A 206,688-nucleotide genomic window follows, 5' to 3' on the forward strand; every position below is an offset into this window, starting at 1 on the left:
ACATGGGCTTTGGCGGCACTGGCACTGCTGATGGCCTGTGCGGCTAGCGCACGGCCTTGGCGCCGCGCTAAGGTGGGAGGGTAAGGGGGAGTTGAGGGGCTACTACACCTTTGATCGCCTATCGCGCAGGGCGGCAGGGTTTGCAACGCCCTACACCAGCAAACCCCTGCGCCAGGGCGCATAATTTCGCCCCATGACACAGAAACAGCGCATCGTAGTAGGGTTGAGTGGCGGCGTGGACTCCGCCGTCAGTGCTTGGCTTTTGAAACAAGCCGGGCATGAGGTCGTGGGTATCTTCATGAAGAACTGGGAAGATGACGACGACAGCGAATTTTGTTCCAGTCGGCAAGACTTTCTTGATGCCGCAGCCGTGGCTGACGTGATTGGCATTGAGATTGAGCATGTCAACTTCGCAGCCGAATACAAAGACCGTGTGTTCGCTGAATTTCTACGCGAATACCAAGCAGGTCGCACCCCCAACCCTGATGTGCTGTGCAATGCAGAGATCAAGTTCAAGGCGTTTTTAGACCATGCCATGCGCTTGGGTGCAGAGCGCATTGCCACAGGCCACTACGCGCGTGCGCGCCTGAATGCCACAACAGGCCTGCATGAACTGCTAAAGGGCGTTGACCCAAGCAAAGACCAGAGCTATTTTTTGCACCGCCTCTCGCAAGCGCAATTGGCCAAAACCTTGTTCCCTGTGGGCGAAATCCACAAGATTGAAGTGCGGCGCATTGCCGAAGAGATTGGTTTACCCAATGCCACAAAGAAAGATTCGACCGGTATTTGCTTTATTGGCGAACGGCCTTTCCGCGAGTTCCTCAACCGCTATATCGCGCATCAACCCGGGGCGATCGTGGATGAACAAGGCCGAAAAATCGGCAAACATGTTGGCCTGTCGTTCTATACGCTTGGCCAACGTCAAGGCTTAGGCATTGGTGGCGTGAAAGAAAAAGGCGCGCCACGCGGCAGCGGCGAGCACCAGCCTTGGTTTGTGGCCAGCAAAGATTTGAAGCGCAATACCTTGCAAGTGGTGCAAGGCCACGACCACCCCGCCCTACTGTCCCCCACATTAGAGGCAGGACAAGCGAGCTGGATTGCGGGCCACGCACCAGCGTCAGGCGCGTATGCTGCCAAAACCCGCTACCGCCAAAGTGATTCGGCCTGTACCTTGGTGGCGGCGGATGAGGCGGCACGTTTTGCACTGTCATTCAGCGAATCGCAATGGGCCGTCACACCCGGACAATCGGCTGTGTTGTACGACGGGGAGGTGTGTTTAGGAGGCGGCATTATTGAGCATGCAGCGCCATTGGCTGTCGTTGGCAAGCCCTAAATATGTTGGATCACCACGCAGACTGCGTTGGAGTCCAAAAGGATGCGATGCGGGGCAAAGACCGCGGTCGGGCTATCTACCAGGCGAGAATTTGTAACGCAGCAGCCGCCTTTTGAGTGCCAACCCAAAGGGCAATGCCTCAGAAAGAGCGCATTGCGGGTTGTCTGTTTAGCGCTTGTACGTAGGCGTACGCCAGTACCATCCCGGGAAAAACATCCAGAATGTGTTTGCTAGGAAAGGTCTGTAAAACTCCCTGTTGTGGTCTGAGCGCGGTCTAAAGCGATCCGCTGCGTTGTCTTTTTCGTCCATAGCTGCGGCTATGGCCTTCAAAAGACGCCTTGCGGCTCATCCTGATACCTCACTCATTCCTGCAACGAGGGTTTTGCAGACCTTCCCTAGGTGTTGCAACCTATCTCTGGGTTGAGCTGTTCCTGCGCCAGCGCAAGCCACTTTTGGGCTGCAGGTGAGAGTTGGCGCTTCTTGGGCCACACCAGCGCCAACTGCCACACCGTACCTTCAGCCGGGGCCAAGGGCACAAAACGTGTTTGGGGCTGTACACGGCCCTGCACCATGATTTCTGGCAAAAAAGCCACGCCATAACCGGCAGCCACTAAAGCCATTACAAAATCAATTTGGCCGCTGTGGGTGGCTTCCTGGGGTTCGAACCCCTGCAACCGGCACGCCTGCTGCAATTGCGCATTGAGGGCAAAACCAGCTTCGAAAAAAATAAACGGTGTGTCTGCCAGTTCTGCCAAGGCAATTTGTGCACGGTGCGCCAGCGGGTGGTCTACAGCCAGCACGGCCATTAAACGGCTTTGGAACACAAACTGCGATTGCAAGACCTCAGAAACAGGCAGCAAGGTTGCGGCCAACTCAATCTCACCAGCCAACAGCAGTTGTTCTAAATGGCGGCTGCCATGTTCTTCCAAATGGATCTCAATGTGCGCAAAGCGCTTGCGGTACGTCACAAACAAGGGGGCGAACAGGCGCGCACTGCCAATAGGCGGCAGGCCCAAGCGCAGCACACCACGTTGCAGCCCTTGCAATTGGGCCAGTTCTTCATCCATGCGTTTGAGATCCTCCAGCACGCTATGCGCATGGGCCAACACAATCTCACCAGCAGCCGTAGGCCGCAATGGGGCCACACTGCGCTCGAGCAGTTGCGCCCCTACTTCCTGCTCCAACTGCTGAATGGCCTTACTCACCGTGGATTGGGTGGCGTGGGTGGCTTGCGCAGCAGCAGTAAAACTGCCAGTTCGAACCACCTGCACCAGCATTTCCAGTAAGCGCGTGCGCATGACAGCTCCTTGTGTATTCAAATATGGAATAAATAACATGAATATTATTCCCTTTGAGAATTCGACACAAAGTCTTATCTTTGTGCAATGCAACATTTTTCTTCGCTGGCCAGCCGCTTCACGTTGGCCAGTTTGCGGCAATCTCTCCTGCGCGTGCGGCAGCTAAGCCTGCCTGAACTGGGGCAGTCCATTGCACAGACAGCGGCGTTTCAAATCGCACTGCTCATCGGCGTGTGGTGGCTGGCTGCGCGCGCAGCCGGCTGGTTTGGTCTTGCTCAGTTGGGCAATGTCGTTGGCATGCTGGCTCTGTGGCTGCTGCTGATTAACAACCGTTTGCGCCTGGCTCGGGTGCAGGCGGGTGCGCATTGGTTGATCAAACACATGCTGCTGTTTTTCATTCCTGCTGTGCTGGTGGTGTTGGACCATCAAGAACTGCTGGGCTGGGTAGGCGTGAAGTTGTTTTTCATCATAGTGCTGGGCACGCTGGTGGTCATGGCGTGCACGGCGTTGAGCATTGAGTGGTACTTGCGACTGGTGCGCCATCGCAAAGCTTTGCGCCGATTACGCACGCGCCAGTTGCGCCCTCATGCAGAGAACAGGCAGGCATGAACATGGTCATCAATACCTTGGTTTGGTCGGCATTGACGCTCGCCGTATACGCAGTAGCACGGCACTTTTACTTAAAAACCAAGCGCTGGTACTGCTCACCACTGCTGCTGGCGCCCGTTGTACTGATGGTGGTCATGCTGGGCCTGCACGTCAGCTACCGCCAATACATTCAAGGCACGCATTGGCTGATGCTGATGCTGGGGCCAGTCACCGTTGCTTTTGCCGTGCCCATTTATGAGCACCGCGCTTTGCTTCGCCAATACTGGCCCGTGATGGTCTTGGGTGCGTTTGTGGGCAGTGTGGTGTCGCTGTTGAGTGCGTGGTTGTTGGCACGTGAATTGAATCTCTCGGCGGCCTTGCAGCTGAGCTTGATGCCACGCTCGGTCACCACGCCGTTTGCGGTCACCGTCTCCGACAAACTGGGTGGCTTGCCTGACTTGACGTCCGCCTTCGTGATCGTCACCGGCCTGTGTGGCGCCGCCTTGGGCAACGGTTTGCTGCGCTACTTGCATGTGCATTCTGGGGTGGCCCGAGGCGCCTTGTTTGGCATGGGCGCCCACGGTGCAGGTGTAGCCAAAGCGCAAGAGCTGGGCCAGGAAGAAGGCACAGTTGCAGGCTTGGTGATGATTTTGGCGGGCCTGATGAACCTGGCACTACTGCCCTTGGTGCAGGCTGCTTTACAGGCCGTACATTAAGCCCCGGCTACCTGCATGCCAACCCACCCGGCGTTGACGGCTGAGGCCAGACGCACAGCCCCAAGTACCAGACAAAACACTCGCAACGAATGCGACGCACGCAGCATGCCGCACAGCAAAGGCGTAGCCTATATACATAACACCTGAAGCGACAACACCTGCGCCGGTTTTCACCACCCCAACGCCGCCCCATCGCTGCGCGGATCGTTGCCGCCTTCGAGCGTGCCGTTGGGGTGCCGGACAATCGCACCGGCATGGCCCATGGTTTCGTCATACGCGTTCAGCACGTCCACCTCATGGCCCATTTGGCGCAAGGCCTCGATGGTTTCTGCGGGAAAGCGCGACTCCAATTTCAATGATTCGCTGGTCTGCCCCCATGTGCGGCCCAACAGCCAGCGCGGCGCGGCAATAGCTGCTTGCGGATTCATGCCAAAGTAAGCGATACGGCTAAATACGGCACTTTGCGATTGCGGCTGACCATCACCGCCCATATTGCCGTATACCATGCAGCGCCCATCGTCGAACTGCGCCATGGCTGGGTTGAGCGTATGAAACGGTTTACGCCCTGGCATCAATGGGTTGAGCGCATTGGCATCGAGCGAGAAGCTGCAACCGCGGTTTTGCCAGTTCACGCCTGATTCTGGCAACACAAGGCCACTGCCAAACTCATGGTAGATGCTTTGGATGAAGCTCACGGCAACCCCTTGGTGATCGATCACGCCCATCCAGACCGTATCAGCCGGCCCTTTGCCATTGCCCCACGGCTGGGCTTGGTGTGGGTCAATACCAGCGGCGAGTTGGTCCAACGCATCGGTTTGAAGGAAGTTAGCAGGGTTCACGGCCATGTAGGCAGGGTCGGTGATATAGCGATCACGTACGGCAAAGGCTTGCTTGGTGGCCTCGACGCAAGCATGCACATAGCTGGCAGAGGTGGGCGTCATCTTCTTAACATCAACAAGACGGTCGAGCTGGCCCAAAATCATCAGCGAGACCAAGCCTTGTGTAGGGGGCGGCATGTTGTAGATGCGACCCAAAGAGTGCTGCAGCACTAGCGCTTCTGTCACCACCGCGTGGTGCGCAGCCAAATCGGCTTGCGAGAGGGGACTGCCCAAGCCTTGCAGGTCACGCGCCATGCTGGCGGCCAAATCGCCCCGGTAAAAATCATCCAAGCCCGCTTGCGCCAGCCGCTCCAGCGTCGCCGCCAAACGGGGCTGGCGAAAGATGCTGCCAGCTGCCGGAACGTGGCCGTCAGCGGTCAGAAATGTCTCGGAAAAACCGGCAATGTGTTGCAAACCATCGAGCTTTTGCGCGGTGCAGTTGGCTTGGCTTTGCGTGACAGGAATACCATCGCGCGCATAGGCAATGGCATCGGCCAGCAAACGCTCTAATGGCAGCTTGGCACCCAACTCCTGACGGGCATAACTGAGCGCGGCATCCCATCCGGAGATAGTGCCAGCCACCGTATTGGCCGCCACCCCACCACGAAAAGGAATGCTGGCAAGCCCTTGGCTGCGCAGTGCCTCGGCGTTGACTGCTTGCGCTGCTGCGCCACAGGCATCAATGCCAATGGGTGCCTGACCTGGTTTGGCAATCAGCCAGAAGCCATCGCCACCAATACTGTTCATGTGTGGGTAAACCACCGCAATGGTAGAGGCAGCAGCAACCATGGCCTCCACAGCATTGCCACCTTCGCGCAGCACGGCCAGCGCGCTTTGGCTGGCCAGCGCATTGGGGGCGGTAACCATGCCGCGAACTCCGCGCGCGGGGTTGGGGGTGAAAGAAGTAGACACTTGATTTCTCCTGATAGAGCAATGGCGTGAGCCATCAACTACGCACGTGTAATGCAAAGTCCGCACGACCCAGCACGCCAGGCATCAGACATGTTGTTAGCGCCGCTAACACAGCCCTTGATATGCCGCGACACCACTTGGCGTACCACCCGAACTGCCTTAGGTTTTGCATCTTGGGTTTTGCGCCTAGTCTTCAGCCGCACACTTTCGGTTTTTCGGGTTGCGTTAACCGCCATTAATGCGACGCTGGAATGGGTTCAAGAGTGGCAAATTGCCCTTCCAACCAGCCAAGCGGCGCTGCGCCACCATCGCGGCCAACTACAGCCTCCACCTCGCCAATAAAAAGCGTATGCGATCCGAACGGAACAGTCTGGCGAACGGTACAGAAAATCGCAGCGCAGGCAGATGGAAGAAAAGGCATGCCGTCTTGCGTGCTCCAATCATTGGTGCTAAAGCGCTCATGACGGCGGGCACTGTCGGCAAACGGAGCGACCAGATCGGATTGGTCTACGGCCAGCAGGTTGATGCAAAATCGCCCCGCTTGTGCGATGGGGCCACAAGCGCTGGCTGTGTTGTTGATCGAAATCAGCATGGAGGGCGGATCCATTGATACCGGGATTACCGCCGAAGCGGCCATACCCATTGGCTGCTGCGTTTGCGCGTCGAGCGTGGTGATCAAGGAGATGGGCCCTGGCATGCGGCGCATGGCAGATTTCAGCAGGTCTTTGTGCGTGGTGATAGTCATCTTGGTGTCTCAATCGTAGCCTTGAGCACGGTAGCGGGCCATTGACAGCGCCGCCACCGTGGCCGAGTGGGAGGATTTAGAACGTTTCAACGCCCAGGTTTTCGCGCAGTGTGTTGCCGGTGTACTCTTTGCGGAAGATGCCACGCGCTTGCAACTCTGGCACCACGCGCTGCACAAAGGCTTCGACCCCGACTGGAAAGTGTGTGGGCACGGCTAAGAAGCCGTCGCAGGCGTCGTTGTCCAGCCACTCTTGCATGGTGTCAGCAATGGTGGTGGGTGTACCCACCAACTTCATGTAACTGCCTTCGGCAAAGCGCCGTGCTGTTTGCAAGATGGAGAGGTTCTCGCTGCGCGCCAGATTGACGATGGCTTCGCGGTGGGATTTGCCGGCATTGGTTTCTGGCAAATCAGGCATCGGGCCGTTCAGGTCGTAATCGCGGAAGTTCAGGCCACCTGAATGCGGCATCAAGTGGGTGATAGCCAAATCTTCGGGGATCAAATCGCGCATCTTCTCGCGGAAGGCTTGCGCTTCTGCCACCGTATCGCCCACGATCGGGGTGATGCCGGGCAGCACCTTGATTTTGTTCGGGTCACGGCCAAAACGGGCCGCACGTTGGCGAATGTCTTCGCGGAAGGCGCGACTGGCGGCCATGTCGGTTTGCAAGGTGAAGACCACATCAGCCGTGCGTGCTGCCAGCTCGCGGCCTGGTTCGGATGAACCTGCTTGGAAAATCACAGGCCGACCTTGCGGGCTCTTGCCCATCGTCAATGGCCCGCGCACTTTGAAGAACTTGCCTTCGTGCTGCAAAAAGTGCATTTTTTTGACGTCAAAGTACAGGCCTTTTTCTTTGTCGCGCAGGACGGCACCATCCTCCCAACTGTCCCACAGGCCGGTCACCACATCGACAAACTCACTGGCGCGCTCGTAACGATCAGCATGCCCTGCGTGCGCATCCATGCCAAAGTTTTGGGCTTCACTTTCGTTGAAGGAGGTTACAAGGTTCCAGCCTGCACGCCCTTTGCTGATGAAGTCGATGGAGGCAAAACGGCGTGCCACGTTGTAGGGCTCGTTATAGCTGGCAGTTGATGTCGCAGCCAGCCCCAGATGTTTGGTCGCCATGGCCAAGGCGGGCAACAGCATCATGGGGTCAAAGTGGATCGAGCGGGGGTTGGCCGCGCCATAGGTATCGCCTTTCATGATGTCGTTGCTGCGGGGGATCGCGGCTTGGTCTTCAAAGAAGATCGCGTCCAGCTTGGCCGCTTCGGCAAGCTGCGCGGCGCGCACGTAGTGGTCGATGCCAACGTCCACTTCAGGGATGGCGTCGGGCAGGCGCCAAGCGCCCAGATGTTGACCGGGGAACAGAAAGAGCGCCAAGCTCATCATTTTGTTGCTCATGGTTGCGTCCTTGTTAATGTGAAAAGTGAAATGGATAGGCCCGCTGCTGCGGTATTGCCGCTGTCGGTTTTTCTACAAGAGGAGATGCGCTGCGAAGTGGAAATAGAGGTCTGCATGGCATTGCTAGCCCCCCAGATAGGCTTTTCGAATGTCTTGATTAGCAAGCATTTGAGCGGCACTGCCGTGGGTAACGATGCGGCCGTTCTCCAGCAGATACGCCCGGTCGCACATCTCCAACGCGGCATAAGCGTTTTGCTCGACCAACAAGACCGTCACGCCTTCGGTGCGTATTTCAGTGATGAGCGAGAAAATCTGCTCGACAATATTTGGCGCTAGCCCCAATGAAGGCTCATCAAACATCACCAGCCGAGGTCTAGCCATCAGGGCCCGTGCAATGGCCAGCATTTGCTGCTCACCGCCCGAGAGCGTTCCAGCCACTTGCTGGTGGCGTTCGCGCAGGCGAGGAAAGCGGTCAAACATGTGCTCCATGTCGCGTTTGACACGCTGGCGGTCCTGGCGCCTGTAGGCACCCATTTCCAGGTTCTCGCGCACAGTCAGAAGTGGAAAGACACGGCGCCCTTCTGGGCAGTGGGAAATTCCGCTTTCAATCACTTGCGCAGGCGATACGCCCGAAATCACATCCCCATTGAAAACAATACGGCCGTTAGCCAGTGGCTCCAATCCATTGATCGCCCGCAGCGTGGTGGATTTCCCCGCCCCATTGGCCCCAATCAAGGTCACCAATTCGCCTTCATGCACTTCCAAGCTGATCTGTGCAACGCCACAGGTCGCGCCGTAATTCACTGAAACCTGTTCAAGCTTGAGCATTTTTGATCCCCGATCCCAAGTACGCACGTATGACTTCCGAATTACTCTGAATGTCTGCTGGGGTGCCCGTGGCAATCAAACGGCCATGGTTAAGCACCACGATGGTGTCTGAAATGCTCATGACCATATGCATGTCGTGCTCGACCAACAGCACCGTGACACCGCTGGAGCGGATACGCCCAATCATGTGCTTGAAGTCCTCCGTCTCAGAAGGATTCAAGCCGGCTGCAGGCTCATCGAGCAACAACACACGCGGCTTGGCGGCAAGCGCCAGCCCCACGCCCAGAATGCGTTGTTCGCCATACGACAAGTTGCTGGCCAATTCATCTGCACGGTGCGCCAACCCCAAAAACTCCAACAGCGCTTGCGCGTCTTGCCGCAGTTGCGCTTCTTGCACACGAAAGGCAGGGGTGCGCAGCAAGGCTTGCCAGAACCCGGTCGTGCCTTGCAGGTGTAAAGCTGTCAGCAAGTTGTCGCGCACGGTGCAGGCGGGAAACACACTGGTGCGCTGAAAGCTGCGAATCAAACCACTCTTGGCCACTTGCTCTGGAGTTTGGTTTGTCACGCCCTCACCAAACAGACTGACTTGCCCTGTAGTGGGCCGCATGTAGCCGGAAATCACATTGAAAGTGGTGGTCTTGCCCGCACCGTTGGGGCCAATCAAACTCACAATCTGGCCCGCAGGCACATCAAAGCTGATGCCATCGACTGCCTTCAAGCCTGCGATGTGCATGCTGATGTTGTCTAAACGCAATGCAACAGCACTCATACTGCCTCCTTGTGTTGTACAGCTGGCTTGGCCGGGGCCGCAGCGCGAGCTGGAAGCAATCGACGCACCAACGATGCAACAGCGGGCACAATGCCTTGGGGCATGAAGGTCAGCACCACAATCATGAGTACGCCATAAATGATCCACTGCACCTCTGGTGCAACGGTGCCGCGCAACAGCTCTGGCAGCATGCCAAACAGCAGCCCCCCCACGACTGGCCCGGCCAACGTACCTTTGCCACCGATGATGACCATGATGATCATCGTCACGGTGAACATGAACATGAACACATCCGGATCGATGATGCGCACGGTATGGGCATACAGCGCCCCTGCCGCACCAGCAATGGCAGCGGCCACAATCGTGGCGATGATGAGGTAGTGTGTGACCTTGATGCCTACAGAACGCGCCAGTGTTTCGTTCTCACGAAAAGCCACCATGGCACGTCCAAGCCGGCTGTGCACCATTGCTGCTACCACCAGGTATGCCAACGTGGCCACTACCAAGATCAGGTAATAAGTGGACTTTTTGCTCACCAGATTGACCAGACCATCGGGCGTCCACAACGTGAGCGCCGGGATGCTGTTGAGAGCCATAGGCCCTTCGGTCAAGTCCACCCAATTGATGGCGACCATGCGCATGACCTGCGCAAAGCAAATGGTCACAATCACAAAATAAGCGCCGCGCACTTTGAAGGCCAGTTTTCCAATCAACCAGCCAGCCAAGCCTGCTGCCACAATGGCGCTCGCAAAGGCGACCCACACCGGTTTGGGCTGCACCACCCAGGGCTGCTGTAGCCAGGGCAAATGCAAGTCGAATCCCAACGACAACAAAGCCGACGTGTAAGCCCCGATACCGAAAAAGGCAACATGCCCCAGGCTCAACTGCCCCGTAAAACCCAGCAACAAATTCAAACTGATGGCAGCCACAATAAAGATGCCTGTCGAGGCCAGAATCGACAGCAGATAGGGATCTGGCATGGCCACCGGCAGTAAAGCCAGCAGCAGCACGCTGCCCAAAAACAAGCTTGCATGGAGTTTTCGCATCATGTCACCCCACCCGTTGTTTAGTGGCAAACAAACCCTGCGGGCGTAGCACCATGATGGCCAGAATGATCAAAAAGCCAAAGGCGTCGCGATACGCGGTTGAGATGTAGCCAGCACCAAACTCCTCGACAAAAGCCAGCACAAATCCCCCAATGGCAGCGCCACTGATACTGCCCAAGCCCCCCAAAATAACGATGGCAAAGGCTTTGAGATTGACCAGATCACCCATGGTCGGACTCACCACGAATACGGGCGCCAGCAATGCACCAGCCACTGACGCCATGCTCGAACCCAAGGCGAAGGTGAACATGTAGATGCGTGAGACGTTCACGCCCACAATCTTGGCGGCATCCTTGTCTTGAAATGTCGAGCGCATGGCCAGGCCAATGCGTGACTTCTCAATCATGAAATAAAACACCACCAGCAAAAAGATGGCTGTGCAGAGCACAAAAATGCGAATGGGCGAAATGGACACGCCTGCCCACTGCAAAGATTGCGTGCCAAACGGCGATTGCACGGCCTTAGCCACACCACCCCACAGCCACAGCTCGGTGTTTTGCATGATCAGCATCAACGCAATCATGATGAGCATGATTTCGTCCATCGCCTCTAGCTTGCGTCTGCGCAGCAGAAAGAACTCCACCAATGCACCGAACGCAAAGCCAATAATGCCGGCCAGCACCAAAGTGCCAAAAAAATTCAGCCCCATTAAGGAAACGAATCCATAGGTAACATAGGCGCCGAGCGCATAGAACTCTCCATGCGCAAAATTCACGACCTTCATGATCCCGAAAATCAAGGTCAAGCCAATCCCAAGCAAGGCATAGGTTGACCCCATGACCATGCCATTGGCAGTGTGTTGAAAAAACTGTTCCATCGTGCAATCTCCTGGCAAAGGCGCCCTTGCGACTCTGTCGGTTCATCGTGCTGTTGGTGGCGGGGCTCAGCGCACAGGCCAAGCACCCAAGAGAGGTGTGCTGGAGCCAAGCGAATGCCCGCAACAACTCCAGCCAGAGCCCCCGTGTCTGATTTACTTCACCGATGGCTCACCATCTTTGAGTTCGACCACATACACATTCGGCGTGGCCTGACCGCTTTCCTTGCCCTCAGGACCTACTTTGGAGAACGCGATATCCCCATTGACCCCCGGTATGCTGACTTTCCACAGTGCTTGCCGGATCGCCTCAGGCTCTGCCTTGCCCGCTAAGCGAATGCCTTCGGCAATGGCCAGAATGCCGTCATAGCCGCGAAAGCCTTCTGTCTGCCCCGCAAAATCAAGGCCCTTGGCCTTCCAGCCATCCATGAATTCCTTGGCGACTTCTGGATGCTTGGCTTTTTCAACAGCCCATGGCGCGAAAAACAGCAAGTGCTGGCTGGCATAGCCTTTGGCAGCCGGCGCTTTGAGCAGCAGCTCAGGAAATGAGCCGCCAGTGGTGATAACCCGTTGCGGCAAATTTTGCTCACTAGCCTGGCGAATAGCCAAGGTCAGTTGCTCAATGCCCGAAGTCACGATCAAGGTGTCAGAGCCTGTGCCTTTGAGTGTGGCCAATTGGGCGGACAGATCGGTCGCATCGGCCGTCATGGTTTCCATACGACCAACGGCAATCCCCTTGCTCTCGAACATCTTCTTGAATTCAGCTGCCGCGCCCAAACCCCAGTCGTTGTTGACCGAGAGGAAATCGACCTTTTTGATAGCTGGCGAGTATGAATCAACCAATGTGGCAAAGGCCTTGGCTTCCATTTCTGAGGTTGGGCTGGTGCGGAAAATCCATGGATTGCCTGCGGCTGTAATCTTGCCCGAAGAGGCTGTCTCTACCACCATCGGAACACCGTACTCTTCCAGCTTAGGCATCACAGCAAGCGTGTAGGTCGAGCTCCATGCGCCCATCAGCACGGGCACTTTGTCGCGCAAAATCAATTTTTCGACCGAATTCACAGCTTCACGCGGGTTGGACTTGTTGTCCTCAATCACCAATTCCAACGGCTTACCGAGCACGCCCCCTTTTTTATTGATGACTTCGGCGGCAATTTTTGCGCCCTCAGTCACATAGTTACCAGAAGCGGCAACCGCACCGGTCAAGGGTTCGGAAATCCCAATCTTGACTGTGTCTTGCGCATGTGCGGCAACAGCAGTCACCAACAGGGCCCCCGACAAGGCCTTTTTCATGAGGGGAAAATGCTTTTTCATGGCTCGCAATCCTTCTAAACGTGTAGGAACAACTTGGCATTGATGGAGTGGCACACCGCCCCTTGGCTTCCTTGCACCGCAAGCGGCGAAAGGTTGGCATGCGCTGGGTAAATAACCATCCGCATGCACCAAAGTAAGTGGTACACCACATATGCAATATCCGGGCCAATCTTGGATACAAGATTGGCGGCGCCAATCACACTTGCTCAACCGTTGAAGAACCGTCTTAGTGCATTGCTGCACTGTTTATGGTGCATGCGAATCCAAAAATGGGCATTGCCCTGCTGCGTTATTTGGCCGCGAAGCACTTTCGAACACGCTTTATGCCGCCTCCAACTCAACCTGGGTGCGCAGTGTGGGCAAAATCGGCGCATCGGCCTCAAAACGCTCTCCTGCGCGATAGCAGAACAAGGGTTTGAGCTGACGGTCAATAGCCACCTGCGTGCCCTCGTTATCTTGGATGATCCATTTGCCACGCATGTCTTCCAGCACGGATACATCTGCAACACCACCGACTTTGAGGGTTCCGATTTCCCCCTCCATCCCCGCCAAGCGGGCCGCATTGCTGGTCACCATGGCCACCACATGGTTCAAAGGCAGGCCCAAAGCCAGCATACTGGTCATCGCAGAGACCAGACCAAAGCGTTCGTTGCCTTTGAAAATATGCACACTTTCATCAGGATGCCAGTCGGGCGTTCCTGGTGGCGGAGGAACGATGGTGTTGTAGCCATGCATATCAGCACCCAATGTGTCGGGAATGATCCCCGCATCCAATACAATCCGAGCGGTATTGAAGCTGAAATGCGAACCATGGCCCACATCAATTTTCAGTCCTCTTGCGATCGCTTCTTTGACCATCGGGTGGATGCTGCCATTGAGCTCCACAAACCCGCCTGGATGCCGACTAAATGGATGCGCAAGTATGTCCCCCGCTTTAAGCAAATCAACCACTTGGTTGAAGATGCTGTCCGGGTTGACGTCTCTGGCCCCACTCTCTGGCTTGGGCCACAATTGCCCGAAGTGGATATACACCGGCAAGTTGGACTCTTGACCAATTTGGGCTGCCATCTTCATCACATCCAAGCCCCAACGGGCAAAGCCGCCAATTTCGGCATGGGCCTTGAGCCCTTTGACCAGGTCCTTATTAGTTTGCGCCGACTTCACAGTGGCCTCAACATCCAGACAGGCCGGACGGTACAACTCTGGATAGTAATGTCCTTCAAGCCCCCCCACCAAATAGGCAGACAGGTACGACAAAATCCGCGTTTTTGAAGGCTGCGCAATGTAGCGACGAAACCCAGGCAAGGTAATGCAACTGGCACCACCTTGGTCCACCATGGTGGTCACACCTGAATGCACACCGCACATATCAGGATTCAAACCAAAGCGCCCTGTCACGCCTTGATAGATGTGACCATGCGTGTCGATCAAGCCAGGCAACACGAGCTTGCCACGACAATCCACGACTGTCACGTCAGACTCTGCAGCGCTATCCAGACACTCACCAATGGCGCTGATGTTGCTCCCATCGATCAGAACATCGCGTACAGCATCGAGATTGGCTGCTGGGTCAATCACCCGCCCCCCTTTGAGTAATACCTTCTTCATGGTCACATCCTTTCGTGGTTTAAATGAAATATATGAGAGGTATACCACATATATACATCAATACACCATCTCCAAAACTGCTCCGATGCAGTTTTCTTAGGTACACCACTTATTCCGTCAGATTTGCGCTATAGCACCCACTCTCTCGATACACTTGTGTGTCTCACGTGGTAAGCCATTGTTTTCCGTTAGCAAACCGTTGTGACAAGCCTTCTATGAACATGCCGAGCGCTTCCATGCCCCAATCCAGCAAACGCAACACCCCATCGCCCGCAAAAACCGTGGCAAAAACGGCAATACAAGTAAAGCCAACTGACAAGATGCCCCCCGCGTCAAAGGCCACTGCCAAAAAGTCAAAAAAAACCAGTACCGCGCTATGGAATCGACCTGGCTTTCTGATTCGCAGGCTGCACCAAATTCACTGCGCGCTGTTTGCAGAAGAGACTCCTGACGCCAACATTACTCCTGTGCAATACAGCTTGCTGTCAACGCTGCAAGAACACGGCGAGCTGGATCAAAACTCTCTGTCTCATCGCATTGGGCTTGAGCGCACCAGCGTGGCCGAAGTCTTACCTCGCCTTGAAGACCGTAAGCTCATCGAACGCAAACGCAGCGAACTTGATGGACGCATTCGACTGGTCGCACTAACAACCGAAGGCCAAACCTTGCTCGACGCCATGTCTGCAGCTGTTGCGCGTGCACACGCACGCACGGTCGAAGCACTATCGCCAGCCGAACGCAAGGAACTGATTCGAATGATGACGCTTTTGGTCCAGGCCGATACCAGTGAGCGAGCGCCCCTTCTGAAACAGCGATAAGCATCAGTTCAGAATTGCATAGAGAACGGTCTCACAGGCTCAAAACACAAGGATAAAACGCATTACACGACGGCATATACAGCGCGACCGGGCTCTACAATCGCATCCATGTCACCAGCCTCCGCCTCATCTTTGCATCGTATCTGGGCCGTTATCCCTGCCGCAGGCATTGGCCAGCGTGCGGTGGCGCATTCAACAGCAGCCGCCACTACACAACCGCCACTACCAAAACAGTACCACCGCCTACTAGGCCGCAGTTTGCTGGCCCATACCTTGCATGCATTTGCACAGGTGCCCACCATCTGCCACACCGTTGTGGTGATTGCCCCAGACGACACGGTATTTGCCAGTCAAACCGAGCATGCCTTTGCACGCACACAAGCTTGGCCAGTGGGCGGCGCCAGCAGAGCCGCCTCAGTGCGCAATGGCTTGGCGGTGTTGGCAACGCATTACCAGGCACAACCAGAGGATTGGGTGTTGGTACACGACGCAGCGCGTTGTTTGATTACGCCAGAGTGGATTGAACGGCTGATTCAGGCATGCCAAAACGATGCGATTGGTGGCTTACTGGCCTTGCCGCTGCCTGACACCTTGAAAGAAGAGCAACCACGCAGCGCATCAAGTGGCCTGGATGAAGGGGGGAAACCTGCACGCGTAGCCCAAACCGTGCCACGCAGCGGAAAATGGTTGGCACACACCCCACAAATGTTCCGTTTGGGCCTGCTTCAGGCTGCGCTAGATGGCAACAACCTGCCTTCCATCACCGATGAGGCCAGTGCGATCGAACTGGCTGGGCACGCGCCACAATTGGTGCCATCAAGTGCACAGAACTTCAAAGTCACCTACCCCGAAGATTTCGCTTTGGCCGAAGCGGTGTTACGCGCTCGGAACGAAGTGGCCTCCCCAATGAAAGACGTTTTATGAACCAGCCCTCTAGCAACGCCGCTCCCCTTGCTTTTCGTATTGGCGAAGGTTGGGACACGCACGCTCTTGTGCCAGGTCGCCCCCTGATTCTGGGGGGAGTCACCATTGCCCACTCGGCAGGCCTGCTTGGCCACTCCGATGCAGATGTACTGCTGCACGCCATCACCGATGCGTTGCTTGGCGCTGCTGGATTGGGCGATATTGGCAGACATTTCCCCGACACAGATTCCGCCTTCAAGGGTGCAGACTCAACCGTGCTATTGCAAGAAGCGTATCGGCGTGTGCAAGGCGCTGGCTGGGTGATTGGCAATATCGACAGCACCATCATCGCCCAAGCCCCCAAGTTGGCGCCACATATGCCAGCCATGCACGCCCACGTTGCGGCAGCTTTGCAGTTGCCTGTGGCACACGTCAATATCAAAGCCAAAACGGCAGAAAAACTCGGCCCTGTAGGGCGTGGCGAATCAATGGAAGCACGCGCAATAGTGGTGCTGTTCGCAGCACCCCAAACGTAATATTCGTCCTCAAAGCGTTTTTACGCTCTCATGGAGCACCCACCATGCTGTCCTACATCCTCCCTATCTTTTTAATCATCGCACTGGGTGTATGGATTAAACGCACGCCCCATGCCCCCAAAGAGCTGTTCCCCGCGCTGGAGTGGTTTAGCTTTTACGTCGCCTTTCCGGCCCTGCTGTTCTTGCGTACGGCACAACTGCACATGGATGCCCGTGCTGTGCAATCCCTGGCTTTGCTGGTGGTTGTTCCGATGGCAGCCATCTTGCTGCTGTGTTTGATTGGCCTGCGCCTTGCACACCAACTGCCCGATCCGGCGCGCTCATCCATCATCCAGGGGGCCACAAGGCCCAGCACCTACTTTGGCTTGGCCGTAGCAGGCCTTGTTTTTCCCGACAATGTGGCTGCACTGATTATGTTGACCTTGGCCATTGCCTTGCCTCTTGTCAATGTTGTGGCGGTAGTGGCTTTAGCCTGGTGGAGCGGCAAGCGCGTAACGGCCCGTTCCATCCTTAGAAATTTGGTGCGCAACCCCATCATTTTGGCCACCGTAGCCGGCGCTGTTTACAACATGACCGACTGGCCGCTATGGGGTCCATTGACATCGGCGCTGGAAATTTTAGGCAGTGTGGCGCTAGGTTTGGGTTTGGTGTGCGTTGGGGGTGGCTTGGTCTTTCGCCTTGAGGGCGCAATGCCGCTGGTCACCCTGATCACCAATAGCCTCAAGCTGATGGCTCTGCCAGGTTTGACTCTGTTGATGTGCAGCGCCTTGGGTGTTGATCAAGCTACACAAATGGCCGTATGCTTTTATGCCAGCTTACCCACGGCCCCCAACGCTTACATCATGGCGCGGCAAATGGGGGGCGATGCCCGCTTGATGGCCACCATGATCACGACACAAACGCTGCTCACTATCGTGACCTTGCCACTGTGGATGTTGTGGTTAGGGGTCGACTTCTCAGGACGCTGACCTGTCAACGGCGATCAAAGCCTGTTCAAGGCCTCATCCATAAAAATCTGCCTTTAAAAAGAAAGCGCCGGGATGAGGATTGAAGTAGTACGGAGCCACTTCGTAAAAACCTAAATCCTCATATAGCGCGCGCGCCGCATCCATTTCATCAAGGGTATCGAGCAGAATGCAGGAGTAGCCGGCCAGTTGAGCCCCTTCCATGATGGCATGGGCCAATGTCCGGCCCAAACCAAAACCACGAAATGATTTGCGCACATACAAACGTTTCATTTCACTGGCGTTGGAGTAATCTGAGGTATTCAAGGGACGCAAGGCGCAGCAACCTGCCAGCTGTTCGTCCACAAATGCCAGCATCACGCAACCGCTGGGCTGCGCATATTCGCCAGGCAAGTTGGCCAATTCCTCATCAAAGCCCTGAAAGTCCAGATCCACGGGCAAATTGCGCGCATATTCTTCAAATAACTCACGCACCAGTGCCATATCTTCTGGCTCTTGTGCTGCGCGAATCACGATATTGGGAGAAGACTCCATGACAAGATCAATCCATTAAAACAACGCAGTCATCACCGCAGTGATGGCTGTGAATACCGCAAAAACCGTGCCCAATCATACGGTTTGCTGCGCCAGCAAGCGCTCAATCAAACCATGCAACTCGTCAAAGTCTGGGGCGCCGACATAGGTTTTCACAATAGTGCCCTGCTTGTCTACCACGTAGGTTGTGGGCGTCAATTGCACATCGCCCCATGCTTTAGCAATCTCGCCAGTGTTATCGATGGCGACCTTGAAAGGCAATTGCCGCGACTGGGCAAAGTTCACCACATACGCGGGTGGGTCATAAGCCATTGCTACCGCCATAAGCTCGAACCCTTGGCTTTTGAAACGGTTGTAGGTATTGGCCAAATCGGGCATTTCAGCCACGCACGGTGCGCAACTGGTGGCCCAAAAATTCACCAGTGTGACCTGACCGCGAAGGTCCGCCATACGTTGACGAGAACCATCAATAAGCACGAACTCAGAAGCGGGCGCAGGTTGACGCCCTGTAGTGAACCACAAGGTCAGGGCAACCGCCAGCACGCCAACAGCAGCCAGCACAAAACGTAAAGTGCGATGGTTCATTCCCAGCAAGCCAATTTCAACACACAGACAGCGCAAGCCCTACACCTGGAGCCTTCGCGCTTATGGACAGGTTCAACACCCCCCACAGATGGCGTGTTATACCACTTGCATACAATTGAGAACCATTGAACCCCGATCTTGGCGACTTTCACCAACGCGCTATAGCGCATTCAGGCACGAATTCATGCACCCTTTTTTCAGTCAACTCGGCCTCCGTTACCCACTCATTCAAGCGCCTATGGCTGGTGTCCAAGACTACCAATTGGCATTGGCTGCTGCGCACGCTGGCGCACTGGGCTCCTTGCCATGCGCCATGCTTACTCCGGAGGCTTTGCAGACCAATTTGCAGGCTTTGCATGATGCACTGGGCACGAACGCGGCCTTTAACGTGAATTTTTTCTGCCACCAAGAGCCCAGCGTTTCATCCGACGCACAGGCGCGTTGGCATGCCGCACTTGCGCCTGAATACCAACGCATGGGTCTAGACAGCCAACAAATCCCACCACTGCAAGCGGGCCGCCAACCTTTTTCTGCCGAATGGGCACAGCGCCTTGCCCCCTTCAAACCGAAGGTCGTGAGTTTTCACTTTGGTTTGCCTGCTGCCGAGTTGATTGACACCGTCAAAGCCTGGGGAGCCAAGGTCATCGCCAGCGCCACAACAGTGGAAGAAGGCTTGTGGCTCCAAGCACATGGTGCCGATGCCGTCATCGCACAAGGGTTAGAAGCAGGTGGGCACCGTGGCCACTTCCTCAGCACAGATACCAGCTTGCAGATGGGGACGTTCGCGCTGGTTCCGCAATTGGCCGATGTGCTGTCCATTCCCGTCATTGCCGCTGGCGGGATTGTTGACACCCGCACTGTGCGTGCAGCCATGGCATTGGGCGCCGCAGGCGTACAGGTTGGCACGGCATTCTTGCTCTGCCCGCAAGCATTAACCAGCCCATTGCATCGACAGGCCCTACAGTCTGCTGCAGCAACACACACAGCGTTAACGCGTGCATTCACCGGAGGCGCAGCCCGGGGCATCGTCAACCATGCCATGCAACGCTTGCAACCCCATGAAGCAAAGATCCCGGCTTTTCCCTTAGCCAGTAGCAGCATCGGTCCTTTGCGCAGCCATGCAGAGGCACAAGGGCTGGCGGATTTCACGCCTCTATGGTCTGGGCAAAATAACAGGCAATTGCCAACCCAATCAGCGGCCTGGATTGTCGAGCAATTAGGCCAAGCGGCGCTGTCTATCTAGCAACCTACGCTGCTGGAATAAACAGCAGCGGCATGCCTGCCACACAGCCTAGTCAGTTCGCACTCGGCGCGCTTTACTGCTCAACAGCTGCCACCACAACCACTTCGATACGGTACGCAGGATTGGCCAAAAGCGCTTGAACGGTGGCCCGCGGAGGCGTATGCCCTGGCACCACCCAAGCATCCCACACGGTATTCATGGCGCCAATCTCACTGACATCAGACAGATAAATCTGGCACTGCAAGATACTTTGCTTGCTTGATCCTACTTCTGCCAGCAAACGGTCAATATGGCCCAACACCTCTTGTGTTTGGGTAGTGATGTCCGCACCGGGGCTGTTTTCTGGAATTTGCCCAGCCAAATACACCACGCCATTGAAAACAGCTGTTTCAGACAAACGCGCGCCCACATGGCGACGATCAATTGCAGAGGAAGGGATCATTGCTGGCAATCCTTAGAGTAAAACCTCAACAGTACATGCAAGCAAAGTGCACAGACGAAAAAAAAGCCGCTTATAAGCGACTTTTTAAAATATGGAGCGGGAAAACGGGTTCGAACCGTCGACCTATACCTTGGCAAGGTATCGCTCTACCAACTGAGCTATTCCCGCATGTGCTAATCAGTCATTGATCAGCAGCAAGGCTCGCATTGTATGCCAAAAATCGGGCATTTCAGCGAAAAACGCGATTTTTTTCAAATTTTCATTCATTCGTTAAAAGTACCGGGCCAAAACGCTGCATGGATCAATGCGACACCACATCCACCATGCCCGATCCTTTGCTCGCATCAGCCTGTGGCACTGCCGCAGCCGTAGCAGCAATCACATCGTCTTCTGACAAAGGCACGGGCTGGCGCACCAGTGCATGCTTGAGTACCTGGTCAAACCATTTCACAGGGATGATCTCCAGACCATTGCGCACTACATCAGGCAATTCCTGTAAGTCCTTGACGTTTTCTTCGGGAATCAAGGCGGTCTTGATGCCGCCGCGCAAAGCCGCCAGCAGTTTTTCTTTCAGCCCACCAATTGCCGTGATTTCACCGCGCAAAGTGATTTCCCCGGTCATCGCCACATCAGCACGCACAGGAATACCTGTCAGGGCTGAGACAAAGGCCGTGGCCATGGCTGCACCTGCGCTTGGACCATCTTTGGGGGTGGCACCATCAGGGACGTGGATGTGCACGTCTTTCTTGTCAAAATCAACTGGCTGAATACCCAGCTGTAAAGCACGACTGCGCACCACAGTGCGTGCCGCTTCAACCGACTCCTTCATCACATCGCCCAAAGAGCCTGTGCGGGTGACCAAGCCTTTGCCAGGCATGGTCACGGCTTCGATGGTCAGCAAATCGCCGCCCACTTCAGTCCATGCCAGTCCTACGACCTGGCCAATCTGGTCGTCTTTCTCAGCGCGGCCGTAATTGAATTTCCGCACGCCAAGAAACTCCGCCAAATTATCAGCATTCACTTGCACCGGTGCTTTCATTTGCTTGAGCTGAATGCCTTTGACGGCTTTGCGGCAAATGCGCGAGATTTCACGCTCTAACGAGCGTACACCGGCTTCGCGGGTGTAATAGCGCACGATGTCGCGAATAGCGTCTTCACTCACATCCAGCTCTTTGGCCTTAACCCCATTGTTGGCAATTTGTTTGGGCAGCAAGTACCGCTTAGCGATGTTGAGCTTTTCATCTTCGGTGTAGCCCGAAAGACGGATCACCTCCATCCGATCCAGCAAGGCTGGCGGAATGTTCATGCTGTTGGAGGTTGCCACAAACATCACATCAGAGAGATCAAAATCGACTTCTGCGTAATGGTCAGCAAAGCTGCTGTTTTGCTCGGGGTCGAGCACCTCCAGCAAAGCGCTGGATGGGTCACCACGGAAATCAGCACCCAGCTTGTCAATCTCGTCAAGCAGGAACAAAGGATTGCGTGTTCCCACCTTGCTGAGGTTTTGCAGGATCTTGCCGGGCATCGCACCGATGTAGGTGCGGCGATGGCCACGAATTTCCGCCTCATCGCGCATGCCACCAAGCGCCATGCGCACGTACTTGCGGCCTGTGGCCTTGGCGATGGACTGCCCCAGCGATGTTTTACCCACCCCAGGAGGCCCAACCAAACACAGGATAGGTGACTTGACTTTGTCCACACGCTGCTGCACTGCGAGGTGCTCCAGAATGCGTTCTTTGACTTTGTCCAAACCGTAATGGTCCTCGTTGAGAATTTTCTCAGCCGCTTCCAGATTTTTCTTGATCTTGGTTTTCTTCGCCCAAGGCAAGCCCACCAACACATCCAAGTAATTGCGCACGACTGAAGCTTCGGCCGACATCGGCGACATCATTTTGAGTTTCTTGACTTCGCTGTCGGCCTTTTTACGGGCATCAGCCGTCATCTTGGCATCGGTGATTTTTTTCTCAAGCTCTTCAATATCTGCGCCCTCTTCACCCTCGCCAAGTTCTTTCTGAATGGCTTTAACTTGCTCATTCAAATAAAAGTCGCGCTGGTTTTTCTCCATTTGCCTTTTGACTCGGCCACGGATGCGCTTGTCGATTTGCAAAATATCAACTTCAGAGGTCAACTGCTCCAGCAATGCTTCAAGCCTCTGTGCAGGGTCAATGGTTTGAAGCAACTCCTGCTTGACTTCAAGCTTGGCAGGTAAATGCGCCATGATGGTGTCGGCCAAACGGCCCGCATCGTCAATACCCGCAATGGAGGTCGCAATGTCCTGAGGAATTTTTTTGTTCAGCTTGGCATACTGCTCAAACTGCTGCATCACCGCACGGCGCATGGCTTCAAGCTCTGAAACTTCGCCAGAAGCCTCACCCAAAGCCATGGGCGCCACGCTGGCTTCAAAATGCGTTTCCGTCTCCACCACGCTGTGAAGCAAAGCACGCTCTTGCCCTTCCACCAGCACCTTGACAGTGCCATCCGGCAATTTCAGCATTTGCACAATGGTGGCAATACAACCAATCTCAAAGAGATCTTCGGTTTTGGGATCGTCTTGAGAGGCAGACTTCTGCGAAACCAGCACAATGCGGCGCTCTTGGTCCATCGCCATTTCAAGCGCTTTGATGCTTTTGGCGCGGCCCACAAACAATGGCACCACCATGCTGGGGAACACCACCACGTCCCGCAGTGGCAAGAGCGGCAAGGTCATGGTTGAGCCTGCCTGGGCTTGGTATTGGTCTGTCATAGAGAAGATCACCTGTAAATATGTGGGAGCAATTAGGGGCTGATTTGTAAAATTCAAGGGGCTTCGAAACGTGTTCGACGCTCCCGCGTCACCCTACCTTTATGCGCCTATCAACTCGCAAAGCACAAGGTATCAGAACACAAGAGCTCGCATTGTGCTCAGCGCCCCAACAGCAACCTTGGAGCATGTGTGCACTATGAAAAGCAAATTGAGCGCATGTCTATCACTCACACTCACGCGCGCAACAACTTAACCCGGCTTAACCCGGTGTTTGGGCGGCCTCGCACTTGACCTGAATAATCTCGCGTGATGCCAACGTCCCATCCAAACGCAGAGCACTCAAACAACCTCCCCATACACACCCTGTATCCAAGGCAATCAGGTAGCGGCTGTTTTGCAAGCCCAATGTTGACCAATGTCCAAATGCGATGGCCTCGTGGCCACTGCTGCGGCCCGGAACATCAAACCAAGGCATTAATCCTTCAGGCGCCTGATCTGCGCTTTCGCTACTGTCGAAATCCATACGCCCTTCAACTGTGCAAAAGCGCAAGCGGGTACATGCATTCACGATCACGCGTAAACGGTCCATCCCTTGCAGGGAGTCACTCCATACATCCGGTAAGTTGCCATACATCTCACGCATGAATGCAAGACAAGCATGTTCATCAGCCAACACAGCATGCACCTCTGCAGCCAAGGCCAATGCCTGCGTCACACTCCATTGCGGCAAGAGCCCTGCATGCACCAACAGCAGTGCCTCATCGGCGAGCGGTACCTGCCTTACCAACGGCTGTTGACGCAACCATGCCATTAATTTATGCACATCCGGAGCCTCCAACACCTCTTCCATGGTGTCACGTTTACCTGCCTTGCGCACGCCGTAATAGCGTGCCAGCAGGTGCAAATCATGGTTGCCCAAAATCACAGAAATACTGCTCTGGTTGCTGACGCAACGCCGCAAAACCGCCAATGACTCAGGCCCACGATTAACCAAATCACCCACCAAATAAAGATGGTCTCTGCTGGGCGAGAAATCAACCTTGTCCAATAATCGCTGCAAAGCACTATTACAGCCTTGTACATCACCCACTACATACTTTGCCATTATGTTCAACCTCGACAGACAGCAAAACGCACACCATCATCAATATAAAAACCACTAATACGCTAAACCAACACTAGGCAGCCTAGCTTAAGCCGATGCTGCTTTTTCAATTACCGAGGCACAAGCCTCCAAAGTCAATCAAAAAAGCCATCTGAATACGTTTTAAAACGTATATATTTTCCTTGAAGAGTATTGAGTCTAGCCCATAGTAAAACCACTCAGCCATGCCTGCACAAGCTCACGAAAATCGCCTCAAAACGTCAACCTAGAAACACGCCTTGCTCCTCCAATCAGAATCTGATGGTGTCCCGCTCGCGCATGTTCCATTCAAATGAAATCGATACTAACAAATAAGAGCAAGGGCTTTATCCACCCCATTAAGATCGAAAAATAAATCCATATCACTTTCTATTTTAGTTATTAGCTATAATAAAATCACATCAACACATTCAACGAAAAAGAAAGCCATGTCGCAATTAGACGCCCTCATTCAACAACGTGAAGCATTAGATCAGCAAATTAACGCGATGCGCCAGCAAGCACGCGCTGATGCCCTTGCACAAATTCATGCCCTCGTTCAACAATTTGAACTCAGCCCTGCAGATATTTTTGGCGGTCCTAAAAACAGCAGGTCATCAGCAACAGCAGGCAAAAAAGTTGCAGCAAAATATCTGAACAAAGAAACCGGTGAGACTTGGACAGGCCGTGGAAAGCCCCCGCGCTGGATTCAAGGCCAGGACCGTGAGGCATTCAAGATTTAAGCAAGCCCTGAATTCAGGCCGCATCGTATTGCCATTACGTTGCAATACTTCAAAAGCAGCACCGAAAGTGCTGCTTTTTGCTTTGTAGCAAGGTGTTAGGACTTTGCAGGGCAAAAGCCAGCGTACGATAAGCAAACATCACAACAGGCCCCGCTTGACTCTTGGCATCGCCTGATGTCGTCACCCCCCTCTTTCTTTGGCATTCACTGCATTGCTTCGTATGGTTTCATCGCCCCTTGCAAGCCCATCCATTCTGCGGGACTTCTCGCTCTCCGCCGTTATTGCTGGCTTTATTACAGTGCTGGTTGGGTATACCAGTTCTGCAGCCATTGTTTTCCAGGCTGCACAGGCATTGGGAGCCAATCAAGCTGAAATTGCGTCATGGATGTGGGCTTTGGGTATTGGCATGGGGATTACTTGCTTTGTGCCCTCCCTGTGGTTACGCATTCCCGTCGTGACCGCATGGTCCACACCAGGAGCAGCGATGCTGGCAGGTAGTGCCTTGGGCTTGCCCATGTCCGAAGTAATCGGTGCGTTCATGGTTTCTGCTGCGCTGATCATTCTGTGCGGCTTTACCGGATGGTTCGAGAAAGCCATGAGCCGCATTCCCATGGCCTTGGCCTCTGGCATGCTTGCGGGTGTTTTGTTGCGATTTGGCATGGATGCGTTTGGCGCCATTCAAACCCAACCTTGGATGGTTACTGCCATGTTGGCAACCTATTTAGCTGGGCGCGTTTGGTTTACCCGTTACGCTGTGATTGCCACTCTCGCCATCGGCATTGCGATTGCGGCAACTGCAGGCATGCTGCACACAGAGGACATTCAGTGGGCTTGGCCGCAGCCTATTTTGACTGCCCCCAGTCTGTCAATCAGCGCTTTTTTCAGCATTGCGTTGCCACTATTCATCGTGACCATGGCCTCACAGAACATCCCGGGAGTTGTCGTCGCCAAAGGCTCAGGCTATGCCCTGCCTGTCTCCCCCGTCATTGGCTTTATTGGGGTTGTGAATATGGTGCTGGCCCCTTTTGGTGGCTATGCCTTGAACCTAGCCGCCATTACTGCGGCCATTTGCATGGGACGCGAAGCGCACGAAGACCCAAAACGCCGATACATTGCAGCCATGGCTGCTGGTGTGTTTTATCTGTTGGCCGGATTAATGGGCGCAGCCGTAGTCGCTTTGTTTGCAGCCTTTCCCAAGGAGCTGATCATGGCCATCGCAGGGATTGCCTTGCTGGGCACCATTGCCAGCAGCCTACTGACCGCCTTGAACGATGAAAGAAGCCGCGAACCTGCACTGATTGCATTTCTGGTCACAGCATCAGGCTTAACACTGGCAGGTGTGGGTTCTGCTTTTTGGGGGTTGGTTGCCGGTGGATTGGCCCTGTTGGTGCTGCGTTGCAAAAAAGGTTGATGCACAGCAGCCAAGGCCAATCACACCTTCCGCGGAAAGCCCGCTAGGGCAGCAACCCCATCAGATCAACGGGCAAGCCATTGATGGTGCTGTAGCCCCCACGGTACTGCAGCGTCGCTTGCACGTCTGAACCATCGCGAGCGAGCAAGCCCTGCGCAATGTGTAATGTCGCGGCCTGCGGGCCTAACCATGCCGCAAGACTGGACTCTGGCATACGCACATGCACTTGGGCATTGAGCTTGGAGGCCAAACTCATAGGGAAAAAGGCCACATCTGTCGCATTCAGAGTTGGTGCATCAAGTTGTGCATCGACCTCCACCACACCTTCTGGCGTACGGAAACTGAAACGATCCACTTCCACGCGCAAGCCCTGCTGAAACAACAACGCCACCTGACTCTGCGCCTGTTGTAATTGTGCGAGTGTCACACCTGCATCTGCGGCAAGGGAAACACGCCCTTCTCGCACCAAAGCAGGCAACATGGGCCAAACCGCTTCAACTGTTGAGGTATGGATTTGTCGCAATGACACCGCCACCTGCGCGGGCCCAGCCTCTTGCTCATCCATCCGCAAAGAGGGGGCCGAAAGCGCGCTCTTGATGTCTAAAAATGCATTTTTTACAGCCGTATCCAATGTCCACTCCAGGTCCGATGCCCGCCATGTATAGGGTTTTCTGTCGGCCAACGGCACACCATCGGCAAACACATTGACCACATCGAGTTGCGACACCGCATAACGGCTTTGGCCTTCATACACATGCTGCATGTCTGTAGGCACATGGTATTCGTCACGGGCTGTCACTTCCCCAATCTGCAGGGAACTGCCCTCTGAATTTTTCCACTGCAGCCCCTCCCACCCAAGGTTAGAGGTCACGCTATGCATGGCTGCTGCAAATTGAAAATCCCACCGCAGCGGGGCAATATCCCATTGACCGCCATCGCCATCTTGGAGATGAAATGCATCGCCTCGTATTTCCCAGCTGCCGCTGCGATCAAAATGCAAAAGTGCCCTCCCATTCAGCGGTGGTATTGCTTCTGAAACAGATCTATCTCTCACCGCATTGGGCAACATAAACGCCGCCTCGCTATGCACAGCGACAACACCGATGCGCAGCCCCAGCAGTGGACCATGATCGATACGATGTTGCACAACCATGACCGGAGCATTCAATGCATCATCCCATCGCACCTGGCTTGTTGCAACTGCACTGAACCAGCCACGCTGGTAGCTTTGCAACTCCAAGGGCAAGCCCATCCGTTCACGCAGCTGCGCATGCCCTGAGCGCCACTGCATCTCAATTTCGCGCCCCAACCACCAGCTGCTCACGGCGTAAGCTAAAGCCACTAGCACCACCAAGCCTAGCCACCACCGTCTTTTACCCACAGCAACTCCTTTGCGCTTTTACCTCTGCATACCGCATGCAATGCATGCATTGTTTCACAAGGCCATGGATTGCGGCCTATCATGGACAGCCTCTGTAGTCTTAAGCTAAACCACAAAAGGGAAACGGCATGTTCACCGGCATCATCACCGCCATTGGCCAGATCACACACATTGAAAACTTGGGCACCAGCGCTGCGCATGGCAAACGCCTAACCATTCAAACTCCAGAAGGATACCTAGATGATGTGGCACTTGGCGACAGCATTGCACTGAACGGCGCCTGCATGACCGTCACCGCACTCAGCCTCGACAACAGCGCCTTCACCATTGAAATCTCTGCCGAGTCGCTGCGGCTCACCACCGGCTTAGACCAGCTCCAGCAAGTGAATTTAGAAAAAGCACTGCGCGCGGCTGACCGCTTAGGCGGCCATATCGTCTCAGGTCACGTTGACGGCATTGGTACCGTCAGCCACTTTTCCCCTGTCGGAGAAAGCCATGAGCTGCGCATTCAAGCCCCGAAAGCACTGGCGCAGTACCTCGCCTACAAAGGCTCCATCACAGTGCAAGGCGTGAGCCTGACGGTCAACGCCGTCACTGATTTAACCGATAGCTGCGAATTCAGCATCAACCTCATCGCTCATACCGTAGAACACACCACCTTCAAGCACTTACGCGTTGGCAGCCACGTCAATTTGGAAATTGATGTGATTGCACGCTATGTGGCACGGATGCTGGCAATGCCCCAAATAGATTAAGTTCTCATTTGACTTGAAAGAGCAAGAAAATGCTTCTTGCGAGTTAGAGCAGCTCTTACAGGTCTTACTGAAGTACCAAGCTAACACCGCCAAACAACTGAACATGCCATGCTTTGCATATCAATCATGTTTCACCGATGAAGCGGGCAAATTTTGAGAACAATGCAAAGCTTATTCACGGCGCCTCTCTGAGTCTTTTGAGTTCTGCTGCTACGAATTGCGCATGTGTGCTCTCCAGTAATTGAGCTCCATGCCACTGCAACTGTGTCTTGTAAGGGCAATGCATCACCACACGTAAACGACCTGGCTCGTGTGGGCGCAAAGCACCATTGGCATGAATATATGCTGTTTGCCGAGTATTACTGGCCACCAAAGGCAAGCGATAGGAAGGCAACACAATCTCGCCATTTGATTTTTGCCAAGCAATCTCAGCCGCACAGCGCTTGCCTGCAGGTAATTTAAGTGTGTAGCTAAAAGACCAGAGCGCATTGAACGGCGACCTATTCTTAAGAGCGGCTAAGTCGTCTGAATCGACCTCAATCCCGACCATAGCAGGCACGGCTGTTGACTCCCATGTATTTTCCGCATGCGGCTCTAACCCATGTGTGGATATTGTTGGCAGCGCCACAATTTCATCGGTCACACTTGGGTTGTCAATATAGACCATGTCGAAACGACGCGCCTGATTGAATAAAACGATTGCCACAATCACAGGCAATAACACCACGGCTAATGCACTAACAAGTGCCTGTCCTCTTTCTGCACGAATTCCAAACTCTTGCCTGTTAACAACGAAGCGCAACGGGCGCGCCAAGTAACTGAATGCATAAGCCGTCAAAAGGATCAGCCAAGGATCCAATATAGCTGAGCTGTAACGATTGTTATAAAGAATCGGAAGCAACTGAACGAACATGCCTATAAAGCCCACCAAGAGCAAGAAGAAAAATAGGCCTCGTTTAAATCGATTCGCCTCAAGAAGTGGATTGTTCTCCAGCGCTGGCGTACGGCGCCATTGGTACCAAGCCATAAGCGCCAATGCCGTCAAGAGAGTACACAACTCAAACAACCGCACTTTACGCAAAGCACTGCCTAGCGCATCAACAGCAAATGGATGATGCGCAAGCAGCCACCAGGTCTTACGCAAGAAAAACTGCACAGGCTCGACCATGTGGGTGATGTGCCAAACTCCTGCCGCGCGGACAATGGGATCTGAAACCAAAGTAAGTTGGTCGCCTGCGGCCGCTCCAGCAACGCCAACGCCAATCATGCCGACATCAAAATCAAATCCTAAATAAACAGGTTCTGCACCTTGAAACAACGGGTGTGTGCCAAGGTAAAGCCCAACTCCAGAGCCTGTTCCCAAACCCCACAGGCCAAATGTTAAGCCGTTCTTGAGCACTAGCATGATTGGGATCATTAAACCAATCAATAAACTCCAACTGGTCACCGCTAACGCGGTTGAATCAATATAACGGTTATTTTTATTTCGCTGAATCAGTAACAGCAACAAACATAAGAGCAAAGCTAAGGGAGCCATTAATTGCAATACAGGCCGCGACAGCAAAGTCACAGTTAACGCCAATCCAGTCCATGCAACCACCCATCGCGATTGGGCCCCATCAATCCAAATTCGCGCGAGTCCAAAAAACCAAGCGAATATTCCAAATAGGAAAAGAGGCTCAGTCAATTCTGTTGGGAAATACTGTAATAAATCACGATGGCTGGTTAGCAGCAGAGTCGCCAACATCCCTGCAACCACTCCACCTAACTTTCTTGCGGTGCTCCACAACAAAAAAACGCATGCAATCCAAACACCGCAATGAGCCAGCCGAATCAAGGTCGGCTCCGCTTGCCAAAGAGCTGGCCATAGATACGCCAAAGGCACGACACGATAGCTTTCCTCCGTCAACAGAAAAGACCAGCCGTTTTCAAGGAAACTTCGCGCAGCAGGCAAATAAGTATGCACGGCATCATATGAGACCGGCCCATCAAACCCTTGAGCAATGCGGCGAAGCCCTACTACGCAGCAAACAGCAGGCCACAGCACCCAGCCATCCCACTGAATACCACGTCCAGAAAACGAGCGCACCTTTGCCAGGCTTGTGATCAACGATGCGTCTTTGGCTGGTTTAAAGCGCAACGCTTGCTTCTCAATAAAATGCCAAGAGGCGTAAGCCAAAACAACCGTGATCACACTCGCGAGTGCCATAGAGGACCAGAATCCCCATTCAGGCCACAGATAAAAAATCACCGTTTGTTGAACAGGGAACGCGAACAGATAGATACCGTAAGATGGATCACCCCAACGCCCAATTCGATTGATTAAGGGGAAACTGCGTGTGCCAAACCAGATGACAAGCAAAGGCAGCAATACCCAACAGGCAAGATACCGCCACCCAAAAAACCACAGTACACCGGCAGTACAAGTGGATACAGCAAACCACGCGACCGGATTGCGCTCCCAATATTTTTTTAGCAAAAACAAACATGAGCCCGCTAAAAAAAAGGCGCTCAACTCACGTCCATAATCAACCCGCCCGTATAAATCGGCACTACTACGTGAAACGAACCACACCATATAAGCAAGAATCAGCACAAAAAATATGCTTCTTTTGCGTAATAAACCGAATATCCCGGCAATACCCAAGTATACATAGCAGCGAACTTCCAGTGGGATAGTCCATAACGATCCATTCACGCCACGTGCATACGGATTATTCTCAAAAACACCCGGCAAAACGTAATGCACCTTCATGAGCAAGGTGTTCAAATAATCAAACGTCGCACGATGAGTTAGGTACTCTGCCACAGGTAAGCTACTAACCACAGGCCCCAAGCCGTATGCAACAAAAACCACAACAACGGTTAAAGCAGGCCAGATGCGCAACACACGTCGCCAAGCAAAACGAACAACATTTGGATCGTTGTACCAACTCATTGAAACCAAATAACCACTTATCACAAAAAACACTAAAACAGCGAGCCCACCAAGACTATGCAAGCCTATAAATGACGGCTCCATCTGACCTGTCAAAGAAAAGTGGTGACTATATAAAACTGTAAATGCCGCAACAATCCGAAGGAAGTCAAAATTATTATGATGAGGAATTCGAAAAGATTCTTTAATCATTAGATTTTATTAATTTAAATTCAAGGAATTTTTCTCACAACCCATTCAATAAGCACTAAATACTATTTAGTGATTCGCCAATCAAAATATTTATAACCCAGCGTCACGAATGATCTTTAGCAAAATGATGCGATGACCCAAAATTCAAACATGAATTGAGATATCTTCACCAAAACCCCTTCAGCCAAGAAAAATATTTCATCGTTAAAATACAATTTTCTGTGCCTGTCGTGCATACGCAGCGACCAAACAAAGTCCCAACGCACAAAAGGCCAAAAATCGCAGAGGATGTTTCTGAACAGTCGAATCAGCAGTTGCCACTGTTGCATGTCGAACCTGAAGGAAATATCGTTCAATCAAAAAATACGACAAAGTCGATATAACAAAAATCGCCGGCCATGTATAAACAAAGATGGCCCATGATTTCTCCGCACTGGTTGGACCTGTGACAGTATTGGTTTGCATAAATAAATCCAATACAACGGTGTGCCACAAATAAACACTGTAGCTGATCGTACCAATAAATGCCATCCATGCATTACCGAAGAGTAGCTTAGCCAGTTTACTAGGCGAACTGGCCGCATAAATGAGCAAGCCTGTAACAAAGGCAACTATAGTCTGATGCACAAAATAAATCGAATCGCGATTCTCAAACATATTCCCTCTGCGATCAATGAAGCCTATTAATGCAAGGAACAATACAATACTCACAAGCAGCAAATATGTTCCCTGTCGGGCAGACAAAGGCCGCTTGAAATGTATATAAGCCATCAATGATCCAACAACAAACTGGTCGACACGTCCAAAAAATGAGAAAAGATACAAACCCTTGTTCTCCACCATAGGAGAAAAAAGCACAAAAGCTCTGAACGCAATAGTCCCCACAATCAAACCTAACATTACCGTGGAGAAGGATCGCACTCGGATCGCCAGCAGCAAAATAAGCGGTAAAAACAGATAAAAATATGCCTCAACGGGAAGAGACCAAAATGCCCCCTGCAAAGGCATATTGCCCAGCCAAGGATTAATAAATAATGCATGCTGAAAAACTTGTGCGGCTGTAGGCACTGGCCCAAAGCCATACAGTCGCATGAATATCAACACCAAAAGGACGAAGTAAAACGCAGGCAAAATGCGCAGCAATCGCCTTCTGTAGAACTCCAAACTTTGATGAATTGTTGGTGGCTCTAGACCATTCCGAATCCACGGCATAGTCAGTAAAAATCCCGACAACACAAAAAAAATATCCACACCCCATTCACCAAACCTAACCAGGCGGGTGAGACCAATTTCCATATCAAACCAAGGCAGACTCACGCCCAAACTAACAGGTGAAAACGCCCAAGTGTGCATCACCAAAACCCATAGCACAGCCAATGCTCGCACACCTGTCAAATTTTCAGCATAAAACCCAGAGCTGGTTTTTTTTTCCAAATCCAAATAGCTTGCGCGATGGGGAGGATGACTCATATGCTTGTTCTTTCGCCTTAACCGGCCTGCAATTCCAACCCTGCATGCTCACGCAGCGGATGGAATGTGATTTTTGGAAAACGCTCTTGCGCCAATCGCACGTCATAAGGCGAAGTGCACATATAAGCCAAAGCGTTCGCAGCATCATGCGCCATGCGCAGGGGATACGCTATTTCGAACTTGCGCAGTTCATCCGGAGTTTCGGCGCTGATCCAGCGGGCGCTGGTGTATTGACTGGGCTCTAGGCGAACCTCTGCGTCGTACTCGGTTTTCAAACGGTGCTGCACAACCTCGAACTGCAGCTGCCCCACAGCACCCAGCAACATATTGCCACCCGCATCGGGCTTGAATACCTGAATCGCGCCCTCCTCACCCAACTGCATCAGGCCTTGTTGCAGCTGCTTGGTGCGCAGCGGGTTTTTCAGCACGACAGTCGCGAACATTTCTGGGGCAAAAAATGGTAGGCCTGTGAATTGCAGGTTGGCGCCATCGGTGATGGTATCGCCCAATTGCACGCCGCCATGGGTGGTGAAACCAATGATGTCGCCAGCAAATGCCTCTTCCACTGCTTCGCGGCGCTGGCTCATGAAGGTCACCACACTGGTTGGCCTGAGCTCCTTGGTGGTGCGCTGCACTTTAAGCTTCATACCGGGCATGTATTTGCCTGAGGCGATACGCACAAAAGCAATGCGATCACGGTGGTTGGCATCCATATTGGCCTGCACTTTGAACACCACGCCAGAAAAGGCTTTGTCTTCTGGATGGATGGTGGTTTCTGTGACGTCGCCGCTCTTGGCGATCAAGCGACTGGTGCGCTTGCCTGGTGGAGGGGACATATCCACCACCGCATCTAATACTTCCATCACCCCGAAATTATTGACACCAGAGCCAAAAAACACCGGTGTCAATTTGCCCTCTAAGAAGGCTTGGTGATCCCACTCTGCAGATGCGCCTTGCGCCAATTCCATGCTTTCGAGTGCATCGTCAAAGGCACGGCCAAAACGGGCACGCAGTTTGTCGCCCTCACTCAGGGGGATGACCTCAAAATCCTGCGGACGCTTATCGCTGCCGGCCTGAAAAACGGTCATGCTCTGGGTCTGCATGTTGATGATGCCACCGAAACTTTTACCCTGCCCGACCGGCCAGGTGATAGGGCAGCATGGCATTTTCAGCTCACGCTCGACTTCATCCAAAATATCAAGCGGATCGCGCACTTCACGGTCCATCTTGTTGACGAAGGTAATGATGGGTGTATCACGCTGGCGGCACACTTCAATCAGCCTACGAGTCTGAGACTCCACACCATTGGCCGCATCGATCACCATCAATGCCGAATCAACCGCTGTCAACACACGGTAGGTATCTTCAGAAAAGTCTTTGTGGCCAGGGGTGTCAAGCAGATTGACCACATGGTCGCGGTAACTCATCTGCATGACAGACGAGGCTACCGAAATACCACGTTGCTTCTCAATCTCCATCCAGTCAGAAGTAGCGTGACGACTGGCTTTGCGGCCCTTGACCGCTCCGGCGATCTGAATCGCACCGGAGAACAACAATAGTTTTTCTGTCAGGGTGGTTTTACCAGCATCAGGGTGAGAGATGATGGCAAAGGTGCGGCGGCGGCGGGTTTCTTTTTCGTAGGTCACAAGCAGGACGCTGATTCAGCGCAAGAGGTTCAAGCAAACGCCGCATTCTAATGAACATGCACCACGGTGGCGACTATTGCCGTTTGCATGGTTTGATGCAGATGCGCGGGATGCTGGCGAAAGAGGCATGTGTGCCCTAACAACCGAAAAGGTTAATCGCTGCATTTTGCATAATGTCACTGCGCACCTTTTTTGGGCGACAATGTCACCAGCAAAGACATGCCATGCCCAATGGAGTATTGGCACATGTTTTGCGTGCAAGTGCAATCACGTGATCGACAACGATTCGCTAGCAGTTGTTGTGTATCGTGCTGCTGACTTGCTCTATCGAGTTCGTTCCCCCTAGAACAAGCCATTGATCCATCAACCAATAGCGTTTGCCATAATGCCAAGCATGCGCAAATCGTGTACAAACGGTTTGTTCCATCTTGGTGCAGCGACAAATACAAGGAGTTATTCAATGAAAAAACATCTTTTCGCCATTACTTTGCTGGCTGCAGCCTCTGCAGCTTTTGCACAATCGAACACGCTGGAAAAAATTGCCAATTCTGGTGAAATCACTCTGGGTGTACGCGAGTCCTCTGGCTTGGGCTACACATTGGGTAACGGCAAATATGTTGGTTTCCATACCGAGATGGCAGAAAACATTGTCAAAGACCTCGAGAAAGACACTGGCAAAACGATTACCATTAAGTACCAGCCTGTCACTTCCCAAAACCGAATTCCTTTGGTAACTAACGGCACCGTAGATCTGGAATGTGGCTCCACCACAAACAACTTGGCGCGTCAAAAAGAAGTGGACTTTGCTTACACCACCTACGTGGAAGAAGTGCGCATGGCTGCCAAGAAAGACTCTGGCATCAAATCGGTTGCTGACCTGAACGGTAAAACAGTTGCTGTGACAACAGGCACCACTTCGGTGCAAACACTGCGTAAGCACAAACGCGCTGAAGGTGTGAACTTCAAAGAAACCATGGGCAAAGACCATGCTGACAGCTTCTTGCTGTTGGAAACGGGTCGCGCTGATGTGTTCGTGATGGATGGCTCCATCTTGGCAGCCAACATTTCCAAGTCTCGCAATCCTGGTGACTACCATATTGTTGGCGAAGTGCTCAACGTTGAACCGATTGCCTGCATGCTGCGCAAAGATGATGACGCATTCAAAGCTGCTGTTGACAAGAGCATTGAGCGCCAAATGAAAGACGGCACTCTGTTGGCACTGTGGGACAAATGGTTCCTCAAACCCATTCCACCAGCCAACACGACTGTGGGCTTGGAATTGTCGGAAAGCACTAAACAAGCTTGGGCAAATCCTAACAACAAGCCTATGGAAGATTACAAAGTGGAATAATCTTCCCGATGAGTCAGCCGCAAATAGAGGCACCGTGACATAAAACTCACAAGTCTCTAGCCACGCGGCAGCAACACACGCTCCGATGGGCAGACCCTATGTCCAACCACGGAGCGTTTTTTAATCATTCCAATACTCCAGTAGTGAGGAGAAAACAATGGATTGGGACTGGCAAGTTTTTTGCCAAGACAACATCACCGGAGAAGTAGCGAGTGGTTGTTTTGGCAAAGGTGGCGATGTCACCTACCTCGATTGGATGTTATCCGCATGGGGATGGACTGTCTCCGTGTCTGTTCTGGCATTAATTTTGGCTTTGGTCGTTGGTTCAATCATTGGCACGATCAGAACCTTGCCCAACAGCCCTTGGCTGGTTCGCTTAGGCAATGCGTGGGTGGAGTTGTTTCGCAACATCCCGTTGCTGGTACAAATTTTTCTTTGGTACCACGTTGTTCCATCGCTGTTCCCAGTCATGCGCGGCGTCTCAGGGTTCGTTCTAGTGGTCATTGCTCTAGGCTTTTTCACCTCCGCACGTATTGCTGAACAGGTTCGAGCCGGCATTCAGGCACTGCCAAAAGGCCAACGCTATGCAGGCATGGCATTGGGATTCACCACTCCGCAGTACTACCGTTATGTACTGCTGCCCATGGCGTACCGGATCATCATCCCTCCATTGACAAGCGAGTCGATGAACATTTTCAAGAACTCTTCTGTTGCGTTTGCAGTTTCCATCGCAGAATTGACAATGTTCGCCATGCAAGCACAGGAAGAAACGTCACGCGGCGTGGAAATTTACCTTGCGGTCTCGGGGCTTTATATGATTTCAGCGCTGATGATCAACCGCATCATGGCCTTCATTGAAAAGCGTACACGCGTTCCAGGCTTCATTGCCAGCGCAGGGGGGGGGCACTGATATGTCACTAGACTGGACGTTCTTCAACTGGGGCATCATCCAAGACTATGTCCTCAAAGGGCTGTACTTCAGCATCTACCTCACCGTCATCGCGACGATCGGCGGCATCATTTTTGGAACCTTGCTGGCCATGATGCGCCTGTCTGGCAATAAATGGCTGGAAATTCCTGCGACCATTTATGTCAATGGCATGCGTAGTGTTCCACTGGTGATGGTGATCTTATGGTTCTTCCTGCTGGTTCCTTTAATCATTGGCAGATCTGTGGGTGCAGAGTTTTCAGCCATCATCACCTTCATTGCCTTTGAGGCCGCTTACTTCAGCGAAATTATGCGCGCCGGTATCCAATCCATCCCGCGTGGTCAAGTCTTCGCGGGCCAGGCTGTGGGGATGACATACGGGCAGAATATGCGCTTGGTGATCTTGCCTCAAGCCTTTCGCAACATGCTGCCCGTCTTACTGACGCAAACCATCATCCTGTTCCAAGATACCTCTTTGGTCTATGCCATTGGCGCCTATGACATGCTCAAGGGCTTCGAGACTGCCGGTAAAAACTTCGGTCGCCCAATTGAAGCCTACATTGCCGCAGCTGTGATTTATTTTGTTATTTGCTTTAGTCTGTCGTACCTTGTGAAACGACTGCACAAAAAGATTGCCATCATTCGTTAAAGGAGTGCTGCACCATGATTGAATTGAAAAACGTCTCCAAATGGTATGGTGAAGTGCAAGTGCTCAATAACTGCACCACCACTATTCAAAAAGGGGAAGTCGTTGTTGTGGCGGGCCCATCTGGTTCAGGCAAGTCCACTTTAATTAAAACCATCAATGCACTGGAGCCCTTCCAAAAAGGCGAGATTTGGGTTGATGGCGTAGCAGTACACGACAAAAACACCAACCTGCCCAAATTGCGTAGCCGCGTTGGCATGGTGTTTCAGCACTTTGAGCTGTTCCCTCACCTTTCGGTCACCGAAAACCTCACCATTGCGCAAGTGAAAGTGTTAGGCCGTAACGCCACTGATGCCAAAGCGCACGGCTTGAAATATCTTGAACGCGTGGGACTGATGGCGCACAAAGACAAATTTCCCGGCCAGCTCTCAGGCGGTCAACAACAACGCGTGGCGATTGCACGCGCCCTGTCCATGGACCCGATTGTGATGTTGTTTGACGAGCCGACCTCTGCGCTTGACCCAGAAATGGTGGGTGAAGTGCTGGATGTCATGGTCGGCTTGGCCAACGAAGGTATGACCATGATGTGTGTAACCCATGAAATGGGGTTCGCACGCAAGGTTGGCAGCCGCGTGATTTTCATGGATGTGGGCGGAAAAATTCTGGAAGACTGCACAACACAAGAATTCTTCGGCAATCCCGATGCTCGCCAGCCCCGCACAAAAGATTTTCTGCATAAAATTCTGCAGCATTAATCTGTGTGCCGTGCAGCAACATACTAAAAAGGGCCTTCAAAAGAAGGCCCTTTTTCTTAGCCCATAGCATTCATCAGAAGCTAACCGACATGGCTGGTATGTCAATTTTGACCACAGGCTTTCCAAAAGCAGCTAAGGTCGAAGCAGCAAATTGCTGCGCCCATGCTTCATCAGCCCACAAGGACGAACTCGCAGTAGCCGCAATGGCCAGCACCTTATCAGCAATCAACACTTTCCCACTTGCGCGTAAGGGTTCACAGTCCAACGCAACAAATTGCTCATCCAGCCATTGTCTAGCCTCTAGTGGACTGGGGTTTGAATGCGCGAGCAACTGTAGCTCTTGATCAGCAGATAACTGCACGACGACGATATTTTGCACTGATGGACTCCTTGCCCTGCAAGCATCAACTAGTCAGGGATATGAACGGACTGTTTATCACTACACATACCCTATGCATCAAATGCATAGGCAACTCGTATAAAGCTTATCGCATCTGCACGGGTTTGTGCATGCCGACTTTCCCGATGCCAAGTCACCCCAGCGTCAACCCGAAAGCGATACAAAACCAGTGCCTATTTAGCAGAATAGCGTAAGCGCACTCCGTCATACCTGAGCCAGTAAGGCCTCCACTTCAGTCTTATTTTTTAAGCCTGCGTGTTGTCACCGCCTGCGACAGGAGGGCCAGAATATCCTCTGACTCATCCCATCCAACGCATGCATCGGTGATGCTCTTTCCATATTCCAACGCTTGCGGGTCATCAACTCCTGGCGAGAATTTTTGTGCTCCTGCCTTCAAATGGCTCTCTACCATCACACCAAAAATCTGGTGTGAACCTGCCGCCAATTGATCTGCAATGTCTTGTGCAACCGCTTTTTGTAGCTCGTGCTTTTTGCTGCTGTTAGCGTGCGAGCAGTCCACCATCAAGCTCGGGGGTAAATTGGCTTTTTCTAAATCGCTGCAAGCAGCCTGCACAAACTCCGCTTGGTAATTGGGTGTCTTACCCCCGCGCAAGATCACATGGCAATCCTCGTTGCCTTCAGTCACGATGATGGCCACCTGCCCTGTTTTATGCACCGATAAAAAGTGGTGCGAGCGCCCTGCGGACATGATGGCGTCCGTAGCAATACGGATATTGCCATCAGTGCCATTTTTAAAGCCAATGGGGGATGACAGGCCTGACGCCAGCTCTCGGTGCACCTGGCTCTCTGTGGTCCGCGCCCCAATCGCCCCCCATGCGATCAAGTCTCCAATGTACTGCGGAGAGATCACATCCAGAAACTCGCTACCCGCAGGCACGCCAATGCGATTGATATCAATCAGCAGTTGGCGAGCAATGCGCAAGCCTTCATCAATGCGGTAGCTTTGGTCCATGTAAGGATCATTAATCAAGCCCTTCCAACCTACCGTGGTACGCGGTTTTTCAAAGTACACACGCATCACTACTTCAAGCGTGTCTTTGTATTGTTCTCTTAGCACTTTAAGCTTGCGAGCATACTCGAGTGCCGCGGCCGGATCATGGATGCTGCATGGCCCAATGACCACCAGCAACCGGTCATCTTGACCATGCATGATGGAGCGAATGCGCTGGCGTGTCTCCAACACCAAGCGTTCCGTACGCGTGCCCTTGATCGGGAAAAAACGAATCAAATGTTCTGGCGGTGGCAACACGGCAATATCCTGAATGCGTTGGTTATCTGTCTGGCTGGTTTTTTCGACAGGGTCTTGCCAATAGGGCTGCTGATTCGTCTGGATCGCGTTCATCTGGGTCCTCACGTTTAAAAAAACAAAAAAGACAAAAAAACCGCCGAGCTTTTGAGGCTTCGGCGGTTTGGTATCGGTTGATGCTTTGCGCTTGCAGGCTATCCCCTCTCATCCGCCATGGACAGAGAAGTAAAACCAAAAAAAGTATGCGCGGACAAAACTAAGCATGTTTTCAATGTAACACAGTTTTTCTTGCGATTGAAAAATCGCTGAAATGTTATGAAGCCAGAATTCCTTGTGCAACCACAGCACTCATTTGCGTTTAGGCGCCGTGACACTCTTGGCAATGACATCCACGAAAAACCGACGGTCAAGCCACAACCAGATCAGTATCGGTAACAGCGTCGGAACAACCAGTGTGCCAAACTGAAATCCATACACAATTCCCTCAACCTGCCATGCATTCAAACGCAGCTGCGCCAAATCAATATTGGTAGACACTACAATTTGAAGCAGAATGAAGAAAGCCAGTGTAAAAGCTTGAAATGGCAACAGCAGCAGGTAGCCTGCTATGGCTTTGCCCAACATTTTTTTCTGTCTTGCAGCCAGCAACAGCGCCAAGAAAATTGGCAGGCCATACGCGTAACGAGACGGATCACCATCGAGCACCATTTCCGCTCTATGCCCCCCTGAGCCAGGAACGGGCACATCAACACGGGTATCCACTTCCAAATGGCCAGCAGGGACATCCTCCGTAGCGTCGGCCGAACCAATCATCTTGGTTTCACGAATCCAAGTTGGCGCCCCCACTTCTAAGGCTGCTCCAGCTATGACACCTGCAGGATAAGACGTCCACTGGTTAACAAACATCCAAATCGTCACAAGGATCGCCATCCAGGCAAACGCCGACACAGCAAAGACGGGGACACTCACTTCTCTGGATCGAGGCACTTTCGTTACTGGCTTAACAGAGACTTCAGACATGCGCCAACTCTCCAGCAGGTTCGTTGGAAGATTGCCCCACGCCGCCTTCTGGAGGATCCTCAGATCCATGGTCGTCCGCTCCTCGAATACTGCGCACCCAGAGCAACCACACGATCAGTACATCAATCATGATCAAGGCTTGCCAGAGATATTCGTGGGCGAATTTAAAAGCAGTGTCATTCCACTGACCAAGATAAAACAGGCTAATGACCCGAACGACATTGACAGCCTGAATGGCAAAAAAGCCAATCACAATTCCAGCGCCCTTTGCACGCCAACTCGATGGATAGGCCATGATTGCTGAGAACAACACAATACATGCCTCAACACCATTGCAACCGGGTTCAATCGATACGCCAAAACCATTGGAAGGATTCCATAAAACCTTGCCGGCAGCCATAGCGGTCGCATCAAAGGTTGTGACCAAATAGGCACAGATTTTGGCCAACAATGCCGTCCACGGCAGCACCACCGTCTCTTGAACGACGTTCAGCATATTGAGACCGAAAAGTCCCAATTGCAAAGCAAGAAAAACGAGAAAGAAACGCAACATGACGAGACCTGAGAATTGAAATGCCAAAAATACATACCTCGAGGAAGAGGCATGGTCCTGCGCACAAGGATTTAAGCGAATGCTAACTCAAGTGTATGAAAAAGTATCGTCATCAGTAATTTGAAGTTCATGTCGAAATAGACACTCCCTACCCAATATTGACAATAGATACTTGTATCGTGGTCAAGTCACAACATCAGCCCAGCTAGCTGCTGCGACGATTTTTTGGCATCCAGCAATACACGCCCCAAATTAGCGCCACTTTCTGCAGACAATGTCAATGCACGCCCTGCTCCAGCCTCTGTCAGCAGCATGATTCCCGAGCTGCCCCCGAGAATGACTTGCCGTAGCTCCCCCACCTCGACCTCTTTGGCAGCACGTCTTGAAAGCGCCAATAATGAAGCGCACATGGCCCCGATGCGATCAGCATTGACATGGGCATCCGTGGCGGAAGCCAAAACAAAGCCATCAAAGGAAACCCATGCCGCTAATTCAATTTGTGTAGAGCTTGCACGCAACTCACGCAAAATGCTTCGGGCTTTCGATTGTTCTGCAGGAGGCAGCATGGTGTCAGTCACGCGAATTCGATCGTTTTAAGGGCCGATGTAACGACCAAATGAATGATTTAGAGAGCACTCTCAATCGCTGGCATGGCCATACGCGATTTGGTCAATACCATGCCCAAATTCGCCCCTTTGCGGCATACAAACGTAGCCACCTGAGCTTGGTTCTTTCCTCGCAAGAAAATGTGCAGCAAATTGTCACTGTTCACGATAATTTCCTGAAAGTAATGGCGACCATCTTCCTGAACACCGCGCACGCGGCGGAAAATCTTTTCAATGGCTTGCACATTTGGACCTTGGAACAAGTCGGCAGTCGCAGCTGAAAGCAAATCGATGACCTCTTGCGCATGCGAATCTACTGTCTTGATAGCCAGCAGCATTCCTGATTCAAGATCTACGTAACCAGCGGCAACGCAATCAGGAATAGTGGCAACGGCTTTCTCTAAGCTGGAATCGAGTGACATCGTGGAACCTTTCTAATCTAAGCACAATTTGTTACTAACGCAATTTAATCACACATAGATTCTATTGAATTTTCAATCCCTGTGCTCATTCCGTAAATGTCACATTATTCACAATAAATTGTTGGAATTCACCAAGAAACAGCAATTGTCTTTCTGATTGAATCCAGCCTGAATCAATCCGGCGCATTGCAGCAATGGCTTGCGCAGCAGTCCAAGCCCCTTTGCTGCGCCACATCAAATACAGCGCCAACACTGTCCCTGTCCGGCCTTGCCCAGCTTTGCAATGCACAGCCAAGTGCGCCTGCTGTGCCAATTGCACATCCAGCAATTCACAAAGCCCAAGCGCCTGCTCGACAGAGGGAGCCTCCATATCAGGAATAGGCACAAAAAGTCCTTTGATGCCATATTGCGCCAACAGTGCACCATCAAAAGGGACCTCCGTCAGGTTTAAAAGAGTATCGATTCCGACTCCTTGCAAACCTTGTAGGTCTTGGTGCGCATCGTTGAGCAGCCCTGGAATTGATACGCCCGCCAATCGATCTGCCACCACCCATCTGAAACGAGAGGGCAGCAATGGATGCAATACCCCTGCACGAGGAATGCGCCCTGCAGTCAACTCTGCCAACGCGGATGCAAACAAATCACTAGTGCACGCGCTCTCGCGAGGGACAACCTGACTGCGCTCTTCGGCTAACGTGCCAAATTGCAAGAAATGGCGAACAACATCGGAACTTGGAGTATCAAAAAAAAGCGTCGCAGGATGGGACGCCAAGACACGTCCATTGCCAATCAAGACCACCTGTTCGGCCAATGCGCGCGCATGACCCAAATGGTGGGTAATGAATACTACGCTGCGTATTTGCGAAAGCATCTTGATCAATGCTTGCATACGCACCACCTCCGCCTGATCCAAATCTGCGGTAGGCTCATCGAGCAGCACCATGGCTTGCCCCAGGTAAGCCGCCCGCAAAACATTGAAGAGCGCCCACTCTCCGTCTGAAACAGCAGAAGCCTCCCGCAGCAGTAACGGCAACAGATCAGCCATATGCAGCGCATTAAACAGCTCTCGTAGTGACTGCATGACCTGACCTGCCGAGTTCAATTGCTCTTGGCAAAAGAACTGCAGCACAGTCCCATCCGGACGCATTTGCTTCTGCTGCGCTATTGCTACCGAAATCGGCGCAGTGACATCCCAAGAAGTTAGCCGCGCCAACCAGTCGCCATCACTTAACTGCGTCTGCGATGTGCGGCTGAAGGAATCGACACATTGCAACAAGGTTGACTTGCCCGTCCCACACGGCCCCACAAGCGCAGTACAGCCATACAAAGGCAAGGACATACTCACATCAAACAAAACTTGTTTAGGGCCATACCATGCATTGAGCCCATGCAACGTCAATAACGCACCCACACCATTACTCCTGAGTAGCCAAAGACGCCATTCTCTCGTGAAGCAAGGAGTCGGGATGCAATTGAAAAGACTCCAGCAATGCAGTCATCACCACCAAAACCACTGCAACATCACGTGGTTCGCGGGCGTCACACCACAGCACGGGTGGCTGGCAAAGACTGCAGGTGCACAGACTTTGCTGCTGGAAGTATTGCTGGTAAACAGCCAGATCGCGTTGCGCATCATCTTCTGCATGCGTCACGGCAATGACAACGGGAAATCCATGTTGTACCTGCTCCGCCTGTTTAACCTTAACGGTTTGCAAGTACACACCGAGATCAGCCAAACGCTCTGCACGACTATGGTCAACAAAGATAACGACTCCTTTGGCCTGTTCAAGCAAGATTTCCCACATGAAATCAAAGCGGTCCTGCCCTGGCGCTCCATGCAAGCGTAGCTTGTCACCATTGCCAAGCTCCATCACCCCCATATCCATCGCCACTGTCGTCGTCTCTTTCAAGGCAATGGTTTGCGCATCCGTTGCCACCACATCGGTGTCCACCACATCGATATCACTGATAGTTCGAATAGCTGTCGTTTTCCCTGACCCGACAGACCCCAAGACAGCAATATTCCAATCCATAAGCGTCTCACCCCAATCGCAATGCAAAAAATATATTTTTATCTATCCCAAAATGTATGCCAATAGTCGCAAAGAACCAAAACTACTGCTTATGCGTCAGCAACTTGCCCCACAATTTTTTGAGAAACGACTGCACCGGTGTTCCCGAAGTCAATGCTGCTTTGTTGGTCGATTCAGGCTCTACTGGGATTTCCTCTTGCGCCAAGCTCACAGCACCCGCCTCGGAAACTGCACCTGAGGCCTGAGCAAGATCCTCCTCCAGCGGCGACACAGAAGCCCCAACCTGAAAAAGACCAATACATTGCGCCGCGAACAATTGCTCAAGCATCGGCTCAACTTCATAACTTGGCAAATCGACCGAACGGTAAACCAAGAAGCCTACCGTAGGTTTGCGCGACAGGAGCGCACAAATACGTGCCAAGTCACCAACACGCGATCCATCGTATTCGCTGGAAAAATCAGGCCATTGCCTAAGGTACAGCAGCCTAGACCGTATATCTTGCTTGACTGCGTTCGTCTCTGTGAGGGTATCCATTCCTGCCTTTCCCGAATAAAAGACATCGACCAAACTTTCGGCATCGTAGGGCCAAAGGCCTATCTCCGTCTAGGAATAAGGTGATTCCTTTAAAGCGCGAAACGAGCACGTCACGCAGCGAACTTCTGCTTCAAAAAGTATTCAGCAGAACGCGTTTGAACGCTTATTCGCGCAATACATCACCCCACAGCTTGCAATGCTTCACCCAACGCCTCAACCAGACGATCAATCTCTGCGCGCTCAGCAATAAATGGCGGAGCCAGCTGGATCGTATCTGCTCCATAACGGACATAAAAGCCCGCCTCCCAACACTTCATGGCTACCTCAAAAGGCCTGCGGGCAGGCTCGCCAGGATAGGCCTCCAAAGTCAAGCCAGCCGCCAAGCCAAAATTGCGAATATCTGCCACATGCCGCAGCCCCTTCAAACTATGAACGGCTGATTCAAAATAAGGACTTAGTGCCTGAACTCGCTCAACCATTTGTTCCGACGCCAGCACATTCAGTGCCGCCAACGCTGCAGCACAGGCCACAGGGTGCGCAGAGTAGGTATAACCGTGCGAAAACTCCACCATGTAATCGGGCCCGCCCGCATCCATGAACGCCTCATGGATCGCATGCTTAGCCACCACAGCGCCCAAAGGCTGCGCTCCATTGGTCACTTGCTTGGCCAAAGTCAATATATCAGGCGTCACTCCAAAGACCTCAGAAGCCGTCATGCCGCCAGCACGGCCAAACCCGGTGATAACCTCATCAAAAATCAACAGGATGTGGTGCTGATCACAAATCTCACGCAACCGCTGCAAGTAACCGACAGGAGGAATCACCACCCCTGCAGAGCCAGAAAATGGCTCAACGATCACCGCAGCAATGTTTGATGCGTCATGCAGCGCAATCAAATCAAGCAAACGGTCTGCCAACGCAGCACCCCCCTCTTGCGGCATCCCTTTGCAAAAGGATCCCGATTTTGGTTGTGTATGAGGCAAGTGGTCAGCCTCCACACCTTGGCCAAACAGTTTGCGGTTGCCTCCGATACCTCCAACCGAGATGCCACCGAAATTCACCCCGTGATAGCCTTTTTCGCGCCCAATCAGGCGCGTTTTACTCGATTGCCCCTTGAGCCGCCAATACGCACGTGCCATCTTCAACGCAGTATCTGCGGCCTCCGAGCCAGAGCCAGTAAAAAACACATGGTCCAACCCCGCAGGCATCAAGCTTTTGATGCGGTGTGCCAGTTCAAACGAAAGTGGGTGTCCAAACTGAAAAGCAGGCGAATAATCTAACTGCTGCGCTTGCTGCCCAATCGCCTGCGCAATCTCCGGCCGACCATGCCCAAGGCCGCTACACCACAAACCAGACAATCCATCAAAGATCTTCCTTCCTTGTGCATCCGTATAGTACGCGCCCTGCCCCTGCACAATCACTCGCGGATTACGCTTGAATTCACGGTTGCCCGTAAAAGGCATCCAGTGGGCATCCATCCAATCAGGATTGATGGCATTGGGCGTATGGTTTGCATCGGTTAACGGCATCGCGACTCCTTGGTCATCAAAAAAGAAAGAACGATGGGGTAGTACCACAGCATCATTCGCAACCACCCATTTTGCGCGCACAATGCCTCTTTGTATCTCTCTGTACCCACGCCCTTTGTCAACAGGGGTGAACTTGGGCTTAGAACATGTTTACGTTCTAAGAGAATGGTGCACAAATTTTTGTCATAACCACAGCACAACAATAGTCGCATGCAAAAGAGATGGAAACCGAACGTGACGGTTGCAGCCGTCATTGAACGCGAGGGGCGCTTTCTTCTGGTTGAGGAAGATACACGCGATGGCTTGCGCCTCAACACTCCTGCTGGCCACCTGGACCCAGGCGAAGATCCCGTTCAAGCCTGCCGCAGAGAAACTCTGGAGGAGTCGGCCCACGATTTCACCCCAACGGCTCTGGTTGGCATTTACCTCAACCGCTTCATGCCCTCCAGCGCAACGCAGGACATCACTTATCTGCGCTTTACGTTCTGCGGTACTTTGGGCCAACACCACCCTGACCGTGCGCTGGACTATGGCATTGTTCGCGCCGTGTGGATGACGCCTGAAGAAATTCGCGCAGCCCAAGCACGCCACCGCTCCCCCATCGTCATGCAATGCATAGACGACTATCTGGCCGGAAAGCGCTTCCCCATCGACATCTTGAACGTGGACCCCAGCGTTTACCTCCAACCCCGTTCGGCCACTGAAAACGTCGCGTAAAACAGCAGTCAACGTCACAGCCAGCCCCCTAAGCGTTTAGCCTCCATGCACCACACCGAAACCTTCAACCCCGCAATCTACGCCAGTCGTCGCCAACGTGTGGCGCAACGCATGCAACCAGGCAGCATCGCACTGATACCGACTGCAATCGAAGCCATCCGCAACCGCGACTCCCATTTCCCGTATCGACCAGACAGCTACTTTTACTACTTGACCGGATTCACTGAACCGAACGCCTGGTTGGTGCTGACTGCAGAAGGCCATAGCACCTTGCTGTGCCAACCCAAGGATTTGCAACGTGAAATCTGGGATGGGTACCGCCTTGGCCCGGAGGCAGCCATTGCCACACTGGGCGTACAAGATGCCGATTCCTTTGACCACTTAATGCAACGCCTGCCGCGCCTGCTCGAAAACACCACTGCGGTGTACTACCCCTTTGCAACCCATACCGGCATGGCGCAGCAGGTAGAACAATTGCTGGAGAAAGTTCGGGCCCGCGCACGTTTTGGCGCCAATACGCCAACTGCACAACTGGATTTGTGTGCCATTCTCGATGAAATGCGGCTCATCAAAGATGCTCATGAAATCGATACTATGCGCCGGGCAGGCATCATCAGTGCCCAAGCCCATGTACGTGCCATGCAGCGCTCGGCACACATGTTGGCAACAGGGCAAGACACACGTGAATACCATCTCGAAGCGGAACTGCTGTACATTTTTCGCGAACACGGTGCGCAAGCCCCCGCCTATAACAGCATCGTCGCCGCAGGCCACAACGCCTGCGTACTCCACTACCGCGCCAGCGATGCGCCTGTGCGGGCAGGCGATTTGGTACTGATTGATGCCGCCTGCGAACTCGACGGCTATGCCAGCGACATCACACGAACCTTCCCTGCCAATGGTCGTTTTACAGCCGCGCAACGGGATTTATACGATGTAGTTTTAGCCAGCGAAGAAGCCGCCATTGCCGCCACCAAGCCAGGCGCGCGTTTTAATGACCCGCATGATGCGGCCGTACGCATCCTCACCCAAGGTATGCTCGATTTTGGCCTCCTCAACGCCAACCGCGTAGGCACGCTGGATGACGCCATTGCCCAACGCGCCTATTTTCCGTTCTACATGCATCGCACCAGCCACTGGCTGGGCATGGATGTGCACGATTGCGGCAGCTATAACGAACCGACCGAAAGTGGTCAGATGCAAGAACGGCAAGACCCCCTTTCAGGTGAAACCATTCGCAACCGCCCCTCACGCATTCTGGCTCCAGGCATGATGCTGACGATTGAGCCCGGCCTCTATGTCCGCCCGGGGCCAGACATTCCTGAGGCCTTCCACCATATCGGCATTCGCATTGAAGACAATGCACTGGTTACCGAGACTGGCAACGAACTCTTGACGCGCGATGTGCCTGTCAAAGCAGACGCCATAGAAAACCTCATGCGCGTCTGAAATGCCCCTCAGCCAGCAATGTGAGAATGAAAATATTTACAGTATTTTCAGTATTTATATTGCGTTGGCTGCACATATTCACTTAAATTCTTGAATATCTTTACCCCCATTCACAGAGGAACTTCTGACATGGCACAAACTGGCTTCTTTGGTAAGCGCTCCGATACCCCAAAACCTGAATCCACAACCACACCGGCCGCAGCAACACCTGCATCGCCTTTGTCTTCAAGCGCTTCGACCGCAGCCAGCTCAACTGCTAAACCTGCCGGTTTTTTTGGCGGCACACCTGCAACAAACACGCCCGCCCCTTCTTTTGCCAGCGCCAACGCCAGTGCAGACAAGGCCAGCAACACCAGCGAACCTGAAACCAAAGAAAGCAAGCTCACAGTCGGCCCAAACATCAAGCTCAAAGGCGTTGAAATCACTGACTGCGATGTGCTGTTCATTGAAGGGGTTGTGGAAGCCACGCTTGACTCCAAAGTCATCCAGATTTCTGAAAAAGGCTCTTTCAACGGTACAGCCAATATTGACGTAGCTGAAATTCACGGCACGTTCGATGGTGACCTGACCGTTCGCGAAAAATTAACTGTATTTGCTACAGGCAAAGTCACCGGAAAGATTCGCTACGGAAAACTCGTTGTGGAAGAAGGCGGCAACCTGAGCGGCGAAATCAGCTCCACAGGCAACTGATCGCAGTAACTGAATCAACAAAAGCCACCTGATTGGTGGCTTTTTGCTTTATTTTTTGCTTCATCGATCAGCACACAAAATCGCTCAGCAATCAGGGCTCCGGTGTCTCTGTATATCCCAAGAGCCTGGTACTGACCACCCGCTCAAGGTAATTTATTCAGCCATTCTTGCGATAGGAATTTGGTGCGCGCCAACTCCTGTGCTGCAGCATATTCTTCTGGTGTGATAACGCCGGTTGTGCCGCCATACATCTGCACGAAGGTGTCGCGCATGCGTTCGATCACCTGCTCGCGGAGCAAGCCGGTCTGGCTGCGCAGAGGATCTACCCGCTTCACAGCACTGGTCGTACCTTTATCGCTGAGCTTCTCGCGCCCGATGCGCAGAATCTGCGTCATCTTTTGGGCATCCATGTCATACGACATCGTCACATGGTGCAGCACCGTAGCCCCTTGTGTGAAACGCTTTTGCGCAGCGCCCCCAATTTTTCCTTGGGGACTGGCAATGTCGTTTAGCGGCTTGTAAAACGCATCGATCCCCAGCGATTTGAGCGCATGCAAGACCCAGTCATCTAAGAATGCATATGAATCGGCAATCGTGAGCTCGCTAACCAACTCCATAGGCGCATAGATCGAATACGTAATGGCACTGCCAGGCTCGACAAACATCGCCCCACCCCCAGTAATGCGCCGCACCACCGTAACGCCGTGGGCGTGCGCTTGCGCCATATCGACTTCATTGCGCACGGACTGGAACACCCCAAGAATAACCGCAGGGGACTCCCACTCCCAAAACCGCAGCGTTGGCGGTCTGCGCCCTGCTGCCACCTCCAGGCTCAGCACCTCATCCAAAGCCGTATGCATTGCAGGCGATGTGGCGGGCTCATGCAGAATTTGCCACTCATAGTCACGCCATGTTTTGGCCACACCCAAAGCACGCCGCACCGCAATAGCCACCGCTTCAGGGCTAAAACCAAATAGCATAGCTCCTTCTGGCAATGCTGTGCGGATGGCTTGGGCCAGTTGCACAGTATCGGCTGCGGCAGATTGGCCTTCCAGCGCTTGACTAATGGCATCCAAGGCCTCTTCGGGCTCTAAGAAAAAATCACCTGCCACTTGGACATTGCGCAACAACCCCTCTTGCACATCAACATCCACTACAACCAACTTGCCACCAGGCACTTTGTATTCCCCATGCATCTTGCATATCTCCTTCTTATGTCGCACTAGCGTGCCTTCACGGCCTGTTTCTTACGATTCAATATAGAGAAACAGCCGAGCACTCCTTGAGTCAACGCGCATTGTGCACGCCCTCGAACGCATATCCAAGCCTCTGCACGCCACGAACACTCTGTGTGCAATGGCCATGCATTCATTGCCCGCACAACAATTACACATGTAATGCGATTAATTGCATTGACATCACATGTAAACACAATTAAATTCATCACATGGAAAGAAAATCATCCGCCTATTACCAACGATTGCATCGCCAACGCTTGCGCGACAAAGGCCTCATCAAAAAAGAATTGTGGGTTCTGCCGGAATACACGGACGACCTGCTCGCGGTGGAAAAGCAAATGCGCCAGCCGCGTGGCGCACAACCATTCACACAGGAGGGCAGCATGAACACCAACGCACCGTGGACCATCGAGACTTTGTACCAAGCACTGCAAGGCGCCACCCTTTTCAACAGTGGCGAGGCCACACTGGAGCTACTCAATGGCACCGATGCCAGCTTACTCATCACCATGCGCGAGTATGGCGAACTACCCCTATTCTTGGCAGTCGCAGGTGGGCAAATTGTGGTGGAAGCTTACCTCTGGCCTGTCAGTTACATTCAAGACCGGGTCGCATTCAACGAACAGGTGCTGCGCGCGCAAAAGGTATTCCCACTGGCCACCGTCGGCATTGAATCTTTCGCCAATGGCGAGGCCGCCTACATTGTGTTTGGCGCCTTGAGTGCTACGTCCACACTCGCCAATGTGGTGTATGAAATCGAAACGCTGTCTGACAACGTCATTCAAATGACCGAGGCGTTTGAAAGCGCCCTGCACAACGCTGCCGCTTGAACCCCGGTAGCCGGACGAAATGGACACCACCGGACAGCATCCACTGCATGACCGTACCCACCGACTGAAACGACAAAGGAGAGCACCATGACCGTTTGGAACAAACTCATCACCGCGCTACGTGGCGGCGCTCACGAAGCAGGCGAAGCCATTGTGGACAGCCAAGCGCTGCGCATTCTCGATCAGGAAATTCGCGATGCCGACGCAGACCTGCGCAAAAGCAAGGAAGCATTGGCTGAAATCATCGCAAAAGAAAAACTGGCCCGCAGCAAACTAGACAAATCTGTGGGAAAAATCCAAGAATACGAAGGCTACGCAGTCAAAGCACTCGATGCCAATGACGAAGCCTTGGCGCTGGACGTGGCAAACAAAATCGCCATGCTCGAAAACAACCGCACAGAAGAGCAGGCCCAGGCAGAGCAATTCGCACAAAGCGCCAACCAGTTGCGCCAAGCCATTGCCCAAGCCGAGTCCCATATCAAGCGTCTCAAGCAACAAGCGGACACCGTCAAAGCCACAGAAAACGTCCAGCGCGCCCAAGCCACCGTGGCCGAGCGCTACAGCGGGGCGGAATCACGCGTGCAAACGGCCTTGGATTCACTTGAGCGCATCAAACAAAAGCAAGCTGAGCGAGGTGCACGCCTGCAAGCGGCCACCGAGCTGGCCCAAGAAGGCAGTGAGGACGCATTGGATGCGCGCTTGCGCTCAGCAGGCATTACCCCTGATACGCATAGTGCCAATGCAGTGCTCGCGCGCCTCAAAGCCAGCCGCACCGCATCCGCAGCAGACTCCTCCAAGCCCGCTGGCGAATAACATCAGCTCACCAGCGTGGCTGCTGTACTGTCAACGGTTGCAAACTGACATAAGCCTGCAACCCGTTGCCCTACAGTGCCAGTCAAGCTCTCTACAATCGCGATGAGCTCTCAAACTCCATGTTGATTTTGAGTGCGAATTCACAACAAAAAACCGTCCAAGGGAGGCCAGCATGCACCAATTCCTGAACATCATCGTGAGCTTCCCCACCGTGGTCTTCACCATTTTGCTGGCCTTTTCGCTGCTGTACTGGATGGTCGTCCTACTAGGGCTGATTGACACCGAAGTGCTCGACAGCCTTTTTTTTGATGCAGACGGCGTGGATGCAGGCGCCCTCGCTGGACTGCTCACTCGGCTCGGGCTCAATGGTGTGCCCGTTACCGTGATCATCAGCCTTATCGTGCTATTCGCATGGCTGAGCAGCTACTTTGCAACCTTGTTGCTATGGCCCTTGCTGAGCAATCAAGTGGCCCATTTGTTGTTAGGCGCTGGTATTTTTATCGCCGCCCTTTTAGCCGCTGTTGTCTTGACGGCCATCGCGTTGCGCCCAGTGCGTGCACTGCTGAAAAAAATTCCACAAGAAACACCCAAAGTGGTTTTAGGCCGTATCGGTGTAGTGCGCAGCGCCACTGTATCGGCCACACAGGGTTATGCGCTCGTGGAAGACGGTGGTGCCGGTTTGGTACTGCAAATTCGCACCGTTGACGAAACACTACCGCGTGGAACACGCGTCGTGCTGATTGAACATATCGCCGCCAACAACACTTGGCGTGTTGTGTCTGAAGAGGAGTTCACAGGCGCCGTGTGAAGCACCTGTTGAGCCCACAAATCGTTTGAATGTGTGACTATTGGATATAGGGGAAATTGCAATGAATCTGGAATGGATCTTGCCCATCGTAGTGGGTGTAGGCTTTATTGTCGCGCTCGTGTTCGCACTGCTGGTGATGTTCAAGGCGTTCTACGTCAAAGTGCCACAAGGCACTGCGCTCATCATCAACGACATGAGTTCAACGCCCAAAGTGCGTTTTACAGGCGGCATGGTCTTGCCCGTTATCCACAAAAAAGAATTCATGAAAATCTCCCTGATCACGCTGGAAATTGACCGCCGTGGCAAAGAGGGATTGATCTGCCGCGACAACATGCGCGCGGACATCACCGTTGCGTTCTACCTGCGCGTAAACGAAACCGCCGACGATGTGCTCAAAGTCGCCAAATCCATTGGGGTCGATCGCGCCTCCGACAAGAGTGCCGTCAACGAACTGTTCAATGCCAAGTTCTCAGAAGCGCTGAAAACCGTCGGAAAGCAAATCGACTTCGTCAAACTGTTTGAGAACCGCCAGGACTTCCGTGACCGCATCATCGAAGTCATTGGTGAAGACCTCAACGGCTACGCCCTCGAAGATGTAGCCATTGACTACCTGGAGCAAACGCCCAAAGTCTCTCTGGATCCCAACAACATCCTTGATGCCGAAGGCATCCGAAAAATCACCGAATTGACAGCCGCGCAAAATGTGGTGACCAACGAACTCGAACGCAACGAGGAAATGGCCATCACCAAAAAGAACGTGGAAACCAAAGAAGCCCTGCTGGCTCTGCAGCGCCAGCAAGCCGATGCCGAAGCACGCCAAAAACGTGAGATTGCCACCATCCAGGCGCGTGAAGAAGCTGAGACCAAGAAGGTGCAGGAAGAAGAGCGCCTCAAAGCCGAAAATGCCCGTATCGCCACGCAAGAGCAAGTTGATATCCGTGAAGAAAACCGCCTGCGTGAAGTGGAAGTCGCACAGCAAAACCGCCAACGCGCCGTTGTTATTGAAGTAGAAAAAGTCACCCGTGCCAAAGACCTGGAGGTTGTCTCGCGCGAACGTGAAGTGGAGCTGCAACGCATCGAAAAAGAAAAAGCGCTGGAAGTTGAGAAAGCCAATATCGCCAACGTCATTCGCGAGCGTGTGGCAGTAGAGAAAACCGTTGCGCAGGAAGAAGAGCGCATCAAAGAAGTGCGCGCCGTCTCCGAAGCCGACCGCCTCAAACAAGTCACCGTCTTGCAAGCCCAGGCCGAAGCCGAAGAGGCCTTGGTCAAGCAGGTGAAAAAAGCTGAAGCTGATGAGTCCGCATCGCGCCACAAAGCCGTTGAAATCACCGTCGTGGCACAAGCTGAATTGGAAGCAGCTACTCAACAGGCTGAAGCAAAAAAACGCTTGGCAGAAGGCATTCAGGCCGAGCGCGCCGCACCGGGTCTGGCCGATGCACGCGTGCGCGAGGTCTCTGCAGCAGCGCTGGAAAAAGAAGGACTGGCACAAGCCAAGGTCGCCGCCGAAAAACTCATTGCTGAAGCCAAAGGTCTGGAAGAACAAGGTCTGGCCGAAGCCCGCGTGATTGATGCCAAGGCCGACGCCATCGAAAAACAAGGTTTGGCTGAGGCCAAGGTTGAGGCAGAAAAACTCATTGCCGTGGCCAAAGGCACGCAAGAGCAAGGCTTGGCCCAAGCCAAAGTCACCAGCGAAGTGGGCAATGCAGAAGCGGCCATCCTGCTGGAAAAGCTCATGGCAGAAGCCAAAGGTTTGGCCGAAAAATTCGCAACACTGGGAAGCCTCAACGACACTGCACGCGGTCACGAAGAATTCCGCATGCAATTGGAGAAAAACTTCGAACGCGCCATTGCCAGCATCGACGCAAGCAAGGACATTGCCCGCGAGCAAGCCGAAGTGTTGTCGTCTGCCCTGTCTAAAGCCAACATCGACATCGTCGGTGGGGAAGGCGCATTCTTTGACAAGTTTGCCAAAGGCCTGTCAGTGGGTAAATTCATTGAAGGCGCAGCAGACAAGAGTCCCATCATCGATAGCCTGCTGCAACGCTTTACAGGCGGCAGCACCAAGCCAGAGGACATGCTCAAGGCATTGGAAAACTTCACCTCACCTCAACGCGATGACAATCGCTCTTGAGTAGTTGAGTTGCACGCAGTAAGCCAGCTCTGCTTACTGCGCTTTTTTGCGTGCGGGACGCACCAAAAGTGGCTCCCACGCGCACATGATCCATCACGGCTTCAACGTGATTCAACGAAGAAGTCGGATTCACACTAAGTGCACAGCACTTCGCTTTGATCTTTCAAGACGATGCATGCACCGCGCTATTGCCTTCAAGGAATGACCGCCCATGTCCGAGATCCGCACAGACCAAGCCAGTGAGCAAGTCGACCATGCCGTCGCCACCGGCGGTGCTTATGAAGTCCTGCAAAAACGCTTATCCGATCAAGGACAATCGCTGCGCACCATTGCAGCGCAGTTGAACAGCCAGCGCCTGGAGGAATTTGGCGCCAGCCACATGACACTGTTGGGACGTGTACGGGTGCGCACCGAGAACAATTGTGTAGGTCGGGACATCGTACAAGTCGGTGACCTGACCGTGTTTGGCTACAACGTCTTCTTGGGCATCAAGCAAGAAACGCGCATTGAAGACGTATTTTCCGTCTACCGCTTGCAAGCCACCACCGCGGATGCCGCAGACGAAGGCAGTGGCGCACAGGGTTATGACATCGTCCCCGTCGATGTGCGACAAACATTCTTGGGACACCAGAGTTTTGTGCAGGACTTTCGCGAGCTTTACACCTACTACAAAGGGGCTCGCTTACTGCAACTGGTCATCAAAGAAGGCAAGCTGTTGGCCGCATTTCAGATCGGTGAACGCCTCTCGGATGTGCGCGTATTTCGCTGGTCAATCACACCCAGCGATCAGCCTGGCAATCAAAGTGTGCAGTACATCGACAACCGGGGCGAGCGCGATATTGCACTGCCCGCACCGAACGATTTTGAATGGCTGAGCGCAGGTCGCAATGATGTCGTGCAGGGTCGCCACCCGCACATCAATATTCTCGATACGGTCTTCATCGACACGATTGGCGGCGACCTGACCATCAAGATTGAGGACAACACCAACGATGGTTTGGGTATTTGGCGCGAAGCTGTGCAAGACGCCACCCAATCGCTCGATGACGCAAAAATTGAATACGCCCAAGTCGGCAGTTTGATCCTGCTCAAAGTGCTGCCTTACCGTGAAGAGCAATGGCGTTATCTGGTCTACAACACGCTGACGCAAAAAGTACAGCGCATTGATGCCATTGGCTTGGCCTGCATCCAATTGCCAGAAGACCACGGCATCATTTTCCCCGGTGGATACTACCTGCAAAGTGGCGAACACCGCAGCTTCAGCCAAGACATGGCAGGCATGCGCTTCAAGCGCAGCTACCGTTCGCCCAACGGCGAAGATGTGATGTACATCTTCTACGAGCCAGGAAGCGGCCGCATGGCCTTGTTCACTTACAACATGATTGCGCGGGAACTGCAACCACCCATCATGGGCCACGGCTATGCACGGCTTGAAGATGGCCGCATGGTAATTTTCAGCACCGAATCCGACGAGCCCACGCGCATTCATCCGATGCAAATCTGGCGCACGCCATTTGCCACGGAAGAATTTGCTGCACGCCAACCTGCGCGCAATACACCCATGGGGCGCATCGGCAATGCCGAATTGGTACGCGGTATCTCCGAACTCTACAGCCTGGTACGGGAGATTGATGCGGAAGAAGTCTCCAGCAGCCGCTACGAGCGGCTGATCGACACCACACGTAGGCTGTTTGAGCGCTACCACTGGATGGAAGACGGCCTGCTCCCCAGCCTGCCCACAGTGCTGCGCGACATCACCGCCAGCGGGGAAGCCGTGCTCGACGAATACGAAAAAGTCGAGAGCATACGCAGCGATACCAACCGCCAGATGACAGAGACGCAAACACGCCAACGTGCACTGGTTGCAGAAATGCGCCGAGGAGATTGGAGCCAAGCACGCGATTTTGTACAGGCTCTGGGCCAGATTACCCAGCAGCGTGGCCGCTTGATGACTGTGCGCGAACTGCGCTATGTCGACACCACTGCGGTCGACGCCATGCAAGCTGAGTTAGAAGCTGCCAACGAGGAAGTTGCCGCCCGCACAGCCAGCTTTCTAGCTACAGACCATGCCCTGAAACCATATGTGGAGGGTCTCAAAGCGCTGGATGTGCAGGTACAAAAAGCCGAAACCACACCGCAAATCCAAGAACCTTTGCAAGCCATGCACGCTATGTCTGGCGAGCTCGATACGCTATCGGAATTGATGGCGGTACTGCACATTGAAGACCCGCTCCAGCGCACCCGAATCGTGGAGGCCATTTCTGAGATTTACGCAGCCCTAAACCAAAGCCGTGCCCGTGCCGAGCAACGCAAGCGTGGTATGGGAGCGGCAGAGCAAGTCGCGCAATTCGGCGCCCAATTTGCGCTGTACAACCAAAGTATTGCCAGCAGCTTGGCACTGGCCAATGACCCAGAAAAGTGCGATGAACAACTTGCACGCCTGCTGGTGCAATTGGAAGAACTGGAAAGCCAGTTCGGTGAGCACGAGCAGTTTCTGAGCGACATCATCACCAAACGCGAAGAGTTGCTAGAGACCTTCGAGAGCCATAAACAAACCCTGCTGGACGAGCGTCAACGCAGCGCACAAGCTGTGTTCGATGCTGCATTGCGCATTCTGGAGAGCCTGCCTCGCCGCACCGAGCGCATGCAGGACATGGACGCGCTCAATGCCTTCTTTGCTGGCGATGCCTTGATTGTGAAACTGCGCGAACTCGCTGAACGTTTGCGCACCCTGCACGACAGCGTGAAAGCCGATGACATCCAGTCGCGCTTGACAGGCATTCGCGATCAGGCCGTACGCGCGCTACGCGACCGCAGCGACCTATTTGAAGGCAGTGGCACTATCATCCGCCTTGGTAAACACCGCTTTTCCGTCAACACGCAAACACTCGATCTGACGCTGATGCCTCGCGGCGATCAGCTCAACCTGCACTTGGTGGGCACCGATTTCATGGAGCCTTTAAACCGCCAAGAATTGGCCGAGCTGCGCCCCTTTTGGGATGTGTCGCTAGAGTCCGAATCACCCCAGTTCTATCGCGCTGAATACCTGGCCTTGCAGATGCTTGAAGCAGCGCGCCAACCCGCCCAACTTGGCGACCACCATGCCACCGAAGCATCGCCTGTGCGCACACGGGACCAGTGGATGGCCTTGCTGCCGCAGCCCGAAGCCTTGGTGCGCGCAGTACGCGACTTTGCCGCTCCACGTTACCGCGAAGGCTATGAGCGTGGCATCCACGACCATGATGCCGCGCTGATCTTGCAAGCACTGCTGCCCCTGCAAGAGCAAGCTGGGGTATTGGCACACGATGCGCAAGCACGTGCGTTGGCCGTGCTGCTATGGAGCGAACTGCGCGCAGGCAGTGAAAACACCTTCAAAATTGCAACCCAAGCACGCCATTGGGCCGCCCGCGCCCAAAGCGCCGCCACCATGCAGCGTTTGTTGGGCAGCCTCGACGCACGCCAGGCTCTGGAACGTGAAATAGCCTATGCATTGCACACCTTTGCCAAAGGCAACCAACTCGTCTATTTCACCGATGCGCCAACCCTGCTGGAAGCACTGGCGGCGCAAGGGGCGGCGTATTTGGTTGATGAACTCGATGACCCGGCTCCACGAATCCACTTCTCCAGCTACGCCGCTGATTTACTAGCCGCGTGGCAAAATCAACTTGAAGCTGAAGGCGCCTGGAGCGAGATGCTCGCCTCGCTGCACGATGCCTCGCAACCCTTGGTGGTGCGCGTCGAGCGTGCATTGCACTGGCTCTACGCCATTGCGCGCCGCAAAGCTCCTGCCGGTCAGGCCGTGGTCACGACTTATGTCGTCGAAGCCGCCGCTCTGGCGCTGCTCAACAGCGCTGTGCAATACGACATACAACAGGTGCAGCTACGCGCCCAGGTCAGCGGCCTATTGGGCACACATCCTCGCATCCATGAAGGGGTGCTGGAATTGGGTGTGGACGATTTCTCCCGCCGTGCACATACCCACACCAGCAGCTTTGTGCCAGCACTGCGCCGCTACCAACAATTGCGGCATGACATTCTGGCCGAGCAACGCCAAAGTATGCGGCTCGAAGAATTCAAGCCACGACCGCTCTCCAGCTTTGTGCGTAACAAGCTCATCAATGATGTGTACCTCAGCGTGATTGGCGACAACCTGGCCAAGCAAATGGGCACCGTGGGCGAGAACAAGCGCACCGACTTGATGGGCCTGTTGATGATGATCTCGCCCCCCGGTTACGGCAAAACCACGCTGATGGAATACGTGGCCAACCGCTTGGGTTTGATTTTCATGAAAATCAACGGCCCCGCGCTAGGGCACGAAGTGCGCAGCATAGACCCTGCTCAAGCACCAGATGCAACCAGCCGCCAAGAGTTGGAAAAGCTCAACCTTGCACTGGAAATGGGCTCCAACGTGATGCTGTATATCGACGATATTCAGCACACGCATCCCGAGTTCTTGCAGCGCTTCATTTCACTCTCAGACGGAACCCGTCGCATAGAAGGTGTATGGCGCGGCCGCACCAAAACCTACGACATGCGCGGCAAAAAATTCTGCATAGTGATGGCCGGCAACCCCTACACGGAATCGGGCGAAGTCTTCAAAATCCCCGACATGCTGGCCAACCGCGCCGATGTGTACAACTTAGGCGATGTGCTGGGCGGTTTGGAAGACACCTTCAAGCTCAGCTACGTCGAAAACAGCCTCACCAGCAACCCCGTGCTGGCACCACTGGCTACGCGCGATTTGAAAGACTTGTACCTGCTCGTGGGCAAAGCCCAAGGCAAGGAATTTTCGAGTAACGAACTCAGCCACGACTACAGCGCCGCCGAGCTACGCGAGATAGATGCGGTGCTCGAGCGCATGCTGCAAGTGCGCGAAATCGTCTACAAAGTCAACCAACAATACATTGCCAGCGCAGGCCAGGCCGATGCCTACCGCACCGAGCCGCCATTCAAGCTACAAGGCTCTTACCGCAACATGAACAAGCTGGCAGAGAAAATCACCAGCGTGATGAATGGGCAGGAAATGCAGCAACTGCTTGACGACCACTATTTGGGCGAGTCGCAACTGCTCACTACCGGCGCAGAGGAAAACCTGCTCAAACTCGCAGAACTACGCGGACATATGAGCGATGCGCAACAAGCGCGCTGGAGCGAGATCAAGCACAACTTCATGCGCAGCCAAGCCATTGGCGGCGCTGATACCGATACCGGTGGCAAAATCGTGGCCCAGCTCATTGATTTGGTTCAGGCCACCAAACAAAGTGCGCAGCAACATGCGCAGTGGGCAGCAGAGCAAACCGATGCCCAGCGGCAACAGCCTACAGCGCCATGGGAAGAGATTCTCAACAGTCTGCAGCAATTGGCCCTGGCACAACAACAATCGGGGCAAACCACCGCACAAGCACTGCAACACGCGCTAGAGAACGCGCTGACAAGCCACGCCCCACGCGATGGCATACCTAGCGCAACCCAAGCCGATCAAACCGCCCGCTTACTGGCCGCCCGTGAATTGGGCAATTTAGTTGCCAGCGCCTTGCAACCCGTGCAAGAGCACCTAGCCAACAACCGCCGCCAGCAATTGGGTCTGCACCGCGTGCTACTGCAAATTGCTACCGCCATTCAAGAGCAGCTCGATATCCTCAGTCGTATGCAAGGCCACAACACCAACAGCGAACGTGTGCGGCACACCGAAGTGGTGGGCAAAGCGTTCGAGAGGATGGGAGAAGAGGGGCAGTAAAGCGCCCCAACATCGTTCAAAGCGCTGATGCCGAGCGCATTGCGCGCTTCATTGCGCAGCGCGTTCTCGCACCCATGATTCAAGGCGAAGGGCTTGCCGTCTCAACCAGAAAGTGGCGAAAACCACTTTCCAGTGCGTCTTGCCAGACCATGGCATCGTGCCCGCCAAGGCTTTCGTGGTAGGTAAATGGGTAACCCTTAGCACGTAACACATCGCGCAAGCGGCGGTTGTTATCAAGAATGCCAGCCTCCCCATCGACACCTGACTCAAGACGCCCAGCGTCGATATACAAGCGGATGGGTTTGCGTGGCGCGGCTGCTATTTGACGTGTGAGCCAATCATCATGGGGTTGCCCTGCATCAGGGTTGGACGGCCCAGACTCCTCCTCTTCAGGGACCCACCAATAAGAGCCCGATAGGCTCAAGACATTGCCAAAACGCTCTGGAAATCGAAAGGCCAACCATGTCGATGCCAAACCACCATAACTGACGCCACTGATGGTCCAATCCTGTGCCCGCCTTGAAGCAGCAGGGACTTGGGCTTGAATCCAAGCACCCAGTTCATGGGCCATGAATTGTGCAAATTTCTCATTGGGGGGCAATTCAGCACCGCGATCAACATTCCCAACTAGAACCGCTACTACGGATTGCTCAGGTTGCTCCGCATGCAAACGCTCAAGCGCACGCTGCACGCTCCACTGCGTCTCCCATTGCTCCCCATCCAATACCACCCACACACGTGTGGCCTGCGATGGCGGCGCATTCTTGTTTTGCACATGATTGGCAAGCGCTGGCATCTGGTAGAGCCATACATCCCGCGTATTACCGAGCACCTCACTCTTTATGCGGTGCCGACTCCACCGGCCAAGTGCTGTAACGGCACTGGCTTTTGCTGCTGGCTCAACAGTTGCACTGCGCAATGGTTTTTCTGCTTCAGGCACTTGCAATACCGACAAAGGCCGCAACGCGGCATATGCTGGCAAACGCTGAAGCGACTCAACCGGTGCTGACGGCCAGCTTGTCGGATTCAAGGGGTCAACGATGGTGTGTTCACGCATCCACGCGCGCAACGCCTGGCGATTGCCTTCTGCAGGCTGGGCGCCAGCTGCATATTGGTATGACATGCGGCTATCAGCGGGAAGCACCACGCTGTAATAGCGGATACCCGTACGCCCCAATGGGCTTAACACCTGCGTGTTGAATTGACGCACAGGGGCCAACAACCGCACTTGCAACGGCTGCTCCGCGCCAGTGATTGCCCCGTTAAACGCCTGCGCAGTGCGTTGGTTGGTGAAGACTCCATCGCGCCACAAGAAAGTGACATAAAACGATGCTGATGCGCTCGTTCCTGCCAAGAGCGCTGCACCTTGCCTGTGTGGAGCGACAGGAACCATTTCAACCAAAGGCCCTCCCCCACGTTGATGTTGTTCTTGCCAAAAGCGCTCTACACGCTGGCGTGCCAAATCAGCATCGCCGCGTTGCATAGCCGCTTGCCAATCAGCCCAAACCGCAGCCAATATCGGGCTTTTCAAGGTCGGTTCCTCCGCCGCTCGCGCCACGTCTATCGATGCATTTGACATGCTAACCACTCCCGTTTGGGCATGCGCCGACGCTGCACCAAGGCACACAATACATGCAGCCACCACTGCAATATGTGCTTTTTGAAACGCCAGCCGCTTTAACGGACGCTGTACATATGAAAGCCATGCCATCAAAAACGTGCCTCTAGGCTAAGGAAATAACGTCGCCCATCTTCAAGATAAGATAAGTCTGCATCGCGGGCGTCTTGTTTGTTCAACGCATTCAATACGCCGAACTTGATTGCCCACTGTGGAGCAATCTCCCAACCCACATTCAAATCCCAATTGCTATAGCTGCCTTTTTCCTGTTTGCTGTAGGCATTGGTCACTTGTCGTCCCGTGAATCGCCAATCGGCTCCAGCAGTCCATGGCCCGCGATGCCAGTTCATGGCAAGCGATGCACTGTGGCGTGGGCGATAGGTCAATGGCATCGCCGTCGACCCGCTGGTGTCCTCTGCTTTGGTAAAGGTGTAATTCAGTCGAAAATCGAATGCATCGCTCCACTGTGTCTTCACGCTGGCTTCTACCCCCTGCGTTTGCACGCTGGCCACGTTTTCGTAGCTCAGCACCGGCCTGCCATCAGGCAGTAAACCAACAAAGTTGGGATACGTCTGCGCTTCAACCGGGTCACGGGTACGGTTGTCGATGCTGATCATATTTTTCAAGCGCGTGCGAAACAGCGTCACATCAGCCTGAACTTTCTCCGTCAATGCCGCGCTAATACCCAGCTCCACACTGGTTCCGGTTTCTGGTTTCAGACTCTTGCTGCCCACGATGTAGCAACCTTCTGTGGCACTTCCGCAAGACACGGAGCCCCATTGAGGGCTGTTTTGCAGCAAAGTGGGGGCTCGAAATGATCGGGCTACGCCCCCCTTGACCCTCACATCAGGACTAGCACGCCAAACGACATAAGCACGGGGGCTATGGTTGACGCCAAAATGCTCATGATGGTCGATGCGGTTGCCAAGCGTCAGTTGCCAGTCGTCGCCCAAATAGATTTCATCTTCAATGAAAAGCGCTTGCTGCCCCACCGAAGCTTTACCATCACTGAGGCTTTGAGCTCCCGGCCAACCACCCAAGTTGGTACTGTCTTTGAGATTTTCATGGCGTACCTCTGCGCCAACAGTGATGCGCTGATTCCATTCAGACAACGGGATATTGAGTTTGCCATTGAGCGCATAGGTGTGCGCCGTGGCCGGGTTGGTTTGACCTGACACCACGCCAGTCTCGTTGCGGATTCGATCCGTACTCAAGGTCAGATCAGAGTCAGCAACGCCCCACCGGCCTTTGTGATTAAGGGCGACAGCTTGGCGCTTGAGCACAAAATGGTCGTGGTCTCGTCGACTGGCATCCATGTCCAAAGTAAAAGTCTGGTCCGAAACAGGCGTCCAACTCAATTGGGATCCCAAACGGCTATTGCGCATGACCGGATGCACCGGTAAGCTCTCAGTTTCACGGCTGTCTTGGTCGGCTTTGCGCAAGTCGTAACTGCCATAGACTTTGATGCCCAACTCATTGGGCTTGATTGGCCCAGCCAACGAGAAACTGCCTGCATAGGTATCACCTGCACTGCGTTTGGCTTGTTGGATCGTGTCCATACGCACATGCCCACGCCAATGGTCGCTGACCTTCTTGGTGATGATGTTGATCACACCGCCAATCGCATCCGAACCGTAAAGCGATGACATTGGCCCACGCACCACCTCAATGCGCTCAATTTCAGACACCGGCACCCAGCCCGTGTCATAGTCATTGCCACGGAAGTTGACCGAGCTGGCATTGACGCGCTTGCCATCAATCAAGATCAAGGTGTAGTCCGCACCCAGTCCGCGGATTTGTACCCTTGGCTCACCTGTACCTGAGCGGTTCAACGTCACCCCTTCTACACCGCCCAAGACCTCTGCGAGTTCTTGCACAGGCTTGCGCTGTAACTCTTGTGCTGAGATAACCGAAATACTGGCTGGAGCATCTTCCAGTAATTGCTCGGCTCCCGAGGCCGTTACCACAACGGCAGGCATTTCTTCATCACCCTGATTTTGTGCGGCAGAAACACGGCTCTCCTGTGCGTGCGACAAACCAGTCAGCAAGCACAACACGGCTAAAGCCACTGTCTTTGAACGGATGTTTAGAATATAGGATCGCATTGCGTTTCATTCTCATTATTGATTAATGGATCCGACCGATTGTAGAAACACTGCTTTGCTTGCGCGATGGCGATTCTTTGCCATTCCCCCCAAATTCTTTGCAAACCATGGCGAATTGCTCCACCCCCCCATCCAAGCAGCCACCCAAGCGCGCAACGGCAACAACTTCTGCTTTGCTGTACAGCCCTGAAATCGGGCGTTCAAACCCTGGCTTGAATACCAACTATTGGTTCTTAAGTCAACACATGCAAACCGAAGGTATGCCGTTGTTGCAAGGGCTTTTTCGTACCGTCACAGTCGCCAATGGTTTGATCTTGCATATGGTCGACGCGACCGACCTGGTCAATGGCGCAACTGAATCGGAAATCACGCCGAGTATCAAACTGGTTTTTCTGTGCGATGGCTGCTCAGAAGTGGCTTACGCCAACAACACGCTCTGCCTGGAAGCAACTGCAGAGGCCCATATTATTGCGATCGCCAAGCCAGACCGCTTTCACCGCGAGTGGCGCAACGGTCGGCGTGAACGCAAAGTCAGTCTCACCATACCCTGGCATTGGCTACACACCAACCTTGACTTCGGACCCGCTGCCTACGATGCCATCTGGACCTTTGCACAATCGCATGGAGGCCACCTGCGTTGGGCGATTCCCGCATCGCTCATGGAGCAAGCCAATGCGCTGTTTGAATCGCAATACTGGGGCGCTCATACGCGCCAATTGCAAGAACAAGCTGTGGCCACCCAGCTGAGTCTTGGCGCCTTAAGCCATATTGCCCATCAGGCATTGGCAACCGTAGCTCACCCCCCTGCACACGCCATACCGACACGCGAAGCACGCATGCTTCAGCGTATCCACCAACTGCTGCACAGCGGCCAAGCCGATGGGTTGCCATTGCCAATGATCTTGCGCAAGGCAGGCACCTCTTCAAGCAGAATCCAACAGCGCTTTCAACAAGTGCACGGCATGACGATTACCGCGTATTTACGCCGCTTACGCTTGCAAAAAGCCTACTGTGCACTACGCAGCGAAAGCATCAGCATCATGGATGCGGCTACCCTGGCGGGATACCACTCCGCAGAAAATTTTGCCACCGCCTTCAAGCGCGAGTTTGGCCTATCCCCAAGCGGGGCTGCTCGCTCATAAAAACGCCAGACTCGATCCTCCCTCGCAGTCAGGTCGATTGACTGCTATCAGCACCAAAGCGGCCCTAGCACGCTGCTAGCAGGCGGCTTGGGCGATACACTCACAATCCATACCATTCGGGCTGAATTCAGTCCAGCGTGCCACACCCTGCTCGCCCCTATCTCTGACCAAAAAAACCATGAACCTGCTGAACCTCCTGACCGAACTCAAGAAAGCCCAATGGGTGAACCTCAGCCACAGTGTTGATGCCCACATTCCGATGTTCTCGGCCTTCGCACCGCCGACCGCTGAAACCTTGTTCACAGTCGAGGAACATGGTTTTTATGCGAAGCGCTTTGGGTTCGCCACGCAAACTGGCACACACATTGATGCACCCGGCCATTTTGTAGCGGGCGCCGGGTTACTCGAGACCCTCGATCTGAAAGACATGCTGTTGCCGCTGTATGTCATCAACTGCGAAGAAGCCGTTCAACACAATGCAGACTACGAGTTGAGCGTGGCCGATATTGACGCCTTTGAGCAAGCACACGGGCGCATTGCAGCAGGTAGTTTTGTGGCATTTGCCAGTGGCTGGAGCCGCCGCTGGCCTGACAAAGCGGCTTTTGCCAATGCAGATGAGCATGGCCATGCGCACGTGCCAGGCTGGTCACTCGATGCGCTGAAATTCTTGTTTGAAGAGCGCCAAATCAAGGCTGTTGGGCATGAGACACTCGATACCGATTCTGCCGTAGCGTTTCGCAAGAACAATGCATTGATTGGCGAGTATTACGTACTCGAACACGGCTTCCAAGTCGAGGTGCTCAACAAGCTTTACGAGCTGCCAGCTACTGGCGCCTTGATCTCGATTGCCTACCCCAACTTCAAAGATGCACCAGGCTTTCCAGTGCGTGCCATCGCCATTGTTCCTGCACCATGAACATGCTCTGCGCTGCTGCTATGCAGCGCATGGTTTAGCCTGAGCTGGGCTACACTCAAGCGTGAATCTACACGCTTATGTTGCCCAATCTCGACTCCATCCAACTGTTTCTCTGCGCTGTACAAGCCAAAAGCATCTCTAAAGCCGCCGAGATCAACCACATTTCCCTATCCGCAGCCAGTCGCCGTTTATCGCTGCTGGAGCAACGCTTTGGCGTAACACTCCTGGAGCGCCGCGCTGACGGCGTTTCTCCCACAGCCGCAGGCGAGGCGATGGTGGTATACGCCGAGGGCTTACTCCAACAAGTGGAGCAAATGCGCAGCGCTTTAAGCGATTACGCGGGCGGCGCCATGGCTAAGGTGCATTTAGCGGCCAACGTCTCGGCACTGAGCCACCAGTTGCCTGAGCAGCTGGCGGCATGGTCGCGGCAGTTTCCCAACATCCGCATTGAAATATGCGAAGCGCGCAGTGCCGTGATTGTCGATTGGGTACGCCAGGGCATTGCCGATATCGGTATCGTCACCGCCACGCCCGAACCCGGACTCAAATACACCGCCTATGTGAACGACCCTTTGTGTGCCATCGTGCCTTTCCACCACCCGTGGCCACAGCCACACATCCGGTTTGAAGATTTACTGGACAACGATTTCATTGGGCTGGACAAGGATGCGGCCTCCACCCAGCAAATGGCCCGGCAAGCGCAAGCATTGGGCAGACCTTTGAACCAGTTGGTGCAGGTGCAATCGTTCGATGCCATGTGCCGCTTGGTGGCAGCAGAACAAGGCGTCGCAGTGCTGCCAACCATTGTGGCGTCAGGTTTTCGCCAACCGTCCCAATTTCGCCTGTTGGTGCTGCAAGACGATTGGGCACAACAACGCAAAATGTACCTGTGTACCCGCCACGATCCACTGCCAGCACCGGTAGCGCAGTTTCTGCACCACCTGCTCCAACCGCTGGTGGCGTGAACTGCGTGCACGGTGTTTACTCGAACAAAGGCAATGCCGGGCGTGGAATGAAGGTATAGGCAGCCCCATCTTGCACAATGCGCCCCAAGCCGGGGAATGGGAAGTGGCACCCCAAAATCAGATAGTCCTTGGCAGCGATATCACGGAAGACATCTGCGCGCGTAACTTTGGCAAGTGCCACATCACTGTCGTAACTAAATGACCATTCAGGGTGGGCAGGTTCGATCACCGCATGGTGGGAAACATCGCCCAAATTCAACAAAATTTTGCCTGCACTCTGAATCAAAAATGAGGTGTGGCCAACGGTATGTCCTGGCGTCAATATCGGACGGATTCCTGGCACGATATCCTGGTCGTAATTCAGGAACTCCAAGCGATCTTGGTAAGGCAGCAAAGCGGCTCTGGCGCCACGCGTACACAAACCGCGATGGCCTTCGGCATCCACTTGGCTCTCGTCAGTCCAATAATCAAAATCAGCACGGTTGATAGCGATACGGGCATGCGGGAAAACGGGCTGTCCCTTCGCATCAATCAAGCCAAAATAATGGTCTGTATGCGCGTGGGTAATCAGTACCCAATCAATCGCATCAAGACTGATACCCACTTTGGCCAAGTTCTGCCGCAACCGCCCGCCTGTGTTGCCAAACAAGCCACTCTCGCCCAAGCCGGTGTCAATCAGCACCAACTCTTTGCCGGTATCAACCAGTAAGAAGTTGATATCCATGGTGTAGGTCGTCAGCGACATGCCATGCAGCGCCAGCAATCGTTCACGTTCGTCAGGGTCACTGTCGGCATACACACCGTCCATAGGAATAGAGAGCACGCCATCGGAGAGCGCCAGGCATTGGAAATCGCCTAATGAAAAACGGTAGTGCTCTGGATTGCGAATGTGGTCCAGCGGCCTCGCTGGTATGGCGTTGCTTGTCATGGTGATTGTCTCCTTGTCTGTTGTTGTCGTAGGTGCTGTAGCTCCCATTCAGCCCAGCGCCTGTCTCGCTATTGCAAGCCATATGCATGGCGCTGCATGTGTTGCCTGCCCGATGCGCAGGATAGGCAGTCGTTTATTCAAACCCCGCACCAGCGAGGCTGAATTCTCGCTGGCATCGACCACAACAATGGCCAGTGCTGCGCTCTAGCCGTGCTGGATCGCAATGGTTTTCAGGACGGTGAACCCATACAGCGCCTCAAAACCTTTTTCGCGCCCATGGCCGCTGGCTTTCACGCCGCCAAAGGGCAACTCTACACCGCCACCGGCGCCGTAGTTATTGATGAATACTTGGCCGCAACGCATTTTGCGTGCAACCCGCATCTGGCGCGCGCCGTCACGGCTCCAGATACCAGCGACCAAACCAAAATCCGTACCATTGGCAATGCGCACGGCTTGCTCTTCGGTATCGAATGGGATCACGGCCAGCACTGGGCCAAAAATCTCTTTTTGCGCAATATCGCTCTCAGGCGGTACATCACGAAAGAGCACGGCTTCTTGGTAAAAGCCTTGCGCACTGGCATCAGGGTGCACACGCCCACGCGCAGCCTCCACAATCCCTTGCGCCTTGGCTTGCTCAACCATGGCGCGCACTTGCTCAAACTGCTTGCGGTTGACCAACGGACCCATGTCCAGCTGCAATGCAGGTGGGCCACTTTGCAGAGCCTCAAATCGAGACACCAAAAGCGCCAACACGCGCTCATAAATGCCGCGTTGTACCAGCGCGCGACTACCCGCAGAGCAGGTCTGCCCGGCATTCTGTGCGATCGCGTTCACAAGCACGGGGAGGGCGGCCTCGAGATCGGCATCATCAAACACAATTTGTGGTGACTTTCCGCCCAATTCCAATGTGACCGGGCAATGCCGCTCAGCGGCAGCATGTGCCACCAAACGCCCCGTCTGCGTCGAGCCCGTAAACGAAATATGGTCGATACCAGGGTGTGCAGTGAGATCGTTGCCCGCCTCTCGGCCATAACCGGTGACCACATTCAATGCCCCTGCAGGAAAGCCTACTTCGGCCGCCAACTCCGCTAGGCGCAGCAAGGACAGGCTGGCATCTTCAGCGGGCTTGACCACGCAGGCATTGCCCGCAGCCAATGCAGCGCCTACCGTGCGCCCAAAAATCTGCATCGGGTAGTTCCACGGCACGATGTGTGCCGTCACACCATGCGGTTCACGCAACGTCAATACCGTATAGCCGGCGTTAAAAGGCAGAGTCTCGCCATGCAATTTGTCTGCCGCACCAGCGTAGTATTCAAAGTAACGGGCCAACGCCGTGGCATCGACTCTGGCTGTTTTCAATGATTTACCGCAGTCGGCCGCCTCCAGTTGGGCCAACTCTTCAGCGTGTTCCGTCACCGCAGCGGCAAGTTTGAATAGCAAGCGGCTGCGCTCGACCGCGGACAGCCGTCCCCACGGGCCATCAAAAGTCTCACCCAACGCCTGCTTTGCAGCCTGCACCGCGCGATCCACATCAGTGGCATTGCCTTGGGCCAGTTGCACCAGCACTTGGCCATTGCTGGGATCAAAACTATCGAGATACTGGCCTGTGCTGGGTGCAACCCACGCATTGGCGATGTAATGGTCTTTACGCATAAAGTCTCCTTGCTCAGTGCAGTGCGCTGTGTATTACAGCGATGAATGCTCAACATGGTCAGCAATGGCTTGCCCAATGTCTTGTGTGCGTGCCTGCCCGCCCATATCGGGCGTGCGCGGGCCGTGTTCGGTCACATGTTCAATGGCCTGCACAATCGCTTGTGCCGCCTGTTGGTAGCGTGCATCCCCTTGGCCCAGATGCTCCAGCATCAAAGCACCCGACCAGATTTGTCCAATCGGATTGGCAATGCCTTGGCCTGCGATATCAGGGGCGGAACCGTGCACCGGTTCAAACAACGAGGGGAATGTGCCGTCCGGATTAAGGTTGGCCGATGGCGCAATGCCAATCGTCCCCGTACAGGCAGGTCCTAAGTCTGACAAGATATCGCCAAACAAATTGGATGCCACCACCACATCAAACCAATCTGGGTGCTGCACAAAATGGGCCGTCAAAATATCGATGTGGAATTTCTTCACCGCGACATCCGGGTAGTCTTTGGCTATTTCTGCCACACGGCTGTCCCAATATGGCATGGTGATCGAGATGCCATTGCTCTTGGTCGCAACGGTCAGGGACTTAGCCGGGCGAGAGCGGGCCAGCTCAAATGCAAAACGCAAAATGCGATCAACACCAAAGCGGGTAAAAATGGCCTCTTGCGTGGCGAATTCGCGGGCAGTGCCTTCAAACATCACCCCTCCGACTGAGGAATATTCCCCTTCAGTGTTCTCGCGCACCACAATGAAGTCAATATCGCCGCTTTGGCGGTTGGCCAGCGGCGCTGGCACACCCGGCATCAAGCGCACGGGGCGGATGTTGACGTATTGGTCAAACTCTCGGCGAATCTTAATGATCGACTCCCACACCGCAGTGTGGTCTGGAATCACATCGGGCATTCCAACAGCGCCAAAATACACAGCATCGTGGCCTTGGATTTGCTCTTTCCAATCCAGCGGCATCATCGTGCCATGCTGCTTGTAATGTTGCCCACACCAATCGAACTCGTCGAATGCAAAATCCAGTCCAAAGCGGCGTGCCGCCGCTTGCAGCACACGCAGCCCTTCAGGCATGACTTCCACACCTATGCCATCACCGGCAATCACTGCGATTTTTTTCACCATAAACAATGCTCCTGAAGACGAAATCACTCCACCACGAAGCAGTACCTGCGCCATGGTGATTACCGAGAATAAAAATTTGATAAGGGCCTGATAAAGGCCTCTGATAAAGGCCTGTTAGGTTGCGCGGCTGCATGCAGCTCAAACGATGCGATGCGCATTGGCATAGCCACCTAAGTGCATGAGTGATAGCAAGGCTCTGCCTTCAGACCCAATGCCTGCTCTACACAGACTCAATGGCGCTCAGCCAATAGCCGCACCAGCTCGGGCACATAGGTTTGTGGACCGCCGCTTTGCACTGCCGCCTCATAGGTGTGCTCCACCGCTTGACCGATACGCTGAGCTGAATCACTGTCACCAGCCATCTGCACGTAGTACCCCAGATCTTTTTGCGCGTTCGCCATGAAAAAAGGCAGACTGGACGCATCTTGTGCGGTGATATACGGGCGCAAGCGTTCCAACGGCACCCCTGCTCCACCGCCAGCGGCCAACACCTCGACAAACGTAGCGGGGTCTACCCCATTATGTTCAGCACAGGCGGCCGCCTCGGCGATCAAGGCAATGCTGCCCAGCGATACAAAGTTGTGCAGCAACTTCAAACTGTGGCCATTGCCCACATCGCCTACGTGGTGCACCTTTTCGGTAAACGCATCAAGTACGGGACGTACCTGTTCCAGCACCTGCGCATCGCCTCCGACCAGCAAGTGCAAAGTGCCGTCATGGGCAGCTTGTGCAGTGCGTGTCATGGGGGCATCGAGGTAAGCAGCACCGGCTTGAGCCACCAGTTGCGCCATGCGTTTAGAAACCGCCGGAACGGAAGTTGAGCAATCGACAACGACAGTGCCAGGGCGCAGTGCAGCCAAAGCGCCTTGCTCCCCCGTCAAAATAGCTTGCACTTCAGGTGCACCAGTGACGCACAGAATCAGCACATTGCTCGCCTGCGCCACTTGTTGCACATTGGCATAGGCCACGGCACCAGCGCCAAGCAAATCCTCTACGGGCTGGTTGCCTGCATGCTCCAAAAAATGCAGCCCAAAACCAGCCTTGAGCACATTACGGGCAATGCCATGGCCCATAAGCCCCACACCAATCATGCCGACTTGCGTAGTCATCTTGTCTCCGTTTCTTCTCTACTCTCAGAACAGGGCTGTGCCAAGCAAATGCCTACACGCCCTGCGCTGTTGACCAACGGCCCACTTGCCGTTTTTGCACGTCGACTATAGCGAGGCAGCGGAGTATTCTGGAAGTCGAATTTGCACAAGCGATGCCTTGAGAAAAACGCAAGGCTCAGTCCGCAGTGAACCGCGCCATCCGGTCCAGTCGACGTGCGCCTTGAAAACCGTCAAACCGCATCTGGGTTGCGCTTGCCAATCGCCTCAAGTAAAAGAACATCCTCATCATCCAAAGGCAGGCCCATGCGCTTGGCACGCTGCTGCCACAGGCTTCTGGCGTAAGCCTGCAAGTCGGCAATCGAATCGCTTTCGTCAACAATTTCAATGCCGAAAATGGTCTCAAGGATATCTTCCAGAGTCACAATGCCCAGCGTTCTGCCATATTCATCCACCACAGACATGATGTGTGCGTGTTCTTGAATAAAACGTTTGAAGAGTCTATCCAGCGGCGTGGTTTCTGGCGTGCTGACCAATGGGCGAGCAAAGTCTGCCAAACAGGTCTTGGGCGCATCGTCCGATTCGATATACGTGGCCAACAATTCACTTTTGAGCACAAAGCCACTGATATCTGCGGCATCGCTTTCAAACACCGGAATGCGAGAAAACGGCTTGCCTTTAATGGCAGAGACAAAGTCTCCCAAAGACATCGATTGCGGCAACGAAAACGTAACCAAACGCGGGGTCATGATGTCGTGCGCACGCACCGTGTGCATTTGCAGCAAGTTGTTCAGGATGCGGGTTTCACCTTCTTGCAGCTGCCCCGATTCCTGCCCCAAACGCGCTACGGCCATCAAGTCATCACGGTATTTGGGCAACTCCTGCGCTTTGCCAAACGTAATCACTTTAGTCAGCTGCTGTGAGAACCATACCAATGGTGCCAACAAGTACATCAATACCGGCATAACCCGTGACACAAAAGGCGCTACACCTACGGCGTAGCGTGCACCAATGGTCTTAGGAATAATCTCGGTCAAGATCAAGACCGCCAACGTCAGGCCCGCAGCAAAAAGTGCCTCTGTGCCGTTGCCAAACACACTCGCATACTGCGCACCAGCGCCTGCTGCCCCCATCGTGTGGGCCACAGTATTAAGGGTCAGAATCGCCGCCAAAGGCCGGTCGATCTCACGCTTGTATTCTTCATATTGATTAGCCCAGCGTTGGCCTTTGAGCTTACCGGTCTGTATTTCAGCCGGCGTAATGGTGAGGAGTGAAGCCTCAAGAATAGAACAAAGAAACGATGCGCCCAGTGCCAGGACGACGTAAATAATCAGAAGCGTCATGCAGTTTAAAAAGAAACAATCGGCACCGATCTTACAACGTTGAAATACCCGTACAAAGCAGTAACACCCTCAGCCCCTTTAGTGCAAGCGGCTTGGTAAAACCACAAAAAAGGGCTACCGCGCCTTTTGGGTCGGCAGCCTGCTGAACAGCGTCTATGCTAAATAGCTCCTTCGGTCACGCCCTCAACACTGCCTCCAAGGCGTGTCCAATAGCCAGAATATGGCGATCGGCCAAACGCTGACCAGCAAACATCAGCCCCACCGGTAAGGCCCCGGCAGCTTGTGCAGCGGGGATCGACAAGGTCGGGACGTCATAGAAGTTGAACACGGAGGTATTGCGCAGAATCAAGGCATTGGCCTTCATAAAAGCCTCTTGCGCATCCAGGCTGGCAATAGTGGGCGCAGTAAACACCACCGTTGGCGCCATGACTACATCGACGTTGGCCATGCGCGCATCCCACTGGGCATGCAATTGACTGCGCTGCTGTTGAATATGAACGTAAGTTGCCGCATCTAGGCTTTGGCCGCGCTCAATCCGGCTGCGCACCAAGGGGTCGTACTCTTGTGCACGCGCAGGCAGATACGGCTGGTGGATGGCAGCCGCCTCAGCGGCAATCAAGGTGCCTTTTTGCTGCAAGGCAAAGGGCGCGCCCACCAAGTCTTCCCATTGCACATCCTCAATGACCGCACCTTGCGCCTGCAACCGTTGAACAGCCGCCTCAAAGGCTTGGGCTACGGCAGTTTCCATTTCTGTAAAAAGCAGGCCACGAGGCACCGCAATGCGCAAACCTTTCACACTGCGCGCAGGCAAAGCTGCTTGTTCACGTGTCAGACCTGCCAATACAGCGTCTGCCGCCGCACAGTCGGCCACGTTTTTGGCCAAAGGCCCAACACTGTCGAGCGTAAAGGACAGCGGAAATGCACCTTGGCGTGACACACGGCTGACACTGGGTTTGAAACCCGTAATGCCATTGAGCGCAGAAGGAATACGCACCGAACCACCCGTATCCGATCCAATCGCGATGTCGCACATGCCCAAGGCCACCGCGACCCCAGCACCGGAGGATGAACCACCGGGGATGCGACTGGCATCGAGCGCATTGCCGGGGGTGCCGTAATGTGGGTTGATGCCAATGCCAGAGAAGGCAAACTCCGTCATATTGGTTTTGCCAATTACCACTGCCCCTGCGGCTCGCAAGTGCTGCACGATGGTGGCATCTTGCGCCGCTGGCTGCGCTGTTTGCAACAACTTCGAGCCCGCCGTCGTCACCACGCCTGCTACATCAAACAAGTCTTTGACGCTGACAATGCAGCCATCCAATGGCCCCAGAGATTGCCCTCGTGCGGCACGTGCGTCGGCTGCGGCCGCATCCTCGCACGCAGCGGCTTCAAACACATGGGTAAAAATGGCAGCGCTGCGGGCGGCATCGGCATGGATGCGTGCCAGGCATTGCTCTAAACGTTGTACGGAACGGCTCATGGCGGTGACTTCTTTACAAAATTAGATGGGAAAAGCCCTTGAAGCGCACAGTGGGCAACAAAGGCTTCGTCAAAATCAAACCAACACTACAGCGCTGGAGTGCAACTTACGCGACGTCAGGCAAGCACTCGACTTGGTATGTCCACTTCAAGCTGCGGCCCAACACCGGATCGAACAACTCCATCTCTAGGTTATTGGCCGCGCGGATACCGCCAATGGCGCCCACCGTACCGCAGGTCATGCCTGTGCCTTCTGGCCAGCTGGTAGCGTTCAAAGAATTCAAATAGCCGGCAACCAAGTCTTCTGGCGTGCGCAATGTTGCCAAAGGCCCTTCTTGGTACAGCGTGCGCGAGCCTTTTTCGTCAATCCACGAGCGCAGCACAATCTGGTCCCAATGGGCCTGAACATCCTCTAAGCGCCAAGCCACGTTGGCCACGGGCTTGATACACACTTGTTTGGACATGGCTACGCTATGCGCCTCGAGCTTGCGATCGGTGTGGTCAGATGCGATGGAAACCAGCCATTGGCCATCGTGTTGAAAGACGAAAACTTCAATCTCGCCAGAGCTTTCTGTGCCTACAACCTGCACTGCCGCATCTTGCGTGCACTGATTGGCGGCGATGCGGTAATACAAAGGCACGCTGCTTGGGCGCGGCACGCCCAGCTCGGCCAGCTCTTCAATATGGTGCTCAATGGCAGCCATATCGCGGCCAGCCCAACCTGCAACAACGAGGTTCTTCAGCGCCAAACGGGCTGGGTAAGCAGCGCCTGCTGCAGGAATCACTTGGAATTCAATCGCGTTCATTTCACGTACTCTTTCAATCAGGATGTATGTCCCAAGGCTGCCAAATCGAGGCGACTGGCACCCATGGAGAAGTTATGTGCTGGCGGGCACGCCACCAGCATGTGTTGTGATTGGCGACTAAGCGCGTGGATCACACTCTGCGTCAATTAACCCATCAGGTTAGGCAACCACAGCGCCAAACTAGGCACCAAAGACAGCAGTACCACCATCACCAACATCGCCACAACAAATGGCAGTGCCCCGACGATGACTGCTGTCATCGAACCGGCTTTGCGCAGGCTTTGCACTACAAAAAGGTTCAAGCCCACAGGGGGTGTAATCAGCGCCATCTCTACCAGCACAATGATGAGAATGCCCAGCCAAATCGGGTCGTATCCCAACGCAAACATGATCGGGGCGATGATAGGAATGGTGGTAATCATCATGGACAGGGTTTCCATAAAACAACCCAGCACGATGTAAAAGATGACGACCACGACAAGCATCATCACTGGAGAAAGGCCCAGCCCTTGGATAGCAGACGTCAATGCATTCGTGATGCCAGTTGCAGCCATCACAAAGTTCAAAAAGCCCGACGCCAGCACAATCAGCATGATCATGGCGGAAGCGCGCATCGCGCCTTCAATCGACTCACGCAGCATTTTCAAAGTCAACTTGCCATAGCAAGCGGCCAATAGCAATGCACCAGTCACACCCAATGCAGCCGCCTCTGTGGGGGTTGCCAAACCTGCATAAATGGAGCCCACCACCAGCAAGAAAATGATCATGGGCGGAATCAAGTAGACCAAGGACTTGAAACGTTCGGACCAACTAGCATGAACCTTCTGCCCGCCCCACTGCGGTTTGATCAGGCATGCCACCAAAATGGTCACCACAAACAGCGCGGCCATCACCAAGCCAGGAATGATCCCTGCCAAATACAGCTTCGGTACGGATGTGTTGGTCAGCACGCCATACATCACCAGGTTAATGGACGGCGGCAGCAAAATGCCCAACGTACCACCAGCGGCCAAGCTGCCCAGAAACAAAGATTCGTTATAGCCGTGTTTATGAATCTGCGGTAGCGCCACGGTTCCTACGGTGGCTGCCGTAGCCACACTGGAGCCTGAAGTGGCTGAAAACAAAGTTGAGGCGCCAATATTGGCGTGCATCAATCCACCGGGCAGCCACGACAGCCATAAACTCATAGCGTTGTACATCTTCTCTGCAAAACCCGAACGCAGCAAAATCTCGCCCAGCAAAATAAACAGAGGGATAGCCACCAACAAAAACTCGTTATTGGTGCCCCAAGCAATTTCGCCCATGGCACGCGTGAGCGGCAGCATGGAAAACTGGTTATCCAGAAACAAACCCAGTAAGCCCAAAGCTGCGCCTACTGGAATGCTCAACCCGATCAGGATGAGCAGCACAATCAAGGTGGTTGCAACCATTTAGCTGTTTCCTTTCACCATGCGCTCGCCATTGGCGGCTTCTTCTTCTGCCTCTTCTTGTGCTGAGCGCACTCCACAAACTTCCTTCAATGTGCGGATGTCCCCCGTAACCAGTGCCACGGATGCACGAATCAGCATCAAGGCCAGCACAATGCACATCCACAGCAATCCAATCAGCCACAAGCCTTGCGGAATCCATAAAGGCGTCGCCATGATGCTGTTGGCAGTTGAGCCTTGCGTAAATGACGCCAGCACCATATCTTTGGCGTAAAACGTCAAAAAGGCCATAAAAATGCCCAAGCCGACCAGTGAAATCCAATCCACCAAGGCCGACAAGCGCACAGGCAAGTATTGATACAGCACATCCACCCGCACGTTGGCACGCTGCAAAGAAGCGAATGCAAACGCCCATGTAGTGCTCACGGCAAAGGCGTAACTGGACAACTCATCGGCGCCGCCCAAGTTAAAGCCAAAAAATTTGCGCACCAGCACATCGAAAGTGACCAGCAATACACTGGCAATGGTGATGGCGCCACCAAACCAGACCGCGTAACGCGATATCTGGTTAGCCCAGCCATACAGGCGGGCCAGCAAAGAAACAGAAGTCGTCATCGTGGAGAAGTCTGTAGAGTTAAAAAGCTGAAGTCACGGTTGCTGGCCCAAACCGAAAACAGCGGCGATACCCATTGCACTGCAATGCATAGCGCCGCTTTCTCACGTTCTCGCCTTAAACCAAGTGTCTCCCAAGTGCCTCACTTCGTGACGGTGTAGCCAGTCACTTGGCCAATCGTCGCGTTGAAGTCGCGTACACACTCTGCCGAGCAGCGTGCAGCCCACTTTGGCAACACCACTTCAGAGAAAGTTTTCTTGAGCAAAGCCTTGTCTTCTTCGCTTGGCGTAACCAAGGTCATCTTGCCTTTGACTGGTGCTTTGCATGCATCTGCACCGCTGTTGCAGTCGTAACCTTGCTGTGTTTGTTCGGCTGCTGCAGACCAGATGTTGTTGATCAAATCAACGTACTTGGTGCTGATCAGTTCCTGCACTTTCGGATCCAACTTGGCCCACGCCTTGGCATTGACTGCATGAATTTGTTGGTTCCAGTTGATCGGCAAAGCGTACAAATGGGTTGCAACTTCGTACCACTTGGCATCAAAACCAGACATGGACCCTGTGATCGCGCAATCAACCACCTTGTTCTGCAAAGCAGGCACCACCTCACCAAACGGCATGGTCACACTTGTGCCACCAAAGGCTTCCACAAACTCAGCCTGTGTACGGCTGCTGGTGCGCACTTTCTTACCCTTCAAGTCTGCCAAACCACCGAAATTGCCATTGCAAAACAGCACCTGTGCTGGATAGGTTGACAGGCCCAACACCTTCACCCCTGTGGGTTCGTAGAACTTTTGGTATGCAGGCAAGAATGCATCGGTGACTTGACGTGCCTCTTCCACGCTGGTGGTCAGGCCGGCCAGATCAATCGCCTCGTTAATCGGATTGTCTGAAGCGAAATACGCCAAAGTGGACGTACCAAATTCGATTACGCCTTGGGACATCAAGCGCAAAACTTCGGGGCCTTTGAGACCCATTTCATTGAAGCCTTTGATATCTGCAGTGACTTTGCCACCCGAGGCCTCTGGAATCACCGTGGTCCAGAACGGCTTTTCATAGTCGTTATACAGGCTCAGATTGCTCAACGCCCCCACCACTTTGACTTTGGTTGCGGGATAGTCTTGCGCCATGACAGGGCCGGTCAGCGCGGCTGCGGCAACGATCAGCGATGAAAACAGGATACGAGGCATCAAATACTCCAGACAGTAGCCACCAAAGTGGTGCGATTAGGACATCAACTGCACCGAATGTGTGCGAAAGCGTGCACAAAAGCATGAATCCATGCTGCCATACAAGCCCAATCAGCACATTCGATCAACAATCGGCTGCATTATTGCCCTTGTTGTGAAATTTCACTATAGGGTTATCCTTATTTCAGCAATTAATATGCCAAGTACACTGTCACCTTCCAATGCCTGCACTCAGGCATTCCCCCTCTACAATCAATCCGCCTGCGCATGGGCTTTTGCCAGCAGCGCAAACGACACCCTCCCACTTGCCTTGCCTTTCTTGCCCATGGCTGAACCCTCCGCTTTGACTGCCGCTTCTGCACACGAATTCGTTGTTGCTACCGATGTTTCGCAAAATGAAAGTGCCTATTTGGTTTTGCAAAACCGCATCGTGACGCTGCAGTACAAGCCGGGCGAATACCTAAACACCGCCGCCTTGATGGAAAGCCTGGGTTTTGGCCGCACCCCGATTAACCACGCGCTGCACCGTTTGGCCACCGAAGGGCTGGTGCAGATCCTGCCGCGCAAAGGCGTCATCGTCGCACCCCTGTCGATTGATGATGCGCTGAACCTGATTGATGTGCGTCTGGTCAATGAAACTTTGTGCGCACGCCTGGCAGCCGAACGCATCACTGCCGAGCAAATTGACGAGTTACACCACAGCGTACGCAGCTTTGAACAGGCTATGCACCACCGCGACATCGTCGGCTGCATGCAGGCCGATCGCAATTTTCACGAATGCATCGCCCAAGCCTGCGCCAACCCGGTACTGATTGATGTGCTGCGCGTGCTGCATGCGCGTGCGCAGCGGTTCTGGGCGATTTCCATGTCAGCTACTGGACATTCACAGCACATCCTAGAAGAACACCGGCAGATCGTAGATATGCTCGCCGCCCATGATGGGGAAGCGGCAGCGACCATGGTGGGCGAGCATATTGAGTCGTTCAGAACGTCCATCCTCCAGCGCAATTAAAGCGCGGCTGCCATCGAGCGATGTGTGCCCACACGGCCTCCAGCATCGTTCTCATGCAATGCGATCCACAGCGGCATCAGCATCTGTCACCCTGAGCCGCTCGTACTCCCGTTTGCGATAAAGCAGCCACCATCGCGCTTCCTCATCAGCCTGCGCGAATTCCGGTCTTACTGAATCATCGACCCTCCTGAGTTGGTCGAAGGACATGCAAGGCGTGCTGAAAACGATGCAACCAGACCAGCAAATGGGCTCAATATGAATTCGCCCCCCATAAAAATGGCGTGCTTCAAGATCAAAAGATCGCAGCATCACTGACCTTTACTTAAAACTGCAAACGGCATCGTTGAATGAAAAATACAATGCGCATTAATCTCATTTAATGAATACCTTTTCATGTCTCGTCGCCACTTTCTCATCGCCGCAGCCAGCCTGCCAGTCGCCGTATGGGCCCAGTCCGCACCATCCTCTTCACCCATTGGCGCAGCAGGCAGTACACCAAACCCTGGCGCACCACGGCAACGGCCACCCATCGACACCCCGATTGGCCCTACCGTAGCAGACCTGCCTTCGCCCTACTACCAGTTTGAAAAACTGCGCTTTGATTCACGCGATGGCAAACGCCACTACCGGGTATATGTGGGCATTCCGCGCAGCCCGGCGCCCCAAGAAGGCTACCCTGTGCTGTACATGCTGGACGGTAATGCCGCCATGCACACCCTCAAAGAGGCGGACTTGGAAAAATTGGCCCAAAACAACCCTCCCGTGCTGGTGGGAATTGGGTATGACGTGCCAACACGGCACGATGTGGTCGCCCGCGCCTTTGATTACACACCACCCGTGCTGGCCGAAGATGGCTCGCCGAAATCGGACGTGGTTGACCGAAGCAGACCGGGCGGAGGCGCCGAGCTCTTTCTTGACCTAATTGAAAGCACCATTCGTCCCGCCGTGGCTGCACGCACCTCTATTGATGCGTCACACCAAACTTTATGGGGCCATTCGTATGGCGGGCTGTTTACCCTGTATGCCATGGTCACCCGCCCGCAGCTGTTTCAGCGCTATGTGGCTGGTGATCCCTCTACAGGCTGGGGCGACAACGCCTTGCTCAAAAAAGCAGCCGCATTCCATGCGCAACAAGCTCCCGGAATCAGCGCGCAAGTGCTGGTGGGTGGCGGGCGGGCTGTCACCCCTAGTCGCGATCAACCCAATGCTGCAGCCAACGTGCCTGTGGCAACACCTCCGCAAGGGCGCGAAAGCACGCACGCCTTGGTTGCACGCTTGGCCGCTGAAGGCATGGACATCACGTTCCAAGCATTCCCTCAGCAAAGCCATAGCCAATTGTTTGCAACATCGCTCTACCCTGCACTAGCATTGGCCGCTAAGCGCTAAGCGCTAAGCGTCTGTTCTAAGAACTCTGTTTAAGATCTCCACAAGCCGCACAAGTCTCAAAAAAAAGAAACAGTGCAAGGACCTGTATGTGCGGCAACAGGTAACGCCGCAATGCGCTTTTTTAGACCCCAACACAGTCAGCATGAGATCTGAGCGCGTTTAAGACCAAACAAATAAGCTCAACGGGGCCGCAATACCATGCGGTCACGCTCAATCTGCATATCAAAATGGCGCAGCACGTTTTGGCCCAATAGCGCTTGGTTGCTACTGCCTACATTCAAGCCCGTCCCGACTTCCACGCCTTGCAGCGTAAAACCAGCCAAGCGTAGCGTATCAGAGGCAACGATACGCCCTTGGCGCGTACCACCTGCAGTAGAAAAGCGTGCGGACCTGCCGCCTTGAAGCCCGGCCTCTTGCGCCACGGCATCGCTGACGGAGACCAGACTGGCTCCTGTATCAACCATGAATTGCACAGGCACGCCATTGATGGCGCCATCCACATAAAAATGCCCATCTCGGTGGCGCGGCAGTTGCAGCTCACCTTGTCCTGCTGCCACATACACCGCTTTGGGCGGCGCCAACAGATGGCTCATCACTCCATACAGCACGCCAATCACCGCAATCCAGCACAGCCAGATGGCCCATGCACGCCGAGGTTTGCGCGGTTCGACAACAGGCAAACCAGGCGGTTGCTCTGGCTGCACAGGTTGGGAAGCATTGCGTGAAGAAAAACGGGCCATAGGCCATGATCGTAGCGTATGCCGCTACATGCAACAGCCCTGCCACAGCAAAGCATAAGGAATCAAAGCCGAACCATCAATTTGAGCGCTAGATGCGCGCTAGATTAGCCCGGAAGAGCTATCCTCAAAGCGCTGTTTTAGGCTTGCAATGCCTGCTCTTGTGCCAGCGCATCCAGCACAGGAAAGGCGCCGGGCAAGATAGGAGATACGGTGGTTTGCAACGTTTGCCATGCCACCTGTTGGCCTTCACGCATTTCGAATGCCCCTGTCCAGTCACGCACTTTGCACCAGTGCAAGCGCACTTTGGCATGTTCGTAATCATGCTCTGTCACGCGCCACACCTCTATCGCCCCGATGGTGATGCCCAACTCTTCTTCAAATTCCCGGCGCAGCGCTTGCTCGACTGTTTCCCCGGCTTCAATCTTGCCACCAGGAAATTCCCAGTAACCGGCATACGGTTTGCCTTCAGGACGAGAGCCCAAAAGAAATTCTTGTTGGCCTTGGTGCTGGCGCAGCACAATACCGACGGCCACTTCAACACGCTTGGCGGCGGGTTCTGTCATGCTGTTCCTTTACGGCTGTTTCTGGTTTTGGCACTTGATGGAGCCTTCGGACGTGCAGTCTTGGTTGCGACCGCTTTAGTTGGCACACGTGCTGCACTAGTCGTGCCACTGACGGACTTGACCTGCACAGCCTTCGCTTTGGATGACACCTTAGTGGCCGCCCCCACTTTAGCCTTGGGTTTTACCGCCCCCAGCTTGCCCACAAAATCACGCGCAAACTGGTACGCCACCCGCCCACTGCGCGAACCGCGCTCCAACGCCCACACCAGCGCCTCTTTACGTGCTTCTGGAAGATGCTTGATTGGGCAGCCCAATGTGCGCAGCCATTGTTCGGCAATGGCCAAATATTCGTCTTGGCTGAAAGGGTAAAAACTGATCCACAAACCAAAGCGCTCAGACAGCGAAATCTTCTCTTCAATCACCTCACCGGGGTGCACTTCACCATCTGGCGTGTGTTTGTAGGTCAGGTTTTCGGCCATGTATTCGGGCAGCAAATGACGCCGGTTACTAGTGGCATAAATCAGCACATTGGGCGTGGCAGCAGCCACAGAGCCATCCAGAATGGATTTCAATGCCTTGTAGCCTTTCTCGCCCTCATCAAAGCTCAAGTCATCGCTGTAAATGATGAAGTGCCATGGCGCATCACCAATGACAGAGACGATATCAGGCAAATCCACCAAGTCGTCTTTATCAACCTCAATCAGGCGCAAGCCTTGCGGTGCAAAGTGCTGCAAACACGCCCGAATAAGTGATGATTTACCGGTACCTCGCGCACCTGTCAGCAACACATTATTGGCAGGCTGACCCGCCATGAATTGCTCGGTATTGTGAAAGAGCTTATCTTTCTGCCCACCCACTTCAATCAAATCATCAAAGCGGATATGCGCCACGTGGTGCACAGGCTCGAGCACGCCGCTGCCGCTAGATTGCTTGCGGTAACGCCATGCTATGGCTGCACCCCAGTCTTGCGGCGCGGTCAAGGGTTTGGGGAGGATGGCATCGAGCCGGTCGATCAGCTGCTCCGCCTTGCGCAAAAACTGCATCAAAAAATCGTTATCCATGCTCAATCGCATCCACTTCTTGTATTGAGTTACAGCAGCCGCCAACACCACCGACAAACCTTAGGTTTGTGGTTACATCCAAATACGACAGCGCAATCATGGGCCAGAATTCGGCACGATTGCGCAGCGACTGAAAGGATTGTGCAGAGGCACTTATCAGAACGTGTTGATATCCTTATGAACGGTAATCAGCATTGATGGTGACGTATTCGTGGCTGAAATCACACGTCCAAACCGTGTCTTCAGCATCACCACGGCCCAGATCCACCCGAATAGTAATGTCGCTTTGCGCCATCACACGCTGCCCATCTTCTTCGCGGTATTCGGCACGGCGGCCACCGTCCTGCACCACGTGCACATCGCCCAAATGCAAAGCGATCTTGTTTTGGTCCAAATCAGTAATACCGGCGTAGCCCACTGCAGCCAAAATGCGCCCCAAGTTCGGGTCACTGGCAAAAAAAGCCGTTTTTACCAATGGGGAATGGGCAATGGAATACGCCACCTGCGCGCATTCGGCCTTGGTTTTACCGCCAGTAATGCGCACGGTGATGAACTTTGTCGCGCCCTCCCCGTCGCGCACGATGGCATGGGCCAGCTGCTGCGCCACGCTGCGCAAAGCCGCGTACAAAGCTTGGCCATCGGCGCTGTCCAGCGCTTCGACTGGTGCATTACGGGCTTGGTGCGTTGCTACCAGCAAGAAGGAATCGTTGGTAGACGTATCGCCATCAACTGTCACGCGGTTGAATGACTCGTCGGCCAACTGCTTGACCAGCGGTTGCAGCAAACCAGGGGCAATGGCCGCATCAGTTGCAATAAAACCCAGCATCGTAGCCATGTTGGGGCGAATCATCCCAGCCCCTTTGCTGATGCCGGTGACATGAACCGTCTTGCCCCCTACCACCGCCTTCGCACTGGCTGCTTTTGCCACCGTATCGGTGGTCATGATGCCATGTGCCGCTTCCAACCAAGCCTCAGGCGTTGCAGCAGCTGGCTGCGCGGCTTTGTCAAACAAGCTGGGCAAAGCCGCTTCAATGCGGTCAACCGGCAAAGGCTCCATGATCACGCCGGTCGAAAAAGGCAGTACCTGTTCAGGCTCGACCTGCAACACCCGCGCGGCCGCCGCCGCTGTGGCATGGGCCGCGGCTAAGCCAGGCGCGCCCGTGCCCGCATTGGCGTTGCCCGTATTGATGATGAAAGCGCGAATGCCGCCGCTTTGTGCCAAGACATCAGTGGCCAGAAATTGCTGGCACACCTGCACAGGTGCTGCGCAATAGCGATTTTGCGTGAAGACCCCGGCCACACTACTGCCTTCAAGCAGCACAAACGCCGTCAAATCTTTGCGGTTGGCTTTGCGCACCCCCGCCTCAACAGCAGCAATACGCACGCCAGCCACAGCCAGCAAGTCAGAAGCTTGGGGAGCAATCAGGTTCACAGGCACAAGTCACCTCGTAATAACGGGAAAAAGATCAGGCGCACATTATCTGGCAGAAAAATGACTACCCTGCTGTCATACAAAGAACCTCCTCATAGAAGAAGCACACCAGTCGCCTTGCACACCCCATTGCCACGCTTGCGGTTTAATCGTGAACTTTGCTCAAAATACGTAGAATCCCTTACAATAAATGTAACAAATTTATATAATGGCGCGTTATTTGCTGCATGGATTCCAAACGGAAGAAATAGAACATTTTCCGGCGCACCTCACCAGCACCCCTTACGTGTACAGCCCACAGCACAAAATCAACAAATACAAGCAACCAATGCAGGGCTGCGCCAAAAAATACAACAAATCTTCAGACAAAGACCATGGCTTATAAGCTCATCATCATGAAAAACGACCAAATGCTGCGCGAGCTGCCTTTGGTCAAACCCACCACACTCATTGGCAGACGCCAGCACAACGACTTGATTTTGGACGACCCCACTGTGAGTGGCAAACACGCAGCCATTTACACCGGTGAATCCCAAATCAGTATTGAAGACTTAGGCAGCACCAACGGCACCTACGTCAATGGCGACGCCATTCCTGCCAAGCAGCCGCATGAGCTCGGCTTGGGCGATCGCCTGGTAGTCGGCTCCTACCGCATCAGCCTGCAAATGCAAGTGAGCGATGCCTGGAATGCATCCAGCGTCTCACCCACCATTGCCGCAGGCAGTTTTGAAAACACCACCCGCCACGCCCTGAGCCAAGGCCCCAGCGCTGCAATCGAGATTCTCAGTGGCATCAACAAGGGCCGCCAACTGCTCCTTACCAAGGTGGTGACCACCATTGGCCCACCAGGCCAAGGCGTCATCTCCCTCACCCACCGCCTCAACGCCTATTACATCAAACACCTTGAAGGCGAACAAATCGTTCGCATCAACGGCCAGCCACTACAAAGCGATAACACCAAACTCAACAATGGAGATCGGATTCAACTGGCCGGTATTGAAATGGTGTTCAAGCTCAGTCCGGTCTGAACATATATCAATGCTGCAAAAACATTCTCTTGAGAAGGCGCACTCACTTGACAATGCAGTGGAAAGCAACCTTAGTCCACCTTCACCTGTCGACTACTATGTGTTCAATAGGGTACGCTACCAATGGCAACACATTCACTGTATTGCCATTTTTTTCGCACTCACAAGACAAAATTTGTCACCCACTGCAGCAAAATTTGCAAAACAAGATCAACAGATTGTTTCAAATGGCGTTTTATTCACAAATTCGTGCAAATTTCCGCGCCAATTAGCATGGCATGCCAATTGCTCACTATCTTCGCATTGAACGAGGGGTTCAATCTTTGAAGTCAACGTTATCTCTATTTCTACTCTAGGAGTTCAAACATGAAAGCATCTCTGCAAAAGGGTTTCACCCTGATCGAATTGATGATCGTTGTGGCGATCATTGGTATTTTGGCTGCCATCGCATTGCCTGCTTACCAAGACTACACTGCGCGTTCACAAATGTCTGAAGCAATGACTTTGGCTAGTGGTGCAAAGGGTGCCGTGTCTGAGTTCTACGCAAACCAAGGAGCATGGCCTGCTAACAATGCAGCTGCAGGATTAGCTGCTGCTACTGGTATTACAGGGAAGTACGTGAATGATGTTTCCCTTGTTACTGGAACAACAGGTACAGTGATTCGTGCAACAATCAAAAGTGCTGGCGCAGCTGCTGGAATTCAAGGTAAAACATTGGAATTGAGCCCGATTACCCGCGCAGGATCTATCGAATGGACATGCAAAAGAGGGGCTACACCTGCTGAGGGCAAGTTCTACCCAACAGCTTGCCGCAATGGTTAATTCGTGACTTGCTACGAGGCTGCCCTAACTGTAGGGCAGCCTTTTTTATTTTAAAAAATCTTATCAACCTAGAATGCGACGCCATTTAACCATTCTTGGTCTCCTCTTCCTACTTGCATTAGCCACCATAGTTCTTCAACCAGGGCTCAATGGAGGATTTCTGTTTGATGACTGGCCTAATCTTGAATATATGGGCTCCCTTGATGGTGTTAGAGATTGGGAGACTTTCAAAAGTTTTGTCTTTGGAGGTGTTGCAGGTCCGTTAGGCAGGCCTGTATCACTCGCCAGTTTTTTATTAGATGATTTCACTTGGCCCAGTGAGCCTTATAGCTTTAAACGCACCAACTTACTGATCCACCTTCTTACCGGCCTGATGCTCTGCTGGGCCACACTGAATTTGTTGCGTTTGTATGGCATTTCAGAAGACAAAGCCATCTGGATTGCTTTGCTTAATATGGGGCTCTGGCTTTTACATCCCTATATGGTTTCCACAACCCTGTATGTGGTGCAACGTATGGCGCAGTTGGCTGCATTGTTCATGTTTGCGGGATTGGCGGCCTATTTACATGGCAGGCGCTTGCTGGCGTCCAAACCATTGCTGTCGTATCTGTGGATGTCTGGTGCCTTGGGACTGGGCACGTTACTCGCCGCCTTCAGCAAAGAAAATGGTGTCTTGCTCCCCTTATTGGTATTGATCGTAGAGTTTTGCTTACCTACCGCTCTACGATTCAATAAACCTGACTGGCGCTGGCGAGCCCTATTTCTATGGTTCCCAACAGGAGCTATTGCATACAAAGTCTACAAAGAAATCAATTTCTCAGCAGACTTGTGGCCAACGCGAGCCTTCAACCAAGTCGAGCGCCTATGGAGCGAGACACGTATTCTGTGGGAATACCTTTACCACCTCTATGTGCCACGCATTGAAGGGAGAGGTTTGTTTCAAGATGGATTCTTAATCTCAACAGGTTGGCTAGAACCTATCACAACAATATTCGCGGCCTTGGGGCTTTTAGCGTTGTTGCTCATAGCATTTAGTGTGCGCCATCGATGGCCATTCATTACTTTAGCGATCCTCTTTTTCTTTGGCGCACATGTATTGGAATCCAGCGTTTTTGGACTGGAGCTGTACTTTGAGCACCGCAACTATGTGGCTGCAGCGTTCCTTTTCCTACCAATTGCTGCCGCCAGCACATGGCTAATACGCAAAATCAGTCCGCCACTTGTCGCCACTATATATATAGCTTTGCTGGGGATGCTTGCGGTGCTGACATGGCAACGTGCAACCTTATGGAGTGATAACGATCGACTGCAAACCTATTGGGCAGTGACAAGCCCTGAATCGCCCAGAGCACAAAATTTTCTAGCAGTACAGTTGTTTAAAAATGGTCAGCCTGACCAAGGAATGGCTTTTCTGCAAGAGGCAATGATTCGCCTGCCAAACAGCTCCTTACTGACTATGCAGTGGCTATTACAAAGAGTGTTGTATGGTGTGGCTAATGAGCAGGACTTTCAACTGGCCAAACAGCGCATTGCCCACCAGCGCTTTGATGCCCAAGCGGTGCTAGGGATGCGCATGATTGTGGAAGAATTGATTACTACCGGCAAGCCTATTCAGTACAGGCAATGGTCGCGTGAGCTTTTGCATGCTATGGAAGGCAATCGCCAATATCAGGCGGTGCCGTTATTCAGGCGTCTGAAACCTTACTTAGAGGGGCTGCTTTGGTTGGCTGATGGGCAAGTAGAAAAAGCGCTACCGCTTATGGTATTGGCAATGGATCGATATGCTGATACGGATACTGCCCTGTCTATCGTTGCACATTTCGGTAATGCTGGTTACCCTGCAGAGGCATTGCAATTACTTGATAAAGCGCAGTCAATCTATGAAAAACAGCCTGTGCGTAAGCTCAAACGTTCCAGCGAAGTCTATGATCTGGAGTTTCCGCGTTTGCGCGCTCTGCTTTTAGAAGATTTGCGCAAGCTTTCCAGTCACAGGAATGAGACTGGCTTGCCAGAGAAAACTGCTGAACCATGAATGTGTCAATTGTCCTCCCCGCCAAAAATGAATCTGCTGCGGTAGGTATCACCATTGCGAACATCCGCAAGGAGCATCCTGATGCAGAAATCATTGTGGTTAACGATGGTTCCTCTGATGATACGGCTGCTGTTGCTGCGCAAGCCGGTGCCAAAGTTATCAATCACCCCTACAGCAAAGGCAACGGCGCTGCCATTAAAACAGGGGCACGGGCGGCTACGGGTGATGTGATTGTGTTCATGGATGCTGATGGCCAGCATGACTCAGCAGATATTCCTCGCCTGTTAGAAAAAATGGCTGAAAGTTACGACTTGGTCGTAGGTGCCAGACAGAAAGGCTCGCAAGCCAGCGTAGGTCGTGGTCTAGCAAACAAGCTCTACAATAAATTGGCCAGTTACATGACGGGCCATAAGGTGGAAGACCTGACCTCTGGATTTCGAGCAGTGCGGGCAAGCAAATTTCGTGAGTTTCTGTATCTGTTGCCCAACGGCTTTTCTTACCCAACCACCAGCACGATGGCGTTCTTTCGTGCTGGTTATTCAGTTAGTTATGTGCCTATTCACGCAGCTCAGCGAATTGGCAAAAGCCATATTCGCTTGCTGCGAGATGGCACACGTTTTTTGCTCATCATCTTCAAGATTGGCACGCTGTTCTCGCCGCTCAAGCTCTTTGCACCGATTGCCTTGCTGATGTTTGTATTGGCATCCGGCTGGTATGGCTATACGTTTGTAACCATAGGGCGTTTTACCAACATGAGTTTGCTCATGTATGTGGGCAGCGTCTCGGTGTTTTTGATGGGGCTGATTTCTGAGCAGATCACGGCGCTGATGTACAAGGATTCTGCTTGAGCAAGCTCGCCTTTCGAAAGCTGTTGAACCCCACCCTGACGGGCAGCCATTGCATGACAATTCAGCGCACGTCACCGTTTTTTCGCCCGGATATTGAAGGTTTGCGCGCCGTTGCCTTGCTGCTGGTCATCGGTGCGCATTTTAGTATTCCAGGGTTCGGGGCCGGTTTCATCGGGGTTGATGTTTTCTTTGTCATTTCCGGTTATCTGATCACTGGCGTTCTGGTGCGTGAGTACGAAAACACGGGGCGGATTGCTGTGAAGCGGTTTTATGCCAATCGTCTGCGGAGACTCCTTCCGGCCCTGATTGTCATGTTGATCGTCAGTAGTCTGCTGGGACTGTGGCTGTTGTCACCGCCCCAGAATCTCGTGCAGAGCGAATCTGCTGCAATGGCTGCCATTTGGGCAAGCAACATCTATTTCGCATTTGCAGATTCGGATTACTTTGGCATGGAGGCAAGCGGAAATGTTTTTCTGCATACGTGGTCTTTAGGAGTGGAAGAGCAGTTTTATCTGCTTTGGCCCCTTTGTATATTTGCAGCTTTTCGCTGGATTGGCCGACGTGGCAAAAAATCAGCGTTAGCCTGGCTGCTTGGCGCAATTGGTGTGTTGTCGCTGGGCGTGTGTCTGGCTCTTGCCAATACCGAGCCGCTGTTAGCCTTCTACATGATGCCTTCCAGAGCGTGGCAGTTCTCTGCTGGAGCATTAGTGTGGCTGTTATTTCGTCAGCACCTGCCCACACCTGGTATTGCTGGAATTACGGCCTGGGTGGGTGCTTGGCTGCTGGTGGCAGGGCTGGTGGTGATTGACTCCCGTAGCACCATTTACCCTGGTATGTTGGCTCTGCTGCCAACGCTGGGAGCCTGTGCACTGCTGTGGGCAGGCACCGCCCGCGGTCTCCACGCTGCATCCCCAACAAGATTGCTCGCATCTCCTTCCAGATGGCTTTGTCTCCCGCCGATGCAGCGCATTGGAAACATTTCTTACGCTTGGTATTTGTGGCACTGGCCTGTGCTCGTGATTGGCGAAAATCTGTTGCCGATCAAGGGCGATGCAGGTAACACGCTGCTCGCCATTGCCGTGTCTCTGGTTGCGGCAATGGCGACACACTGGCTGGTAGAGAATCCCATCAGGTATGGACGTCCGGCACGGGTGACACCCGAGTGGCAAATCGGGTTGGCTTTGTTTGCCATGCTTGCGCTGCAAGTTGTGCTGTATCGCTGGCATATGAGTATCCAGAGTCAGCTTGTTGACAGCAATGACAACGTCTATGTTAGCGCCGTGTCGGATCTGCCCGTCATATATCAGCATGGCTGCGATGACTGGTACAGCAGTGCCGACCTCAAACTCTGTGAATATGGCGAGGAAAACGCAGCCAAAACGGCCGTGTTGCTAGGCGACAGCATTGGTGCGCAATGGTTTCCGACGCTGGCAGCCATGCTGGATACAAGGCAGTGGAAAATTATCGTGTTGACGAAGTCGAGTTGTCCCATTGTGGATGAGCCTTTTTTCTACGAGCGTATCGGACGGGAATTTACCGAGTGCGAAGCTTGGCGCAACAAAGCCATCACATGGCTCCAACATCGGCATATCGATCGGCTGTTCATTGGTAGCACAGCATCATATGCCTTTACCGATCAACAATGGGTTGAAGGTACGCACCGCGTTCTTGCGCGACTGACACCCCACGCCCGCGCCGTTTATTTGCTAGAGGCGAACCCAACATTGGGTGTTCATGGCCCCCAGTGTCTGATGCAAAACAGCGACAAAGAATCGCAAGCGTGCAGCAGTTCGACCAATTCACCCCGATACACGCATGTGGCATCATTGTTGAAAGGCACTACCAGCGTTTACACGAATGTCCACTGGCTTGAAACCAGCAGCGTGGTGTGCCCTGCCGGACAGTGCGATGCCATCCGCGATGGCGTAATAGTGTTCAGGGACGCGCAGCATTTGACAGCTTCTTTTACTGCCCGAGCCACGCCGCATTTTCTCCAGCAAATTCGGCATCATGAGCAAGCCGCCACAACAGACCTGCGGGATGCGGAAAATACATCGCGTTGACGCTTGACGCTACGCATAGAAAAACTTGCAGGCTATTTTGCAAAAAATTCTGTATGAAGGATAAAAAATCGTTACAAAGCAGCGTCTTATTTGCAAATTCAAGTTTGCAATTTTTGATGTAAAAATTATTCGAACTCCCATGTACAACGCCACTCACCAGTTTGAACCGATGCTGCCCGGCAGCGTCCGGCAGGAGGCTTTGCTTGTGCAGGCGCACTTGCTGGCGCGTGCGGCGCTCCAGTTGCCTTGGCTGAGGCATGTGACGACAGACCTGCGCCGCTTGCTGCGGGGCATGAACTCGTATTACACCAACCGCATCGAGGGCCAGCTCACCCGCCCTCACGAAATTGAGCAGGCCCTGCGGCAGGATTTTCCGCCAACCCCAAGCTGGCCGCGCGGCAATGGCTGGCGCATGGAGAACGCTGAAAATGTCTGCTTCCCGTAAAACCCTGCTAGTTCTAGCGTCCACCTACCCGCGCTGGGCGGCTGACCATGAGCCAGGCTTTGTGCATGAGCTGGCAAAACGGCTGACGGCGCAGTTCCACGTCATTGTGTTGTGTCCCCATGCCAAAGGCGCGGCACAAACTGAAGTGATGGATAGCGTAGAAGTAGTTCGTTACCGCTATGCCCCGGAGTTTTTGGAGACTTTGGTCAATGACGGCGGCATCGTCACCAACTTGAAGATGCACCGTTGGAAGGCGCTGCTGGTACCGGGCTTTGTGCTGGCGCAAGCATGGCAGGCATGGCGTTTGTGCCGTACACGCAAGGTTGATGTGATACATGCACACTGGCTGATTCCGCAAGGTTTGATTGCCGTCGCGCTGCACAATTTGCCGGGGTGCAAAGTACCGTTTTTGGTGACCTCACACGGCGCCGATTTGTATGCCCTGCGCAGCAAGCCTTTGACGGCGCTTAAACGCTGGGTACTGGGGCGCGCCAGCGCTGCAACGGTGGTCAGCAGTGCCATGGTGGATGAAGTGGCTCGCATTGGTGGCGATGTGCGCAAGGTTTCGGTACTGTCGATGGGAGTAGACCTTGCCAAGCGTTTTGTTCCCGGTGATCCGCAAAAACGGTCAGCCAATGAACTGCTGTTTGTGGGCCGGTTGGTTGAAAAAAAAGGGCTGCGCTACTTGCTGGCCGCCATGCCGGAAGTGTTGAAATTGCGGCCAGACGTGCGCTTGAAGATTGCAGGCTTTGGCCCTGAAGAAGAAGCCCTGGCCGAGCAGGTACGCAGTCTGTCATTGGGGCATGCTGTGCAGTTTCTGGGCGCTGTGCCACAGGCAGATTTGCCAGCGTTGTACCAGCAAGCAGCGCTTTTTGTGGCGCCGTTTATTCGTGCTGAATCGGGTGACCAAGAGGGGTTGCCTGTTGCTTTGATGGAGGCCGTGGCTTGTGGGTGCCCTGCCATTGCAGGTGATGTGGCTGGTTTACAGGATATCTTTGACGACAGTGTGCGTGTATGCATCGTCAATCCGCACGATTCAGTGGCTCTCAAAAATTCAATCTTGCGCGACTTACAGCAACGTGAAGCGGCCCTGCACCGAGTTGCAGTGATGAGGGATGCCCTGCTCGACAAGCTGGATTGGACGCAAATTGCTGGCCGTTACGCAAACCTGCTTGAGAAGATCGTCGTGGATTGAGTCATTGAGGTTCCTGGTCGGCAGAGCCAATCCCCATGAGAGGCGCTGCTATCTGCGCAATCAGGCTTTGCCAATCCTTGACGGAGATGGTTTGCGTACTGGTTGGTTGACTCAATTGGTTACCCAACGCTTCTACCATCTCGTCAGCGTTCCCGGCGGCGAACAGTACCTCTGGCGTTTGCGCAAACAGGTCGGACATTTCTCCCACATCGGCCACAACCACGCGCAAGTGGCATGCCAGCATCTCATAAGCCTTCTGCGGAAAGCAATAGCGCCCGAACGGGGTGTCAAGGATCGAGATGATGCCCACATCCAGCGCGCGAAAAAGGTCTGCAACCTGTGCATGGACCAGTTGGCTCAGGTAATGCACCCGCTCCCCCTGTGGTGGTGGCAGTTCCGGCTTGAAGGGACCAGCGAGCACCAGATGCACATCCGGGCGTTGGCTGGCGATTTTTTGCCACGCTGCATACAAAGGCTCCACACCTTTGTCTTTGTACAAGCCTCCTGCAGTTCCGATCAACGGCGCATCCAGTGGTAAGCCAAGGCGCTGACGTGCTTGCGCTTTGTCTCCGGGATGGAAGACTTGTAAGTCCACGCTGCTTGGCATGGAAATCACGGTGCCCTCAGCCTTGTAATCTTCCACTACCAATTGGCGCAATGGTTCGCTGGTGGTGGTGACCAATGCGGCCTTGCGGGTGGCGTGGCGCAGTGCAGTTACAAACCCCGGAATTCGCGCTTGCCCAAAACCTTCAAAGTTATCATACAAGTCCACCACATAGGGTATGCGCAGGCGAGTCGCCAGCCATTGCGCCAGTGCGACATGGGGAATGTCCGATGCGCCAATCAACACGTCAGGTTGAAACTGCCGCAACCGCTGCAGCAATTGTCTGGGGTAGGTCGTCAGCGCGGGCAATTTCAGCCGCCCAAGTGAACTGGATTCCCACGCCAAGGAACCAGGTGCTGCGTTGTGCTGCCACTCCTGTTGCGGCTGACTGGCACCAGAGTCATGGTAGTCAAGGCAATAACCATGCACTTCATGCCCAAGCAACGCCAGTTGGCGGGGGATTTCATACAGCCTGGCATAGCGGTCAAGAATGACATCCTTGCCCATGTAGCGGCGTTTACAGATGAAGGCGATGCGCATCAGAGCTTTTCCATGATCTTCTGGGAAGCACTCAACGCCGCTGCCACCACTTGATCCATGTTGTAGTAGCGGTACTGCGCCAGCCGCCCGACGAAGGTCACGTTCTTTTCGGCGTCTGCCAAAGCCTCGTATTGTTTGAACAGTGCTTCATTCTCATCACGCGGAATCGGGTAATACGGGTCACCATCGGCCATCGGGTATTCGCGCACAATGGATGTGCCGTCGCATTGTTGCCCAGTCAGATGTTTGAACTCGGTAATGCGCGTGTAGGCGTGGTCGTTGGGATAGTTCACCGTACCCACAGATTGAAATTGCTTGGTATCTGCCAGATGCGCGTGCTCGAAACGCAGTGAGCGATAGGGCAAACGGCCAAAACGGTAGCCGTAGAACGAATCAATCGGGCCGGTGCATACGATGTGTGCATAGCCATCATGGTCAGGCACATCGGCGAAATCGACACTCGTTTCCATGCGAATATTGGGATGGTCGAGCAGATTCTCGAACATTCTCGTATAGCCATGCAAGGGCATGGCCTGGAAGGTATCGGTGAAATAACGATCATCCGTATTCGTGCGGGTGGGAATACGTGCAGCCACACCCGCCTTCAGTTGTGAAGGCTCCAGCCCCCACTGCTTGCGTGTGTAGTTAAGAAAGAATTTTTCATACAGATCGCGACCTACCGAATTGAGCACCACGTCTTCGCTGCTGCGTATGGGCTCGCGTGGTTCGCGCACCTTCTCAAAGAATGCGGCGGCACCGGCCTCATCCAGATCAAGCGCATACAACTGGTTGAGCGTACTGCGGTTGATGGGAAATGGGTAAGTCTTGCCATCCACCACGCCAAGCACACGGTGTTCGTAAGGCCGCCATTCAGTAAAGCGCGACAGGTACTTGAACACCTTCTCGCTGTTGGTGTGGAAGATGTGCGGCCCATAGCGGTGTACAAGTACGCCGTGCGCATCCAGCTCGTCATAGGCATTTCCTGCAATGTGGGGGCGCTTGTCGATGATGTGGACCTGCTGACCGGCTTCGGCCAGTTCACGGGCGATGACGCTGCCGGCAAAGCCTGCGCCGATGATGAGGGTAGTTTGGGTATTCATGGTTCAACCTTAAAAATTGCGTATAACAAGATGAACTCAGGGGGTCCAGATGTAGCATGATTCAAGTACTTCATCGAATGTGCCACCATTCATGCCGCTTGCCTTTGATGCCCAATACGCCATCGATGAATCCAGCAGAAAAAGCATGTAATTGCGCCAGCTTTCGAGGTTCTCTCAGTAGCGCCGCAAACAGGCGAACGAATGAGCCGGGAATGGTTTGTGTAAGCAACTTGATGCCGTAGTATTTGCGGGCAATTAAGAGGCGGTTGCGGGTATCGTAATAGCGCTTCCAGGGAGGTAAAGCCAAGCAAGTGAGTGTTTGGCCAAGCACGCGTACTTTGTATGGGCGTGACTTAGGGTGCTCAATACGACTCTTGCCAGCCATGACGATACTCGCACCGGCTTGTTGAGCGCGTACGCAATATTCCACATCATCGGCGGCAATGAAGTAGCCGGTATCAGGAAAACCGATGCGTGCCACCAGATCGCGGTGGATGAGAAAGCCCAGAAAGGGCAGTGACTGCACTGCGGCGCATTCCGGCACGACATCAGGGCGCTCGACCTCGCCCAGCGAAGGGGCTAACAGCGTAGTTAGCCACGAGGTTTCTTCTCCGCATACTGCTAGCGAGCCATAAACCTGCGTCGGGTCGGTCGCCACGCGCATTAACTCGGCCAGCGCATCGGGGAGCGGCTCGGCGTCGTCGTCCATCATCCATACCCATTCAGCGCCGTTATCGAAGGCATGCTTCAGGCCTGCGGCAAAGCCGCCCGCGCCCCCGGTGTTTTCCGGCAGCGCCAGAAGCTCCACGCCAGGGCGATCCAGCCAGCCCTCGGCAACCAGCATCTCGTGCGTGCCGTCGGTGGAGGCGTTATCCACGATCAGCAGGCGGGTGGGCTGCAGGGTTTGCGCAGTATGAGCGGCCAACGCCTTGCGCAGTAGCAGTTGGCGGTTGTAGGTGACGATGATGGTGGTGATGCGGACCGATGCTTGATAGTTATCCATGACGTTCACAATGTGCGCCGATAATCGCGCCCGGCAATAAGGTTTTTGGCGCTAACCCATCCTAGCGAAAACCAGCGCTTGGGAAGCAACAGCCAAAGCAGAAGGCGTGGGTCAAATTGACGAAATCCGGCATAGGCATACACGGGCTGAGGCGGACGGGCGCGCTGATTCATCTGCAATGCCTGATTGGCCACGCTTGTCCAATACAGCGGGCGGAATGGGAAGCTGCGGTGAACCAAATCCATCAATGCTTCAGCAGTCAGATGGGCCAAATGCTCATCCCAGCGCCTTTGTTGCTGCAATGTGACCTTCGCTTCGAGCAAGGCTTGGGCCGTTGCTTCGTGTATGAAGCCTGACGGACGATTCAATGACTGGCGCTCACCGGCATGCTGATACCACACTCCAACAGCGCAATCGAAATGCTTCCAACGGCGATGTGCCGCAGTGACGTAGCGGACCAGCCAGACAATGTCCTCGGATTGGCGTAAACCGACGGGCCATTGAAGGCCGTTTAATGTTGCCGTTCTATACACTGGCGAAAAAGTAAGCTGGACCCGCTTTCTGGTCAGTGTGGCCGCACAGGCCGTTTGCTCTTCGGGCTGGACAAGTGTGTCGATCAAGGAGTTGTCTTGATCACGAATTTCTGCATTACCAGAGCAGAAATCCAGATTTTCTTGCAACGTAAAATGATACTGTGCCCTGGCTGCTTCTGGTATCAAATAGTCATCATCATCAAGAAACCGTAACACCATGCCGGTGGCATACTCAATGCCAAGACTCCGGGCATGATTCGCGTCCGCCTGTTTGGCGCATAATACTCGAATGGTTGCATTCAAAGGCAACTCTATGCCGTCGGGTAAGGAAAAATCTTCCCATTCTGCTCCATTGGCAATCACAATTATTTCCGTGGAAAGCGACTCATCGTCCACAAAAGCGCTGGTAATGGCTCGTTGCAGTAAATTTTGGCGCTTTCCTGTGGTGGGGATGACGATGGAAACCTTTTGTCTTGTCATTCAGAATTCCCAAGCATTCTTGACGCCCTGCTTGACCAGTCGCTGGCGACTCAGATGGTTGTGCCAACGCTTCGGCAGCATGAGGGTTTCCAACGCCAGGGGGGGGATGAATCTTCCCAATGGCTTGTTGTAGATGGCAACCTCTGGATAAGTGCCGGGGAAACGCTGTTGCACTTTTTTCATGACAGGATACCAGTGCTGGGGATTCATGAAGAACCCTGCGTGCACCAACGACCACATGCCTTGGGCTGCAAAATGGGCTCTTTGGTCTGTAAGCCGATGGCTGCGAATCAGGCTCTCAATCGTTTCCCATAGAAGTCTCTCTTGGAGTTTCAGGTGTTCGCTCGGCCCATATGCTGCCGATATTTGTGGGGAAGAGTGCTGTCTCCATGCGTATCCGCTTGCATTGATTTTCCCCCAGCGCCAATCTCTTAGTTGACATAGGTAATGTACCCAATGTGTGTCTTGCCCAATGCCAACTCGCTCATCAAGCCAAAAATCATGTATTGATAGATGAAGATATATATGAAATGAAAATCCAGTTTGTCTTTGAGGAGAGAGACAGGACGAAACGAAGTCGTCTGTCGATGCGAGATTCAACCTTTTGATGAAACCCCCATCGTGTGCAACCAAATCCACCGGTGCTGAAGCAATTTCGAGCGATTCTTTCTCGGCAAGTGCTATCAGTGATGTAGCGCCTTCAAGCAGATAGTCGTCATCATCCAGGAACCACAGATATTTGCTTTGTGCATAGCGTTTCCCTTCATTTCTGGCAGCGTTGGCATGCGCCTTGACGATAGGATGCCATTGCACGCGCTGTTCATGCTTGAACGATGCGGCCACCGCCTTCCACGACTCGTCCGGCCCATTTGGCACCACGATCACTTCTACATCGCCGTCTGGTGCGGCCTGCAAGGCGCTTTCGATGGCACGGGGCAGGAACTGCGGGCGGTTGTGGGTGGGGATGACAACAGAAAGCAACGGGATAGTCATATAGCTTACCTGACAAGGTCGAGTATGAAAAATCGATGATAAGGATTCTCATGTACCCGGTAGGTTGTTGTTCTGCAATACTCTGGCATATTAGATCTAATAGCGTCCACGATGCTCGACAGTTCGTATCCTTGCTTGCCTATCTCCCAATAATGTTCACCATCAAAAACATGTTTTTCGGCTTTTTTGAAAGGATTTCTTAACAGAAACCGGATTTTTCTTACATAAGGGATGGACAGCGTGTTGGGCCAGCAACGCCCAGCTTCTGGAAGACTGATGACAACCGATTTTTTTGCCACGCGACACATCTCTCGTAGCGATTTCATACTGATTTCAAATGGCATGTGCTCAAGCACTTGAAAGGCGCATACCACATCAAAAGAATGATCGGGCATGGGGATGGCATCGGCTGAACCGACATGATCTGGATTCAACTCGGGGTCAAGGTCGAGTGTCTCAACATTGACGCCAAAAATTTTAGCGGCGCTTTTGAATATCCCAGGGCCAGGGCCTATCTCTAATACAGACTCTGGTTTTTGCTTCAGTACTTCATCAAGCTGGTGCCATACGCTTGCCCATCGTTCATTTGTCATGTATTGACGGAACTCGTAGTGAGATTTGTCTACTTGTTTTTTCATTTTCTGTACGGTCAGCTTGTTTGGGTGATTGACAAGATACGGTCGCATGCTTGGAGACTTGCTTCCCTATGCGCAATGACGACAATGGTTTTCTTGCCGGTGAGGCTGCGTATGGCTTCGTTCACCGCAGCTTCGGTCGTATGGTCAAGTGCACTTGTGGCCTCGTCCATGAACAGCACGGGCGGGTCGTGGAGCAGGGCGCGGGCAATGCCGATGCGCTGGCGCTGACCGCCGGATAGGCGGATGCCACGGTCACCTACCAGGCTGGCATAGCCTTGGGGCAGTTCGTGGGTCACGAATTCATGAATCTGCGCGGCGCGGGCAGCGCGTTCCACGGCCTGGATGTCGATCTGGTCTTCTGGCACGCCAAAGGCAATATTGGCAGCCACGCTGGTATCGGCAATGTAGATGTGTTGCGGCACATAGCCGATGGCCGCTTGCCAGCTCTGCAGGTTTTGCGGGGTAATGGGCGTGCCGTCCACGCTCAGGATGCCTGCGTGTGGTTGCAATAGGCCCAGCAATATGTCCATCACGGTGCTTTTGCCTGCACCGCTGACGCCTTTAATTCCCACGCTGGTGTTGACGGGGATGGTGAGGTCAAAGCCATCGAGCACCAGTTTGTCTGGGGTGGATGGATAGGCGTAACGGATGCCTTGCAGGCGAATCTCCATTTGCGGCACCAAGGCGGCTTGGCTGGCGGAGGGTGCAGCAGCCCGTGGCAGCGACATATCGCGGTGCAGGTTATCCAGCGTAGCGCTGGCGAATTTGAGGCGGGCAAAGCCACGATACATGATCTGCGCTGCGGGCAGCATGCGATAGGCGGCAAAGCCGTAGAGGCCAAGCGCAGGCAGCACTTGGGCGATGTCTCCGCTTTTCAACAGCAGCGCCAGCGCGATGAGGATTAGGCCGGTGTAGCCGGTAGCTTCCACCAAGTACAACGGGGTTTGGCTCAAGGTTTCGCTGGTAGCCATATGGCGGGCCTGGGTGCGCGAGGCTTGCTGGTAGCGCTGCTGGTAGGCGGCTTCGGCGTGGGTGATTTTGATGTCGCGTATGCCTTGCAGTGCTTCATTGCAGCTTTGGTAGCGCTGGCGGTTGGCTTCCACCATTTCGGTGCCGATGCGTTTGAGGCGTTTGCGCACCAGCAGGTAGATGGCACCGTAGAGCGTGCCGACCACCAACACGATGGCCAGTGCGGTCAGCGGGTTGTAGGCAAACACCAGCGCCAGCATGGCCACGACGACGATGCCTTGCACGATGACTTGCGAGAACGGCTGGATCAGGTTGCCCATCACCATGTCCACTTCGGCCAGGATGGTCTTCGATAGCTCTGCGCTGTTGCGGCTGATGAAGAATTCGTAGGGCTGGCCAAGGTAGCGCGCCATCAGCCGGCTGCTGATGGAGTGGCGCAGCAGATGTACGAAACGATTGAGTAGATGCTGGACGATGGTCTTGAAGGCGGATGCGGCCAGCACCAGCATGATGGAGACAATGCCTAGCCCAATGATGAAGGTGCGGTGTTCCGTAAAGCCCAATTGCGTGTAGATGGCTTGCAACCACTGGTTTTCTTCAATCACGCCGGGCCGTGCCAGCACGGAGAGGAAGGGCATGATGGAGATCACACCCACGGTTTCGGCCACTGCCATTAGCAAGGCGAGCAGCAGCATCCAAACGGCTTTGCGCTGTTCGGCAGGTGTGAAGAGTTGCCAGACTTTGTGGAGTGTGCTTTGCATGGGTGTTTTGTCTCCCAGTCAAGCGTTGATGATGTTGATGTTGCTGGAGTTGAAACGCCCGCGTGTATCCACAATCAACGGTGCTTGTCTGCCTAGCAGCTCGTAGTCGAAGGCGTCATGGTCGGTTGCCAGTACGATGCAGTCGTAGTGCGCAATGCTGGCTTCATTCAACGGCACGGATTTCAGATCAAACGCGTAATCCCGTTTTTTGGGGAATTCAGGGATGTGTGGGTCACTGTAGGCTACGGTTGCGCCCTTGTCCTGTAGCAGATCCATGATTTCCACAGCTGGCGACTCGCGTGAATCATCGATGTTCTTTTTGTACGCCAAGCCCAAGACCAAAATCTGGCTGCCTTTGATGGCCTTGCCGCGCTCGTTGAGGGCATCGGCTACTTTGCTGACGACCCATTGCGGCATGTAGTGGTTGATTTCGCCGGCCAGTTCGATGAAGCGGGTGTTGACGCCGTATTCACGTGCCTTCCAGGTCAGATAGAACGGGTCGATGGGGATGCAGTGGCCACCCAGGCCGGGGCCGGGTTTGTAGGGTACGAAGCCGAAGGGCTTGGTGGCAGCGGCATCAATCACTTCATGGATGTTGATGCCCATTTTGTCGGCAACAATCTTCATTTCGTTGACCAAGCCGATATTCACGCTGCGGTGAATGTTTTCCAGCAGCTTGGTCATTTCAGCCGCGCGCGTACTGCTCACTGGCACCATACGCGCAATGGCTTGTTCATACAGGGCAACGCCCAATTCCAAGCACATTGGCGTCGTCCCGCCAATCACTTTGGGGATGTCCTTGGTACCGTAGTCCGGATTGCCCGGGTCTTCTCGTTCAGGGCTGAATACCAATGCAAAGTCGTGCCCTACGGTAAAACCGCGAGACTGAACGCGGGGCAGCAAGACTTCATCTGTCGTCCCAGGCCAAGTGGTGCTTTCCAAACTCATGATTTGCCCTGCCCGGATGTAAGGCAGCATGGCATCGACCGTATTGGTAATAAAGCTCAGATCAGGTTGGCGGTGCGCATCCAACGGCGTAGGCACGCAGATGATGATGGCGTCCACCGCCTGGGTACGACTAAAGTCTGTTGTGGCTTCAAGCCCTTGTTGTTGTGCTTGTTGGATTTGATGGGGTGTGATTCGCTCGATATAGCTCTGTCCGCTGTTGAGTCGTTCCACTTTGTTGGTGTCGATATCAAACCCGATGACCTTGACCCCCACCTCAGCAAAACGCAGCGCCAAAGGCAAGCCTACATACCCCAAACCATATATACCAACAACAGCTTGGTGGTGTTGAATTTTCTCGCGCAAAGCGTGCAGTACTGACATGGTGTTCGCCAAAAAGGAATCGACAGACTTGCCGCCGTATTCAAATGAAACTGAATGTGTAATGCGCTATTGTGCCCTATGTGCCCAAGCAACACCGATTGATTCCGTCAACAATTCCAATAGGCCTGCGCCTGCCCGCAGCGCCACCCGATGCTCTTATTTTGGTTATATCGATATAGCTGACCTTTTATTCCAAATAACAGATAATAAACGAGCATTTTTTTAGACGTTTTTAAATATATGAACCTCCACCAGTTTCGTTTCGTACAAGAGGCAGTGCGGCGCAACCTGAACTTGACCGAAGCGGCCAAGGCCTTGCACACGTCGCAACCGGGCGTTTCCAAAGCCATCATTGAGTTGGAAGATGAGCTGGGCGTGGAGATTTTTGCGCGCCACGGCAAGCGGCTAAAACGCGTAACAGAACCAGGCCAGCATGTGCTGGCAAGCATTGAAGTAATCTTGCGTGAGGTCGGTAACCTCAAGCGCATTGGCAGTGACTTCAGCGCGCAAGACAACGGTACGCTTTCGATTGCGACCACCCACACGCAGGCACGCTATGTGTTGCCTGAACCCGTAGCGCGCTTTCGCGGGCAGTACCCCAAGGTCAACATCAGCCTGCACCAAGCCACGCCGCATGAAGTGGCAGACATGGTGCTGACCGAGGTGGCCGATATCGGCATGGCCACAGAGTCCTTGGCTGAGTACCCGGACTTGGTAACACTGCCCTGCTACGAATGGCAGCACGTGTTGATTTTTCCGGCTTCGCACCCGTTGGCGCGTAAAGACCGGATTACCCTTGACGATATCGCCAACGAACCCTTAATTACCTACCACCCCTCATTCACCGGGCGTGGCCGTGTAGACCGCGCTTTTGAACGACGCGGGCTGAAGCCCAATATCATTTTGGAAGCGATTGATTCGGACGTGATCCGCACCTATGTCAATCTCGGTTTGGGCATTGGCATCGTGGCTGAAATGGCGGTACAAGGCGAGTTGTTGGGCCAATTGGTGGCCAAGCCCATGGGCGATTTGTTTGGCATGAACGTGGCACGCGTAGCATTCAAACGCGGGGCTTATATGCGCCAGTTTGTATATCGCTTTGCAGAGTTGATCAGCCCACGCCTAAGTCGTGAACAGGTGAAGCTGGCCTTGGCTGGGCGCGAATCTGATTACGACTTATAAGAGCGTGCTTAGAATTTCCACATGAACCGCGTTGCAGTCCACAAGGTACGGTGCGCGGCAACAGGCGCCTTGGACTGCTCTTTTTTGAGCCTTAAGAGACTGTGCGGAGAGCCTAAGCACTCTCGCTCTACTAAACGCAGCCCCGCCATGTATTGGCGCTACTTCACCAAGCCTGCAGACCTGGGTCATACGCTCTAAAATCTCACGCGCCAACGCGCACTGATGGCCTTTAGGCCTTGGTGCGGCGACACCAGCGCCATCTCACAAGCCTGTGCCTCTGGTTGCGCCCTCATAACCGAACACTTTGATTGAAACGTGCGCTGTGGCGCCTTGCTTTGCCTGCTGTCATGTCTACTTTGTCCCCTTCCATCACCAGCCGTTTGCCTGACGTGGGCACCACTATTTTCACCACCATGTCGGCCCTGGCAGTACAGCACCAAGCTGTTAATCTGGGTCAGGGCTTTCCTGATTTTGGGTGCGACCCAGCGCTCACTGCCGCCGTCACACAGGCCATGCAGCAAGGGCACAACCAATACCCACCAATGGCAGGCGTAGCAGCCTTGCGCGAGGCAGTAGCCCACAAAATCCATACGCTGTACGGCCACGCCTATGACGCAGTAACGGAAATCACCATTACTGCAGGCGCTACGCAAGCGTTGCTGACTGCCATCTTAGCGGCCACCCAACCGGGCGATGAAGTCATCGTGCTTGACCCGTGCTACGACAGCTATGTCCCCGCCATTCAAATGGCAGGGGCCACGGCAGTGCGTGTACCGCTCACACCGGGGAGCTTCCGCCCCGACTTTGCACGCATTGCCGCAGCCATCACAGTGCGCACACGCATGCTGGTTATCAACTCGCCACACAACCCTTCAGGTACGGTGTGGACGGAGGCCGAAATGCTGCAACTGCAAGAGTTGCTGGCGCCGACCAACGTATTGCTGCTCAGTGATGAGGTGTACGAGCACATGGTGTTTGATGGAAAGCCGCATTTAAGCGCATCGCGCTACCCGGCATTGGCAGCACGGTCATTCGTAGTGTCCAGCTTTGGCAAAACTTTCCATGTAACGGGCTGGAAAGTGGGCACTGTGGCTGCCCCTGCTGCGTTGATGGCCGAGTTCCGAAAAATCCACCAGTTCAACGTATTCACCGTGAACACGCCCATGCAAGTGGGCTTAGCGCAGTACCTGCAGAACCCGCAACCCTATGTGCAGTTGCCCGCGTTTTACCAAGCCAAACGCGACGCTTTCCGTGCCGGTTTGGCCAAAACCCGCCTCAAACCAATGGATTGCAGCGGCACCTACTTCCAGACCGTGGATATTTCAGCTGTCAGTACGCAATCAGAAGCGGCATTTTGCGAGTGGTTGACCCAAGAAATCGGCGTGGCGGCTATTCCTACCTCAGCCTTCTATGGTGATGGTTTTGACCAAGGCATGGTGCGATTCTGTTTTGCCAAGCAAGAACAAACACTGCAGCAGGCGTTAGAGCGCCTGCAGAAACTGTAAATCGCGCCCATTTCTGTTTGGCGCGCCAAACCTTTGCGCCACAACCCAGCAAACGCCAACCTCCCGACTTCGACTTGCGCAACCTGAGCGGTATGCGTCTGCAATGGTGTTGACTGTGCACACGACTTGCCCCTGCCCAACAACCGCTTCGCAGCACAGCACAGCACAGCACAGCAGGGGATGTTTGAGGACGTATTGACGATCTAAGGAATGGTGATTTGATCGAGCAAAGGGTCTGCTGGTGGGAATTGCAAATCCATTGTGCGCAAAGTCGTGTTGAGCAATTGCGCAATCAGCAAATTGCGCTGACGTTTGTTGTCCGCGGGGATGACATACCAAGGGGCATAGCGCGTCGAAGTTGCATTCAGCAGCGCGTCATAAGCTTCTTGGTATACATCCCACTTGGCACGGGCAGTCAGGTCTTCTTTGGCAAATTTCCAGTTTTTGCTCGGGTCATCCAACCGGTCTTGCAAGCGCCTGCGTTGTTCATCTTTGCTGATGTGCAGCATGCACTTGATGATGGTTGTCCCCGTATCGCTGAGTAGCTTTTCAAAGTTGTTGATGTGTTCAAAACGGCTTCTGGCTTCAGCTTTGGTGATCCAGCCTTCTACCACCGGTACAAGCACATCCTCATAGTGGCTGCGGTTCCATACCGTCAGCTCTCCTGCGCCCGGCGTTACCGCATGGCAACGCCAGAGAAAGTCATGCGCTTTTTCCTTAGCACTGGGGGCTTTGAACGCAGCCACATGCACCCCCAACGGGGAGGTGCGCGAAAACACCCAGCGGATCGTTCCATCCTTGCCGCTGGTATCCATACCTTGCAGCACCAGCAACACCTTGCGCTGGCCTTCGGCATAGAGCAAGTTCTGCAGGTCATTCAGCTCCAGCGCCAGCACTTCCAGGTGTGCACGCTCTTCCTTCTTGCCGCCCAAGTCAAACGTTTTCTGGTCTGGGGCAATATCGCTGAGGGTGTGCTTGGGGCCAATGCGAAAGGCATCGAAAGAAGGGAGTTTTTTCATCAACGTACTTTCAGGAGGTTCAAAGGAAAGTGCAAGGCAAACGCCATCACACCAACACGATGTCGTAGCGGTCGGGGGCCAGGCTACTTTCTGCCACCAGCGCAATGGGTTTGGCAATGAAGTCCGAGAGACTTGCCAAGTATTGGCTTTCTTCGTCAAGGAACAGCTCAATCACCTCGGGCGCAGCCAGCACCTTGATCTCTTTGGGGTTGAACTGGCGTGCTTCGCGCAAGATCTCCCGCAAAATGTCATAACACACGCTGCGCGGGGTTTTCACCTCGCCAGTGCCTTGGCAAATGTCACAAGGCTGCGTGAGCATGTGCGCCAAGGACTCGCGTGTGCGTTTGCGTGTCATCTCCACCAAGCCCAGTGGCGAAAATTCACATACCGTAGTGCGCACGCGGTCACGTGCGAGTTGCTTGCGAAACTCCTGCAGCACCGCTTGTTGGTGCTTTTCTTGCGTCATATCAATGAAGTCAACCACCACAATGCCGCCCAAATTGCGCAGACGCAACTGGCGCGCAATGGTTTGAGTGGCCTCAAGATTTGTTTTGAAAATGGTGTCGTCAAAATTGCGTGCCCCTACGTAGCCGCCCGTGTTGACATCAATCGTGGTCAAGGCTTCGGTCTGGTCAATGATGAGGTAGCCGCCCGACTTCAAATCCACCCGCCGCCCTAGCGCCCGGGTGATTTCCTCATCCACGTTGTAGAGGTCAAAAATAGGCCGCTCGCCACGGTAGAGTTGCAAACGCTCCAGCGCAGTAGGCGTGAATTCCTTGGCGAACTCTTGCAGCAAACCATATTGCTCGCGTGAATCAATCGTCACGCTGCGCGTGGCCTCGCCAACCAAATCGCGCAAGACGCGACGCAATAAATCCAGGTCTTGGTGCAACAAGCTGGTAGCAGGTTTGGACAAGGCCGCATGGCGGATTTTCTGCCACGTCGTACGCAGGTACTGGATGTCTTCCGCCAGTTCTGCATCGCTCGACTCTTCCCCATTGGTGCGCAAAATAAACCCGCCAGTGTTCTTGCCTGCTTCCGTGTGGGCAGTCACCAAATCCTGCAGGCGTTGGCGCAACGCATCGCGCTCCTGTGGTGGAATTTTCTGCGAGACCCCAATGTGGTCGTCCTGCGGCAAAAACACCAGCGAACGCCCTGCCACACTGATCTGCGTGGACAGGCGCGCGCCCTTCTTGCCAAGCGGGTCTTTGATGACCTGAACCACAATCGACTGCCCTTCAAACACTTGCTTTTCAATGGGCTGCAAAGGTTCCTGCCGGCGGATGGTGGCTAACGTCTCGCCACCACTTTGGCGCTGCCACACATCGCCCACGTGCAAAAATGCGGCCCTCTCCAAGCCAATATCGACAAACGCCGATTGCATGCCCGGCAAAACCCGCGTGACTTTGCCAAGGTAAATATTGCCAACCAAGCCGCGCTCCAGTGTGCGCTCCAAATGTAGCTCCTGTACCGCGCCGTGTTCAATCACCGCAACACGGGTTTCCTGAGGCGCCCAGTTCACCAGAATCTCTTGCACACCGGCTGGGTGTGGCTGGGGGGCAGAATGGTTAGCACCTGCATCTACAGACTGATGGGCTTGGCCTGAAAGGGACGATTCATGCATGATCAGCCTTGTGTATGGGGATTAGAGATCGAAGAAGAAGGATGCACAAAGGCACTGGTATTGCGCGCAACGGGTTGAGCCAACGATGCTTGCAAGAGTTGATAGGTCTCAAACACTGGCAGCCCCATGATGCCGGAATAACTGCCTTCAATATGTGCCACCATCGTGGCCGCCAAGCCTTGAATGCCATACGCGCCTGCCTTGCCCTGCCACTCTCCCGAGGCGATGTAGCCATCAAGCCAAACCTGGCTCACATCAGCAAATTGCACTTGCGAGACTGAAAGCGCTTGCCGCACCTGTCCATCCAGCGCCACGGCCACTGCCGTCAATACGGCATGGTTTTGCCCTGATAACGCACCCAGCATCTCGCGGGCTTCTTGTGCATCAACGGCTTTACCCAGAATGCGCGGGCCCAACGCCACCGTGGTATCAGCACACAGAATCGGCACTCCAGCCAAGCCACGACGCTGTGCCCTGCGCATGGCAGCTTGCAACTTCAGCCCAGTGACGCGCTGCACATAGTCACGCGGCCATTCGTGCGCGAGCGTTGCTTCCAGTGCTTCTAGTGCATCGGGGTGGTCGCTAGGATCTGGGTCATCTGCCTGCGGCAGTAGCAGCTCATGCGCCACGCCCATTTGGGTAAGCAACTGGCTGCGGCGCGGACTTTGCGATGCGAGGTAAACGAAAGGCATGAAGGGCGCGCGAAGATTACTCGCGGTGGTAAGGGTGGTTGTTCAAAAGCGACCAAGCGCGGTAGAGCTGCTCGGCCAACAGCACCCGCACCATAGCATGTGGCAAGGTCAAGTCTGACAAGCGCATCCGCTCGTTAGCAGTCTCGCGCAACGCGGGCAATAGACCATCAGGCCCTCCAATCACAAACACGATATCGCTGCCCAGATCGCGCCAGCGCGCAAGCCGTTGGCTCAACTGCATGGTCGTGCCTTGCTGGCCACGCTCATCAAGCACCACGATATGCGCTTGCGGCGGAAATTGCGCCTGCAGGCGCTGGGCTTCGGCCGCCATCATTTGTTCGGCAGTCTTGCCGCTGGTGCGTGGCTCAGTTTTCACAGCGCGTAATTCCAGCCGCATATCGGCAGGAAAACGCTTGGCGTAATCGTCATACCCTTCTTGAGCCCAGGCGGGGACTTTTTGCCCAACGGCAGCAATGATCAGTTTTCGCATAGCCGCCATCGTAGTGCAAACCACGGCCAGCCAAGCGCCCGCTGGCCGGTTACTGCATTGCTGCCTTAGCTGCGCTTTCAGCGTATGCGCTGCAAGACCGCCAACAGCACCATGATGGCCAACAACTCCACCACGGACTGCAGCACAATCACACTGGCGGCCAATTCCATACCTTGGCCTAAGGCCAGTGCGATAGGCAGCATGACAAACGAATTGCGTGTCCCCAAGCTCATCACCAATGTTCGCGCTGGGGCAGGCCCTAAATCGCACCATCGCGCCAAGGCCAACGCTAGGGCACATGCCAGCACAGCAAACAGCGTAAAGACCAGTGTTGGCCGCGCAAACACTGCAACTGCCATGGAAGCCGTTTGCAAAGCCTGCGCTTGCGATGTGGCAATCAACCCAATCACCAAAGCCAGCATGGGCACCGGCCACCACGCCATGCGGTCTATCCATCGGTGTACCGTCGCTCGCTGGCGTGCCCCCCACTGCAAGGCCCACGCCACACATAAAGGCAACACAATCAAGCCCACGGCCGCAGCCAATACCCGTGGCTGCCATAGCCCGGCAAGCACTTGGGCGTCCAGCATCCACCACACATACAGGGGCAATAGCAGCAGTTGCAGCAACAAAGCCAGCGGCGTCCAGGCAATCGCGGCACGCACATCCCCCTTGGCCATTTGGGTGAAGGTAATGAACCAATCTGTACAAGGCACGCACAACACCAGCACCACACCCAATTGCACTGCTGGGTACGGGCCAGCCAATGGCAATAAACAAGCCACTAACAAAGGCAGCAACACAAAATTACCCACCACCAATGCCGCCAATAAACGCCGCTGAGCCAACACCAAAGGCAACTGACGAAGCGGCGTTTGGGCAAACGTGGCCAACAGCAGCAAGGCCAATGCAGGCCACAGCAACCACTCAGCCATTGGCGCAGCATGTGGCACCAAATGCGCCAAACCCCAGCCTAGCGCTATGGCACAAAGGTAAATCCAGACTTGGTGTTGTTCAAGGTGTTCGCGTTGCATGGCGGCATTATCTGTGCTGGCGCAGCATACTCACCCCACACTAGGCCAGCTACGCCACATTGCATGCATGTGTGATGCTTATGCATCAGGTGCCCACTCATTGGTTTGGTACTGCACCCTCAAAGCCATAAAGTTGTTGAGGATTTATCACCATGACTTGCTGTCTGATTTCGGGTGTTGGAAACCAAGTGAGCGCCTGAACATGCAAGCCATCACTAGCAATGTTGCGATACGCGCTGACTTCTAACCGATGCTTTCCGGGATCGCGTGCTGTGTGTGGCCAATCACTTCCCCACAACAATCGATCAGGACGCAAGGCCAACCACCGCGCAGCCAAGATGTCCGCAGCATGCAGCGAATCTAGCAAGACATCAGATAAGCGGTAGGAACCCGACAACTTGATATAGACACGGCCTGAACTCAGCAACTCTTCCAACGGCTCCAACGCGACCGCATCACACGCCCATTCAGCAGGCACCATTGCGAAATGATCTAGCACCAGCGGCACAGGCAATTGCAGCAAACGGGGAGACAATGCGCGCAACACACTGTAAGCAGCGTAAACCTGCAAATGCCATTTCAGTGGGGCAATCTGTTGCGCCGTATGCTCGAGCATCGCCCAAGCAGCCTCCAAATCGCGTGCACCTGCACTTTCCAAATTCACGCGTACGCCACGTACGCCAAGGGCATGCCATTGCTCCAGTAATTCGCGGCGGTGTGCCGCGTCAATCACGGCAATACCACGGCCTGTGCCCCCCATGTGCTGCAAACACGCCAACATGTAGCGGTTGTCAATGCCGTACACACTCGGCTGCACCAACACAGCCCGCCCCAAACCCAGTCGTGCCTTGTGCGCGCGCAAATCGTTTAGTGAGGCCTCAGCAGGTGTATAGGCACGCGCATCATGCATGGGGTAATCATGAGCAGGACCGATGACGTGCACATGGCAATCACAAGCGGCCGAAGGCAATGCGGCAAGGTTCTCAGGCATCGTCGCCCCTGTTATGTCTGCAAAAGTTGCTGCACCACGGCCTGCCCGGTTTCTGCAGTGCCGAGTGCTCCACCCAAATCCACCGTGACCTGCCCTTGCCGAATCACTGCTTCAACCGCATGGCCAATGGCTGCAGCCGCGGTTTCAAATTCAGGACGCTTGGCTTTGCGGCCATACCAGTCGAGTAATTGCACAGCAGACAGCACCTGTGAAAAAGGATTGGCAATATTTTTACCAGCAATATCTGGCGCAGAGCCATGCGCGGCTTGCCCCATCGCGTATTGGCTGCCTGCATTCAGAGACCCCCCCAAACCCAGACTGCCCGATAACTCTGCCGTGAGGTCAGAGAGGATATCTCCGAACATATTCGTAGTTACCACCACATCAAAACGCTGCGGTGCGCGCACAACGTGGGCCATCATCGCATCCACAATGATGTCATTGACCTCCACTTGCGGGAACTCGCGCGCCACTTTCAGGCACTCTTCGATGAACATGCCATCGCCAATTTTCAGCACATTGGCTTTGTGCACGATGGTGACTTTGCGCTGTCGCGTCATCGCCAACTCAAAGGCAGAGCGTGCAATGCGTTCACAGCACTCGCGTGTAATGCGCCGCAATGACACGGCCACATCCGGCGTGATCAGCATTTCACTGCCGCCCGATGCAATATTGCGGTCGGCGTAAAAACCTTCGGTATTCTCACGCACCACCACGAGGTCAAATGTGCCCAAGCGGGGCGTTAGCCCCTCATAGGTTCTTGCCGGGCGAATGTTGGCAAACAAGTCCAGCTCTTTGCGGAAAAACTTGGATGGATTGATCTCTCCTTTGGCTTCGTCTTTAAAGTCATAGGTGGCCATTGGCCCGAGCATCAAGCCATCCGCGTTTTTAACTTTTTCCAACAAGGTCGGGGTCACGGTCGCACCATGCTGGCGCAAGCTCTCATGCCCTGCTATCTCATGCTCAATCTGTAAATTGAGATCAAAGCGCTGCGATGCGGCCTGCAACACGCCCACTGTTGCAGCCATCGTTTCCGGACCAATTCCATCACCGGGAATTACCACCAATTTCATATATTTACCTTAACCGATGTGCCATGCGGCACCCTTGACCATACAAACTGCTTGCGCACAAGACTTCACAGCACAGGTGCAACAAGCACCATTTATTCCACTTGAATGCCCGTGGTCTCAATCAATACACGGTATTTCGTTGCCTCTTGCTGAACATAGGCCTCAAAGGCTTGGGTGCTGAGTGGCTCCACCGCACTACCCTCATCAATAAAACGCTGGCGGATATCGGGCGTTTGCAAGATGTCGTTGATCTCTTGGTTCAAGCGCTGCACCACGGCCTCAGGCGTTTGGCGCGGCGCAAAATAGCCTCCCCACAGCGTGAAGTCGAACCCCGGCACTGTTTCGGCCACAGCGGGCACATCAGGCAACGTCGCCAGCCTCTCTTTAGAGCCCACCGCAATCGCTTTGATACGCCCACCCTTGACGTGCGGCAAAATCGCTGAAGCACTGGAGAAAAATATGTGCACCTGCGCGCCGATCACATCGTTGATCGCCTGCCCTGCGCCACGGTACGGCACATGAATCATCTCGGTGCCCGTATGCATGGCCAAAGCGGCCGCAGCCAAATGCCCAGGCGTTCCTGTACCAGAAGAGGCATAAGCCACTTGCCCAGGGTTGTCTTTGGCGTAACGAATCAACTCTTCCATCGTATTGAATGGCGCGCTCGCAGGCGCCACCAACACCAATGGAGAATTGCCGACCAGCGCTACTGGACGGAAATCCTTGACGGCATCGTATCCGGGCTTTTTCATCGTGAAACCATTGATGGCCACTTCCCCCGTTTGTCCCAGCATCAAGGTATAGCCATCAGCAGGGGCTTGCGCCAACAATCGCGCACCCAAGGCCCCACTGGCACCAGGGCGGTTATCCACCACCACGGCTTTGCCTAAGCGTCTGGCCAGCGGTTCGGACAATAAGCGGGCAAACACATCGCCTTGCCCACCTGGCGCGTAGGGGACCAACACCGTCACTGGCCGATTGGGATAGTCGTCGCGGTCATTCGCGCTTGCTGCAGCACTCAGCGTCAAGGCAGCCAAGCCCAAAGCAGCCAAGCAGCATTGGCGCCGCGCAAAAGAAAAAAGTGAATGGCGTTGATTCAGCATAAAAAGTCTCCTGTCTATTTGTTTGATACCAGCAAAGCACCAGCACCGTGCTTTTTTGTATGTCGCCATCATCGTTTGCCAACAATACGGTGTAAATTGCAAAAATTCTTTTGATTATTTCGTTTTTGTTATGAATTTCGATCTGGGTGATCTACGTGCTTTTGTGGCTATCGCTGATTTGGGCAGCTTTCGCGCTGCTTCTGAGCAGCTGCACCTCTCTCAGCCAGCACTTTCGCGTCGCATCAGCAAGCTAGAGGAGGCACTCGGAGTTCGCTTACTCGAACGAACCACCAGACGTGTTGAGCTCAGTGCCTTGGGTGTGAATTTCGTCACACGCGCACGCCATGTTTTATTTGAAGCGGAAAATGCTTTGCTCGGTTTGGCCGATCAAACCGACCGCATCTATGGGCAGGTTTCAGTGGCCTGCGTTCCTTCTGCAGTGGAAACCATCTTGGCCAAAGTGGTGGGGCCATTCCATGCAAAGTACCCGCGCATGCGTTTGCGCATCCTGGACCAATCAGCCCCTGACGTTTTGACCGCCGTCATGCGGGCCGAAGCGGACTTTGGCGTGAGCTATCTCGGTTTGCAAGACGCAGACTTGGATTTCTCTCCTCTGGCAAAAGAATCTTATGTCATGGCCTGCTTGCCGCAGCACCCATTGGCCAAACGAAAACATGTCACCTGGAGTGAAATGGCAGAACACGACTGTGTCGTGCTGGCCGCAGGCAGTGGCAACCGCTTGCTGATCGATAAAGAATTGGCCGATGCTGGCGTAGTGTTGCGGCGCATTTCATGCGAAGCACTGCATGTCCCGGCCTTAATCAGCTTGGTGAAAGCAGGCGTTGGTGTGGGGGCCATTCCCCGCTTCGCGCTGCACCATGGGCACAACGAGCCCCTCATCCGCATTCCTTTGCGCCAACCCACCATCCAACGCACGATTGGCATCGTGACCCGGCGCGGGCGCCGCCTTCGCCCCGCCGCAGAAGCTTTTCTAGAAATGCTTTTCGCTACTGAGGTCTCGTATTAGCTCCTGCACACCATGCAGAGCATACATAAATACCGCACTGAAAGTCACGCCAAATGGCTAGAACGTCTTTACGACTTCCACGCAGGCTGTGTTGGAGCCTAAGAGGATGCAGGACGCAGCAAAAACTGCAATCGGGCTATCTGATCGGCAAGGATTCTTCACACAGCAGGTTCTTTGCGCGTTGCGCGGCTGTGTTGAGGTCGTGGACGCATTCTTCAAAATCCGTCGCAAAAATAAAACAAAAAACACACCAATAATAGGAATTGTTTTTATTTGTAATCCATTTTTGACAGAATGTGCGCACATACCCACCACACAACTGTCTTTAGTGACTCTTTCAGTCCATAAAGGTCGCGGTGTTGCTTTTCACATGGATCTACAGGAGACCTTGCTTTGATGTCGATTTCCCCTCTTTTGCGTGCCCAACGCCACCCTATTGGTGTGTCTGTGGCCTTGCTGTGCATGTGCACCAGCTTTTCTCATGCCCAAACCACCACAAATGATGAGGCGGTACTAGGTGAAGTGGTGATCTCTGCGGCAGGTTTTGAGCAAAAAATCACCGATGCACCAGCAAGTATTTCGGTGGTCAGCCAGGAAGACTTGAGCAAGAAACCCTACACCAGTCTGATCGATGCCGTACGCGATTTGGAAGGCGTGGACGTGGGCGAGACCTCGGACAAAACCGGCCAGCGTACGATCAGTCTGCGCGGCATGGGTGCAGATTACACCTTGATCTTGGTCAACGGCCGACGCCAAAGCAACCATGGTGATATTTACCCCAACAACTTCCAAGGCAACCAATTCAACCACTTGCCTCCGCTAGATGCGGTGGAGCGGATCGAAGTGATTCGTGGCCCAGCCTCAACGCTGTACGGTGCAGACGCCATGGGTGGCGTGATCAACATCATCACCAAAAAAGTCACCAATGAATGGCATGGCTCTGCCACAGTTGGCCGCACCTTTCAACAAAAAAGCGAATACGGTGACGTATCCACACTCGACTTCGACCTGCGCGGCCCCATCGTCAAAAACTTGCTGGGCATCAGCCTGCGTGGCAGCGTGTATGACAAAGATCCATCCAGTCCTGAGTATGCTCCAGCCGTCGATCCCAACGGGGTTGTTCATGAACGCAATCTAGGATTTGGTGCAGGTGGTCGCACTGTGGAAAACACCAACAAGGCTATTGGCATGAGCCTCTCGCTCACCCCTGATGCGCGCCAGAGCATCACTTTTGATTGGGATATTTCACGCCAAAAATACGACAACGCACAAAGCCAACTGGGCACCTTAGACAGCCCAAGCACGATTTGGCGTGCCAGCGGTGGCGTAGTGCAACCACGTGTGGGCTACACCGCAGATCAGAAATTCACCCGTGACAGTTGGGCCATCACACACGACGGCGACTGGGACTTTGGCCGCAGCTTTGTATCGCTAGGTTACGTCAAGACGGATAACAAAGGCCGCACCCTGCCTTTCTCAACCGATGAACGCCACCTGTTGCAGCAAATGTGGGACGGAACAGGTGCCTATGCCGGACTGAGCCAAGCGGATCGCCGCGCCCTTGCGGCATCCATCTTCTTACCGCGTGCTGCGAGAACCTTAGAGAGCAACCAATACACGTTAGATGCCAAACTCGATATTCCGCTACGCAATCTGGCAGGGGACCATACGCTGGTGGTGGGCGGACAAATCATTGATGGAGAACTGCGTGATGGTGTCTTTGGCCTCGAAAGCGGTCTGTCACAAGGCAAGCAAAAACAAAAAATGCAATCCGTCTTCATTGAAGATAACTGGATGCCAACCGAAAGCTTCACATTGACTGGAGGTCTGCGCTATGACCACCACAATACGTTTGGCAGCCACGTTTCGCCACGCCTGTATGGCGTGTACACATTCAGCCCTGAATGGACAGTCAAAGGTGGCGTCAGCACTGGGTACAAGACCCCAAAAACTACCGATTTGTACGATGGCATTACTGGCTTTGGCAGCCAAGGTGTGATTCCTTTTGCAGGTAACCCTAACCTGAAACCTGAAACCAGCGTCAACAGTGAGCTGGCCGTGTACTGGAACCATCCAGACCGCCATAGCTTTAACGCCACGGTATTCCACAACAACTTCAAAGACAAGATTGAAACGGGCACAGCAACCCAGTCGTGTGCGGCAACTGCAGGTGTGCGCCCCTGCGTGAATTTGGGCTCCTATGGCGATTTGGGCTATACCACTTACGCACAAAAAATGAATGTCGACAAAGCTACCATCATGGGGTTAGAGTTGGCAGGCCGCTACCAAATCAATCCAACCATTGGCCTGCGCGGCAACTACACCTACACTGACAGTGAGAAAAAATCAGGTCCAGAATCAGGTCATCCGCTGACCAATCTGGCCAAACATATGGGTAATATCACCGTCGACTGGCAAGCACTGCCCAAGCTCAACACATTCTTGACAGCAGAGTACCGCTCCAAACGCTACCGCGGCACTGACAGTGCGACAGGCACGGAACTCTACTGGAAAAGCTACACCCAGCTGCACGCAGGCGCAAGCTATGAAATCAACAAAACCTTCTCCATCACAGGCCGTATCAACAATCTGCTGGACCGGGACTTTACCGGCTACCGCACTTTGTTCGCACCAGATGGTAATGGTGGGTATGAGGCCAGCTACCAAGACGACTTCAACAACAAGGATGCACGCCGCAGCTTCTGGATCAGCATGAACGTACGCTTCTAAACCAGCACCTGCACACCTGCAAGCCCCTTGGCACAGCGCCCGTGCCAAGGGGCTTTTTGCCGCCACCGCTGTTGCAAAAATGAAGTACGAACCAACTATGATCATGCCCTGCGCTTCGCCTTGCCCCCCTGATTACCTTTCAATTGCCAGCCTATGCACACCGCCGACAAACACCCAATCATTGCCATCGCCACCGCATCAGGCCGTGGCGCCGTTGGCATTGTGCGCATCTCTGGGCGCAACCTGCAGCCATGGGCGCAGCAGTGGTTAGGCCACTCCCTGCGAGCACGCCATGCCCATTACCTGCCCTTTCCAGACGATACCGGCCGTGCGATTGACCAAGGACTGGCACTGTTTTTTCCCGCGCCACACTCCTACACAGGTGAAGACGTGCTGGAGTTACACGCACACGGCGGCCCTATCGTGCTGCAATTGCTGGTCGCGCGGGCACTACAAACTGCCAATGCACTGCAAGACAGCAGTACTACAACAGCATGGCTGCCTGATTTGCGCCTGGCCGAACCGGGCGAGTTCACCCGCCGCGCTTTTCTGAACGACAAACTCGATCTGGCCCAGGCCGAAGCCGTGGCCGACTTGATTGACGCCACCACCGAAAGTGCCGCCCGCAGCGCCAGCCTGTCACTCAGCGGTGCATTTTCTGACGCCATCCACTCCCTGCGCGATGGCTTCACCCATCTGCGCATGCTGGTTGAAGCTACGCTCGACTTCCCAGAAGAAGACATCGACTTTCTGCAAGCGGCCAACGCCCGCGGGCAACTGACCGAACTGCGCCAGCAACTCACCACCATCGGCCAGCGCGCACGCCAAGGTGCGCTGCTACGCGATGGAATGCATGTTGTGATTGCCGGACAGCCCAATGCGGGAAAAAGCTCACTGCTCAACGCATTGGCGGGGGCAGAGCTGGCCATCGTCACCCCCATCGCAGGCACCACGCGTGACAAGGTCGAGCAAACCATCCAGATTGAAGGCGTGCCACTGCACATCATCGACACCGCTGGTCTGCGAGAGACGGACGACATAGTTGAACAAATTGGCGTGCAACGGGCATGGGAAGCCGTAGACAAAGCCAACGTCGTGCTGTTTCTGCACGACAGCGCCCAAACTAAAGACAGTAGTTACCAAGCCCGCGATGCAGCGATTCTTGCACAACTGCAGGCGCGCCTGCCCCACCATGTGCCCGTGCTCGATGTGTGGAACAAAACCGACCTCGCCGTAGCGCCTGCAGAAGCGCCCTCCAGCCATGCCAGCGCTGCTTTGCGTATTTCTGCCAAAACCGGCCAAGGCCTAGATGCCTTGCGCCAGCAACTGCTGCAACTGGCCGGGCATGAAACCGTCACCGAAGACATCTTCATCGCCCGCGCGCGCCACCTGCAAGCCTTAGCGCAAGTGGATGAACACCTCAGCCTTGCTGAAGCTCACATCGACAGTCCCGCCCCTGCACTGGACCTGCTGGCCGAAGAGCTGCGCCTGGCCCAACTGGCCCTGAACCGCATTACCGGCGAATTCACCGCCGATGATTTACTGGGCGTGATTTTTTCGAGTTTTTGCATCGGGAAGTGAGTTAGGGACTGTGGAGGCTTTGATGCACAAATACCGGCATCTGAGCGTTAGGATTGCAGAATGAGTGAATCGACTTGGGGCAAGAAACGAACTGGAAAGAATGCAGCGCTTCATTGAAGACCATGGGGAACCAAGACGGTATGGCTCGATAAGAACATGCAGTGGCTCGCACCAGCCAGTGGCAAACGGAGATTCAATCCAAAATATTCAGAAGCAGCCATCCAGTTCTGTCTGACTATCAAGTGCTGGGACTGAACAACTAAAGCCCCTCAAAAGAACCATCCAAAACAAAAAAACCGGCCTCAAGCCGGTTTTATACATATCCATATCACATCTCACGCGCCCGTTTACAGGGGCAAAAGGTGGGGCAAAAAGCATCATATCAAAAATATCTTCCGCCACACAAATATAACCACCTGATTTATATGGCGCGACTGGTAGGAATCGAACCTACGGCCCTTGGCTTCGGAGGCCAATACTCTATCCACTGAGCTACAGTCGCATCCATCGTGAAACCTAAGCGCGTTCACGATGCTAAGCTTTTGATTATCGCATGACTTCGCCTTATGGCGCGTTATTCGCCCCGTATCAGCGAATTGCAGCTCTACCTTTCGCCTCCTAGACTGAACGACAGAGGAAACCGGCTGTACACAAAGACATATAGCCAAGGCCTATAATGATTACTCATTCTTAATAAAGCACAGTTTTTGTGTGCCACGTAATTTATGACTCTCAGCTTGATTTTGTTGGCAACATTGCTGGCAGGTGTCGGCAGCGTTTGGATTGCTGCTAGTCTCATTCGCCTGGGAGTAGGCGGGTCCTCTGCGCGTATTCAAGACCACCATTTGCTGAGCTTTGCTGCTGGCGCATTGCTTGCCACTGCTTTTGTTCACTTATTGCCAGAAGCGATGGAGACTCAGTCAGTGAGCGTGCACAGCCTATTTGCAGTGTTACTAGGAGGTTTAGTGGCCTTTTTTTTGCTCGATAAGGCAGAAATATGGCACCACGGTCACGAGCACGCGAATGAGCACCCCCCTCACCAACACGGTCACCAGCACCATGCACACGGACATACACACGCCAAGGGGACATGGGCTATTTTGGCTGGCGATAGCGTGCATTGCTTTGGCGACGGGGTGCTGATCGCTTCTGCTTTTTTGGTTGATTGGCGATTAGGACTGATTGCAGCACTATCCGTCCTAGCTCACGAAGTGCCACACCACATGGGCGACCTAGCGGTCTTAATGGGCGGCACCGCCAATCCCCCCTCCTCCGTCATACATCGACCAAAACAAACTGCGGCTATCGTTAAACTTTCCATTGCAGGAGCCGTCACAATGCTCGGCGGACTTTTGGGATTTTTCGTATTGCGCTTGATCAATGACCAATGGCTGCCGTATTTTTTAGTTATTGCCTCTAGCAGTTTTATTTACGTTGCGCTGGCAGACTTGATTCCTCAATTGCAAATGCAATTAACGGCTAAACAAACCGCTATTCAGGTGGTGTGGCTTTTAGCGGGGATGCTGTTGGTTGCATTGGTCAGTTCAAGTCTGCACCATGAACATGATGGGCATGGTCATTCACATAACCACAGTACAGCAATGCCCGCTGAAGAGCTTAGTAGTTTTCGCCAACATCCATTGCACTTTGAAAATATACGCATTCAACCAGCACCAGCCACACAGCCATAGTGCGGCAAGTAGCACGACAGGAAGACCTCTCGTGCAAAGTCCAGTCCTCTGCTGTTCGCACGCATATAAGGATTGCCCCACAGCAACCTAGGTCGATTTACACTGCATGCTGTTGAACCAACGCCCAAAAGGCCCGCAATGCGCTCTTCTCCTGATTCACATCAAGCCTCATTTATGCCTATCCGCAAAGCAGTGTTTCCTGTAGCAGGCCTAGGCACCCGCTTCCTACCAGCGACCAAAGCCGCCCCGAAAGAGATGCTGAATGTGGTGGACAAGCCCATCATTCAGTATGCAGTCGAAGAAGCCTATGCCGCCGGTATTCGGCACATGGTGTTTGTCACCGGTCGCAGTAAACGTGCCATTGAAGACCATTTCGACACTGCTTTTGAGCTGGAAAGTGAGCTCGAAGCCGCCGGAAAGAATGCTCTCCTCGAAGTAGTACGCAGTGTTAAACCAGACGATATGGTCGTCACCTATGTTCGCCAGCCCCGCGCGTTAGGGCTCGGTCATGCCGTGCTGTGTGCCGAACCTTTAGTTGGTGCCCAACCGTTTGCCGTGCTACTTGCTGACGATTTAATGACCGGGTTGTCGGGGGGGCCGAATGTATTGACGCAAATGGTTCAAGCTTACGAGCAAAGTGGCGCCTCCATCCTGGCTGTACAAGAAGTGCCCGAGGAGCATGTTTCGCGCTACGGCATTGTGGCAGGGCAAACGCTCAATGCACAAACCACACGGGTAGAGCGTATCGTCGAAAAACCAAAACCAGAAGTCGCTCCCTCGCGCCTTGCGGTGGCAGGTCGCTACATTCTTTCTGGCGATATTTTTGATGAAATTCGCAATTTGCCTAAGGGTGTTGGTGGAGAAATCCAGCTCACCGATGCCATTGCAAGCTTGCTGCAAAAACAAGCAGTTCACGCATTCGCCTATGAAGGCAAACGCTACGACTGCGGCAGCAAAGAAGGTTTTTTGCAAGCCACGGTCGAAATGGCCCTGCAACACCCGCAAGTGGGGGCATTTTTCCGCAATTATCTGAAAGAACTACCTATTCAGGCCTGACCACTCTGTCTCGACCACATCGCGCATGAAAAAGCGCACCGATCAAAGGTAATGCTTTTTCATAACATCTTCTGATGCTACAGAACCCTGCTTCACTTCAACAGTCGACATGCCATCAAGATGCGTAACATCCCCCCATGCTAACAATTGCAGCCCTTGACTCGTCCACAACAAGCGATGGACCGACGTGTTGTCGATGACCCAGCTGCGCTGGGTCTGTAAATCCAGTCCCACGGCATCACGGTATAGCATATCGAGAACACCACCATGCGCCACAACCGCAATATGTTGGCCACAGTGGCGTTGAGCCAGTCGGTACACCGTTTCAAGCACTCGTTTGCGGAAAACTACCATCGACTCACCTTCTGGCGGTTGATAGTGTGGGTCTCGGGTTTGAAATGCAGTCGCAAGATGCGGATTTTTGGCAAACATCTCTGCCAAAGTTTGACCTTGTAATACACCAAAACATCTCTCGCGCAAACCTTGATCTGCCAGAAGCGGTGCGCCAATTTGATTGTGCAGCGCTTGCGCCGTCTGCCATGCGCGAGACAAATCACTGCTGTAGATGGTCACCATATCGCTACCATCCAACGCTACTGCCATTCGCTCTGCTTGCTCTTGACCACGCGCATTGAGAGGTATATCCATATGCCCCTGAATGCGCCCACCTTGATTCCAAGCCGTTTCACCATGGCGAATCAACGTCAAACGGGTCACAGCCAAAGGGTCGGATGAACCATCCAACGCAGAAAAAACAGAGGTCTGATCAGGCAGTGTATCGGTCATCGGTATTAAGGCAGCATTTCATGCCGAAGTCGACGTTCACCCTGAGGGGGAGTTGGAAATCCATCCAGCGCCGATTGAAAAAGCATGCGGTAAATGGCTTCGTCATTGGTCCAAATGTCATCGTAGCGCGCGCTACTCTCAAAAACAGGTTTTCCCTCGGCATCTCGCAGCACCAAGCGCACCTCACGCACATACAGCGTAGGGGGTAAGTCACGCCAACTGCCGTAATACCCAAACGCAGGATTCCATCCCCAAGGACCGTAGCCAAATCCGACATTCAAATTGTTATAGTGCGGCCAGTTCGGCAGGTAGGAACTTGAATAAGCACTCAACTCCAAGCGCAATGCACCATGTGCATCGTCGCGCTGCATGCCTACCTCAGTCAGTGCCAGGGTAGCTAAACGCTCGATCATGCTTCGATAAGGCGTATCTTCCTGCTGCGATGGCAACCGCTCCAATCGGTATGTGGGTGGTGCAGGCATGGTCTGAAGGGTGGAATAACTGCGTACATCGTTATCAACCACGCGCGTAGAAGCACAGCCAGTCAATACCAACGCCATCACGCAAAAACCCACACCAATACTGCGCTGTAGCCAGCACATCAAGGTGTTTTTGAAAGCATTCATATCAACACATCCAAACAACGAACAGGCAACCAGTATAGGCAGTAGAGCGAATCTGATGCGGAGTAACCACGCTGCGAAAAGATGCAACACTGCTGCGGCAGAAAATTCTGCACTTTTGCCATTAAGCGCAAGTGTCTTGCGCTGCAGCCTGTGTCTGCTGCACGCTGATGGCAATACCCAGCGTGTCGCCTTCAGCCTGCGGCGCAAAATTCTCGGTGAATGTATCTGGGTCGAATGCCGTATCACCATTGGGATCTGCTTGGCCAGTAGCTTTCGCAGCTTTGAAATCATGCAACTTAGGATCCATCATGTGGGTGGTCACCACGTTTTGCATCGAACGGAACATACTCTCCAACCGGCCAGGGTATTTTTTATCCCAATCGCGCAGCATATCTCCCACAATTTGGCGCTGCAGATTGTCTTGGCTGCCACAAAGATTGCACGGAATGATCGGAAACTGCTGGTACGCAGCCCACTGGCTAGTGTCCTTTTCAGGGATGTAGGCCAGCGGACGAATCACCACATGCTTGCCATCATCGCTCACCAATTTAGGGGGCATTCCTTTCATGCGACCACCAAAGAACATGTTGAGCATCATGGTCTGCAAGATGTCATCGCGGTGGTGCCCCAAGGCAATTTTGGTAGCCCCCAGCTTTTCTGCCACGGTGTACAAAATTGCACGGCGCAAGCGGCTGCACAAACCACAGGTGGTTTTACCTTCTGGAATCACGCGCTTGACGATGCTGTAGGTGTCTTGCGTTTCAATGTGGTAGTCCACGCCGAGCGACTTCAAGTACTCGGGCAAGATGTGGTCGGGAAAGCCGGGCTGCTTCTGGTCAAGGTTCACAGCCACAATACTGAAGGACACGGGCGCGCGTTTTTGCAGCTTGCGCAAAATGTCCAGCAAGGTGTAGCTGTCTTTGCCACCAGACATGCACACCATAATTTTGTCACCCTCTTCAATCATGTTGAAGTCAATGATGGCGCGCCCCACTTCACGGCACAGGCGTTTTTCCAGCTTGATGGCTTCGCGCCGGGCTTTATCGGCAGACTGAAGGCTGTGTTGGGGCTCAGTAATCGTATTCATGGCTAGCAATCAAGCGGGGCAACAGGATAAAAAAAGACGTGCCATCAATCAGCAACTGGGCGTTGGCACTGCGCACCAGCAATCAAGGCAAAAAGACAAGGCCGAGACAACGCATCGGCCAAGGTGCGCATTTTAACAAGTCTGCTTTTTCCTGTGCTGCGCTTGCAGCGTAAATCCTTCAATGCCTGCGAAACATTGATTCACAAGCAACCTTACTTCTATTGGCGCAGCAGGCGTGCGGCATCCAATGCGAAACAAGTCAACACGCCATCGGCACCAGCGCGTTTAAAGGCCAGCAGACTCTCCAGCATCACTGCATCGTGGTCGATCCAGCCGTTTTGCGCAGCAACTTTGACCATGGCGTACTCGCCGCTGACTTGGTCAGGCATACGTTGGTACGCCAAACGCGTCTTTCACGCGGCGAACTACATCCAAACAGTGCAGGCCGCATTTATCCTTAAAAGCAAGCAGACAATCTCAGACACGGTGTTTACCCAAAGAGTCTGAATCACCGTTGAGAAGCTTTGCTAAACCAATGAAGCTATGACCAGATCGTCTTTGGCTGAGTGGATTTTTAATGCGATGCAGCCACGTATAGAAATCACTATGCAAGACATTGAGTATGCTGCATACCAATCACCCCTCTCAGATCGTTTGGTGCTCGCCACAAACTTGAATAGCGCATCCACTACCATGCAGATGGCAAGATTTTCTTGAGGGTTACTTTATCGTGATTGATTCTTCTGCAGCTTTGCTGAACGCCGGCGGTTGAGAAAAAATGGCGCGCTGGCTAACCCGAGTGCTAACACAGCGGTTATGCCTAAGCTACCAATAGGAACGGGCCGCGCCACTACAGGCGCGGCAGTTTGAGCTGGCTGAATGCTAATCGGGTGCGGGCCTGAGAATCCTCCACCTGGGGCCCATCCCATCATGTTGACACCTAATGCCCATCCATAGGCGTTGCCTGCATAGTTGAGTTCAAAGTCACCAATTGAGTCTGGCACGACACTCAAACGAACGGTGCCTGTTAGCGTAGTTGGGTTGGCTGGATCAGGAATGACAGAAATGCCAGGAGCTGCATGCAGCACTTTCCATTCGTAGCCTGCTTGCTGCGTTAGTGGAGCTAGTCTGTCGCCCAAACTAAAGTTTCCAAGACAATTAGTGGCCCCTGGATAGTTATCAACGGTCAGTGAGCAGGCTTGTACGACCCACGTCGTAGGCATCTGAACTGCTACTTCAGCCAAGCATTGATTTGCAACAGCTGGGGGGCAGACAAAGCTATTGACTGTGACGGCTAGCTCAACATTAAATGCCTCTCCATCAGTGGCAGTGCTTGGTTGATCCACTGCATCAAAGTCAACACATCCCATGAGACTGGATGCAATCACGCCAAATAAGCCATACCGCCAAAAAATCATCTGTCATCCTTGTTGTTAACATTATTTTGATAATTTTACGGTATGAGACAGGTGGGCGTGTCCTCAATACACATTGGAGGTGAAGATTCTGAAGCAGTGGCTGAAGCTGATCGCATGGGCAATAAAGTCAGTCGATCAGAGCGTGCTTTGCGAGGGCGACGCATACAGAGTCTGCAGCCTGCACTCTTGAGCCTGTCTACTGCAGCGTTTTGCTGGGCCTCATGCTGAGCGCAGTAGGCGCGCTGCATCCAACGCGAAATAAGTCAAAACGCCATCTGCACCAGCGCGTTTGAAGGCCAGCAGGCTTTCCAGCATCACGGCATCGTGGTCGATCCAGCCGTTTTGTGCGGCAGCTTTGACCATTGCGTATTCGCCGCTGACTTGGTAGGCGTAAGTAGGCACGCCAAACTCGTCTTTTACGCGGCGTACGACGTCCAAATACGGCAGGCCTGGTTTGACCATCACCATGTCCGCGCCTTCGGCAATGTCCAGCGCCACTTCGCGCAAGGCTTCGTTGCTGTTGGCAGGGTCCATTTGGTAGGTTTTCTTATTGCCTTTACCCAGATTCGATGCACTGCCTACCGCACTGCGGAATGGACCGTAAAACGCACTGGCGTATTTGGCTGCATACGACATGATGCGGGTATGGATAAAACCATTGCTCTCCAAGGCTTGACGGATGGCGCCAATGCGGCCATCCATCATGTCGCTGGGCGAGAGAATATCAACACCCGCTTCCGCATGTGAGAGCGATTGCTTGATCAGCGCCTCAATGGTTTCATCGTTCAGGATGTAGCCGGTCTCATCAATCAAACCATCTTGGCCGTGCGTGGTGTACGGGTCTAAGGCTTGGTCGCTCATCACGCCCAGTTCAGGGAAACGGCTTTTAAGCGCACGCGCAGCGCGTTGAATAATGCCGTCATCACGCCATGCAATGCTGCCATCAGCGGTTTTCCCTTCCGGGTTAGGCACGCCAAACAAATCCAGCACAGGCACGCCAAGCTCTAACGCTTCTTCGGCGACTTTGAGCAGTTCATCGCTGGACAAGCGCTCCACACCCGGCATCGACGGAACCGGCGCGCGGCCTTGTCCCTCATGCACAAAGACCGGCAGGATGAAGTCATCTGCCGTCAAGGTGTTCTCCCGCATCAGGCGGCGCGAAAAATCATCACGGCGCATGCGGCGTGGGCGGGCGAGTGGGTAAGGACTATGGATGGTTTGCATGACAATGCTCCTAACAGCTCAAATGAAGCGCGCTGTACTGGTAATTGCACTGGCTGGTACCCAGTCTCTGCTGAGGCAAAGCGGCTTCAAGAAATATCAATGACCCGCAATAGAGTCGAGACGCGTTCAAAGAAAACAACTGATTACGGCTTCCAGCCATCCTTCAAACCACAAGCGCGGTTGAAGACCAGTTTTTCTGCTGTCAACGGTGTTTTGCGATCGCGTATGAAGTAGCCTAAGCGCTCAACTTGCTGCGGTTTGGGTTCTTCGCTTTCGGCTTGCAGGGTTTGCAGCAAGCCGGCTTCCACATAGCCTTGCACGACGTTGAGGCTGTTGGGGTTTAGCTCTTCGCTCAGGTCGGCTTCGCCAGGGTGCTCAACTTTGAAGAGGCGTTCGTACAGGCGGAATTCGGCAGGCGTGGCGTTGTGTGCACCCACCCAGCCGATCACGCCTTTGACCTTGACGCTGTCAGCACCCGGTGTGCCGCTTTTCGTATCCGCAATCACTTGTGCCAGCACTTTGGTGACCTTACCTTCGGCATCTTTCTCGAAGCCGGTACATTCGATGACGTAGCCGTATTTCAGGCGCACTTTGTTGCCTTCTTTGGGTTGGCCATCCCCGCCCGTGTAAGGCGGATACAGGCGGCGGTAGCCTTTAGCGGGCACTTCCATGAAATCTTCCGCTTCAATCCAGCTTTCGCGACCTAAGGTGAACTGGCGCTGACCAGCCGCCTCGTCGTGTGGGTTGATGGGAGCAAGGCACGGCTCTTGATGGCCTGCACCAAACAACTCATCCCAATTGGTAAGTTCGAGTTTCAATGGCTCCAGCACGGCCAATGCGCGTGGTGCAACGGGGTCGAGCACGTCGCGTAGAGTCCCTTCCAAGGTGCTGTAGTCAATCCAGCCGCCAGATTTGGACACGCCAGAGCGCTCGCAAAACAGCTTGATCGCATCGGGCGTGTAGCCACGGCGGCGCAAGCCTGCAATGGTCGGCATGCGTGGGTCGTCCCAGCCGTCCACATGGCCTTCTTCGACCAGTTGGCGCAAGCGGCGTTTGCTGGTGATGACGTGGGTCACATTCAGACGCGCAAACTCGTATTGGCGTGGTGGCGGGGTTTGCAGCAAGCCGCCTTCGCACAGCTTGGTCAACAGCCAATCATAGAACGGGCGTTGATCTTCAAATTCCAGCGTGCAGAAGCTGTGGGTGATTTGTTCCAGCGCATCCTCAATCGGATGGGCGAAGGTATACATCGGGTAGATGCACCATTTGTCACCCGTATTGTGGTGCGTGGCACGGCGAATGCGGTAGAGCGCCGGGTCACGCATATTGATATTGGGGCTGGCCATGTCGATCTTGGCGCGCACCACGGCAGCGCCATCGGGCAGCTGGCCGTCACGCATCTCACGCAGGCGCGCCAAATTCTCGGCAGGTGTGCGGCTACGGAATGGGCTATTGACACCGGGGCGGCCAAAATCGCCACGGTTGGTGCGCATGTCTTCGGCGGATTGTTCATCCACATACGCGTTGCCCGATTCGATCAAATATTCCGCCGCGCGGTACATGAAGTCGAAGTAATCGCTGGCGTAGTACACATGCGGCTGCAGCGCACCGGGCTGGCCTGGCACATCGGCGTATTCGGTGGAGTAGCCCAGCCACTGCACCATCTCGCGGATGGAGTCGACGTACTCTTGCTCCTCTTTTTCAGGGTTGGTATCGTCAAAACGCAAATGGCAAGCGCCGCCATAATTTTGCGCCATGCTGAAGTTGACCCAAATGCTCTTGGCATGGCCTAGGTGCAAATAGCCATTGGGCTCAGGCGGGAAGCGCATGCGCACCGCTGCGGGGTCTTGAATGCCTGCTGCGTGGTGCGCGGCATCGCCCGGGCTACCGCCCCATTGGCGCTGGTGGTATGTGCCTTGCTCCAAGTCTTGTTCGATGACGTTGCGCAAGAAGTTGCTGGGTTTGGTGCTGGCGTCGGCAGCATCGGCCGCTGCGGTGGCGGCAGGGGAGGTATGCGGTGTGCTCATAGTGCTGCAATTGTAGGCTGGCGCCAATACGCTTGCAGACGATTGCGGCCTATATGCGAACTTTAGCGCTTGGTCTGCGCAGCGCCCTCACGTTACAAAACGACAATCATTCACATGACTGAAGACCATAAATAATGATGTAATGCGCCGGTTCATCCGCTTAGCGCTTGGCCCTTGCTATGCAGTCCGATTGCATCTGCCAATGGCATAAGAAGGATGCATTCTTTGTCTATTTTTATCAAACACATGACCAAAACACTGCTCAGTCTCTTGATCGGCGCCGCCTTGGGCGCAGGCGTACTCACGGCCATCAACCACTCCCGTGTAAATAACGGCGAAACCAGTGCAACAACAAGCCGCAGCGGGGCCGCCACCATCACCGCCAGCAAGCCCTATTCAGGTGAGATCAACAAAAACAGCTACGTGAATGTGGCAGATGGTAGCCGCAGCCAGGTATTCAGTTTTGCTGCTCAAGAAGGGCAATTGCTGAACATTCAAGCCAAAGGCGCACTGGAATCGCGCATCAGCGTTTTGCGTGACGGATACCTGATGGCCAGCACCGATCAGCAAGGTGGCGGCTTCAACCTGTGCGAGTCTGGCTCTAACGTACTACTCAAACAAAGCCGCTTGTTTTATGAGGCCGATCGCACGGGCAATATTGACATTGCCGTTAGTGGCACAGGAGCGTATGCATACGGTCCGTTTGAGCTTGAGGTGAAACTGGTCGAGCCTCCCGCAGGTGGCGCGAAAGACAACAAACTGGTGCTTGATACGCCCATCAATGCCATTGCCACAGGGAAAAATCAAACCTATACCCTGCCTGTCACCCAAGCAGGCCTCTACGCCATCGAACTCAACAGCTGCGATTTTGACGGTTACCTGACCATTACCGGCAACGGCGTCAACCAAAGTGATGATGACAGCAGCGGCAACCACTATGACCCCCGCATTCTGGCGTGGTTAGAGCCAGGTGACTACGCTATTGCAGCCAGCAGCAGTGGTGGCCAAACCATGCGCGGACAGTACAGCATTCACGCCAAGGCGGAGGCTTTGCCCTCTGGCGCAGAATTCCAACGCAGTGGCGCATTACAAGCAGGCAAAACGGTGCTCAGCTTGGTCGATCCCAATAGCAATGCCTCTTACAGCTTCACGCTCCAACGCCCCACAGAAGTGGTGTTGACTGCGCGCAGTGAAACCGTCGACGTCCAACTCTCGCTCGACAACGACGAGAACTATTGGAGTGATGACGACAGCGGCGGCGGTATGCGCGGTACAGATGCGCAAATCCGCGAAATGCTGCCAGCCGGGCACTACACCGTACGCCTTGGCGGCTATGGACAAGGCTTTGCGTTTCTCTCGCTAGAACTCAGAAACCAATAATGCAGAGCGCCAAGCTCAAGCCGAAACAACTGTTTTAGGCTTGAGCTTGCCTGCCAGTTTGGCTTGTGCCACAGGGGCAAAGCTGCTGCGATGCAAATCACATGCCCCGTGCTGCTGCAGTGCAGCCATATGCTGCGCCGTGCCATACCCCTTGTGTTTGGCAAAGCCATACACTGGAAAGGCCCGATCAATCTCTTGACACCACTGGTCGCGATGGACCTTCGCCAAAATCGACGCAGCGGAAATGGCTTGCACTTTGGCATCTCCCCCGACAATCGCCACAGAAGGGACTGACAGCACCGGCGTGTGGTTGCCGTCTACACAGACCAATCGCGGAACGATGCGCAGCCCAGCCACGGCACGTTGCATAGCCAACATAGTGGCCTGAAAAATATTAAGCCGATCAATTTCCTCGACGCTAGCTTGCGCGATGCAGAAAGCCAACGCGTGGGCCTTGATGGCACTGGCGAGTTGTTCGCGTTTTTTAGCGCTCAAACGCTTGGAGTCATTCAAGCCTTCAATAGGCTGCAAGTCATCCAAGATCACTGCGGCAGCCACGACTGGCCCCGCTAATGGACCACGCCCGGCCTCATCAACACCGGCGTGCAAGGTTGGAAAAGTGTCGTCCCAAGGCATCTCTGTCTGTGCCTTAGCGTGCAACAAGGTTTTGGATAGCATGCGCGGATATTTCTGCTGTGTTGGCCTGCAACGACTGGTGCAGGCCTAATAGTTTTTCTTGTAACGCCTGCCACTGCGCATTACGGCTGAGACTGGCTTGCAGCCACTCGTGCGTGCTTTGCGCCAGCGCTTCAGGAGTTGCTGCGTCTTGCAACAATTCCGGCACGGCCATTTCACGCAACAAAATATTGGGCAAACCAACCCATGGCTGCAACTGCTTGCGCCGCATCAGCATGGCACTGATGGGGTGCATAGCGTAACTAATCACCATAGGCTTTTTAAACAATGCTGCTTCCAGCGTCGCAGTTCCACTGGCAATCAGCGTCGTATCACAGGCCTGCAATGCAAAATGCGACTGCCCTGCCAACAAGCGCACTTGTGCTTGCATGCCATGGATTTGCAGCAAACGTTCCACACGAGGCACTTGCGCAGCAACACTGGGCAAAATCAATTGCAGCGTAGGATGCTGTGCCAACAATGCTTTAGCTGCCAGCAAAAAACGAGGCAACAAATAATCAATCTCTTTACTGCGACTGCCTGGCAACAAGGCCACTACTGGCGCCTCAAGAGGCAACCCCAGTGCAACACGTGCCGCTTGTGTATCGGTATGCAGGGCAATGGCGTTGGCCAGCGGGTGCCCGACAAAACTGGCGGCAATTCCATGGTTTTGCAACAGTGCAGGCTCGAAGGGAAAGAGACACAGCACATGATCCACTGCTGAGCGAATGGTTTCCACCCGCTCAGGGCGCCACGCCCAAATAGAGGGACAAACAAAATGCGCCGTCGGTACACCGCCTGCACGCAAACGTTTCTCTAAACCCAAGTTGAAATCGGGTGCATCTACACCCACAAACACGTCAGGTTTTACCGCCAAAAGCTGATCACCCAGAGTACGCCGAATACGCAACAAGCCAGCAACCCGCTTGAACACTTCCCAGCTGTAGCCATGCACTGCCAGACGTTCGCTAGGCCAAAGGGCTTGAAAGGCCTGCTGCTGCATTTTCTCGCCACCAATACCCCAAGCCTGCACACTTGCACCTTGTTGAGACATGCCTTGCAGCAACAAAGATGCCAGTAAATCACCAGAAGCTTCTCCCGCCACCATCCCCATACGCAAGGGCGCCGCAACAGAGCTTGTAACAAGAGAGTTCATGTCATTCAAGAGGGAGTGGAGTCACGTCAGGCCCGACGTGACCATGCGATTTAGCGTGCAATACCCCGTTCGGCCTGCTGCACGAAAGCAAGCACGGTCAGCACGTCTTCCCACCCATCACCCTGCACCACGCGAGTCTGCAAATCTTGCAGCTGCTCACACGCCTCTTGCAACGTATTGCCGTCACGGAACACGATGCGGTATGCGCTTTTCAGGGTACTGATCTGGTTGGCATTGAAGCTGCGCCTGCGCAAGCCTTCCACGTTCAAGCCGCGAACAGCAAACGGATTCCCACCGGCCAGAACAAAAGGCAACACGTCCTGCGACACATGACTGGAAAAACCAATCATGGCGTGCGCGCCAATGCGCGTGAACTGGTGCACACCAGTTAGGCCGCCAATAATGGCCCAGTCCCCCACATGCACATGACCTGCCAATGCCACGCTGTTGGCAATCACCGTATGGCTGCCCACATGGCAATCGTGTGCAATATGGGCGTAAGCCATGATCCAATTGTCATCACCAACATGCGTTACACCACCGCCCTGGGCCGTACCCGTGTTGATCGTAGTGAATTCGCGAATGGTGTTACCACTACCAATATGCAGCTCAGTGGCCTCGCCTGCATATTTCTTGTCCTGCGGCGGACCACCAATACTGGCGTGCGGATGGATCGTATTGTTCTCGCCCAGCGTAGTGTGCCCATCGAGCACACAGTGCGCTCCAATGCGCGAGCCTGCCCCCACGCGGACATGCGGGCCAATCACAACAAAAGGGCCTACTTCTACCGTAGGATGTAATTGCGCATCAGCATCAACAATGGCGCTGGGGTGAATCAGGGCGTTGTTTGTCATAAGCGTCCTGTTAAATGAAACGACTCACGCCATCAGCCGCGGTCAACCGGGCGCATCGTACACATCAGATCTGCCTCGGCCACAACTTGGCCATCCACTTTGGCCACACCTTTGTATTTGTAGATACCGGCACGCACGCGGTCAATGCTGGCTTCAAGCACCAATTGGTCGCCAGGCACGACTGGGCGCTTAAAACGTGCGTTATCGATGCCCACAAAATAAAACACCTTGTCTTCACCTGGTGCCTCGCCGTAGGTCTCAAAGGACAACAAACCTGCCGCTTGGGCCAAAGCCTCCAAAACCAACACGCCAGGCATGACAGGATTTTTCGGGAAATGGCCATTAAAGAAAGGCTCATTGACCGTCACGTTTTTATAAGCAACGATGCGCTCACCAAGATGGATTTCGGTGACCCGATCAACCAATAAGAAAGGGTAACGATGCGGCAGTAGTTCGAAAATTTTATGGATATTCATAGTCACGATTCTTGCTGTGGCGACACACGTGCTTGTGTTGCCGCCAATTCCTTTTCCAAACTCTTGATGCGGTCGCGCATTTTTTTGAGTTGCCGCAACACTGCGGCGTTTTGTTCCCACTTGGCATGCGGCTCAAATGGATAAACCCCGGTGTAGCGCCCGGGCTCCGTGAGCGAGCGGGAGATCACCGTCGCTCCAGAAACATGCGTATTGTCAGCCAACTCAATGTGGCCAACCACGCCAACTCCCCCTGCCAACGTGCAATTGGCACCAATTTTCGTACTGCCTGATATGCCCACACATGCGGCCATGGCCGTGTTCTCGCCCACTTGAACGTTGTGTGCAATTTGAATCAGGTTATCGAGTTTGACACCTTGAGCCAGCACGGTGTTACCCAGCGCGCCACGGTCAATACAAGTATTGGCCCCAATTTCCACATCGTCACCAATATGAACCGCGCCCAACTGCTCGATCTTGACCCAAGTTTGCCCCTCTTTGGCAAAACCGAATCCATCGCCACCAATCACAGCTCCTGACTGCACTACGCAGCGCGCACCAATGACACAATGGCGTTCAATCGTCACGCGCGAACCAATCCGCGTATGAGCACCAATGTGCACGCCCGCCTCAATCACACTGAGTGCGCCGACACTGGCGGTAGGATCAATCTGCGCATCAGGATGCACCACCGCACTGGGATGGATTCCTGGTTCAGGCATATCCCCCAAGCGTTTACGCCACCACTGCGTTAAACGTGCAAAGTAAAGGTAAGGGTCGCGGGTCACGATGCAGGCGCCACGCGCTTGTGCTTGTTCTGCCTGTGCAGGATGCACGATGACACAAGCCGCGCGCGTGCTCTGTAGCAAAGCAACCAGACGGGCATCACTGAGAAACGTAATCTCTGCCAGGCCTGCCGTCTCGAGTGGGGCAATAGCGCTAATCAGTATGCTGGCGTCGCCATGCAACTGCCCTCCCAGCGCCTGTGCTATCTCAGCAAGAGTTATCGCCGTCACTGCTGCCTTTCTCAAATAATGAAGCCCAGTCGCGCCAATGAATCATCGACACAGGCTGGGCAAATGGCGTCGTCTCGTACGTCTGCCGCACACTTCACAGACGCGCCTTCGCTCTTTCTGTTTTTTGCAACGCGCCCTCAAAAGACGCGCGCCTTATCAACGCTTGCTGGCGTTGAGGGCTTTGATGACTTTGTCAGTGATGTCGTAGTCTGGATTGATCCAGACCGCCTCTTGCAAGATCACATCATACTTTTCACTCTCGGCGACTTGCTGCACCACAGCATTGGCGCGCTCAAGCACTTGAGAAAGTTCTTCTGTTTTTCGTGCTGCCAAATCTTCCTGGAACTCGCGGCGTTTGCGCTGGAATTCACGGTCTTGGTCCATCAACTGGCGTTGACGTTGTGTACGCTGCGAGTCTGACAGCGTCGGGGCTTCACGCTCAAAACGCTCAGAAGCCGATTGCAGGCTGTTGCCCATGTCCACCATTTCTTTCTCACGGCGGGCAAATTCCTGCTCCAAACGCTGTTGGGCCGACTTGGCCATATTCGCATCGCGCAAGATGCGGTCGGTATTTACAAAGCCTGCTTTAAAGCTTTGCGCCTGTGCAGGCACCCAAGCCAACATGGCAGCAAGGGCGATGGCAGAGGTCACTTTGATGGTTGTCTTTTTCATAATCAACTCGACTTCACGTCTTAAAACGATGTTCCGATCTGGAACTGTATCTCTTCAATTCTATCCCCGGCCTTTTTCTTGATGGGCTTGGCATAAGCAATGCGCAACGGGCCTACCGGAGAAATCCAACTCAAACCCAAACCTGTTGATGCCCTCAAATCAGAAGCACGAACCTTCTCGTTTTCACCAAACACGTTCCCTGCATCAACAAAGGCGAAAACCCGCAGTGTACGATCATTGCCTGCTCCTGGGAATGGAGTGATGAACTCCACATTCATATTCACCTTTTTACTACCACCCAAGGACGAGCCGATCAAGTCGCGTGGACCCAGTGTGCCCTGCTCAAACCCGCGTACAGAACCCAAACCACCGGAATAGAAATTTTTGAACACCGGGAATGGCTGCCCACTAAACCCTTTGCCCCAGCCTAACTCACCATTAAGCGCCAAGGTGTAGCGGTTCGTCAGCGCGACGAACTGCTGGTACTGGTAGTTGGCCTTCAAATAGCGCGTATCGCCTGCGAAGGCCCACTCGCTGTTAAAGCGCTGGTAACGGCCTTCATTCGGTGCCAAGGCACTGTCACGGCTATCGCGCGACCAACCGATCGTGAATGGGAAGGAGGTGCTGGTATAGCCAAAACGATCCGCGTAGTACAGGTATGCGGCAGGAATAGCAGTACCGGTTTTGATACGGTTACGCTCAGCCCCCAGGCCAAAGAACACCGTGTCCACTTCACTGAATGGCACCCCAAAACGGATCGAGGTTCCGTAGGTCACCAAAGAGTAGTTGCCCCCCATGCGGTCATATGGCTTGTCCGTGCGGTAGTAGGCATCAAGTGTGCGCGACACACCTGACTGTGTGAAATAGGGATCGGTGGTGCTGAACACCAAAGTACGGTTGTACTTGCTGGTATTCAAATCTACGCCCAAGTAGTGGCCCGATCCCATGAAGTTCTCTTGCTTCAAGCCAAAGGAAAAGGACAACTTGTCTGCACTGGAAAAACCCGCCCCCAATTGCAATGAGCCAGTGGGTTTTTCGACCACATTCATTTGCAAGTCCACCTGATCTGGCGAGCCTGGCACCTCTTGGGTTTCCACATCCGCTTCGGTGAAATAGCCCAAGCGATCAACGCGATCGCGAGAGAGTCGGATCTTTTCACCGTCGTACCAGGAAGCCTCAAACTGGCGCATTTCACGGCGAATCACTTCATCGCGTGTTTTGGTGTTACCGGCCACATTGATACGACGCACATACACGCGTGACTGTGGTGTGGAGCGCAAAACCACTTCAACAGTGTTGTTGTCACGGTCAACTTCTGGAACAGCCTCTACACGCGCAAAGGCATACCCATAGTTACCGAAGTGTTCAGAAAACGCTTGGCGGGTGTTGGTGACTTCTTCTTCGTTATAAGGCTGGCCCGCACGAATTTGCACCAACGACTTGAATTCATCATCACGGTCCAAGTAATTGCCTTCCAAGCGCACACCTGAAACACCAAAACGCTCGCCTTCGTGAACGTTGATAGTGATCGAGATGTTTTGCTTGTCGGGTGAAATGGCAACTTGTGTCGAATCAATCCGGAAATCCAGATATCCACGCTGCAGATAGTAAGAACGCACCGACTCCAAATCGGCGTTCAGTTTAGCGCGTGAGTAGCGGTTGGACTTGGTGTACCAACTCAACCATCCCCCCGTGTCTTGGTCCATCAAGCCGCGCAAGGCAGATTCACTGAACGCTTGGTTGCCTGTGAAACGAATATCACCAATTTTGGCCACACTGCCTTCGGTGACCGTAAAGACCAAATTCACGCGGTTACGATCCACCGGCGTCACCGTAGTCACCACTTGCGAGCCATAGTAACTGCGCGAGAGATATTGACGCACCAGCTCTTGCTCCGCACGGTCAGCCAGTGACTTGTCAAAGGGGCGCCCCTCAGCCAAACCGATATCACGCATGGCGCTGGTCAAGGCGTCTTTGTCAAACTCACGCGCACCTGAAAATTCCACATTGCCGATCACGGGACGCTCTTGCACCACCACAACCAACACATTGCCATCGGCCTCAATACGCACATCATTGAATAAACCCAGCGCAAACAAAGCACGAATCGAATCTGAGGCCTTGCCATCGTTATATTGGTCGCCAACGCGAATTGGCAGTGATGCAAAGATGGTTCCTGGCTCCACCCGTTGCAAGCCCTCCACGCGAATATCGCGCACCGTAAAGGGCTCAATGGCCCACAATGTCATGCTGGTAGCACAAGTGGCCACTGCCACCACGGCACGTGCGCAAAAACGTTTTAGCAAATCATTCATGGAATCAATCACTCACACCTTGGTTGGTTTGCAACACACAAGCGTCAAATCGGTTAATTTTCACGCGCTTAGGACAACAAGCGGGTGAAATCGTTCACCAAAGCCAATGCCATCAGCATCAACAGCGCCGCAATCCCTAAGGTTTGCAAGCGCTGCATCCACACAGGCGAAACAGGACGACCTGTCACGGCCTCCCAAAGATAATACATCAGGTGCCCACCATCGAGCACCGGTAAAGGCAGTAAATTCAAAACACCCAGACTGAGGCTGACAACTGCCAGGAAGTTCAAAAACTCCACCATGCCCATGCTAGCGGACTGCCCAGCATATTGAGCAATAGAAACCGGACCACTGAGATTTTTTAACGATGCCTCGCCCACCAGCATGCGACCAAGCATTTTGAGGGTTAACGCGGCCATATCCCACGTACGTTTGGCGCCCTGAACCAAGCCATCCCACAAACCATAACGCACCAGCGCAGTCTCATAGCGGTTGCTACTGCCCAAACGGGCACCAATCTCGCCACGCATGCGCCCATCTACCTCTCGCAAGCGAGGCAGCACGTGCAATTGCACAATCTGCTCATCACGCAGCACACTCCACTGTTGCGCCGCATCCGTTGTTTTGGCTCCTTGAATCAGGGCCATCAACTGTGTCACATCGTGCACCGGAACGCCATTGACGACTTCGACCACATCACCAGCGCGCAAACCTGCTGCTTCAGCCGCGCCACCAGATAAAACGTCGGCCACCAGCGGTGCTGCCATGGGCGCCAGCACACCGATCTGGCGCCGAGTGGCATCATCCCAATCTTTGATCTGCAATTGTGCAAGCGGCAGCGTCAGGGTGACCTGTGCGCCCTCCTTGCGCTGCACAAGCAGCTGCAAATCTTGGTGCTCCAATGCGGCACGGCTAAGCACCCAGTTGAGCACATCAAACGACGGTATGTCTTCCCAATCGGTAGACTGGCCGACACGCGCTTTCAGCACATGGTCACCTTGCTGCATGTCCGCTTGCACAGCCATGGACCCAGACTCGGGTGTGGCCATAATCGGCAATGGCGCCTGCATACCCCACCAATTCACCGCAGCAAAAAACAAAACAGCCAATACCAAGTTGGCCACAGGGCCAGCCAAAACAACGGCCACACGTTTACGTAACGGTTGGCGGTTAAATGCCTTGTGCTCCTGACCCACAGGCACTGGGCCTTCGCGCTCATCGAGCATCTGCACATAGCCGCCTAAAGGCAGTGCGGCAATGACAAACTCTGTTTCATTGCCCGGCCTGCGCCAACGCAGTAAGGGCTTGCCCATACCAACAGAAAAGCGCAACACCTGAATACCACACGCTTTGGCCATGCGGTAGTGCCCCCATTCATGCACCGTCACCAAAATACCGATGGTGACAATGAAGGCCAACACTGTCATCAGCATGCACTCACCCGCGTCACATAAGCATGCGCAGCTTGCCGGGCTTGCTGATCCAAAGCCAGTAATGCCTCAAGCGAATCGATCGCTTCTGGCACACATTGCTCAAGCACATGCGCATTCAAAGCGTAAATTTGATCGAACCGCAAACGCTCCTGCAAGAAGGCCTCCACAGCCACTTCATTGGCGCCATTCAAAATGGCGGTGCTGCCCGGCGCGCCTTGCAACGCTTGCCACGCCAACGTCATGCAGGGAAAGCGCTGTTTATGAGCAGCATCTCCAAAAGACTCAAACGTCAAAGCAGACAGCGCCATGAAGTCCAAGCGCTGGGCGCCTGACTCTATCCGCTGCGGCCAAGACAGGCCATAGGCAATCGGCACCCGCATATCAGGCGTGCCCAATTGCGCGACGATTGAACTGTCACGGTATTGCACCATGGAGTGAATCACACTCTGCGGATGAATCACCACATCCAGTTGTTCAGGCGGCATATCAAACAGATAACGCGCCTCAATGACCTCCAAGGCTTTGTTCATCATGGTGGCTGAATCGACTGAAATTTTGCGCCCCATGCTCCAGTTGGGGTGCGCACATGCCTGTGCAGGGGTCACTTGTGCCAACGTTGCAGGATCTCTCTGACGAAAAGGTCCGCCAGAAGCCGTAAGAATGATTTTTTCTACCCGCGCAGACCACGTTGCGGCATCTTCAGGCAAAGACTGAAAAACTGCTGAATGCTCACTGTCAATGGGCAGCAGCACTGCGCCATGCGCTTTAACCTGCTGCATGAACCACGCCCCACCAACAACCAAGGCCTCTTTATTGGCCAGTAACAACCGCTTGCCCGCCTGCGCGGCAGCCAGTGCGGGCGCCAAGCCAGCGACCCCCACAATCGCCGCCATCACGGCATCAACACTGGTATGCGCAGCCAATTGGGCAATGGCCTCAGCACCAGCAAGAACCTCGGTTTGCACCCCTTGTGCTTGCAATTGCTCACGCAGCAATGCGGCACTCGCCACATCTGCCATGGCCGCGAACGCTGGGCGATGCTGCACACACTGCTGCGCCATTAACGCCACATTGCGCCCTGCCGTCAATGCAAAGACCTCGTAGGCATCCAAGTGCCTGGCCAACACATCCAGTGTGTTGACTCCAATGGAACCGGTTGAGCCCAAAACCGCTATGCGTTGCTTGTTTGTCATGCTGCCCTCGCCACCAGCGCCAACACCAGCATCCCCATCGGCATCACTGGCAGCAATCCATCAATACGGTCCAACACGCCACCGTGACCCGGCAGGATTGCACTGCTGTCCTTCACGCCTGCGGCGCGTTTGACCAGAGACTCCAACAAATCGCCCAGCACACTCATGCCTACTAGCGCAATGCACACCACCACCAGCATGGACACCCCCTGCTGACGCACCACGCCATAAAAACTGCGCCCCCAGTCCTGCGCCAACGATTGATCAAGCCACAACCAGAGTGAGGCCAACAACAGCACCCCAACAATGCCGCCTATGACGCCTTCCCAACTTTTGCCTGGACTCACGGTGGGGGCCAATTTGCGTGAAAACAGCTTCATTCCAAAAGCCTTACCCGCAAAATAAGCACCAACATCGGCCATCCACACCAACGCCATCAGGGACAAGAGGTAGTTGATACCCAATTCAAACGCTCGCAGCAACGCGACCCATGCCACGGCAAACACAGCAAGCCCTGCGATCAAGCGCAAACCGCGTGGCAAAGCATTCCACCCCGCAAGTCCACCGCGCAAAACCAATACAGCGCCCACTAGCCATGCCATACAAAACACCAGCCAGAACAAGCTAGGCTTGGTCACTTCCGGCACGCCATTGAGCGCGGCCATAGCACAAGCCACGCCAAATACCACACCAATGGCAGCTGCCGGAGTCCCAGAAAAGCCATTCAGGCGAGCCCATTCCCATGCAGCCACACTCAGCGCCACAGTCACCAAAGAGGTCAAAGGCCAATCCCATGGCGCAAACAAACACGCCAGAACAACGACCAACAAAACAATGGCCGTAATCACACGTTGTTTGAGCATGAAACTCTCCTTCTGCCGCTGCGCTCAGTGCTTCGCGCTGCTATGTTTATTGGATTTTGCTTGCACGATTTGCTCGCCCGTTTTGCCAAAACGCCGCTGACGCTGCTGGAAATCAGCAATGGCGGCATCCAGCTCTTTGGCACCGAAGTCCGGCCACAAAGCTTCGCTGAAATACAACTCAGAATACGCAGCCTGCCACAGTAAAAAATTACTGATCCGCATCTCTCCGCCTGTGCGAATCAGTAAATCAGGGTCAGGCACATGCGCCAAAGACATCGCCTCAGTCAGCGCTTCTTCGGTGATCGGCAGTTGCTGCGCACACAAGCGTTCAGCCGCCTGCGCAATGTCCCAACGCCCACCGTAGTTGAAGCAAACATTGAGAATCAATCGCTCATTCCCTGCAGTCTGCGCCTCAGCATCTTCCAAGCCAGCCCGCACTTTTTCACCCAGCTGACTGCGGTTGCCTACACAATGCAAACGAACGCCATTGGCCTTGAGACTAGTGACTTCTTTGGCTAAAGCGCTAGCCATCAGCCCCATCAGGCCACTGACCTCGTCTTCCGGGCGTTTCCAGTTTTCAGAAGAAAACGCAAACACCGTGAGCACACGCACGCCTCGCTCGCCACACAACGCAACACAGTTACGCAGTGCATCCACACCCTTTTTATGGCCAGCCAAACGTGGCAGCAAGCGCTTTTGCGCCCACCGGCCATTGCCATCCATCACGATGGCAATGTGGTGCGGAACGGACTTTAACGATTCAGTCATGGCCATCACCCAACGTGTTCAGCTGGGTACAAGTGAGGAGGAACAAGGCGCAATTGACGCTCAAACCGCCATCACATCTTTTTCTTTGGACTCGACCAAAGCATCAACCTCAGCGATGAACTTGTCAGTGAGCTTCTGAATATCTGCTTCAGAGCGTTTTTGCTCGTCTTCAGATACTTCTTTGTCCTTCACCAATTTTTTCACGGCATCATTAGCGTCACGGCGCAGATTGCGCACAGCAATTTTGGCGTTTTCGCCTTCACTGCGCACCAGCTTGGTCATCTCGCGACGGCGCTCTTCACTCATGGGCGGCATAGGTACGCGAATCAACTCACCCATATTGGCAGGATTGAGCCCCAAATCACTTTCGCGAATGGCCTTTTCAATCTTGGCCCCCATATCGCGCTCCCACGGTTGCACGCTCAACGTACGAGAGTCGATCAAGGTCACGTTGGCCACCTGGCTCAAAGGAACATGCTGACCGTAGTATTCGACCTGAATGGAATCCAGCAGTTGGGGGCTGGCACGGCCTGTGCGGATTTTCGACAGATTATTCTTGAACGCAACAATAGATTGCTCCATTTTGGCTTGGGCGTTCTTGCGAATTTCGGCAGTAGACATCTTCTCTCTCCAGTCTTTTAAGCGTAAACGAGGGTGCCTTCATCTTCCCCGCGGACGACACGTTGCAGCGCACCCGGTTTGACGATAGAGAACACCTTGATCGGCAGTTTTTGGTCACGGCACAAAGCAAAGGCGGTGGCGTCCATAATGCCCAGGTTCTTGACCATCGCCTCATCAAAACTGATGCGGCTATAGCGTGTAGCCGTTGGATCTTTCATCGGATCTGCGGTATACACACCATCGACTTTAGTGGCCTTGAGCACCATTTGCGCGCCAATTTCAGCACCACGCAAAGCAGCGGCCGTATCGGTCGTAAAAAATGGATTACCCGTGCCAGCAGCAAACACCACCACCTTACCTTCTTCAAGGTACTGCAATGCCTTGGGCCGCACATAGGGCTCGACCACCTGGTCAATCGAAATAGCTGACATGACCCGCGCAGGTACATTCTTGCGGCTGATGGCATCGGCTAAGGCCAGGGAATTCATCACAGTCGCCAGCATGCCCATGTAATCAGCAGTTGCGCGATCCATGCCTGCAGCACCGCCGGCCATACCTCGAAAAATATTGCCACCACCGATCACAATGGCCAACTCCACCCCCATGGCAGAAACCGCAATGATCTCATCGACCATGCGATCAATGGTGTCACGATTGATACCAAAGGCATCATCGCCCATCAACGCCTCTCCAGAGAGCTTGAGCAAAATTCGGGTGTAGGCGGGCTTGGCAACAGTCTCAGTCATGCTGGGCACTCACAAAAGATATCAACAATTTTCAGTGTGCAGCGGGGCGCCTGGCAGCGCCCCGTTCTATCCTGCAATGCAAGAAACCCGTATTGTGCCCCATCGCTTGCGGGCACCAATACGGGCTTCATGGTCAGCAATTAGCCTTTAGCAGCGGCCATTTGCGCGGCCACTTCAGCCGCAAAGTCGTCAACTTTCTTCTCAATGCCTTCACCCACCACATACAAAGTGAAACCTTTGATGCTGGTGTTCTTTTCTTTCAGCATTTGGCCAACGCTTTGCTTGTCGTTTTTCACGAAAGGCTGGTCGAGCAAAGACACTTCTTTGAGGTATTTAGCCACAGAGCCTTCCACCATTTTGGCCACAATGTCAGCAGGCTTGCCAGATTCAGCCGCCTTACCTTCAGCCACAGAGCGCTCTTTTTCGATCAACTCTGCAGGCACATCAGCAGAAGACAATGCCACTGGCTTCATCGCAGCCACATGCATCGCCACATCTTTAGCGGCGGCTTCATCACCGTCAAATTCCACCACAACGCCAATGCGTGTACCGTGTAGATAGTGGGCCAATGCACTGTCTGTGAAACGTGTAAAGCGGCGCAGAGACATGTTTTCACCGATCTTACCGATCAAGCCTTTGCGCACTTCTTCAACAGTAGGACCAAAACCGTCTTGGCTGTATTCCAACTCGCTCAATGCAGCGATGTCGGCAGGATTTTTCAGCGCCACCAACTTGGCTGCCGCATTGGCAAACTGCAAGAAGCTGTCGTTCTGGCTCACGAAGTCAGTTTCGCAATTGACCTCAACCAGCGCGCCTACATTGCCTTCCAAAGCCACAGCGATCACGCCTTCAGCGGTCACACGGGAAGCCGCTTTACCAGCCTTGGTACCCAGCTTAATACGCAGCAGCTCTTCAGCTTTAGCCATATCACCATCAGCTTCCACCAAGGCTTTTTTCGCTTCCATCATTGGGGCGTCGGTCTTCGCACGAAGTTCTGCCACCATACTTGCTGTCACTGCAGCCATACTAATCTCCCAGTCAAAATTTCAAACAACCCTGTAGCCACTCTGGCCAACACCACTACAAAGCAGGGCCAGAGACAAAAAAAGGGGCTCTACAACGATGCCCCTTTTTTGTAGCGCGCTGGTATTGCACCACAGCGCGGTGAAAAGCCTATTACAGGGACTTTATTCTGCAGCTTCCTGCACTTCTACGAACTCATCGCCTTCTTCACCGGCAGCCAGTTTGGCCACTTCTTGAACGGCGTTATTGCGGCCATCGATAACAGCATCAGCAATGCCACGGGCATACAAAGCCACGGCTTTGGCCGAGTCATCGTTACCTGGGATCACATAGTCAATACCTTCTGGGTTGTGATTGGTATCAACCACGCCAACCAAAGGAATGCCCAGCTTGTGCGCTTCGGAGATCGCGATTTTGTGGTAGCCCACATCAATCACGAAAATCGCGTCTGGCAGCGATGTCATGTCTTGGATACCACCGATGTCACGCTCGAGTTTTTCGATTTCACGAGTGAACATCAACTGTTCTTTTTTGCTCATGGCTTCCAGACCAGCTTCTTGCTGGGCTTTCATGTCCTTGAGGCGCTTGATGGAGGTCTTGACTGTTTTGAAGTTAGTCAACATGCCACCCAACCAACGCTGGTCGACGTAAGGCATACCTGCGCGCTGGGCTTCTTGAGCCACAAACTCACGCGATTGACGCTTCGTACCCACAAACAACACAGTGCCACGATTAGCAGCCAATTGACGCACGAATTTTTGCGCCTCTTGGAACTTGGGCAGCGTGGACTCCAAGTTAATGATGTGGATTTTGTTGCGATGGCCAAAAATGTACGGGGCCATCTTAGGATTCCAGAAACGGGTTTGATGACCGAAGTGGACGCCCGCTTCCAGCATTTCACGCATAGTGATAGACATATTCAAAACTCCAAAGGTTTATTTCCAAGAGCAGGCCGTGTCACCACACCAACTGCCATTTACATGACTGCCAATGCAGCACCTAAGTCAGGCCTGTCTGCTATTTGTTTTTAAGCCGCAACCAAAGCAAAAGAGCAATGGTATTTGGCAAAACCCGTCGATTGTAGCACAACGGGCTTTTAACGGCGATTGACCCGATCAAGCAGCACAACCACCGCACCAGCACCACCCTCGCTGGCCTTGGCTTGCACAAATGCCAAAACCTCTTTTTTCTGCACCAACCAGCGCTGCACGCGCACCTTCAAGACAGGGACGCGCCCAGGTGAGCCATGTCCTTTACCGTGGATGATGCGCACACACCGAATGCCTTTTTTATGACAATCGCGCACAAATTGCCCCAGTGCTTCGCGGGCCTCATCCAGCCGCAGTCCATGCAAATCCAGCGACGCTTGAATGCTCCAGTGGCCCAAACGCAGTTTGCGCGCAACATCCGGCGCCACACCGGGCTGCCGATAGCTCAGCGCCTCATCGGTATCCATCAAGGTCGTGACATCGAAGTCGTCGCTGATGGACTCATACAAGGCCTGCTGCTCATCGCGCTGCAATTGCAAAGGCACCGGCTGCGCCTGTTCGTGCTGAGGACTCACGCGAGCAGCTACTTTCAGAGGCTGCACAGTACCCACCACATGGCGAAACAAATTACGCTCGCGCTCAATAGCTTCGCGCCGTGCTCGCTCTTGCTCCAAGCGCTGCTGCTGTACTTGCCGCTGCAACTTCAGAACTGCAGAAACTTGTTTGAGGTCCGATAAAGCGTGCACGCGCATGACAGACGTTGGCTTGCTCACATCAGCCCCTTCTCGGCTAACGACACACTACCGCCTTGCGCAACGATCACATGGTCGACCACGCGCACATCCAACAACGCCATGGCCTGCACAATACGGCGCGTGATGTCGATATCGGCCTGCGATGGCTCCAACGTCCCACTGGGATGGTTGTGCGCCAAAATCACACTATGGGCATGCAACTGCAACGCACGCAATGCGATTTCACGAGGATAAACACTGGTTTGATTCAGCGTGCCACGAAACAACTCTTCAAACGCAATCAAACGCAGTTGGCTATCGAGCAATAACACCGCAAAGACTTCATGGCGCTTATGCCCCAACTGCGCTTGTATGTACTGCCGCACCGCAGTTGGCGACTGCAACGCCGTTTGCTGCGTAAGTTGCTGAGCCAGCGCTCGCTTGGCCAATTCCATGATGGCCAAAATCTCAGCCCGCTTAGCAGGGCCCAACCCCTTGATACGCGCCAGATCTGCATTGCTGGCTTGCAACAATCCAGCCAAACCGCCAAATCCTTGCATACCTGGCACCTCACCCACATCCGCACGCCCGGGTTGCGGCAACGCTAGCAAGTCCGCAGCCATGGACAAAACACTCCGGCCAGCCAGTCCCGTGCGCAAAACAATGGCCAGCAACTCCGTGTCAGACAATGCTGCAGCGCCGCGACTGAGCAACTTCTCACGCGGCCGGGCATCGAGCGGCAAATCTTTGAAAGACATAAAGGACATCAGGACTCAGCACCATTGAACCTGGCAATGGCAGACGGCAAAAGTACAATGCGGGCATCAAGGCGCGCCTTGCCTCAAGTGTATTCAAAGCGAGAGAACCCCATCCCATGTCGGCCCAAATGCCCACCAACGCCCCCGAATCTCCAATCGTGCATCCCGGTGCCTTTCTCACCCTGCACTACCGCCTTGCTGGTCCAGCGGGCGACATCATCAACACGTTTGACGGCCTGCCATCCACCTTGACACTGGGCAACGGCGAGCTGTCTCCGGCCATGGAAAACCGACTCATCGGCATGAAAGAGGGTGAGCGCATGACCTACCACATCCCCTCCGGCGAAGCGTTTGGCGAAAAAAACCCTGACATGCAGCAATGGGTTGCACGCAAACTGCTCAACGAGCTGGGCGACCCTGAAGAGCAATACACCTTGGGCGATGTCGTGCAGTTTCCCACCCCTACAGGCGAGGGCAGCTATGCCGGTACGGTTTTGCAAGTGCGCGACGACGGCGCGGTGCTGTTCGACTTCAACCACCCCTTGGCCGGCCACCCAGTGACCTTTGAAGTGCAACTGATTGGGGTGCTGTGACATGACGGCCCGCGACATCGTATTGGCCGAGCCGCGTGGCTTTTGTGCTGGCGTTGACCGTGCCATCGACATCGTTGAACGTGCACTGGAGAAATTTGGCGCCCCCATTTATGTGCGTCATGAAATTGTGCACAACACCCATGTGGTCAACGAACTCAAGGCCAAAGGTGCGATCTTCATTGAAGAACTGTCTGACGTGCCGCCCGGCGCAACCCTGGTCTTCAGTGCACACGGCGTGAGCAAAGCCGTTCAAAATGAAGCCAAGGCACGCGGTTTTCAGATTTTCGATGCGACCTGCCCCTTAGTCACCAAAGTCCACGTCGAAGTGGCCAAACTGGCTAAAGAAGGCTATGAGTTCATCATGATCGGCCACAAAGGGCACCCCGAGGTTGAAGGCACGATGGGCCAACTCAGTGAGGGAATCCATCTTGTGCAAGATGTTGCCGACGTCGCCACTGTCAAGCCCAGCCAGACAGCATTGCTTGCCGTTGTCACGCAAACGACCCTGTCTGTCGATGATGCCGCAGCGATTACCGCGGCCATCAAAGCGCGCTTTCCACACATTCGCGAACCCAAACAGCAAGACATTTGCTACGCAACCCAAAACCGCCAAGATGCCGTCAAGCAATTGAGTGCCCAAGTGGATGTGGTCATCGTGGTGGGCAGCCCCACCAGCTCCAACAGCAACCGTCTGCGCGACTTGGCGGAACAACTGGGCACGCCCGGCTATATGGTTGACGATGCCAGCGAGCTAAAGCCTGAGTGGTTTGAGAACGCCCAAACAGTCGGCTTGACAGCGGGTGCATCAGCGCCTGAAGTTCTAGTCGATGGCGTGATTGCCCGCTTGCGTGAACTGGGCGCGCTGTCCGTGCGCAGAATGGACGGCGTACAAGAAACCATTCGCTTCCCTCTACCCAAAGGACTCAAGCTCCCTAGCGAAACGCCAGCGCCTATTTCTTCGTAATTCTCACTATGGCGCCTCTCCCCCTTTGCGCGCCATGGCATTCAACCCCTGATGGATATTCTCGTATGAGCACACTCGGCACCCCACTGGGCCCCAACGCAACCCGCGTCATGCTGCTTGGCAGCGGCGAACTCGGCAAGGAAGTCACCATTGAACTGCAGCGCCTGGGCGTTGAGACCATTGCAGTGGACCGTTACGACCATGCACCAGCCCAGCAAGTGGCCCACCATACCCGCACCATTACCATGAGTGATCCGGCTGCACTGCGCGCACTGATCGAAGCAGAAAAGCCCATGCTGGTCGTGCCAGAAATTGAAGCCATCGCCACTGCAGAGCTCGAAAACCTGGAAGCCGAGGGGCTCGTTCGAGTCATTCCCACAGCGCGTGCCGCGCGCCTGACCATGGACCGTGAGGGCATTCGCCGCTTGGCTGCAGAAACCTTAAGCCTGCCCACCAGTCCATACCGTTTCTGCAATTCACTTGAAGAACTGCAAGCGGCCATTGATGGCACCGACGGGCAAGCCGCCATAGGCTACCCCTGTGTGGTCAAACCCGTGATGAGCAGCTCCGGCAAAGGCCAAAGCAAAATCGACTCCGCAGCGGATGTAGCCAAAGCCTGGGATTACGCCATGGCTGGCGGGCGCGTGGCACATGGCCGCATCATCGTTGAAGGTTTTATCGACTTTGATTATGAAATCACCCAACTGACAGTCCGGGCAAAAAACTCTGATGGCGCAATCGAGACCCAGTTCTGCGCACCCATCGGGCATATCCAGCAAAGTGGTGATTACGTTGAAAGCTGGCAACCGCACCCCATGACCGCCACTGCCCAAAACGAAGCACAGCGCATAGCCAAAGCAGTCACCGACAACCTCGGCGGGCAAGGCCTGTTTGGCGTCGAATTGTTTGTCAAAGGCGATCAGGTCTGGTTCAGTGAAGTCAGCCCTCGCCCACACGACACTGGCATGGTCACTATGACAACGCAATGGCAAAGCGAATTTGAATTGCACGCGCGCGCCATCTTGGGTCTGCCCATCAACACTGCCTTGAAATCCCCAGGCGCCAGCGCTGTGATTTACGGTGGAGTGGATGCCAAAGACATTGTGTTTGAAGGGGTAGAACAAGCCCTGGCAGTGCCACAAACCAGCGTGCGCTTATTCGGCAAGCCAGAAAGCTTTGTCAAACGCCGCATGGGCGTTGCCCTAGCTTGGGACGCCGATGTAGACATCGCACGCGACCGCGCCAAGCAAGCAGCCAGTCTGGTCAAACCAAAAGCCCTCTAAAACAGACCATATGGCCGCGAAACATGGCCATATGAACACGGGCTATACGACCACGTACAGTGCACAACAACACGCAATAGGGCTATATTTGGCCCGCAGATTACAGCACAGGGAAATCCGGCACTTCGTTGTCCAACGCGCGGGGTGCGTCTGCAGTATTGTCGGTCGCACGGGGGAAATGTGCTGCCAGCAATGCGCCAACCGAATCAACCGCCAGCAGCATCCCTTGGCTGGTCTGTCCGGCCTGTAGCAGTTGCGCCAATTGCTGCGCAATGGCTGTCCAATCAGCTTCTTGGGTACAGGTCCGCACGCCACGGTCAGCCACAATCTCAATGGCGTGCTCGGCCTCCAGTAGGTAGATCAGTACGCCGTTGTTGTATTCCGTATCCCAAACGCCCAGTTTGCCAAACAACCCCACAGCGCGATCACGCGCAGTTCTGTCGGCGCTGATGTAATGCGCAGGCAACTCACGCTCAACATAGACTGCAATTTGCCCTTCGTGCTGCTCCTCGCTTACAGCAATGTGCGCGGCCCACTGCGCCTGCAAAGCAGGCTGCATCAAAGCCGGGGTCGTCAGTACATACCAACGGTGCGCCACGCGTCGGCACCAACGCGCCCACCACCGGCGCGGAGCATGGGGACTTTCATGCTGGGGAAAAGCTCGGTTTACCATTTTCCTGAGGCCCCTCCACCACCAAAGCTACCGCCTCCGCCTGATCTGAATCCGCCAGAAGAGCCGCCAGAGCTCCAGCCACCAGAACGCCCAGAGGAATACCCCCCCGAACTGCTACGCCCACCAGAAAGTCGCCCACTTGGCCCAGCCGAAACGATCAGCGCAACAAAGCCAGCCACGCCGCCATAAAGCAAAGCTTCAGGCCATGACCGCGTCATCACAAGCGTCCCCGCACCAACCACACCGCCAATCAACAGCATGGTAAAAAAGCGCCCAATCAAACGGGCCAGCACATTACACACAATCGGCACCCCAAAGAACAACATGGGCCACAAAGATTCCGGCACCATGCTTTCAAAGCCACGCTCAGCTGAAGCGGTTGCCTTGGGTGCCGGCGCGGGCAACCATTCATCCCCTGCAAGTCGAGCCTCAATGGCATGCAGCCCAGCCTCAATGGCGGCTGCAAAGTCACCACTGCGCAACTGCGGCACCACACTGTCTTGAATAATTCGGCCTGCGGCAATATCAGGAATGGTGCCTTCCAAGCTGCGCGCCACTTCCAGACGTAAAGTGCGGTCATTTTTGGCGATGATAAACAGCAACCCATCGCCAACCTCCTTGCGACCAATTTTCCAGGCACTGGCCACTCGGTTGGCGTAGGCGGCAATATCCTCAGGCGTGGTGGTCGGCACCATCAGCACAACCACTTGCGATCCGTGCTGCTGCTCAATCGCCTCCAATTGCGCGGTAATCTGCTGGCGCTGCGATTGCGTCAAGGTGCCGGTCTGGTCGATGACCTGTGCGGTTAACGCAGGCACCGGCTGCAGCCCGACTTGCGCGTGCGCCAAGCCCAGCAGCAACGACAACACAACACCCACAACGCAAGCGCCCAATGCACGCAAGACGCCAGCACATTGCAATGGCCGCAGCCGGCAAACTGCGACTCTACCCATTGCCAACTCCACGACTGCCTTTCACCTTCACGTACCCGCCTTATTGCGCAGGCGCAGCGCGCCCTTCAGTAGAAGTATTGGCTGGCATGGTGATACGTGGCGCAACAGAAATTTCCGCTTCGTTAGCCACCGAGAACACGGGTTTCTCTTTGTAGCCCATGACCATACCCGTCAAATTGGTGGGAAAGCTGCGACGCAGCACGTTGTACTCCTGCACAGTTTGAATGTATTGGTTGCGTGCCACTGTAATGCGGTTCTCCGTGCCCTCTAAGCTCACTGCCAAATCACGAAAAGCCTGGTTGGCCTGCAGTTCTGGGTACGCCTCGGCAACAGCCATCAAGCGCGACAATGCTCCCCCCAACTGGCCTTGCGCCTGTTGGTAGGCTGCCAAGGCTTGTGGGTCCTGCAAGGTTTCCGGGGTCACCTGAATGGAGGTGGCTTTAGCCCGCGCAGCGATCACATCGGTGAGGGTATTGCGCTCAAAATTGGCCTGGCGCTCGACCACTGCCTGCAGATTGGGGATCAAATCCGCTCTGCGCTGGTATTGGTTGACCACTTCGCTCCACGCTGCTTTGGATTTCTCATCCAACTGCTGGTAAGTGTTATAGCCGCATCCGCTCAGCAACATCGCCAAGCCCAAAGTCACTATCCATCCCATGCGTCGCATGCCCTACTCCTTATTGGTTTGATTGATCGCCATTCGTTTCCTGTCAATGGTACTCAACGGCATGGGCAATTCCACCGTTGACACTACGCATTGCTTGCAAACTACTGTCTTTCACTTGATAGACCTTATGGTCGCTCCAACACCAGCAACGGATCGATACGGACATCGAACCAGTTCATTCCCCAATGCAAGTGGGGGCCGGTTGCTCGTCCTGTCGCTCCAACGGCAGCAATCACCTGCCCTTGTTCAACGCGATCACCGACTTTGACATCAATGCGCGAGAGGTGCAGAAAATTCGAGCTGATGCCAAAGCCATGGTCCAGCAGCACAGTACCGCCAGTCAAGTACATATTGGCATCAGCAAACGTCACCACACCTGCGGCAGGCGCCTTCACAGGAGTGCCATTGGGGGCGGCAATGTCCATGCCCGAATGGCCTGCCGGACTGGGCTGTCCGTTGTAAACACGGGCATTGCCAAAACGGCCACTGATCCGCCCTTGCACAGGCCATATAAACTTTTGCGCAAAATCTGTGCGGTCGTCATCGCGGTTGCGCGCCGCGGTCACTTGCGCTTGTTCGCGTTGGATACGTGCGGCAATATCCCCTTTCGGATTAGCCGTTTGTGGTGGCACACCATTGACACGCTCAGTAGGCCAGTCTCGCGGTGTCACCTGCACCTGCGCCGTATAGCTCGCGCCATCAGGCGTGCGTACCGCCACCACGGCAGGACCGACTTCATTGCGCCCCACGCCAAACACCACTGTGCCATACGTTGTAGTGCGCAACGTTCGATTGCTATAGTGCACTTGGCTGCCTGGTGGAACCCGGCCAATCACCATTGAGCCTTGTTGCACACTGGCGGGGAACACTACATTCGTTGGCGGCGTAGAAGAACTTGCTTGCGCCAGTGACACGCCCGCGCTCAGTCCACCAACCGCCCCTAATACAACGTACCGTAAGGCACGAATCGCCCCAGGCACAACGCTTGCTTGTACTAGACCAAGTACAAGCACTCCTGAACGTGTGCGAGCTTTACATCCCATTTGCATGGCCTGGGGAATGATCTTGCTTATCATTTGCTTACATTCATTAAAACTCAACCATAAGGACCAAGCGACCATGAACGCTTACGTTGACCATCAGCCCATCGCGACAGGCAAACATGCTTGGTGCATGCCCAACCGCCCAGCGATGCCTGCGAGTGTATTGCATGCTGGCAAGTCAAGGGCAACCGCGCAAACGCACCCATGGTCCAAGATGGTGGAAGTGCTGGGCATCGCTGCAATCATGGGGGCAGCGCCAATCAGCCATGCCCAAACTGCACAAGCGGCAGATGCTGCGGCACATTTTCCAAGCCGCACGATGACCCTGATGGTCAACGGTGGGCCAGGCTCTCTGCCCGATATTTTTGCGCGCCCTCTGGCAGACAAGTTGCGCAAAAGCTTAGGCCAGGCCGTCGTGGTCGATAACCGCCCGGGAGCGGGGGGCATGGTGGCCATGCAACACCTCAAGGAGGCAGGCCCCAGTGGCCACACACTGGCGATCATCACCAATGCACATGCAGTATGGAACCCCTATGTGTTCCCGAGCCTGACATACAACCCAACCACTGATTTACAGCCCGTCAGTCCCATTGCCATCTTGCCCATGGCCATGGCGGTCAACCCGAAACTGGGCGTCAGCAGTGTGCAAGAGTTGGTGGCCAAAGCCAAGGCCGAGCCAGGTGTGATCAATTACGCAAGCTCAGGCAATGGCAGCCCGCCACATGTGTTGTTTGAAGTCTGGCGCAGCCAAGCGGGCCTGGACATCGTGCACATTCCATTTAAGACCGGCACCGATGCGCTAACCTCCACCGTGGCTGGCGATACCCAAGTGTACTTTGCAGGCACTGCACTGGTCGAAGCCATGGCCAAAGACAAAAAGCTGCAGGTCTTAGCCGTCAGCCCACACGTTGAAAGTCCAACGTTCGCCCACGCGCCCACCATGGAGCAAGCAGGCTTTCCTGGTTATGAAAGTGCCGTTTGGTTAGGCGTTGTAGCACCGGCTGGCACACCAGACGCTGTAGTCAACAAACTCAATACTGCCATCAGTGAAGCACTGCGCGACCCTGCATTTGCCACCATCATGAAAGCCAACGGTTCCATCCCGCTACACGAAAGTGCCCAAGACTTTGCACAACGCATTGCCAAAGAACGCGCTGAATGGGGCCCCCAAATCGAGAAAATCGGCATTCGCCCGAATTGAATCCCCCTCTGTCACACCTGCGTCATGCGACTATGTTCTGATCTGTACAGCACGGTGTGACTGCTGCCTGTTGGCCCATTGGGGAACATCCCCATCTGCACTTCACCAAGAACCTCGGATGGGAGCTTCTACAATAGTGGGCCAACCCTAAAACGCACATGCCCTTCTTATTCATCGAAGCCCCCTCCCGCCTAGCCGATACCAACAGTCCTTTGGTTTTTGCTCAAAGCGTAGACGGCCATACCGTCAGCCATAGCGGCACGGCAGCAGCAGCACTCATTCCCAAGCCGGATAAAGGCACTGTCGTCTCCTTGGTATTGCCCGTGCAGGCGGTTTCTTGGCACCGCGTCACCTTGCCTTCCATCTCGTTGAAAGACCGCCCGAAAGTGCGTGCCGTCTTGCAAGGTTTATTGGAAGACCAACTACTGGAAGACCCTGCTGAGCTGCACTTGGCGCTTGCCCCTGACGCAGCAGCAGGCCAAGCCTGCTGGGTCGCGGCTTGCAAGCAGGACTACCTGCAGCACTGGCTACAGACTTTGGCCGGCCAAGGCATTGCCGTGCAGCGCATTGTTCCGGCTTTCGCACCGGATACCACCAGCAGCACAACGCTGTATGCACTGGGCACAGAAGAATCGCCCTGGCTGGTCGTGGCAGGAGCCAATGCGCCGGATACGGAAACTGGCACCTCAATGCTGGCACTACCACTCACGGCGGCTGCGGCCTCATTAGAAGTGGTTGCTGCATCCCCTTCAAACACCCCCATTCTTGCTGAACCAGCGGTTTACCAAATAGTCCAACACCGACTTGGCCGCGCTGCCCAGTTGTTGCCAGTTGGCCAACGCCTGCTGCTGGCTGGCCAAAGCGCCTGGAACATGGCCCAGTTTCAGTTTGCCAATTCCGGACGTGACAAACTGGCCCAAGGTGTCAGCACTGGCCTGCAAGCATTGTTGAAAGCGCCGCAGTGGCGCTGGTTACGTTGGGGGCTTGCCGGTTTGATTGGCTTCAACATCATCGGCCTGAACGCTTGGGCGTGGCAGGCTCAGCGCGACTTGGCCAACCAGCGCGCGCAAATTCAAGATATTTTCACCACAACATTCCCCAAGGTTCCCGTGGTCGTTGATGCGCCGCTGCAAATGCGCCAACAACTGCAGCGGCTGCAAAAAGAAAGCGGCAGCCCCACCCCTGCATCATTTGAGGTGCTGGCAGCGCAAATAGGCACACAGCTACCCAGCAGCTTGGCGCCCACTGAAATCCGCTATGACAACGGCCGCTTAAGTTTGCTGGGCCTGCCGCAAGACCAAGCGGCCACGCAGCAGTGGCAAAGCACCTTGCAGGAGCAAGGTATCCTCTCCCAATGGGTCGATGGCGCCTTGCAGCTTGAGCCCGCCACCCCCCATCTCGTGCCTTGATGTGCGCATAGCCCCCTCCCATTCACTATGAACGCACCCCCTTCCAACGCCCCCGCTTCTGCTTGGCAAACCGCTTTGCATACCCTTAACGCCAAATGGAGCCACTTGCAGGCACGCGAACGTACCTTGGTCGCGCTGGCTACCACCGTTGTGGGTTTTGCCCTGCTGTGGCTTATCGCCATTGCCCCCGCCTGGAAAACCTATACCAGCTACACCAGCAACCGCCAGACGATTGAGCGCCAAGTGCAGCAAATGCAGGCGATGCGCCAATACGCTTTGCAAATGCAAACGCACTTGGACAGCAGTACTTCAGGCGGCAACCAATCCACAACTGGCATGGTCAACGCCATCCACTCCAGCGCCCAGCGTCTGCTTGGCAGCACCAGCTCGACTCCGCTGACGGGCGATCGCGTCACGGTACGTTTCCAAAACGTACCTGCCGCGCAGTTGCTGCAGTGGCTACAACAAGTGCGCGAAAGCACGCGCGCGCAAGCTGCGCAGGTACAGCTCAATCGTGCCTCCGCCTCCACCACAGACACGGCCGATGCCACCCGCTGGAGTGGGCACGTTGTGCTGGCCTTGCCGATCGACATGCCACGTTAAGCCCATGCGCAGATTCCCCGTCGCCGCATCAAGGCCCGCTGCATCCCGCCGCCAAGGCAGCACTAGCCGCCCCCATATGGGTCGCTGGGCCTTGCTCGGTGCATTGGTGGGTTTGCTTGCCGCTACGCTATGGTTTGCCCCTGCACAGTGGCTGGCAGCAGGTTTGACTTATGCAAGCCAAGGGCGTATTCAGTTGCAAGCCACACAAGGCTCCATCTGGACGGGCTCAGCACTCGTGAACCTCACAGGTGGCACGAACAGTCGCGACCAAATGGCACTGCCTGGCCGCATGCACTGGCGTATTCGGCCAGCATGGCTGGGGGTAGATGTTGGCCTGCAGCCTGATTGCTGCGCCAGCAACGCCGCCCAAGTACACATCCGTGGTGGCTGGCAACGTGTAGACATCACGGTCAACCAGCACCAAAGCCTTTGGCCGTCCAGCGTATTGCAGGGTTTGGGGGCACCATGGAATACCTTGCAGCTCGATGGTGAGCTGATGCTGAAATTCGACCAATACCACCTGCAATGGGTACAGGGACGTACGCTGATGCAGGGCACCATTGAAGCAGCCTTACACCACGCGAGTTCGCGTCTCACCACCATTCGCCCCATGGGCAGCTATCGCCTTATCATGCAGGGCGGCGACACCGTCGAGCTGAAACTACTCACCGACCAAGGTCCCTTGCAACTGAGTGGACAAGGTCAATGGCAAGGGCAACATTTGCGTTTTACAGGCGAAGCCTCAGCCGCACCGGAACATTTACCTGCGTTATCGAACCTACTCAGTCTGCTGGGCCGCCGCCAAGGTGACCGGGCTATCTTGAGTTTTTAAATTCGTGACTCTTTCTTCTTGATTGCTTGCATGTCTTTCTCAGATTTGAACCACCCCATGCCAACGACCGTTTTGCACGCCCGCAAGCGTCCCGCGGCATTGCTATGGAGAGTCACGGATCTTTGGCGCCCCGCCATGGCCGCAACAGCATTGGCCGCCTGCCTGCTGCTAGATAACCACAGCACGGCTTTTGCACAAACGGCCAGCAGCAACGCCAATACCCCGAGCGTTCGCAGGGGCGAGCCGATCACGCTGAATTTTGAGAACGCGGAAATTGAAGCCGTAGCGCGGACCATGGCCACCATCACCGGGCGCAATGTCGTGGTTGATCCGCGCGTACGTGGAACCATCAATCTGGTCACCGAAGGCCCTGTATCCCCACAAAGCGCGTTCGACCAATTTTTGGTGGCCTTGCGCATGCAAGGCTTCACAATGGTAGAAGCTGCGGGTCTATACAAAGTAGTGCCCGAAGCAGATGCGAAGCTGCAAAGCGGCAGCGTGCATGTCTCAGAAGGCGCCTTCCGTGCCAGCGGCCCCAAAGGCGGCCAGATCGTGACGCAGATTTTCCGTTTGAATTACGAAAATGCGGCCAACCTGATTCCCACACTGCGCCCACTGATCAGTCCGAACAACACCATCAACGTCAACCCCGGCACCAACGCGCTGGTGATTACCGACTACGCCGACAACCTCGCTCGCATTGCCAAAATCATTGCCGCCTTGGATGTGTCAGAAGCCAGCGATGTCGAAGTCATCCCGCTGCAATATGCGATTGCCAATGAATTGGTTCCACTGCTGACTCGTCTGATGGGCAACGAGAGCGCACTGCCTGCTGCGGCAGCTAGCCAAGGCGCTGCCGGGCAAGGCGCCACAGGCCAAGGATTTCGTTCCACCATTTTGGCCGACATACGCAGCAATGCCATCATCGTGCGTGCGGCAAACCCTGCCCGTGTAGCCCAAATTCGCAGCTTGGTGGCCCAATTGGACCGGGCGCCTGCTCCGGGTAGTTCTGCCGAACACGGCAACATCCACGTCGTTTTCCTGAAAAATGCGGATGCTACCCAAATGGCACAGACATTGCGTGCAGCCATTTCCGCCGGCAACATTGGCTCGGGCAGTGGCAATGCCACTAGCGCCAGCGCAAGCACAATGGGCAGCAGCGCCCTTGGCAGTGACGGCAGTACCTCAAACACCAGCGCAGGCCTTGCAACAGGCACAGGTTTGGGAGAAAGCAGCTCCGGCCCATTGGGGCAAGCACAAGCCGTATCCACAGGCGGCATTATTCAGGCCGACCCATCCACCAATTCACTCATCATCACCGCACCCGACCCACTGTATCGCCAACTGCGCACAGTCATCGACAAGCTCGACAGCCGCCGTGCACAGGTACTGATTGAGAGCATGGTGGTGGAAGTACGCGCCGACAAGGTTGCCGAATTTGGCATTCAATGGCAAGGTGGATTTGGCAACAGCGGCAGCTCCAACGTCGGAGCCATTGGCACGAATTACCAAGGCAGTGGCAACATCATTGATATGGCGATTGCTGCAGCGCTGGCAGGAACCTCGGGGGCATCGATTCCGTCGTCCAGCACGCTGGGTAACGGCATCAACTTAGGGGTGGCGCACAACTATGGCGGAACCTTTGTGCTGGGCTTTCTAGCCCGTTTTCTCGAAGGTACAGGCGATGCCAATGTGCTGTCCACGCCCAATATCTTGACGCTGGACAATGAAGAGGCCCGCATCATGATTGGCTCCAACGTACCCTTTGTGACAGGCCAATACACCAACAACAATGCCACTTCCGGTTCCGTCAACCCCTTTCAAACTATTGAGCGGCAAGACGTTGGCATTTCGCTTCGGGTCAAACCTCAGATCAATGAGGATGGCTCGGTGAAGCTGGCCGTTGTACAGGAAGTCTCCGATGTCGTGGCCAATACTGTCAACAACGCCAATGGCCCCACCACCTCAAAACGCCTGATTGAAACCAATGTGCTGGTAGACGATGGCGGCATTATTGTGCTCGGGGGTCTACTGGAAGATCGTTATAGCCAAGACCTGCAAAAAGTCCCTCTGCTGGGGGACATTCCCTTGGTCGGTAACGCCTTTCGCAGCGAGCAGCGCGGGCGTGTGAAGGTCAATCTCATGGTGTTCTTGCGCCCTACGGTGGTCTACGATGCCGCTGGCACCGATGCCTTGGCCATGGAACGCTACAACATGATTCGCTCAGAACAAGGGGTAGTTCAACCTGGCCGACACCTGCTGCTCGACAGCATCAACTCTGCGCCGCAGCTGCCGGTACTGCCTGCCGCTACGCTATCGGACACTGAACACCAAGCGCGCAGCAAAAGACGCCGCCCAGCGTTGACTGAGCTGTCACGCACACCACCACCATCCCAGACACAATCCAGTCGTCAAAGCGTGGATGTTCAACAACTGCGCACTGGTGATTTCTCTGGCTGGGTCGACGACTGATGGCTTCCTTGCACTACCCTCTGCCTTACGCTTTTGCGCGCACCTCGCAGCTATTGCTGGAAGACGATGGAGCACATCTCATCCTTTGGCATGCACCGCAACCACACGCCAGCGCCTTGAGCGAGGTGCTGCGCAAATACACGGTCACCGATACGCAAATCCTCGATACAGGAGCGCTTGCGCAGCGCATCAGCGCCGCCTACTCAGGCGGGGACTCCGATGCTGCATTAGTGGTCAGTGAAGTGGAAGGCGTGGCTGATTTGACCCGCATGATGCAGGAGTTACCTGCCGTAGAAGACTTGCTCGAATCTGCCGATGATGCGCCAATTATCCGGATGCTCAACGCGTTGCTCACGCAAGCCGCACGCGATGGCGCCAGCGATATCCATATCGAGCCCTACGAGCGGCATTCCAGCGTGCGCTTGCGTGTTGATGGCAGTTTGCGTGAAATTGTGCAGCCCAATCGGGCGTTGCACAGTGCCTTGATTTCGCGTCTAAAAATCATGGCCGATCTGGACATCGCTGAAAAGCGCTTACCGCAAGATGGCCGCATTGCCCTGCGACTGGGCACCAAAGCCATTGATGTGCGCGTCTCAACGCTACCAAGCGCGCACGGTGAGCGCGCAGTGTTACGCTTACTCGATAAAAGCGAAGGGCGTTTGAGTCTTGAAGCCGTAGGCATGCAAGGCGCCACCTTGCAGCGTTTTGACAAGCTCATCCACCAACCACACGGTATTTTGCTGGTCACTGGGCCAACTGGCTCGGGCAAAACCACTACGCTGTATGCCGCGCTGCACCGACTGGATGCACGCCAGCAAAACATCATGACGGTGGAGGATCCGATTGAGTATGAACTATCAGGTGTTGGGCAAACCCAGGTCAACAGCAAAATTGACTTGAGCTTTGCCACCGCGCTCAGGGCCATTTTGCGACAAGATCCTGACGTCATCATGATTGGTGAAATCCGTGATTTTGAAACGGCACAAATTGCCATTCAGGCTTCCCTCACCGGACATTTGGTACTGGCCACACTGCACACCAACGATGCGGCTAGCGCAGTCACCCGTCTGGTGGACATGGGGGTAGAGCCATTTCTGCTGTCGTCCTCATTGCTTGGCGTGCTGGCCCAGCGGTTGGTACGCAAATACTGCGCGCACTGCCAGGGCCAAGGTTGCAGCCACTGCAATCAAAGTGGCTACCATGGTCGCACTGGCGTTTTTGAGCTACTGGTCGTCGATGACGCTATTCGCACCGATATCCACAGCAACGGCTCAGAAGCATTGATTCGTGAACATGCACAGGCCAATGGCATGCAGCTGATGCGCGATGACGGTGAGCGATTGGTGCAATCGCACATCACCAGCCCTGAAGAGGTGCTGCGCGTCACACGCGATTAAGTGAGCGACACGCTCTGCAGCCATACGGCATAAAAAAACGCACTGGCTTTGCAGTCAGTGCGGTCGATTTAAACAGCAAAAGAAAAATGCAGGGGCAGAACACCCTGCCCGTCTGCAATACGGCTCTTATTTTGCTGGCCTGATCAGCACATACTGCGCCCAATCATCGCGGTGAACCAAAACACTGATCGGACGCTTCGCATCGGCTTTACCCATCGCCTCGTTAAAGCCATTGACATCAAGAACTTCACGCTGGCCAACAGCCAAAATCACATCACCTGGCTGAATACCAGCCTGATCTGCGGCACCTTCTACCGATACGACCCGCACGCCACCACGCACGCCCAAGGTTTTGGCTTCTCCTGTCGGCAAAGCTTGTACTGCAAGCCCGAATTCATTCGCTTTGGACTGTTCTTTGCTTGCGCCTTGATCCTGATTACTGGATGCATCTGCCGCATTGGCAGAATCGTCAGTCACCTCCTCAACGACCACAGGCAAATCGACACTCTTACCATGACGGAAGACTTGCAGGGTATTCTTGCTGCCTGGTTTGGCGTTGCCTACCATACGCGGCAAATCAGATACGCTGTCCAACGCGCGACCGTTGAAACCGGTGATGATGTCTCCAGCCTGCACACCAGCCTTGGCCGCAGGAGAATCTTTCTCAACAGAGGCCACCAACGCGCCATTGCTACGACGCTCCAACCCTAAAGACTCAGCGACATCTGGATTGACGGGACCAATACGCACACCGATACGACCACGCACGACACGGCCCTTGTCTTTGAGCTGATCACTCACTTTGATCGCATCATCAATCGGGATCGCAAAGGAAATTCCCATGAAACCACCTGAGCGCGAATAAATCTGGCTGTTAATGCCCACCACTTCACCGCGCATATTCAGCAACGGGCCACCGGAGTTGCCAGGATTGACGGCAACATCGGTTTGAATGAAAGGCAGATAGCTACCCGTGTCACGTTGCTTGGCACTGACAATCCCGGCTGTAACCGAATTGTCCAATCCAAACGGGGAGCCAATGGCCATCACCCACTCACCCACTTTGAGTTGCTCCACATTGCCAATACGCACAGCAGGCAGGTTCTTAGCCTCGATTTTGATCAAGGCAACATCAGTACGTTCATCAGAGCCAATCACTTTGGCATTGAACTCACGGTGGTCCGTCAAGGTCACAATGACATCTTCAGCACCAGCCACAACGTGGTGGTTGGTCAAGATATAGCCATCCGAACTCAAAATAAAGCCTGACCCCACCCCGCTTGGTACTGTCCGAGACTGAGGCTCTGCAGGTTGCTGACCACGCCGCTGCTGAGGCATACCTGGCACAGGCAAGCCAAATTGCCGGAAAAATTCCAACATGTCATCGTCCATCCCCGGCATGCCACGCATATTTCGGGTTGTCACTTTTTCGGTCGTACGAATATTGACCACGGAAGGCCCCACCTGATCTACCAATTGGGTAAAGTCAGGCAAGCCAGAAACAACCTGACCGGAGGCAGGCCCAACCGTCACCTGGCCGAGTTGGGCTTGGCTCGTGCCCGGATAAAAAGCTAATGCACCAGCACCGGCAAGTGCCAGTGCCGCCGCACTGGCAGCCACAAACTGACGTACCTGCAATGGCGCTTTCTTAGTCGTTGCTAACTGTTTGCTCGTCATTACTACTTCCTCTTCAAACACTTGGATCTTCACTTTGGTAATCAACCTTGCATTTCTCGCTTTTCAGCAATTGAGAATTAAGAAATGAATTTCTTTTTTTTGTTCCTGCAATTACCACAATATTCATGAATATTTTCATAAATACTTTTTATTTCACATGAATGTTGGCAAACGAATACGCACAAAAAAGCCTGGCATTCACCAGGCTTTTTTGTGCGTGCGCTTTCAACAGTTAATTCGCAACAGAGCCATTTGCACTGGCATTGCGTAAAAAAGCCGCAGGAGGCTGCAGCGCAACCGTATTGCCATACTGTCGACTGAGAATCTCGTCCAATTTAGGGTCTCGAATCACAATACCTGTTGGGTTTTGCGCATCTTGATTAAAAGTAGGCGCAGCCGCACGGTTAGCAACAGCAATCACATTCGGTGAAGGCATTGGCATTACAGCTGATGCCACCTCTGGCACCACTACACTCGGGTTGTCGTTGCTCGAAGCCAATTGCACGGCTTGGCCTGCTCCACCACCTGTCAGCCCAGCAACACCGTTCCAACCTATGGCTGCAACAGCAGCCAAAGAGGCAAAACCTGCGACCATTTTCCAGCGGAAAATCGAAGCATTGGCTGCCTGACTCCCAGTCACCGTCACCGAGGTCAACTGAGGAGCTGGTTGCAAAGCCTGTACTTCATCCAAAGTGGATTTCACCGCTGGCTCTGCAGCCAAGCGCTGACGAAAGGTATGCAAGAAAGCAGCGCTGTCTGCTGCTGCATGGTTCTGCCCTGGCGCACGCAAACACTCACCAATAATCTGGTACGTTTCCCAAACCGGAAAAGACGTATGAGGCACCGCATTCGACATGTTTTGCGCCTCCAAACTTTGCATTAGGCGATCGCATTCACTGTCTGACAATTCGCCATCAGCCAGTGCAGAAAGCAGCAACTCCAAGCTGCTGTTGTCCATATCCTTGTTAGCCAAAACATTCTTCACGTGGGGGGAAGATGGGGGGGTGTGCTGCACCTGCATACTGAACCTCAATTTGCTGAGAGGGCTCCACCACATGGAGTCACTCAATACCAGTCATCAATTACCAATTCCGACAAAAAAACCGTCGTATCTCCAGCCTTACCATCGTTTACCGGTACGATTTTCCAAAAGCGGCTTGACCCTTGCAGAAATGGCCTCGCGCGCACGAAAAATACGAGAGCGAACCGTCCCAATAGGGCATTCCATCGCCTCGGAAATCGCGTCATAGCTCAAACCATCAATTTCTCGCAATGTGATCGCTTGCCGCAAGTCTTCTGGCAAATCTGCCATCGCGGCGTTCACTGCTTCGGCAACTTCTTTGGCTGCTAATACTGTTTCGGGTGTTTCTGCTGAAGTTAGTTCCATCAAGCCTGCAGAATTTTCATCATCATCGTCGCGAGATCGCAAAGCACTTTCTGTCACCGTAGGGTTGCGCTTCATATCGCTGAGCGTTTTCTTAGCTGTGTTAACAGCAATGCGATACAGCCATGTATAAAACTGCGCATCACCCCGAAACTGATGCAAAGCTCGGTAAGCCCGAATAAACGTTTCCTGCGCGATGTCTTCCACCAAATCCGTGTCTCTCACCATTCTGCCGATCAAGCGCTCAATACGCCTCTGGTATTTAACAACCAGCAGCTCAAAAGCCTTCTGCTCGCCGGCCAAAGTCCGCTGAACCAACAGCAAATCACTTTGATCGTCACGGTTTGCCTGTGTTTTATCTGTCATGCGAAATATCGTTGTTGTTGTCTGCAGTTAGTCTGCGCGCGCTGTCATCAACAGCATGTTCGATTGTTGTCCTGCTCTCGTTACCCATGGAAAACATACCACCATGCGACGCACCCCACGACCACTTTCCCGCTCTAAGGCACAAAGACGTTGGATACGCTAAACGCTAAACAGTTCAAAACTGTCTCACCATTAAAGCAATGGTTCATGTAATGCCTGCAGTTATGTGTTGGGCTGCTCACAACGCCAAATCAACGCACGCCGTAGTTCACCCCAACGCGACGGAGCCATGCTTTGATCGCACCACAACCATAATGAACTTGAGCCATGCGTTGAGCTCCATTCCCCACGGATCAACACAAAATGCTGAGCATCCCAGATCACCTTGACAGTATTGAGTGCTACAAAAGACCCAGCCCATTGCTCAGAACACCAGAACCATTCACAACCGTCCCACTTAAGACTACCTGTAGGGGCATAGCGCCAATGGCGCGCCGCAACTAAACAACAGATCCCCCAAATAACCAAAGCAGCAATCACAATGACCCATTGCTGCCAATAAGCAGTTGCAAGAATAGGACTCGTCCAGGCCAGAACAACTACGCCCACAGCAAGGCAAAGGCCAATTACAAAAATCCCCGCCTTCACGCTGCGTGAGACGGGGAAATCGAACGCCAATGGCGCATATCGCGAATGAGCAACGTTCATCACGGCAGGTTTAAACAAGAAGTATCTTGTCTACCCATGGAGCGCATGTACCCTCCACGGATCCGTCGCATCACACGCGTTTGAATACCAGCGTACCGTTGGTGCCGCCGAATCCAAAGTTGTTCTTCACTGCGACATTGAGCTTTGCGTCACGTGCCGTGTTGGCACAGTAATCCAAATCGCACTCTGGATCTGGATTGTGCAAATTGATTGTCGGAGGAATTTTCTGGTCATACAACGCCATCACGGTAAAGACGCTCTCCAGCCCTCCTGCTCCACCAAGCAAGTGTCCTGTCATCGACTTCGTGGAGCTAACCACCATGTTCTTGGCATGCTCGCCGAGCGCTGCTTTAATGGCATTGCTTTCATTCACATCGCCAAGCGGTGTAGATGTACCATGCGCGTTGAGGTAGTTCACTTCATCCGCATTGATTTTTGCGTTGCGCAATGCATTGAGCATCGAGCGACGTGGACCATCAATATTGGGGGCCGTGATATGGCTGGCATCAGCACTCATGCCGTAACCGGCAACCTCTGCATAAATTTTGGCACCCCGCGCTTTGGCGTGCTCATATTCTTCAAGCACCATCACGCCAGCACCTTCACCGAGGACGAAACCATCGCGATCACGATCCCAAGGACGTGAAGCAGCAGCAGGGTCATCATTGCGCGTTGACAAAGCCTTCATAGCAGCAAAACCACCTACACCCAATGGGCAAACGGTTGATTCGGCACCACCAGCGACGATGACATCCGCATCGCCATACTCAATCAAGCGGGCACCTTCACCGATGCTATGCAAGCCAGTTGTGCAAGCAGTCACCAAAGACAGATTCGGCCCCTTGAGCCCTAAGCGAATAGAGACTTGACCTGCGACCAAATTAATGATGGTTGAAGGCACAAAGAAAGGGGAAATACGGCGTGCGCCCCGATTCATGAACTCGCCATGATTGGCTTCAATCAATGGCAAACCACCAATACCCGAGCCAATCACAACTCCGCAACGCTCGGCAAGCTCATCAGTCAGGACGTCCCGGCTGGGCAGACCTGAGTCAGCGTACGCTTGGTGTGCAGCAATAATCCCGTAATGGATGAATGTATCCATCGAGCGGGCTTCTTTGGCACTGATATACGGACTGATGTCAAGATCTCGGACTTCTCCAGCAATTTTTGCGGAAAAATCAGAAACATCAAATCTTGTGATCGGACCAATACCTGACTTACCAGCCAAGATATTAGACCAAGCCTCAGATACGGTATTGCCAACAGGACTGACACATCCAAGCCCTGTGACAACGACTCTGCGTCGACTCATGCGGTGCAATCTTTCAATTGTAAATAGCGCCGCTCACATCGGAACTGGCGCCGAAGAAGAGGCGCAGCTGCTGCCTTAAACAGGCAACCATCAAGCCTTGTGGTGGGTATTGGCGTAATCAATGGCAGCTTGAACGGTCGTGATTTTCTCAGCGTCCTCGTCTGGAATCTCGATTTCAAACTCGTCTTCCAGTGCCATGACCAGTTCCACGGTGTCCAGGGAATCCGCGCCCAGATCAGTCACGAATGACTTTTCATTGGTCACCTGGGACTCTTCAACGCCCAGCTGCTCTGCAATGATTTTCTTAACGCGTGCTTCGATATCGCTCATGTATGGTCCCTCTGAGGGTAGTCAATGAACCCGGGATTTTAGTCTCTCTCACAGCATTTGTGAGAAAAACCCGCCGCCCGGGCAATACGGCATAGGGTTAAAGCAGCCAAATGGTCCACTTTCACTACACACAGGGCATCGGTCATGTCGTGGCAAAACCGTGCAGCCTGTAATGTACATTACATCAACATGCCTCCGTTGACGTGCAATTCTTGTCCTGTCACATACCCAGCCGCAGTAGATGCCAAATAGGCAGTTGCCGCAGCAATATCCTCAGGAGCACCCAAACGGCCTAAAGGAATCTGAGCCTTCAAAGCCGCATGTTGCGCTTCGGGCAAAGCCTCGGTCATATCGGTCGCAATAAAACCGGGCGCAATGCAATTAACGGTGATACCGCGACTGCCCAGCTCACGCGCCAAAGCGCGTGTCATGCCAGCCACGCCAGCCTTAGCAGCAGCGTAATTAGCCTGGCCAATATTACCCATAGCCCCCACCACACTGGTGATGCTGATGATGCGGCCATAACGCTGTTTCATCATGGGCTTGATGGCGGCGCGACTGACACGAAACACCGCATTGAGATTGGTATCCAAAACAGCATTCCAATCATCATCTTTCATGCGCATCGCTAAGGTATCACGCGTAATGCCTGCGTTATTGACCAATACGTGTAAGGCACCAAATTCCTTCACGATATTCTCAATCAACGCCTCTCCGGCGCCAGCCTCATTCACATTCAGCACAGCCCCTTTGGAGCCGCCGCCCAAGCCAGCAGAAATTTTTTCCGCACCAGCCTCCGTTGTGGCCGTTCCAATAACTGTGTAGCCTTGCGCAACGAGTTCTTTCGCAATCGCTGCGCCAATACCCCGTGATGCCCCAGTCACCAATGCAATTTGGGATGTTGTTGTATTCATGCCAAAAACTCCTTAGTGGCCTGTAATGTAGTCAAGTCGAAAATCGACGCGGCCTCCAGATCAGCGCTGATGCGCTTGGTCATTCCGGCCAGCACTTTACCTGGGCCACACTCGACCACATGGGTAATGCCACGCTGCTGCATGGCCAGCACACACTCGACCCAACGTACCGGACCAAACGCCTGACGATACAACGCATCGCGAATCGCTGCAGCATCCTGAACAACCGCAACATCAATGTTGTTGATGACAGGGATGTTGGGCGCCTTCAATTCAATGGACTGCAATGCCGCCAACAGCTTGTCTGCCGCAGGTTTCATCAAACTGGAATGAAAAGGTGCAGACACCGGCAAAGGCAACACACGCTTAGCACCTGCAGCCTTCAATTCGGCTGCCGCAGCCTCTACACCCTCTTTCGTGCCAGCAATCACGGTTTGGCCTGGATCGTTGAAGTTCACCGCTTCTGCCACATCATGCCTGCCCTGAGCACGCATCTGCTCTGTTACCTTCTCACAAATAACCTTCACTTGCTCTGCAGGTAAAGCCAGCACCGCAGCCATAGCACCAGCGCCAACAGGAACTGCTTCCTGCATTGCTGCAGCGCGCAACCGCACCAAAGGCGCTGCCTGACTTAACGTCAATGCACCAGCAGCAACCAGTGCTGAATACTCTCCTAATGAATGCCCTGCTAAAGCCGCCGGCATTGCGCCACCCTCAGCCAGCCAAGCGCGCCAGGCAGCCACAGCAGCAACCAGCATGACCGGTTGGGTATTTGTCGTCAAAGCCAGTGCTTCTTTAGGCCCCTCATGGATGAGTTTGGCGACATCCTCATGCAAAGCGTCTGAGGCTTCTTGCAAAGCGCTCTGCACAGCAGGGTGATCGCCCCATGCGTCGAGCATGCCCACGGATTGCGAACCCTGGCCCGGAAAAACAAAAGCAAATGAGGTCATGGTTATTCTGAAATGACTAAAACAAAAGGCAATACGTACGATGGCAACCGAATGCCAACCACACCTCACATTTGAACGACAACTGCGCCCCAAGTGAAACCACCGCCAACACCTTCCATCAACACCCTCTGACCCGCTTGAATCTGACCGCTACGCACTGCGTGATCCAATGCCAAAGGAATCGATGCTGCTGAAGTATTACCGTGCTCGCCAACAGTCACCACCACACGCTCACTGGGTACGTGCAACTTGCGCGCGGTGCTCTGCATGATGCGGATATTGGCTTGATGCGGAACCAACCAGTCGATATCGTCCAATTGCAAACCCGCCTTCTCCAAAGCAGCGCGGGCCGCTTTATCGAGCAAGCCGACAGCCAATTTGAACACGGCCTGCCCATCCATATGCAACAGCGGCTCACCAATGATTTCACCGCCGTAGACATTGCCGGGCACACACAAAATTTCACGATAACGGCCGTCCGCATGGATATCGCTAGCGAGCACACCTGGAGTTGAAGAAGCCTCCAATACAACAGCCCCAGCACCATCGCCGAAAAGCACGCAAGTCGTGCGGTCTTTGAAATTCAAGATGCGACTAAACACCTCTGCGCCGACCACCAACGCAGTTGTAGCCGTGCCTGCGCGAATCATCGCGTCAGCTACCGTCAAAGCATAAATAAAACCGCTACACACTGCCTGCACGTCAAATGCCGGACAACCATGAATGCCTAACTTATTTTGCAAAATGGTCGCCGTGGACGGAAACACCATATCTGGTGTTGAGGTCGCAACAATGATGAGGTCAATGTCCTCTGCACGCTTGCCAGCAGCCTCCAAAGCCCGCTGCGCAGCATGCAAGCCCAACTCACTACTAGGCACATCGCGCTCAGCAAAATGCCGGGCATGAATGCCTGTGCGCTCCACAATCCATTCATCAGAAGTCTCCACCCCGTCTTGCGCCAATTGGGCCGCCAACTCCTGGTTGGTCACTTTCTTCGGGGGCAAATAACTGCCTGTGCCTGTGATTTTTGAATAGATTTGCATAGAGAAAGGCGACCTATCAATCATTGGCGGGCCAGACACAAATGCTGCACTGAGCGCATAACGGCACCCAAAAAGCAACTATGCGATGGAGCCATCATGCTTCTCAGAACAACACACTGGCCTGCTGCACGCGGGCCTGAATTTTCTGCAGCAATTGGTTTTCTGCAGCATCAATGGCTTTGATCAGAGCACACTCAAACGCCAGCTGATCTGCTGAACCATGGCTCTTAAAAACCAAACCACGCAATCCCAATAGCGCAGCGCCATTGTGGCGACGATGATCGAGACGGTTCTTGAAGGCATTGAGAACAGGCATAGCGACCAAAGCAGCCATCTTGGTCAAAGCATTACGTGAGAACTCCTCTTTGAGCACCTTGGAGACCATCGAGGCCAACCCCTCTGTCGCCTTCAAAGTCACGTTACCAACAAATCCATCACACACCACGATATCCGTAGTGCCCTTGAAAATGTCGTTGCCTTCCACATTGCCAAAATAATTGATCAAAGACTTTTGTCCGGCCTCGCGCAACAATTCAGCTGCACGCTTGATCATTTCATTGCCCTTGATAGCTTCAGATCCGATATTCAGCAACCCGACAGTTGGCGCATCACGCCCTTTGAGGGCCATATCCAAAGCTGAACCCAAAACAGCAAACTGCAGCAAATGGTGCTCTGTGCAATCTACATTCGCGCCCAAGTCCAACACCGTCGTCGCGCCACCCGTCACATTAGGCATAGGGTACGCAATCGCAGGACGCTCAATACCGTCCATCGTTTTGAGCACATAGCGCGAAATCGCCATCAATGCGCCAGTATTTCCAGCAGAAACGGCTGCCTGCGCACGCCCCGCTTTCACCGCTTCAATGGCCAAGCGCATGGAGGACTGTTTTTTGTGGCGCATAGCCACTTCAACAGGATCATCCATGGCAACCACTTCTTCGGCATGCACAATCTCTGCGCGCTCATGCACAGCAGCAGTCAATGCCTCTTGGCGACCGACCAGCAGCATACGCAGACTTGGATTGCGATCGAGCAGTTTCAGACAAGCAGGAACCGTGACTTCAGGCCCTGAGTCACCGCCCATGCAATCCACAGCTATCGTAGTTTCAGCGTTTGACAAAGCGTCAGACTTATTAGCACCCACCAGACGAAACAAAAGAGAGCCACATGAATACAGCCACTTCTTCATCTCGCACTTACGCCCAAGGGCGCAGGCTCAGCGCCTGTTGTATTTAAACTTCTGCCGATTTGTTTTTCAACACACGACGGCCGCGGTAAAAGCCATCTGGACTGATGTGGTGACGCAGATGCACTTCACCGGTTGTTGGCTCAATCGCAATGCCTGGATTGGTCAAAGCGTTGTGTGAACGGTGCATGCCACGCTTGGATGGCGATTTTTTGTTTTGCTGAACGGCCATGTTGGGCTCCTGAAAGTCAAAAGCGCAGCCTCAAACGACGGCGCCTACAATAAAAATTCTCGAAATCGGGTCAAAGCATGGCGACACTTGTCGCACCTGCTGGCCAGAATTCAACTGCATGAGGGCATCAAAAACACTATTACACCTGCAGTGCTTATGCAAATTCAATCCATTTACTCAAACACTTCAAGCGCAAAATATAGAGTCCTTTTTGCGCAAAAGCTAACGATTATAAGCGAAGCAATCGCATACGCGCAATAGCCCGCATGCCTGCCGCACTTCGCCTGCTCTCAATCAGCCAATTCGCCCCTGCCTTTGCCCACTGGCTTAACAGCCAGCTCAGCCAACTTAGCAAACGGATTGGGGCGCCCGCTGGAAGACACATCAAAGCCCGTTTTTTTTGCCTGCAACAACACTGGCGGCTGACAATCCTCATGCATAGCAACCGAAGGCAATGCCATCAAAAGATCATCTTCCACCAAACGCAAGAGGTTTACAGGTTCCTCTAAAGACAAGACGTCTTCAAGTGACTCCTCATCTTCTCTGTCCGCCTCTTGCTCGGTGGTGACAAAACGAAACCATTGGCTAGTTTGCAATGCTGTATCAACAGGCTGAAGACAACGCTGACACTGCATGGGCAATACCGTCTGCGCCTCGCACAATAGCCACGGCACAGACTCGCCAGCAGGATTGGCTCGCATCAACGCCGCTGCGCGCCAGTGCACTTGAACGCAACTGACATCAGCGCCCAGTGCAGCCTCATGACTCAAACGAGGAAATGCCTCCATGCCCATGGTTTGCTCTACCACCCCTTGCGCCTTTGCAAAGGCCACCACATCCAAGCGGGTTAATTGCGGCGTTTTTTCCATAACAGTCACTCACAAAAAAGGAAACCCAGTCAAAGTGTTACATCACCTGCATCGGGGCTACATCAGTCAAACAAATCCGTCGCCTTAGCCTGCGGAGGCATCAATCCAAAATGGCGGTACGCTGCGGCCGTGGCAATTCGTCCACGCGGTGTACGCTGCAAAAAGCCTTGCTGAATCAGGTACGGCTCAATCACATCTTCAATCGTGTCGCGCTCTTCACCAATGCTGGCTGCCACGTTATCCAAGCCAACTGGGCCGCCATCGAAACGATGCAGAACCGCTTCCAGCAACTTGCGGTCCATGACATCAAAGCCAACGGGATCGACATCAAGCAGAGTTAAGGCCTTTTGCGCCATATCCAAAGTGATACGCCCAGTTCCTTTGACATCCGCATAATCGCGAATCCGACGCAGCAACCTGTTCGCAATCCGTGGTGTGCCACGCGAGCGCTTGGCCACTTCAAGGCTGGCATCCGGATCAATAGGCACAGCCAACAATCCCGCACTGCGACTGACAATCAACGCCAACTCCTCTGGCGAATAAAACTCCAAACGGGCCACGATACCGAAACGATCGCGCAACGGATTGGTCAACATGCCTGCGCGTGTTGTAGCGCCCACCAAAGTAAATGGCTGCAGATCCAGCTTGATAGAGCGCGCCGCAGGCCCCTCCCCAATCATGATGTCAATCTGGTAGTCCTCTAGCGCAGGGTAAAGAATTTCCTCTACCACAGGGGAAAGCCGATGAATCTCATCAATAAAGAGCACATCATTGCGCTCTAAATTGGTCAGCAAGGCGGCTAAATCACGGGGCTTCTCCAAGACGGGACCGCTGGTCTGTCGCAAATTCACGCCCAGCTCGGTTGCCACAATATGCGACAACGTCGTTTTACCCAAGCCAGGAGGGCCAAACAGCAGCACATGATCGAGCGCCTCCTGCCTTTTGCGTGCAGCCCCAATGAAAATTTCCAACTGCTCACGCGCCTTGGCCTGCCCCACATATTCTTGCAAAGCCTTCGGGCGCAGCGCACGCTCCATGGCCTCTTCCCGCGAAGAATTGGCATCCGCACTGATCAAACGCGAGGAAGGCACAGGGGCCTCTTGGGCCCAGCTGTCAGTTTGAATACTCATGAAAGCCTGATAAGAGGAAAGGTGTAAAACCTCAATAAAGGCCGCTATCGTGGATTCTGCACAGCAATCGGCCTGCTAAGGCTGCATTCTGCCATGTAGGCCCCACCTTATACGATACGCACTTCAAGCATAAAAAAAACGCGCTATCAAACTGATGCGCGCAATGTCTTATGTGCATGAACCCAGAAAAAGAAAAGGGCTGCGAGGCTACCTAGGGTGAAGATAGAGAGTGAGGGAGGAGAAGCACCCAAGGAGTCGTCAATTGGGCCAATCGCCCAAAAGCCTCGCAGCCGAAAATACATAAAGAGTCAAACACAAGCGATAGGAGTGATGGACGCATCAAAAAGTTCATACCGCATTGCGTGAAAAAACCTCTTCAAACATCTCAATCTGTAATTGAAGATGTTCAGAAATCAGCCGCCATTTGGCATTCTATCGACAAATTGCAATGCGTCAAAATTTTGTTAACAACTTTAACGCGCACTAATAAAGAAACTAAAAAGCCGCCTCAACATTACCAACCGCAGCTTATTTGCTGTAAAGCAGTCGGACATAAAAAAAGGCGCCTCGCAAAAGACGCCTAATGCCTCGTCGCATCCAAGGATGCGACCCGGAGGACTTAATCCTTTAAGCCAGCAGCGGCGCGAAGAATTTGCGCCTTATCTGTTGCTTCCCATGTGAACTCAGGTTCATCGCGACCAAAATGGCCGTATGCCGCCGTTTTTTCATAGATCGGACGACGTAAATCAAGCATCTCAATAATGCCGCGCGGGCGCAGATCAAAGTGCTCTTGCACCAACTTGGCAATCTGCTCGTCAGGAATCACGCCTGTGCCCTCGGTATACACCGTCACGTTGATGGGCTTGGCCACACCAATTGCGTACGAAACCTGAATCTGGGCTTGTCGCGCCAAACCTGCGGCGACAATATTCTTTGCAACGTAACGCGCAGCATAAGCAGCTGAACGGTCAACCTTGGTTGGATCTTTGCCGCTGAAAGCACCGCCACCGTGGGGGCAGGCACCACCATAAGTGTCCACAATGATCTTACGACCCGTCAGTCCACAATCGCCTTGCGGGCCGCCAATGACAAAACGTCCCGTCGGATTAACTAGGTATTTGGTGTCTTGCAACCACTCTTTAGGCAGCACAGGCTTGATGATTTCTTCAATCACCGCTTCAATAAAACTGTCTTTGAGCTTGGTGGCGGTTTCACTCTGGTCTGGGCTGTGCTGGGTGGAAAGCACTACCGTGTCAATGCTGTGTGGTTTGCCGTCCACATAGCGCAGGGTCACTTGGCTTTTTGCATCAGGGCGCAAAAAAGGCAAACGTCCGTCGCGTCGCAACTGGCTTTGACGCTCTACCAAACGGTGCGCATAATAAATCGGCGCAGGCATCAACTCTGGGGTTTCATCGCAGGCATACCCGAACATCAAACCTTGGTCACCAGCACCAATATTGAGTTCGTCGTCACTGGCGCTGTCAACACCCTGAGCAATCTCTTGACTCTGTTTGTCATAGGCCACCAGCACGGCGCAACCTTTGTAATCAATGCCGTAGTCCGTGTTGTCGTAACCAATGCGTTTGATCGTATCGCGTGCAATCTGGATATAGTCAACCGTTGCACCGGAGGTGATTTCACCAGCAAGCACAACCAACCCCGTATTCGTCAATGTCTCAGCGGCCACACGGCTCATTGGATCTTGGCGAAGCAACGCATCTAAAATAGCGTCTGAGATTTGATCTGCCACCTTATCAGGATGGCCTTCAGAAACCGATTCCGAAGTAAATAAAAAATCGTTAGCCACAAAAAAGCTCCTTTTGCTCTGTACTGTTTCAACGGCGTTGCCCGAAACCACCTAACAAAAGAAGCTCTGGCGAACGCTTTAGCAGATATGTTTAGAGTCGCCCTGCAAGTTGCTCTTTAACTCAGCGACTATGGCGAAATTCTATCCCTTTTCCCAGATGTTCTTTCTCCTGCGCATTTTTTCCTTCTTGCCCACCCCATTACTGCACGCCATCGGCTGGCTGCTGGGATGGCTTGTCTTTTTGCTTTCACCCAGCTACCGCAAGCGGTTCCTAGAGAATGCCCACCAAGCGGGCTTCACATTTGCGCAAGTGCGTCCGGCCATAGGCCATGCAGGTCGCATGGTTGCAGAGCTGCCAAAAGTATGGACTGGCCCCCCCGTTAAAGTGGACTTGGACCACGCGTCTTGCCAACTGCTGGACCAGGCATGGCATGCCAAGCAAGGGGTTTTATTCATCACCCCGCACATGGGCTGCTTTGAATTAGCATCTCAAACGGTTGCCCAGTACTGGAGCGATGAACGCGGCCCGTTGACTGTGCTGTATCGCCCGGCACGCAAGGCGTTCCTGGCGAAAATGCTGGAATCGGTACGCAATCGCCATGGTCAACAGGCCGTGCCTACAGACATGAGTGGTGTCCGCGCTATGCTTAAGAGCTTGCGCCACGGCGGTTCCGTAGGTCTGTTGCCCGATCAGGTGCCTCCCTGGGGAATGGGCGACTGGGCGCCCTTTTTTGGTAAACCAGCCTATACGATGACTATTGCTGCACGAATGATTCAGCAGACCCAGCCGCAAGTCATCATGGCGCGGTGTGAACGCAAACCATATGGGCTTGGATATCGGCTTTTTTTATCCTCACTCGAACTCAATCCAGCGGCCAACCAATATGAATTGGTGCATGCAATCAATACAGCGGTAGAGGAACAAATCCGCCTCTGCCCAGAGCAGTACATGTGGGGTTATGCCCGCTACAAGAGTCCAAGAGGCATGCCCGATGGGAGTCATCATCCCCAAAGCATTGCGGACATCAAATCATCCTCTTGACTGCACTGCCTCCTTGCCCCCGTAAAAGACTCCACATGGCAATACAACAACTCACCGGCCGCGCCGTCATTGCACTCATGCACGCGCTAGCCTTCTTGCCTCTGTCATGGCTGCGCGGCTTCGGCAGCATGTTGGGGAGCTTCTTGTTTGTCGTTGCAAAACCCAGACGCCATGTCACACTCACCAACTTACGGGTTTGTTTTCCAGAAGTCGATGAAGCCACCCGCATCCAATGGGCCAGACAGTCATTCATTTATTTTTGTCAAACATGGCTGGACCGTAGTTGGCTCTGGACATCTTCTCCAGAAAAAATCAGAAAACGCCTGCAATTGAGCGGTGCTTTGCATGAATTGGATAGCCCAGGCCCATTGATTTTGTTAGCTCCCCACTTCTATGGCCTCGATGCGGCAGGTGTGGCCATGGCGTTATGCAGCACACGCACGGCGGTGAGCATTTATACCAAGCAGCCCAACCCGGTGCTAGATGCCTGGATCAAAGAGCGCCGTGCGCGCTTTGGGGATGTTCTGCTCTTTAACCGTGCCGAAGGCTTGCGTCCGGTCATCAAGGCTTTACGTGATGGTGGCGCATTATTCTTGCTACCAGACATGAACTTTGGCGATCGCGAATCCATTTTCGTGCCCTTTTTCGGCATCCCAGCAGCCACAGTCTCGTCTTTGCCGCGTTTTGCGCAAATGGGGCGGGCACGGGTCATCCCGTTGCTTGCCCGCGTTACGCCAACAGGATATGACATAGAATTGCAATCGCACTGGCAAGACTTCCCAACCGAAGATGTAGTGCAAGATACTACCCGCATGAGCTTAGCGGTTGAGTCTTGGATACGCACCATGCCTGCCCAATATTTCTGGGTACACAAACGCTTTAAATCGCGCCCACCGGGTGAGCCTCCGATTTATTAGTCGGCACACTCCGAATATTCGATCACGCCATGTAGGAGTGCCCCAGCGCGCCCCACAGGGCCACTCCCGCCTCTTTCAACGCTGCGGCATCTTCGAGCGGGATTTGTCCATTGCCTTCATTCAAACGCACAACGTGTTGCAAGCGGCGCATTTCGCGGTACGCATCGGCGGCAGCATCACCAATTCCAGCTGGCAACAAATGCAGCTCTTGCGCGAGGTGCAATAACGCAATATTGCCAGCATTTCGCACCAGTGCGGGATGCTGCCCAGAAAAAGCCAACACTAAATACTGTGTGGCGAACTCAATATCAATCATGCCGCCAGGACTATGCTTGAGGTCAAACCGCCCTGCTGGCACTGCGTGCGCTTGCCGCATGCGCTCGCGCATACTGAGAATTTCCTGCCGAAGCGCTTCATGGTCACGCGGCGCTTGAATCACTGCCTGGCGTACCTTGTCAAACTCTTGGCGTAAATGGTCCGAACCCAACACAAACCGCGCCCTTGTCATGGCTTGGTGCTCCCACGTCCAGGCCGTGTTGCTGCCGCGCTGCTGCTGGTAATCGGCATAAGCCTTGAAGCTGGTGACCAGAAGGCCTGAATTGCCGTTCGGCCGCAATGCCGTGTCGATTTCGTACAAATCGCCCTCTGCGGTCTTCGCCGTCAGCCAAGTAATCAACTTACGCACCAAACTGGCATACACCTCTGACGCATCGTCGTGCTCGTCGTCATAAACAAAGACAATATCCAGATCACTGCCGTAGCCCAATTCTTTGCCGCCCAATTTGCCGTATCCAATGATGGCAAATTGCGGCTGCTCACGATGGCGCTTGCGCAGCCGCTGCCAACACCATTGGGTAGTCGTTTGCAAAATCGTGTCTGCCAGCGCACTCAGGTCATCAGCCACGTCTTCCACGGAGATGGTTTTTTCCATATCGCGCGCCAAGGTGCGAAAGGTTTCCGCATGCTGGCCGCGCCGCAGCACGTTCATCAAGTTCTCATCATCGTCTTCCCCCGTGCGCCTGAGTGACTCGTGGCGCAGCGCCAGCTCCTGAGCAAAAATCTGCGCATCGAAGCGCTCATACAGCATGCTGCCACTGGCCAACTCATCCACCACACCAGGGTGCCTGCGCATGTAACGCAATGGCCACTTGGCTGCGCCCAGTACATTAAGCAAGCGTGCATAAATCGCAGGCCGCTCGATCAACAGGGCAAAGTAGCTCTCGCGCCCAAACAGCGATTCAATCCAGTCACAAAAACCTACGGCTGCAGCTTCTGAGATCTCACCGCGCGACAACTTCTGCGCAGTGGTACTGAGCAGCGTGAGCACGCGCGCCAAACCATCGTCGCGCAATGCCTGAAAGCGTGCCAGTTCAGGCCATTTGTCCAGACGCTGCGCCATCGCAGGCGGTACTTGCTCCAGCAATTTCTCAAACGACGCAGGATGCGCATGGGCCTTGCCACACTGGCCTTTGGTACAAGTGGATTTTTGCGGGCTTCCCAACAGCGCATCAAACTCCTGTGCGACCAATTCTCGGTGCTGGTCCAAGGCCTGCAAATAGCTTCCAACACCATCAAACCGCATGGTGTTAGCAATCCAGAGCAAGTCGTCATCAGCAGTAGGCAATACATGGGTTTGCTGATCGTCCAGATACTGGATACGGTGCTCAGTTTGGCGCAGGAATACATAGGCTTCATGCAGCTTTTGCGCCGTAGCCTCAGGCATCAGCCCGGCACGGGCCAAACGCGCCAGCGCCTCTAAAGTCGGCCTGCAACGCAATTCCGGGAAATTACCACCGCGCACCACTTGCAGCAGTTGCACGGTAAATTCAATTTCCCGAATGCCTCCGCGAGAAATCTTCACATCGTTGGCGCGCTCAGGTCGTCCGGCACAACGCACATTGGCATGCTCGCGAATTTGGCGATGCAAATCACGCAGTGCATCAAAGACCGAATAATCTAGATAGCGCCTGAACACAAAAGGCAAGACGGTTTCACGTAGCTTTTGCACATTTGGTGTGTTGCGCACCAGATCGGTGGGAGACACGATGCGGCTTTTTAGCCAGGCAAAACGCTCCCACTCACGGCCATGCGTGAAAAAATACTGGTTCAATGCACCCAATGCAATGGCAGGCGGCCCCGATTTTCCATGGGGTCGCAAAGCCAGATCCATACGAAACACGAAACCATGTTCAGTGGTATCGCCCACCACGTTCTGGATATGCCGCACCAGTTGCGCAAAGTATTCTTGGTTGCTTACCACCCCGCGCCCAGACGCATTGCCGCTGGTCTCGCCGTCATTTTCGTAGACGTAGATCAGGTCAATATCACTGGAGACATTGAGTTCACGCGCGCCCAGCTTGCCCATGCCAATGACCCAGAATTGCACGGGCAAGCCTTCCTCATCCAGTGGAGCGCCATAGCGGGTGTGCAGCAAAGCATGGCCATGCTCACAAGCACGATCCAAAGCCAGCTCAGCCAAGCAAGTCATGGCCTGCGTGACTTCTTCCATTGAGGCAAACAGCTCCACATCACGCTCAATCAGCCGGGCCATGACCAATTGCCGCAAAATGCGCAGCGCAGCCCCCAAATCATGGTGTTGTTGCAGCGCAGTCAGCGCCGCTTCCATCGTGCCCCTGGTAACTTCGCCGGGCGCCAGCAAAGCGCGTTCGTTGGTATAGCGCCGTAAAACCCGCTGGTAATAGCGTGAATATTCGGCCGCATGCGGGCCACTCAAACGAGCAACAGGATCGGAAGCATCAGCAGGGGAAGACAACATCTTGCAACGAAACCAGAAACAATCGGAGTGAAACTTTTCGCCTCACGTGAGCCCCAACACCGCACAGCGACCATCCAACCAAGCGGTTAAACCGCCCATCTGGAGTCGCCACACCATGGTCGAAACAGGGTTTGGTATTGATTTTGTCGCAGTAGATCAAGCTATGAAGCGCCCTATCTCGATACCCAACTTAAAGAAACGGTTAAGCAAACCTACATCGATCCTTTGCAAGATCACCTCTTTAAACACACTGCAAGCCAAACGTCAATCTCACATGCCGCCTCCAATGCATTCCAATCTGCGTAGCCGCACGCCGCCTTGGCCCCATCTTTTGTAAGCCTGTATCCAGCTCCTTTGAACCGCACCGATAATGGCGCGCAGCATGCCAACCCACACCACGCCCCATCCTGCTTTCCCCCGCCGACTTCTGCGTTGGCTTAGGAGTATCGTGCTGTCAGCCTTGCTCATCCTAGGTGCACTCTGGGCAGCCATGTATGGCTGGGTCGTCCCACGTTTAGACCAATGGCGGCCCAACGTGGTGCAGTACTTGCAAGACAAAACAGGGCTGGAAATCACCATCTCTACACTCAGCGCCAGCCGCTCGCCTAACTGGTTGCCTGCATTGCAGGTAGAAGGCATCACCATTACGGCGCCTCAAGCGCCTTGGCAGGTGGAGATTCCGCGCATGCAAGTGGCACTGTCTTGGCCTTTGCTGTTGGGCCAGCAAGTAGGCTCACTGATATTGGAGCAGCCACAAGTGCGACTTACCGGCCCCCTCCAAGCGGGAAGACACAACGCGACCTTAGCAGCCGACGCGAACGCCGCCACCAACACCCCCCAAGCCAACGCATTGCAATGGCTGCTAGCGCAACCATCGATTCGTGTTGAAGGGGGCAGTCTGTCGTGGCAGCCAGCAACGCCTCCTGCGCCGGCTGACTCTGCCAGCACGGAAAGGCAAGAACCTTGGAGCGCGTCTGCAATCAATCTGCAACTGCGCCATAGCGCTTTGCGCAACCTCCACACGCTGGACATACGATTCAGCGCTGCGCAACTGTTAACCGCACCTGTGCAATTGCACTTACAGGGCCAAGACTGGGGCCGCCTGGTCCAAGACGGATGGCCTGCTTGGCGCCAAGCCACGGGCCAATGGAAGACGCACATCGAAGGGCTCAATCTCCAGCCTTTTTCCGCCTTGATGGCCCAATGGGCAGACGGCAGCTCGGAACCTATGCCAACAGCGCAAGGCACCATCAGCCTCTTATCGCAAGGCTCAATTCTTAGTGGTGAAATTGAGCAATCTGTATGGCAATTACACGCAAGCGACCTTGATTGGCCCCTCAGGCCAAGCGCACGCTTGCGCGTTGACTCTTCGGACCTCAGCTTCCAGCTGAAATCGCAAAAAGCCTCACCGTCAGACTCCAGCACGCAAACTTCTGCACAAGCTTTCGCATGGCAGGCACAGGTCGATCCGATCCTGCTTGCCGCAGACCAACAACAATGGCAAAGCCAACCGCTCACGTTTAGCCTGAACACGACATTAGATACCACGCCCGTCAACGCCAACGACCGCATCTCTGCCCAAATAACAGCGGCAGAGCTAGCAACTAAACAACTTGATCTCGGCCCCCTCAGCGCAGTGCTGCAAACGGCTTTGCCCAACACCACATCGCCATCGCTAGGCCCCCATGAGGACAGCGCGACCAATGCACCCGTTGCAGCCACCTGGGAGCGCAGCCTCGCACAGGCACAACAGTTACTGCGCCAATGGTCACCTGCAGGCCAGTTACAAGACTTGAGCCTACGCTGGCAACCCGCCCCTTTAAACGCAACACCTGCTCAGTCCCCTTGGCACATCGCCACATCTTTCAATGGTCTGCGCGTAGGAAGAGTCGGCGCGAGCACCACATCGGCAGTAGGCATAGAAAACCTCAACGGCACGCTTCAAGCAGGGCCAGAAGGCGGCAAGGCAGAGCTGGACATGCAAGACGGTCTGATCGACTTACCAGCCATATTCGATGCAGGCGCCATTGCTGTTGCTCGCCTCAAAACCCAGCTCGATTGGACAACCTCGCAAGATGGAGGCCTTCAAGTGCGCGTGCACGCACCTGAAGTGGCCAACGCTGATGCAGAGGGTTCAGCCACCGTTTTGTGGCGTACCTCTACAACGCAAGAAGCGCAAGCCCTGTCCGAACAGACCGGTCAAACCGTTGGCACCCTGCCCGGTTTTCTCGACTTGCAAGCCCAACTCACCCGCGCCGACGCTCGAGCAGTGTGGCGCTATCTGCCCCATAGTGTTCCCGCCGATGTGCGGCGCTACGTGCAAGAGGCCATTCAAAACGGATCCTCCAACAACGTGCAATTCGAGGTGCGGGGCAATCTCAAGCATTTCCCGTTTGATTCAAGACAGCGTGATCCGATCACCAAGCTGTACCCAGCTGCACCGGACGCGAAAGGCAAAAAAACAAACACCGTGCAAGCAGCGGCGGCAAGCCAAACATCACCCGCTGCAGAGCTGTTTCGCATCAGCGCAGACCTAGAGAATGTGGACTTTCGCTACGCGCCTCACTACCTGTTGGGCCCAGGGCAACCTGCATTGGTTTGGCCCGACTTGCAAAAAGTCAAAGGCCAATTGGTGTTCGAGGGCAATCGCATGGACTTGACCGTGCAATCAGGCCAACTTCAAGCAGCGCCCAAAGTGCGCATTAGCCAAGGTCAAGCTTGGATTGAGGACTTGATGCACGCCAGTGTGGGTGTCGATGTCCAAGCTGCAGGGCCGCTAGCTGACCAACTGCGGGTGCTAGCCAGCACCCCAGTCGCGCGCATGACGGACCATCTGATGGATCCTCTGCAGGGCGATGGTAATACGGCGTTCAGCCTTCAGCTTGGCATTCCTTTAGAGAAAAAAAAGGCCCATCACTACAGCGTCAAAGGCCAAGTTCAACTTCAGGGCAACAACCTGCAATGGTGGCCCCAGGTACCGCGGCTAAGCGATGCGCGTGGCACAGTCACTTTCACGGATAAAGGCTTTGCCGCCAAACGCATTCAGGCCCAAGCACTGGGAGGACCTCTCACGCTCCACACTGCCATGCAAGACCATGTCCAAGGGCAACCTACCCAGGTCCGTATTGATGCCCAAGGCACCCTCAGCGCCCAAGGTTTACAAGATTACGCCCACACGGCGCTGGCCAGCACCACAGCAGACCAACTGTTGGAGGCATTGCATGGACAAACCGACTACAGTTTGCGTATCGACACCATTGGTGCACGGCCTTACGTCTCCTTTTCCAGTGCGCTGCAAGGGCTAGGCAGCAACCTGCCATACCCACTCGATAAAGAGGCCGATATTGCTCGTCCACTAACGCTCTCACATGCCACGCCGGACACCAACGGCGTCGAACAGCTGGAGCTGCAGCTCACCGACCGCGTGTACGCACGCTACAAATTACAAGCCACACCAGGACAAGCCCAGAACGCCGTGGTATCTGTGCAACCCAGCGATAGGCCAGACACACCCACGCCTGCATCTACAACGACCGCCCCTTCAGTCGATGTGCTTTCAGGTCAACTCCTGATTGGCCAGTTCAGCGACGCAGAGCGGCGCCTGCCCAACTTTATTCCCAATACATTCCCCACAGCCCCCGTCCCCCCTAAAGTGCGCGCAACCATCGCACAAAAGCATTGGGATGTCGCCGCCTGGGCCCCATGGCTGATGCGAGACCGCGAAGCCCCCGACAACTCGCCAAAAGATACCGCATCCCCTGAAGGCAGCGCCTGGCTACTGCAACTGATTCCAAACGTTTGGTACGGACGCTTTGACCAACTGCAATGGGGAGGGTTGACGCTGCATGACGTGCAATTGCAGTCCTACCAAAGCGAGAGCGACAACACCATCTGGACGAGCCGTTTCAAAGCGGCTGAAACGCAAGGAACGCTGGAATACCACCCGAACTACCTCGATGGAACAGGCCTCTTGCGCGGCAAGATTGATTACCTGGAGCTGCCTGCGCAATTAAGCCAAACGGCCACCAACACGCCGACCGAAGCCACCTCCGCAGACGACGCCAGCGGGGATCCATCACTGGCCAACCTGCAGCATCTTCCCACCGTTGATGTTGAAATCGACCGACTATTATTCGCCCATCGTGACTGGGGAAAAGTTGCGCTTCAAGCCATGAATCGCGTGGTTAACGGCCAGCCCAGCGAATGGAAAATCAATTACCTGACAATGGAAACTCCAGAGGCCCGCCTGACGGCCAAAGGCAGTTGGCAAGAAGCCAGCCCACATGGCGGTTTCAATTACCTGCTCAGTGGCCGTAAGAAAATGGACATGCAGTTCACGCTGGAAATGCTGGATGCAGGCCGTCTGCTCTCTCGCATGGGCATCCCAGATGTACTGGATGCGGGAGCAGGACAACTCGATGGCCGGCTCTCCTGGCTGGGCTCCCCTCTGAAACTGGATATTCCTTCATTGCATGGCGACTTTCATCTTGACGTCGGAAAGGGACAATTTCTCAAAGCCAACGCCGGAGCTGGCCGCCTGCTGGGTGTTTTGAGTTTGCAAGCACTGCCAAGACGGTTAACCCTCGACTTCAGAGACATCTTCAGCGAAGGCTTTGCATTCGACTTTGTGCGCGGCGATGTGCATCTTGATGCTGGCAAAGCATCAACCAACAACCTGCAAATGAAAGGGGTGAATGCTGGTGTGGTGCTCGAAGGCAGTGCCGATATTGTGAAAGAAACCCAAGACATCACCGTTGTCGTTGTGCCAGAACTCGATGCCATGACTGCCTCTCTGGTGGCCACAGCCATCAACCCCGCGATTGGCGCCGGAACCTTTCTCGCGCAGTTTTTCTTCAGCAAACCGCTGGCAGAAGCGGCCACGCAAGAATTCCGCATGCACGGATCCTGGAGTGAACCTATCGTTGAGCGGCAAACGCCTCAAAAGGCCCCAGAAAAATCGTCGAAAGCCATGCCCACCTTCGACGACCGCTCATAAGGTCACGAATCCAGCGCATTATTGAAGAGCGACCAATAGAAAAGCCTGCTACTTGTGCAGGCTTTTCTATCAGAGAGAGGTCAGTTACACCTCTCACATCGCGAATCCAAAGCATCAGCGCTGCTGATTGGGCTCACCCACGAAAATCTCTACACGACGATTACGTGCACGGCCATCGGCAGAAGCATTGCTAGCGACCGGTTCGCGTGCGCCGCGGCCATCAATCTGAATGCGCTGCATGGCTACGCCACGGGAGACCAAATACTGACGGGTACTGGCTGCGCGGTTGATGGACAAGGGGTTGTTAATAGAGTCATTGCCGGTGCTGTCGGTGTGCCCAATGATGACCACATCGGTATTGGGATTATTGAGCAAGCTAGTGGCAAATTGATCTAACAGCGGGGCGAATTGGCCTTTGATATCGGCACGGTTGGTATCAAAAGAAATATCGCTTGGAATATTGAGTTTCAAACGGTTGTCTTGCGTCTGCGTCACGACGACACCGCTATTGGCCATGGCGTTGTCCATCTCGGCTTTTTGGCGCTCCATACGCTGTGACCAGACATAGCCCCCCAGACCACCCAGGGTCGCCCCAATCGCGGCACCTTTGCCGTCGCCTGCAATCGCGCCAATCACAGCACCAGCAGCGGTTCCAACACCAACGCCCGTGGCAGTATTGCGCTGGGAATCGGACATGTTGGCGCAGCCTGCCAACCCCACCGCAGCCGCAGTTGTAAGCGCTAGGACTGATCGCTGTAGCATGGTCACACGGTTTGAGGATTGAATCGTCATTGAGCTTCTCCTTCATGAGTCTCGCGACTCGTAACAAGTTTTCCCTGGGGCAATTGATCGCTCGTTGAATACGATCAACAAGTGTGGATAATGCCATGCGGTGGTCAAGAAGACCACCAGACATCTCCCCACTAGCGTCAATGCTTGCAACTCTGGATTGTCCATGAAGCTTCAAGCATCTGCACATGGCTGTCAACGGCTCACCCCACACAATGGTTGTCATAGAGTGGAAAAAACCATGCCGCTCTTGTTGCGTTGGGTATAAACGGTGGCACCAGTCTTGAGCATCTTGTCTTTTATTGAAAACATGTTTCGACCTTTGATCCGATGTGCGCTCGTTGCCCTACTGGCAGCCGTTCTGGCGGCCTGCTCTGGCCCCACGCCTCAACCGAACAGTGAGCTGCCAGACTATGGCGCGGTAAGCCAACCCAGTGCATTACCCACGCTCATGCCACACCCCATTGGTCCGAGTGTCAAGCGTGAAAATGCGTTATGGACCCCTGTTCCTTGGAGCGATTTACCCGGGTTTGAGCAGGATGAACTGCGTGATGCCTGGTCCTCTTGGATGCGCAGCTGCGAGAAGCCTCTGCCAAGTTGGCGCGTCGTATGCAGTGAGGTTGCCGGTCTACAAAATGCCGACGATGGCACCCGCCGCGCATGGATGCGCCGGGCACTGCAACCCTATTTAATACGCACGCATGCTGGCAAAGATATCGGTATGCTGACCTCCTATTACGAGCCTGTGATGCAAGGCCGACGCCAGCCCGGCGAGGGCTTTACCGTGCCGCTGTATGCAATCCCTTCAGGCTTTGCTGGCCAAGGCACTTGGTTCAGCCGAGAACAAATCGAATCAGGCCACCCTGCTGCAGCGACTGCCTTGCGCGGCAAGGAAATTGTTTGGTTGAATGACCCTGTTGACGCCATGGTGCTGCACATCCAAGGCTCTGGACGCGTGAACTTACAAGAGGCCGATGGCAGCACCACGCAAATTCGCGTAGCCTATGCCGCCACCAACAACCACCCCTATAAAAGCATTGGACGCTGGCTATTGGACCGCCGTTTGATTCGCGATGCCAGTTGGCCCGGCATCAAAGCATGGGTTGATGCCAACCCTGCTCGCGTCAAAGAGATGCTCTGGAGCAATCCGCGTTACGTGTTCTTCAAAGAAGAGCCCATCGCCCCACAAGACCAGCATATTGGGCCGCGTGGTGCACAAGGCGTGCCACTCACACCCGGACGCTCCATCGCGGTTGACCGCCGCAGCATTCCGTACGGCACCCCGGTGTGGCTAATGACCGCAGGCCCCACGCTCAACGAAAAACGCTTAGTGATGGCGCAAGACACAGGCAGCGCGATTGTGGGCGCAGTCCGCGCAGATTATTTTGCAGGCTGGGGCCATGAAGCCGGAGATCTGGCTGGCCGGGTGAAGCAAGATTTGTATTTATGGGCATTCTGGCCCAAAGGCGCACCCCTTCCTTGACGCCAGATGTCGTCTATGCCACCCGGACTCGCCCGATGGCATGGGAAAACCTTGGGCCCTTTGCGCTGTCAAAAATCCACCGTGCAGAAATCAGCAGCTCAGTGCCCCTCAAAGTCGACCAACGTCAACAGCGGCTTACCTAAGGCTTTGAGTTTGCTGGATCCACCCAATTCGGGCAAATCCACAATCACGGCACATTCCATCACGTGAGCTCCCAAACGCTCAAGCAACTTCACCCCAGCTATCATCGTGCCGCCCGTGGCAATCAGATCATCAATGAGCAAGACACGCTGCCCTTGGGTTACTGCATCAGTGTGCAGCTCCACTGTGGCGCTGCCGTACTCTAGCTCATAGGTTTCTTCCACCGTCGTGAAAGGCAGCTTGCCCTTTTTACGAATAGGCACAAACCCCACGTTCAGCTCATGAGCCACTACCGCACCAATAATGAAGCCGCGCGCATCCAAGCCAGCGACCACATCGGGGCGCAATTGCGGCGCCATGTAGCGGTGAACAAAGGCATCAATCAACACGCGAAAGACCTGTGGGTCTTGCAGCAGCGGAGTGATATCGCGAAACTGCACGCCAGCACTAGGCCAGTCTGGAACTGTACGGATGTGTTCACGCAAGAAATCTGAGACGTTCAGTGCGGCGGAAAGTGCTGGCATGGTGGTAACAAAGCTAAAACAGTGAATACGCCATCAATGGCGCAACCGTAGTGTAAAGTCGCAAAGGGCCGCAATCCATCAGAAACGTTCAAGCTGGAGTACTTCAGGTGGGTTGCGTACGTTTCGTTTTATTCAACCACCAATCCAATCATGAGTATTCAAACAGTGGGCGTCATTGGCGCAGGGACAATGGGTAACGGTATTGCACAAGCGGTCGCGGCAGCTGGCTTGCAGGCCATTTTGATTGACATCTCTGACGCGGCCGTAGCCAAAGGCATTGCCACTGTCAGCGGCAGCCTTGATCGCTTGGTCAAAAAAGAAAAAATCAGCGAAAGCGATAAAACGGCCATTCTGGGCCGCATCAAAGGCTCGACCAACTACGCAGACCTCCAGCCTGCCGACCTGATCATTGAGGCGGCCACGGAAAACTACGATCTGAAAATCAAAATTCTCAAGCAGATCGAAGCCGCCGCTGCTCCTAACACTATTCTGGCCTCGAACACATCATCCATCTCCATCACCAAACTGGCGGCGCAAACACAAAATCCAGATCGGTTCATTGGCATGCATTTCTTCAACCCAGTACCGATGATGGCGCTGGTTGAAGTCATTCGCGGCCTGCAAACCAGCGATGTGACCCATGACACCGTCGCGGAACTGGCTCAAAAGCTGGGGAAAGCACCCGTCTCCGTCAAGAATGCGCCAGGTTTTGTCGTCAACCGCATTCTGGTGCCGATGATCAACGAGGCCTTTTTTGTGCTGGCTGAAGGTGTGGCTGAACCTGAAGCCATTGATGAGGCAATGAAACTAGGCGCCAACCACCCAATCGGCCCATTGGCTTTGGCGGACTTGATTGGTCTGGACGTGTGCTTGGCCGTGATGGAGGTCTATTTGGAAGAGTTCGGCGACAGCAAATACCGTCCTGCGCCACTGCTGCGTGAATTGGTGGCCGCGGGCTTCCTCGGCCGCAAAACTAAACGTGGCGTGTACACCTATTAACGCGCAAATTACCGCATAGCCGCTTATCCAAACGCCCCAACGCCCCGACGCATGGGGCGTTTTGCTTTACGCCCAAATAAAACAAGGATGGTTTTAAGCATGACTTGCCAAGGTAAAAACCGCAGCATCTCACACAAGGCGCGCTGCTTGGGCAATAATGCGGCGGTTTACTTTTCAAGGCGTTTGCCTGTTTCATCGGATTTGTAGCTTGGCGCCTGTTAGTGCGTAAGCTGCCTGCTTTGTGTTTTTCCAACTCCCATGACCTCTGCTTTGCACACCTCTTCCCTTCAATCGTTGCCTTTGTTGGCACGCGGCAAGGTTCGCGACAACTACGCTGTAGGCGATGACCGCATCCTGATGGTGGCCAGCGACCGCATTTCTGCGTTTGATGTCATCATGGGCGAACCGATCCCCGGCAAAGGCGTCTTGCTGACGCAAATGGCGTTGTTCTGGTTTGACAAGCTTGACGGCATTTGCCCTAACCACCTGACAGGAGATGCGCCTGAAACCGCGGTCTCCAGCGCGGAAGAAAAAGCGCAAATTGCAGGGCGCTCCATGCTCGTCAAACGCCTCAAACCGATTCCTGTTGAGGCCGTGGTGCGCGGTTACCTGGCTGGCAGTGGCTGGAAGGAATACCAAGAAAGCCAATCGGTGTGTGGCGTTGCGTTGCCTGCGGGCCTGACCAATGCAGCACGCCTGCCTGAGCCTATTTACACCCCTGCGGCCAAGGCTGAGATGGGCGAGCACGACGAAAACATCAGCTTTGAAAAAACCGTGGAAATGGTTGGCCCTGAACTGGCAGCTCAAATCCGTGACATCAGCATTGCGCTGTACAAAAAAGCGGCATTGTTCGCCCAAACCAAAGGCATGATCATTGCAGATACCAAGTTTGAGTTTGGTTTAGATGCCGATGGCACGTTGACCTTGATGGATGAAGTGCTCACGCCTGACAGCTCACGCTATTGGCCCATCGAAGGTTATGAAGCAGCATTCCGTTCGGGCCAAAACCCACCCAGCTACGACAAACAATTCGTGCGTGACTGGTTGGAGCAAGTGCGCATCAACGGCGAACCATGGCGCAAAACGCCCCCTGCGCCACGCCTGCCGCGCGAAGTGATCGAGAACACGGCCGCTAAATACCGCGAGGCCTTGGAGCGGTTGACTGGCTAAGCCCAGCGCTCCCGCAGCCTTGATCAAGGCTGCTTCGCTCTGCTGTACGGCAGCAAGGCAGCAATAAAAAAGCACTCTGGTCAGGAGTGCTTTTTTATTGCTATGGTTCGTAGATACCCGGCAAGTGCCGTTGCGTTCAATGCGTGCGTTTACGCACCGCTCCAATCAAACTGACAACGGCCACAATCACCGCACCGGCCACCAGCCCAACAACGGCATTGCCAGCGGTCTGGACCAAGGTATGGTCAGGATTGCCCGTCCACTGCAAAGCTAGAGCCTGCAATGCGTGGTGCAACACAGGCAAACCGTGCACCAAGATGCCGCCTCCAACCAAGAACATGGCAGCCATGCCCACAATGGAAAGCAACTTCATCAAACCAGGTGCAGCCCATAAAATTCCCTTACCGACGCTTTGTGACACTGCGCTTGGACGGCCTGCCAGCCACAAGCCAAAGTCATCGAGTTTGACGATCACCGCCACGATGCCATACACCAGCACTGTCATGGCGACCGCCATCACAGCCAAGACAGCGGCCTGGGTGGCCAAGGGCTTGCCCTCCACCACGCCGAGCACGATAGCAATGATCTCTGCAGACAAAATGAAGTCGGTGCGAATAGCGCCTTTGATTTTGCTGGCCTCGTCAACAGGGGCTTTAGGTTGCGCATGCGCTGCATCAGCCTTGTCGCCGTGCGGCAGTAAATGGTGCAGAATTTTTTCTGCACCTTCAAAACATAAGAAAGCACCGCCCAACATCAGCAGTGGCGTAATAAGCATCGGTAAAAAGGCACTGATCAACAATGCCGCAGGCACCAAAATGGCTTTGTTACGTAACGACCCTTTTGCAACTGCCCACACGACCGGAATCTCGCGTACTGCGGATACGCCGGTGACTTGTTGCGCATTCAAAGCCAGATCATCGCCAAGTACCCCGGCCGATTTTTGTGCAGCAACTTTGGTTAGAACGGCCGCATCATCGGCCACCACCATGCTCTTGCGTGCAGCCACCTTGGCCATAACGGCCATGTCGTCCAATAAAACGGCAATATCATCGAGCAGCGTTAACAGTCCTGCAAATGCCATGTTGGCCCTCTATATTTTCAAAAAAATGGAGATTGTTTGCGTCGCAGTGTAATCGCAAGGGCGCACATCTGAGGGCGCCGCACATGCGCGCCAGATGCACAATACCACCATGCTGAATTTGCACTCCGCAGTCCCTCGTGTATCCACGCCCGGTACGTCTACATCAAGCTTGCACTCTATTGATTGGCGCGCCCCTTGGCTTGCTCCCTACGCAACAACGCCAGTAGGAGCGCGGTTAAACGCCGCATTGCGTGCTGGCCAAGGTGTTGTGCATGGGTTGTCTGCTGCAGCCCATCCGTATCACACCACACGCACAGCCCCAGAACCAAGAACCGCGGCAGCACGGCGCCCAAACCTGCCGGCTTTCGTGCCTCAAGACCAATTGCCAGTAGGGCAAAGCTATGAAGGATTTATCCGGCAACATTGGGCCGTTCCTACGCGTGAACACGCTCACGACTTATTCAATGGCCTGATCTGGATGCATTGGCCCCGCAGCAAAGCGCAATTGAATGCCCTGCAATCGGCAGAAATTGAACGTCTGGGCATCCAAGGCCGGCGCGGCCCCGTTCGTGATGCCTGCACCGTGTTTGACGAAAACGGCGCAATTTTGTTGGCCCCTGCAGCGTTGCACGATGCGCTGATAGCGCGCGATTGGATGCGCTTGTTTTGGACTTTACGCCCATTATGGAAGCAAGCGACATGCTTAATTTTTGGGCATGCGCTACTGGAACAGCTCTGTTCGCCACGCAAGCCACTGTGCGCACATGTTTTGACCCTTTCACTAGCACATCCGTCTCGAACAGAAATCTCTGCGATCAGCCCAGAGTTGATGGATCAACAGCTTGCAGCGGCCCTGTCAGCAAGCAGCATGCAACCCAAACCACTCACACCGCTGCCTGTATTAGGCATTCCCGGTTGGTGCGCAGACAACGCATCGCGTGCGTTTTACGAAGACACCAGCGTTTTCCGGCCACCACGCCGTACTTGAAAATCACACAATGCTTCGCGCCTCTTGAAATACCGGGATGCGCCCACACTATGCCGATCAATCACATGTGAATTAATACATGTGCTTTTCTGCAAGGCAATTCGCAAGTCTGTTGACCCGCACGCGTGTAAAACACAGACACACGCAACGGTTTTTGTGCGTTTTGCTCTAATGCAGAAAATCCGCATCAAAACTGCAAATGCAGGGCGTGATGCGCACAAGAAACGAAGGATCCCCACATGCAACGCATTTTTCTATTTGTCGCCACCAACTTGGCCGTTTTGGTCGTGCTGGGCATCGTCACCAGCCTATTAGGAATCGATCGGGGCAGCCAAGCAGGCCTACTCATCATGGCTTTGATCATGGGCTTTGGCGGCTCCACCATCTCGCTTTTACTCTCTAAAACCATGGCCATTCGCAGCATGGGTGTGCGGCTTATCAATCAGCCCAACAACCAAGACGAAGCCTGGATTGTGGAAACCGTGCGCAAGTTCTCAGAGAAAGCCGGCATTCAAATGCCTGACGTAGGCATTTACGAAGGCCCCGCGAACGCTTTTGCCACGGGAGCGCGCAAAAATGCCGCCTTGGTCGCCGTCTCTACAGGCCTGCTGCAAAGCATGACACATGAAGAAATTGAGGCCGTCATTGGTCATGAAGTCGCCCACGTCGCCAACGGTGATATGGTGACCATGACCCTGATCCAAGGGGTCATGAACACTTTCGTGATTTATATCTCGCGCGTTATCGGCGGCATTGTGGACAGTTTCCTGCGTGGCAACAACAACAACAATGACAACCAAGGTGGCGTTGGCCCAGGTTATTTCATCACAGTGATGGTGATGGATATGCTGCTTGGCGTACTGGCGGCCATCATTGTGGCGTGGTTCAGCCGCCAGCGTGAGTTCCGCGCTGATGCAGGCGCCGCACATATGATGGGGCAGCCTGCATCCATGCAACGCGCATTGGCACGGTTGGGCGGCATTAACACGCAGGATTTGCCCAAAGGACTGGCCTCTATGGGAATTTCCGGCGCAGTAGGTGCGCTATTTAGTTCACATCCACCGCTAGAACAGCGCATCGCTGCACTGCAACGATTAAGCCAATAAGCCACTATTGGCTTAGAGCGTGTAGACGTTCTAACGATAGAGAACCCTCGGACACGTCTGGTGCCGGGGGTTTTCTTTTTTTGTCCAGTCGCTCGCCTAAAGCCCAACAACAATAGTCTTATAGGTGACTTGCAAGCGACAAATACCTACAATCACCCACAGAATTTTTAGCGGCATCTTCGTTGATAAAGCCGCCTCTTCAGGCCCAAGAGCAACTATCCCATTAGGCCCTTCCCGCACGCATACTGAATGCGCGAAGCAATCCTGTTGGCAGCATGGCTTTTGCAGCTTGACTGAGCCTAGCCCACTTCCCCCGCAGGACAACGGAGACAGCCATTGCCTTGTGCGCACTTTGCGCGGTTGCCCAGCCACCGCCAAAGCCTGCACGCCACACAATGAGACCCAAGCGTAGAGGAAGCCCGATGCCTGCAGACCAGTCCCCCGAGTCCATCAATAAACGTGCCCAGCTGCGCGAAGCTGCACTGGACTACCATGAGTTCCCGACCCCAGGGAAGATCTCCGTTGCACCAACCAAGCAACTGATGAACCAGTACGACCTGTCGCTGGCATATTCCCCTGGTGTTGCTGTACCGTGCGAAGAAATTCAAAAAGACCCATCAACCGCCTCGCGCTACACCAGCCGCGGCAACTTGGTGGGCGTTATCAGTAACGGAACCGCAGTTTTAGGGCTGGGTGACATTGGCGCGCTGGCCTCTAAGCCCGTGATGGAAGGCAAAGGCGTTCTGTTCAAGAAGTTCTCGGGCATTGATGTTTTCGACATCGAGATTGATGAGAAAGACCCGCAAAAACTGGTTGAAATCATCGCTGCGCTAGAACCGACTTTTGGCGGCATCAATCTCGAAGACATCAAAGCACCAGAATGTTTTTACGTCGAGAGGGAACTACGCAAGCGCATGAAAATCCCCGTTTTTCATGACGACCAGCATGGCACAGCCATTGTCGTGGGCTCCGCCGTCGTTGGCGGCCTGCGTGTGGTGGGGAAAAAAATTGAAGAGGTCAAGCTCGTAGCCTCAGGTGCGGGCGCAGCCGCTTTGGCATGCCTTGGCCTGCTGCTAAAACTGGGCCTCAAGCGCGAAAATGTTTGGGTCACTGACCTAGAAGGCGTGGTCTATGAAGGCCGCACCGCTTTGATGGACGAGATCAAGGCCACATTTGCCCAAAAAACCGATAAACGCACACTGGCCGAAGTGATTGATGGCGCCGATGTGTTTCTGGGCCTATCTGCTGGCGGCGTGCTCAAGCAAGACATGGTTCAACGCATGGCCGACAAACCCTTGATCTTGGCCTTGGCCAATCCAACACCCGAAATTTCCCCAGATGACGTAAAAGCCGTTCGCTCAGACGCCGTCATCGCCACAGGCCGTAGCGACTACCCCAACCAAGTCAACAACGTATTGTGCTTCCCATACCTGTTCCGCGGCGCACTCGATTGCGGGGCAACCGCCATCACCGACGAGATGGAAATTGCAGCAGTCGAAGCGATTGTGGAGCTGGCTCAAGCTGAACAAAGCGAAGAAGTCGCACGCGCTTATGTGGGCGAAAAACTGATGTTTGGCCCTGAATATGTGATTCCAAAACCGTTTGACCCTCGCTTGATGATGATGATTGCCCCTGCAGTTGCCAAAGCAGCAGAGGCCAGCGGCGTTGCATCACGCCCGATTACCGATATGGATGCCTATGTGCAGAAGTTGCAGAACTTCGTCTACACATCAGGCACCATCATGAAGCCCATCATCTTGGCAGCCAAATCAGCTAAGGCCAAGCGCATTGCATACAGCGAAGGCGAAGAAGAACGCGTATTGCGTGCAGCGCAAATTGTGGTGGATGAACGGATTGCTCGCCCAACCTTGATTGGTCGGCCCGCCATCATTGCCCAGCGTATTGAAAAATTTGGCCTGCGCCTGCGCGAAGGCACCGACTACGACGTCGTGAATACCGAGCAAGACGAACGCTACCAAGACTTCTGGAAAACCTACCACCAACTCACAGAGCGCAAAGGGATCACTGTCTCGATCGCCAAAATCGAAATGCGCCGCCGGCTCTCGCTCATTGGAGCAATGCTGCTGCACAAAGGCCAAGTGGACGGCTTGATCACCGGTACCTGGGGCGGCTATAGCCACCACCTGAATTACATTGACCAGGTCATTGGTATCAAGCCCGGAGCAAAAACTTACGGCGCCATGAACGGTTTGATCTTGCCGGGGCGTCAAGTTTTCCTGGTGGACACCCATGTGAATTACGACCCGACAGCAGAACAGTTGACCGAGCTGACCATTGCAGCAGCGGAAGAAATCCAGCGCTTTGGTATTAAGCCCAAAGTGGCCTTGCTGTCGCATTCAAGTTTTGGCAGCAGTGCGCAACCAAGCGCCGAAAAAATGCGCCGCACATTGGCATTGCTACAAGAGCAAGCACCGTGGCTTGAAGTGGATGGAGAAATGCATGGTGATGTGGCTCTGGACCATGGCATGCGCAAAGCCGTCATGCCCAATTCCACACTGGAGGGCGATGCCAACTTGCTGGTGTTTCCCAATATTGATGCGGCCAACATCTCCTACAACCTGCTCAAAACGGCAGCAGGACAAAACATCGCTATCGGACCGATTCTGCTGGGTTGCGACAAGGCCGTGCATATTCTCACGCCAAGCACGACAGTGCGCCGCATTGTGAATATGACCGCACTAGCCGTGGTTGACGCGAATTCGCGGTCCGCCACAAACGCGGCATAAATCAACGCTGCATTGATGCCAGTCACCGTATGCACACGTTCTGCGAATACGGTGACACCGCAGCATACTGCTCGCCAGTAATGGCACCGAATGCCTGCATAATAGGCCGTTGAACCTATGCCGCGCAGCGCGGTATGCGTGGATGGGCAAAGCCCTGTTTTGTTTTTATTTCATATCGATTCCCTAAGAAAGTAGTTGCAGTATGGCTGATGAAGCAAACAACACTCCTGTTTTCCAGATTCAACGCGTCTACCTGAAAGACCTGTCTCTGGAGCAGCCCAACTCCCCAGCCATTTTGTTGGAACAAAAGCAACCCAATGTGGATATCCAATTGGCCGTTGCAGCAACCACTGTGGCCGACGGTATTTATGAAATCTCCGTAACGGGCACCGTAACAACTAAAGTGGAAGACAAGACGCTGTTCTTGGTAGAGGCCAAGCAAGCAGGTATTTTCGAAATTCGCAACATCCCTGAAGACCAAATGGGTGCAGTGGTTGGCGTCGCGTGCCCACAAATCGTTTATCCCTACCTGCGTGGCAATATCTCTGACATCATTAACCGTGCAGGCTTCCCACCAGTGCACTTGGCTGAAATCAACTTCCAGGCCATGTACGAACAGCAACAAGCGGCCGCGGCAGCCGAGTCCAGCTCTGTGCAATAAGCCATGCAGCGCATGCGTTAAGCCCAAAGAGCACTCTACGCAAGCGCTTTAATGGATAACAATGGCCCTATAGGGCCATTGTTCGTTCTGGCCGCTGCATTGCACATGCGGCCCCGAGCACATCACCAAAGACAATGCTGCCAAAGGAGACTCTGATGACCACTGCCAATCGCTTATCCATTGCCGTGCTGGGTGCTGGTGCCTGGGGCACCGCAGTAGCCATTGCTGCAGCCAAGCACCCTGCACATCATCACGTCAGCCTATGGGTACGAGATGCGCAGCAAGCAGAGCAAATGCGCTTACAGAGGCGCAATCCACGTTATTTGGATGAGGTTGATTTTCCTGACAACCTCTGCATTGAAGAAGGCAACTTCTCCCATTTGGTAATGTCTGCGGACCTCGTCGTGCTGGGCACTCCAGTATCCGCGCTCAGCGATATGCTGCAGACTATAGCCATGCTTTCGCCGCAAGCGCCAGTGGTTTGGCTCTGCAAGGGTATTGAACAAACAAACGGCTTGCTACCCCATGAGGTACAGCTCAAAGCAGCGCCTCACCTGCTCTGCGGAGTTCTCAGCGGCCCCAGCTTTGCTCTGGAGGTAGCGCGCAGTCAGCCTACGGCACTCGTTGCGGCTTCTCATGATGCGCGTGTGCAAGCCCTATTGATTGCAGCATTCCACGGCAACAATATGCGCGTGTATGGCAACACCGATCTGGTCGGTGTTGAAGTAGGTGGTGCAGTCAAGAACGTGCTGGCAATTGCCACGGGCATTTGCGATGGCCTGGATCTGGGACTCAATGCGCGTGCGGCATTGATTACGCGCGGCTTGGCTGAAATGACCCGTTTAGGTTGTGCTCTGGGTGGACGCCCCGAAACTTTCATGGGACTGTCTGGTGTAGGAGACCTAGTTTTGACCGCGACGGGCGGATTGTCACGCAATCGCAAAGTTGGCTTGTTGCTGGCGCAAGGTCAAAGCCTGCCAGAAATTCTCGCCACACTCGGACACGTCGCAGAAGGCGTGTACTGCGCCCACAATGTCGTGCAACGCGCTGGACAACTAGGAGTCGAAATGCCCATCAGTGCAGCGGTCGTGCAACTGTTGGAAGGTAAAACCAATGCACAAGAATTGGTACAACAACTCTTAGAGCGCGACCCCGCCATTGAGTCACTCCCCTCACCGCCTGTTCATTGAGCCCCAAATACAACCATGCCTGCATTCGAGATACTCCTACAATTTTTCGGTTTGGCCGTATTACTAGCTCTCACCCCAGGCCCAGACAACATTTTTGTCTTGATCCAGTCTGCGCAGCATGGCTTGCGCACGGGGCTTCTCGTTGTCGTGGGATTGTGCATCGGCGTCGTGGTGCATACATGCGCTGTCGCTCTAGGCCTGGCAGCAGTTGTTGCTGCATCCAGTACCGCATTTATGGTGCTCAAACTTCTGGGCGCGGCTTATTTAGCTTGGCTGGCCTGGGGGGCCTGGCATGCTCCATGCTCGTCAACACCGCAAGAATTGTCTTCCGGCCATACAGCTTCAACATCGTCCTCTAAGCGCCATCCACTGGCAATGGTCGGCCGGGGTATGTTGATGAACCTCAGCAACCCCAAAGTTCTGATGTTCTTTCTGGCATTTTTGCCGCAATTCGCGGATCCTAATGTAGGGCCGATAGGGCCTCAGATTGCCATTTTTGGCGCCCTCTTTGCGGGTACGACTTTGCTGGTTTTTGGGGCCATCGCATGCTTCTCTGGTTTCTTTGGCCACCTTCTACAACGCTCAGTCAAAGCCCAGCGCATACTCAATCGCCTTGCCAGCATTGTGTTTATCGCCTTGGCGGCTCGCCTTGCCACGCTGAATCGCACATAGTGAAAGCCCCAGCCTTTACGCAACACGATTGACCATAAAAAAACGCAGCAAATCAAGCAGCGTTTTTTTGATTAAAGGTATTTTATTCAGTCGCAGGCGGAGGGGTGTCAGGACCAGAGGACTCCAAACGGTAGCCCACACCATACACCGCGTTAACGACATACCCATTTTCAGGAGTCAATTCAAGTTTAGCGCGCAGACGTGAAACATGGGTATCCAGTGAGCGTGAAGGAACTTGATACAGCTGCCCCCACACCATTTCGCGCACATGGTCTCGCGACAGTAAGCGCCCCACGTTCTGGAACATGAAAAGTGCCAAATCAAATTCACGCGTTTTCATTTCCACAGGAACACCACGCACCTCCAAAGTGCGCTTGTCCGTATTGAAACGGTAAATACCAAACTCCAAAATGCCTGTTTGTGTTGCAGGGTAAGCGCGACGCAACAAAGCATTCAATCGTGCGGTCAATTCCCCCACACGTACCGGCTTGGTCATAAAGTCATCAGCACCACAGCTGAGGCCTTCAACCACATCCTCTTCTGTTCCACGACGGGTAACGAACAGAATCGGCATGTTTGAGCCGATACTTTGCCGCACAGACTCCACAACACGGGGGCCATCCATATCAGGCAAATGCCAATCCACGATCAACAAATCGAATGTTTGCCGACGTAAATCTTTCAGCAGGCTTGCGCCATCGGAAAATACGTAACAACTGTGGCCCAACTGCTCAATGGCAGCACGTTCCAGTTCTTGAACCAGCGGATCGTCATCCAGTACAGCAATTCTCATTGTTAACAATCGTAAATTTATAGACTATGTATGGCAGAGATTATAGGCAGGAAAAAATTTTCACTCAAATAGGCATAGTCAATGATTGACACAAAACCCAAACGATTGTCATTTTGCTGGCTATCACCTCCAAGGGAATCAGCGCATTTCGATCACGAACTCATCCTTTGGAATACGCACTTTCTTCTGACCTAGCAACCAATCATTCTCTACGTCTCGCCGGCCTAAGGCCAACAAAGTGACTGACTTCAAGCCCCTCTTGTCCAACTCCAAATACTCATCAAGTGCGGCTTTATCAAAACCTTCCATAGGAGTAGCATCCACACCAAGAAGGGCTGCTGCAGCAATCGCCATCCCCATTCCAATATGCGCCTGCTTGGCAGTATGGTGGTAGTGCTGTTCAGGCGTCAAGTCGGCAAAAAGACTTTTGAGATTAGCCACCATACCCGCATAGGTTTCCGCTGCTTGCTCTCGATGATTGCGGATGAACTCGAATCGCTGCTCAATACGCTCAGGGCTCATATAGTCCCATGAAGCAAAGACCAGCACATGCGAGGACTCCACAATTTGCGGTTGATTCAATGCGATCGGTGCAATCGCTTTTTTAACCTCAGGATTAGCAATAGCAACCACATGAAATGGCTGCACACCTGATGAAGTCGGTGCCAATCGTGCTGCTTCAATAATTTGATCGACAAGTGCTTGCTCCAGCACTTCTCCAGTCATCCTTTTGGTGGCATAGCGCCAATTCAATGCATCCAGCAATTGCATAGTGTCTTTCTTATTAACTATTAACAACGGACGTACGATTCTTTCGTTGACTACGCGGCGTATTCGTAGAGTCCTCCTACTAACTTGGTCGGGCATCCTAGGCCATCTCATGCCAACGCAGCATCCGTTCTGAAACGCAGTCTAACAAGAAACCCATCTCCCATACTACGGATGCCATCGCGTTGCAAATGAGGGTTTGTTGAGAACGACTGAAAATCAAACCAGAGAAAATAGCCACCAGCACACTGTCATGCCGACTTGCTCCTATGATGCTGCGTGGCCTTTTCCAGGATGAATTCATGAGTAATACAGTCAGTGCACAAGCCCTATTTGATGAGTTTGCCGATGCGTTGCAATGGCACTGGATCGCAGGCCGAGACGCCTTTTCCAGACGCTTTGATCAACGTGCAGTGCAATCTGCACGCGCCAGCGCCGATCTGGTGGGCTACCTCAATTACATCCATCCCTTCAGGGCACAGGTACTGGGCGAGAAGGAAATTCAGTACCTCACCAACGCCACTCAGGCCGATTGCGTACGCCGAGTCACACGCATCACGGAGTTAGAACCACCGGTGTTGATTTTGGCTGATGGTCAACAAGCCCCGCAAGCTTTACTGGACTTGTGCGAACAGGCACAAATTCCAATGTTTGCCACACACGAATCCTCTTCGTATGTGATTGATGTGATGCGCAATTACCTCTTCAAATTGTTTGCCGCCAGTACCACATTGCACGGTGTATTCATGGACATTCTGGGCGTTGGCGTACTGATCACCGGAGAGTCGGGCTTAGGTAAAAGTGAGCTCGGCCTAGAGCTCATCACCCGCGGACATGGCTTAGTTGCCGACGATGTGGTCGATGTGGTGCAGATCAACCAAAACGCGCTTGAAGGCAAGTGCCCACAGTTGCTGCAAAACCTACTGGAAGTTCGCGGTATTGGCTTATTGGATATCCGTGCCATTTTTGGAGAAACTGCTGTTCGCCGTCGCATGCGGCTACGCATGATTGTGCACTTGGTGCGCCAAGAATCAATGGAGCGCAATTACGACCGTCTACCTCATGAACCGCTGACCGAAAACGTATTGGGTGTGCCTGTACGTAAGGCGATTATTCAGGTCATGGCAGGCCGCAACATTGCAGTTCTCGTTGAGGCTGCGGTGCGTAATTACATCCTTCAATTGCGAGGGATTCACACCTACGAAGAATTCACCCAACGCCAGCGTTTGGCCATGAACAGCAGCATTGACTAGGGCTCAAGCGCAACTCCCCTCATCAAGGAATCATCGGGTGCGCGGGTGATGCCAAAGGTACTCCCAGAGCAAATGCTTCCTGCAAAAACTCTACGCACACCCGCACCTTGGCAGAGGTCGTCAATCGTGAGGGGTATACCGCCCAAATATTGGCTTCTTGTCGCCATTGCGGCAGCACCACCTGCAATAATCCGCGCTCAATCAGAGGTGCCACATCCCACAGAGACCGCAAAATGATGCCTCTGCCATCCATCGCCCACTGCACCGCAATTTCACCATGGTTGGTCGATAAACTACCGCGCACTTTCACAACACGCTCATCTTCACCTGAACGCATTTTCCACACGCCAAATGGGTGATCACGCTCCTTGATGATGAGGCAATCGTGGTTACTCAGCTCTGCCAAGCTTCGGGGCACGCCCCGCAGTGCCAAGTATTGTGGCGCCGCACACAGAACGCGGTGATTGGTCGCTAAAGGCCTGGCAATCAGGTGCTGCGCAATGTCATCGCCCACGCGCACATCCAAATCAACGCCTTCACTGGCCACGTCTACCAAACGGTCAAACACCTCCAAACGCACCTGCAATTTCGGATAACGAAGAGCCAGCTGCGAAAGCACTGGCGCAACCACCCTGCGCCCAAAACCAAAGCTGCAACTAATGCGCAGTGAGCCGCTTGGCACAGCCCGCGTGATGGCTGTCTCCTGGAGTAATTGCTCCACATCATCAAGCACACGCTGCGCCCAATGAAAGACCCGCTCCCCCTCTTGTGTCACAGTGACCGAACGAGTGGTGCGATGCAACAATTTTGTGCCTAAAGACTCTTCAAGCAGCCGTATGCGTTTGCTGACATACCCAGTTGAGGCACGCAATTCCTCCGCCGCAGCAACAAAGCTGGCCAAACGCGCCACCACCGTAAAGACGCGTAAATCCTCATTGGAAGGCAAATTATTCATAATTTGTGCGCAATCAATTCACATTCAAACGATTGTATTCACTTAGATATTAATGAAAAATAATTTCATCGACACATTCATTACACAGGAATAGCCCTATGCCCGTAACACGCCCATTTCATATTGCAGTCATCGCCGGGGACGGCATTGGCAAAGAGGTCATGCCTCTGGGTCTCGCCGCAACCATGGCAGCAGCAAACCGCTTTGGCATTGCATTACAAATAACCACCATTGATTGGGCCAGCTGTGACTACTATGCTGCGCATGGACAAATGATGCCTGACGATTGGAAGGAACAGTTGCAAGGCATGGACGCGATTTTCTTTGGAGCTGTAGGCTGGCCGCAAACAGTACCTGATCACATTTCGCTATGGGGATCCTTGCTCAAATTCCGTCGTGAATTCGATCAGTACGTGAACCTGCGCCCTGTTCGCCTGTTTGACGGTGTCCCATGCCCGCTGGCTGGACGCAAGCCTGGAGATATTGACTATCTGGTTGTGCGCGAAAACACCGAAGGTGAATACACCTCATTGGGTGGAGTCATGTACGCAGGTACCGAGCGTGAAATCGTTATTCAAGAATCAGTTTACTCACGCCATGGCACAGACCGCGTACTGCGCTATGCCTATGAATTGGCGCAGTCGCGTGAGCGCAAGCAACTCACCGTAGCCACGAAATCCAATGGAATTGCCATCAGCATGCCATGGTGGGACAGCCGTGCCGACGCCATTGGGAAACACTACCCCCAAGTGCAAGTGGATAAGCAGCACATCGACATTCTTTCTGCCCGATTTGTGCTGCAGCCGCAGCGCTTTGACGTAGTAGTGGCCTCGAATTTATTTGGTGACATCCTTTCAGATCTAGGCCCTGCGACCACAGGCACGATTGGCTTAGCCCCCTCTGCCAACTTAAATCCTGATCGCACCTTCCCTTCATTGTTTGAACCGGTACACGGCTCTGCACCAGATATTTACGGAAAAGGCATTGCGAATCCGATTGCCATGATTTGGTCCGGGGCATTGATGCTGGATTTTCTCACCGGCAATACCGGCGCAGGCCGCCTTGCGCATGACTGCATGCTGGCTGCAATCGAGGAGGTACTGATCGATGGACCATTGACACCAGACCTTGGCGGCAGTGCAAGGACAGAAGTCCTTGGCCAAGCCATCATTGAAAAAATCACCGGTTAACTTGCGTATTCACCCCATAACGATTCAGGAGACAAGCATGAGCAACCAACACTTCCATCAACGCCGCACCTTGTTAAAAGCTGCCAGTTGCGCTGGTTTGGGTGTCATTCCCGCTTTTTCTTTGCCCGCCATAGCCGGCAGTTCAACACCCACCTACCCCACTCGGGCTATCAAATTGGTCGTTGGAATTGGAGCAGGCAGCACCACAGACCTACTGGCCCGAGTTGCAGGCAAACACCTGTCTGAAGCGTTAGGCCAGCCCGTTGTGATTGAAAACCGCCCCGGTGCTGGCGGAACGTTGGGCGCAGGCGTTGTGGCCGCTGCAAAACCCGATGGGCATACCTTGCTATTTGTCAGCTCATCACTGCCCACCTTTCCCTCGTTCTATGACAAGCTGCGCTTTGACCCTGTACATGATCTCATCGGAGCAGGAGGATTGGCGCAGGGAGGGATGGTCATGCTCACCCGCGCCAACGCCCCATGGAAAAATCTTAACGAGCTGATTGACTATGCCCAGAGCCGGCCTGCACAAACCATCAGTTATGCCTCAGCAGGCATCGGCTCCATTGCCTATTTGTACTCAGAATTACTTGCGCAGTTAACTGGCATTGAGTTTCTGCATGTGCCCTATCCTAGCTCTGCAGCAGCCATGACTGACTTGATGGCAGGGCAAGTGGACTTTGTATTTGATGGCACCACCACGGCCATTCCACAGGCCAAATCCGGCCGCTCGCGAGCGTTGGCTTATTCAGCCGAGCAGCGCTCCCCTTTCATGCCAGAAGTGCCAACATTGAAAGAAGCTGGTGTTACTGGGTTCAGTCAGCGTACTTGGTTTGGTTTTGCTGCCCCTAAAGGCACCGATATCAGCATCATTCAGGCCATCGCTACCGCCAGTGAGCATTTCAATGCCAACGCCAGCTATCAAGCAGAGTTGGCCGACGCTTTCCATGAACCCATGCCAATGTCTGCCACAGCATTCAACGCACTCATTCAAGAGGAGGCGACCATGTGGTCCTCCACCATCGCCAAAATACGCAAACCAAGTTGATGGCTGTTCAGACTACATCAACATGGCAGAAGAAATTGGTTGATCGGTACAGTGGCCCTTTAGGAGGTATTTACGATCTGCATCCAGTCGCGCAAGACTCAAAAAAAAGAGGTAGTGCAAGGCACCTATTGCTGCTCAACACCTTCGGTACGGCAGGTTATTCACCGTAAGGTCCCCCCTTACGCTACTACCGCAACATATCTACCTAGCTAAAAGAACCGATGCGCTCTACACACATCCACTCCATTGGCCCATTAAAGCTGCATAACGGGCATGTCTTGCAGCAGTGCGAAGTGGCTTATAACAGTTACGGCACGCTCGCTAACGATGGGAGAAATGCCATTGTCGTGACCCACGGATACACCGCTAGCCATCAACTGCTAACACAGGGTAGTGCTGTTGCAGAAGGTCCTTGGGCCGCGCTAATGGGCCCGGGTAAACCTTTGGATACTGATCGCTTCTTCATCATTTGCCCAAACATGCTCGGCTCCTGCTATGGCAGCACCGGTCCTAGCAGCATCAATCCTGCAACACAGCAGGTCTATGGCCCAGATTTTCCTGATATCAACATGTCTGATATCGTTGCCACGCAATACGCCTTGGTTAAACAGCTCGGGATTCAGCACTTGCGAGCAGTGGTCGGGCCATCACTAGGCGGGTTTCAAGCCCTCCAATGGATTGTTGACTACCCTGACTTTGTTGACGTGGCAGGAGCCATTGTTTCTGCTTCTTATTTACCGGCATGCACAGCCATGTCGCTGCCACATTTACTGCACACTCTGCAAGCATGCCCTGACTGGCCTGCAGCACAAAGCCCATCTATGCAGGAAACCTTGTACCAACTGCGGTTACAGACCCTGCAAACATATGGCATGCCGCACGTATTAGAGTCACAGGGATTGCCTGCAAAAGATATCCGGCCTGCACTTCAAAGCATGGCAAAACAATGGGCTAAACATTTCAATCCCCACAGCCTGGTGACACTGCTCAAAGCCGCGTTATCGTTTGACGTGCGAGCTCAATTGCCAACGACCCAAGCCAACGTGTTGCACGTAGTTGCTGACAGCGACGCCCTCTTTCCACCAGACAAAACCATCCATGCCATGCAGTCGATGAACGGCCGACTTAAACAGCTTGTACTCAACACTCCGATGGGGCACTCCTGCTCTGGGCCGTTGCATGCCGTCTGGGGGCCTTTGCTGCAAAAACTACTTCAAGAAAACTAACAATCTGACTCTGCACAACAGATATACGCAGCACACCTAGCCCCCCCCACAAAGCAAAAAGGCGAGCCCACTATAAGGCTCGCCTTTATCTGATACTGATTTTTTCAATGTTGTGATGAAAAAAACTCAGGTTTTCTCTACCTGGCCAAACTCCAACTCTACAGGGGTGGAACGGCCAAAAATCATGACAGAAACACGCAAACGACTGCGCTCATAGTTGACTTCCTCAACGCTGCCATTGAAGTCTGCAAAAGGACCTTCCTTGACACGCACCAACTCACCCACGGTAAATTCAATTTTATGACGCGGTTTCTCGCCGCCTTCCTGCATTTGGCTGACGATTTTTTGCACCTCAGCTTCAGAAATAGGGGCAGGCTTGTTACGGCCACCACCAACGAAACCGGTCACTTTGCTGGTCTGCTTGACCAAGTGCCACGTCTCATCATCCATCACCATCTCAACGAACACATAGCCAGGAAAGAGCTTGCGTTCCGTTGTTTTACGCTGCCCATTTTTCACTTCGACCACTTCTTCAGTGGGAACCAAAATACGGCCAAATTTCGTAGACATACCTGCGCGAGCAACACGCTCTGCGATGTTGCGTTCAACGGCTTTTTCCATGCCCGAATAGGCATGAACGATATACCACTGCTTAGCAAAACCTTCTGCAACGGGCTGTGCGGCTGCAGGAATGCCAATCTCCTCAGTTTGTGTCTTCTCAATTTCGGTCATCAGTCTCTCCAGCCCAGCAGCAAATCAAAAATAACCCAGCCAACGGTCATGTCCGTCAACCACAGGAAGAGTGCCATGATGACTGCAAACGCAAACACATAGCCAGTCATTTGAATGGTTTCCTTGCGGCTTGGCCAAACCACTTTCTTCAATTCATTCCATGAGTCTTTAACATAACCCACAAAATCACGCCCGGGGTTTGACCACAAAAATGCCCCACCTGCCAAAGCCAAGCCTAAAAGCAAGACCAACCACTGCACCCACGCCCCCTGCGCAGCCAAGAGATAAAACGCCACAATAGCGCCAACAATCAACAATGCAGAAAGAACAAGCTTGAACGCGCTGGCGCCAGCGCCAACTGTTTCAACCTGCGAAGATGCAGCCATATCAACTCCACGTGCCGAATAAATCGGACAGTATATTCATACACAAAACCCGCCAACTGAGGGCGGGTTTCTTTTCAATCAAGAGAGGTTTCGCAAACCACTCTTGGCAGGGGCAGTAGGAATCGAACCTACAACCTTCGGTTTTGGAGACCGACGCTCTGCCAATTGAGCTATACCCCTACACATTTACCTCAAGATCAATGCTGTCTTAAGCAATGATCTTAGCAACCACGCCAGCGCCCA

At 54.0% G+C, this 206,688-nt stretch carries 181 protein-coding genes, 3 tRNA genes and 3 pseudogenes; 71 read left to right on the forward strand and 116 right to left on the reverse strand.

Features of this window, described 5'->3' with window-relative positions:
* Positions 1–193 precede the first annotated feature (193 nt).
* The gene (gene mnmA / locus E9531_RS05440) at positions 194–1,333 is read left to right on the forward strand and encodes a tRNA 2-thiouridine(34) synthase MnmA (RefSeq protein ID WP_136572746.1); all 1,140 of its coding nucleotides are present in this window, start codon (positions 194–196) and stop codon (positions 1,331–1,333) included.
* Between the two features lie 395 nt (positions 1,334–1,728).
* Here the strand turns inward: mnmA and E9531_RS05445 are convergent, their stop codons facing one another.
* On the reverse strand, positions 1,729–2,670 hold the full coding sequence (locus E9531_RS05445) for a LysR family transcriptional regulator (protein WP_244609998.1): 942 nt from the start codon (positions 2,668–2,670) through the stop codon (positions 1,729–1,731).
* 48 nt (positions 2,671–2,718) lie between these two features.
* Between E9531_RS05445 and E9531_RS05450 the strand changes: the two genes are divergently transcribed.
* Positions 2,719–3,240, forward strand: coding sequence for a CidA/LrgA family protein (locus tag E9531_RS05450; RefSeq protein WP_136572747.1), 522 nt, complete (start codon positions 2,719–2,721; stop codon positions 3,238–3,240).
* Positions 3,241–3,242: 2 nt separating this feature from the next.
* Positions 3,243–3,935, forward strand: coding sequence for an LrgB family protein (locus E9531_RS05455; RefSeq protein ID WP_342210845.1), 693 nt, complete (start codon positions 3,243–3,245; stop codon positions 3,933–3,935).
* A 170-nt stretch (positions 3,936–4,105) separates the two neighbouring features.
* On the opposite strand, the gene E9531_RS05460 is transcribed toward E9531_RS05455, so the two are convergent.
* From E9531_RS05460 to E9531_RS05500, 9 genes are all read right to left on the reverse strand, one after another.
* Entirely contained in the window at positions 4,106–5,680 is a 1,575-nt protein-coding gene (locus E9531_RS05460) for a gamma-glutamyltransferase family protein (protein ID WP_136572905.1), read from the reverse strand.
* 280 nt (positions 5,681–5,960) lie between these two features.
* On the reverse strand, positions 5,961–6,470 hold the full coding sequence (locus tag E9531_RS05465; RefSeq protein WP_136572749.1) for a flavin reductase family protein: 510 nt from the start codon (positions 6,468–6,470) through the stop codon (positions 5,961–5,963).
* A 76-nt stretch (positions 6,471–6,546) separates the two neighbouring features.
* Positions 6,547–7,866, reverse strand: a complete 1,320-nt coding sequence (locus E9531_RS05470; protein WP_136572750.1) for an LLM class flavin-dependent oxidoreductase — start codon at positions 7,864–7,866, stop codon at positions 6,547–6,549.
* 123 nt (positions 7,867–7,989) lie between these two features.
* Positions 7,990–8,694, reverse strand: a complete 705-nt coding sequence (locus E9531_RS05475; protein WP_136572751.1) for an ABC transporter ATP-binding protein — start codon at positions 8,692–8,694, stop codon at positions 7,990–7,992.
* Entirely contained in the window at positions 8,681–9,463 is a 783-nt protein-coding gene (locus E9531_RS05480; protein ID WP_136572752.1) for an ABC transporter ATP-binding protein, read from the reverse strand. Before E9531_RS05480 ends, E9531_RS05475 begins: the two co-directional genes overlap by 14 nt.
* Positions 9,460–10,512 carry a branched-chain amino acid ABC transporter permease gene (locus E9531_RS05485; RefSeq protein WP_136572753.1) on the reverse strand — a complete coding sequence of 351 codons (1,053 nt, stop codon included), beginning with the start codon at positions 10,510–10,512 and terminating at the stop codon, positions 9,460–9,462. The genes E9531_RS05480 and E9531_RS05485 overlap by 4 nt, the downstream gene beginning before the upstream one ends.
* 1 nt (position 10,513) lies before the next feature.
* Positions 10,514–11,386, reverse strand: a complete 873-nt coding sequence (locus E9531_RS05490) for a branched-chain amino acid ABC transporter permease (protein ID WP_136572754.1) — start codon at positions 11,384–11,386, stop codon at positions 10,514–10,516.
* A gap of 153 nt (positions 11,387–11,539) precedes the next feature.
* A complete protein-coding gene (locus E9531_RS05495) occupies positions 11,540–12,697 on the reverse strand; it encodes an ABC transporter substrate-binding protein (protein ID WP_211343375.1) in 1,158 nt (385 codons plus the stop codon).
* A gap of 321 nt (positions 12,698–13,018) precedes the next feature.
* Positions 13,019–14,305 (reverse strand): amidohydrolase/deacetylase family metallohydrolase, encoded by a 1,287-nt coding sequence (locus E9531_RS05500; protein WP_136572755.1) that lies wholly within the window; start codon positions 14,303–14,305, stop codon positions 13,019–13,021.
* A gap of 236 nt (positions 14,306–14,541) precedes the next feature.
* Between E9531_RS05500 and E9531_RS05505 the strand changes: the two genes are divergently transcribed.
* From E9531_RS05505 to E9531_RS05520, 4 genes are all read left to right on the forward strand, one after another.
* A complete protein-coding gene (locus E9531_RS05505) occupies positions 14,542–15,123 on the forward strand; it encodes a MarR family winged helix-turn-helix transcriptional regulator (protein WP_211343376.1) in 582 nt (193 codons plus the stop codon).
* Positions 15,124–15,231: 108 nt separating this feature from the next.
* Positions 15,232–16,047, forward strand: a complete 816-nt coding sequence (ispD, locus tag E9531_RS05510) for a 2-C-methyl-D-erythritol 4-phosphate cytidylyltransferase (protein ID WP_136572756.1) — start codon at positions 15,232–15,234, stop codon at positions 16,045–16,047.
* Positions 16,044–16,562, forward strand: a complete 519-nt coding sequence (gene ispF, locus E9531_RS05515) for a 2-C-methyl-D-erythritol 2,4-cyclodiphosphate synthase (protein WP_136572757.1) — start codon at positions 16,044–16,046, stop codon at positions 16,560–16,562. The genes ispD and ispF overlap by 4 nt, the downstream gene beginning before the upstream one ends.
* A 44-nt stretch (positions 16,563–16,606) precedes the next feature.
* Entirely contained in the window at positions 16,607–17,530 is a 924-nt protein-coding gene (locus tag E9531_RS05520; RefSeq protein ID WP_136572758.1) for an AEC family transporter, read from the forward strand.
* Positions 17,531–17,563: 33 nt separating this feature from the next.
* On the opposite strand, the gene E9531_RS05525 is transcribed toward E9531_RS05520, so the two are convergent.
* The gene (locus E9531_RS05525; protein WP_136572759.1) at positions 17,564–18,061 is read right to left on the reverse strand and encodes a GNAT family N-acetyltransferase; all 498 of its coding nucleotides are present in this window, start codon (positions 18,059–18,061) and stop codon (positions 17,564–17,566) included.
* Positions 18,062–18,136: 75 nt separating this feature from the next.
* Positions 18,137–18,646, reverse strand: coding sequence for a TlpA disulfide reductase family protein (locus E9531_RS05530; protein WP_136572760.1), 510 nt, complete (start codon positions 18,644–18,646; stop codon positions 18,137–18,139).
* A gap of 184 nt (positions 18,647–18,830) precedes the next feature.
* Here E9531_RS05530 and E9531_RS05535 point away from each other — a divergent pair, with 184 nt between their 5' ends.
* On the forward strand, positions 18,831–19,889 hold the full coding sequence (locus E9531_RS05535) for an NAD(P)H-dependent flavin oxidoreductase (RefSeq protein ID WP_136572761.1): 1,059 nt from the start codon (positions 18,831–18,833) through the stop codon (positions 19,887–19,889).
* Between the two features lie 73 nt (positions 19,890–19,962).
* Here E9531_RS05535 and E9531_RS05540 read toward each other — a convergent pair whose 3' ends face one another.
* From E9531_RS05540 to E9531_RS05555, 4 genes are all read right to left on the reverse strand, one after another.
* Positions 19,963–20,331 (reverse strand): RidA family protein, encoded by a 369-nt coding sequence (locus tag E9531_RS05540; RefSeq protein WP_342210846.1) that lies wholly within the window; start codon positions 20,329–20,331, stop codon positions 19,963–19,965.
* A 92-nt stretch (positions 20,332–20,423) separates the two neighbouring features.
* A tRNA-Gly gene (locus E9531_RS05545) sits at positions 20,424–20,499 on the reverse strand.
* A 133-nt stretch (positions 20,500–20,632) separates the two neighbouring features.
* The gene (lon, locus tag E9531_RS05550; RefSeq protein WP_244609999.1) at positions 20,633–23,074 is read right to left on the reverse strand and encodes an endopeptidase La; all 2,442 of its coding nucleotides are present in this window, start codon (positions 23,072–23,074) and stop codon (positions 20,633–20,635) included.
* Between the two features lie 259 nt (positions 23,075–23,333).
* On the reverse strand, positions 23,334–24,179 hold the full coding sequence (locus E9531_RS05555; protein WP_136572762.1) for a symmetrical bis(5'-nucleosyl)-tetraphosphatase: 846 nt from the start codon (positions 24,177–24,179) through the stop codon (positions 23,334–23,336).
* Between the two features lie 467 nt (positions 24,180–24,646).
* Between E9531_RS05555 and E9531_RS05560 the strand changes: the two genes are divergently transcribed.
* Both E9531_RS05560 and E9531_RS05565 read left to right on the forward strand, forming a co-directional pair.
* The gene (locus tag E9531_RS05560; RefSeq protein WP_136572763.1) at positions 24,647–24,940 is read left to right on the forward strand and encodes an H-NS histone family protein; all 294 of its coding nucleotides are present in this window, start codon (positions 24,647–24,649) and stop codon (positions 24,938–24,940) included.
* A gap of 220 nt (positions 24,941–25,160) precedes the next feature.
* A complete protein-coding gene (locus E9531_RS05565; RefSeq protein ID WP_136572764.1) occupies positions 25,161–26,351 on the forward strand; it encodes a benzoate/H(+) symporter BenE family transporter in 1,191 nt (396 codons plus the stop codon).
* 43 nt (positions 26,352–26,394) lie between these two features.
* Here E9531_RS05565 and E9531_RS05570 read toward each other — a convergent pair whose 3' ends face one another.
* Positions 26,395–27,732: a DUF945 family protein gene (locus E9531_RS05570; RefSeq protein ID WP_136572765.1), complete on the reverse strand. Its 1,338-nt coding sequence runs from the start codon at positions 27,730–27,732 to the stop codon at positions 26,395–26,397.
* Positions 27,733–27,860: 128 nt separating this feature from the next.
* On the opposite strand from E9531_RS05570, the gene E9531_RS05575 reads away from it, so the two are divergent.
* Complete coding sequence (locus tag E9531_RS05575) at positions 27,861–28,487, forward strand: riboflavin synthase (protein WP_136572766.1); 627 nt, start codon at positions 27,861–27,863, stop codon at positions 28,485–28,487.
* Positions 28,488–28,662: 175 nt separating this feature from the next.
* Here the strand turns inward: E9531_RS05575 and E9531_RS05580 are convergent, their stop codons facing one another.
* The 3 genes from E9531_RS05580 to E9531_RS05590 form a co-directional block, all read right to left on the reverse strand.
* Entirely contained in the window at positions 28,663–31,617 is a 2,955-nt protein-coding gene (locus E9531_RS05580; protein WP_136572767.1) for an acyltransferase family protein, read from the reverse strand.
* Between the two features lie 204 nt (positions 31,618–31,821).
* A complete protein-coding gene (locus E9531_RS05585; protein WP_136572768.1) occupies positions 31,822–33,087 on the reverse strand; it encodes an acyltransferase family protein in 1,266 nt (421 codons plus the stop codon).
* Between the two features lie 17 nt (positions 33,088–33,104).
* Positions 33,105–34,733, reverse strand: a complete 1,629-nt coding sequence (locus tag E9531_RS05590) for a peptide chain release factor 3 (protein WP_136572769.1) — start codon at positions 34,731–34,733, stop codon at positions 33,105–33,107.
* A 460-nt stretch (positions 34,734–35,193) separates the two neighbouring features.
* Here E9531_RS05590 and E9531_RS05595 point away from each other — a divergent pair, with 460 nt between their 5' ends.
* The 4 genes from E9531_RS05595 (at position 35,194) to E9531_RS05610 (ending at position 38,413) form a co-directional block, all read left to right on the forward strand.
* Entirely contained in the window at positions 35,194–36,084 is an 891-nt protein-coding gene (locus E9531_RS05595) for an amino acid ABC transporter substrate-binding protein (protein ID WP_136572770.1), read from the forward strand.
* Positions 36,085–36,241: 157 nt separating this feature from the next.
* A complete protein-coding gene (locus E9531_RS05600; RefSeq protein WP_136572771.1) occupies positions 36,242–36,994 on the forward strand; it encodes an amino acid ABC transporter permease in 753 nt (250 codons plus the stop codon).
* Position 36,995: 1 nt separating this feature from the next.
* Positions 36,996–37,661 carry an amino acid ABC transporter permease gene (locus E9531_RS05605; RefSeq protein ID WP_136572772.1) on the forward strand — a complete coding sequence of 222 codons (666 nt, stop codon included), beginning with the start codon at positions 36,996–36,998 and terminating at the stop codon, positions 37,659–37,661.
* A 14-nt stretch (positions 37,662–37,675) separates the two neighbouring features.
* Positions 37,676–38,413, forward strand: coding sequence for an amino acid ABC transporter ATP-binding protein (locus tag E9531_RS05610; RefSeq protein ID WP_136572773.1), 738 nt, complete (start codon positions 37,676–37,678; stop codon positions 38,411–38,413).
* Between the two features lie 73 nt (positions 38,414–38,486).
* On the opposite strand, the gene E9531_RS05615 is transcribed toward E9531_RS05610, so the two are convergent.
* From E9531_RS05615 to aptA, 10 genes are all read right to left on the reverse strand, one after another.
* The gene (locus tag E9531_RS05615; RefSeq protein WP_136572774.1) at positions 38,487–38,792 is read right to left on the reverse strand and encodes a hypothetical protein; all 306 of its coding nucleotides are present in this window, start codon (positions 38,790–38,792) and stop codon (positions 38,487–38,489) included.
* A gap of 259 nt (positions 38,793–39,051) precedes the next feature.
* The gene (locus tag E9531_RS05620) at positions 39,052–40,176 is read right to left on the reverse strand and encodes a 3-deoxy-7-phosphoheptulonate synthase (protein WP_136572775.1); all 1,125 of its coding nucleotides are present in this window, start codon (positions 40,174–40,176) and stop codon (positions 39,052–39,054) included.
* A gap of 252 nt (positions 40,177–40,428) precedes the next feature.
* The gene (locus E9531_RS05625) at positions 40,429–41,100 is read right to left on the reverse strand and encodes an exosortase H-associated membrane protein (protein WP_244610000.1); all 672 of its coding nucleotides are present in this window, start codon (positions 41,098–41,100) and stop codon (positions 40,429–40,431) included.
* Complete coding sequence (gene xrtH / locus E9531_RS05630) at positions 41,093–41,653, reverse strand: exosortase H (RefSeq protein WP_136572776.1); 561 nt, start codon at positions 41,651–41,653, stop codon at positions 41,093–41,095. The genes E9531_RS05625 and xrtH overlap by 8 nt, the downstream gene beginning before the upstream one ends.
* A 188-nt stretch (positions 41,654–41,841) precedes the next feature.
* The gene (locus E9531_RS05635; protein WP_244610001.1) at positions 41,842–42,231 is read right to left on the reverse strand and encodes a roadblock/LC7 domain-containing protein; all 390 of its coding nucleotides are present in this window, start codon (positions 42,229–42,231) and stop codon (positions 41,842–41,844) included.
* Positions 42,232–42,278: 47 nt separating this feature from the next.
* Entirely contained in the window at positions 42,279–42,680 is a 402-nt protein-coding gene (locus tag E9531_RS05640; protein WP_136572777.1) for a hypothetical protein, read from the reverse strand.
* Positions 42,681–42,765: 85 nt separating this feature from the next.
* Entirely contained in the window at positions 42,766–44,091 is a 1,326-nt protein-coding gene (locus E9531_RS05645) for a phosphatase domain-containing putative toxin (RefSeq protein ID WP_136572778.1), read from the reverse strand.
* 4 nt (positions 44,092–44,095) lie between these two features.
* Positions 44,096–44,713 (reverse strand): GTP-binding protein, encoded by a 618-nt coding sequence (locus E9531_RS05650; RefSeq protein WP_136572779.1) that lies wholly within the window; start codon positions 44,711–44,713, stop codon positions 44,096–44,098.
* 82 nt (positions 44,714–44,795) lie between these two features.
* Positions 44,796–45,248: a hypothetical protein gene (locus E9531_RS05655; RefSeq protein WP_136572780.1), complete on the reverse strand. Its 453-nt coding sequence runs from the start codon at positions 45,246–45,248 to the stop codon at positions 44,796–44,798.
* Between the two features lie 179 nt (positions 45,249–45,427).
* On the reverse strand, positions 45,428–46,777 hold the full coding sequence (gene aptA, locus E9531_RS05660) for an omega-aminotransferase AptA (protein WP_136572781.1): 1,350 nt from the start codon (positions 46,775–46,777) through the stop codon (positions 45,428–45,430).
* A 210-nt stretch (positions 46,778–46,987) separates the two neighbouring features.
* Here aptA and E9531_RS05665 point away from each other — a divergent pair, with 210 nt between their 5' ends.
* The 3 genes from E9531_RS05665 to E9531_RS05675 all read left to right on the forward strand — a co-directional run bounded on the left by E9531_RS05665 (position 46,988) and on the right by E9531_RS05675 (position 49,633).
* On the forward strand, positions 46,988–47,494 hold the full coding sequence (locus E9531_RS05665; protein WP_136572782.1) for an NUDIX hydrolase: 507 nt from the start codon (positions 46,988–46,990) through the stop codon (positions 47,492–47,494).
* 45 nt (positions 47,495–47,539) lie between these two features.
* A complete protein-coding gene (locus E9531_RS05670) occupies positions 47,540–48,943 on the forward strand; it encodes an aminopeptidase P N-terminal domain-containing protein (protein WP_136572783.1) in 1,404 nt (467 codons plus the stop codon).
* Between the two features lie 129 nt (positions 48,944–49,072).
* Complete coding sequence (locus E9531_RS05675) at positions 49,073–49,633, forward strand: bactofilin family protein (protein ID WP_136572784.1); 561 nt, start codon at positions 49,073–49,075, stop codon at positions 49,631–49,633.
* Between the two features lie 143 nt (positions 49,634–49,776).
* Here E9531_RS05675 and lplAB read toward each other — a convergent pair whose 3' ends face one another.
* Positions 49,777–50,829, reverse strand: coding sequence for a lipoate-protein ligase LplAB (gene lplAB, locus E9531_RS05680; RefSeq protein ID WP_136572785.1), 1,053 nt, complete (start codon positions 50,827–50,829; stop codon positions 49,777–49,779).
* 251 nt (positions 50,830–51,080) lie between these two features.
* On the opposite strand from lplAB, the gene bacA reads away from it, so the two are divergent.
* The 5 genes from bacA to E9531_RS05705 all read left to right on the forward strand — a co-directional run bounded on the left by bacA (position 51,081) and on the right by E9531_RS05705 (position 61,190).
* Positions 51,081–51,701 (forward strand): biofilm formation regulator BacA, encoded by a 621-nt coding sequence (bacA, locus tag E9531_RS05685; protein WP_136572786.1) that lies wholly within the window; start codon positions 51,081–51,083, stop codon positions 51,699–51,701.
* A gap of 87 nt (positions 51,702–51,788) precedes the next feature.
* A complete protein-coding gene (locus E9531_RS05690; RefSeq protein ID WP_136572787.1) occupies positions 51,789–52,514 on the forward strand; it encodes a PspA/IM30 family protein in 726 nt (241 codons plus the stop codon).
* 172 nt (positions 52,515–52,686) lie between these two features.
* Entirely contained in the window at positions 52,687–53,322 is a 636-nt protein-coding gene (locus E9531_RS05695) for a ubiquinone biosynthesis protein UbiH (RefSeq protein WP_136572788.1), read from the forward strand.
* Positions 53,323–53,383: 61 nt separating this feature from the next.
* On the forward strand, positions 53,384–55,453 hold the full coding sequence (locus E9531_RS05700) for a flotillin family protein (protein ID WP_244610002.1): 2,070 nt from the start codon (positions 53,384–53,386) through the stop codon (positions 55,451–55,453).
* A 211-nt stretch (positions 55,454–55,664) separates the two neighbouring features.
* Positions 55,665–61,190 carry a DNA repair ATPase gene (locus E9531_RS05705; RefSeq protein ID WP_136572789.1) on the forward strand — a complete coding sequence of 1,842 codons (5,526 nt, stop codon included), beginning with the start codon at positions 55,665–55,667 and terminating at the stop codon, positions 61,188–61,190.
* Between the two features lie 79 nt (positions 61,191–61,269).
* Here the strand turns inward: E9531_RS05705 and E9531_RS05710 are convergent, their stop codons facing one another.
* Complete coding sequence (locus E9531_RS05710; RefSeq protein ID WP_211343377.1) at positions 61,270–62,721, reverse strand: alpha/beta hydrolase-fold protein; 1,452 nt, start codon at positions 62,719–62,721, stop codon at positions 61,270–61,272.
* A gap of 179 nt (positions 62,722–62,900) precedes the next feature.
* Positions 62,901–64,913 (reverse strand): TonB-dependent receptor domain-containing protein, encoded by a 2,013-nt coding sequence (locus E9531_RS05715; RefSeq protein ID WP_136572791.1) that lies wholly within the window; start codon positions 64,911–64,913, stop codon positions 62,901–62,903.
* A gap of 107 nt (positions 64,914–65,020) precedes the next feature.
* Between E9531_RS05715 and E9531_RS05720 the strand changes: the two genes are divergently transcribed.
* The 3 genes from E9531_RS05720 to E9531_RS05730 all read left to right on the forward strand — a co-directional run bounded on the left by E9531_RS05720 (position 65,021) and on the right by E9531_RS05730 (position 67,936).
* Complete coding sequence (locus tag E9531_RS05720; protein ID WP_136572792.1) at positions 65,021–66,055, forward strand: helix-turn-helix transcriptional regulator; 1,035 nt, start codon at positions 65,021–65,023, stop codon at positions 66,053–66,055.
* Between the two features lie 178 nt (positions 66,056–66,233).
* Entirely contained in the window at positions 66,234–66,971 is a 738-nt protein-coding gene (locus E9531_RS05725; RefSeq protein ID WP_136572793.1) for a cyclase family protein, read from the forward strand.
* Between the two features lie 77 nt (positions 66,972–67,048).
* Positions 67,049–67,936: a LysR family transcriptional regulator gene (locus tag E9531_RS05730; RefSeq protein WP_136572794.1), complete on the forward strand. Its 888-nt coding sequence runs from the start codon at positions 67,049–67,051 to the stop codon at positions 67,934–67,936.
* A gap of 16 nt (positions 67,937–67,952) precedes the next feature.
* Here the strand turns inward: E9531_RS05730 and E9531_RS05735 are convergent, their stop codons facing one another.
* Complete coding sequence (locus tag E9531_RS05735; RefSeq protein ID WP_158291724.1) at positions 67,953–68,864, reverse strand: MBL fold metallo-hydrolase; 912 nt, start codon at positions 68,862–68,864, stop codon at positions 67,953–67,955.
* Here E9531_RS05735 and E9531_RS17455 point away from each other — a divergent pair.
* Positions 68,863–69,072, forward strand: coding sequence for a hypothetical protein (locus E9531_RS17455; protein ID WP_158291725.1), 210 nt, complete (start codon positions 68,863–68,865; stop codon positions 69,070–69,072). The genes E9531_RS05735 and E9531_RS17455 overlap by 2 nt on opposite strands.
* On the opposite strand, the gene E9531_RS05740 is transcribed toward E9531_RS17455, so the two are convergent.
* The 9 genes from E9531_RS05740 to E9531_RS05780 form a co-directional block, all read right to left on the reverse strand.
* Positions 69,069–70,517, reverse strand: a complete 1,449-nt coding sequence (locus E9531_RS05740) for an aldehyde dehydrogenase family protein (RefSeq protein WP_136572796.1) — start codon at positions 70,515–70,517, stop codon at positions 69,069–69,071. The genes E9531_RS17455 and E9531_RS05740 overlap by 4 nt on opposite strands.
* A gap of 33 nt (positions 70,518–70,550) precedes the next feature.
* Positions 70,551–71,636, reverse strand: a complete 1,086-nt coding sequence (locus E9531_RS05745; RefSeq protein ID WP_136572797.1) for a tartrate dehydrogenase — start codon at positions 71,634–71,636, stop codon at positions 70,551–70,553.
* 230 nt (positions 71,637–71,866) lie between these two features.
* Complete coding sequence (locus tag E9531_RS05750) at positions 71,867–72,745, reverse strand: NAD(P)-dependent oxidoreductase (protein ID WP_136572798.1); 879 nt, start codon at positions 72,743–72,745, stop codon at positions 71,867–71,869.
* 230 nt (positions 72,746–72,975) lie between these two features.
* Positions 72,976–74,085, reverse strand: a complete 1,110-nt coding sequence (locus E9531_RS05755) for a CNNM domain-containing protein (protein ID WP_136572799.1) — start codon at positions 74,083–74,085, stop codon at positions 72,976–72,978.
* Positions 74,086–74,260: 175 nt separating this feature from the next.
* Positions 74,261–75,565: an amidase gene (locus E9531_RS05760; RefSeq protein WP_136572800.1), complete on the reverse strand. Its 1,305-nt coding sequence runs from the start codon at positions 75,563–75,565 to the stop codon at positions 74,261–74,263.
* 106 nt (positions 75,566–75,671) lie between these two features.
* A complete protein-coding gene (locus tag E9531_RS05765; protein ID WP_136572801.1) occupies positions 75,672–76,370 on the reverse strand; it encodes a DUF2848 domain-containing protein in 699 nt (232 codons plus the stop codon).
* A 146-nt stretch (positions 76,371–76,516) separates the two neighbouring features.
* Positions 76,517–77,800, reverse strand: coding sequence for a TRAP transporter large permease (locus tag E9531_RS05770; RefSeq protein ID WP_136572802.1), 1,284 nt, complete (start codon positions 77,798–77,800; stop codon positions 76,517–76,519).
* Complete coding sequence (locus tag E9531_RS05775; RefSeq protein WP_136572803.1) at positions 77,801–78,412, reverse strand: TRAP transporter small permease subunit; 612 nt, start codon at positions 78,410–78,412, stop codon at positions 77,801–77,803. It abuts the gene before it with no gap.
* 140 nt (positions 78,413–78,552) lie between these two features.
* On the reverse strand, positions 78,553–79,599 hold the full coding sequence (locus E9531_RS05780; protein ID WP_136572804.1) for a TRAP transporter substrate-binding protein: 1,047 nt from the start codon (positions 79,597–79,599) through the stop codon (positions 78,553–78,555).
* A 325-nt stretch (positions 79,600–79,924) separates the two neighbouring features.
* Between E9531_RS05780 and E9531_RS05785 the strand changes: the two genes are divergently transcribed.
* Entirely contained in the window at positions 79,925–80,611 is a 687-nt protein-coding gene (locus E9531_RS05785; RefSeq protein ID WP_136572805.1) for a GntR family transcriptional regulator, read from the forward strand.
* Positions 80,612–80,662: 51 nt separating this feature from the next.
* Here E9531_RS05785 and E9531_RS17460 read toward each other — a convergent pair whose 3' ends face one another.
* Positions 80,663–80,818, reverse strand: coding sequence for a hypothetical protein (locus tag E9531_RS17460; protein ID WP_158291726.1), 156 nt, complete (start codon positions 80,816–80,818; stop codon positions 80,663–80,665).
* 186 nt (positions 80,819–81,004) lie between these two features.
* Between E9531_RS17460 and E9531_RS05795 the strand changes: the two genes are divergently transcribed.
* The gene (locus E9531_RS05795; RefSeq protein WP_136572807.1) at positions 81,005–81,997 is read left to right on the forward strand and encodes an alpha/beta hydrolase; all 993 of its coding nucleotides are present in this window, start codon (positions 81,005–81,007) and stop codon (positions 81,995–81,997) included.
* A gap of 179 nt (positions 81,998–82,176) precedes the next feature.
* Here E9531_RS05795 and E9531_RS05800 read toward each other — a convergent pair whose 3' ends face one another.
* The 4 genes and pseudogenes from E9531_RS05800 to argJ form a co-directional block, all read right to left on the reverse strand.
* The gene (locus tag E9531_RS05800; protein ID WP_211343378.1) at positions 82,177–82,737 is read right to left on the reverse strand and encodes a retropepsin-like aspartic protease family protein; all 561 of its coding nucleotides are present in this window, start codon (positions 82,735–82,737) and stop codon (positions 82,177–82,179) included.
* A gap of 137 nt (positions 82,738–82,874) precedes the next feature.
* The gene (locus tag E9531_RS05805) at positions 82,875–83,300 is read right to left on the reverse strand and encodes an NUDIX domain-containing protein (protein WP_136572808.1); all 426 of its coding nucleotides are present in this window, start codon (positions 83,298–83,300) and stop codon (positions 82,875–82,877) included.
* A gap of 194 nt (positions 83,301–83,494) precedes the next feature.
* Positions 83,495–84,361, reverse strand: a pseudogene (locus E9531_RS05810) (ATP-binding protein); the annotation flags it as partial.
* 175 nt (positions 84,362–84,536) lie between these two features.
* A complete protein-coding gene (argJ, locus tag E9531_RS05815; RefSeq protein WP_136572810.1) occupies positions 84,537–85,799 on the reverse strand; it encodes a bifunctional glutamate N-acetyltransferase/amino-acid acetyltransferase ArgJ in 1,263 nt (420 codons plus the stop codon).
* A 368-nt stretch (positions 85,800–86,167) separates the two neighbouring features.
* On the opposite strand from argJ, the gene E9531_RS05825 reads away from it, so the two are divergent.
* The 7 genes from E9531_RS05825 to E9531_RS05855 all read left to right on the forward strand — a co-directional run bounded on the left by E9531_RS05825 (position 86,168) and on the right by E9531_RS05855 (position 94,226).
* Positions 86,168–86,821: an FHA domain-containing protein gene (locus E9531_RS05825; protein WP_136572812.1), complete on the forward strand. Its 654-nt coding sequence runs from the start codon at positions 86,168–86,170 to the stop codon at positions 86,819–86,821.
* A gap of 366 nt (positions 86,822–87,187) precedes the next feature.
* Positions 87,188–87,643 carry a pilin gene (locus E9531_RS05830; protein ID WP_136572813.1) on the forward strand — a complete coding sequence of 152 codons (456 nt, stop codon included), beginning with the start codon at positions 87,188–87,190 and terminating at the stop codon, positions 87,641–87,643.
* Between the two features lie 190 nt (positions 87,644–87,833).
* A complete protein-coding gene (locus tag E9531_RS05835) occupies positions 87,834–89,675 on the forward strand; it encodes a hypothetical protein (protein WP_211343379.1) in 1,842 nt (613 codons plus the stop codon).
* Complete coding sequence (locus tag E9531_RS05840) at positions 89,672–90,523, forward strand: glycosyltransferase family 2 protein (RefSeq protein ID WP_136572815.1); 852 nt, start codon at positions 89,672–89,674, stop codon at positions 90,521–90,523. Before E9531_RS05835 ends, E9531_RS05840 begins: the two co-directional genes overlap by 4 nt.
* Entirely contained in the window at positions 90,520–92,586 is a 2,067-nt protein-coding gene (locus E9531_RS05845) for an acyltransferase family protein (RefSeq protein WP_136572816.1), read from the forward strand. Before E9531_RS05840 ends, E9531_RS05845 begins: the two co-directional genes overlap by 4 nt.
* Before the next feature lie 139 nt (positions 92,587–92,725).
* Positions 92,726–93,031 (forward strand): hypothetical protein, encoded by a 306-nt coding sequence (locus E9531_RS17640; protein ID WP_211343380.1) that lies wholly within the window; start codon positions 92,726–92,728, stop codon positions 93,029–93,031.
* Positions 93,015–94,226: a glycosyltransferase gene (locus tag E9531_RS05855; protein WP_136572817.1), complete on the forward strand. Its 1,212-nt coding sequence runs from the start codon at positions 93,015–93,017 to the stop codon at positions 94,224–94,226. The genes E9531_RS17640 and E9531_RS05855 overlap by 17 nt, the downstream gene beginning before the upstream one ends.
* Before the next feature lies 1 nt (position 94,227).
* Here the strand turns inward: E9531_RS05855 and E9531_RS05860 are convergent, their stop codons facing one another.
* The 8 genes from E9531_RS05860 to E9531_RS05895 form a co-directional block, all read right to left on the reverse strand.
* On the reverse strand, positions 94,228–95,370 hold the full coding sequence (locus E9531_RS05860) for a glycosyltransferase family 4 protein (protein ID WP_136572818.1): 1,143 nt from the start codon (positions 95,368–95,370) through the stop codon (positions 94,228–94,230).
* Positions 95,370–96,470, reverse strand: coding sequence for a UDP-galactopyranose mutase (gene glf / locus E9531_RS05865; RefSeq protein WP_136572819.1), 1,101 nt, complete (start codon positions 96,468–96,470; stop codon positions 95,370–95,372). The genes E9531_RS05860 and glf overlap by 1 nt, the downstream gene beginning before the upstream one ends.
* 70 nt (positions 96,471–96,540) lie before the next feature.
* Positions 96,541–97,473: a glycosyltransferase gene (locus E9531_RS05870; RefSeq protein WP_136572820.1), complete on the reverse strand. Its 933-nt coding sequence runs from the start codon at positions 97,471–97,473 to the stop codon at positions 96,541–96,543.
* A 5-nt stretch (positions 97,474–97,478) separates the two neighbouring features.
* Positions 97,479–98,486, reverse strand: a complete 1,008-nt coding sequence (locus E9531_RS05875; RefSeq protein WP_136572821.1) for a glycosyltransferase — start codon at positions 98,484–98,486, stop codon at positions 97,479–97,481.
* Complete coding sequence (locus tag E9531_RS05880) at positions 98,487–99,479, reverse strand: glycosyltransferase family 2 protein (RefSeq protein WP_136572822.1); 993 nt, start codon at positions 99,477–99,479, stop codon at positions 98,487–98,489. It abuts the gene before it with no gap.
* 5 nt (positions 99,480–99,484) lie between these two features.
* Positions 99,485–100,117 carry a class I SAM-dependent methyltransferase gene (locus tag E9531_RS05885; RefSeq protein WP_136572823.1) on the reverse strand — a complete coding sequence of 211 codons (633 nt, stop codon included), beginning with the start codon at positions 100,115–100,117 and terminating at the stop codon, positions 99,485–99,487.
* Between the two features lie 11 nt (positions 100,118–100,128).
* On the reverse strand, positions 100,129–101,847 hold the full coding sequence (locus tag E9531_RS05890; RefSeq protein WP_136572824.1) for an ABC transporter ATP-binding protein: 1,719 nt from the start codon (positions 101,845–101,847) through the stop codon (positions 100,129–100,131).
* 18 nt (positions 101,848–101,865) lie between these two features.
* Positions 101,866–103,176, reverse strand: a complete 1,311-nt coding sequence (locus tag E9531_RS05895; protein ID WP_136572825.1) for a nucleotide sugar dehydrogenase — start codon at positions 103,174–103,176, stop codon at positions 101,866–101,868.
* Between the two features lie 240 nt (positions 103,177–103,416).
* On the opposite strand from E9531_RS05895, the gene E9531_RS05900 reads away from it, so the two are divergent.
* Together E9531_RS05900 and E9531_RS05905 are read left to right on the forward strand one after the other, a co-directional pair.
* On the forward strand, positions 103,417–104,358 hold the full coding sequence (locus tag E9531_RS05900; RefSeq protein ID WP_136572826.1) for a CysB family HTH-type transcriptional regulator: 942 nt from the start codon (positions 103,417–103,419) through the stop codon (positions 104,356–104,358).
* 347 nt (positions 104,359–104,705) lie between these two features.
* Positions 104,706–105,863 carry a pyridoxal phosphate-dependent aminotransferase gene (locus E9531_RS05905; protein ID WP_136572827.1) on the forward strand — a complete coding sequence of 386 codons (1,158 nt, stop codon included), beginning with the start codon at positions 104,706–104,708 and terminating at the stop codon, positions 105,861–105,863.
* A gap of 203 nt (positions 105,864–106,066) precedes the next feature.
* Here E9531_RS05905 and E9531_RS05910 read toward each other — a convergent pair whose 3' ends face one another.
* The 8 genes from E9531_RS05910 to E9531_RS05945 all read right to left on the reverse strand — a co-directional run bounded on the left by E9531_RS05910 (position 106,067) and on the right by E9531_RS05945 (position 113,889).
* Positions 106,067–106,882 carry a PPK2 family polyphosphate kinase gene (locus E9531_RS05910; protein WP_136572828.1) on the reverse strand — a complete coding sequence of 272 codons (816 nt, stop codon included), beginning with the start codon at positions 106,880–106,882 and terminating at the stop codon, positions 106,067–106,069.
* A 46-nt stretch (positions 106,883–106,928) separates the two neighbouring features.
* Positions 106,929–108,506 carry a ribonuclease G gene (gene rng / locus E9531_RS05915; protein WP_136572829.1) on the reverse strand — a complete coding sequence of 526 codons (1,578 nt, stop codon included), beginning with the start codon at positions 108,504–108,506 and terminating at the stop codon, positions 106,929–106,931.
* Between the two features lie 2 nt (positions 108,507–108,508).
* On the reverse strand, positions 108,509–109,198 hold the full coding sequence (locus tag E9531_RS05920) for a Maf family protein (protein WP_136572830.1): 690 nt from the start codon (positions 109,196–109,198) through the stop codon (positions 108,509–108,511).
* Between the two features lie 16 nt (positions 109,199–109,214).
* Positions 109,215–109,688: a 23S rRNA (pseudouridine(1915)-N(3))-methyltransferase RlmH gene (rlmH, locus tag E9531_RS05925; protein ID WP_136572831.1), complete on the reverse strand. Its 474-nt coding sequence runs from the start codon at positions 109,686–109,688 to the stop codon at positions 109,215–109,217.
* A gap of 77 nt (positions 109,689–109,765) precedes the next feature.
* Positions 109,766–110,722, reverse strand: a complete 957-nt coding sequence (locus E9531_RS05930; RefSeq protein ID WP_136572832.1) for an arsenic resistance protein — start codon at positions 110,720–110,722, stop codon at positions 109,766–109,768.
* 97 nt (positions 110,723–110,819) lie between these two features.
* Complete coding sequence (locus E9531_RS05935; protein ID WP_244610003.1) at positions 110,820–111,713, reverse strand: amidohydrolase family protein; 894 nt, start codon at positions 111,711–111,713, stop codon at positions 110,820–110,822.
* A gap of 11 nt (positions 111,714–111,724) precedes the next feature.
* Positions 111,725–112,786, reverse strand: a complete 1,062-nt coding sequence (locus E9531_RS05940; protein WP_136572833.1) for an isocitrate/isopropylmalate dehydrogenase family protein — start codon at positions 112,784–112,786, stop codon at positions 111,725–111,727.
* Between the two features lie 92 nt (positions 112,787–112,878).
* Positions 112,879–113,889: a Bug family tripartite tricarboxylate transporter substrate binding protein gene (locus E9531_RS05945; protein WP_136572834.1), complete on the reverse strand. Its 1,011-nt coding sequence runs from the start codon at positions 113,887–113,889 to the stop codon at positions 112,879–112,881.
* 130 nt (positions 113,890–114,019) lie between these two features.
* Between E9531_RS05945 and E9531_RS05950 the strand changes: the two genes are divergently transcribed.
* The 5 genes and pseudogenes from E9531_RS05950 to E9531_RS17765 all read left to right on the forward strand — a co-directional run.
* Positions 114,020–114,916, forward strand: a complete 897-nt coding sequence (locus E9531_RS05950; protein ID WP_136572835.1) for a LysR family transcriptional regulator — start codon at positions 114,020–114,022, stop codon at positions 114,914–114,916.
* A 106-nt stretch (positions 114,917–115,022) separates the two neighbouring features.
* The gene (locus E9531_RS05955; RefSeq protein ID WP_136572836.1) at positions 115,023–115,313 is read left to right on the forward strand and encodes a hypothetical protein; all 291 of its coding nucleotides are present in this window, start codon (positions 115,023–115,025) and stop codon (positions 115,311–115,313) included.
* Positions 115,313–117,646: a TonB-dependent receptor domain-containing protein gene (locus E9531_RS05960; protein WP_136572837.1), complete on the forward strand. Its 2,334-nt coding sequence runs from the start codon at positions 115,313–115,315 to the stop codon at positions 117,644–117,646. The genes E9531_RS05955 and E9531_RS05960 overlap by 1 nt, the downstream gene beginning before the upstream one ends.
* 153 nt (positions 117,647–117,799) lie before the next feature.
* Complete coding sequence (gene mnmE, locus E9531_RS05965) at positions 117,800–119,227, forward strand: tRNA uridine-5-carboxymethylaminomethyl(34) synthesis GTPase MnmE (protein ID WP_136572838.1); 1,428 nt, start codon at positions 117,800–117,802, stop codon at positions 119,225–119,227.
* A gap of 68 nt (positions 119,228–119,295) precedes the next feature.
* A pseudogene (locus tag E9531_RS17765) lies at positions 119,296–119,473 on the forward strand (transposase); the annotation flags it as partial.
* Between the two features lie 180 nt (positions 119,474–119,653).
* Here E9531_RS17765 and E9531_RS05975 read toward each other — a convergent pair.
* Positions 119,654–119,729 (reverse strand) — tRNA-Arg (locus E9531_RS05975).
* A gap of 223 nt (positions 119,730–119,952) precedes the next feature.
* Here E9531_RS05975 and E9531_RS05980 point away from each other — a divergent pair.
* Together E9531_RS05980 and galU are read left to right on the forward strand one after the other, a co-directional pair.
* The gene (locus E9531_RS05980) at positions 119,953–120,918 is read left to right on the forward strand and encodes a ZIP family metal transporter (protein ID WP_136572840.1); all 966 of its coding nucleotides are present in this window, start codon (positions 119,953–119,955) and stop codon (positions 120,916–120,918) included.
* A gap of 174 nt (positions 120,919–121,092) precedes the next feature.
* Positions 121,093–121,974, forward strand: coding sequence for a UTP--glucose-1-phosphate uridylyltransferase GalU (gene galU / locus E9531_RS05985; protein WP_136572841.1), 882 nt, complete (start codon positions 121,093–121,095; stop codon positions 121,972–121,974).
* A gap of 42 nt (positions 121,975–122,016) precedes the next feature.
* Here galU and E9531_RS05990 read toward each other — a convergent pair whose 3' ends face one another.
* The 7 genes and pseudogenes from E9531_RS05990 to E9531_RS06020 all read right to left on the reverse strand — a co-directional run bounded on the left by E9531_RS05990 (position 122,017) and on the right by E9531_RS06020 (position 129,142).
* Complete coding sequence (locus E9531_RS05990) at positions 122,017–122,760, reverse strand: histidine phosphatase family protein (protein WP_342210848.1); 744 nt, start codon at positions 122,758–122,760, stop codon at positions 122,017–122,019.
* Between the two features lie 5 nt (positions 122,761–122,765).
* The gene (locus tag E9531_RS05995; protein WP_244610004.1) at positions 122,766–123,386 is read right to left on the reverse strand and encodes a DUF4136 domain-containing protein; all 621 of its coding nucleotides are present in this window, start codon (positions 123,384–123,386) and stop codon (positions 122,766–122,768) included.
* A 121-nt stretch (positions 123,387–123,507) separates the two neighbouring features.
* The gene (gene ttcA / locus E9531_RS06000; protein ID WP_136572842.1) at positions 123,508–124,473 is read right to left on the reverse strand and encodes a tRNA 2-thiocytidine(32) synthetase TtcA; all 966 of its coding nucleotides are present in this window, start codon (positions 124,471–124,473) and stop codon (positions 123,508–123,510) included.
* A 218-nt stretch (positions 124,474–124,691) separates the two neighbouring features.
* Positions 124,692–124,926, reverse strand: a pseudogene (locus E9531_RS06005) (porphobilinogen synthase); the annotation flags it as partial.
* Between the two features lie 272 nt (positions 124,927–125,198).
* Positions 125,199–125,696: a hypothetical protein gene (locus E9531_RS06010; RefSeq protein ID WP_136572843.1), complete on the reverse strand. Its 498-nt coding sequence runs from the start codon at positions 125,694–125,696 to the stop codon at positions 125,199–125,201.
* 414 nt (positions 125,697–126,110) lie between these two features.
* The gene (gene hemB / locus E9531_RS06015) at positions 126,111–127,115 is read right to left on the reverse strand and encodes a porphobilinogen synthase (protein ID WP_136572844.1); all 1,005 of its coding nucleotides are present in this window, start codon (positions 127,113–127,115) and stop codon (positions 126,111–126,113) included.
* Positions 127,116–127,258: 143 nt separating this feature from the next.
* Positions 127,259–129,142, reverse strand: a complete 1,884-nt coding sequence (locus tag E9531_RS06020) for a glutamine--tRNA ligase/YqeY domain fusion protein (protein ID WP_136572845.1) — start codon at positions 129,140–129,142, stop codon at positions 127,259–127,261.
* A gap of 225 nt (positions 129,143–129,367) precedes the next feature.
* On the opposite strand from E9531_RS06020, the gene E9531_RS06025 reads away from it, so the two are divergent.
* Complete coding sequence (locus E9531_RS06025; protein ID WP_136572846.1) at positions 129,368–130,522, forward strand: hypothetical protein; 1,155 nt, start codon at positions 129,368–129,370, stop codon at positions 130,520–130,522.
* Positions 130,523–130,537: 15 nt separating this feature from the next.
* On the opposite strand, the gene rnhB is transcribed toward E9531_RS06025, so the two are convergent.
* From rnhB to radC, 17 genes are all read right to left on the reverse strand, one after another.
* Positions 130,538–131,200 (reverse strand): ribonuclease HII, encoded by a 663-nt coding sequence (rnhB, locus tag E9531_RS06030; RefSeq protein ID WP_136572847.1) that lies wholly within the window; start codon positions 131,198–131,200, stop codon positions 130,538–130,540.
* Positions 131,172–132,353: a lipid-A-disaccharide synthase gene (gene lpxB, locus E9531_RS06035; protein WP_244610005.1), complete on the reverse strand. Its 1,182-nt coding sequence runs from the start codon at positions 132,351–132,353 to the stop codon at positions 131,172–131,174. The genes rnhB and lpxB overlap by 29 nt, the downstream gene beginning before the upstream one ends.
* A gap of 50 nt (positions 132,354–132,403) precedes the next feature.
* On the reverse strand, positions 132,404–133,207 hold the full coding sequence (gene lpxA, locus E9531_RS06040; protein WP_136572848.1) for an acyl-ACP--UDP-N-acetylglucosamine O-acyltransferase: 804 nt from the start codon (positions 133,205–133,207) through the stop codon (positions 132,404–132,406).
* A 32-nt stretch (positions 133,208–133,239) separates the two neighbouring features.
* Complete coding sequence (gene fabZ, locus E9531_RS06045; protein ID WP_136572849.1) at positions 133,240–133,683, reverse strand: 3-hydroxyacyl-ACP dehydratase FabZ; 444 nt, start codon at positions 133,681–133,683, stop codon at positions 133,240–133,242.
* 2 nt (positions 133,684–133,685) lie between these two features.
* Positions 133,686–134,696 carry a UDP-3-O-(3-hydroxymyristoyl)glucosamine N-acyltransferase gene (gene lpxD, locus E9531_RS06050; RefSeq protein WP_136572850.1) on the reverse strand — a complete coding sequence of 337 codons (1,011 nt, stop codon included), beginning with the start codon at positions 134,694–134,696 and terminating at the stop codon, positions 133,686–133,688.
* A 156-nt stretch (positions 134,697–134,852) separates the two neighbouring features.
* Entirely contained in the window at positions 134,853–135,368 is a 516-nt protein-coding gene (locus E9531_RS06055) for an OmpH/Skp family outer membrane protein (RefSeq protein WP_136572851.1), read from the reverse strand.
* 20 nt (positions 135,369–135,388) lie between these two features.
* Entirely contained in the window at positions 135,389–137,683 is a 2,295-nt protein-coding gene (bamA, locus tag E9531_RS06060; protein ID WP_136572852.1) for an outer membrane protein assembly factor BamA, read from the reverse strand.
* A 68-nt stretch (positions 137,684–137,751) separates the two neighbouring features.
* Positions 137,752–139,116 carry an RIP metalloprotease RseP gene (gene rseP / locus E9531_RS06065; RefSeq protein ID WP_136572853.1) on the reverse strand — a complete coding sequence of 455 codons (1,365 nt, stop codon included), beginning with the start codon at positions 139,114–139,116 and terminating at the stop codon, positions 137,752–137,754.
* Positions 139,110–140,309: a 1-deoxy-D-xylulose-5-phosphate reductoisomerase gene (gene ispC / locus E9531_RS06070; RefSeq protein WP_136572854.1), complete on the reverse strand. Its 1,200-nt coding sequence runs from the start codon at positions 140,307–140,309 to the stop codon at positions 139,110–139,112. The genes rseP and ispC overlap by 7 nt, the downstream gene beginning before the upstream one ends.
* On the reverse strand, positions 140,306–141,172 hold the full coding sequence (locus E9531_RS06075; protein WP_136572855.1) for a phosphatidate cytidylyltransferase: 867 nt from the start codon (positions 141,170–141,172) through the stop codon (positions 140,306–140,308). Before E9531_RS06075 ends, ispC begins: the two co-directional genes overlap by 4 nt.
* 24 nt (positions 141,173–141,196) lie before the next feature.
* The gene (gene uppS, locus E9531_RS06080; RefSeq protein WP_136572856.1) at positions 141,197–141,940 is read right to left on the reverse strand and encodes a polyprenyl diphosphate synthase; all 744 of its coding nucleotides are present in this window, start codon (positions 141,938–141,940) and stop codon (positions 141,197–141,199) included.
* Positions 141,941–142,000: 60 nt separating this feature from the next.
* Positions 142,001–142,561 carry a ribosome recycling factor gene (gene frr / locus E9531_RS06085; RefSeq protein WP_136572857.1) on the reverse strand — a complete coding sequence of 187 codons (561 nt, stop codon included), beginning with the start codon at positions 142,559–142,561 and terminating at the stop codon, positions 142,001–142,003.
* 17 nt (positions 142,562–142,578) lie between these two features.
* Positions 142,579–143,307 (reverse strand): UMP kinase, encoded by a 729-nt coding sequence (pyrH, locus tag E9531_RS06090; protein WP_136572858.1) that lies wholly within the window; start codon positions 143,305–143,307, stop codon positions 142,579–142,581.
* A gap of 140 nt (positions 143,308–143,447) precedes the next feature.
* Complete coding sequence (tsf, locus tag E9531_RS06095) at positions 143,448–144,332, reverse strand: translation elongation factor Ts (protein ID WP_136572859.1); 885 nt, start codon at positions 144,330–144,332, stop codon at positions 143,448–143,450.
* A 162-nt stretch (positions 144,333–144,494) separates the two neighbouring features.
* Complete coding sequence (gene rpsB, locus E9531_RS06100) at positions 144,495–145,247, reverse strand: 30S ribosomal protein S2 (protein ID WP_136572860.1); 753 nt, start codon at positions 145,245–145,247, stop codon at positions 144,495–144,497.
* A gap of 179 nt (positions 145,248–145,426) precedes the next feature.
* Positions 145,427–146,071: a Smr/MutS family protein gene (locus tag E9531_RS06105; RefSeq protein WP_136572917.1), complete on the reverse strand. Its 645-nt coding sequence runs from the start codon at positions 146,069–146,071 to the stop codon at positions 145,427–145,429.
* A 17-nt stretch (positions 146,072–146,088) separates the two neighbouring features.
* Complete coding sequence (gene radC, locus E9531_RS06110) at positions 146,089–146,811, reverse strand: RadC family protein (protein ID WP_136572861.1); 723 nt, start codon at positions 146,809–146,811, stop codon at positions 146,089–146,091.
* Positions 146,812–146,939: 128 nt separating this feature from the next.
* On the opposite strand from radC, the gene E9531_RS06115 reads away from it, so the two are divergent.
* From E9531_RS06115 to purT, 3 genes are all read left to right on the forward strand, one after another.
* Positions 146,940–147,404: an FKBP-type peptidyl-prolyl cis-trans isomerase gene (locus E9531_RS06115; RefSeq protein ID WP_136572918.1), complete on the forward strand. Its 465-nt coding sequence runs from the start codon at positions 146,940–146,942 to the stop codon at positions 147,402–147,404.
* 1 nt (position 147,405) lies between these two features.
* Positions 147,406–148,368, forward strand: coding sequence for a 4-hydroxy-3-methylbut-2-enyl diphosphate reductase (gene ispH, locus E9531_RS06120; RefSeq protein WP_136572862.1), 963 nt, complete (start codon positions 147,406–147,408; stop codon positions 148,366–148,368).
* A gap of 65 nt (positions 148,369–148,433) precedes the next feature.
* Positions 148,434–149,651 (forward strand): formate-dependent phosphoribosylglycinamide formyltransferase, encoded by a 1,218-nt coding sequence (gene purT / locus E9531_RS06125; protein WP_136572863.1) that lies wholly within the window; start codon positions 148,434–148,436, stop codon positions 149,649–149,651.
* 100 nt (positions 149,652–149,751) lie between these two features.
* On the opposite strand, the gene E9531_RS06130 is transcribed toward purT, so the two are convergent.
* From E9531_RS06130 to E9531_RS06145, 4 genes are all read right to left on the reverse strand, one after another.
* On the reverse strand, positions 149,752–150,249 hold the full coding sequence (locus E9531_RS06130) for a TPM domain-containing protein (protein WP_158291727.1): 498 nt from the start codon (positions 150,247–150,249) through the stop codon (positions 149,752–149,754).
* Positions 150,250–150,317: 68 nt separating this feature from the next.
* Positions 150,318–151,277 carry a TPM domain-containing protein gene (locus tag E9531_RS06135; RefSeq protein WP_136572865.1) on the reverse strand — a complete coding sequence of 320 codons (960 nt, stop codon included), beginning with the start codon at positions 151,275–151,277 and terminating at the stop codon, positions 150,318–150,320.
* Between the two features lie 40 nt (positions 151,278–151,317).
* Positions 151,318–151,944 (reverse strand): LemA family protein, encoded by a 627-nt coding sequence (locus tag E9531_RS06140; RefSeq protein WP_136572866.1) that lies wholly within the window; start codon positions 151,942–151,944, stop codon positions 151,318–151,320.
* Between the two features lie 125 nt (positions 151,945–152,069).
* Positions 152,070–152,924 carry a M23 family metallopeptidase gene (locus tag E9531_RS06145; protein WP_211343381.1) on the reverse strand — a complete coding sequence of 285 codons (855 nt, stop codon included), beginning with the start codon at positions 152,922–152,924 and terminating at the stop codon, positions 152,070–152,072.
* A 139-nt stretch (positions 152,925–153,063) separates the two neighbouring features.
* Here E9531_RS06145 and E9531_RS06150 point away from each other — a divergent pair, with 139 nt between their 5' ends.
* The 6 genes from E9531_RS06150 to E9531_RS06175 all read left to right on the forward strand — a co-directional run bounded on the left by E9531_RS06150 (position 153,064) and on the right by E9531_RS06175 (position 160,901).
* On the forward strand, positions 153,064–154,188 hold the full coding sequence (locus E9531_RS06150) for a Bug family tripartite tricarboxylate transporter substrate binding protein (RefSeq protein WP_244610006.1): 1,125 nt from the start codon (positions 153,064–153,066) through the stop codon (positions 154,186–154,188).
* Positions 154,189–154,346: 158 nt separating this feature from the next.
* On the forward strand, positions 154,347–155,597 hold the full coding sequence (gspL, locus tag E9531_RS06155; protein ID WP_136572867.1) for a type II secretion system protein GspL: 1,251 nt from the start codon (positions 154,347–154,349) through the stop codon (positions 155,595–155,597).
* 27 nt (positions 155,598–155,624) lie between these two features.
* Positions 155,625–156,200, forward strand: coding sequence for a type II secretion system protein GspM (gene gspM / locus E9531_RS06160; protein WP_136572868.1), 576 nt, complete (start codon positions 155,625–155,627; stop codon positions 156,198–156,200).
* Between the two features lie 4 nt (positions 156,201–156,204).
* Complete coding sequence (gene gspN / locus E9531_RS06165) at positions 156,205–157,032, forward strand: type II secretion system protein N (RefSeq protein ID WP_244610007.1); 828 nt, start codon at positions 156,205–156,207, stop codon at positions 157,030–157,032.
* 135 nt (positions 157,033–157,167) lie between these two features.
* Positions 157,168–159,504, forward strand: coding sequence for a type II secretion system secretin GspD (gene gspD, locus E9531_RS06170; protein ID WP_136572922.1), 2,337 nt, complete (start codon positions 157,168–157,170; stop codon positions 159,502–159,504).
* A gap of 8 nt (positions 159,505–159,512) precedes the next feature.
* Entirely contained in the window at positions 159,513–160,901 is a 1,389-nt protein-coding gene (locus E9531_RS06175) for a GspE/PulE family protein (RefSeq protein ID WP_136572923.1), read from the forward strand.
* Positions 160,902–161,027: 126 nt separating this feature from the next.
* Here E9531_RS06175 and E9531_RS06180 read toward each other — a convergent pair whose 3' ends face one another.
* The 13 genes from E9531_RS06180 to metK form a co-directional block, all read right to left on the reverse strand.
* Positions 161,028–162,578: a DegQ family serine endoprotease gene (locus E9531_RS06180; RefSeq protein WP_136572869.1), complete on the reverse strand. Its 1,551-nt coding sequence runs from the start codon at positions 162,576–162,578 to the stop codon at positions 161,028–161,030.
* A 232-nt stretch (positions 162,579–162,810) separates the two neighbouring features.
* Positions 162,811–163,635: an RseA family anti-sigma factor gene (locus E9531_RS06185; protein WP_136572870.1), complete on the reverse strand. Its 825-nt coding sequence runs from the start codon at positions 163,633–163,635 to the stop codon at positions 162,811–162,813.
* A 63-nt stretch (positions 163,636–163,698) separates the two neighbouring features.
* Positions 163,699–164,328, reverse strand: a complete 630-nt coding sequence (gene rpoE, locus E9531_RS06190) for an RNA polymerase sigma factor RpoE (protein ID WP_136572871.1) — start codon at positions 164,326–164,328, stop codon at positions 163,699–163,701.
* Between the two features lie 778 nt (positions 164,329–165,106).
* Positions 165,107–166,351, reverse strand: coding sequence for a beta-ketoacyl-ACP synthase II (gene fabF, locus E9531_RS06195; protein WP_136572872.1), 1,245 nt, complete (start codon positions 166,349–166,351; stop codon positions 165,107–165,109).
* 90 nt (positions 166,352–166,441) lie between these two features.
* The gene (acpP, locus tag E9531_RS06200; protein ID WP_046742009.1) at positions 166,442–166,681 is read right to left on the reverse strand and encodes an acyl carrier protein; all 240 of its coding nucleotides are present in this window, start codon (positions 166,679–166,681) and stop codon (positions 166,442–166,444) included.
* 179 nt (positions 166,682–166,860) lie between these two features.
* The gene (fabG, locus tag E9531_RS06205) at positions 166,861–167,595 is read right to left on the reverse strand and encodes a 3-oxoacyl-ACP reductase FabG (RefSeq protein WP_136572873.1); all 735 of its coding nucleotides are present in this window, start codon (positions 167,593–167,595) and stop codon (positions 166,861–166,863) included.
* Positions 167,592–168,545, reverse strand: coding sequence for an ACP S-malonyltransferase (gene fabD, locus E9531_RS06210; protein ID WP_136572874.1), 954 nt, complete (start codon positions 168,543–168,545; stop codon positions 167,592–167,594). The genes fabG and fabD overlap by 4 nt, the downstream gene beginning before the upstream one ends.
* A gap of 65 nt (positions 168,546–168,610) precedes the next feature.
* Positions 168,611–169,588, reverse strand: a complete 978-nt coding sequence (locus tag E9531_RS06215; protein WP_136572875.1) for a beta-ketoacyl-ACP synthase III — start codon at positions 169,586–169,588, stop codon at positions 168,611–168,613.
* Positions 169,589–169,691: 103 nt separating this feature from the next.
* Positions 169,692–170,708 (reverse strand): phosphate acyltransferase PlsX, encoded by a 1,017-nt coding sequence (plsX, locus tag E9531_RS06220; RefSeq protein WP_280177176.1) that lies wholly within the window; start codon positions 170,706–170,708, stop codon positions 169,692–169,694.
* Positions 170,709–170,820: 112 nt separating this feature from the next.
* The gene (rpmF, locus tag E9531_RS06225; protein ID WP_136572877.1) at positions 170,821–171,006 is read right to left on the reverse strand and encodes a 50S ribosomal protein L32; all 186 of its coding nucleotides are present in this window, start codon (positions 171,004–171,006) and stop codon (positions 170,821–170,823) included.
* A 290-nt stretch (positions 171,007–171,296) separates the two neighbouring features.
* Entirely contained in the window at positions 171,297–171,875 is a 579-nt protein-coding gene (locus E9531_RS06230; RefSeq protein WP_136572878.1) for a YceD family protein, read from the reverse strand.
* A 62-nt stretch (positions 171,876–171,937) separates the two neighbouring features.
* Positions 171,938–173,005: a Holliday junction branch migration DNA helicase RuvB gene (ruvB, locus tag E9531_RS06235; RefSeq protein WP_136572879.1), complete on the reverse strand. Its 1,068-nt coding sequence runs from the start codon at positions 173,003–173,005 to the stop codon at positions 171,938–171,940.
* A 619-nt stretch (positions 173,006–173,624) separates the two neighbouring features.
* Positions 173,625–174,812 carry a methionine adenosyltransferase gene (gene metK, locus E9531_RS06240; protein WP_136572880.1) on the reverse strand — a complete coding sequence of 396 codons (1,188 nt, stop codon included), beginning with the start codon at positions 174,810–174,812 and terminating at the stop codon, positions 173,625–173,627.
* Positions 174,813–174,969: 157 nt separating this feature from the next.
* Here metK and E9531_RS06245 point away from each other — a divergent pair, with 157 nt between their 5' ends.
* Positions 174,970–175,854 carry a lysophospholipid acyltransferase family protein gene (locus E9531_RS06245; RefSeq protein ID WP_136572881.1) on the forward strand — a complete coding sequence of 295 codons (885 nt, stop codon included), beginning with the start codon at positions 174,970–174,972 and terminating at the stop codon, positions 175,852–175,854.
* A 35-nt stretch (positions 175,855–175,889) separates the two neighbouring features.
* On the forward strand, positions 175,890–176,771 hold the full coding sequence (locus E9531_RS06250) for a lysophospholipid acyltransferase family protein (protein WP_136572882.1): 882 nt from the start codon (positions 175,890–175,892) through the stop codon (positions 176,769–176,771).
* Between the two features lie 22 nt (positions 176,772–176,793).
* Here E9531_RS06250 and glnE read toward each other — a convergent pair whose 3' ends face one another.
* The gene (gene glnE, locus E9531_RS06255) at positions 176,794–179,547 is read right to left on the reverse strand and encodes a bifunctional [glutamate--ammonia ligase]-adenylyl-L-tyrosine phosphorylase/[glutamate--ammonia-ligase] adenylyltransferase (RefSeq protein ID WP_136572883.1); all 2,754 of its coding nucleotides are present in this window, start codon (positions 179,545–179,547) and stop codon (positions 176,794–176,796) included.
* 382 nt (positions 179,548–179,929) lie between these two features.
* Here glnE and E9531_RS06260 point away from each other — a divergent pair, with 382 nt between their 5' ends.
* Positions 179,930–184,543: a YhdP family phospholipid transporter gene (locus tag E9531_RS06260; RefSeq protein WP_158291728.1), complete on the forward strand. Its 4,614-nt coding sequence runs from the start codon at positions 179,930–179,932 to the stop codon at positions 184,541–184,543.
* A gap of 114 nt (positions 184,544–184,657) precedes the next feature.
* Here the strand turns inward: E9531_RS06260 and E9531_RS06265 are convergent, their stop codons facing one another.
* Positions 184,658–185,305, reverse strand: a complete 648-nt coding sequence (locus E9531_RS06265; protein WP_136572924.1) for a YiaD family glycine zipper/OmpA-like lipoprotein — start codon at positions 185,303–185,305, stop codon at positions 184,658–184,660.
* Positions 185,306–185,642: 337 nt separating this feature from the next.
* Here E9531_RS06265 and mltA point away from each other — a divergent pair, with 337 nt between their 5' ends.
* A complete protein-coding gene (gene mltA / locus E9531_RS06270; protein WP_136572885.1) occupies positions 185,643–186,815 on the forward strand; it encodes a murein transglycosylase A in 1,173 nt (390 codons plus the stop codon).
* 98 nt (positions 186,816–186,913) lie between these two features.
* On the opposite strand, the gene E9531_RS06275 is transcribed toward mltA, so the two are convergent.
* Entirely contained in the window at positions 186,914–187,480 is a 567-nt protein-coding gene (locus tag E9531_RS06275) for an adenine phosphoribosyltransferase (protein ID WP_136572886.1), read from the reverse strand.
* A gap of 150 nt (positions 187,481–187,630) precedes the next feature.
* Between E9531_RS06275 and E9531_RS06280 the strand changes: the two genes are divergently transcribed.
* Both E9531_RS06280 and E9531_RS06285 read left to right on the forward strand, forming a co-directional pair.
* Complete coding sequence (locus E9531_RS06280; protein WP_136572887.1) at positions 187,631–188,479, forward strand: 3-hydroxybutyryl-CoA dehydrogenase; 849 nt, start codon at positions 187,631–187,633, stop codon at positions 188,477–188,479.
* Between the two features lie 258 nt (positions 188,480–188,737).
* The gene (locus E9531_RS06285) at positions 188,738–189,649 is read left to right on the forward strand and encodes a phosphoribosylaminoimidazolesuccinocarboxamide synthase (protein ID WP_136572888.1); all 912 of its coding nucleotides are present in this window, start codon (positions 188,738–188,740) and stop codon (positions 189,647–189,649) included.
* 136 nt (positions 189,650–189,785) lie between these two features.
* On the opposite strand, the gene E9531_RS06290 is transcribed toward E9531_RS06285, so the two are convergent.
* A complete protein-coding gene (locus tag E9531_RS06290) occupies positions 189,786–190,730 on the reverse strand; it encodes a DUF808 domain-containing protein (RefSeq protein ID WP_136572889.1) in 945 nt (314 codons plus the stop codon).
* A gap of 109 nt (positions 190,731–190,839) precedes the next feature.
* Between E9531_RS06290 and E9531_RS06295 the strand changes: the two genes are divergently transcribed.
* The 6 genes from E9531_RS06295 to E9531_RS06320 all read left to right on the forward strand — a co-directional run bounded on the left by E9531_RS06295 (position 190,840) and on the right by E9531_RS06320 (position 198,094).
* On the forward strand, positions 190,840–191,718 hold the full coding sequence (locus tag E9531_RS06295; RefSeq protein WP_136572925.1) for a DUF3025 domain-containing protein: 879 nt from the start codon (positions 190,840–190,842) through the stop codon (positions 191,716–191,718).
* A 239-nt stretch (positions 191,719–191,957) separates the two neighbouring features.
* Positions 191,958–192,824 (forward strand): protease HtpX, encoded by an 867-nt coding sequence (gene htpX / locus E9531_RS06300; RefSeq protein ID WP_136572890.1) that lies wholly within the window; start codon positions 191,958–191,960, stop codon positions 192,822–192,824.
* Between the two features lie 422 nt (positions 192,825–193,246).
* Positions 193,247–195,571: an NADP-dependent malic enzyme gene (locus tag E9531_RS06305; RefSeq protein ID WP_136572891.1), complete on the forward strand. Its 2,325-nt coding sequence runs from the start codon at positions 193,247–193,249 to the stop codon at positions 195,569–195,571.
* Positions 195,572–195,773: 202 nt separating this feature from the next.
* Positions 195,774–196,232 carry a protein-export chaperone SecB gene (gene secB, locus E9531_RS06310; protein ID WP_136572892.1) on the forward strand — a complete coding sequence of 153 codons (459 nt, stop codon included), beginning with the start codon at positions 195,774–195,776 and terminating at the stop codon, positions 196,230–196,232.
* 155 nt (positions 196,233–196,387) lie between these two features.
* A complete protein-coding gene (locus E9531_RS06315) occupies positions 196,388–197,422 on the forward strand; it encodes an NAD(P)H-dependent glycerol-3-phosphate dehydrogenase (RefSeq protein ID WP_136572893.1) in 1,035 nt (344 codons plus the stop codon).
* A 15-nt stretch (positions 197,423–197,437) separates the two neighbouring features.
* Positions 197,438–198,094, forward strand: a complete 657-nt coding sequence (locus tag E9531_RS06320) for a LysE family translocator (protein ID WP_136572894.1) — start codon at positions 197,438–197,440, stop codon at positions 198,092–198,094.
* Between the two features lie 82 nt (positions 198,095–198,176).
* Here the strand turns inward: E9531_RS06320 and E9531_RS06325 are convergent, their stop codons facing one another.
* Positions 198,177–198,887, reverse strand: a complete 711-nt coding sequence (locus tag E9531_RS06325; protein WP_136572895.1) for a response regulator transcription factor — start codon at positions 198,885–198,887, stop codon at positions 198,177–198,179.
* A 138-nt stretch (positions 198,888–199,025) separates the two neighbouring features.
* The gene (locus tag E9531_RS06330; RefSeq protein WP_136572896.1) at positions 199,026–199,658 is read right to left on the reverse strand and encodes a nitroreductase family protein; all 633 of its coding nucleotides are present in this window, start codon (positions 199,656–199,658) and stop codon (positions 199,026–199,028) included.
* Positions 199,659–199,957: 299 nt separating this feature from the next.
* Between E9531_RS06330 and hprK the strand changes: the two genes are divergently transcribed.
* A complete protein-coding gene (hprK, locus tag E9531_RS06335) occupies positions 199,958–200,908 on the forward strand; it encodes an HPr(Ser) kinase/phosphatase (protein WP_136572897.1) in 951 nt (316 codons plus the stop codon).
* 22 nt (positions 200,909–200,930) lie between these two features.
* Here hprK and E9531_RS06340 read toward each other — a convergent pair whose 3' ends face one another.
* A complete protein-coding gene (locus tag E9531_RS06340) occupies positions 200,931–201,863 on the reverse strand; it encodes a LysR substrate-binding domain-containing protein (protein ID WP_136572898.1) in 933 nt (310 codons plus the stop codon).
* A 98-nt stretch (positions 201,864–201,961) separates the two neighbouring features.
* Here E9531_RS06340 and E9531_RS06345 point away from each other — a divergent pair, with 98 nt between their 5' ends.
* The 3 genes from E9531_RS06345 to E9531_RS06355 all read left to right on the forward strand — a co-directional run bounded on the left by E9531_RS06345 (position 201,962) and on the right by E9531_RS06355 (position 205,327).
* The gene (locus tag E9531_RS06345; RefSeq protein ID WP_136572899.1) at positions 201,962–203,053 is read left to right on the forward strand and encodes a tartrate dehydrogenase; all 1,092 of its coding nucleotides are present in this window, start codon (positions 201,962–201,964) and stop codon (positions 203,051–203,053) included.
* Positions 203,054–203,090: 37 nt separating this feature from the next.
* Complete coding sequence (locus E9531_RS06350) at positions 203,091–204,101, forward strand: Bug family tripartite tricarboxylate transporter substrate binding protein (RefSeq protein ID WP_136572900.1); 1,011 nt, start codon at positions 203,091–203,093, stop codon at positions 204,099–204,101.
* A 221-nt stretch (positions 204,102–204,322) separates the two neighbouring features.
* Entirely contained in the window at positions 204,323–205,327 is a 1,005-nt protein-coding gene (locus tag E9531_RS06355; protein WP_136572901.1) for an alpha/beta fold hydrolase, read from the forward strand.
* Positions 205,328–205,453: 126 nt separating this feature from the next.
* On the opposite strand, the gene nusG is transcribed toward E9531_RS06355, so the two are convergent.
* From nusG to E9531_RS06370, 3 genes are all read right to left on the reverse strand, one after another.
* Positions 205,454–206,059, reverse strand: a complete 606-nt coding sequence (nusG, locus tag E9531_RS06360) for a transcription termination/antitermination protein NusG (RefSeq protein WP_136572902.1) — start codon at positions 206,057–206,059, stop codon at positions 205,454–205,456.
* Complete coding sequence (gene secE / locus E9531_RS06365; protein WP_136572903.1) at positions 206,059–206,445, reverse strand: preprotein translocase subunit SecE; 387 nt, start codon at positions 206,443–206,445, stop codon at positions 206,059–206,061. Before secE ends, nusG begins: the two co-directional genes overlap by 1 nt.
* 104 nt (positions 206,446–206,549) lie before the next feature.
* A tRNA-Trp gene (locus E9531_RS06370) sits at positions 206,550–206,625 on the reverse strand.
* Between the last annotated feature and the right edge of the window lie 63 nt (positions 206,626–206,688).

The sequence above is a fragment of the Lampropedia puyangensis genome (assembly GCF_004833285.1).
Classification (GTDB): Bacteria; Pseudomonadota; Gammaproteobacteria; order Burkholderiales; family Burkholderiaceae_C; genus Lampropedia; species Lampropedia puyangensis.

Coding starts and splice junctions, on each gene's coding strand:
- E9531_RS05730 (WP_136572794.1), top strand. CDS start 67,049: ATGTTGCCCAATCTCGACTCCATCCAACTGTTTCTCTGCGCTGTACAA.
- E9531_RS06330 (WP_136572896.1), bottom strand. CDS start 199,658: ATGCAATTGCTGGATGCATTGAATTGGCGCTATGCCACCAAAAGGATG.
- hemB (WP_136572844.1), bottom strand. CDS start 127,115: ATGCAAACCATCCATAGTCCTTACCCACTCGCCCGCCCACGCCGCATG.
- E9531_RS05535 (WP_136572761.1), top strand. CDS start 18,831: ATGCACCCTTTTTTCAGTCAACTCGGCCTCCGTTACCCACTCATTCAA.
- pyrH (WP_136572858.1), bottom strand. CDS start 143,307: ATGACTGAGACTGTTGCCAAGCCCGCCTACACCCGAATTTTGCTCAAG.
- E9531_RS05555 (WP_136572762.1), bottom strand. CDS start 24,179: ATGGCAAAGTATGTAGTGGGTGATGTACAAGGCTGTAATAGTGCTTTG.
- E9531_RS05620 (WP_136572775.1), bottom strand. CDS start 40,176: ATGAACGCGATCCAGACGAATCAGCAGCCCTATTGGCAAGACCCTGTC.
- ispH (WP_136572862.1), top strand. CDS start 147,406: ATGACGGCCCGCGACATCGTATTGGCCGAGCCGCGTGGCTTTTGTGCT.
- frr (WP_136572857.1), bottom strand. CDS start 142,561: ATGTCTACTGCCGAAATTCGCAAGAACGCCCAAGCCAAAATGGAGCAA.
- E9531_RS06215 (WP_136572875.1), bottom strand. CDS start 169,588: ATGCAAATCTATTCAAAAATCACAGGCACAGGCAGTTATTTGCCCCCG.
- E9531_RS06115 (WP_136572918.1), top strand. CDS start 146,940: ATGCCCACCAACGCCCCCGAATCTCCAATCGTGCATCCCGGTGCCTTT.
- E9531_RS05720 (WP_136572792.1), top strand. CDS start 65,021: ATGGCGAATTGCTCCACCCCCCCATCCAAGCAGCCACCCAAGCGCGCA.
- rpmF (WP_136572877.1), bottom strand. CDS start 171,006: ATGGCCGTTCAGCAAAACAAAAAATCGCCATCCAAGCGTGGCATGCAC.
- lon (WP_244609999.1), bottom strand. CDS start 23,074: ATGACAGACCAATACCAAGCCCAGGCAGGCTCAACCATGACCTTGCCG.
- mltA (WP_136572885.1), top strand. CDS start 185,643: ATGTTTCGACCTTTGATCCGATGTGCGCTCGTTGCCCTACTGGCAGCC.
- E9531_RS05855 (WP_136572817.1), top strand. CDS start 93,015: ATGTCTGCTTCCCGTAAAACCCTGCTAGTTCTAGCGTCCACCTACCCG.
- E9531_RS05610 (WP_136572773.1), top strand. CDS start 37,676: ATGATTGAATTGAAAAACGTCTCCAAATGGTATGGTGAAGTGCAAGTG.
- rnhB (WP_136572847.1), bottom strand. CDS start 131,200: ATGCTATCCAAAACCTTGTTGCACGCTAAGGCACAGACAGAGATGCCT.
- E9531_RS05485 (WP_136572753.1), bottom strand. CDS start 10,512: ATGATGCGAAAACTCCATGCAAGCTTGTTTTTGGGCAGCGTGCTGCTG.
- E9531_RS05800 (WP_211343378.1), bottom strand. CDS start 82,737: ATGGCCCGTTTTTCTTCACGCAATGCTTCCCAACCTGTGCAGCCAGAG.
- fabG (WP_136572873.1), bottom strand. CDS start 167,595: ATGAATACAACAACATCCCAAATTGCATTGGTGACTGGGGCATCACGG.
- acpP (WP_046742009.1), bottom strand. CDS start 166,681: ATGAGCGATATCGAAGCACGCGTTAAGAAAATCATTGCAGAGCAGCTG.
- E9531_RS05560 (WP_136572763.1), top strand. CDS start 24,647: ATGTCGCAATTAGACGCCCTCATTCAACAACGTGAAGCATTAGATCAG.
- mnmA (WP_136572746.1), top strand. CDS start 194: ATGACACAGAAACAGCGCATCGTAGTAGGGTTGAGTGGCGGCGTGGAC.
- ruvB (WP_136572879.1), bottom strand. CDS start 173,005: ATGAGTATTCAAACTGACAGCTGGGCCCAAGAGGCCCCTGTGCCTTCC.
- E9531_RS06290 (WP_136572889.1), bottom strand. CDS start 190,730: ATGGCATTTGCAGGACTGTTAACGCTGCTCGATGATATTGCCGTTTTA.
- E9531_RS05625 (WP_244610000.1), bottom strand. CDS start 41,100: ATGTCTGAAGTCTCTGTTAAGCCAGTAACGAAAGTGCCTCGATCCAGA.
- E9531_RS06230 (WP_136572878.1), bottom strand. CDS start 171,875: ATGGAAAAAACGCCGCAATTAACCCGCTTGGATGTGGTGGCCTTTGCA.
- E9531_RS05695 (WP_136572788.1), top strand. CDS start 52,687: ATGCACCAATTCCTGAACATCATCGTGAGCTTCCCCACCGTGGTCTTC.
- E9531_RS05740 (WP_136572796.1), bottom strand. CDS start 70,517: ATGCGTAAAGACCATTACATCGCCAATGCGTGGGTTGCACCCAGCACA.
- E9531_RS05565 (WP_136572764.1), top strand. CDS start 25,161: ATGGTTTCATCGCCCCTTGCAAGCCCATCCATTCTGCGGGACTTCTCG.
- ispC (WP_136572854.1), bottom strand. CDS start 140,309: ATGACAAACAAGCAACGCATAGCGGTTTTGGGCTCAACCGGTTCCATT.
- E9531_RS05505 (WP_211343376.1), top strand. CDS start 14,542: ATGCCCCAATCCAGCAAACGCAACACCCCATCGCCCGCAAAAACCGTG.
- hprK (WP_136572897.1), top strand. CDS start 199,958: ATGAGTAATACAGTCAGTGCACAAGCCCTATTTGATGAGTTTGCCGAT.
- E9531_RS17460 (WP_158291726.1), bottom strand. CDS start 80,818: ATGTCCTTCGACCAACTCAGGAGGGTCGATGATTCAGTAAGACCGGAA.
- E9531_RS05990 (WP_342210848.1), bottom strand. CDS start 122,760: ATGACCGATACACTGCCTGATCAGACCTCTGTTTTTTCTGCGTTGGAT.
- E9531_RS06345 (WP_136572899.1), top strand. CDS start 201,962: ATGCCCGTAACACGCCCATTTCATATTGCAGTCATCGCCGGGGACGGC.
- lpxA (WP_136572848.1), bottom strand. CDS start 133,207: ATGACAAACAACGCCCTGATTCACCCCAGCGCCATTGTTGATGCTGAT.
- E9531_RS06355 (WP_136572901.1), top strand. CDS start 204,323: ATGCGCTCTACACACATCCACTCCATTGGCCCATTAAAGCTGCATAAC.
- E9531_RS06260 (WP_158291728.1), top strand. CDS start 179,930: ATGCCAACCCACACCACGCCCCATCCTGCTTTCCCCCGCCGACTTCTG.
- E9531_RS05705 (WP_136572789.1), top strand. CDS start 55,665: ATGTCCGAGATCCGCACAGACCAAGCCAGTGAGCAAGTCGACCATGCC.
- E9531_RS06075 (WP_136572855.1), bottom strand. CDS start 141,172: ATGCTCAAACAACGTGTGATTACGGCCATTGTTTTGTTGGTCGTTGTT.
- E9531_RS05755 (WP_136572799.1), bottom strand. CDS start 74,085: ATGACGCTTCTGATTATTTACGTCGTCCTGGCACTGGGCGCATCGTTT.
- E9531_RS05765 (WP_136572801.1), bottom strand. CDS start 76,370: ATGAACGCGATTGAATTCCAAGTGATTCCTGCAGCAGGCGCTGCTTAC.
- E9531_RS06350 (WP_136572900.1), top strand. CDS start 203,091: ATGAGCAACCAACACTTCCATCAACGCCGCACCTTGTTAAAAGCTGCC.
- E9531_RS05665 (WP_136572782.1), top strand. CDS start 46,988: ATGCAAAAGAGATGGAAACCGAACGTGACGGTTGCAGCCGTCATTGAA.
- E9531_RS06275 (WP_136572886.1), bottom strand. CDS start 187,480: ATGCCAGCACTTTCCGCCGCACTGAACGTCTCAGATTTCTTGCGTGAA.
- htpX (WP_136572890.1), top strand. CDS start 191,958: ATGCAACGCATTTTTCTATTTGTCGCCACCAACTTGGCCGTTTTGGTC.
- E9531_RS05760 (WP_136572800.1), bottom strand. CDS start 75,565: ATGAGCCGTTCCGTACAACGTTTAGAGCAATGCCTGGCACGCATCCAT.
- purT (WP_136572863.1), top strand. CDS start 148,434: ATGAGCACACTCGGCACCCCACTGGGCCCCAACGCAACCCGCGTCATG.
- E9531_RS06150 (WP_244610006.1), top strand. CDS start 153,064: ATGAACGCTTACGTTGACCATCAGCCCATCGCGACAGGCAAACATGCT.
- E9531_RS05495 (WP_211343375.1), bottom strand. CDS start 12,697: ATGAAAAAGCATTTTCCCCTCATGAAAAAGGCCTTGTCGGGGGCCCTG.
- E9531_RS06245 (WP_136572881.1), top strand. CDS start 174,970: ATGTTCTTTCTCCTGCGCATTTTTTCCTTCTTGCCCACCCCATTACTG.
- E9531_RS06295 (WP_136572925.1), top strand. CDS start 190,840: ATGCTGAATTTGCACTCCGCAGTCCCTCGTGTATCCACGCCCGGTACG.
- E9531_RS06320 (WP_136572894.1), top strand. CDS start 197,438: ATGCCTGCATTCGAGATACTCCTACAATTTTTCGGTTTGGCCGTATTA.
- E9531_RS05675 (WP_136572784.1), top strand. CDS start 49,073: ATGGCACAAACTGGCTTCTTTGGTAAGCGCTCCGATACCCCAAAACCT.
- E9531_RS06185 (WP_136572870.1), bottom strand. CDS start 163,635: ATGTGGTGGAGCCCTCTCAGCAAATTGAGGTTCAGTATGCAGGTGCAG.
- ispF (WP_136572757.1), top strand. CDS start 16,044: ATGAACCAGCCCTCTAGCAACGCCGCTCCCCTTGCTTTTCGTATTGGC.
- ttcA (WP_136572842.1), bottom strand. CDS start 124,473: ATGAATACGATTACTGAGCCCCAACACAGCCTTCAGTCTGCCGATAAA.
- E9531_RS05805 (WP_136572808.1), bottom strand. CDS start 83,300: ATGACAGAACCCGCCGCCAAGCGTGTTGAAGTGGCCGTCGGTATTGTG.
- E9531_RS06315 (WP_136572893.1), top strand. CDS start 196,388: ATGACCACTGCCAATCGCTTATCCATTGCCGTGCTGGGTGCTGGTGCC.
- E9531_RS05900 (WP_136572826.1), top strand. CDS start 103,417: ATGAACCTCCACCAGTTTCGTTTCGTACAAGAGGCAGTGCGGCGCAAC.
- tsf (WP_136572859.1), bottom strand. CDS start 144,332: ATGGCTGCAGTGACAGCAAGTATGGTGGCAGAACTTCGTGCGAAGACC.
- xrtH (WP_136572776.1), bottom strand. CDS start 41,653: ATGTTGCGTTTCTTTCTCGTTTTTCTTGCTTTGCAATTGGGACTTTTC.
- E9531_RS06020 (WP_136572845.1), bottom strand. CDS start 129,142: ATGAGCACACCGCATACCTCCCCTGCCGCCACCGCAGCGGCCGATGCT.
- E9531_RS06135 (WP_136572865.1), bottom strand. CDS start 151,277: ATGGGTAGAGTCGCAGTTTGCCGGCTGCGGCCATTGCAATGTGCTGGC.
- E9531_RS05650 (WP_136572779.1), bottom strand. CDS start 44,713: ATGGATTGGAATATTGCTGTCTTGGGGTCTGTCGGGTCAGGGAAAACG.
- E9531_RS05520 (WP_136572758.1), top strand. CDS start 16,607: ATGCTGTCCTACATCCTCCCTATCTTTTTAATCATCGCACTGGGTGTA.
- bamA (WP_136572852.1), bottom strand. CDS start 137,683: ATGAATGATTTGCTAAAACGTTTTTGCGCACGTGCCGTGGTGGCAGTG.
- E9531_RS05935 (WP_244610003.1), bottom strand. CDS start 111,713: ATGCCTGAGAACCTTGCCGCATTGCCTTCGGCCGCTTGTGATTGCCAT.
- fabD (WP_136572874.1), bottom strand. CDS start 168,545: ATGACCTCATTTGCTTTTGTTTTTCCGGGCCAGGGTTCGCAATCCGTG.
- E9531_RS05960 (WP_136572837.1), top strand. CDS start 115,313: ATGTCGATTTCCCCTCTTTTGCGTGCCCAACGCCACCCTATTGGTGTG.
- E9531_RS05835 (WP_211343379.1), top strand. CDS start 87,834: ATGGGCTCCCTTGATGGTGTTAGAGATTGGGAGACTTTCAAAAGTTTT.
- E9531_RS05585 (WP_136572768.1), bottom strand. CDS start 33,087: ATGAGTCATCCTCCCCATCGCGCAAGCTATTTGGATTTGGAAAAAAAA.
- E9531_RS05930 (WP_136572832.1), bottom strand. CDS start 110,722: ATGCAACGCGAACACCTTGAACAACACCAAGTCTGGATTTACCTTTGT.
- E9531_RS06055 (WP_136572851.1), bottom strand. CDS start 135,368: ATGAAAAAGACAACCATCAAAGTGACCTCTGCCATCGCCCTTGCTGCC.
- E9531_RS05875 (WP_136572821.1), bottom strand. CDS start 98,486: ATGACAAGACAAAAGGTTTCCATCGTCATCCCCACCACAGGAAAGCGC.
- secB (WP_136572892.1), top strand. CDS start 195,774: ATGGCTGATGAAGCAAACAACACTCCTGTTTTCCAGATTCAACGCGTC.
- E9531_RS06285 (WP_136572888.1), top strand. CDS start 188,738: ATGACCTCTGCTTTGCACACCTCTTCCCTTCAATCGTTGCCTTTGTTG.
- E9531_RS06340 (WP_136572898.1), bottom strand. CDS start 201,863: ATGAATAATTTGCCTTCCAATGAGGATTTACGCGTCTTTACGGTGGTG.
- E9531_RS05735 (WP_158291724.1), bottom strand. CDS start 68,864: ATGACAAGCAACGCCATACCAGCGAGGCCGCTGGACCACATTCGCAAT.
- ispD (WP_136572756.1), top strand. CDS start 15,232: ATGTCACCAGCCTCCGCCTCATCTTTGCATCGTATCTGGGCCGTTATC.
- E9531_RS06250 (WP_136572882.1), top strand. CDS start 175,890: ATGGCAATACAACAACTCACCGGCCGCGCCGTCATTGCACTCATGCAC.
- E9531_RS05480 (WP_136572752.1), bottom strand. CDS start 9,463: ATGAGTGCTGTTGCATTGCGTTTAGACAACATCAGCATGCACATCGCA.
- E9531_RS05540 (WP_342210846.1), bottom strand. CDS start 20,331: ATGATCCCTTCCTCTGCAATTGATCGTCGCCATGTGGGCGCGCGTTTG.
- E9531_RS05825 (WP_136572812.1), top strand. CDS start 86,168: ATGGCTTATAAGCTCATCATCATGAAAAACGACCAAATGCTGCGCGAG.
- E9531_RS05890 (WP_136572824.1), bottom strand. CDS start 101,847: ATGCAAAGCACACTCCACAAAGTCTGGCAACTCTTCACACCTGCCGAA.
- E9531_RS05955 (WP_136572836.1), top strand. CDS start 115,023: ATGCAGGACGCAGCAAAAACTGCAATCGGGCTATCTGATCGGCAAGGA.
- E9531_RS05470 (WP_136572750.1), bottom strand. CDS start 7,866: ATGAGCAACAAAATGATGAGCTTGGCGCTCTTTCTGTTCCCCGGTCAA.
- radC (WP_136572861.1), bottom strand. CDS start 146,811: ATGTCTTTCAAAGATTTGCCGCTCGATGCCCGGCCGCGTGAGAAGTTG.
- E9531_RS05905 (WP_136572827.1), top strand. CDS start 104,706: ATGTCTACTTTGTCCCCTTCCATCACCAGCCGTTTGCCTGACGTGGGC.
- E9531_RS05775 (WP_136572803.1), bottom strand. CDS start 78,412: ATGACGACTTCTGTTTCTTTGCTGGCCCGCCTGTATGGCTGGGCTAAC.
- E9531_RS05445 (WP_244609998.1), bottom strand. CDS start 2,670: ATGTTATTTATTCCATATTTGAATACACAAGGAGCTGTCATGCGCACG.
- rseP (WP_136572853.1), bottom strand. CDS start 139,116: ATGCTGATGACAGTGTTGGCCTTCATTGTCACCATCGGTATTTTGGTG.
- E9531_RS05950 (WP_136572835.1), top strand. CDS start 114,020: ATGAATTTCGATCTGGGTGATCTACGTGCTTTTGTGGCTATCGCTGAT.
- E9531_RS17640 (WP_211343380.1), top strand. CDS start 92,726: ATGTACAACGCCACTCACCAGTTTGAACCGATGCTGCCCGGCAGCGTC.
- bacA (WP_136572786.1), top strand. CDS start 51,081: ATGGAAAGAAAATCATCCGCCTATTACCAACGATTGCATCGCCAACGC.
- E9531_RS05770 (WP_136572802.1), bottom strand. CDS start 77,800: ATGGTTGCAACCACCTTGATTGTGCTGCTCATCCTGATCGGGTTGAGC.
- lplAB (WP_136572785.1), bottom strand. CDS start 50,829: ATGCATGGGGAATACAAAGTGCCTGGTGGCAAGTTGGTTGTAGTGGAT.
- E9531_RS06105 (WP_136572917.1), bottom strand. CDS start 146,071: ATGCGCGTGCACGCTTTATCGGACCTCAAACAAGTTTCTGCAGTTCTG.
- E9531_RS05785 (WP_136572805.1), top strand. CDS start 79,925: ATGGCTGAACCCTCCGCTTTGACTGCCGCTTCTGCACACGAATTCGTT.
- E9531_RS05655 (WP_136572780.1), bottom strand. CDS start 45,248: ATGGATACCCTCACAGAGACGAACGCAGTCAAGCAAGATATACGGTCT.
- E9531_RS05840 (WP_136572815.1), top strand. CDS start 89,672: ATGAATGTGTCAATTGTCCTCCCCGCCAAAAATGAATCTGCTGCGGTA.
- lpxB (WP_244610005.1), bottom strand. CDS start 132,353: ATGAACTCTCTTGTTACAAGCTCTGTTGCGGCGCCCTTGCGTATGGGG.
- E9531_RS05575 (WP_136572766.1), top strand. CDS start 27,861: ATGTTCACCGGCATCATCACCGCCATTGGCCAGATCACACACATTGAA.
- E9531_RS06180 (WP_136572869.1), bottom strand. CDS start 162,578: ATGACGAGCAAACAGTTAGCAACGACTAAGAAAGCGCCATTGCAGGTA.
- E9531_RS06010 (WP_136572843.1), bottom strand. CDS start 125,696: ATGCCTACGACGTGGGTCGTACAAGCCTGCTCACTGACCGTTGATAAC.
- E9531_RS05885 (WP_136572823.1), bottom strand. CDS start 100,117: ATGAAAAAACAAGTAGACAAATCTCACTACGAGTTCCGTCAATACATG.
- gspL (WP_136572867.1), top strand. CDS start 154,347: ATGCCCTTCTTATTCATCGAAGCCCCCTCCCGCCTAGCCGATACCAAC.
- E9531_RS05780 (WP_136572804.1), bottom strand. CDS start 79,599: ATGCCTCGTATCCTGTTTTCATCGCTGATCGTTGCCGCAGCCGCGCTG.
- gspM (WP_136572868.1), top strand. CDS start 155,625: ATGAACGCACCCCCTTCCAACGCCCCCGCTTCTGCTTGGCAAACCGCT.
- E9531_RS06265 (WP_136572924.1), bottom strand. CDS start 185,305: ATGCTACAGCGATCAGTCCTAGCGCTTACAACTGCGGCTGCGGTGGGG.
- E9531_RS05475 (WP_136572751.1), bottom strand. CDS start 8,694: ATGCTCAAGCTTGAACAGGTTTCAGTGAATTACGGCGCGACCTGTGGC.
- gspD (WP_136572922.1), top strand. CDS start 157,168: ATGGCCGCAACAGCATTGGCCGCCTGCCTGCTGCTAGATAACCACAGC.
- E9531_RS05745 (WP_136572797.1), bottom strand. CDS start 71,636: ATGGTGAAAAAAATCGCAGTGATTGCCGGTGATGGCATAGGTGTGGAA.
- rng (WP_136572829.1), bottom strand. CDS start 108,506: ATGCATGAATCGTCCCTTTCAGGCCAAGCCCATCAGTCTGTAGATGCA.
- E9531_RS05455 (WP_342210845.1), top strand. CDS start 3,243: ATGGTCATCAATACCTTGGTTTGGTCGGCATTGACGCTCGCCGTATAC.
- galU (WP_136572841.1), top strand. CDS start 121,093: ATGCCTATCCGCAAAGCAGTGTTTCCTGTAGCAGGCCTAGGCACCCGC.
- E9531_RS05690 (WP_136572787.1), top strand. CDS start 51,789: ATGACCGTTTGGAACAAACTCATCACCGCGCTACGTGGCGGCGCTCAC.
- E9531_RS05830 (WP_136572813.1), top strand. CDS start 87,188: ATGAAAGCATCTCTGCAAAAGGGTTTCACCCTGATCGAATTGATGATC.
- glf (WP_136572819.1), bottom strand. CDS start 96,470: ATGAATACCCAAACTACCCTCATCATCGGCGCAGGCTTTGCCGGCAGC.
- E9531_RS05725 (WP_136572793.1), top strand. CDS start 66,234: ATGAACCTGCTGAACCTCCTGACCGAACTCAAGAAAGCCCAATGGGTG.
- E9531_RS06140 (WP_136572866.1), bottom strand. CDS start 151,944: ATGCGACGCATGGGATGGATAGTGACTTTGGGCTTGGCGATGTTGCTG.
- E9531_RS05605 (WP_136572772.1), top strand. CDS start 36,996: ATGTCACTAGACTGGACGTTCTTCAACTGGGGCATCATCCAAGACTAT.
- E9531_RS05945 (WP_136572834.1), bottom strand. CDS start 113,889: ATGCTGAATCAACGCCATTCACTTTTTTCTTTTGCGCGGCGCCAATGC.
- E9531_RS05500 (WP_136572755.1), bottom strand. CDS start 14,305: ATGAAGAAGGTATTACTCAAAGGGGGGCGGGTGATTGACCCAGCAGCC.
- mnmE (WP_136572838.1), top strand. CDS start 117,800: ATGCACACCGCCGACAAACACCCAATCATTGCCATCGCCACCGCATCA.
- E9531_RS05700 (WP_244610002.1), top strand. CDS start 53,384: ATGAATCTGGAATGGATCTTGCCCATCGTAGTGGGTGTAGGCTTTATT.
- E9531_RS05795 (WP_136572807.1), top strand. CDS start 81,005: ATGTCTCGTCGCCACTTTCTCATCGCCGCAGCCAGCCTGCCAGTCGCC.
- E9531_RS05600 (WP_136572771.1), top strand. CDS start 36,242: ATGGATTGGGACTGGCAAGTTTTTTGCCAAGACAACATCACCGGAGAA.
- uppS (WP_136572856.1), bottom strand. CDS start 141,940: ATGACTGAATCGTTAAAGTCCGTTCCGCACCACATTGCCATCGTGATG.
- E9531_RS05490 (WP_136572754.1), bottom strand. CDS start 11,386: ATGGAACAGTTTTTTCAACACACTGCCAATGGCATGGTCATGGGGTCA.
- E9531_RS05880 (WP_136572822.1), bottom strand. CDS start 99,479: ATGACTATCCCGTTGCTTTCTGTTGTCATCCCCACCCACAACCGCCCG.
- E9531_RS05910 (WP_136572828.1), bottom strand. CDS start 106,882: ATGAAAAAACTCCCTTCTTTCGATGCCTTTCGCATTGGCCCCAAGCAC.
- fabF (WP_136572872.1), bottom strand. CDS start 166,351: ATGAGTCGACGCAGAGTCGTTGTCACAGGGCTTGGATGTGTCAGTCCT.
- E9531_RS06305 (WP_136572891.1), top strand. CDS start 193,247: ATGCCTGCAGACCAGTCCCCCGAGTCCATCAATAAACGTGCCCAGCTG.
- E9531_RS05895 (WP_136572825.1), bottom strand. CDS start 103,176: ATGTCAGTACTGCACGCTTTGCGCGAGAAAATTCAACACCACCAAGCT.
- E9531_RS05450 (WP_136572747.1), top strand. CDS start 2,719: ATGCAACATTTTTCTTCGCTGGCCAGCCGCTTCACGTTGGCCAGTTTG.
- E9531_RS06280 (WP_136572887.1), top strand. CDS start 187,631: ATGAGTATTCAAACAGTGGGCGTCATTGGCGCAGGGACAATGGGTAAC.
- fabZ (WP_136572849.1), bottom strand. CDS start 133,683: ATGAATATCCATAAAATTTTCGAACTACTGCCGCATCGTTACCCTTTC.
- E9531_RS05750 (WP_136572798.1), bottom strand. CDS start 72,745: ATGACTACGCAAGTCGGCATGATTGGTGTGGGGCTTATGGGCCATGGC.
- gspN (WP_244610007.1), top strand. CDS start 156,205: ATGCGCAGATTCCCCGTCGCCGCATCAAGGCCCGCTGCATCCCGCCGC.
- E9531_RS05940 (WP_136572833.1), bottom strand. CDS start 112,786: ATGAAATTGGTGGTAATTCCCGGTGATGGAATTGGTCCGGAAACGATG.
- E9531_RS05460 (WP_136572905.1), bottom strand. CDS start 5,680: ATGGTTACCGCCCCCAATGCGCTGGCCAGCCAAAGCGCGCTGGCCGTG.
- E9531_RS05595 (WP_136572770.1), top strand. CDS start 35,194: ATGAAAAAACATCTTTTCGCCATTACTTTGCTGGCTGCAGCCTCTGCA.
- E9531_RS05920 (WP_136572830.1), bottom strand. CDS start 109,198: ATGCCTTTCGTTTACCTCGCATCGCAAAGTCCGCGCCGCAGCCAGTTG.
- nusG (WP_136572902.1), bottom strand. CDS start 206,059: ATGACCGAAATTGAGAAGACACAAACTGAGGAGATTGGCATTCCTGCA.
- rlmH (WP_136572831.1), bottom strand. CDS start 109,688: ATGCGAAAACTGATCATTGCTGCCGTTGGGCAAAAAGTCCCCGCCTGG.
- secE (WP_136572903.1), bottom strand. CDS start 206,445: ATGGCTGCATCTTCGCAGGTTGAAACAGTTGGCGCTGGCGCCAGCGCG.
- E9531_RS17455 (WP_158291725.1), top strand. CDS start 68,863: ATGGTGATTGTCTCCTTGTCTGTTGTTGTCGTAGGTGCTGTAGCTCCC.
- E9531_RS05980 (WP_136572840.1), top strand. CDS start 119,953: ATGACTCTCAGCTTGATTTTGTTGGCAACATTGCTGGCAGGTGTCGGC.
- rpsB (WP_136572860.1), bottom strand. CDS start 145,247: ATGTCTATCACTATGCGTGAAATGCTGGAAGCGGGCGTCCACTTCGGT.
- E9531_RS05870 (WP_136572820.1), bottom strand. CDS start 97,473: ATGGATAACTATCAAGCATCGGTCCGCATCACCACCATCATCGTCACC.
- E9531_RS05670 (WP_136572783.1), top strand. CDS start 47,540: ATGCACCACACCGAAACCTTCAACCCCGCAATCTACGCCAGTCGTCGC.
- E9531_RS05860 (WP_136572818.1), bottom strand. CDS start 95,370: ATGCGCATCGCCTTCATCTGTAAACGCCGCTACATGGGCAAGGATGTC.
- E9531_RS05715 (WP_136572791.1), bottom strand. CDS start 64,913: ATGCGATCCTATATTCTAAACATCCGTTCAAAGACAGTGGCTTTAGCC.
- rpoE (WP_136572871.1), bottom strand. CDS start 164,328: ATGACAGATAAAACACAGGCAAACCGTGACGATCAAAGTGATTTGCTG.
- aptA (WP_136572781.1), bottom strand. CDS start 46,777: ATGCCGTTAACCGATGCAAACCATACGCCCAATGCCATCAATCCTGAT.
- E9531_RS05465 (WP_136572749.1), bottom strand. CDS start 6,470: ATGACTATCACCACGCACAAAGACCTGCTGAAATCTGCCATGCGCCGC.
- glnE (WP_136572883.1), bottom strand. CDS start 179,547: ATGTTGTCTTCCCCTGCTGATGCTTCCGATCCTGTTGCTCGTTTGAGT.
- E9531_RS05995 (WP_244610004.1), bottom strand. CDS start 123,386: ATGAATGCTTTCAAAAACACCTTGATGTGCTGGCTACAGCGCAGTATT.
- E9531_RS06325 (WP_136572895.1), bottom strand. CDS start 198,887: ATGAGAATTGCTGTACTGGATGACGATCCGCTGGTTCAAGAACTGGAA.
- E9531_RS05525 (WP_136572759.1), bottom strand. CDS start 18,061: ATGGAGTCTTCTCCCAATATCGTGATTCGCGCAGCACAAGAGCCAGAA.
- E9531_RS05640 (WP_136572777.1), bottom strand. CDS start 42,680: ATGTCACTCGATTCCAGCTTAGAGAAAGCCGTTGCCACTATTCCTGAT.
- E9531_RS05530 (WP_136572760.1), bottom strand. CDS start 18,646: ATGAACCATCGCACTTTACGTTTTGTGCTGGCTGCTGTTGGCGTGCTG.
- E9531_RS05580 (WP_136572767.1), bottom strand. CDS start 31,617: ATGATTAAAGAATCTTTTCGAATTCCTCATCATAATAATTTTGACTTC.